Source organism: Burkholderia stagnalis, assembly GCF_039848545.1.
GTDB classification, from domain to species: domain Bacteria; phylum Pseudomonadota; class Gammaproteobacteria; order Burkholderiales; family Burkholderiaceae; genus Burkholderia; species Burkholderia stagnalis.
The window spans coordinates 2338151-2562527 of sequence record NZ_CP156686.1 but is presented as its reverse complement, the minus strand read 5'-3'; the positions used below and the strand labels follow the sequence as shown (position 1 = coordinate 2562527).

The window sequence follows — 224377 nt, the reverse complement described above, 5'->3', positions numbered from 1 at the left end:
GCGCGGAATGTCGCGTAGTGATCGAACAGCGCCGGCGCATAGAGGCCGGAGCCGGCCGCGAGCTCGGTGACGGATGCGTCGCCGCGCGTGCTCTCGATGCTGCCGGTGCCGCCGCCGTTGACGAAGCGCAGCGTGTGGCCGGCCGCCGCGAGCGCCTGTGCGACGGCCTGGCGGCGCGCATGGATTTCCCGCGCGGAGCGCCGCTTCAGCCAGCGCAGCAGCGCGTTGCGCGCGGCGCTGCCCGGCACCGCGTCCATCACGCCGGCGATCTGGCCTTCATAGCCCATCAGCCCGTCGAGCCGCACGCCCGGCCGCCGCGCAATGTGGTTCGCCAGCGCGAGCGCGCCGGCGACGTCGCGCACCGGTGAGCGGTACATGCCGAAGTACAGGCCGGGAAACGCCGACGACATGTCGAGATCGATCGCGAGCGGGATCACGACGCCCTCGGCGCGCGCGATCTCGTCGATGCGGTCGACCTGCGCGGCGTCGTCGACCATCAGCGTGATCGTGCGCTGCTGCCGCCGTTGCGCGGCGACCGCGCGCAGGTGCGCGGGCTCGACCGTCGGATACGCGACGACGATGTCGTCGAAGCCGCCGTCCGCGAGCCACGCGGCCTCGGCGGCCGAGTAGCACAGCAGGCCGCGCATGAACGGGCCGGCTTCCATCACCGAGCGGATCAGCGCGCGCGAGCGGACCGATTTCGTCGCGAGGCGGATCGGCAGGCCGCCCGCGCGGCGCGCGAGGTCCGCGAGATTGGCGTCGACGAGATCGAGGTCGACGAAGGCGGCGGGGAGCGCGCGGCCTGCGAGCGCGTCGCGGTAGTACGCGTAATCGCGGGCGGCGGGCGCGAAAGGCGGTGGATCTGCGCGGTTCATTGACCTGGCTCGGTTGGGGGGCGGGCGTTCGGCGCATCGATCGTGCGATGCGGGATGGCAGCCAGCATAGGGCCGGGTGGGGCGCGGACCAAGCGCGCAGCGGGTCGATCGATGGGTCCGATCCGGCCAATCGCATTGCACATGCGCGCGGGCGGCCGGCGCGTTGGCACGGCGCTGGACCGGCGCTTGCTAGGCGCGGCGGCGCGCCTCGCCCGCGCCCGCGCGAAGCGCCGCCGCACGGGCATTGCACGCGTCGCTGCAGTGCCGCGCGGGCGGCATGCGGCGCGTGCCCGCGCGGCCCGTTCGGCGCCGGCGAGCCGCGCCGCTCTAGTGCGCCGGTTCTAGAACCGCTTTTGACGATGCGCGGGTTTCGACCTAGAACCTACTCGCGGATGCACCCACGAAGCGCGGCACGGCCCATCGAGGAGACGTCGTGAACAAGAACAGCAGACTCTGGCGGCGCATAGGCATCGTGGCGGCGATCGTCGCCGTCGTCGCGGCATGGCGCTATGCGTCGCCGCTGCAGGCGAGCGCGGCACAGTCCGGTGCACCGGCGGCGACCGCCGCGAACGTACCGAACGGCCCGGCCGATGGCCCGGCGCAGGCCGCGCCCGGCCCCGAAGAACGCCGGCTCGATCTCGACGCGCTGCGCCGCAGCCTTGCGGCGCGGCCGGACGCCGACGCGGAACTGCAGCGCATCGTCGCGTTCGCGCGCTTTCGCGACACGGTCGCCGCGTATGGCAACGGCCGCAACAGCCTGCCCGACGCCGAACGGGCCGCGCTGGCCCGCCGGATCCTCGACGAACTGCCCGAGCACGTCGCGCGCCACGAGATCGTGCCGGTGCAGGCGGAAGCGCTCGGCGCGGCGCTGCTGACCGACGTGCATGCCGATGCCGCGACGCGCGGCGCGGCGATCCGGTCGATGCGCGAGCAGTGGGACGCCTACGCGCGGCAGACCGTCGGCCCGTCGCCGGCGCAGGACCCGCGTTATCTGGCGTACGCGCAGCAGAGCCGCGAGATCGTCCGGCAAGCGCAAGCGAGCGTGCCGGATCCCGCGTTGCAACAGGCCGTCATCGCGCAGCGCCTGCAGGCGCTGCGGGTCGAGCTGTTCGACGGCGCCGCACCGGCCGGCCCGCACTGAGCGCCGGCCGCATCGCGCCGCGCGGGGCGCGGCGATCCCATCACGTCGATAGAAAAGGAGGGGGCATGTCCACAGCACGACGCCTGACGCGTCTGATCGTCGCGACCCTGCTGGGCTGCGCGGCACTGAACGGCCACGCGGCCGGCACCGCCGCGCCGGACCCGGCGATTCCCTATTATTCGTGGTACGAAGTGACGCTGCCGGAAAGCAGCGGCGCGTCGTGCGGCAACGGCACGCCGATGCGCTTCTACATCAACCGCGCGCAGTCGGACAACCTGCTGTACATGATGGAGCCGGGCGGCGCGTGCTGGGACCACGGCACCTGCACGCAGACGGCCACCGGCCCGGAAGCGGGCCTCGGCGGTTTCAACCCCGACGGCATCCCGCACAACTACATGAACGGCACCACCAGCCAGACCATCAAGGCGTCGTTCCTGTCGCCGCTGATGACGCGGATGGACCTCGCGCACATCCTCGTCGGCGAACCGAAGGTGGAGACGCAGGACTGGACGCAGGTGTTCGTGCCGTACTGCACCGGCGACATCCACATGGGCAGCGCGGTGCGCAGCTACACGTCGCCGTCGGGCGACTGGCGGGTGCAGCATTACAGCGGGCTGAAGAACATCCAGGCCGTCGCGCAATGGCTCGTCGCGCACGGCCTCGGCCAGCCCGGCCGGCTGCTCGTGTACGGGATGAGCGCGGGCGGCTACGGCACGCTCGCCAACTACGCGACGCTGCGCGCCACGCTGCAGCCGCAGGCGCACAGCTCGCTGCTCAACGACGCCGGCACGGTCTTCAATACGCCCTTCGACGCCGATCCGGCGACCCACCCGTCGGTCGGCCTGTACGCGAGGGCGCGCAGCGAATGGGGGATGGACGCGCCCGATGGAATGATCACGGTGAACGCCCGGCTCACGCGCTACTTCGATCCCGGCAACATGGGCAGCGCGTACGCGGCGCTGTCGGCAACCTTTCCGCACGACCGCTTCGGCTTCTCGAGCTACCAGCGCGACCGCATCATCGCCGCGTACCACTATCGCGCGTTCGTCCCTGCGGTGATCGCGGCGCCCGACGACGCGACCAAGGACGCGCTGTCGCTCGCGATGTTCGAACGCGAGCTGGACGTGCTGAAGCAGACGATCAACCCGCTGCCGAACTTCGGCTACTTCATGCCGTGGGCGCGCAACGGCTTCATCGCGAACCACCAGGTGACGGCCGTCAGCTTCACCGGCTCGGGCATCCACGAGAACGGCATCGACGCGGACATCGGCACCTTCGTCGCCGACCTGCTCAACCAGCGGGACCCGGCCGACACGCCCGTGATGAAGGCGTTCCGCACCGAGCAATGGTCGGACTTCACGTTCTCGACCTTCCTCGCGTGGATCGACAGCGTGCTGCACCTGACCGGCGAGGCGGGGCCGATTTCGGGGCATCGGGCCTGAGCATGGAGTCCTAAACTGAAGGTGCGTCCGTGCGCGATCCGGGAAACCATCATGCGAATGCACCAAGCCGATCCGTCTGCACAATCGCCCCGCGAGGCGGATGAGGCCATCGACGGCGAGCGCGGTTTTCGCGCGCTCGCGGATGCGATCCCCCATATCGTGTGGACGTCCGACCCGACGGGCTCGATCGACTTCGTCAACCAGCGCGGGCTCGACTTCGGCGGCATCACGCTCAGCCAGGCGCAGGGTTGGGACAACTGGTCGCCGTTCGTGCACCCGGACGACCTGCAGCCCGTGTACGACCGCTGGGCGCACGCGATCGCGACCGGCGACGAGTTCGTGACGGAGTACCGGCTGCGGAGCGCGGACGGCGGGTATCGCTGGTTTCTGTGCCGCGCGCTGCCGTACCGGGATCGCGACGGCAGGATCGTCAAGTGGTTCGGCACCGAGACCGATATCGAGGACCAGAAGCAGGCGCAGGCCGCCGCGGAGCGCGCGAACCGCGCGAAGTCCGATTTCCTGTCGAGCATGAGCCACGAGCTGCGCAGCCCGCTCAATGCGATCCTCGGCTTTGCGCAGTTGATGGCGTCCGACGCGCCGCCGCCAACGCCGTCGCAACAGGCGAGCATCGACCAGATTCTGCGGGCCGGATGGCATCTGCTGGAGCTGATCAACGAAGTGCTCGACCTCGCGCGGATCGAATCGGGGCAGGTGCCGATGTCGATCGAGGCGGTGCCGTTGAGCGAGATGCTGGACGAATGCGCGTCGATGATCGCGCCGCAGGCGCGCCAGCGCGGCATCGATGCGCGTTTTGCGCCGGTCGGGCCGCTCACCCACGTGCGCGCCGACCGCACGCGCGTCAAGCAGATCGTGGTCAACCTGCTGTCGAACGCAGTCAAGTACAACCGCCCGGCGGGCACGGTCGACGTCGAATGTGCGACGCATCCGCCGGGCCGGGTGCGGATCAGCGTGCGCGACACGGGCCCGGGCCTGTCGCCCGACCAGCTCGGCCGGCTGTTCCAGCCGTTCGAGCGGCTCGGGCAGGAAGCCGGCGGTGAAGAAGGCACCGGCATCGGCCTGGTGGTCGCCAAGCGGCTGACCGAGCTGATGGGCGGCGCGATCGGCGTTGACAGCACCGTCGGCGAGGGCAGCGTGTTCTGGATCGAACTCGACGCGGCGCCGGCCCCGGAATGCGCGTCGGCCGCCGCCGTGCAGCAGCCCGCCGCGCCGGCCGGCGATGCGATCGGCGGCGATGCCGCCGTCCAGCCTGCGCACACCGTGCTCTATATCGAGGACAACCCCGCGAACCTGAAGCTCGTCGAGCAGCTCGTCGCGCGGCGCGCGGACCTGCGCATGCTGAGCGCCGCGACCGGCGGGCACGGCGTCGAGCTTGCGCGCCGCGCGCGGCCGCGGGTGATCGTGATGGACATCAACCTGCCCGACATCAGCGGCATCGACGCGCTGGCGCGCTTGCGCGCGCAGCCGGAGACGGCGGACATTCCTGTCGTCGCACTGAGCTCGAATGCGATGGCGCGCGATGTCGAAAAGGGGCTGAAAGCGGGCTTCTTCCGCTACCTGACCAAGCCGATCCGCATCGACCAGTTCATGCAGGCGCTGGCCGAAGCCGTCGCGGCGGCGGACGGCAGGCCATAGCGCATCGCGCGTGGGGCGGCCCATCATGAGCGAACCCGCGGCGATCCTCGGCGCGCGCATCCTGATCGTCGACGATCTGGAAGTGAACGTGCTGCTGCTCGAGCAGATCCTGCGCCGGGCCGGCTATGTGAACGTGTCGTCGACGATGGATGCCGCCGAGGTCCATGCGCTGCATCGCGCGCATTGCTACGACCTGATCCTGCTCGACCTGCAGATGCCGGGCACCGACGGCTTCCAGGTGATGGAAAGCCTGAAGGCGCTCGAGGCGGACAACTACCTGCCGGTGATCGTGATCACCGCGCAGCCCGCGCACAAGCTGCGCGCGCTGGAGGCCGGCGCGAAGGATTTCATCAGCAAGCCGTTCGATCTCGCCGAAGTGCTGATGCGGGTGCGCAACATGCTGGAGGTGCGCGTGCTGAACCGCACGCTGCGCGAGCAGGGCGACGAGCTCAAGCGGCTGTATGCGAAGGTCGTCGCCGAGCAGAAGGTGTCGGAGCGGCTGCTGCTGAACATGCTGCCCTATCCGATCGCGCAGCGGCTGAAGGCCCACCTCGACGAGATGCCCGAGCGTTTCCCGCAGGTGATCGCGGACCGCTTCCCGGAGGTGTCGGTGCTGTTCGCCGACATCGTGGATTTCGCGGGCTTCGCGGCTGGGATGAGCGCCGAGCAGCTCGTCGAGATGCTCAACGACATCTTCACCGAGTTCGACGCGATCGCCGACCGGCGCGGCCTCGAGAAGATCAAGACCATCGGCGACGCGTACATGGCGGCGGCCGGGCTGCCGGAGCCGGTGGCCGATCATGCGGCGCGGGCCGCGCACATGGCGCTCGATATGATCGACGCGATGGCGCGCTTCAATGCGCTCAGGGGCGGCGATCTGCAACTGCGAATCGGTATCAACAGTGGCGAGGTGGTGGCCGGTGTGATCGGCAAGCGGAAGTTCATCTACGACCTGTGGGGCAAGGCGGTCAATCTCGCCAGCCGGATGGAATCGCAAGGGGTGGCCGGGCGCGTGCAGGTGACGGATGCGACGCGTGAGCGGCTCGGCGCGGCGTTCGTGTGCGAGGCGCGCGGGACGATCGCCGCGAAGGGGATCGGGGAGCTTAATACGTGGTTTCTGGTTGGTAGGGATGGGGAGACGGTTGGTTGATGTGCGATGCGCTGTGGAAATGGTGGGTTCTTCGGGGGGGGCCCCTATGTCTTTCGTCAAGCGTTAGGGGCTGACTTGGGTTGGTAAATGGTGCCATCACGCAGCATGGCGAACAGGACGTCGCAGCGTCGCCGTGCCAGTGCGATGAGGGCCTGGTTGTGGCGCTTGCCTTGCTGAATCTTGCGCGAGTAATAGGCCCGCGAGACTGGGTCTCGTAAGGCCGCGAAGGCAGAGAGGAACAAGGTTCGCTTGAGCACCTTGTTGCCCCGTCTGGATGGGTGCTCGCCACGGATTGACGAGCCTGAGCGCCGGGTTACCGGGGCAAGGCCAGCATAGGCCGCCAAGTGGGCGGCCGAAGCGAAGGCTTTGTGGGCAACTTCGGTCAGGAGTCTGGCGGCGGTCCTGACGCCGACTCCCGGCATGCTGGTCAGGACCGGCCAAAGAGGGTGAGCAAGCACCAGCCGCTCAACTTCGGCGGCGATTTCGTCACGCTGCTTGCGCAAGGCGGCAAGTTGCTGGGCCAAACGAGGCATGACGATGGTGGCAGCCTGCGTGCCGGGCACGATCACGGCTTGCTCGTTCAGCGCTTGAACGATTTCTGCCGCCAAGTTCTTGCCCATGCGCGGTGCGAGCTTGGTCAGGCGGTTGGAGAGCGTCTTCTCGCTGGCAGCAGCAAGTGCGCTTGGCGACGGATAGCGCTCAAGCAGATCGAGTACCGCTGGATGGTCAAGGCGCGGTCCGAGAACACGCTCGAGCGCCGGATGGATCTGCGTAAGCAAGCCGCGAATGCGGTTGCTGGTTTGCGTGACCTGAGCGGCGAGGTCGTCATCGAAGCCGCAGAGCATGGTGAGTTCGGCGAGCTGCTCGTCGGCCAGTCGAAGCGAGCGCAGCGTATGTGGCATCGAGCGAGCGGCTTCGGCGATGATCGCGGCGTCGCGGGCATCGGTCTTGGCCTCGCCTGCGTGCAAATCAGCGATGCGGCGCATGGCCAGTCCGGGCAGATAGGCGACGAGTACGCCTTCGGCACGGGCGACGGCTACAGGAAGCGCACCGATGGTGGAAGGCTGATCGACGACGAACAGCAGTCGACCATGAGTCTTGAGCTCGGTGATAAGGGCTCGCAGCTTTACCTCGTCGTTGGGTAGCGCCTTGTTGTACAGACGCTTGCCGTTCCGATCGAGTGCAACGGCGTGATGCTGGCCTTTACCGACGTCGACGCCAATGAAGACATCGACGGCGCCATGTTGTTGGGTTTCTTGCATCGCAGTTTATGCAGAGTGAACGGATTGGCCTGCAACAACGGTGGCAAGTCTCGGCATCCACGTTACGGACGGCGTCGGGATATCCCGGCCAAACCCCTATCAGCGATCACCAGCCACCCACCAGGCCCGGTGACAACACCCCCCGGATCATGACTACGACTGGGGGCGGGAATCATGCCGGGCCCGGCTGGCCAAAGCCCCGATTATCGGGGCGTGAAGATAGTAACGGGGCGTGGATGTTGCTGTTCGACCCAATTGGGTCGGTCAAGCTTTGTGAAAGCGGACGCTCAAGATCCACTCGATCGATGGGGTGAGCGGCCCGCAGATTGGATGCCGCATATTGCTCTCCCCTCGGCGACGGTAAGCCAGCGTTTTTCAACGGCGATTGCTCGGTGAAGCAGGCGATGACAGTTTGCACAGAGTAGAGCCAAGTCCGAGAGGCGCGTGATTCGGATGCCCGTACTTGAAAGTGGAATGATGTGATGGGCTTCGAAATGAGCTTCCTCAAGTACCGTATTGGTGGAAAGCGGCGGAGAGTCACACATTTCGCAGAACAACTTCCCACTGCCACGCCTTGATGACAATAGTCGTTCTCTTAACTTTGGCTCTCGCTCCCGGCGCGAATGTAATTCGGTGATTACACGCCCCTCCGCGAACTCGGTATCGAGCTTCAATGGTTTGGCTGACTCGGATGCGGTGACGCCGGCACGGATAAGGTTAGCCAGTGATTTCACCACTGCGGACGATGCCCCAAACTCGGACCACACTGCGCGATCTGTTTCTGAAACGTTCCCTAACCCCTTGCCAGTCGCAATCTGCCGCAAATTCTGGAGTTTGAATGCCACGCCATCGGGGTTTCGAAAAGAATCTTTCCTTGATGCCTCTGCGTGATAAGGAAATCGACGAAGCACTTCGGATAGCGCCTTTACCCGTTCATCGGAACCAGATGGAATCCTTCCATCTAGATCGAAGTAGAGATCAAGCGCGAGGATTGTCTCGTCGCGCGTCCAGTTTGGATTCCCGTGTCCGTGTGTGCGGGCCATAGCTAGCGTGTCCTATATCGATAATCGGCGATCTTACCCGTTGTGTCGGACATCCGATCATGGCCCAATCAGCGACTTGTCCCTGGTCGGCGATCTGCAGGCCCTCTTGCCGCTCCGAATTTCCGCAACCGACCCGGAGTGGTCCATGAATCTCTAGGAGAGCGGACGTTCAACTCCTCAGATTAGCCTGCCCCGGAGCCCGATGGGTGGAGAGTACCGGTAAGGGTCAAGAGAATGGCGAAGCTAAGACCCTTGGTAACGTCTGCTTTGAGCCAACGGTTGGGCTAGCCGTGGATTACCGCTTATTTCCGATGAGGTGCGTCGGCCAGAGATCTTCAATCTTTTTGTACATGTCCATAAAGATAAATTTCTCTCTTCCAATGGAATCCTTTAAATGTTTCGGGAACTTCGCCATATCTTCATATGTATCGAGAATTATAAATTGGATGCTGTTGTGATCAAATTTGAAGTCATGGGGGACGCGCCATTCGCGTTCATGACTATAGTCGATAGTTTTCCCGTTGAGATATTTTTGTTCTTTAAGATGCTCCGGGCGGTATGTTGGAGCAAACGGAGTTACAAACGTATAAAGATCGCTTTCCCACTGTTGTTTTTCGAAATGGTCTGGCCGCACATAGAAGGCAGGGCCGCCGCCTGCCGCAAAGACATGAGGTTTTGTAAAGCCAATTCCGTAGGGCGAGTACTGTTGTGCATGTTCAAGCAGGCTAGACCAAGGGCACTCGGTAAAGCAGACCGCTGGACGCTTGGTCCAGGGTAGTGGTGATGATTTCAGGTTCTGGTCATTTAATATCGAGATCAATTTTTGGTAGGCGTCATCACCTTTAGTGAAATGCGCTAAGAAGTCTGATTGATCCGGTCGCATTGAATGCTCTTATGGTGATTTGTGTGAATGGGCCTAACGTCAATTATCGTCACGGGCGACATCTGCCGCCATCAATAGCAGAATGAAAGAACAAGTAGCCAGGAAACGTGCTCAGCATACCGCATGTAAATGGTGAGCGTCGCTTATAGGGGTGAACTCTCTCTGACCGTTCTTGGCCGAGCGCCGACAGCCTGTCCCACGTTCACCGAGAATCCACGCTGCGACAAAATCAGGCATGCTTCAAGCCATCGACAACCGTTCCCGGCATCGCCAGACGACGCGCGACGTAACCGTCGGCTCGACATACCGCCCGATTCCCGACCCTTTCAACCCCCTTGCCGATACAAGGCACCCGACATGATCACGCATGCCGCACGGGTTCACGCATTCAGCATCAACGGGCAACGCGGCAACGCCGCAATCGTGTTCGCAACCAGCACGCACGAACGAGTAGACGTCGACGCCTGCGCAGCGACGGCCGACCGCCTGCAATGCGAAGTCACCTGGATCCGGCGCGACGCGACACCGCGCGGAAGCGGCTTGCGCTTCTTCACGCCGGGCGGCGAGATCGCGTTCTGCGGTCACGGCACGCTCGCCGCGGCCGCGTGGCTCGCCGCGCGCGACGGCGGCGCAGCCGCGCAGGTGTTCGACGTCGGCGGCGCACCGATCCGCGTCGAGCAGGATGCGCACGGGCGCTGGTCGTACCTGCAGGAAGCGGGCGGCTCGGAGCCGGTCGACGGCGACGCGCTCGTCGACGCACTGGCCGCGCTCGGCCTGCGCAACCCGGACGCGCTGCGCGCGGCCGGCGCGGCGCTCGCGCGCTCGATCGGCGCGCCGCGCGACAAGCTGTTCGTCGCGTTGCCCGACCCGGCCGCGCTGCGCGACATCGCGCTCGACCCCGCGCGCCGCGACGCGCTGTGCACGCGCCTCGACACGACGGGCCTCTATGCCTACGCGGTGTGCGACGCAGCGGCGCCGCGCCTCGTCGCGCGGCACTTCCCGCTGCGCTGCGGCATGCAGGAGGACATGTCCACCGCCGGCATCGCGCCGACCGTGGTGCGCCACGCGGGCTTCGCGGCCGCGGGCGGCGACGTCGTCATCGACCAGGGCGGCCCGGATTGCGGGAACGCGCGCCTCGTCGTGGCGGCCGGCACGGGCTCGGCGCGGCGCGTCGCGGGCGAGTGCGTGATCGTGCGTGAGATGCCGCTCGCCGGCGTCGTCGCTGCGTTGCACTGAACGCGCCTTGCCGGCCGCATTGCGGCGTCGCGCGTCACTTGTTTGGCTCGGCCAAACGGCGTTCCGTGCTCCTTGCACGCGCCCCGAAGGAAGTCCCCTTGGGGGACAGCCGGCAGGACGTTCGCAAGCCCGTTATTAGCGTGACCAGGCCCTACCGGCTCCACATCACCGCGTGCGTCGCACCGGTCGACGTCGTGGCTTCGCCCACCACCTGGCCGAGTTCGTTGATCCCGGCCGCCTGGCTGCGATGGCCGCCGGGCAGTGTGCCGAGATCGGTCATCACGCCGTTCTCGATCAGGATCGCGTGCATGTCCCCGTCGGCGGTATCCGCGAAGCCGACCACCTGCCCGCGGTTGTTGATCCCGGTCGCCGAACTGTAGCTGCCGCCCGGCAGCGTGCCGAGATCGATCATCGTGCCGCGCTGGTACAGGAACGCATGGGTGCTGCCGCTCGCGACGGTCGCGTCGCCCGCCACCTGGCCGCGATCGTTGATCGCGTTCGCATAGCTGTACTTGCCGCCCGGGAGCGTGCCGAGATCGGTCATCACGCCCTTGTCGTACAGGAACGCATGGGGCGGCTCGTGAATGTGCGCGCCGCGCCCGGCCGTGCCGACCACCTGCCCGCGGTTGTTGATCGCCGTCGCGCTGCTGTCGAAGTAGCCCGGCAGCGAGCCGAGGTCATGGAAGTGTCCGTTGTCGTACAGGTATGCATGGCCCTCGCCGTGCGGCCCGTTGTACAGGGTGCCGACCACTTGCCCCCGGCCGTGCTGGTTGATGCCGGCGGCGTCGCTCGCGAAGAAGTCCGGCGGGAAGCCGAGATCCGTCATCAGGCCGCCGTCGTACAGGAATGCGTGCGACGGCTGGCGCGACACGGTGCTCGGGCCCGCGTCGCCGCTGCCGACCACCTGCCCGCGCGCGTTGATCCCGTATGCGAGGCTGACGTCGCCGCCCGGCAGCGTGCCGAGGTCGATCAGCGCGCCTTGCCGGTACAGGAACGCGTGGATGACCACCCCGTCCGGCGCGATCGACGCCCGCCCGACCACCTGGCCGCTGTCGTTGATCGCGGTGGCCGAGCTGTATGCGCCGCCGGGCAGCGTGCCGAGATCCTGGATCGCGAGCGTCTGCGCGGCGGCAGGCTGGATCGCATGGAACGAGAGCAGGGCGAACATCGTCACGGCACGGGAGATGCTGTATCCATGGGCGAAACCCTTGCATGCGAGAGACATGGTTCACTCCTTCGGACGGAGGCGGACGCGCGACGGGGCGTGGCGGCCGGCGCACGTGCAGGCCGGTGAATCGGATCGCGATATGCATGAAACGCGCCATGCCCGTCCGCGCGGCGATCGCGCGCGTGCGGCGCTGCGGGCAAGTCGAAAGCGTTTCATCGCGGCAACGCAGCAGGCGCTATCCGGTGCATCGCGGCATCCGCTAGAGCACCCCCTCTGATGCGGCATCGCACTGCGGCATAAAACTGTCATCCAGGGTGTTATTCGCACTTCATGCGCGGCAGCCCGCATGGCGTTCGCACAGGCCGCCGCGCTGCGCCGATTCGCCTGCCGGGCAAGGCTGGCGCGGCAGGCGGCGTTGCCATACGCAAGCTGCCGCGCCGCATCGATCACGCCACGCCGCATGCGCGGCATTCAAGCGACGAATGTGTGCATCGCAACAATCCATTTCATCCGACGCAATCGAAACGGTAAGGTGAACGCACGTTCGAAATTCAGCGAACCACGCGAATCATGTTGCACATCCCTTACACGACGACGCCATGAAACCGACACCCGATCGACGCGAGCATGCGACCCAACCGGCCCCTTCGGCCGGCCCGCGCCTGCCCGCGCGGCTGGTGGGCCCGATCGTGCTCGGCACGCTGTTGAACGCGCTGAACTCGTCGATGATCGCGGTCGCGCTCGTCAGCATCCAGCAGGCATTCGCGCCGGCCGGCGCGGCGCATGCGCGCACCGACACGATGTGGCTCGTGTCGGGCCTGTATCTCGCGACGGCCGTCGGCCAGCCGACGATGGGGCGGCTCGCCGACCGCTTCGGCGCGAAGCGGATCTTCTGCATCGGCCTCGCGATCGTGCTGGCCGCGTCGGCGCTCGCGCCGTTCGCGCCGACGCTCGGCTGGCTGATCGCATCGCGCGTCGCGCTCGGCCTCGGCACGTCGGCCGCGTATCCGGCCGGCATGGCGATGATTCGCGCGTGGTCGCAGCAGCATGCGAACGGTGCGACGCCGACGGGCGGCCTCGGTGCGATCTCGGTCGCGGCGCAGGTGGCCGTCGCGTTCGGGCCGCCGCTCGGCGGCGCGCTCGTGCAGTTCGCGGGCTGGCGCGCGATCTTCTGGATCAACGTGCCGATCGTGCTGGCCGCGTTCCTGCTCGCGTGGCTGTGGATCCCGGCCGACCCCGCGTGGCGCGGCGCGTCCGCGCACCGCACGCTGCGGGCCACGCTGCGAGAACTGGATCTGCCCGGCGTCGCGCTGTTCGTGCTGACGCTCGCGAGCCTGCTGCTGTTCCTGCAGTCGGTGTCGCGCGAGCCCGACTGGCTGCTGCTCGCCGCGACGCTCGTGCTGTGTCCGCTGCTGATCCATCGCGAGCGGCAGGCCGCGACGCCGCTGATCGACATCCGCATGCTGGCCGACAACCGCGCGCTGCTCGGCACCTACCTGCGCTGCATCGGCACCTACGCGGTGTTCTACGCGATCTTCTACGCGCTGCCGATGTGGCTGCAGGAGGCGAAGCGCCTGTCGGCGGCCGACGCGGGCCTCGTGATGCTGCCGATCGCCGGCATCGGCACGGTGGCGACGATGCTCGCGACCCGCATCGCGCACCGCCGCGGCTCGCGGCCGGTGCTGATCATCGGCTCCGCGATGCTGTGCGTCGGCAGCGTCGTGATGAGCCTGATGACCAGCAGCCTGCCGGTCTGGTCGATCGTGCTGCTGTCGATCGTGTTCGGCGTGCCGAACGGCTTCAACAACCTCGGCAACCAGGCGACGCTCTACCAGAGCGCGCCGCACGACCGGATCGGCACCGCGTCGGGGCTGTACCGCACCGCGCAGTACGTCGGCGGCAGCCTGTCGTTCGCGCTGGTCGGCCTCGCGCTCGGCCATCCGGCGAGCGATCGCGGCTTGCGCGAGCTGGCCATCGTGCTGGCCGTGATCAGCGTGCTGCTCTTGCTCAACGCGGCGTCGAGCCGGCATCTCGACGGCGCGGCGTCTTCTTCCGTTCCACAACAAAAGTGAGGCTTTCGACATGTCCATTCCGACGCTCAACCGCACGGTTGCCCTGGTGGCGATCGACCTGCAGAACGGCATCGTGTCGCTGCCGGTCGTGCCCTACACCGGCGCGCAGGTGGTGGCCACGACGGTGCAGCTCGCCACCGCGTTCCGCGCGCTGCAGCTGCCCGTGATCTACGTGCACACGAGCTACCAGCCGGACGGCGGCGTGGCATTGAAGGTGAAGACCGACGCGCCGTCGGCGCCGCCGAATCTCGACCCGAACTGGAGCGCGTTCGCGCCGGCGCTCGGCGTGCAGCCGTCCGACATCGTCGTGACGAAGCACCAGTGGGGCGCGTTCACCGGCACCGACCTGGACGTGCAGCTGCGCCGCCGCGGCGTCACCGATGTCGTGCTGACCGGCATCGCGACCAACATCGGCGTCGAATCGACGGCGCGCCAGGCTTACGAGAACAACTACAACGTCGTCGTCGTCAGCAACGCGGTGAGCACGTCGTCGACCGACGCGCAGCACTTCGCGCTGACGCAGATCTTCCCGAAGCTCGGGCAGGTCGCCGCAGCGGCCGACGTGGAGGCGGCACTGGAGCAGGCCCTGGCGCGCTGAGCGGCGCGAACCGTTCGGCATGCCACCTAGTCATTAACCGAGGAATGACGATGATCAAGACCGATGCATGGGTGCTTTACGCAGGACCGGAACCGGGCAAGCAGCACGCGCCCGTCGCGGGCGAGCTGCGGCGCGAAACCTTCGAGTTTGCCGACCTGGCCGCCGACGAGGTGCTCGTCGAGCCGCTGTACGGGTCGTGGGAAGCGAACCTCGACCATGCGCTGTCGCGCAACCCGGTCGACATCTGCCGCCAGCGCCGCGAGGACAAGATCGTGCTCGGCAACGGGGCGCTGGTGCGGATCGCGGAGCGCGGCAGCGGCGTGACGTCGCTGACGGAAGGCGAGATCTGCATGGTGATGCCGTTCGGCAAGCGCGACGAATACGGGTTCGCGGAACTCGTCTACGCGTACGATGCGCCGGGCACGATCGGCGTGATGGCGCAGCGCACGAAGATGCGCGCCGACAACCTCGTGCCGGTGCCGACCGACAGCCGCCATTCGCTGCTGCAATGGGCGACCTACGGCCGCTACTTCACCGCGTGGGACAACTGGAAGGTGGCGTCGGCGTGCTGGCGCTCGCAGTTGCCGGACGTCGACCCGGCCGACTACCTGGTGTTCGGCTGGGGCGGCGGCACGACGCTCGCCGAGCTGCAGCTCGCGAAGCGCGAGGGCTTTCGCGTCGCGATGACGGCGAGCAACGACCGCCGCCTCGAGGAGCTCGCGAAGCTCGGCATCACGCCGGTCGACCGCCGCAAGTTCCCGAACCTCGCGTACGACGACGCACGCTACAAGAGCGATCCCGAGTACCAGGCGAGCTACCGCGAGTCGGAGCGCGTGTTCGCGGAGACGATCGCCGAGCTGAGCGGCGGGCGCGGCGTCGCGATCTTCCTCGACAACCTCGGCGGCGCGCTGTATCGCGCGACGATGCGCGTGGTCGGCCGCACCGGCATCGTGACGACGGTCGGCTGGAAGACCGGCATGCGCCTGTGGAACCTGCGCGCGACGGAATGCATCAACCGCCGCCTGCACATCCATACGCACGCATGGCGCTACGACGACAGCATCACGATCCGCGACTTCCAGGAATCGACCGGCTGGATCGGCCAGGAGCCGACCGAGATCTTCGATTTCGACGAGGTGCCGAAACTGGCGGCCGATTACCTGAACGGGAAGATCCAGTCGTATTTCCCGATCTACCGGATCAACGCCGTCTGACAGGCAGGGTGCGCGCCGCGTTCGCTTCGCTGCATGATGATTAGTCATGCAGATGATGGCGACGCGCGGCGCGCCGTTCGATTTCTTTGCATGGAGAACGCCATGGCCTCTGTGGAAGCCGAGGATGTCGACGCCGGCACGGCGTCGGAAAGCACCCGGCCGGCGCCGCTCGACGGCATTCGCGTGATCGACGCCGCGACGCTGTTCGCGGGCCCGCTCGCCGCGACGATGCTGGCCGACTACGGCGCGGACGTGATCAAGGTCGAGCACCCGGACGGCGACCCGGCGCGCAAGTACGGCGCGCGCCGCGACGACGTGCCGCTGTGGTGGAAGGTGCTCGCGCGCAACAAGCGGGCGGTCACGCTGAATCTCGGCACGCCCGATGGCCAGCGGCTGTTTCGCGAGCTGGCCGCGCAGGCGGACGTGGTGGTCGAGAACTTCCGGCCCGGCACGCTGGAGCGCTGGGGGCTCGGCTACGACGTGCTCGCCGCGCTCAACCCGCGGCTCGTGCTCGTGCGGGTGACGGGCTTCGGCCAGTTCGGCCCGTATGCGAGCCGCCCCGGCTTCGGCACGCTCGCCGAGGCGATGAGCGGGCTCGCGTCGGTCACCGGCGAGGCCGACGGGCCGCCGCTGCTGCCGTCGTTCCCGCTCGCGGACACCGTCGCGGGGCTGAACGCCGCGTTCGCGATCATGACGGCGCTGAAGGCGCGCGAGCGCACCGGGCGCGGGCAGGTGGTCGATCTCGCGATCATCGAGACGATGCTCGCGGCGATGGGCGCGCAGATCGCGAGCTACGACCAGACGGGCAAGGTGCCCGCACGCACCGGCAACCGCTCGCCGAACAATTCGCCGCGCGGCGTGTACCGCACGGCGGACGGCAAGTGGGTCGCGCTGTCGACGTCCGCGCACAGCATCGCGGAGCGCGTGATGCACCTGGTCGGCCGCGCGGACTTGATCGACGCGCCGTGGTTCGCGAACGGCGTCGAGCGCGCGAAGCACGCGGACGAGCTGGACGCGGCCGTGGGCGGCTGGATCGCGCAGCGCACGCGCGACGACGTGATCGCCGAGTTCGAGCGCGCGCAGGCGGCGGTTGCGCCGATCTACGACGTCACCGACGTGCTCGACGATCCGCAGTACGCGGCGCTCGGCTCGGTCGTGTCGGTGCCGGACACGGAGCTCGGCGCATTCCGCACGCACAACGTGCCGTTCCGGCTGTCCGATACGCCCGGCGCGATCCGCTGGGGCGGCCCGCCGCGCGGCACGCACAACGACGAAGTATTCGGCGCATTGGGCCTGGAGCGGCGCGAGATCGCCGATTTGACCGAACGAGGCGTGATATGAAAACCAGCGCGACTTACCGCAGTTACCTGTACGTGCCCGCGCACAAGGCGCAGGTCGTGGAGAAGGCGTATGCGAGCGAAGCCGATGCCATCGTGCTCGACCTGGAGGATGCCGTGCCGGCCAGCCACAAGGCCGAAGCACGCAAGGCGGCTGCCGCGATTCTCGCGGACGGCCCGCCGAAGCCGACGTACGTGCGGATAAACCCGATCGCGAGCCCGTGGTGCCGCGACGACGTCGACGCGATCGCGCAGCCCGCGCTGAAGGCGCTGCGCCTGCCGAAGTGCGACCTGCCGCAGCACATCCAGGAAGTGGCGGGCTGGCTCGACGCGCTCGGCTGCGACGCGGGAATCCAGATCCTGATCGAATCGGCGTACGGCGTCGAGACGGCCTACCCGCTCGCCACCGCGTCGCCGCGGCTGGAGCGCATCGGGCTCGGCGAGAGCGACCTGCGCGCCGACCTGCAGATCGGCGTCGACAACTTCACGCTCGAGGTGTGCCGCGCGCGCTGCGTCGTGGTGTCCCGCGCGGCCGGGCTGGCCGGGCCGATCCAGACCGTCTATCACACGCTGCCCGATCTCGACGGCCTGAAGGAATCGACGCTGCGCGCGAAATCGATGGGCTTTCTCGGCCGCTTCGCGATCCATCCGTCGCAGCTCGCGGTGATCAACGACGTGTTCACGCCGTCGGAGGACGAGATCCGCGCGGCCGAGCGCGTGCTGGAGGCGGTGGACGCGGCGGCGGGCAAGGAATCGGCGTCGTCGGTGTTCGTGCTGCCGGACGGCCGCGTGGTCGCGCCGCCGCTGATCGCGAACGCGCGCGTGACGCTCGCGCTCGCGAACAATCTTCGACTCAGTGGAGCGCTGGCATGAGCACGCCCGACACGATTTCCGCCCCCTCCGCCGCGCGCGCCGAACGGCCGGCGGCGGCCCGCCCCGGCGCGGGCGACGCGGCGCTGCCGCCCGACGGCATCGTCGCCGCGCTCGGCCACTTCGCGGCGGCGGCGCGCGCCGACGGGCTGAGCCGCACGCTGCGCGCCGAGGCTGCCGCGCGCGTGCTCGACGTGGTCGGCAACAGCCTGATCGCGCACGGCGAGCCGGTCGCGCAGTCGGTGCTGCAGGTCGCGCGGCGCTGGGCCGGCAGCGGCCGCGCGAGCGTGATCGGCGCGCCGGACCGGCTGCCGGCCGCGAGCGCCGCGCTCGTCAACGGCACGCTCGCGCATGCGATGGATTTCGACGATTCGCACATGCTGTCGGTGCTGCATCCGAGCGCGTCGGTGATCCCGGCCGCGCTCGCCGCCGCGCAGGCGAGCGGCGCGTCGGGCGCGGCGCTGCTCGACGCGATCACGGTCGGCACCGAGATCTGCATCCGGCTCGGCGTGGCCGCGTACAACGCGCGGCTCGGCAATTCGGTGTTCTTCGAGCGCGGCCAGCATGCGACGTCGATCTGCGGCACGCTCGGCGCGGCGGCCGCCGCGGCGATGCTGTTCGGGCACGACGCCGCGCAGATCGCCGCCGCGCTCGGGATCGCCGCGAGCATGGGCGCGGGGCTGCTCGAAGCGAACCGCACCGGCGGCTCGGTGAAGCGGATCCACTGCGGCTGGGCCGCGCATGCGGGCGTGAGCGCGGCGGAACTGGCCGGCGCGGGCGTGACCGCGCCGCCCACCGCGCTCGAAGGCCGCTTCGGCTTCTTCCACGCGTGGTGCGGCGACCTGGCCGACGCCGGCGCGGTGCTGCGCGACCTCGGCGACGAATGGGAAACGAGCCGGATCATCTTCAAGCCGTATCCGTGCAACCACTTCACGCATCCGGGCATCGACGCGGCGCTGCAGCTGAAGGCGGACGGCGTGACGGCCGACGACGTGGTGTGGGCCGAGCTGCGGGTCGCGACCTCGACGCTGCGCACGATCGGCGAGCCGGCCGAGCTGAAGGCGAACCCGCCGAACGGCTATGCGGCGGCGTTCTCGGGGCCGTACACGGTCGCGGCCGCGCTGCTCGGCGGCGGCGGGCTCGGCGTGTGGTTCGACGATTTCGACGACGCGCGCGCGCAGGAGCCCGCGCGGCGCGCGCTCGCCGCGAAGGTGCGCTGCGTCGCCGATCCGTGGTGCGACGCGCGCTTCCCGAATTTCCTGCCGGCCGTGCTGCGCGTGAAGCTGCGCGACGGCGAGGAGCGGGAGGTGCGGATCGAGTCGAGCAAGGGCACCAACGCGCGGCCGCTCACCGAGCAGGAGCTCACCGCGAAGTTCGTGCTGGCGGCGAGCTCGGCGATCGGCATGACGCGCGCGCTGGCGCTGCGCGACGCGGTGCGCGAACTCGTGGACGACGCGCCGCTCGATGCGCTCGCCGCACTGACGTCCGGCGTGCGGCCTCACGCCGGTCAGCCGGGAGGGCTCGCATCTTGAACGCACCGCGCTGGAACAAGCGGCCGCCCGGCTCGAACTGGGGGGATTTCGGCCCGGACGACCAAAAGGGGCGGCTGAACTGGCTGACCCCGGAGAAGGTGCGGCAGGGCGTGGCCGAGGTGCGCGCCGGGCTGTCGTTCTCGCTGAGCCTGCCGCTCGACGTGCCGCGCGGCGGCGGGCTGAACGCGCGGCGCCGGCCGCCGGCGATCATGCCGGCGCTGCTCGGCGGCAAGCCGTACTTCGGCTATCGCGCCGACGAACAGGTGGCGAACGCCACCGATGTGGTCTGCGACGATTCGTTCTGCATGCACTCGCAGTTCTCGACGCAGTGGGACGGCTTGTCGCACGTGGGCGGCCTGTTCGACGCGGACGACGACGGCGTGCCCGAGATCGTGTTCTACAACGGTTTCCGGATGGGCGAGCACCTGCGGGTGCCGCAGGAGGGCGATGCGGCGGGCGGCGCGCGCGCGCTCGGCATCGAGGTGATGGCGCAGACGGGCGTGCAGGGGCGCGGCGTGCTGATCGACCTGCGGCGCCACTTCGGCGACGCGCGCACCAAGGTCGGCTTCGACCAGCTGATGCGCGTGATGGACGCGGACGACGTGCGGGTCGAGCGCGGCGACATCGTCTGCCTCCACACCGGCTTCGCCGACCTGCTGCTGCACGACGACGGCGGTTCACCGGCGACGGTCGGCAGCGCCTGCGTGCTGGACAGCAGCGACGTGCGGCTGCTGCGCTGGATCGACGAATCGGGCCTCGCCGCGCTCGCGGCCGACAACCATGCGATCGAGGAGCGTCCGTACAACGCGCAGCCGCTCGCGCAGCCGGGCGCGCTGATGCCGCTGCACGAGCTGTGCCTGTTCAAGCTCGGCATCCACCTCGGCGAGCTGTGGCACCTGACGCCGCTCGCCGGCTGGCTGCACGCGCACCGCCGAAACCGGTTCCTGCTGACTGCGCCGCCGCTGCATCTGCGCGGGGTGGTCGGCTCCCCGGTGAATCCGGTCGCGACCGTTTAGGGCCCGTTCCCGCTCATAACGGGCTTGCGCTGGCGGCCAGCCCCACTATGGAGTTTTTGTCACATTCGCAAGCCCGTTATGAGCGGGAACAGGCCCTGGCGCGGGCGGCGGGTTTGTGGCGGCCGCCGCCCGTCTTTTTTTGCGCTGCAACCCGATCGCACAATATGGAAAACCAATTGCCGATTGGCGAGCGAATCGGAAAAATCAGGGCGTAGAACCGGATTTAATTTAAAAAACCATCCAATATCGGCGGCTATAGAAAAATTATCCGCGCGTCAAGATTGGACTATTCTTGTGCATTGCACTAAATATCAGGGTAATTCTCTAATTGCGTTAACGCGTAATTAGGGTTCGGTGATTAACCTGTTTAGTGGATGGTCACAATCATGAATCTTCGATCGATCGACTTGAACCTGCTGGTGATACTCGACGCGCTGCTGACGGAGAAGCAGGTCACGCGGGCCGGCCTGAAGATCGGCCTCACGCAGCCGGCCGTCAGCAACGCGCTGTCGCGCCTGCGCTACGTGTTCAAGGACGAGATTCTCGCGCGCACCACCCTCGGCATGGAATTGACGCCGCGTGCGCAGGCGCTCGTGCTGCCGGTTCGGCAGATCATGCAACAAATCGAGTCATTATTTGAATCGGATTATCAATTCAATCCGTATACGTCGGAGCGTCATTTCACGGTCCGCATGTCGGATCTCACCGAATTGCTGATGTTGCCCGCCTTGTTGCGCCTCATGCGGCTGACGGCCCCGCATATCGGCATGGACGTCGTGCACCTGAGCGCGGCCAAGACCGCCGACGCGCTCGAAGCGGGGCGGCTCGACCTGGCGATCAGCGCGGGCATCGCGCATTCGGGCACGCTGTCGTCGCAAACGGTGTTTCAGGACCGGCTCGTCTGCGTGCTGAGCCGCAGCCATCCGGAGGCGGAGCGGCCGCTGACGCTCGAGCGCTTCCTCGCGCTCGACTTCCTCAACGTGTCGATCAACCCGGTGGACCACAGCCTGATCGACAACCAGCTCGCGAACATGAACTTCACGCGGCGCATCGCGCTGAACGTGCCGCACTGGCTCGTCGTGCCGAACATGCTCGACGCGCTGCCGTACGCGGTGATCATGTCGGAGCGGCACGCGCTGAGCCTCGACGATGCGCGGCTCGTGATCCGCGAGCTGCCGCTGCCGATGGAGCCCGTCACCTGGTCGCTGTACTGGCACCGCCGCTATGACGCGAGCAACGCGCATGCGTGGCTGCGCAACTGCATCGTCGAGGTCGCGGAATCGCTCGAGCAGGACGTTACGGCGGCGGCGTAGCGCGCCCTCCGCCATTCGCCGTTAGCCGTTAGCTGCCGCCGTGCCGCCGCTCAGCCTCAGCCTCAGCCGACCACCAGCAGCGACGGCAGCGCCGCGACGTCGGGCTGTTCGTCGAGCCGCCACAACGCCGACGCCGTGCCGCCGTGCCGCCGCTCAGCCTCAGCCGACCACCAGCAACGACGGCAGCGCCGCGACGTCGGGCTGTTCGTCGAGCCGCCACAACGCCGACGCCGTGCCGCCGTGCCGCCGCTCAGCCTCAGCCGACCACCAGCAACGACGGCAGCGCCGCGACGTCGGACTGTTCGTCGAGCCGCCACAAGTAGTCGAGCGCCGCGCGCGTCTGCGCGTCGCGCCAGTGCCGCCGGCAGTTCTTCGCGAACTTCGCTTCGTAGTCGCCGCGCTGCATCGGCCGCGTCGGCGAGCCGGGCAGGTCGTCCACCTGCTTCGTGAAGATCGCGCCGTCGTCGCGCACGGCCGTCACGCGGTTCGGTGCCTGCGCCGGATAGCGGGCGGTCAGCGCCGGGTCCGCGTGCACCGTGACCTTGTCGATCAGCACGCGCAGCGCCGGATCGTGCAGCGCGTCGTGCCGGTAGCTCTCGGTCGTGATGTCGCCGTCGAGCATCGCGCGCGCGACGATGTACGGCAGGCTGTGGTCGGCGGTCTCGTGGGTCGACGGCGCCCATTTCTCGCGGTCGCGGCCGGCCGTCACGTAGCCGACCTCGGTCGTGTGGATCTCGATGCGGCGGATCCGGCGCAGGTCGCCGATCTGTGATGCGACGTCGAGCGCCGCCGGGATCGCCGTCTGCGTGAGCCCCTGCGCCGGATAGAACTTCACGAAGCACTTGCCGATCCGGAACGCGCCGCCGCGCCCGCCGAATTCGCCCGTGTCGATGGCGAACGGCCCCGACACCTGCGGGAAGAACCCGGCCATCCCCTCGAAGATCGGCGACGGGCCCGTGAGCCCGGCGCGCGCGAGCTGCGTGGAGAACACCGCATTGCGCGCGGCGTCCGCATCGGCGAGCGCCTTCCAGTTCGACAGCTCCTGCACGCGCGTCTGGTTCAGCGCGAGATGGCTGTTGATCGACAGGCTGATCGCCTGCACGAGCTGCGGCGCGGGCAGGCGCATCAGCTTGCCGGCGGCGAGCGCGACGGCCGGCAGGCTGTAGCACGTGTGATCCCAGCCGCGCGGGCTGATCGCGGCGGCGTCCATCAGCCGGCAGGCGATCTCGTACGCGATCGCGATCGACAGGATCAGCTCGCGGCCGCTCGCGTGCTGCGCTTCCGCGACGGCGAGGCACGCGGACATGTTGTCGCTCGGGTGGCCGGTCTCCTTGCCGGCGTACGCGTCGTTGAAATCGAAGTAGCGCAGCGCGGTGCCGGTCGCGAAGGCCGCGAGATCGGGGCTCGTGCGCTGCGCGGTGCCGATCACCGTCGCGACGCCGCCGGGCGACGCGAGCGCCGCGTCGCGCGCGATGCGCACCGGCCGTTCGTCGTGCGCGGCGATCGCGCAGCCGAGCGCGTCGATCAGGTGCGCCTTGACCGTCTCGACCGTGGCGGCGTCGAGGTCGTGGTATTGCAGCCCGGCCGCGTAGTCGGCGAGCTGTTGCGCGAGGTCCGGGCGGCCGTTGCGCGGGTCGGCCGCGGGCGATGCAGCGGCGCGGCCGAAGGGCAGCGCGAGCGCGGCGCCGGACAGCGTGGAAAGGAAGTGGCGGCGGTTCATTTTGGAAAACTCCGAAGGTTCCTGAAGCTGGGGGAGAGGCAATGGGCTCAGAACGCCTTGCGCATGCCGAGCGCGACGCCCACGCTGCTGGCGCGGCCGGCGGCGAGCGTGTAGTGCAGGAAGTTGTAGTTGTAGTTGTCGAAATCGAGCGCGGCGCGGCGCACGTAGCCGCCCGCCAGGTACAGCGTCGTGGCTTTCGACACGAAGTAGTTCAACTGCAGCGTGACCTGCTGCGGGTTGGCCGGCTGCGGCTTGCCCGCCTGCGCGTTCGCGGGGTTCTGCGCGTGGATGTCCTCGTAGTAGAACGCGCCGATCGCCTGCAGGAAATCGCTGATGCTGTAGCGCATGCCGGCCCACCAGAACGTGTAGCGCGTGACGACCGACGGCGTGTTCACGCCGCTCTGGCCGTGCACGACACCGGCCATCAGCTGCGCACGGTCGAACCGCACGATCGTGGACGCCGCGTAGCGGCGGAAATGCGCGAAGCCGCCCGGCTGCGGCGTGTGGACGTCGTCGAACGCGGCGGCGAACGAGAACGCGCCGCCCGCATAGTCGAAGCCCGCGCCGTATGCGGCGTTCGACTGGAATGCGCCCGGCGTGTTGCCGAACGCGTAGTGCGTTTCGAGCGTCAGCGCGCCGACCTTCGCGATGTACTTGGCGACGTTGTTCTCGCGGAAGTTGACGCCGACGACTGCGCCGGCCGGCTCGTACAGCGTCGAATACGCGCCGGTCGGCGAGTAGCGCTCCATGATGTCGAACAGCGTCGAGTACTGGCGGCCGAGCCGCAGCGCGCCCCAGCGTTCGTGCTGCAGCGCGACCCACGCGGAGCGGTCGAAGCCGCCGCCGCCGGTGGCGCTGCCGTTGTTCAGGTTGAAGCCGCTTTCGAGCCGGAACGCCGCCTGCCAGCCGCCGCCGAGATCCTCGACGCCCTTCAGGCCCCAGCGCGAGCCGCTCTTGCCGCCCGACGCCATGCGCACCTGCGACACCGACGACTTGTCGCCGGGCGCGGCCTGGTGCGTGAGGAATTCGGTGTAGATATCGGCGATGCCGTACAGCGTCACGCTGCTCTGCGCGCAGGCGCCGGCCGATACGAGGCCCAGTCCGCACAATGCGGACATCCGCTTGCCCATGGGTCGTCTCCTTTGGGGTGGTTTTTTTGTTGATGCGCCGTGCGGGTCGGGCGGCACGGCGGTGCTGCGGGGGCGCCGCTATCCGGGCCGGGCGGCGAACGAGCGGCCCGGCGCGCGGTGGCGCGAACGGAGCGGGGCGGCGCGGGCGGACGGGCGCATCGCGGCGTAACCGTGCACGCTCAGCGCGCGCGCGCCTGCACGGCCGCGTGGCGCGCGAGCACGCGCTTTGCGCGCGCGACGCCCGGCGCGTCGACCATCCGGCCGTCGACGCGCAGCGCGCCGCGCCCGCTGTCGCGGGCGTCCTCGTATGCGGCGAGCACCGCGCGCGCGTCGCGCACCGCGTCGTCGTCAGGCCGGAACGCGCGGTTCAGCGCATCGACCTGCAGCGGGTGAATGCAGGTCGCGCCCGCATAGCCGAGCGCCGCGGATGCGCGCGCGATGCGCTCGAACGCGTCGAGGTCGCGCAGCTCGTCGAGGCCGCCGATCAGGCCGAGCGGCAGGATGCCGGCGGCCCGCGCGGCGATGATCAGCAATTGCTTCGGCACGCGCAGCACGTCGGCGCCGGCGTCGCTCTCGCAGTGCAGCGCGAAATCGCCGCCGCCGAGCATCATCGCGACGACCCGCGACGACGCGCGCGCGATCCGGTCCATCGCCTGGAAGGCCTGCGGCGTCTCGACGATCGCGACGATCCGCGTGCCGCCGGGCATCGCGCCGGCGCCTTCCTCGAGCGTGCCCAGCAGCTCGTCGATCGCCTCGACGTGCGAGCCGCCGCGCACCTTCGGCAGCACGACGCCGTGCGCGCCGGCCCGCACGGCCGCGCGCAGGTCCGGCACGAGCAGGTCGAGCGGGCCGTTCGCGCGCACCAGCACGTCGCGGCCGGCGGCGCGCAGCATCGGCACCGCGTCGGCGAGCGCGTCGCGGGCCGCCTGCTTGTGCTCGGGCGGCACGCTGTCCTCGAGATCGAGGATCAGCGCATCGGCGTCGCTGGCGGCCGCCTTCGCGACGAAACGGGGGACGTGGGCGGGCACGTAGAGCAGCGAGCGCCAGACAGGTTGCGGCGACGAATTCATCGTTGTTCTCGTAAAAATGAAAGTCACTTTCATTTTTGTGATGGATGCCCCCATTCGTCAAGATTATCGTTAACGCCTAGATTCAAGGGACTTTGAAAGAAAATGAAGCGCCGACGCCGGTCGAATTCATGTTGATGTCATCGACGTTCTGCGTATAATGAAAGTGACTTTCATTTTTCAAGATGCCGGCCGGCGCCTCGCGGGAGGGGCGGCACGGCATCGCCAGAGGTGCATATGAGCAAGGTGGAGACAGGCAATCCGGCGGAAGGCGGCGTGGCCGCGGTCAATCGCGCACTCACGGCGCTGCTCGCGTTCGGCAGCGCGCCGGGCGGGCTGATGCTCGCGCAGGTGAGCGAGGAGACGGGCCTGAACATGAGCACGCTGCTGCGGATGTTCGAATCGCTCGAGCAGTTCCGCTTCATCAAGCGGCTGCCCGACGGGCGCTACGTGCTGGGGCCGGCGGTGTTCCAGCTCGGCATGATGTACCGCGAGTCGTTCCAGCTGCGCGAGTACGTGATGCCGATCCTGTCGACGCTGTCGGCGGACACCGGCGAGACGGCCGCGTTCTACGTGCGCGAAGGCGACCAGCGCGTGTGCCTGTTCCGCATCCAGGCGCAGCGTTCGGTGCGCACGCATTTGCGCGAGGGCGACCGCTTTCCGCTCGACGTCGGCGCGGCCGGGCGCGTGCTGCTCGCGTTCTCCGGCACGCGCGGCGGCGATTACGAGAAGACGGCCGAGCAGGGCTATGCGGTGTCGATCGCCGAGCGCGACCCGGAGAGCGCGGCGATCGCGTGTCCGGCGTTCGGCGTCGGCCGCGTGCTGAGCGGCGCGATCTCGCTCGGCGTGCCGCGCTACCGCTTCAACAAGAAGGTGCTCGCCGACTATCTGCCGCGCGTGCAGGCGGCCGCCGCCGAGCTGACGCACGCGCTGGGCGGCGACCTGCCCGCGGCCGGCGGCGCGTTCCGCGCGGCCGACCAGCTCGGCGCGCTGCTCGAATAGCGCCGGCGCGCGGCGCGCGCACTCCGCCCCGAACGACACCCACACCCACCAGGAGACACGCATGTTCGTTCCCGATACGCAGGCCGCCGACGCGGCCGGCGCGCGCCGTCGCGCGCCTACCGGCCCGATCCATCCGAAGTCGTTCGACGCCGGCGCGCGCGGGCCGCTGGCGGGCGTGCGCGTGGTCGACCTGTCGCGCCTGATGGCGGGCAACATGCTGAGCGTGCAGCTCGCCGATTTCGGCGCGGACGTCGTGAAGGTCGAGAGCGAGCGCGGCGACACGCTGCGCGCGGTCGGCGCGGGCGGGGTCAGCACCAACTGGAAGGTGTACGGGCGCAACAAGCGCAGCGTGTGCGTCGACCTGCGCGCGCCGGAAGGCCTCGACATCGTGCGGGGGCTGGTGCGCGACGCCGACGTGTTCGTCGAGAGCTTCAAGCCGGGCGTCGCCGAGAAGATGGGGCTCGGCCCGGACGCGCTGCTCGCGATCCGTCCGCAGCTCGTGATCGCGCGCATCTCCGGCTGGGGGCAGACCGGGCCGTTTCGCCACAAGCCGGGCTTCGGCACGCTCGCGGAAGGGTATGCGGGCTTCGCGGCGATCAACGGCTTCGCCGACCGCGAGCCGGTGCTGCCGCCGATGTTCCTCGGCGACATGACGGCCGGGCTGTCCGGCGCGATCGCGGTGCTGGTCGCGCTGCATGCGCGCGACGCGCAAGGCGTGGCCGGGCAGGTGATCGACGTGTCGCTGTTCGAGCCGCTGCTGTCGATCCTCGGGCCGGCCGCGGCGAACTACGCGCTGACCGGCCAGGTGAAGGCGCGCACCGGCAGCCGCTCGTCGAACACCGCGCCGCGCAACGCGTATCGCACCCGCGACGGCAAGTGGCTGTGCCTGTCGAGCTCGACGCAGGCGATGGCCGAGCGGCTGTTCCACGCGATCGGCCGCGCGGACCTGATCGACGATCCGCGCTACGCGACCAACGTGCAGCGCGTGCAGCACGCGGAGGCGCTCGACGCGATCGTCGGCGCGTTCATCGGCGCGCGCGATCTCGATGCCAACCTCGCGTTCTTCGAGGAAGCGGGCGTGACGGCCGGGCCGATCCACGACATCGCGCAGATCGTCGCGGACCATTACGTGATCGAGCGCGAGGCGCTGGTCGAGCTGCCCGACGACGACGTCGGCAGCCTGCCGATGCACAACATCACGCCGCGCCTGTCGGCCACGCCCGGCACGTTCCGCCGGCCCGCGCCCGCGCTCGGCGAGCACAACCGCGAGATCCTGCTGCCGCTGCTCGGCGAGCGCGAATACGAGCGGCTCGCGGGGCTCGGCGTGATTCGTTCGCAATAGGCGCGGCGTCGCGCGACGCGGCCGCGACAGACGGCTGCGCGCGCCGGCCCGCACGCATTGGACATCGCATGGAGGAGACACCCATGAAGCCACGCTGGACCCATCGGCCGCCCGGCTCGAACTGGGGGGATTTCGGCCCGGACGACCAGAAGGGGCGGTTGAACTGGCTGACGCCCGACGCCGTGCTGCGCGGCGTCGCGGAAGTGCGCGAAGGCCGCGTGTTCTCGCTGAGCCTGCCGCTCGACGTGCCGCGCGGCGGCGGGCTGAACGCGCGGCGCCGGCCGCCGGCGATCATGCCGGCGCTGCTCGGCGACAAGCCGTATTTCGGCTATCGCGCGGACGAACAGGTTGCGAACGCAACCGATGTGGTCTGCGACGACGCGTTCTGCATGCATTCGCAGTTTTCGACGCAGTGGGATGCGCTGTCGCACGTTGGTTCGCTGTTCGACGCGGACGGCGGCGGCGACCCGCAGCGCGTGTTCTACAACGGCTACCGGATGGGCGAGCACATCCGCGTGCCGGAAGCCGGTGCGCCGCAGGGCGGCGCGCACGCGCTCGGCATCGAGGTGATGGCGCGCACGGGCGTGCAGGGGCGCGGCGTGCTGGTCGACCTGCGCCGCCACTTCGGCGACGAACGGCGCAAGATCGGCTATGCCGAGTGGATGGCCGTGCTGCGCGCGGACGACGTGACGGTCGAGCGCGGCGACATCGTGTGCGTGCACACGGGGTTCGCCGACCGGTTGCTCGAGGCTGCCGCGCGCGGCGAATCGGGCGAGCAGGGCGCGCCGCACGCGTGCTGCGTGCTCGACGGCGACGATGCGCGGCTGCTGGAGTGGATCGCCGAATCGGGCCTGGCCGCGCTCGCGGCCGACAACCACGCAGTCGAGGAGCGCCCGCACAATGCGCCGCCGCGTGCGCGGCCCGGCGCGCTGATGCCGCTGCACGAGCTGTGCCTGTTCAAGCTCGGCATCCATCTCGGCGAGCTGTGGCACCTGACGCCGCTCGCCGACTGGCTGCGCGCGCACCGGCGCAACCGCTTCCTGCTCACCGCACCGCCGCTGCACCTGCGCGGGCTGGTCGGCTCGCCCGTCAACCCGGTCGCCACCGTGTGAACGTCGCCGCCGCGCGCGAGGCACGCGATACATGCGACGCGCCGGCGGCTCATCGAGGAAACGTCATGTCCCATACCCCTGCGGCGTCGATCGCCGCGCGCATCGACCGGCTGCCCGCGACGGCCAGCATCTGGAAGCTCGTGCTGTTCCTGAGCGTCGGCGGGTTCTTCGAAGTCTACGACCTGTTCCAGATGACCTACCTGCCGCCCGGGCTGATCCGCGACGGCATCTTCCACACCGGCGCGCACGGCGTGCTCGGCATGTCGGACCAGGGCGCGCTCGGCGCGGCGACGTTCGCCGGGCTGTTCATCGGCGAGATGTTCGTGTCGCGCCTCGCCGATCGCTACGGGCGGCGCGCGGTGTTCACCGGCGCGCTGCTGCTCTATACGGCCGCGAGCCTCGCGATGTGCGTGCAGACGAGCGCGCTCGGCATTCTCGTGTGCCGGTTCATCGCCGGCTGCGGCGTGGGCGCGGAGCTGATCACGATCGGCGCGTTCCTGACCGAGCTGGTGCCGAAGGCGGTGCGCGGCCGCGCGTTCGCGGTGTGCTTCGCGGTCGGCTACCTGGCGATGCCGGTGCTCGCGCTGGTGTCGTGGCTGTGGGTGCCGCGCGATCCGCTCGGGCTCGCCGGCTGGCGCTGGGTCGTGCTGCTCGGCGGCAGCGGCGCGGTGGTGGTGTGGTGGCTGCAGTCGCGGCTGCCGGAATCGCCGCGCTGGCTCGTGCTCGCCGGCCGCGAAGCCGAGGCCGAGGCCGTGCTGCAGCGGCTCGAGCAGGCGGTGGCGCGCGAATCGGGCCGGCCGCTGCCGGCCGTGCGGGCGCCGGCCGCCGCGGCGCCGCGCGCGCAGCGCGCGCCGTCGATGTGGGATGCGCGGCATCGCGGCCGCACGGCGATGCTGATCGCGTTCAACGCGTTCCTGAGCATCGGCTTCTTCGGCTTCAGCCAGTGGCTGCCGACGCTGCTCGCCGCGCAGGGCGCGACCGTCACGAAGAGCCTCTGGTATGCGTTCGTGATCGCGTTCGCGTATCCGGTGTCGCCGTTCGTCGCGGGCCTGCTCGCGGACCGCATCGAGCGCAAGTGGCTGATCGTCGCCGCCGCGTTCGGCGTCGCGCTGTTCGGCACCGCGTTCGCGATGGCGTCGCAGGCGGCGTTCGTGATCGCGTTCGGCGTGCTCGTCACGCTGTCGAACACGGTGCTCGCGAGCAACGGGACGGCCTACCAGTCGGAAGTGTTCCCGACCGAGATTCGCGGGCGCGCGCTCGGCTTCGTGCATTCGATCGGCCGGCTGACGGGCATCGCGAGCAGTTTCATCGTCGCGCTGCTGCTCGAGCGCGCGGGCGTGTCGGCGGTGTTCGCGCTGATCGGCGGCAGCATGCTGATCGTGATGCTGTCGATCGGCGTGTTCGGGCCATGCACCAACAACCGCGCGCTCGACGAGATCGCGGACGGCGACGCGGCCGCCGCGCCGGGCGATGCGGCGGGCCTCGACGCGTTGCCGACGCGGCGTTCTTGAACGCCGCCGACGAGCACCGCTCACGCCACTGTGATCACGACCTTGCCGAACGGGCCGCGTTCGAGATGCGCGAACGCGGCCGGCGCATCGTCGAACGCATGGACGTGCTCGACGACGGGCCGGATGCCGTGTTCGTCGAATGCGCGGTTCATCTGTTCGAACGCACGGCGGTGCCCGACCGTAATGCCCTGGACGACCGCCCGCTTCAGCATCAGCGGAAGCGCGGGCAGCACGAGATCGTCGCTGTCGAGAAAGCCGATCTGCGCGATGCGCCCGCCCGGCGCGACGGCCGTCGCGGACTGGCGCAGGTTCGCGCCGCCGACGAGTTCCAGCACGTGATCGACGCCGCGCCCGCCGGTCAGCTGGAGGGCCGCATCCGCCCAGTCGCGCGTGTCCGATGTGTCGATCGACGCATCGGCGCCCAGCGCCATCGCGCGCGCCGCTTTCCCGGCATCGCGCGACGTGACGATCACGCGCGCGCCGAACGCCCGCGCGATCTGCAGCCCGAACAGCGCGACGCCGCCGGTGCCCTGCACCAGCACGGTCTGGCCCGATTGCACGCCGCCCGTCTCGACGAGCGCGAACCAGGCGGTCAGCGCAGCGATCGGCAGCGTCGACGCCGCGGCATCGTCGAGCGACGCGGGCGTGCGCACGGCGGCCTGCTCGCCGAGCGTCACGTATTCGGCGAGCACGCCCGGCAGCGGGCCGCCCAGCGACAGGCCGTGCCGCGTCATCTCGGGCGGCGGGTCGCCGTCGATCCATTGCGTCCAGAAATGGCCGAGCACGCGATCGCCGACGGCAAAGCGCGTGACGTCCGCGCCGACGGCCACGACTTCGCCGGCCATATCCGAGCACGGCACGAACGGCATGGCCGGCAGGTCGGGCAGCAATGCGCCGTCGACCACGAGCGCGTCGCGATAGTTGAGCGACACGGCGCCGACGCGCACCAGCAGCTCGCGCGGCCCCGGCCGGGGCACCGGCACGTCGGCGAGTTCGAGGTGGGGCAAGCCGAACGCCGGCAACTGCCATTGTTTCATCGTCGTGTTCATGGGGTCTCTCGTTGCGGAAGGGAGCGACCGATCTTATGGACGACGCGTTCGCGCGTGTTGCGATATCTTTGCGCATGACTTCCGCCGATTCGTCGCCAATCCCGTGACTTCGAACCTCCATTCGCATCTGCAAGGCATCGCCGCCTTCGTGCATTCCGTCGAAACCGGCAGCTTCACCGCGGCCGCCGCGCGCATGGGCGTGTCGAAGTCGGTGACCGGCAAGAGCGTCGCGCGGCTCGAGGCCCGGCTCGGCGTGCGGCTGCTCAATCGCACGACCCGCAGCCTCGGCATGACGGCCGAAGGGCTCGCGTACTACGACAGTTGCCGCAAGGTGCTCGAGGAGCTGAGCGCGGCGGAGACGCTGCTGGCGTCGAGCATGCGCCGCGTGTCGGGCACGGTGCGGATCAACCTGCCGATCTCGTTCGGGCGCCTGTGCGTCGTGCCGGTGCTGGCGGAGATTGCGCGTGCGCAAGCCGATCTCGACATGAACATTTCGTTCACGGACCGCCGCGTCGACCTCGTCGAGGAGGGCGTCGATCTCGCGATACGCATCGGCGATCCGGGCGATCACGCGAGCCTCGTCGGGCGGCAGCTGTGCATGCAGCGGCTGGTGATCTGCGCGTCGCCGGACTACCTGCGGCGGCGCGGCGTGCCCGCGTCGTTCGACGCGCTGCGCGACCACGACTGCCTCGCATTCGGGAAGGACGGGCAGCCGCTGCCGTGGCCGCATGCGGACGCCGCGTCGGGCGGCGGCGAGCGGCCGGTACGCCCGCGCTACACGATCGGGCACGGCGAGGCATTGCGCGATGCGGCGCGCAGCGGCATGGGGCTCGCGTGCCTCGCGACGTGGCTCGCGATCGACGACGTGCGCGACGGCACGCTCGACGTGGTGCCGCTCGGCGCGCCCGTCGAGGACGTGCCGATCACCGCGCTGTGGCCGCGCTCGCGCACTCTCGCGCCGAAGGTGCGGGTGGTCGTCGATGCGCTCGTCGACGCGTTCCGGCCGGTTCCGCCGTGGGACCTGAACTGGCCCGCGCCTCGCGCGTGAGCGTTGCCCCGCGTGCGGCGCGCGATGCACCGTATCGCCGTGCGACGAGTCCCGCCGTTCAGGGTGGGGAAGGATAGCGCGGACGGCGTAGCCGTCCTTGGAGGTCAGTGTGTGTTCTGCTGCTGCTCGATGGACTGACGGATGATTTCGATGGGCGCACCGGCGCAGCTACCGGCAAAGTAGGGCGTCAATCACAACGTACAGTCCTCTTCCGTGCAGAAGATCGTTATCATCATTCATCGACCAACGGTACTGTCCGCATGCAACGCCTTCAAGCCTTCAAATACGAACTCATGCCGACCGGCGAGCAGCAGCGCCAGATGCGCCGCTTTGCCGGCTCGTGCCGTTTCGTATATAACAAGGCGTTGGCGTTGCAGAAGGCACGGTACGAGCAAGGCGACAAGAAGCTTGGCTACGCCGGGCTGTGCAAGGAACTCACGGCCTGGCGCAATGGCGCGGAAACACCGTGGCTGGCCGATGCGCCCGTGCATCCGCTGCAACAGTCGCTCAAGGATTTGGAGCACGCCTACGCGAATTTTTTCGCCAAGCGTGCAGACTTCCCGCGCTTCAAGAAGAAGGGTCGGTCGGACAGCTTCCGTTACCCCGATCCGAAGCAGATCAAGCTCGATCAGGCCAACGGCCGCCTGTTCCTGCCCAAACTCGGCTGGCTGCGTTACCGCAACAGCCGGGCGGCACTTGGCGTAGTGAGAAACGTCACCGTGAGCCAGTCCTGTGGCAAGTGGTATGTATCGATCCAGACCCAGCGTGAGGTCGAGCAGCCCGTCCCGCAGGCCACCACCGCGATCGGCATCGACATGGGCATCGCCCGCTTCGCCACCCTCTCGAATGGCGCGTTCTACGCACCGCTCAACAGCTTCAAGCGACACGAAGCCGCGCTGCGCAAGGCGCAGCGTGCGATGAGCCGAAAGACCCGGTTCAGTAGCAACTGGAAGCAGGCGAAAGCTCGCATCCAGCGCATCCATGCCCGGATCGGTAACGCCCGCCGCGACTACCTGCACAAGACTACGACCACGATCAGCCAAAACCACGCGATGGTGTGTATCGAGGACTTGCAGGTGCGCAACATGTCTAGATCGGCGGCGGGCACCACCGAGAATCCAGGCAAGCATGTTCGGGCCAAGTCCGGTCTGAACAAGGCTATCCTCGACCAAGGCTGGTTCGAGTTCCGCCGCCAGCTGGACTACAAGCTGGCGTGGAATGGTGGCTGGCTCATTGCGGTGCCGCCACGAAACACGAGCCGCACCTGCCCATGCTGCGGCCATGTGTCGGGGGACAATCGGCAGACGCAAGACCAATTCGAATGCGTGGAATGCGGTTTCGAAGAAAACGCCGATGTGGTCGGCGCGATGAATGTTCTCAGGGCGGGACACGCCCGTTGCGCCTGTGAAGTGAGCGGTGAGTCAATACCGCCAGCAGCAGGAACCCACCGAAGCGACTCAGGGGTGGCTCGATGCCGCGCCTGAGCGCCGTAGGAATCTCCGGCCTTCGGCCCGGGAGGAAGTCAAGGCGATGCGCTTACATTAGGACCTCATTTTGAGTATGCTCGTTAAGGCCTGCACTTCGTCGAACCTGAAATGATCAAACGTACGCGAATCGCCGCCGTTGCCATGGCCCTGGTTCTGGCCGTGCCGCTCATCGCCCTGCCGACGCCCGCCCGCTGCGACACGGCGCGCGCCGAAATCGACGACAAGTCCAGCGCGCAGACGCTGATCCGCTCCGTCACGCGGGAGATCCAGGAAGAAATCCGCTCGCGCGCGATCGAGCCGGGCGATACGGCCCGCATCCGGGAAATCGTCAACCGCGACATCCTGCCCTATACGGATCTGCGGCGCACCACGCGGCTCGCGATGGGCCCGTTCTGGCAGAAGGCGACGCCCGAGCAGCAGGACGCGCTCGCGAAACAATTCGAGCAATTGCTGATCCACACCTATTCGGGCGCGCTCGGGCTCGTGACGCCCAACCAGGAATTCCGCTATCCGCCGCTGCGCGAGACGGCCGACCAGACCGACATCGTCGTGAAGACGCTCGCGATGTACAACGGCGAGCCCGTCGCGATCGACTACCGCCTGTATCGTTCGCCGGCCGGCTGGCGCGTGTACGACCTGAACGTGATGGGCGTGTGGCTCGTACAGATCTACCGGCACCAGTTCCGCGAGGAGATCCAGCAGAAAGGCGTCGACGGGCTGATCCGCACGCTGGCCGAGCGCAACGCGACGCTGTCCGCCGCGCCGCCGCCGTGGAAGCAGTGACGCGCGGCGCGGCTCGCTATCCCTGAAACAGCCGCCCCTGCCCCGATACGACCGATTCGAAATCGTCGCGCAGGAACGGCAGGATCGCGTCGGCGACGGGCTGCAGCTGGCGGCTCACGTAGAACGCATAGTCGATCGGCGCGCGCAGCGCCTCGAGCGGCTCCGGGCCGGCCGTCGTCATCATGTAGCTGATCCAGCCGCCGCGCTGGTATTGCAGCGGCCGCCCGTGCGCGTCGTTGAACGCATCGGCGAGGCGCGCCGCGCGCACGTGCGGCGGCACGTTGCGCTGGTACTCGCTGAGCGGCCGGCGCACGCGCTTGCGATAGATCAGCAGTTCGTCGAGTTCGCCGGCGAGCGTGCGGCGCACATAGTCGCGGATGAAATCCTGGTACGGCTCCCGCTTGAACACGCGCCGGTACAGTTCGCGCTGGAATTGCTGCGCGAGCGGGGTCCAGTCGGTGCGGACCGTCTCGAGGCCCTTGAACACGACGTCTTCGCCGCCGTCCGCGGCTTGCGCGAGGCCCGCGTAGCGCTTCTTGCTGCCTTCGTCCGCGCCGCGCACGGTCGGCATCAGGAAGCGGCGATAGTGCCGCTCGTACTGCAGCTCGAGCGCGCTGTCGAGCCCGAAGCGCTCGCGCAGCTGCGTCTGCCACCAGCGGTTCACGTGCTCGACGAGCGCGCGCCCGATGCGCGCGGCCGCTTCGTCGTCGTGCGGGCCCTTCAGCCAGACGAAGGTCGAATCGGTGTCGCCGTAGATCACCTCGTAGCCCTGCGCCTCGATCAGCTCGCGCGTGCGGTGCATGATCTCGTGGCCGCGCATCGTGATCGACGACGCGAGCCGCGGATCGAAGAAGCGGCAGCCGGTGGAGCCGAGCACGCCGTAGAACGCGTTCATGATGATCTTCAGCGCCTGCGACAGCGGCGCGTTGCGCTGGCGCTTCGCGAGCTCGCGGCCGTCCCATACGCGCCGCACGATGTCCGGCAGGCAATGGCGCGTGCGCGAGAAGCGCGCGCCGAGAAAACCCGGCACGGACGCGTCGTCGCCGGGATCGGCGAGGCCTTCGATCAGCCCGACCGGGTCGATCAGGAACGTGCGGATGATCGACGGGTACAGGCTCTTGTAGTCGAACACGAGCACAGAATCGTAGAGGCCGGGCCGCGAATCCATCACGAAGCCGCCGGGGCTCGTCTGCCCGGTCACGTCGCCGAGGTTCGGCGCGACGTAGCCGAGCCGGTGCATGCGCGGCAGGTACAGGTGCGTGAAGGCCGCGACCGAGCCGCCCGTGCGATCGGCGGCGAGGCCCGTGACGCTCGCGCGTTCGAGCATGAACGACAGCAGGTCCGCCTTGGCGAAGATGCGCGTGACGAGCTCGCAGTCCTTCAGGTTGTAGCGCGCGAGCGCGGGCTTGTCGTGCTCGAAGCGGCGCTGGATCTCGTCCATCCGCTGGTACGGGTTGTCGATCGACTTGCCCTCGCCGAGCAGCGCCTGCGCGACGGCTTCGAGGCTGAACGACGGGAAGGTCCAGGTCGCGGATTTCAGCGCGTCGATGCCGTCGATCAGCAGCCGGCCGGGCGCCGCCGCGAAGAAATGGTCGGGGTGCTGGCTGTGCGCGCGCCCTTCGAGCTCGCTGCCGCCGCGCCCGAGCCGCAGCGGCACGCGATATTGCTCCGCGTGCGCGAGCAGCACGCGCAGGTCGAACTGGATCAGGTTCCAGCCGATGATCACGTCGGGGTCGTGCTGCTCGAACCAGTCGTTCAGCCGCGCGAGCAGCGCGGGCCGGCTGTCGCAGTAGGCGAGGTCGAAATCGGGGTCGGGGCCGTTCGCATCGCCGTTGGGCGGCCCGAGCATGAACACCTGGCGCTGCCCGCAGCCTTCGAGCGCGATCGAATACAGCTCGCTATGCGCACTGGTTTCGATGTCGAGCGACACGCAGCGCAGCGCGGGCCGGTAGCCGGCCTCGGCCTTCAGCTCGCCGTCGGCGAGCGCGCCGTCGTCGGCCGGCACGCCGCGGAACCGCACCGGCGCGGTGATGAAGCGCTCCATCATGTAGCGCTCGGGCGGCAGCACGTCGGCTTCGTACACGTCGACGCCGGCCCGGGCGAGGCGCTTCTGCAGCGCGGCCAGATGGCGATAGCGCCGGCAATAGAGGCCCGCCACCGGGCGCTGCCGGAAGTCGCGCAGCGCGAGCGGACGCAGCTCGGCGTCGCTTTCGCCGGCCAGCGCGCGCTCGGCGGCGTCGCGCTGCGCGGCGGGGATGAACGCGACCGATTCCTGCGGGCGCAGCCGCACCAGGCGCGGACCGCGTTCGGTTGCCAGCCAGAACTCGATGTCGACGCCGCTTGCGGTGTCCCGCCAGTGGCGGGTGAGGATGAAACCCTGCTCGAAATCCGTCAAAACGTACGCTCGCCGTCGATGCCCAGGCGGCGAATTCTAGCAAGCGGGGGCGGGGGAAACCGCGCATCGACGAGCGCCGCCCGGCGGGCGCGTGCGTACGGCAATCGTAAGCTTCGATCGCCCGCGCGCCGGATTTCGTCCGACCGATCCCGCACTCGAATAGTCGCCTTAACGGAATCGCACTAGGCGTATACACGCGTTCCGCGGCGACGAAGCCCCGTTTTACGCCGATATAAGCGCGCCGACATGCGCTGCATGCTCGTCGCCCAATGGGACGCGATGTTCTGTTCGCCTACCCTTCGCTACGGCAAATGCAGATGACGGGGCTCGCAGGCAAGCGCGCCGCACGGCGCGTACCCCTTCCGCCGACGCCCCCGAAGCGCCGAGACGCACAACGGCTCGCCCGTCCCCACGACGTTGCCGAACCCACCATTAGATTAGATACGAGACAAACCTGACGACGGCCCACGGCGGCCGTTTCAGCATGCTGATAAAGGAGCAAGCTCATGAGTGATACCCCGGTGCAGCCGGTCGCCGGCGTCGGCGCGGAAGCAGAGTTCGGCGCCAAGGGCGTCGTCGATCGATACTTCGGCATTTCCGCGCGGGGCAGCACGCAGCGCCGCGAAATCGTCGCGGGTATCACCACGTTCCTGGCGATGGTCTATTCCGTGTTCGTCGTGCCCGGCATGTTCGGCAAGGCCGGTTTCGACACGAGCGCCGTGTTCGTCGCCGTCTGCCTGACGACCGCGTTCGGTTCGCTGCTGATGGGCCTGTGGGCCAGGCTGCCGATCGCGATCGGCTGCGCGATCTCGCTGACCGCGTTCACCGCGTTCGGCCTCGTGCTCGGCAAGGGCCTGCCGCCCACGGTCGCGCTGGGCGCGGTGTTCCTGATGGGGCTCGTGTTCACCGGCATTTCGGTGACCGGCGTGCGCTCGTGGATCCTGCGCAACCTGCCCGCGGGCGTCGCGCACGGCACGGGGATCGGCATCGGCCTGTTCCTGCTGCTGATCGCGTCGAACGACGTCGGCCTCGTCGTCAAGAACCCGGGCGCCGGCCTGCCGGTGTCGCTCGGCCAGATCACCGCGCTGCCGGTGATCATGTCGGTGATCGGCCTCGCCGCGATCTTCGGGCTGGAAAAGCGCCGCGTGCCGGGCGGCATCCTGCTGGTCGTGATCGCGATCTCGGTGTTCGGCCTCGCGTTCGATCCGGCCGTGAAGTTCCGCGGCGTGTTCGCGCTGCCTTCGCTGAGCGCGCCGGGCCACGCGTCGCTGATCGGCGCGATGGACATCAGGGGCGCGCTGTCGCTCGCGGTGCTGCCGAGCGTGCTGGCGCTCGTGATGACCGCCGTGTTCGACGCGACCGGCACGATCCGCGCGGTCGCGGGGCAGGCGGGCCTGCTCGACGAGAACGGCCGCATCATCAACGGCGGCCGCGCGCTCACCGCGGATTCGGTGAGCTCGATCTTCTCCGGCTTTCTCGGCGGCGCGCCGGCGGCGGCCTACATCGAGTCGAGCGTCGGCGTCGCGGCCGGCGCGAAGTCGGGCCTCGCGGCCGCGGTGGTCGGCCTGCTGTTCCTGGTCGTGATGTTCTTCTCGCCGCTCGCGGGGCTCGTGCCGTCGTATGCGACCGCGCCGGCGCTGATGTACGTCGGGCTGCTGATGCTGGGCAGCGTGAGCAAGCTGCACATGGACGACATGGTCGACGCGATGTCCGGCCTGGTGTGCGCGGTGTTCATCGTGCTGACCGCCAACATCGTGACGGGCATCATGCTCGGCTTCTCGACGCTCGTGATCGGGCGCATCGCGAGCGGCGAGGTGCGCAAGCTCAACGTCGGCACCGTGGCGATCGCGGTCGTGCTCGTCGTGTTCTATCTGGGTGGCTGGGCGATCTGAGCGGCATCGACAACGGCGTTGTTTCCTCCGCCATCATCATCGTTGGTGGTCTCCTGGCCCGGGAACGTCGGTTTCCGGGCTTTTTTTGGATTCTTCGCGGATTTTCGTGGATGCCGCCGTTCGACCCGGCCCGGTCAGTCAATATCAACAAACCGGCCATTCGTTCGTCGTGGCGTGCAAAAAGGCGGGTCCCGGCGAGCATGTACCAAAGCGGAAAGTGGCGATGCCTACGCCAATCGCAGATCCCACAACACATCGAGTACGTGTTGCGTGGAACGCTCGATGTGCCCCGCGCGATGGGCGATGCCGAGCCGACGCCACAACGCCGGGCGCAGCGGACGCATGACGATGCGCTCGTCGGGTAATGGCGTAGCGGCCTCATGAGGCAACAGCGCGGCGCCGTAACCTGCCGCTACCAGGCTCTTGATCGCGTCGTTGTAGTTGAGCTGAATGCGCGGCGCAGGATGGTGCCCACCGGCCGCGAACCACTCCGTGGTCAGACGCGAGAGACGCGTGGTCGCGTCGTTGAGAATGAGCGGTTGGGCGGCGAGCCATTCAGGCGTGACGCGGGCCGGACACCGCCAATGCGCCGGCACGAAGGCCATCACGGGGTCGCGGCGCCAAGGCTTTATCGCGAGTCCGGCCACCGGGGGCTGGGGCAGTGCGACCAGCCCGACATCCAGCGTTCCATCCGCCAGTCTGGACAGCGTTTCATGTGAAGTGAGGACTGCCACCTGAACGTCGATACCGGGATGGTGCTGGCGCAGCACCTCGAGCGCTTGCGGCAACAGGTGTGCGATAGCGCCGGTAGATGCACCGAGCCGCACGCGCCCTCCGAGCCCCTGCACCTGGCGTTCGACGTCGTCCAACGCCCGCTCCGCATCGGCCAGCAGTCGACGCGCGCGCTCCACCAGCACCTCGCCTATCGCCGACGGCCTGACATGTCCGCGCTTGCGTGACAGGAGTGGCGCCCCAATGCGGCCTTCGAGTTCAGCGATGTGGAGGCTGACCGTTGGCGGCGCGAGGTGCAATGCACGCGCTGCATCGGCAAACGAGCCACGGTCGGCAATGGCGACCAGAGTGCGCAAGCGGTCCAGGCTGATCTCTCGCATGTCGGCGTCCCGATTCAGAAAAACTGAATATACACGTTATGAAATTCAACTTTCTCTATTCTGGCGGCCCGTTGAACATAGGGGCTCGTTCTATCCATTACAACCTGAAGTCAGCGGAGTATTCCACGTATGAGCTCTCCCGTTGTTTTCATCGATGGCGACCAGGGCACCACCGGGTTGCAGATACACGAACGGCTGCGCAACCGGACCGACCTCAGACTGGTCACGCTTGCCGCTGCAGAACGCAAAGATCCGCGGCGTCGCGCAGAAGCCATCAACGCCTGCGACATTGCCATCCTCTGTTTGCCCGATGCCGCCGCACGCGAGGCCGTGGACTTCATCGTCAATCCTGCCGTCAGAGTCATCGACGCAAGCTCCGCCCACCGCACGCATCCGGACTGGACATACGGCTTTCCGGAAATGACGGCGGGACAGGCCGAACGCATTGCGAACGCACGACGGGTTACCAATCCCGGTTGCTATCCGACCGGTGCAATCGGCTTGCTGCGTCCTCTGTTGCAAGCCGGGCTTATACCGGACAACTACCCGGTGAGCATTCACGCGGTATCCGGCTACTCCGGACGCGGGCGTGCCGGCGTGGAGGAACATGAGCGGCAGGGTGCCGTCAACGCGCCTGCATACCAGGTTTATGGTCTGGAACTCGCGCACAAGCACCCCCCGGAAATCCAGCAGCACGCGGGCCTCGCGCAGCGTCCCGTCTTCGTCCCCGCGTATGGCGCGTTCCGCCAGGGCATCGTGCTGACGGTGCCCCTGGCGTTGCGGCTGCTGGCGCCCGATGTGGACGGCGCCACGTTACACGCATGCCTTGCACGCCACTATGCCGAGGCGGCCCACGTCCATGTCTTGCCGCTGGACGAATCGTGCGCCTTGACGCACCTTGATCCGCAAGAGCTGAATGGTACGAACGACATGCGCTTGAGCGTATTTCCCAACATGGAGCACGGGCACGTCCTGCTGTCCGCGGTTTTCGACAATCTTGGCAAAGGCGCATCCGGTGCCGCGGTTCAGAACCTGAACCTGATGCTCTCGCAGCAATAGTCGTCGATGGCTCGAGCTGAAGTTCGGCCGCCCCCGTACCGGAACCTGCGCGCAGGCGCGCAGTCAGATGCCTTTTCAAACCGCAAGGTAGAGAGTCGAATGAATCGAATTATTCGCGCGATCACGCTGACGGCTACGCTGGCCGGTGCCGCCGCACTCGCCGCTTGTGAAACCCACGGAGGCAACGTGCAGGCATCCACCACCCGTCCGGCGGACGGCCAACCGGTCACGAAAACCGTCTACGTCGCGCCGAAGACGGCGCGCTGCGTCGGCGTCGCGCCGATGGAGTGCCTGCAGGTGCGCGACCGGCCGGACGGCGCATGGAGCCTGTGGTACGCGGGCATCGAAGGCTTCGACTTCAAGCCGGGCTTCCGCTACGAACTCCAGATCGACGAATACAAGGTTGCGCAGCCGCCGGCCGACGGCTCGTCGATTCGCTGGGTGCTGAAGCGCGTCGTGTCGCGCGTGCCGGCGAGCGAGTGACGCGCAGGGGCCGGCCGCTATCCGCCGAACGCGGCGACGATCTCGTCGATCGTCACGCGAATCCGCGCGGTGTGCCGCAGGTCCTGATGCGTGACGAGCCAGATCTCGTATCGCGCATCGCCCGAGCGGTCGGGCCAGATCCGCACGAGGCCGTCGCGTTCGCCCATCGGCACCGGTATCTCGCAGATGCCGAGCCCGGCCTTCATCGCCGCGCGCAGCGTCAGGTTGGTGTTCAGCCGCGCGACGATGCGGCCGCCCGCCAGCGGTTCGCCGACGAAGGCGGGCACGGCCATCTTCGCGAGGTGCGGCTGGTACACGACGAGATCGTGCCCGGCGAACCGCTCGCCCGGCACCGGTTCGCCGTGGCGCCGCACGTAGTCGCGCGACGCGAACAGCCCCGTTTCCCAGCTCGCGAGACGGCGGGCGAGCAAGTCCGGATTGCGCGGCTTCACGGTGCGGATCGCGATGTCGGCTTCGCGCTTCGCGAGGTTGAGCACCTGCGTGGTCGTGTCGAGCATCACCGACACGTCCGGATGCTTCGCATGCAGGCGCTCGATCGCGGGCATCACGAATTCCTGCGCGAGCGCGTCGGTGGTCGACAGCTTCACCTCACCGGCGAGCCGCTTGTCCACGCCTTGCGCATGACGCACGAGATCGTGCGCGGATTGCTCCATGGCCTCGGCCGCGCGAATCGCGATCTTGCCGACGGGCGTCAGCGCATAGCCGTTCGACGTGCGCAGGAACAGCGTCGCGCCGAGCGCGTGCTCGAGCGCGGCAAGCCTGCGGCCCACGGTGGCCTGGTCGATGTCGAGTGCGCGCGCGGCGGCGCGCAACGTGCGTTCCCGATGCAGCGCGACGAAAACGCGTGCGTCGTCCCAATTCATGTGGCCCCCGGCATGATGCAAATTTGCATCATACGGCCGGCCGTTCTGCGCGTGTCAAGCGCGCGGTGCGCACGCGACGGTGCGGCGGGCGGCCTGTTTCCTTCCGTTCAGCAATGACCCAGCGGCGCGGCCGTGCGCGCGACGTCAGCGATCCGCACGCTGCGGGACATGCCGTAAACCTCGGCCTCCCGGCGTTCCGGCTCGCTGCTGGCCACCACCGCCGCACATTCGCGCGGCACGCCGAGCGCCTGCAGCGCGACGTCGAACGGATGCTGGCTTGCGCCGACGGGCGCCTGGCGCGCATCCGCGACGACCACCGAGAAGCAGTCGAGGCGCGCCGAGCCGAACTGCCCCTCGAACATCGCGCTGAGCCGCGACGCGGGCAACGTCGTGACGAGGCCGAGGCGGTAGCCCTGCGCCGAAGCGTGGTCGAGCCACTGCTTGATCGTCTCGCGCTGCTGCTGTGATTCCCGCGAGTCCGGCGTTGCTTCGATCTGTTCAAACGCTGCGTCGAGTCTGGTGACGATGGCTTCGATGACCACGGGAATGTCCTCTCCAAGGAAGTGACGATCCGCCCGCTGACGGGAAAGCCACACCTTAGCTTCGAAACGGAATACAGAACCAATTAATCTTTTTAGCCGATTCATAGGGTTCCGCTAATACGTTCGTTCGAGCGTCGATCATGGTGCATGGATGTCGGCATCCCGCACAGGATCGGTGCGCATATCGGGCCGCGCGGGCGCGATATGCGACGCATGCACGCCGCGCATGCGTCGCATGCGCGTGGCTCAATGCAGCTTGATCGACGGCTGGTTGCGGCTTTGCAGCCAGTGGCCGAGCGCCTGCAGCAGTGCGCGCGTCACGCCGTGCACGCTGAACAGGTGCTTGCGATAGAGGAACTTGTACAAGCCGCTCGCGGCGGGACCGTCGACGATCAGCGAACGCGAGCGCACGCCGAATTCCGTCTGGAACATCGCGCCGGCCTGCCCGAGCGACACGACGGTGCCCGCATCGTGGAACGTGAAGCCTGCGACCGGCTTGCCGGCCAGGCGGCGCGCGAACGCCTGGCTCAGATACACGGCCTGCTGGTGCGCGACCTGCGCGCGCGGCGGCAGGAAGCCGTGCGCGCCGGCCGTCGGGCACGCCGCGCAGTCACCGAATGCATACACGTGCGGATCGTCCGGCGTCTGCAACGTGTCGGTCACGATCACCTGGTTCGCGCGGTTGAGCGCGACGCCGCCGATCAGCCGCAGCATCGCCGGGCCGGCCACGCCCGCGGCCCACAGCGTGATGTCGCTCGCGAGCCGCTCGCCCGTCGCGGTCGTGACCGCGTCCGGCCCGACTTCCGCCACGCGGGTGTCGGTCAGCACGTCGACGTGCAACTGCGCCAGTTGGGCTTGCGTGCGCGCGGAGATCCGTTCGTCCAGCACCGGCAGCACGCGCGGCGCGCCTTCGATCAGGCGAATGCGGACGTCGCGATCGGGCGTCAGCGCCTTGAAGCGGTACGCGGCGAGCTGGTTGCTCGCGTGCCGGAGCGCGGCGGCCAGCTCCACGCCGGTCGCGCCCGCGCCGATCACGTTGATCCACACCGGCGGCGCGGGCTGCTCGGGCTGCCGTTGCGCGAGATGATCGGCCTTCGCGCACGCGGCGAGAAACTTCCTGCGGAAATCCTCGGCCTGCTCGACGTTCTCGAGCGGCAGCGCATGGCGGGCCGCGCCCGGCACGTTGAAGAAATTCGTCACGCTGCCCACCGCGAGCACCAGGTCGTCGTAATGCACGTCGCGCTGCGGCAGGATTTCCGAGCCGTCGGCGTCGAGCACGGCGCCGATCGTCGCGACGCGTTGCGCGCGATCCACGTATTGCAGGTCGCCCTGGACGAACTGGAAACCATGGCGCTTCGCCTGCGCCGCATACTCGATCGTGTGGCTCGCCGGGTCGCGATGGCCGGACGCCGCTTCGTGCAGCAGCGGCTTCCAGAAATGCGTCGGAAACCGATCGACGAGCACGACTTCCGCCAGGCCGCGCCGGCCCACGGTATCGCCGAGGCGCGTCGCCAGTTGCAGGCCGCCGGCGCCGCCGCCGACGATCACGATGCGCGGCGCACGCGTGGCGTGCGCCGCTGCGGGGGGTGAGAGAGTGTTGGCCATGGGATGCTCCACGCGGGTTTCGTTTCGGATGACAGATTTCGAGATACGACGATATAGTTTCGAATCGGCTAAGACAATTTAATGTTTATAAGCGACTCATATGTATTCACTTATCGGAAAGACGGCGACCTTCCGGCAGTTGAAGGCGCTGGACATGGTCGCGCGGCTGGGCAGCGTGTCGCGCGCGGCGGAGGAGCTGAACCTCACGCAGCCGGCCGTGTCGCTGCAGATCCGGCTGCTGGAGCAGGCGGTGGGCGCGGCGCTGCTGCAGCGGGTGGGGCGCGGCGTCGAGCTGACCGCGGCCGGCGAGATCGTCGCCCGCTATGCGCGCGAGATCCTGCATCTGTGGAGCGAGGCGGGCGACGAGGTGGCGGCGCTCACGGGCGAGCTCGGCGGCACGCTGCGGATCGGCGCGATCACCACGGCGGAATACCTGATCCCGCCGCTGCTGGTGAAGTTCACCGCGACGCGCCCGCACGTGAAGACGTACTTCAAGGTCGGCAACCGCGAGGACATCATCCGCATGCTCGCCACGCATGAAATCGATCTCGCGGTGATGGGCAGCCCGCCGAAGGAGCTGCGCACGCATGCGGTCGAGTTCGCGAAGCATCCGATGGTGTTCGTCGCGTCGCCCGCGCATCCGCTGATGCAGCGCAAGCGCGTGTCGCTGAAGGATCTCGAATCGGCGCACCTGCTGGTGCGCGAGCGCGGCGCCGGCACGCGCACCACCGTGGAAAGCCTGTTCAAGTCGTCGGGGCACAAGTTTCATGTGGGCTCCGAACTGTCGAGCAACGAGGCGATCAAGCAGATGGCCGAGGCCGGGCTCGGCGTCGCGTTCCTGTCGCTGCACGCCTGCGCGCTCGAGCTGCGCACCGGGCTGCTGGGCCAGCTGCCGTATCCCGGCAACCCGATCGAGCGCGAATGGGTGGTGGTGACGCTCGCCGACCGGCGCATCTCGCAGGTGACGGGGCTGTTCCGCGACTTCCTGATCAAGCAGGGCGCGCCCGTCATCGACGGCGCGACCGTCGCGTTGCACGAGCGGCGGCGCAAATGACGCGCGCGGCGCCGGTCATCGGTTTCGCCGATGACTGAGATCGCCTCGCCGCCCCTACTCGCGCGCACGGCCGGCGGCTACGGTGACGGCAACGTCACTGCCGAGGCCACTCATGTCCAAGCTGAACCTGAAACTGCTGGGCCCCTGCCTGCTCGCGATCGCGATCGACGCGATGGGCTTCGGGCTCGTGTATCCGATCATGGCGGCGATCTTCGCCGATCCGCACGCGGGCGTGATCGGCGCCGATACGCCCGCGCATCTGCGCAACTTCTACCTGGGGCTCGGATACGGGATCTATCCGTTCTTCATGTTCTTCGGCTCGTCGCTGATGGGCGAGCTGTCCGACGGCTACGGCCGCCGCAGGATCCTGCTGCTGTGCGTGTTCGGCCTCGCGCTCGGCTACCTGCTGATGGCGCTCGGCGCGCTGCTGCCGAGCATCGCGCTGCTGCTCGCGGGGCGCGCGCTCACCGGCCTGATGGCCGGCTGCCAGGGCATCGCGCAGGCCGCGATCGCCGACTTGAGCACGCCGGAGAACAAGGCGGTCAACATGAGCATCATGTCGGTCGCGTTCAGCGCGGGCGTGATCGTCGGCCCCGTGCTCGGCGGCGTCACCTCGGATCGCACGATCGCGCCGTTCTTCAACTACGGCACGCCGTTCCTGCTGGTCGCCGCGCTGTCCGTTGCGTGCGGGCTGTGGGTGCTGCGCTGTCATCGCGATGCGATCGCGCCGGCCGGCGGCGCGCGGGTCGACCTGCTGCTGCCGGTGCGGATCGTCTGCGAGGCCGCGCTGCACGGCCGCATCGCGTGCCTGTCGGCCGTGTTCTTCCTGATGCAGGTCGGCTACGGCCTGTACCTGCAGACGATCATGCTGGTGCTGCAGACGCGCTTCCAGTACACGAGCGCGCAGCTCGGCCTGTTCAGCGGCCTGATCGGCGTGTGCTTCGTGTTCGGGCTCGTGGTGGTCGTGCGGCGGATGCTGAGGACGTCGGGCGTCGTCGAGATCGCGAAGACGGGGCTGCTCGTCGCCGGCCTGGGCCAGCTCGCGTCGGCGCTGTTCCCGCACGAAGGCGTGCTGTGGGGGCTCGGCATGCTGGTCGGCTGCTTCGACATGGTCGCGTACACGACGATGTACACGGCCTATTCGGACGCCGTCGACGAGGGGCGGCAGGGCTGGGCGCTCGGCGTCGCCGGCTCGGTGATGGCGATCGCGTGGGTCGTCACGGGCGTGCTCACGAACCTGCTGCCGGTGCTGGGCGAGCTCGGCCTGCTGGCGACGGGCGGCCTGAGCTTCATCGCGAGCTATGTCGTGATGACCTTGTATGGCCGCCGATGGCGCGCACCGGCCGTGCGCATCGGCGCGCGCGCGTACGACTAGCGCCGGCGCGCGCAGCGCGTATAGTGCGCGGGCAGGGCGCGCGCGGCCTGCGCCGTTTCATCACCGGGGAACCTATGGACTTGCTAGCTGCGATGCGCATCTTCGTGCGGGTCGTCGAGCGCGGAAACCTGTCGAGAGCCGCGAAGGATCTCGGCCTCGGCCAGCCGGCCGTCAGCGAGCGCATCGAGCGGCTCGAGCGCCATCTCGGCGTGCGGCTGCTCCTGCGCAGCACGCGCGCGGTGTCGTGCACGGACGACGGCGCGCGGTTCTATCAGAAGAGCAAGGTCGTGCTCGACGCGGCGGACGAAGCGCAGGCCGCGGTGACGCATGGCGGCGACGCCGTGCGCGGGCGCATCCGGATCGCCGCGCCGCACGGGATCGGCGAGGTCGTGCTGCCCGCCCCGATGACCGCGCTGCGCGCACGCTACCCCGACCTGCGCGTCGACCTCGTGTTGAACGACGACGTCATCGACCCGGTGACCGAAGGCGTCGATATTTCGCTGCGGCTCGGCGCGTTGCGCGACGGCGGCTTCGTCGCGCGCCGGCTCGGCCATGTGCGCCGCGTGCTGGTTGCCGCGCGTTCGTATGTCGACACGCACGGCGCGCCTGACAGCCCCGCCGATCTCGCCGCGCATCCGTTCATACGCGTGGCGGGGCTGTTCGCCGACGGCCTGCTGCATTTCGCGCAGGCGGCGGACGCGGTGCGGCCCGCGCCGATCGATATCGTCTTCAGCACGAGCCATTGGCGCCCGGCGTACGAGATGCTGCTCGGCGGCGCGGGCATCGGCGTGCTTCAGGAGCCGGTGTGCCGCGACGCGCTGGCGGCCGGGCGGCTCGTCGAGCTGCTGCCGGGCCATGCGGTGCCCGGGTTCGATCTGCACGCGCTGTATCCGGCCGCGCGGCCGGTGCCGTCGAGGACGCGGGCCGTGATGGCGATCCTCGAAGCGCATCTGCAGCAGGCGCTGACGGAATCGCGGTCGCCCGCCGCAGCGAATGCCTGAAGCGCGCCCGCCGCTCAGACGAGCCCGAAATCGTCGTTGCTGTCGGGAATCGAGGCCAGCAACTGCGTGAAGCGGCGCCACGCGGCGATGCCGGGCATGCGCGCGGCGACTGCTGCGCACACGGTGCTGATGGCGGTGCCGGCACCGGTTCGTGAGGCAGGCGTGCGCAGCGCGGCGGCCGCCGTTTGCCGGGAGCAGCAAGCGTGCATGGCGAGCTCCGGAAGAGTCGGAATGCGCCGATCGTAGCGCGCGGCACGCGCATCGACGCGCATGTCCGGATCGCCGAGAACAAGAACGGATGATCCTTTTCGGCGGCGCCGGGCATGACGCGCCGACGGCAAGCGCGCGCACTGAAACGGCGGCACAATGCGCATTCGATTCGCGACTTGAGAGGGGATGCGATGAGCGATGCGACCCTGGCCGCGCACCCGGCCGCCGGCGTGCCGGTGATCCTGCGTTCCAGCGCCGAACGCGGGTGGCAAGGCTTCGGCGCGGCGCTGCTCGGCATTCGCGCGGGCACGTACCGGGTTCCGGCGGCCGACGACCACCGCGTCGGCGTGCACGTCGGCGCGCCGGTCCGCGCGAATTGCGCGTGCGACGGCAGCCGGCAGGCGCGCATCCAGGCGCATGGCGACGCCGACGTGATTCCCGCCGGGCTTCCCGGCCGCTGGACCGATGACGGCGACTGCCGGATCCTGCGCATTTCGATCAGCGACGCGTTCGCGCGCGCGACCTTCGACCAGCTGGAACTCAAGCCGTCGCAGGCGCAGATCCGCTGCCGCATGCAGGTGCGCGATCCGCGGCTGCAGCACATCGCATGGGCGCTGTCCGCCGAGCTGGAGGCGGACGATGCGTCGGATCCGCTCTATGCGGAAAGCCTGTGCACGGCGCTGGTCGCGCGGCTCGCCGACGCCGCGCCGTCGTTTCGCGGCCGGCGGCACGCGCTCGCGCCGAAGGCCGCCGCGCGCGTGATCGACTACATCGAGGATCATCTCGACCAGCGTCTGACGCTGTCCGAACTTGCCGCGCTGGCGGCCATCAGCGTCCCGCATTTCAAGGTGCTGTTTCGCGAAACGCTCGGCATGCCCGTGCACCGCTACGTCGTGCAGCGGCGCGTCGAGCGCGCGAAGGCGCTGCTGCTCGAAGGCCGGCTCAGCGTCGGCCAGGTCGCGCTCGAGGCCGGGTTCGCGCACCAGAGCCATCTGGCGAGCTGGATGAACCGGCTGCTCGGCGTGACGCCGCGCGAGATTGCCCGGTCGGGCGCGCAGCACGCGGACGCGTGAGCGTTGCCTTCCGCGCGACGCATCCGGCCACGCATCACGCGCGCGCCGGGCTCCACTGTCGATACCGCTGCGTCAGCTTGCGCATGCGCAGCTGGTCGAGCACGAGCGTCAACACCGCCGAATATCGGCGACGCGGCCGGCGTCCGGCCGCGATCGCGCGCAGGCGGCGCTTGACGAGCGCCATCGTGGCGAGCCCCGCGGCGGCCTTGTCGCGCCACCGGACATGCACGCCCGGCGCGTCGATCGCCTGGCCGCTGCGCCAGCGGGTCGGCAGGTCGGGCACGCACGCGAGCGCGGTGGCCATGCCGACCACCGCGACCCCTTCGGCGAGCACCGATTCGGCGACCGCCTGCCGGCGTATGCCGCCCGTCGTCATCACCGGCATCGTCGCGACGGCGGCGATGTCGCGCGCGAACGTCAGGAAATACGCTTCGCGGGCGAGCGTGCGGCCGTCCGCGGTGCGGCCTTGCATCGCCGGGCTCTCGTAGCTGCCGCCGGACAGCTCGACGAGATCGACGGCCTCGTCGTTGAGCCAGCGCACGATCTGCTTCGCATCGTCCTCGGAGAAGCCGCCGCGCTGGAAATCCGCGGAATTGAGCTTGACCGCGACGCCGAAGGTCTTGCCGACACGCGCGCGTACCGCGCGCACGATGGCCAACAGCAGCCGCGCGCGATGCTCCAGCGAGCCGCCCCAGTCGTCGCGGCGGCGGTTGGTCAGCGGCGACAGGAATTGCGACAGCAGGTAGCCGTGCGCGGCATGGATCTGCACGCCGTCGAAGCCGGCCGCTTCGGCCGCCACGGCGGTATCGGCGAAGCGCTGGATCACCTCGTGGATCTCGGCCGCGGTCATTTCGCGCGGCGTCGCGAACAGCTTGCTGTGCTTGCCGAGATCGAGCGCCACGGCGGACGGCGCCCAAGCCTCCCGGCCCATCGCCGCCATCACTTGCCGCCCCGGGTGGTTGATCTGCATCCACACGCGCGCACCGTGCGCCCGCGCGGCGGCCGCCCACGAGCGGAACGGCTCGAGCGGCGTGTTCCGCTCCAGCACGACGCCGCCCGGGCCCGTCAGCGCGCGGGCGTCGACCATCACGTTGCCGGTGATCAGCAGCCCGGTCCCGCCCGCGCCCCATGCGGCGTAGAGGCGCCGCAGCGCGTCGCCGGGCAGCTGGCCGGCATCGGCGAGATTCTCCTCCATCGCGGCCTTCGCGATGCGGTTGGGCAGGGTGCTGCCGTTGGGCAGCGTCAGCGGGGTAAAGAGGGAAGTCGTCATCGGATGACCTGTCTGGCGAATGCGATGTGCCTATACTAAGTTTCAAGTCAACTTGAAGGTCAAGCACGATGAAGATCGGAGAACTGGCCGCCCGGACCGGCATGACGACGTCCGCGATCCGCTTCTACGAACAGAGCGGGCTGCTGCCGCCGGCGGGACGGGGCCAGAACGGCTACCGGATCTACGACGAGGCCGCGGCCGAGCGGCTGCGGATGATCCAGCTCGCGCAGCGGCTCGGGTTCTCGCTGGTGGACATGCGCGCGGCGGCCGACGAAATGGACGCATTCTCGAAGGCGGGCCTGCTCGCCCGCCTCGACGCGCGCATGCGCGAGATCGACGCGATGCGCGCGCAACTGGACGGGCAGCGGGCGGAACTGCACGCGATCCGCGCGACGCTCGAGGCCGAATGGGAGGCGGGGCGGTGCGTCAGCGTCGATCGCCTCGACCCGCCGGCTGACGCGCAGGCGGCCAAGCCGGGCCGCTGCCGGGCCGGGCGCGCGGCGCCCGCGCTCGAACAGGCGCGGCGCAGGAAGTCGGCCGGTTAGCGAGTGCCGAGCTAACGCGGCATCGGTGCCGCGACCGGATCGCTATCCGGGCTGCCGTTGCGCGCCGGCCCGGCCGGCGAGCGCCGCCGGGCCATCGTCGCCGGGCATGTTCGCGCGCCAGCCGAACCACACGAGCAGGCCGACGAGCGCCTGCGCGGCCGCGATGAACGCGACGCAGCCGCCCCAGCCCCAGCGATGCCATGCAGGAACGGGCAGGATCGAACCGAGGCTGCCCCCGAAGTAATAGCAGGACAAATAGATGCCGATCGCCGTCGAGCGCGCGCCGGCGGCCTGCTGCGAGATGAACGCGTTCGCCGACGCCTGCTCGACGAACACCGCGGTCGAGCTGAGCGCGAGACCGGCCAGGATCACGGCGACGCTGTTCGACAGCGTCAGCAATGCGCCGCCGATCGCGAGCAGCGCGGCGGCCAGCGCCGGTTGCCGCGGCCCACGTTGCGCGGCGATCCGGCCCGCGAGCGGCGTGACGACGACGGCAACCAGAAACACCGCATAGATCGCGCCGATCGCGGCCGTGCCGAAGCCGAACGGCGCTTGCGCGAGCCGCAGGCCGACGAACGTGAAGGTGGCGACCTGCGACGCGAGCACGCACGCGCCGATCGCGAACGACGCGAGCAGCGGGCCGCGCGTCAGGCACGCCCAGCCGGACGCGCGGGCGGCCGTTGCGCGCGAATGCAGGGCAGGCGGGGCATGCGGCGCCGGCAGGCACGCATGGATCGCGAGGCCGGCCGCGACACACAGCGCCGCGACGGCGTCGAGCGCATGACGCCAGCCCGCGACCGACGTGAGCGCATTGGTGACGAAGCGGCCCGCGAAACCGCCGAGCGTCGTGCCGGCGACGAACAGCGCGCTCACTTCCGTCGCCGCCTCGCGGCTGAACAGCTCGCCGATATAGGCGATCGCGATCGCGAAGATGAACGGCACCAGCACGCCCGCGGCGAACCGGGCCGCGAGGAACGACGGAAAGCTCGTCGCGTGCGCGGACCACGCGACCGGCAGCGCGACCGCCATCGCGGCGCACACGATCACGGTGCGGCGCGCGAAGCGCGCGGCGAGCGTGCCGACGAACGGAGCGATAATGGCGACGGCCAGCGTGGTGGCGCTGACGCCCTGGCCCGCGCGCTCCGCGCTCACGCCGAACGCCGCGGCGAGTTCGCGCAGGATGCCCTGGGTCGAATAGAGATTGAGAAAGGCGGCGAATCCGCACAGGAAGAAGGCGGTTCGGATCGTTCGGCGTTTCACGGATGATGCCCTGTCTGGTTCCCCGGACAGTCTGACGATCGCGCGGCCCGCGCGCCAATACCGAATTCGTCGCCATTGATACCGGAAAGACAAGAATGCTCGACCTGCGCCGCCTGCGCTATTTCGTGACCGTCGCGGACGAACTGCACTTCGGGCGCGCGGCGCTGCGCCTGCGCATCGCGCAGCCGCCGCTGACCCGCCATATCGCCGCGCTCGAGGCCGAGCTCGGCGTCCGGCTGTTCGAGCGCTCGACGCGCGCGGTGCGGCTCACGCCGGAAGGTGCGCTGTTCCTCGAGCAGGCGCGCAGCGTGATCGACGCGGTCGGCGAGGCGGAGGCGACCGCGCGCAAGATGGCGCACGGGCTCGCCGGCCGCATCGTGATCGGCTATGCGAGTTCGATTCCGATGTCCGACGCGTTTCCGGATTGGGTTCGCCGCGCGAGCCGCAGCATGCCGGACGTGGAACTCGCGTTTCGCGAAGTGCCGACCACCGGCCAGCGGCAGCAGATCGCCGACGGCACGATGGACGTCGGCTTCGGCTGGGCCGCGGCGAATGCGCGTGACCTCGCGAACGACGCGCACGCGCGCATCCGCTCGCTCGTCGTTGCACAGGAGCCGCTCGTTGCCGCGGTGCCGGCGCACAGCCCTTATGCGAAGCGGGTGGATGTCGCATTCGCCGAGCTCGCCGCGGAGACGTTCGTGACGTTCCCGCCGGCGCTCGGTTCGGCGCTGAACGTCGCGCTGGAGGATCTGTGCGCGCAGGCGGGCGTCGTGCCGCGGGTGGGCGCGACCGCCGCGCAGATCACGACGCTGGTGTCGCTGGTCGCCGCCGAGCGCGGCGTCGCGATCGTGCCCGGCTTCACCGCGACGCTGCAACGCCCGGGCGTCGCGTACGTGCCGCTCGCCGCGCGCTACGTGGTCGACCAGATCGTGATGTGGCGCGAGCCGTTTGCGTCGGCGTGCGTCGAGCGGTTCGTCGGGCTGGCGCAGGCGCCGGGTTAGTGCTCGCGCAGCCCGCGTCGGGCATCAGCGCTGCAGCCCCTTCTGCACGTACCACGACAGCGGCAGCGTCAGCAGCAGGAACGCCGCGAGCGCGATCAACGCGACGGGCACGCCCGCGAGGTCGCCGAGCCGGCCGAACACCACCGGCGCCAGCGCGCCGCCGCCGATGGTGCCCGTGTAGAACAGCGCGAACGCCTGGTCGCGCCGGCCGGGGCCGGCCAGTTCCGGCACCACGCCGTACAGCACCGACGACGTGCCGTTCAGCGCGAGCCCGAGCAGCGGCAGCATCGCCATCATCGCGACGAGCGGCGCGAACACCGCCAGCACGATCAGCAGCGACGTCGCGGATTCGGTCAGCCACACCGTCTTCATCATGCCGACGCGCGCGCCGAGATAGCCGCACAACAGCTTGCCGAACGCGCCGCCGATGAACAGCAGCGTCAGCGCGAGCCCGATGCCGGCCGTGCCGGCGCCCTTGCTCTTCAGCAGGAACGGCAGGAACGTGAGGAAGCCCATCCGCACCGCGCTGTCCAGCGTGCCGGTCGCGAGCAGCGCGCGCAGGCCGGCGGCCGAACCGTTGCCGGCCGCTGCGTTGGCGGCCTTCTCGCGTGCTGCGTGGGCGGTGCCGTTCGACGGAATCAGCCACCCCAGCAGCACCGCCGCCACCACGCCGAGCACGCCGATCAGCGTGGCGCTCGTGCGCCACGTGACGACCGTCAGCAGCAGGCCGATCAGCCCCGGAATCAGCGTCTTGCCGATGTCGCCGGAGAAGTTGTATTGCGACAGCGCTTCCTTCACGCCGCCGCCGGCCTCGTACGCATCGGTGACCATCGACGACGCCAGCGGATGCTGCGTGCTCGCGCCGAGCCCGCCGAGCAGCAGCGCGATCAGCAGCACCGCGAGCCCGCCGGCCTGGCCCGCGACGAGGTAGGCGAGGCCCGCGAGCGCGGTGCCGCCCACCAGCAGGCGCTTGCGCCCCCAGCGCCTGGCGGCGCGGCTCGCCAGCAGCTGGAAGCCGGCCATCGTGCCCGAATACGCGCCGCGCAACATCCCGATCTGCGCGTAGTTGATGCCGAACTGCGCCTGCCAGATCGGCAGCAGCACGTAGATGACGTCCGTCAGGCCGTCGTGCACCGCGTGCGCGCCGCAGGCGGCGATGAGCGAGCGGCGGCGCGCGGACGATGCGGATACGGGCGGCGCGGCGAAAGAGAGGTCGCCTTTCAGGTCGCTCATCGTTGTTCGGGTTCGGTGGGGCGAAAGCGTGTCATTTAATCAGAATTGTTCGGCACGCGCGCGGAAGGCACCGCGGCCGGCTCGATGCCGACGCAATCATCCTTGCCTGCTCGTTTCATCCGGACCTGCGCGCCGGCGCGGCCGGTGGTATCGACAATGGCCGCATGTTCATTTATCGGGAGCACATCGTGTTCGTGATCTTCGGCGCATCAGGCAATGTCGGCTACGCGAGCGCAACGGCACTGCGCGACGCGGGCCATCCCGTGCGCGCGGTCGTGCGCGACGCGCGTCATCGCGAACGGCTCGCGCGCCTGGGCTGCGAAGTGGTGCTGGCCGACCTGACCGACGCGCGCACGGTTGCGGCGGCGCTCGACGGCGCGCAGGGCGCGCAGATGCTGTGCCCGGTGCCCGTCGCGGACGGCGATCCCGCCGCGACGATGCGCCGGATGATCGACGTCGCGGCCGAGGCGCTCGCCGCGCATCCGCCGCCGGCGTTGGTGGCGTTGTCGGACTACGGCGCCGAGCTCGATTTCGACACGGGCATCACGCGCCTGTTTCATGACCTCGAGGCACGGCTGAAGCCGCTCGCGACGCGCGTGACATTGCTGCGTTCCGCCGAGCACCTGCAGAACTGGGCGCGGATGCTGCCGGTCGCGCTTGCGACAGGCGTGCTGCCGAGCCTGCATCATCCGGTCGACAAGCGCTTTCCCGCGGTGTCGGCGCCGGATGTCGGCGTCGTCGCGGCCGCGCTGCTGCTCGACGGCGGGCGTGCCGACGGGCCGCGCGTGGTCAGCGTCGAAGGGCCGCGGCGCGTCAGCGTGCGCGAGATCGCCGACGCACTCGGCGCGGCCGCCGGGCGCACGATCGTCGCGCGCGAGCTGCCGCGTGACGCATGGGTCGGCACGCTGCTGCGCGCGGGCCTCTCCGAGCGTCACGCGCGCCTGATCACCGATCTGTACGACGTGCACAACGCGGGGCATATCGACGTCGAGACCGGTGCGACCGAGCGGCGTTTCGGCAACACCGAGCCGGCGGCGGCGCTGGCGGCGCTCGTGCGGCGCGCGATGCAGTGAATGCGGTGGTGCGTGCGGTGAACGGCATCATCTGCGTGCCGGCGTTTTGTGCCATGATGCCGCGACGAGACGATCGTCCTGACTGCGATATCAGGGCGGTCGCATTTCCGCCGTCATCTCATTCCTGCCAGGAGCGCCCGTGAACGCAGCCGCTTCGAATACCACACCCGTCACCGCCGTCGGCACGTTCGACGTTCGGTTCGAACCCGCCGAGCCGACGCCCGCACCGGCCGGCGCCCCCGCGATCGCCCGCCATGGTCTCGACAAGACGTATCGCGGCGCGCTGCAGGGCCATGCGCGCGGCACGATGCTCAGCGCCGGCGAGCCGCAGGCCGGCGAGGCCGTATACACCGCGCTCGAATCGTTCAGCGGCACGCTGGACGGCCGCAGCGGCGGTTTCGCGCTGGCCCACTTCGGGCAACTCGATGCCGGCGTGAAGGAGCTGCGCATCGTGATCGTGCCGGGCTCCGGCACGGGGGCGCTGGTCGGCATCCGCGGCGAGCTGCAGATTCGCAACGAAGGCGACCAGCATCACTACGTGCTGACGTACCGGATCGAATAGATTCTCCGACGCTCGGCAACGCGGGGATGCGCCGCGTTCACGTACTGATCCGCAGATAGCCGTCGACCACCGCGACGCGCACGCCGCCGCCAGTCGACAGCGATGCCGACCCTTCCGGGAACGGATGAACGGGCGCATCGGTGGGCCGCCATGCATGGCGCTGCAGCAGCTCCCGGTAGCCGCCGGGGATCACGAAGCCGCCGCACTTGTGCGCATACGCGTCGCGGCGCATCCGGTACGCACGTGGCAGGTCGTACCACGGCAGCGCGGGCAGGTCGTGATGCACGAGGTGAAAGTTGTTGTTCAGGTACAGCAGCCGCATCGCGAAGCCGGCCTCGTTGATCGCGATGCGCGCCTTCGGGTGACGGGCCGCGCGATGCTCGTAGAGCGAGCGGATCATCGCGAGCGACTGCGCGGGCCACGTGATCGCCAGCAGGTAATACCACCACGGCACGCCGATCGCGTGCTGCAGCCACGCGAGCAGCGCGACGACGCACGCGACGTGCGTGATCCACATCGGCAGCTGACGCAGGTCGCCGCGCCGCAGTGCGGCGAACGACGCGGCCAGCATCGCGGCGATGCCGGCCGGCGGGCCGACGACGAGCCGCCCGACGAAGGTCTTGCGCGCGACGTGCAGCGCACGCCGCCAGCGCGGCAGCGCCGCCCAGCGCTGCGGCGACACGTAGTTGGTTTCCGGATCGATGCCGGGCACGGTGAGATCGTCGTCGCGGTGATGGTCGAGGTGCGTGTCGCGATACAGCGTGTACGGATACCAGACCGACAGCGGCGGATAGCCGAGCAGCCGGTTCACGCGCGCGGAGCGCGTCGGGTGGCCGTGCAGCAGTTCGTGCTGCAGCGACAAGTGCCACGCGCAGAGCAGGACCAGCGGCGGCGTCGCGGCGGCCAGCGGCAGATGGCCCGCCCGCACGAGCAGCAGCACGCCGAGCCAGCCGCCGTAGATCGCGACGATCAGCAGCCAGGTCGGCCACTCGGTGCGGGCGGTGAAGCGGGCGCCGAGCGCCGCGATCGCGCGTGCGTGGTCGACGTCGAAGTATTCAGCCATGTACGGGACCGGCGAGCAGCGTGATCGGCGAGGATTGGAAAGGAAACCGAACTTTAACCAATCGGCGCGCGGCGGCAAATCAATGGATTGGCATGTGCTTATCGCGATCGGTCAGAACGATGCCCGGCGCGGGTGCGACGGAAATGGGTGCGCGATCGGAGGGGCGGCGGGCCTTGCATGCCGGTATCCAACGCGCGCTCCGACGTGCGTAGAATGCCTGCATGAACCGCTGGATCGCCGGACTGCCGATGTACAACGTGACGCCGCGCCACGCCGCGCTGTGGCGCGCGCTGCTGCGCGACGCGCTCGATGCGCTCGCGCGGGCGGGCGGCCCGTCCGGCGTCACGCTGCTCGACGAGCCGTTCGGCGAGCTGGGGCCGCTCTGGCGGCGGGAGGATCTGCTGCTGTCGCAGACCTGCGGCTTTCCGTTCCGTATGCTCGGGCTCGGCGAGGTCGTGCACCTGATCGCGACGCCCCGGTTCGATGCGCAAGGCTGCGACGGCGCGCGCTATTGCAGCATGCTCGTCGTGTCGGCGCGCGCGCATGCGGCCGGCGCGAGGACGCTCGCCGCGTGCCGCGGCCTGCGCGCGGCCTTTAACGGGGACGATTCTCACAGCGGGATGAACGCGTTCCGGCATGCGGTGGCGCCGCATGCGCGCGACGGACGCTTCTTCGCGTCGGTGGCGCGATTCGGCTCGCATCTGAACGTGTTGCGCGCGCTCGGCGCGGGGGAGGCGGATTGTGCGGCGATCGACTGCGTGACGTTTGCCTACGTGCGCGATGCGCTGCCCGATGTGCTGCGCGATGTGCGCGTGATCGGCACGACCACGCCTGCGCCGGGCCTGCCGCTGATCGCGTCGCGCGCGCTCGGCGACGCGCAGGCAGCGCTGCTGCGCGATGCGCTCGATACGGCAGTCGAAGCGGATGCCGCCCGCGCGCACGCGCTCAGGTTGCGCGGGTTCGAGCGGCTCACGCCGGATGACTACGCGGTCATCGAACGGTTCGCGGCCGAGGCTGCTGCATACGGCTATCCGGAGCTGGCTTGACGCGTTGAATTGCTTCGCGCCGCCGGAGCGGGCATCGACAGGCGAGCCTCGCCCGCCCGCCGATGCATGACACCTTTATTCGTCGTCGTCCATCAGACGAACCTTCACCCGCTTGCCCTTGATCTTGCCGGCATTGAGCTTGCGCAGCGCATCGCGCGCGATGCCGCGCTCGACCGCGACGTAGGTCGAGAACTCGGTCACGTTGATCTTGCCGATCTGCGCGCCGCTGAAGCCCGCATCGCCGGTGAGCGCGCCGAGCACGTCGCCGGGGCGGATCTTGTCCTTGCGCCCGCCGAGGATCTGCAGCGTTTCCATCGGCGGCAGCAGCGGTTCGTTGCCGTCGGCCTTCAGCTCGGCGAGCGGATGCCATTCGACGTCGCGCTTCTGCGCCTGCTCGATCCCGCCGACGCGCCCCATCTCGTCCATGCTCGCGAGGCTCAGCGCCCAGCCTTCCTGGTCCGCGCGGCCCGTGCGGCCGATGCGGTGCACGTGCACTTCGGGGTCGGGCGTCACGTCGACGTTGATCACCGCTTCGAGCTGTGCGATGTCGAGGCCGCGCGCGGCGACGTCGGTTGCGACCAGCACCGAGCAGCTGCGGTTCGCGAACTGGATCAGCACCTGGTCGCGCTCGCGCTGTTCGAGCTCGCCGTGCAGCGCAAGCGCATGAAAGCCCTGCGCGTGCAGCACGTCGAGCAGGTCGCGGCATTGCTGCTTCGTGTTGCAGAACGCGATCGTGCTCACCGGGCGATAGTGGTTCAGCAGCAGGCCGACCGCGTGCAGCCGCTCGTTCTCGGTCACTTCGTAGAAGCGCTGGCGAATCTTGCTGTCGTCGTGGCGCTCCGCGAGCTTCACTTCCTTCGGGTTGCGCAGGAACTGCTGGCTCAGCTTCGCGATGCCGTCCGGATAGGTCGCGGAGAACAGCAGCGTCTGGCGCGTCGTCGGGCATTGGCGCGCGACCTTCGCGATGTCGTCGAAGAAGCCCATGTCGAGCATCCGGTCCGCTTCGTCGAGCACGAGCGTGTTCAGCGCGTCGAGCGACAGGTGGCCGCGGTCGAGGTGATCCATGATGCGGCCCGGCGTGCCGACGATGATGTGCGCGCCGTGCTCGAGGCTCTGCGTTTGCGGCCGCATCGGCGTGCCGCCGCACAGCGTCAGCACCTTGATGTTTTCCTCGGCGCGCGCGAGGCGGCGCACTTCCTGCGTGACCTGGTCGGCGAGCTCGCGCGTCGGGCACAGCACCATCGCCTGCACGTCGAAGCGGCGCGCGTCGAGGCGCGCGAGCAGCGCGAGCGAGAAGGCGGCGGTCTTGCCGCTGCCGGTCTTCGCCTGCGCGATCAGGTCGTGGCCCGCGAGCGCGATCGGCAGGCTCGCGGCCTGGATCGGCGTCATCTCGGCATAGCCGAGCTGCGCGAGATTGGCGAGCGTCGCGGGCGTGAGCGGCAGCGCGCTGAAGGGCGTGGCGGTCGGTTGGCTCATGTCAGGACAGGTCTCCGAGGTAAGGGCGGCCTTCCATCTGTTCGTAGACGACGGTGCCGTCTTCGGCTTCGAAGCGCTCGAGATAGTTGCGCGCGCCGCACAGCGGGCAGCGGAACAGCAGCCCCTGGCCTTCGTCCTTGATGACGACGTCGGATTCTTCCCACTGCGTGCCGCAGCTCTGGTTTCGGCAAGTAAACACGGTTTATCTCCAGCTGAATTCGGTTGCGCGCCCCCTGCGCGTGTCGGGGCGGGGGCGCCGGCGTTGCGCGGCCGTGGCGCGCGGCATCCGCTGAGGGGCGGGCGCGGCGCGGCCGTTCGCGTGACGGTTCGTCGGGGTGGAAGGTGGATCGGCCGGCGATCGGCGGATCGCGCGTGGCGCAATTCTAGCGGATACGGCGGCCGGCCCGGCGGGTTCGCGGCCGCCGCGCCCAATGAAAAACGGCCGCCCGGCCCGGGCTGCGCCCCGCTTCGCGGAGGCAACCCGTGCCGGAACGGCCGTTCCGGGCGGCGCGGCGCGCCTTCAGCGCATCACAGTGCCATGTCGTTCGCCGCCTTGGCCGGGCGGACCGGCTGGGCCGGCGCGGCGGCCGCGCCTGCATGCGCGGGCGCGCTCAGGTCGATCGTCGGCGGCGTCGCGAGCTGCAGCACGTCGCTCGTCGCGTTCCATTCTTCCTGGACCTTCGCCGGGCTGTCGTTCAGCTTCGTGCCGTAGCTCGGCACGATCTGCTTGATCTTCTGCTGCCAGGCAGGCGTCGCGACCTTGTCCTTGAACACCTTCTCGAGCAGGCTCAGCATGATCGGCGCGGCGGTCGACGCGCCCGGCGATGCGCCGAGCAGGCCCGCGATGCTGCCGTCCTGCGACGCGACGATTTCGGTGCCGAGCTTCAGCACGCCGCCCTTCACCGGGTCGCGCTTGATGATCTGCACGCGCTGGCCGGCCTGCCACAGGCGCCAGTCTTCCTTCTTCGCGTTCGGGAAGTATTCCTTCAGCGCGTTGAAGCGGTCCTCGTCGGACAGCATCAGCTGGCCGGCCAGGTACTGGACGAGCGGGAACTCGTCGACGCCCACGCGCATCATCGGCGCCACGTTGTGCGTGTTGGTGCTGGTCAGCAGGTCGAAGTACGAGCCGTTCTTCAGGAACTTGGTCGAGAACGTCGCGAACGGCCCGAACAGGATGATCTTCTTGCCGTCGATGATGCGCGTGTCGAGGTGCGGCACCGACATCGGCGGCGAGCCGACCGACGCCTTGCCGTACGCCTTCGCGAGGTGCTGCTTCACGACTTCCGGGTTGTCCGTCACGAGGAACGAGCCGCCGACCGGGAATGCGCCGTAGTCCTTCGCTTCAGGGATGCCCGACGCCTGCAGCAGGTGCAGCGCGCCGCCGCCCGCGCCGATGAACACGAACTTCGCGTCGATGTCCTGCGGCGCTTCGTTCGAGTGCAGCTTCACCCACGACACGTGCCACGTGCCGTCGGCGTTGCGCTTGATCTCGCGCACTTCGCTCGACAGCGACAGCGTGAAGTTCGGCTGGCGCTGCAGGTAGCCGACGAACTGGCGGGTGATCTCGCCGAAGTTCACGTCGGTGCCGATCGGCGTCCAGGTGGCGGCAACCTTCTGCTTGCGGTCGCGGCCTTCCATCATCAGCGGCACCCACTGCTTGATCTGGTCGTAGTCTTCCGAGTACTGCATGCCGCGGAACAGCGGGCTCGCCTGCAGCGCGTCGTAGCGCTTCTTCAGGTAGCGGACGTTGTCGTCGCCCCACACGAAGCTCATGTGCGGCGTCGAGTTGATGAACGAACGCGGGTTCTTCAGCACGCCCTGCTTCACTTGCCATGCCCAGAACTGGCGCGAGATCTGGAACGACTCGTTGATCTGGATGGCCTTCGAGATATCGATCTTGCCGTCCGGCTTTTCCGGCGTGTAGTTGAGCTCGGCGAGCGCGGAGTGGCCGGTGCCCGCGTTGTTCCAGCCGTTCGAGCTTTCCTGCGCGACGCCGTCGAGGCGCTCGACCATCGTCATCGACCAGCTCGGTTCGAGCTCGTGCAGCCAGACGCCCAGCGTCGAGCTCATGATGCCGCCGCCCACCAGCAGGACGTCGACCTTCTTGGTGTCGGCCGCATGCGCGGACGACGCGGCTACGCACAGCGCGAGCCCCGACAGCATTACCCGTAACGTTTTGATCACAGCAGATCCCTTTTTCAACTTGAATGCATCGATTTGCCACGCCGTCCGGCCGGGGCGGAATGCCGGCGCCTGCGCGTGCCGACCGGGGCCGGTGCGCGCATCCGGATATCCGGATCGCGAATCCGGGATTCCGGATTGACGCGGGAAGCCGTTGCATTTGCGCACGCGAAGCCGCTGCGAAGGACACCTTCGATGCGGTTCGCGGCAGGCAGGCAATCGCCTGCATCGCGCTGGCGCGCAACGCGCCGAGGCCCTTGCGGCAAGCCTGAGCGGTTGGGGTTTCAGGCTGCGTCGGAAAGGGCCGCACGCGGCGCTTCTGCCGGGGGCGGGGTGGCAAGGGGCGCGTAATATAACCGAACTCGATTGCCGTGTCGCAGAGGGAAAATAGCCTTGTTTTTGTGGGGTTTTTTTGTGTCCGGGTTTCCGGAATGGGGGACGGCAGGCGGGTTGATCGAAGCGCTGCCGCACATGCCGATCGATGCCTTGGGGCCCGATCGGAATCCGTCGAAAGCGGCAGCGTGAGGCGGGGATGAGAATGGCCGCGGCGAACCGCGGCAGGGTCACTTTACGGAACCTGAACCGCTCCGGCAGTACTGCGCGAACGCCTCCGCCGAATTCGCGAAGCCTTTCTGTTTCGCGAGTTCCCACGGCCGTTCACACTGCCTGGTCGATTCGCACCATGCGTAGCCGGCCGAGCCGATGCAGCCATGCGCGTCGCGATCGCCGCCGACGATCGGTGCGGAGGACTGCGCAGGCGGAGTCGGTTGTGCCGCACATGCACTCAATGCAAACACGATTGCAGCGGCAAGAGAAACCGACGGGATGAAACGTTTCATGAGGTCATGCTCCGTGAAATAGGAAAAAGGTATCGCGCTACCGCCGCTCATTCCTCCGGCACCGGCAGCCGCGACGAGAACTTCACCTCGCGCAACGCGAGGCTCGATTGAATCGACGAAATGCCCGCCTGCCGCCGCAGCACGCGTTCGACGAACTCGGCATACGCATCGAGATCCGTCGCCACGACTTGCAGCACGTAATCGGCGGCGCCGGTGATCTTGTGACACGAAAGTACTTCGTCATGCTTGCGGATCACGGCTTCGAAATTGTCGGCGGATTTGTCGGAATGCATGTTGAACGTGACGAGCACGAACGCGAACACGTTCATGCCGAGCGCGCGCCGGTCGAGGTTCGCCTGGTAGCCGGTGATCACGCCTTCGTCCTCGAGGCGCTTGCGGCGGCGCCAGCAGGGTGTCACGCTCAACGACAGCTTCTCGCCGAGCGTCGCGTTGGAGAGCGCGCCGTCTTCCTGCAGCAGGCGCAGCATGGCGCGGTCGACGCCGTCCATTTCTGCCTTTGGGCGATTTTTGCTCATTTCGTCCGTTCCGTAGTCGGTTTGCACAAAAGTGTACGGAACGGCAGCGCGAAAAGCAAAGCTATTGCCGCTCCTCGCCAATAAACTGTTGCTTACCCTTACCGCAACAGCCCACCATGCTCACGATCTACAGCAGCGATCACCAACTGCATCGCGGCGTCGAACTGAAGGACGGCGCCATCACCGATTCGTTCGAGAACCCCCTGCGCGCCGAAACGGTGCTCGCGCAAGTCCGCGCGAGCGGCCTCGGCGACGTGGTCGCGCCGCGCGCATTCGACCGCGCGTGCTATGCCGGCGCGCACAGCCGGCGCTATGTCGATTTCCTCGCCGGCGCTTGGGACGAATGGCGCGCGACCGGCCGCACCTGCCAGGCGCTGCCGCTCGTGTGGCCCGTGCGCGCGATGCCATCGGGTGCGACGCCGCCCGCGTTCATCGACGGCAAGCTCGGCTTCTTCGCGATGGACGCCGGTTCGCCGATCAACGCCGGCACGTGGGCCGCGGCCAGCGCGAGCGCGAATTCGGCGCTGACCGGCGCCGAGCTGCTGTCCACCGGCACGCCCGGCACGCCCGGCACGCGCGCGGCATTCGCGCTGTGCCGCCCGCCCGGCCACCACGCCGGCCGCGAGTACATGGGCGGCTACTGCTACCTGAACAACGCGGCGATCGCGGCCCAGCACGCGATCGCGCGCGGCGCGGCGCGCGTCGCCGTGCTCGACGTCGATTTCCACCACGGCAACGGCACGCAGGACATCTTCTACGACCGCGCGGACGTGCTGTTCGTGTCGATTCACGGCGAGCCGCCGGTGTCGTATCCGTACTTCTCCGGCTACGCGGACGAGCGCGGCACGGGCGCGGGCGAGGGCTACAACCTGAACCTGCCGCTGCCGAAGGGCACCGCGTGGAGCGGCTACGACGCAGCGCTCGGCCGCGCGGCGGCCGCGATCGCCGCGTATGCGCCCGACGTGCTCGTCGTGTCGCTCGGCGTCGACACGTTCGAGCACGACCCGATCAGCCACTTCCGCCTGCGCTCGCAGGACTACCTGCGGATCGGCGAGGCGCTCGCGCGCCTGAGCCTGCCGACGCTGTTCGTGATGGAAGGCGGGTACATGGTCGACGAGATCGGCATCAATGCGGTCAACGTGCTGCTGGGATTCGAAGGCCGCGCGTGAGCGCCGCGCCGTGACCGGTTCGGCGGCGGCTGCGCAGGCCGCCGCAATCAAAGGAGCAGTTAGCATGACGAGATATCTGGATGTGACGAGCGTCTCGACGCTCGTGACCGAAGTCGGGATCACGCAGGTCCTGACGACGATGGCTTCCTACATCGAGCAGGACTACCGCCGCTGGGAGACCTTCGAGAAGACCGCGCGCCTCGCGAGCCATTCGACCGACGGCGTGATCGAGCTGATGCCGACCTCCGACGCCCGGCTGTATTCGTTCAAGTACGTGAACGGGCACCCGAAGAACACGCGCGCCGACCTGCTGACGGTGATGGCGTTCGGCGTGCTCGCCGACGTCGATACCGGCTACCCGCTGCTGCTCAGCGAAATGACGCTGACGACGGCGATCCGCACCGCGGCGACGTCCGCGCTGGTCGCGCGCTTCCTCGCGCGGCCCGATGCGCGCGCGATGGCGCTGATTGGCAACGGCGCGCAAAGCGAGTTCCAGGCGATCGCGTTCCACGACATGCTCGGCATCGACGAGCTGCGCGTGTTCGACATCGATCCGGCCGCCACCGACAAGCTCGAGCGCAATCTCGCGCCGTTCGCGGGCCTGCGCGTGATCCGCTGCGCGTCGGCGGCCGACGCGGTGCGCGGCGCGGATATCGTGACCACCGTGACCGCCGACAAGACCAACGCGACGATCCTGACGCCCGACATGATCGAGGACGGCATGCACGTCAACGCGGTCGGCGGCGATTGCCCGGGCAAGACCGAGCTGCATGCGGACGTGCTGCGGCGTGCGCGCGTGGTCGTCGAATACGAGCCGCAGACGCGCATCGAAGGCGACATCCAGCAGATGCCGGCGGATTTCCCGGTGGTGGAGTTCCAGCGGATCGTGTCCGGCGCGCAGCGCGGCCGCGAAACCGATGCGCAGGTGACGGTGTTCGACTCGGTCGGCTTCGCGCTCGAGGATTTCTCGGCGCTGCGCTACCTGAACGCGGCCGCGCGCGAACGCGGCATCGGCATCGAGCTGGACCTGATCCCGACGCCGCGCGATCCGAAGAACCTGTACGGCGTCGCGGCGGGCAGCGAGATGCGCACGGCGTCGAGCGTCGCGGACCGCGTGCTGCTCGCGGCGCTGCGGCATTGAGAACGGATTCCGACGCAACAATACATCCCCATCAGGAGAGAGACATGCTTCGACATCACAAGACAACGGCGGCCGCAGCCGTCGCGATGGCGTGCGCGCTGCCCGTGCACGCGGACGAGATCGCGCGGATCGGCCACGTCGCGCCGCTGACCGGCGCGATCGCGCATCTCGGCAAGGACAGCGAGAACGGCGCGCGGCTCGCCGTCGAGGAGATCAACGCGAAAGGCCTCGTGATCGGCGGCACGAAAGTGACGCTGCAGCTCGATCCGCAGGACGACGCCGGCGACCCGCGCACCGCGACGCAGGTCGCGCAGCGGCTCGTCGACGACAAGGTGGCGGGCGTGGTCGGCCATCACAATTCCGGCACGTCGATCCCGGCGTCGCGCGTGTACCGCGACGCCGGGATCGTGCAGATCTCGCAGGCGGCCACCAATCCCGTGTACACGCAGCAAGGCTTCAAGACGACGTACCGGGTGGTCGCGACCGACGCGCAGCAGGGGCCGGCGCTGGCCATGTTTGCGGCGAAGCGGATGAACATCCGGACGGTGGCGGTGATCGACGATGCGACCGCGTACGGGCAGGGGCTCGCGACCGAATTCGAGAAGGCGGCGCAGGCGGCCGGCCTAAAGGTCGTGTCGCGCGACGCGACGAACGACAAGGCGATCGATTTCCGCGCGATCCTCACGAAGATCAAGGGCGCGAATCCGGACGCGATCATGTACGGCGGCATGGACGCGACCGGCGGCCCGCTCGCGAAGCAGGCGCGGCAGCTCGGCCTGCGTGCGAAGATCCTCGGCGGCGACGGCGTATGCTCGACCGACCTGCCGAAGCTCGCGGGCGCGGCGGCGGACAACGTCGTGTGCTCGGAAGCCGGCATCGCGCTCGAGAAGATGCCGGGCGGCGCGGCGTTCGCGAAGCGCTACGAGGCGCGCTTCCATCAGCCGATGCAGGTGTACGCGCCGTTCTCGTACGACGCCGTCTACATCATCGTGGATGCGATGAAGCGCGCGAATTCGACGTCCGCCGCGAAGGTGCTCGCCGCGATGCCGGCCACCGACTATCGCGGCGTGATCGGCGAGACGAGCTTCACGCCGCAAGGCGACCTGAAGCACGGCGCGATCTCCGTGTTCTCGTACAAGGACGGCAAGAAGGTGCTGCTCGACATCGTCAGGATGTGACGCTCGCGCGCCTGCGTCGCGAACGCGCCGGTTAACGGTGACGTTGGGTTACAGCGCGCGGGTGCGCGAGCCGTCGGCGCTGCGCCCCGCATCGTGCACGATGTGCAGCTCGCGCGTGCGGATCGGCGTCGCGCAATCGGCATCGGCGAGCGCCTTGCGCACCTGGCGCGCGAGGCGCCAGCGCAGCGCCCAGAACGTGTCCGTATGCGTCCAGACGCGCATGTTCGCGACCGCGGTGCTGTCGTCGAAGCGCATCACCATCACGTCCGGCGCGGGGTCCTGAAGCACGTCGGGATCGGCGTCGGCCAGTGCGCGCAGCGCGTCGAGCGCGCGGTCGATGTCGTCGCGCACGGAGACTTCGACTTCGAGATCGAGGCGGCGTGTCGGGTTGCGCGTGTAGTTGCGAATCGGGCTGCCCCACAGCGCGCTGTTCGGCACGTACTCGCAGATGCCGTCCGGTTTCGTCAGGCGCGTCATGAACAGGCCGACCTCGTCGATGGTGCCCGCGACCCCCGCGCCGCCGTCGATGTAGTCGCCCACCTTGAACGGCCGCAGCAGCAGGAGCATGATGCCGGCCGCGATGTTCTGCATCGTGCCTTGCAGCGCCAGCCCGATCGCGAGGCCGGCCGCGCCGAGCACGGCCACGATGCTGGCGGTTTCGATGCCGAGCTGCGACAGCGCGCCGACGATCGCGACGATGCGGATGCCCCACACGGCGACGTCGCACAGAATCGGCCGCAGCGTGTCGTCCACGCGCTCCTTGTTCGCGAGCAGGCGGCTCAGCCAGTTGCCGATGCGTTTCGACAGCCACCAGCCGGCGATGAGCAGCGCAAGGCCGGCGCAGAGCCGGAGGGAGAAGGTGGACAGCGCATTCCACAGGAACGTCCAGCGTTCCGGATGAAAGTGATCGAGCAACATGGGGGGATTCGGACTCCTTTGACTTCAGACATCGAATGGCGCGCGGCGGCTTGCCGCATTTGCGCAGGCGCTACGCAGCCGTTCGCGCGCGCCGGCGACCCTCGACTGTACACGGAGCATGGTGTTTCGCTTGTACGGATAAGGTCGCATCCCGTTCAGATGCGCTGGAAATATGCCATTTCGTTCGTGTCCTATTGGTTTAAATTTCAAATTAGTACGAGTCATATTAAGCCGCTTAAGCCAGGCCGATACACTCGAATTCGAATAGCCGGAGCATGACGGTGGTCCCATTGCATTGCCCGGCAGCCTTCCGATTCTTCATTGATAGCGAGTGATGACGCCATGCGGTTTGATCTGCGTTCCCGTCTCGCACGCGAACGAGGTCAACCCGCACAACGCGGCGCCGCCTGCCTGCCGTCTCGCCGCGCGCTGCTGTGCGGCATCGTCGCGGCAGCCTGGCTTGCCGGCGCGCAAGGCGCGGTAGCACAGGCGTCTCACGATGCCGTGTCATTCGCGCCCGCCATGGCGGTGACGGCAGACCTCGTCGACGTGCCTTTTTTCCATTCCGCCCGCACCGTGTGGGGCGGCTTGCGCGCGATGTCGGCCAAGCCGTTCGACGCCGCGGCGGACGCACCGGCTGCGAGCGCCGACCCCCACGGCCCGGTCGCGCGTTTCGGCGCATGCGCACCCTACAGCGTGCTCTGCGACGCGGCGCGCGATGCGATCGAACGCAATTATGCGGCCCGGTTCGACTACGGCCTTGCGTCCCCGCTGCCCGCAACGGATGGACCGGCAGCGTTCAAGCCGCGTTCCGGCGAACTGGCGTCCGGCGAGCCGTTCACGCTGGCCGAGCCGAACAGCGGCACGCGGATCGGCGCGATCGCCGGCAGCCTGCAGGCATCGCTGGCGAGCGCCGATCTGCCGGCCGGCGTGGCCGGGCAGATCTCCCGCATGCTGGCGGGTCGAGTCGACGTGACGCAGCGCGGCTGGACCGGCGACGCATTCCGCGTGGCATTCGATGCGGACGACGACGCGACCCTTCAGGGCGGCCCGCGCGTGACGGCGCTCGATCTGCGCTTTCGCGGCCAGCAACTGTCGGCTGTATGGTTTGCTGCCGAGGCGGGAGCGCCCGGCGGCTATTACGATCTCGACGGCAGGCCGTTCGCCGGTTCCCGGTTCGTGATGCCGGTCGACGCGACGCGTGTGAGCTCCCGCTTCGGCGCACGGGTGCATCCGGTGACGGGCGCGACGCACGTGCATTCCGGCGTCGATCTGGCCGCGCCGGCGGGCCGGGCCGTCCATGCGTCGGAGAACGGCACGGTGTCGTTCATCGGTACCGAACCGCGTGGCTACGGCAAGTATGTGGTGGTGCGTCATGATGCCGGCTATACGTCGTACTACGCGCATCTGTCCGCATTCGAGCCGGCGTTGCGCATCGGCGCGCGGGTCGCACGCGGTCATCGTGTCGGCGCGGTCGGCAGCACTGGCACGGCGACGGGCCCGCATCTGCATTTCGAGGTTCGGCGGCACAACCGGCCCGTCGATGCGCTCGCGCTGATGCAGGCGTCTAGCGAGGCGGCGCTGAAGGGCGAACAGCGCGTGGTGTTCGATCGCGTGGCCGGGCAGGCTCGCGTGCGTCTGGCCGCGGCGTCGTGGTCGCCGTCGTTCGCGGTGTTGGAGGCTGCAGGCGTGAATGCGGGTTGATCGTTCGGTTTGCCCGGAAATGAAGGTCGGTCAACGGCTCGTTTCAACGCGTCGAGGATGCATGGCCTGCGACTCGTGACGCTCGGAAACGGTGTGTGCAACGCGATCCGTCAACGCGGCGCTCAGGGGCCGAAGTGCTGCATCATCGTGTCCTTCAGCCGCGCGGCGGTCAGCTCGCCCATGTGCGATTCGACGAGGTTGCCGTTCGCATCGAAGAAGAGCGTCGTCGGCAGTCCGCGCGACCCGTACGCATGCATCGCGCGCATCGAGCGGTCGAGCAGCACGTGATCGAAGCGCAAGCCTTGCTGTTCGAGGAACGCGCGCACGGCTTGCGCGTCTTCGCCCTGGTTGAGCATCAGCACCGCGACGCCCGGACGATCTTGCTGCGCCTGCGCGAGGATCGGCATTTCGCGGCGGCACGGCGGGCACCAGGTGGCCCACAGGTTCACGACGGCAGGCCGGCCGGCAAAGCGTTGCGGCGGAACGGGCGTTGCGTCGAGCGCGTCGAGCCGCATCGCGGCGAGCGGCGGCGCGCCGTGCTGCAGCGTCGCCAGCGTGCCCTGCGCGATGCCCCATGCCGCGAGGCCGGCGGCGATGCCGATCCATGCCGGGCGGCGCAGCGCGGGCAGGCGGCGCAAGCGCCAGCCGGCGAACGCGAGGCCGGCCGCGATGCCGATGCGCCAGTCGAAGCCGCCGTCGCCGAACGCGACGAGCGAGCGGGGCGCGGCCGCGTAGTCGGCCCACCACTGCGCGACATAACCGACGCGCGCGGCGATCAGGCCGAGCAGCAGCGCGTCGACGATCAGGCTCGATGCCGTCTTGTGCTGGCCGTCCGGCGAGCGGCGCTGGATGAAACGGGCAACGAGCCACGCGAGCAGCGCGGCGGCGGCAACCGCGACGACGCGGATCGAGAAGGGACCGATGCTCAACATGAGAAGGAAAACTCAGGACGTGATCGACGCGGACATGCGGCGATTCGACATCACGTCATGCGCACGGGTTCCCTTCACGACGCCGCCGGGCTAACGCGGCAACACCTTCCTGTAGACCACGAACCCGCTTTTCTCCGCGACGGTGTCGTACAGCCGCATCGCCGTGCGATTGGTTTCGTGCGTCTGCCAGTACACGCGCTCGGCCCCATGTTGCGCGGCGACCTCGTATACGGCCTCGATCAGCGCGCGCCCCACGCCCTTGCCGCGCTCGCTTTCGAGCGTGAAGAGATCCTGCAGGTAGCAGGTCGGGCCGGCCAGCGTCGTGCTGCGGTGGTACAGGAAATGCACGAGCCCGACGAGCGCGCCGTTGCGTTCGGCAACCAGCGCATGCACGGGCTCGTAGCCGTCGAAGAAACGCGACCACGTGAGCTTCGTCACGTCGAGCGGCAGCGCCGTCGCGTCGAAGCGGCCGTAGAAGCGGTTGTAGCCGTCCCAGAGCGGCAGCCAGGCAGGGTAGTCGTCCGGCTTGACGGGGCGTACGGTCAGGCTGGCATTGGTAGCGTTCATGTGGTCGACCTCGCGATGGCATGGAGCAGACGCTTACGATAGACAATTCGTGGCACCATGTGTAGACCCATGTCATCCCCCATACCTGGAGCCACGATGGACTACGGCGTCTTGCTGTCGACGTTCGAACGCGAAACCGGACGGCGCGCGGTCGCGCGGATGTCGCAGCAGCACCGGCTGTACGCGTGCCTGCGCATCGCGATTCTCGACGGCCGGATCGCGGAGGGTGCGCGTCTCGCGCCGTCGCGCACGCTCGCCGACGAACTCGGCATCGCGCGCAATTCGGTGCTGTATGCGTACGAGCGGCTCGCGGCGGAAGGCTTCGTGATCGGCACGCGCCAGGGCACGGTGGTCGCGCACGTGGGCCTGCGCGACGCGCCGGCTGCGGCCGCTGCCACCGCCGCAACCGTCGACGCGAGCGCTGATGCAAGCGCCGACGTCGCGCGGCTGTCGCGACGCGTGGCGCACGTCGAGCGCACGGCCGAAGGCATCGACGAATCGCTGCCGTTCGTGCCGGGCACGCCCGCGCTGGACGAATTCCCGCTCGTGCAATGGCGGCGCTGCGTCGAGCGCGCGTGGCGCGACGCCGTGCCCGCGCAGCTCGGCTACCAGCCCGCCGCCGGCGACGCGACGCTGCGCGACGCGATCGCCGGCTACCTGCGCGTGTCGCGCGGGGTGCGTTGCGACGCGGAGCAGATCGTCGTCACCGACGGCACGCAGAACGCACTGGACCTGTGCGCGCGTGCGCTGGCCGACGCCGGCGACATCGCCTGGATCGAGAATCCCGGCTACCACGGCGCGCGCAATGCGTTCCTGGCCGCCGACCTGCGCGTCGTGCCGATCGGTGTCGATGCCGAGGGCCTCGCGCCGCACCCGGACGACTGGCGCGCGCGCACGCCGAAGCTCGTCTACATCACGCCGTCGCACCAGTATCCGCTCGGCGCGGTGATGAGCCTCGAGCGGCGGCTCGCGCTGGTTGCGCAGGCGCGTGCGGCGGGCGCGTGGATCGTCGAGGACGACTACGACAGCGAGTTTCGCCATCACGGCGCGCCGCTCGCGGCGGTGCAGGGCCTCGCCGACGATGCGCCGGTGATCTATCTCGGCACCTTCAGCAAGGTGATGTTTCCGGCGCTGCGGATCGGTTTCCTGGTCGCGCCGCCGGCGCTCGCGCGCGCGTTGCGCGAAACGGCCGGCGCGCTGATGCTGCACGGGCGCGCGATCGAGCAGCGCGCGCTGGCGGATTTCATCGACGCGGGGCATTTCACGCGTCACCTGCGGCGCATGCGCAGGCTCTACGCGGAGCGCCGCGCCGCGCTGCAGGACGCGCTCGAGCGGCACCTGCGCGCGCAGCTGACGGTATCCGGCGGCGCGGGCGGCATGCACCTGTCCGCGCGGCTCGACGTGCCGGTGGCGGATACGGCGCTCTGCCGCGTCGCGCAGGCGCACGGGTTGATCCTGCGGCCGTTGTCGTCGTTCTGCCTGCCGGGGACGGAGCAGGGCTACAACGGCCTCGTGCTCGGCTATGGCGGCGTGCCGGCCGCGCAGATGGACCGGCTGGCGCGGCGCATCGGCGAGATGATCGAGCGGGTGCTGGCGAACCGGTGACGGCGGCCGGGCGGGGCGCCGCACTGTGACGAACAGATGACGAATGCGTGACGCGCCTTCATGCCGCCACAGGTGTTGCCGCTTGCGTCGGAACGGTCAGAACGCGGCCACGCTCGCCAGGTGGGCGAACTTGCGGCTGCTCAGCAGCTTGACGATGGTCTGCGTCGATATGCTCGTGGGCAGCGACGCGACGTCGGCCGGCTCGAACCAGCGGCAATGCACGATCTCGTTGCGCGGCCGGGGCGCGGCATCGATCAGCACGTCGGTCACGAACACGTGATGCAGCTTCGCGAGGCCGCCGAACTGGAACGCGTATTCGATCGGCAGGTCCGACAGCCCCGTCTCCTCCCACAACTCGCGATGCGCGGCGTCGAGCGGCGATTCGCGGCGCTTGACGGTGCCGCCCGGCAAGGCCCAGCGGGAGGTCGTGCGGGCGACGAGCAGAATGCGCGAGCCTTGGCGGCACACGATGGTGGCGCGGTCTCGGGGAAGGGCGGAGGCATCGGGGCGGATGGGCATGATGAGGCGTATGCGATCGGCTGGCGGCTGCCGTGGATGACAGCGGCAATCATGACACGTCGCGGCGGTCGCGGGGGCACGATTTGACAATGCTTTGGGAACGCAAGATGCGTTCCCATCGCGGGCGCGTGCGTATGCGGCATTGGCGAGCGGCGCGGGTCAGGGAAAGCACGGAGTCGGCGCGGCGGGCCGATTCCGCGCACCGGCAAGCGCGTGAGCGGCCCGCCCGGAAATATCGCAAAATGACCGGCTCGCCGTCTGTCCCGATCCGCTCCACGTCTCCCGAAGGCGGCGCGCACGTGCTTCGCACGTCTCCTTGACCCACCTCCCTGCAAGGACACCCATGTCGACCCAACCCCGTGAACTGCTGAAGGCCGCCGATATCGCGAACATGGAAGCGACGCGCGCGGTTCATCCGCTGAACCCGAACGCGGTGCGCCTCAAGAAGTCGGTGGGCGACCTGACCGGGCTCACGCAGCTCGGCGTTCACCTGATCACGCTGATGCCCGGCCACGAGTCGGCCGAATACCACCGGCACCTGTACGAAGAGGAGTGCGTGTACGTGCTGTCCGGCAACGGGACGGTGACGATCGGCGAGCAGCGGGCCGACATCGCGCCGGGCGATTTCCTCGGCTTCGCACGCGGCGGCAACGCGCACACGGTGCAGAACACGGGCGACGCGCCGCTCGTGCTGCTCGTTGCCGGGCAGCGGCTCGAGCACGACGTGTGCGACTATCCGCGCGCCGGCAAACGGCTGTATATGGCGGGCGAGCGCTATAGCTACGTGGACCTGCCCACGACGGACGCCGAATGAGCGCGCGCGACACCGCGCCTGTCGCGCTCGTCACCGGCTCCACGTCGGGCATCGGCGCCGCGATCGCGCGGCGGCTGTCGGCGCAAGGCTATGCGGTGGTACTGCATTCGCGGCAGTCGGCCGACACGGGGCAGGCGATGGCGCGCGAACTCGGTGCGGCGGCCTACCTGCAGGCCGACCTGGCCGACGACGCGGCGCGCGTGCGGCTGGTGCGCGACGCGGTTGCGCTGTGGGGGCGGCTCGACGTGCTGGTCAACAACGCGGGGATCAGCCGCGTGATTCCGCACGACGATCTGGCGGCGGCCACGCCCGCGATCTGGCAGGAACTGCATGAAGTCAACGTGATCGCGCCGTTCCGGCTGGTCGCCGAAGCGCAGCCGGCGCTGGCCGAGGCCGCGTCGCGCGGGCGGCCCGGCTGCGTGGTGAACGTCAGCTCGCATGCAGGCGTGCGGCCGAAGGGCGCGTCGATTCCGTACGCGGCGACGAAGGCCGCGCTCAACCACATGACGCGCCTGCTCGCGCTGTCGCTTGCACCGGCGATTCGCGTCAATGCGGTCGCGCCGGGGCTCGTCGATACGCCGCTCACCGCCGGCTGGACGCACGCGCAGCAACTCTGGCGCGACCGCGCGCCGATGCGCCGCGCGGCGACGCCGGACGACGTCGCGCAGACGGTCGCGATGCTCGTCGCGTCGGACTACATGACGGGCGAGATCGTGATGCTCGACGGGGGATTGAACCTGACGTGACGCGACGGGGCGGCGTTGTGCGGAGACGCGGAGACGCGGAGACGCGGAGGCACGGAGGCACGGAGGCACGGAGGCACGGAGGCACGGAGGCACGGAGGCACGGAGGCACGGAGACGCGGAGACGCGGAGACGCGGAGACGCGGAGACGCGGAGACACGCAGACACGCAGACACGCAGACACGCAGACACGCAGACACGCAGACACGCAGACACGCAGACACGCAGACACGCAGACACGGAGACACGGAGACACGGAGACACGGAGACACGGAGACACGGAGACACGGTGACACGCAGACGCCGCCGGCCAGCCGCGCACCCGCATCGCGCGCACCGGCCGAGGCCGCCTACCGGAATGCGCGCTCAGCCGAGGCTCGACCGCAGCCGCGCGAGCGCGCCGTCATGCGTGCGCTCGAACTTCAGCGGCGTCACGGCGATATACCCTTCGCGGAGTGCGACCGTTTCCGAATCCGCATCGTCGTCGCGCGGTGCGCGCGCGAGCTTCAGCCAGTGATATTCGATGTCGCGCGGGTCGCGATCCGACACGATCTCGACGCCCTGCAGCGTGCCGGCGCCCTGGTTCGTCACCTTCAACCCGCGCACGTCCTGCGCGGGGCGGGCGGGGAAGTTCACGTTGAGGCACGCGTCGCTGTCCCAGCCGGCGGCGACCAGCCGCCGAATGACGTCCGGCGCGTGCGCGAGCGCCGTGTTCCACGGCACCGCGTTGCGATCGGTGAACGCCTGGCTCAGCGCGATGGCCGGCACGCCGACCAGCATGCTCGTCATCGCGGCGCCGACCGTGCCGGAAAACACCGTTTCGGTGCCGAGGTTCGCGCCGCGATTCACGCCGGACAGCACGACGTCGGGCCGCGCGTCCTTCATCAGGTGGCTGACCGCGATCGCGACGCAGTCGCCGGGCGTGCCGCGCACGGCGAAGCGGCGTTCGCCCTTGCGATGCACGCGCAGCGGTTCGTGCAGGCTCAGCGAATGCGACGTGCCGCTCTGGTCTTCCGCCGGCGCGACGATCCACACTTCGCGCGCCAGCTGCGTGGCAACCTGTTCGAGCACGTCAAGGCCGGGGGCGTCGATTCCGTCGTCGTTGGTGAGCAGGACGCGGTCGAACGGCGGGCGGGCTTCTTGCATCGGGGCGATCCTCATGGAGATGGGCCGTGACGGGGGGAGGGCAGCGTGGCGTACTACCGCAAGGCTAGCATCCCGATGCGCGGGCTGTCGTGTCGCGCCGACGTCCGGATGAAAAAACGGGCGCATTGCGCGCCCGTTCGCCGGTTGATGTGCCGCGTACACGCCGGCGCGACCGGCGCGTTGCGGCGGGTCGGATCGGCTTATCCGAGCAGATGCCGCAGCACGCCGGCCGCGACGACGCCGATCGTCACCGTCGGCAGGATCGACAGGCGGGTGGCGGCCAGCAGCGTGATCGCCAGCGCGAGCAGGTCGGCCGGGCGATCCGACACGAACGCCGGCGCGATCACCGAGATCAGTACGCAGCCGGGCACGTTCTCCATCACGGCCGTCATGCGCGGGCTGAGCGTGCGGTTGCGCAGCGCGACGTAGCCGAGGATGCGCGACAGGTAGGTGGTCGCCGCCATCAGCACGATGGTGGCGACGGTGTGGAAATCAGGCATCGCGCGGCTCCCACAGCAACGCGGTGGCGAGCCCCGCGCAGGCGCCGGCGGCCACGTACCATGCGCCGGGCACGGCCAGATGCGTGGCCGCCGCGACCACGAGGCTCACGAACCACGGCCGGCTCGCGCGCACGCCTTTCCACATGCCCTTCAGCAGCACCAGGAAGACGGCCGTGAACGCCATGTCGAAGCCGTAGCGCTCGACGTCGCCGATGGTCGGCCCGAGCGCGGCGCCGAGCGTGGTCATCGAGATCCAGGTCAAGTAGAGGCCGGCGGCGATGCCCGCGTAGTACGCGACGCTGATGTGGTCGGCCGATCGCTGCCGCGCGTCGGCGAGCGACATCGCCCAGCTCTCGTCGCACATGAAGAACAGCGCGGCGAACGCGCGCCGGCGCGGCAGGCGCCGGATGTACGGCGCGAACGCGGCGCCCATCAGGATGTGGCGGGAATTCACCAGGAACGACATCGCGACGATCAGCGCGATGTGCGGCGGCGACGCCCACAGGCGGATCGCCGCGAACTCGGAGCCGCCGCCGAAATTCAGGCCGGTCAGCATCGGCACTTCGAGCAGGCTCAGCCCCTTCTGCGCGGCCTGCGCGCCCAGCACCAGCGCGAACGGAATGAAACCCAGCATGACGGGCAGCGCCGCACGCAACCCGCGGCCCATCTCGATGACAAACGCGGGCCGCTCGCGCAGCCCGGACGACGTTGAAACGCTACTGCTCATTACTCCTCCTTCGGGGGGAGGAATTGTCTGCTTTTTTGACTCGAATCGGGTTGCGTTGTGGCCACTTATTTTGGAGAATTTGGCATCGAGCGCGCGCTACGCGGATTTTTTGGAATTTGATGCCAATGAAGCTTGACGCCATCGACCGCCGGATCCTCAGTGCGCTCCAGCGCGACGGCCGCATGCAGAACGTCGAACTTGCCCACGAGGTCGGGCTGTCGCCGTCGCCGTGCCTGCGGCGCGTACGGCTGCTCGAGGAAGCGGGCGTGATCGAGAAGTACGTGGCGGTGCTGAACCCGGCGAAGGTCGGCAAGGCGCTGACGATCTTCGCGCGCGTGTGGCTGAAAGGGCAGGACGCCGACACCGTGAACCGCTTCGCCGACGCTGTCCAGCAGATGCCGGAAGTGGTCGAGTGTCACCTGATGGCCGGCGATTGCGATTTCCTGCTGCGCATCGTCGCGGCCGACATCGACGAATACCGGCGCTTCCAGATGGAATACCTGACGCGCATCCCCGGCGTGCAGAGCGTGAAGACCGACATCCCGATGCAGAAGATCAAGCTGACGTCGGCGCTGCCGACGTAGCGCGGCGCGGGCGTGCGGCGGTGCATCGACGAACGGTCACGGGCGGATGACAATCGACCGATAAACTATCGGGGTCCGCCGCGTCGCACGTCCTGCATGGGGTGTCGTGCGACGTTCGATGCACAGGCAACTAACGGTCAATATCGACGTGATCGGCCAGACGGCGCTGCGCGCTAGGTCCTGCGCCGGCGCGGATGCGTTTCTTCTTGTCGGGCGAACCATGCAGCCATTCAACAATCCGTGGAATTCGCTGGAAATCGTCAAGCTGGTGCTGGGCGTGCTGACGCCGTTGTCGGTGGCCGGCCTTGGCTGGTTCGTCGCGCGCCGGCTGAAACGGCTCGAACTCGTGCAGTGGACCAACCAGAAGCTGATCGAGAAGCGCCTCGCGCTCTACGACGCGGTGGCGCCGCAGCTCAACGCGCTGCTGTGCTTCTACACGTGGATCGGCTACTGGAAGGACATTTCGCCCGACGACGTGATTCGCGCGAAGCGCGAACTCGACCGCACGTTCCACATCTACCGCTACCTGTTCGACGATCACGTGTACGACGCGTATCACGCGTATATCCACGCGCTGTTCGAGATGCACACGGGTGCCGGGCAGGATGCGCGGATCCGTTCGCTGATCGAAACGGCGGACGGCGATCGCACGCGGCACGCAACCTATGTGTGGAACCCCGCGTGGCATGCGCGGTTCGCGACAGTGAACGTCGTCGACCGCGCCGAAGTGCGCGACCGCTATACGCGGTTGATGGAGGTGCTGCGCGTGTCGCTGGGCGCGAATCGGTGACGATGGCGCGGCATCGCGCGCAGTTCGGCGCTCAGGTCCGCCCCGCCGCCGCGAGCCGTGCGGCGAGCCCGACGAACACGGTGCCGAGCAGGTATTGCGGCAACTTCGACGGGCGGCGGCGCGCGCCGATCCGCTGGCTCAGCCGGCTGGCGGACACGATCACCGCGCCGTTGACCACGAGGCCGACCAGGTTGAGCACCGTCGCGAGCACGAGGATCTGCACGGCGATCGAGCCGTGCTCCGGCCGGATGAACTGCGGGAACAGCGCGAGTACGAACAGCGCCATCTTCGGGTTGAGCAGGTTGGACGTCAGGCCCTGGCGGAAGATCGCCGCGGTGGAGTGGCGGCGCTGCGACGCGACCGGCGACAGCGCCGTCGGATCCGAGCGGAACGTCTTCCACGCGAGATACAGCAGATAGGCGGCGCCAGCGAAACGCACGACGTCGTACGCGATCGGCACCACGAGAAAAAGCTGAGACAACCCGAGCGCGGCGGCGAGCGCATGACAGTAGGTGCCGGCCTGGATGCCCGCGAGCGTGGCAAAGCCCGCGCGCCGGCCCTGGCTCACGCTGCGGGACGCGATCAGCAGCATGTCGGGGCCGGGCGTGGCGGTCAGCGCGAGACATGCGCCGGAGAAAAGCGCGAGCGTGGAGAGATCGATCATGGCGGGCCCTTGCGCGGGAGCGGTGTAAAGGGAGGTCAGAATGGGGGGGACGCAACGGCGCAGTTTGACAGCGGCGAGCAATGACTCGATGTCAGCGTGCGTCAGGCGTCGATGATCCGCAACGCCCGAGAATATGTCAATCCGCGCGATTGGGACGAAGGGGTATCGGCCGCGCTGCTGAAGTACGACGCAAACGTCTGCTGTACCGGTGCGTCGGCCGGGACGGGTTACAAGCAGTTTGGCGCAGGGGTATCGGGCGGCATCGCCGCTTATGGCGGAGTCGCTTGCCGTCTCCTCGAGCGTGCGAATCGTGAGCTAGCGATAGAACGTGCGCGCAAGCGGCAAACATGGGCATTCGTCGCCTGCCACATTCCATTGATCGAAGTGATCCGCCTTTTTCGGTGCCGGGAATACAGTGGGCGCGATCGCCGCACGGCTTCATCGTAGCAAGCAGACCATCAATTCGCACAAGACGAGCGCCATGAAGAAGCTCGGAATCACGCGTGAGGTCGACCTGATCCGCTATGTCGATGCGGTAATATTTGCGGATTCGCCCGCATCGAGCGCGCCGCATACAGAGGAATAACGGGCGCGGATCCTGTGCGATCGCATGAAGCTCGCGCGACACCATTGACTCGCTCGCCTATCGCGTATTGGGCCATGGCGGATGAAACGGGATCCACACGAATGGTCGGCTTGCAGTACGTGACGATTGCCACAAATGAAGCGCATGCAAGAAAAACTGAAACGACACGGCGCGCGAATTGCGGCCGCGGGTCGAAAGCCATTCGAACCGGACCGGGTCCGGCGTCAACAGCAAACCCTGTTGTATGGCAGCGGCGTGGCAATCACGGTGTTCATCCTGGCGTGCGTGGTGCTCATCGCACGACTCGAGGTGCTTGGCTTCTTTACGCAGGTGCGCGGGGAGTTTCTGAAGCGGGAGGCTCAGCTGCATGCTGAGTTGATGTCGACACAATCGTTGTTCGGACAATTCGTCAAGACGGCGCAGGGGCGGTGGATCGCCGCGGAGCCGGTCCCGAACGAGGTATTGCAGAAGTTCGTCGCCGACCAGGGGCGCATGGTCGGATATCGGCGCGGCCACGCCTGGTTTGCCGGGATGGCCAATATCACGCCGGAGCATACGGCGAGCCGGTATGCGCGCTATCTATCGCTGGCGATACCTCAATTCAAAATCGCGGAAAATCAGACTTCGAACGGGAAAGGTCGATCCGGTTACTTGGTCGCGACCAATGACGAATATCTCGGCATTTTCAATCGCGAGCTTGTCGGGCCTGCGCTCGCCCTGCCTCGTGGATTCTCGTTGAAGTCGCTGATGCAACAAGTTGCTCCGTCGAATGCGAGTTTCACTGCGGGACATCAGGATGCCCGGGGTGAAAATGTCGTCCTGCTGGAGAGCCACGTCGATCCGCTGCTGGGGCGTCGTGTGCTGCGATTTTCCCGGCGTCTGTACGACGACAAGGGGCAGCAGTTCGCCTGGGCGATCATGAATTGTCGTGCGCTGATCGACGACATTCTCGCTTCGCAGTCCGGCGACGATCAGTACGCGCTGATCGATGCGCATGCCAATGTATTGGCCGGCGCGGAGCCGAGCCGCGAGATGATGGTCGGTGCGATCGACTACGCGCGCGTCCCGTATGGCGATCACGTGAGCGTACATCGCGTCGGCACCAGCTTCGTCATTGGCGACTACTTGCCCGGCTCCGATCTCATGATGATCGCGACGTTCTCTTGGCGGAGCGTTGCGGCGGCCGTATTCAAGACCGTCAGCCTGACAGCCGGAATTGCGTTGTTTGCGATTTCGATTCTCTGGATCGGGCTCGTTCGCTTCGACCTGGGGGCATTGCGTCCCGCGAACCGCCGCGCGATTCGATTGATCGAAAGCGAGGCACTCAACCGTAAGTTGATTCGTGCGGCGCCTGCCGGAATCGTCTTGCTGTCGTTGGCAGACGGCGAGACGATGGTGCGCAACGATGCTGTTCTCCCGTACGAAAACACAGGTTCGGGTTTGCCGCTCGGCAAACGAATCTGGCACGCGTATCAGGAGGGAATGCGGGCGCCCGATGCACGGCGCTTCATGATGCGGGAGCTGGCTGTCGACCTGGCCGGTCAAGAGGCGGTCTATCTTGCCGTGAACATCGTGCGAACGCGATATCGTGGCGTCGACGTACTGCTTTGCACGCTGGTCGATATCACCGCCCGAAAGCAGATGGAAGGAAAACTGCGCGAGGCACGCGAGGCCGCCGAGTATGCAAACAAGGCGAAGTCGACGTTTCTTGCGACGATGAGCCACGAGATCCGCACGCCGCTCAACGCGATCGTCGGCAACCTTGAACTGATGGAACGCGCCGAGATATCCGCGCCGTTGCGGCGCCGGCTCGGGACGATCATGTCGTCGTCGGACGCGTTGCTGCGCGTGATCAACGACGTGCTCGACCTGTCGAAGGCCGAATCGAACCAGATGGTGCTGGAACATATCGCCTTCGACCTGCGCGCGTTGCTGCGCGACGTCGCCGCGATCTTCCGGCCGCTTGCCGATGCGAAACATCTGGCGCTCATATGCCGTCTTTCGCCGGAGTTGGCCGATGGCTACGTTGGGGACCCCGTGCGACTCAGGCAGGTCGTCACGAATCTTGTCAGCAATGCGATCAAATTCACGGAGCACGGCACCGTGACGGTGGACGCGCGGCTCTCGCCGATCGAGGCCGGAACTCGGCGTGTCGAGCTTGTCGTCAGCGACACGGGCGTCGGCATTCCCGAGGAGAGCATGTCGACGCTGTTTGACGTTTACATTCAGGCCGATGCGTCGACATATCGACGTTTCGGGGGCACCGGGCTCGGCTTGCCGCTGTGCAAACGTATCGTCGGGCTGATGGACGGCGAATTGTCCGTCGACAGTCGTTTCGGCGAAGGCTCGAATTTCGTTGTCACGCTACCGCTGCCGGATGCGCCGCGCGGCTGGCGCGCCGAGCTGTCGGATCTCGACGCGTGCCTGGGCCCGGCGTACGGTGTCGGTATCGACGATGGCCCGACGGCGGATGAAACCGGCGGGGAGCGACGCGTTGGCGGCGAGCCGATCCGCGTACTGGTCGCCGAGGATCATCCTGCGAGCCGCGCGCTGCTGCGCGACCAGCTTGACGCGCTCGGCTTCGATGCGACGATCGTCGCCAACGGCATCGAGGCGATGCGGGCATATTTCGAGCAGCCGTACGATATCGTGTTGACGGATCTCGGGATGCCGGAACTCGACGGCTTCGCGCTCGCGAATTTTCTCCGCGAACAGGGCGCGCGGGTGCCCGTGATCGCGATGACCGCCCATGCGACCGACGAAGATCGCCGGCGCTGCGAGAAGGCGGGCGCCGTGGAGGTCGTGCTGAAGCCGCTGTCGATCGGCGCACTCAATGCAGTATTGCGTCGGCATGCGGGGCATGACATCGTTGCGTCCGCATCGCAGGGAAGCCCGGAACGCGAACTGGAGATAACCGACGAGATTCGCCAGACACTACTCGCATCGACGCGGCACTCGCTCGCGGCAATCGAGGCGGCGCTGGCGAGCGGCGACACGGACATCGTCCGGGTCGAGCTTCATTCGATGCGAGGCGGCTTCGCGCTGGTCCGGGATGTCGATGCACGGGATGCATGCGCGCGCGCCGAGTCGACTTTGCGCGACGACGGCCTCGATGCGCTCAAACGGATCTGGTCTTCGATCGAAGCAGCGGTCACGCTCGCGCTCAGGCGTCTGGCGAGCGGAGATGCGCAAGTTGAATCGCCCTAAGCGCAACAGGGCGGATTGCACGCGGGGCGTGCCGGACGATGATTCGACATGCCTTCGCGCCCACTGAAAAAGATGAGCGTGCCGCACTTTCTTGTGCGGCATCGCTGTCCCGCCAGTCGCTCAGCCCTTCGCGACGACGTCGATCCGCAGCGCTTCGCCACCGGCGACGATCGCGAGCAGCCGATCGACGTTCGGATGTGCGCCCGGACGGTTGCGCGCGTCGGCCGTATGTTCGGCGAACACGGCGAGCCCATGCTCGGCGGCCTTCGCATCGAGCGTGCCGAACGCCTGCTTCAGATAGTTGTACACCGCGAGCGAGCCCTGCTTGCCCGGTTGGTTCTCGATGCTGGCGGCCACGTCGCCGTTTGCACCGACGAGATCGATGCGCGCGATGCCGTCGATGGCCGGCAGTTGCGCGAGGTTGTCCTTGAATACTGCGGTCGGTTGAATCACTGAAAACACTCCGTCGGTTCGATAAGAGGCAGGGCGGCCTGTATCTTAGCCGATCGGGCGCGGCGAGCCGGATGAGCCGATAGAGCCGGCCGCCATCGCGAGCCGCAGCCCGCCAGCGCCCCCGCCGCACACATTGCGGATCAGGCTCAGCGTGATCTGGGAGCTGGCCGCGAGGCCGAGCACACAGCGCCAGCCGAGCCAGAACGCGGACGACATCGGCGCGAAATTGACGGTGCTGATCGGCACGACGGGCGTGCCGAAACAGAGGATGTTCGGTTCGCTGACGCGATGCGGGGCGCTCATGGCGGTGTCCTTCGAATGACGGATCGGGCTTCATGCTGATCCGCCCGAGGCCGGCCGGCGCTCCGATTCTTGCGACGTCGTTCGCGCCCGCTACCCGAGCAGCCGCTCCATGAGCGCGCCGAGCTCGCGCAAATGCACGGGCTTCGGCAGGAACGCGTCGAACCCCGTGCGGTTCGCGTCGAGCGCGGCCGATTCGTATGCGCTGACGCCAAGGATCGCCGTGCGCCGGAGCCCGTTTCCCGGCGACGCCGCGCGCAGCCGCTTCGCGACATCCAGCCCGCTCAGGTCGGGCAGCTCGAGGTCGAGCAGCACGATGTCGTAGCGGCGCTCGGCGAACCGCGCGATGCCTTCGCGGCCGGTGCCGCACAGGTCCGCGGAGATCCCCAGCGCGGCCAGCATCGAGCCGAGCGTCTCGCGCGCATTGTCGTTGTCGTCGACCACCAGCGCGCGCCGGTCGCGCAGCGTCTCGGCGTGCGGCCACGCGGGCGCGTCGCCCGACGGCTCGCCGGTGTCCGGCACGTCGACTGGCAGCGTCACGACGAATTCGCTGCCTTCCCCGACCACGCTGCGCACGTCGACGTGCCCGCGCAGCGTCGTCACGATCTCGCGCACCACGGCGAGGCCCATGCCGATGCCGTCCACGTGCAGGCCCGCCGCGTCGTTCGCGCGGTAGAACGGCTCGAAGATCTTCCGCAGATGCGGCTTCGCGATGCCCGCGCCGGTGTCGCGCACGGCGATCTCGAGCTGCGGGCCGTCGGCCGTGTCGACCAGGGTCGCGGCCACGGCGATCGAGCCGCCGTTCGTGTACTTGACCGAGTTCTCGACCAGGTTCGACAGCACCTGCTGCAGCAGCTTGCGATCCGAGCGGATCGCGAGGCCGGGCGGCTCGACGCGCTGCGACACCGCGATCCGCTTGCCGGCGATCTTCTCGCGCAGCGGTTCGAGCACGTCGGCGAGCAGCGGCGCGAGGCTGACGACTTCCGGGTTCGCGCGGCGCGTGGTGGCGCGCAGCTTGATGTAGTCGGTGAGCTCCCGCACCAGCGCTTCGAGCGACGATGCGGAATTTTGCAGCCGCCGGATCGTCTTCAGGTTCGGCTCCGACTGCGGCCGCGCGAGCAGGATCTCGATCGACCCGCAGATCGCCTGCAGCGGCGTGCGCAGCTCGTGGCTGACCATGCCGAGGAACGCGTTCTTCGCCTCGACCATCTCGAACGCGCGGTCCGATGCCTTCTTCTCGGCCTCGAGCGCCGCATGTTGCCGCTCGAGCAGGTCGTCCCGCGTGCGCACCGTGTAGAACAGCAGCATGAACAGTGCGCACAGCATCACGCCGAGTATGCCGCCGAGGATCAGGATCGCCTGCTGCTTCTCCCTCAGCTGGTGGAACGTGAAATCGCGCTGCGCCATCTCGAGCGCGCGGAAGTAGTTCGCGAGATCGTTGACCCGCTGCCAGTACGCGGCGATCTCCGCCAGCACGCGCGGCGCGTCGCCGCGTGCGTGGCGCAGCGGCGGCACGTCGCGTTTCAGCAGGGCCATGAAATCGGCGAGCACCGCGATGTCGTCGCGCGCCTTCGGGATGCGCAGCCAGTACTCCGACACCTCGGACGGCCGCTGCAGGAAGCCGAACGAGGCCGACAGCGCGTTGAGCTGCATCTCGACGCGATCGAAGTCGTCGTCCTCGTGCGTCGCGTAGAGGATCAGCTGCCGGTCGAGCCGGCTGTACGCGTTGCGGAACTGCGAGGCCGTCCAGAACACCCCTTCGCGCGGCCCTTCGAGCACGCCCTCGTTGACCGACGTGGCGAGCAGGTCATACAGCAGGAAGGCCCATGCGGTGAAGCCCAGGATCCACAGGGAGCCGAGGACGACGATGACTTTCCGTTTTCTCCACCGCCTCGCCGTCATTTCACGGTCAGGCCGATGATCTGCCATGCGAACTTCGCTTCGCCAAGCGGCGTCTTCAGCTCGTCCGCGTACTGGTCGCGCGGATACATGATCCACAGCGGGCCGTACTTGTCGTTGTCGAGCACCTTGCCGTTCATCGTGCGCGCGAGGATCACGCCGTACTTGTCCGCATCGGACACCGGAATCGAGAACGTGTAATCGTCGATGCAGTGAAACTCGATCTGCGTGCCCTTCGCGCCGACGGCCTTCAGCACGTCGGAGAGCCGCGGGCCGGTGAAGGTCGCCTTCGGCGTCCAGCTCGTCGAGGTCGTGATCGAGTGCTGGGGCAGCGCCATCAGTTCGCGCTCGGAGAACACGTAGGTGGTCTTGCCGGGCTGGTTCGTCTTGCCGATGTTGCCGTCGACGGTGAACTTGAACGGCGCGGCCCAGGAGGCGGCGGCGGCGCCCAGCAGGCAGGCCAGCAGCAGGCTTCTCAACCAGATCGTCGGAATTCGCATGATGTTTTCTCGTTTGGTGTCGCGTGTCGGGCGTTCAACCCGTGTGCGCGTTGAACGGTTGGGCAATCTTCAGCTCGCGCGCCACCTCGGCGAACAGGATCGGCAGCCGCACCGGCTTTTCCTCGCAGCGCGCATTGAACTGCGACATCACGCGTGCGATTTCGTCCTCGCTTGCCTCGCCGGTGGAGATCTTGCCCGTCAGCAGGAAGATCGGCGCATCGCCATTTTCGCTCGAACGGATGCTGCGCACGAGATCCGCGGAGGTCTGGTCGCCGAGCATCCAGTCGAGGATGTAGCCGTCGAAATCCTCGACCGCCAGCGCCTTGCGGAACGATTCGCCATCGTAGTACGGGATCGCGTTCACGCCTTTTTCGATGAAGTATTCGCATACCGTCTCGGCCACGTCCGGCGAATCGTCCACCACGGCGATGCGCGCCGCGTACGCGTTCTGCGGGGTGGAGCGCAGCTCGATCAGGTCGACCGGATAGGTGCGTCCGTCGCGCGCGTGCTGGCGCTCCATGACGAGCCATTCGCCCTGCGACTGCATCGCGACGAAATCCGTTTCGCCATGGCTGCTGGCCTTCGTCGCGATCGCGGCGCGGCAGCGGAAGCGCCGCGATTCGATCACGAGCGTCGCGTCGAGCATCTCGGGCGCGGCCGCGCCGGCGTGCGCGCCCTTGTCGTCGAGCAGGATCGCGGGCGGCACGCCGAAGTGCGTCGCGATGTCGTGGAGCTGAGACAGGTTCCACGGGATCAGGCCTTTCATCTTGCGGGTGACGACGGAGAAGCTGAGGCCGAGCACATTCGCGATCGTCGTGTTGTGGCTGCGCGGCGGCACGCCGTTTCGGGTCAGGAGGTCGCGCACCTTGGTGGCGGTGATGAGATCGGCATTGGCCTGCTCGCTGGTGGGCATCTCGATGGGGTCTCCGGTGGTTTTCGCGTGGAAGCATAGCAAAGTTGACGTGCTATGCAAACTTTAAATAGAAGAATCGGCTTGACATGCCATTTTTCTCCATTATTATTGCTCACCACGTCACTATTGTTTGTCGCGTCATGTTTAAGCGCGGCGACAAAAGATGACAAACGATTAAAAAGTGGGAACCTGAGAGAGCCTTGGGCCGCGCGTCGGCGCCGTCGGACTTTGCTGTCTGTCCGCGGCGCCGCGCCGACCAGGTTTAGCGCTCACGGGGGCGCGATAGCTCGAATTGCGGCGCCAATAAAACTTGAGGACCGTAAAAATGTATCGCCGTCTACTCGCATCGGGGCTGCTGTCGATGCTGCTGGCCGCTTGTGCGCAGAACCCGTCAGCCAGCAACGTGGTGCGCATCTGCGACGAAACAGGTTGCTCTGATCGGCCGAAAGATCAGGTCTCCTACCAAAAGAAGGACGATGACGGGGACCGGGAAGACCCGCGCATCGCCGCGCTGAAGCAGGCCGCGAAGGCCCAGCCGAAGGCCGCCTACGATCTCGGGCTGCGCTATTTCCGCGGCGACGGCGTGCGCCAGGACAGCTACCAGGCGCTCAAGTGGATGCGCGAGGCCGCCGAGCGCGGCGACCTGCGCGCGCAGAAGGCGCTGGGCGCGTTCTATCTGTTCGGGCTGGAGGAGATGGGCTCGGATGCGCGCGAGGCGGAGAAGTGGTTGTCGATCGCGGTAGCGCGCGGCGACAAGGAGTCGAAAAAACTGCTCGAGCAGGCGCGAGCGGACAAAAAGGCCGACGAAGAAGACTACAAATGGCGCACGCAATGGCGTGACTGGCGTGACGTCTATTACGGCTACTGGTATTCGGGCTATCCGTATTACGGCGTCTGGCAGCAGACGACCTGGTACTACGGCTATTGACCGGTACCACAAGCATCGGGGCGGCAGCGGGGAGACCACCATCGCGCGCCTTGCCGGGGGCTTATCGAGGTTCGCACGGACGCATAAGCCGGACATCGACTCAAATATATCGATAACGACATGAAGACCATCCTCACCAACCGTCTCACACAATGTGCACTGACCGCGGCACTGGCCGCTTCCGTTGCCGCATGCGGCGGCATCGTTTCGCCGGGCGGCCAGAACGCCGGCGTGACCGGCGCGGCCGCGGGCGGCGCGAGCGCGGGCGCGGATTCGACGCTGCAGCGTTGCCCGTCGCCGCTCGGCACGATCGCGGTCGACGACGGCCGTAACGCCGACTGGTGGGGCCCGTTCGGCAGCGCGACCAAGATCACCACCATCGATCCGCTGCTGCGCCTCGCGGTGCAGCAGTCGAACTGCTTCGTGATCACGTCGATCGGCAACCAGAAGTCCGACGCGCGCCTGACGCGCATCACGCAGATGCAGCGCAATTCCGGCGAATACCGTGCAGGCTCGAAGCAGCAGAAGGGCCAGCGCGTCGCGGCCGACTACTACATGGAACCGCAGATCGTCATCAACGATTCGCCGATCGGCGGCATCGGCAGCATGGTCGGCGGCCTGATCGGCAACAGCGCGATCGCGGCGGTGGCGGGCCACCTGCAGACGAAGGCGTCGGTCGTCACGCTGACGCTGTTCGACGTGCGCTCGGCCGTGCAGATCGCCGCGTCGGAAGGCAGCTCGACGGCGACCAACTACGGTGCGGCGCTGGCCGGCTTCGGCGGCGGCGTGGGCGGCGGCCTGGCTGGCTTCTCGACCACGCCGGAAGGCAAGGCGACCGTGGTCGCGTTCATCGACGCGTACAACAAGATGGTCGTCGCGCTGCGCAACTACAAGGCGCAGGACGTCAAGGGCGGCCTGGGCCGCGGCGGCCAGCTGCAGGTCAACTGAAGCCTCCCGGGCCGGCGGGCGCGACCGCCGGCCGACGCCTGATTGATGTTCGGCGGCGACATGGCGTGGGTCCATGTCAAGGACCGGACGCAGGCGCCCGCCTTCGCGCACCCGTCCGCGGCGACTCGGACGACCTGCGCGGGCTTCGTCCAGCCGTCGAACGATCCGGGTGCGCAGGGGACGGCCTGTCTCGGCGATCTCGCGCTCGGCGGCACCGCATCGTTCTATTTCGAGCAATCGAACCGCGCGGGATTCCGGTGCACGACGCTCGATCCGCAGGCGCAGAATCGAGCCGCTCGTCGCTTGCCGGCATGCGTCGCGGCCCCGCGCATGCCGGCGCCTAACACGCCGTTTCGTTTCCACGTGGGCGACCGGATGCGCGTTCCGTTTCCCCAGTTCCCTCCGCCGAGCGACCGAGTCGCCGACCGAGTCGCCGACCGAAACGCGTCCTGTCCCGGCAATTTTTCGCCCCGGAATTCGTCCAAGTTCTAAATATCATTTCGAACAAATTTGACCTGTACGAAATAGTTCATACGAAGTGGACGCGCGCCCGGGCGTTTGGCATCGTCGGAAATTGATTTCCACCATCGGTGATTTCCGCAGCGGCCCCGCGAGCCGAAGCGGCAACGTTTCCGCCGTGCGCAATCCTTGCCGTCCGTCATGCCGCAGAGCCTGCTTCAATCCTTCCGCCGCGACCGGAGCATTTCGATGCTCGGGGGCGGCATCGTCGTCATCGTCCTGGCCCTGGTCGCCTGCGGTCTCGGGACGGTTTCGATCGTCCCGGGATATGTCAAGGGCGAGCGGCGAAATTGCCTGAACGGCCTGGAACAGACGCTCAACGAAATCCAGGTGAGCGAAACCTCGCTCCGCAATGGCGTCGCGAATGCGCAATCGATCTGGCGAGAGGCCGGCAGCGCACCGGCGCCCGTCGTCGACGATGCACGGCCGGTTCGATCGATCACGGGCGCACGCTGGCCGTACGTTGTGTGTCGCGGATGATGACGCCGTCGACGCGGGACGCCGATACGTATGTACGAGACAACAAGGGCAGGGTGCCGCCGCCGCAAGCCGCGCGGCAAGTTTCAAATCAACGAAGGAGAAAAAGGCCGTGCGCCACGCGGGGACGATAGTTGCACTGCTGCTCGATTGCTCGACGTTGTCGGAGAGATCCAGAAAGGAATTTCTGACGATGATGAACGAGTTTCTGCTCATGCCGCCGTATCGGAACAGGCGCGCGATCAGGAAATGGATGGATCGTGCGCCCGGCGATGCGCACTAGCCGTCCGGAGATCCGATCAGCCGATAACACGCTGCCGTGCCGGGCACTCGGCGCGCATCGCGTTTTCGCATTCTGCCGTGAGGCGACTCGATGTCCGGTGCGGCTCGGATATCGGGCGAAGCCGGATTTATCTTAAAATTAGCCGCGTTTTGTCCGGTGTGCCGAATGCGGCCGGCCGTCGACACAATGGCGCGAACCTGTACGCCGTCCAGACGGATACCGGACGCGTGACAGAAAGTCTCGGGGAAACAGGAACATGGACGAATTCTTTGTGCGCGTGATGGTGGCGGATGATCATCCGGCATCCGCGCTCGGCATGTCGCAGGCGCTGCAAGGCAACGGCACGATCAAGCTGGTCGGCACCGTTTCGAACTCGACGGATCTGGTTGCGGCGCTCGATGCGCAGCAGAGCGACGTGCTCGTGCTCGACTATGTGATGCCGGGCGGCAAGTACGGCGACGGTCTCGTGCTGCTGTCGTTTCTCCAGCGCCGCTATCCCGCGCTGCATATCGTGACGATCACGATGATCGACAATCCGAGCGTGCTGCGCGCGATCCACAAGCAGGGCGTGAGCTGCATCCTGAGCAAGTCGGACGCGATCTCGCACCTGATCGGCGCCGTGCACGCGGCATTCGTCGGGGCGAATTACCTGTCGCCCTTCATCAAGCAGTTGCTGCAGGATGTCGAGGTCGCGCGCGCGCTCACGACGCGCGAGATCGAGGTCGTCCGGCTGTTCAGCGCCGGCTTTACGGTCGGCGAAATCGCCGCACAGCTGCATCGCAGCAAGCAGACCATCAGTTCGCAGAAGTCGAGCGCGATGAGGAAGCTCGGCATCGTCCGGGACGCAGACCTGATCCGCTATGCGGACGAAGGGGTCCTGCCTGATTCGGCGGAGTAGGGCGCGCCCCGGCAGGCGGCACGCCCTTCGGCCCGGGATGCCCGGCGCCAGCAGCAGATGCTGTCATACGGTGGCGTCGCGATGGCGGCATTCATTCCGTTGTGCACGCGGTTCGTCATGCGGCTTGCCGTCGAACAGCGCGAACTGGCGCGCCGGCTCGTCGATGCCGGCCGCGCGCCCGAGCGCGGAATGGGCGACGAGCCGCGACGCGGCCAGCGAGGCGCCGCTGGCGACGGACCACAGCAGATACCACGCGGCCGGCACGAACGACGGGCCGTAGAGCGCGCACATTGCGAGCGCCGCGCCTGACTGGGCGAGCGCCCATGCGATACAGGCGCGGATCGCGATCCGTTGCGCCGACCGTTCGCGCGGCGCGCGATAGAGGCCGAATGCCGGAAACAGGACCAGCGCGAAAATCGTCGCGCAGGCGACGATGGCCACCGAGCGGGCGAGAAATGAGTTGCCTTCGGGCAGAACCGGCGCCGCCGCCAGCGCGCTGAGCGCGATCACTGCGACATCCGACTTGCGCGCGCCCCGCCCTTGTGCCGCCGACCGCATCTCTGCCCGGTCATGTTCGTTTGCCGTGTGCATATAACCCTTCGTTACCGTTTCGTTGGACGTGGCGTCCGCTGCCTCGCGCAAGGCGCAACCTGCCGCGCCCGCATGAAGGCGGGCGTGGCGCGAATTCCGTTTCACGGGAAGGGTTGACGCGAGGCGGGGCGCTGCTTCGTCGGTCGATTGCGTGCGTCGTGACGCTTAGATCTGGTCCGATGCCGGCGTGGAAACAGGCGATGCGCCGCAATCGATTCGACTTGCATCGATTGTCGATAACCGGACGCGTGATTTAAATGGGACGTGTATTAAATGAAATGCTCGCCTGTTAGTACGAGTACGAATTCGTTCGAATGGGCATTTCAAATACCGGGGGGATGCGCGAGGGGCGGCGTGACGGCCGCGGCGATCTTCGACGAGGCGGGGGCGGGGCGGGTGGCATGGCGGGCAGTATCGGCTGGCTGATCGGAACCCGAAGCGTGATTGCCGCTGCGGCGCGCATCTTGGCGCGCGCCGCAGCGCACCGCGTCAGCCGTCCCGGAAAATGAAGCTGTACGCGCTCAACGCCGGCACGCCGCCGAGATGCGCATACAGCACCTTCGAGCCGGGCTCGAATTCGCCGCGCCGCACCTTGTCGATCATCCCGTGCATCGACTTGCCTTCATAGACGGGGTCGGTCAGCACGCCTTCGAGCCGCGCGCACAGCCGGATCGCCTCGAGCGTGCCGTCGTTCGGCAGCCCATACTCGGGGCCGCCGTAGCGCGTGTCGAGCACGACGTCCTGCGCGCCGATGTCGCGCCCGAGCCCGACGAGTTCGGCCGTATGCCGCGCGATTCGCGTGATCTGCTCGCGGGTTTGCTCGGGTTTCGCGGATGCATCGATGCCGATCACGCGATCGGCGCGCCCGTCGGCCGCGAAGCCGACGATCATGCCGGCCTGCGTGCTGCCCGTCACCGAGCACACGACGACGTAGTCGAACTTGAAGCCGAGTTCGGCTTCCTGCGCGCGCACTTCCTCGGCGAAGCCGACGAAGCCGAGGCCGCCGAGCGGATGCTCGGAACATCCGGCCGGAATCGGATACGGCTTGCCGCCCGCCTGCCGCACGCTTTCCAGCGCGTCTTCCCAGCTGCGGCGGATGCCGATGTCGAAGCCGTCCGGCACGAGCCGCACGTCGGCGCCCATGATGCGCGACATCTCGATGTTGCCGACGCGGTCGTACACGGCGTCGTAGTAATTGACCCAGTTTTCCTGCACGAGCACGCATTTCATGCCGAGATGCGCGGCGACGGCCGCGACCTGGCGCGTCTGGTTCGACTGGATGCCGCCGATCGACACCAGCGTGTCGGCCCCCTGCGCGAGCGCGTCGGGAATCAGGTACTCGAGCTTGCGGGTCTTGTTGCCGCCGAACGCGAGGCCGCTGTTGCAGTCCTCGCGCTTCGCGTACAGCTCGACCTTGCCGCCGAGATGCTCGCTCAGGCGCTTGAGCGGCTGGATCGGCGTCGGGCCGAAGGTCAGCGGATAGCGGGGGAAGCGTTGCAGGTTCATCGACTGTCTCCGTAAAGGGCGCCGCATGCGTGACGCGATGAAAAAATGATAGGCAAGCACGCACGAAATGAGCTTGCGAAATAAATCTGCAAGGCCTACGTTTGTGACGAAATCATCGACTGCAAGACAACTGTCGTTCGTCATGAAGGAGAAAGATGCAATGAAATTAGGCAAGCCATCGGCGGCCGCGCCGGATGCCGCGCCGGTGCTCGATCGCATCGATCGCGCCATCCTCCGGCAATTGCAGCAGGACGCGTCGATCTCGAACGTCGCGCTCGCCGCGAAGGTGAAGCTGAGCGCGCCCGCGTGCCTGCGGCGCGTCGAGCGGCTCAAGGAGGTGGGGCTGATTCGGCGGATCGTCGCGCTGCTGGAGCCGAAGGCGCTCGGCGCGGGGATGCTGGTCGTGATCGGCTTCGTGCTCGACCGCTCGACGCCGGAGGCGTTCGCCGCGTTCGAGAAGGCCGCGCAGAAGGTGTCAGGGTGCGTCGAATGCCATGTGGTGACCGGCGAGTTCGACTACTTCATGCTGGTGCGCACGCGCGACAGCGAAAGTTTCAACCGGCTGCACGCGGAGCAGCTGCTGTACCTGCCGGGCGTGCGGCAGGTGCGCAGTTTCATGGTGCTGAAGGAGATCCTGTCGACGCATGCGCTGCCGCTGTAGCGCGGCAGCGCGATGCTCAACGCTGCCAGGGCGCGTCGCCCGGCGGCGCGGCCTGCAGATAGCGTTCGCGCGCGGCGCGCACGATGCCGGCGTCGATCTCGCGCTCGTCCGCAAGCGCCTTCAGCGCGGCGATCACGATGCTCGCGCGATCCACCTCGAAGAACGACCGCAGCGCCTGCCGCGTGTCGCTGCGCCCGAAGCCGTCGGTGCCGAGCGTCACGTAGCGGCGCGGCACGTACGCGCGGATCAGCTCGGGCACCGCGCGCACGTAGTCGGTCGCGGCGATCACCGGGCCGCGCGACGCGGCGAGTGCCTCCGTCACGTAGGGTGTGACGTCCGCGTCGCCGAGCCGCGATTGCCGTTCGGCGTCCATCCCGTCGCGTTGCAGTTCGGAGAAGCTCGTGACGCTCCACACCGCCGCGTCGATTCCCCAGTCGTCCTGCAGCATCCGCTGCGCGGCGAGCACCTCGCCGAGAATCGCGCCCGCGCCGAGCAACTGCACGCGCGCGCTTGCCAGCCTGTCCGGCGCCAGCGGATAGATGCCCTTCAGAATCCCTTCGCGCAACGCCTGAGGATCGCCTGCGGGCGCGGACGGCTGCGCATAGTTCTCGTTCGTCACCGTCACGTAATAGAACACGTCGCGCTGCTGCTCGACCATCTCGCGCATGCCGGCGTCGACGATCGTCGCGACCTCGTACGCGAACGCCGGATCGTACGCGCGGCAGTTCGGGATCGTCGACGCGGCGAGATGGCTGCTGCCGTCCTGGTGCTGCAGCCCTTCGCCGCCGAGCGTCGTGCGGCCCGACGTCGCGCCGACGAGAAAGCCGCGCGCACGCTGGTCGGCGGCGGCCCAGATCAGGTCGCCGATGCGCTGGAAGCCGAACATCGAGTAGTAGATGTAGAACGGCAGCATCGGCAGGTCGTGCACGCTGTACGCCGTCGCCGCCGCGATCCACGACGAGATCGCGCCGGCCTCCGAAATCCCTTCCTCGAGAATCTGGCCGCGCGTGTCCTCGCGGTAGTACAGCATCGAGCCGAGGTCTTCCGGCTCGTAGCGCTGCCCGAGCGGCGAATAGATGCCGACCTGCCGGAACAGGTTGGCCATGCCGAACGTGCGCGCCTCGTCCGCGACGATCGGCACGACCCGCTCGCCGATCGCCTTGTCCTTCAGCAGCGCGGCGAGGATGCGCACGAGCGCCATCGTCGTCGACATCTCGCGGCCCGCCGCATCGAGCGCGAACGCCCCCCAGGCCGGCAACGAAGGGACGGTCAGCCCCTTCGTCGCCGCTCTCCGCCTTCTGGGCAGACAGCCTCCCAGGGCAGCCCGGCGTGCATGCAGGTAGCGCATCTCCGGGCTGTCTTCCGCTGGTTTGTAAAACGTGAGCTGCTCGACGTCGTTGTCCGACAGCGGCAGCCGGAAACGGTCGCGGAAGCCCTTCAGGTCGTCGACGTCGAGCTTCTTCTGCTGATGGGTCGTCATCCGGCCCTGGCCGGCCGTGCCCATCCCGTAGCCTTTCATCGTTTTCGCGAGGATCACCGTCGGCTGGCCGCGGTGCGCGAGCGCGCGCGCATACGCGGCGTGCAGCTTGCGCGCGTCGTGGCCGCCGCGGCGCAGGCGGTCGATCTCGGCATCGGTGAGCTGCGCGGCCAGCGCTTCGAGCGCCGGATCCCGGCTGAAGAAGCGCGCGCGGTTGTACGCGCCGTCGTTCGCGGAGAAGGTCTGGAACTGGCCGTCCACCGTATCCGCGAACGCGCGGGCCAGTGCGCCGGCGTGATCGCGCGCGAACAGCGGATCCCAGTCGGAGCCCCACAGCACCTTGATCACGTTCCAGCCGGCGCCCGCGAACAGCGCCTCGAGCTCGTCGATCACGCGGCCGTTGCCGCGCACCGGGCCGTCGAGCCGCTGCAGGTTGCAGTTGATCACGAACACCAGGTTGTCGAGCCCCTCGCGCGCGGCGAGCGACAGCGCGCCGAGCGATTCGGGCTCGTCCATCTCGCCGTCGCCGAAGAAGCCCCACACCGTGCGGCCGGCCGTGTTCGCGAGGCCGCGATGCTGCAGGTAGCGCATGAAGCGCGCCTGGTAGATCGCGTTGATCGGGCCGATGCCCATCGAGCCGGTCGGGAACTGCCAGAAATCCGGCATCAGCCACGGGTGCGGATACGAGCACAGGCCGGGCCCGGCGATTTCGCGGCGGTAGTGCTTCAGGTGGTCTTCGCTCAGGAAGCCTTCGAGATACGCGCGCGCATAGACGCCCGGCGACGAATGCGGCTGGAAGTAGACGAGGTCGCCGCCCGCGCCTGCTCCGCCCGCCGGCGCGGCCGCGCGGAAGAAATGGTTGAAGCCGACCTCGAACAGGTCGGACGCCGACGCATAGCTCGCGATATGGCCGCCGAGCTCGCCGTATGCGCGGTTCGCGCGTACGACCATCGCGAGCGCGTTCCAGCGCAGCGCGGCGGACAGCCGGTCCTCGAGTTCGAGGTCGCCCGGATAGGGCGGCTGTTCGTCGACCGGGATGGTGTTCACGTAGCGCGTGACGGGCGTGCGCACGGCCGCGAGCCCGTTGGCCCGCGCGTGCTCGGCGAGCCGGTCGAGCAGGTATTGCGCGCGCTCCCGGCCGACGTGCGCGAGGACCGCATCGAGCGCGTCGAGCCACTCGCCGGTTTCCTCGGGGTCGGCGTCGGCGTGCAGGCTGCCGGCGCGCTTCGTTGCGTCGATACCGCTCGATAAATCCGTCATCGCAGGTCTCCGGCGCGCCGCGGGAGGGGCGCGCATCCACGGAGTCATGCTACGCGCCAGTCCGCAAAATATGCGTCTGAATTCATTGGGAATTTGCGCCGGGATAGTGTAAATATTCCGGCTGTATCCACGTTTCCGGAAAATTTGCACCATGAGCTCGAATCCCCGGCGGCTCGACCGCATCGACATCGGCATCCTGAACCAGCTTCAGCAGAACGCGCGGATCACGAACGCGGAGCTCGCGCGCGCGGTGAACCTGTCGGCCACGCCGTGCTTCAACCGCGTGCGCGCGCTCGAGAAGCTCGGGCTGTTCCGGCAGCAGGTGACGCTGCTCGACCCCGAGCCGCTCGGCCTGCGCATCAACGTGTTCATCCAGGTGAGCCTCGAGAAGCAGGTCGAGGACGCGCTGCAGCGTTTCGAGGAAGCGATCTCGCAGCGGCCCGAGGTGATGGAGTGCTATTTGATGTCGGGCGACGCCGACTACCTGCTGCGCGTCGTGATGCCCGACATGCGCACGCTCGAACGCTTCATCATCGATCGGCTGACGACGATTCCGGGCGTGTCGAACATCCGCTCGAGCTTCGCGCTGAAGCAGGTGCGCTACAAGACGGCGCTGCCGCTGCCGGCGGCGGGGCTGACGCTCGTCGATCCGGACGAGGCGGCGTCGGACTGGAGCTGAGCGTGGCGACCGTCTCACCCACCCCACGCGACAACATGGGCATGCTGATTCGCGCTTACCGGCATACCGACCTGCACACCCTGTCGGCCATCTGGTTCGACGCGTCGATGCTCGCGCATCCGTTTCTCGGCGAGGCGCGCTTGCGACGGCAGCGCGCGCTCGTCGAGGACGTCTATCTGCCCGGCGCGGAAACCTGGGTCGCCTGCCTGGGTGACGAGCCGGCCGGTTTCATCGGCCTGCTCGACGGATCGATCGGCGGCCTGTTCGTGGCCCCGGCGATGCAGGGCCGCGGCATCGGCCGCGCGCTGGTCGCGCATGCGCTGGCGCTCAAGGGCGTGCTCGAACTGGAGGTGTACGCGGACAACCGCGCCGCCCGCGCATTCTATGAACGGCTCGGTTTCGAGGAGATCTCGCGGCGCGCGGAGGATGACGACGGCGCGCCGTTCGCGAATATCCGGATGCGGTCGGCAGGCTGACATTGCGCGGGCCGGCGCTCATCGCGGCTGCGCGGCATCGGCGAGCGCGGGCAGCGCATCGAGGAACGCGTCGCGCGAGCGCATGCCGGCGTTCGGGCGCAGCGGCGTCTCGTCCTGGATCAGGTTCGCGAACACCAGCGTGCGCGGCCCCTTCGTCGCCCAGCCGACGAACCAGCCGTACGCGTGCGCCGCGTCGTATTGCACGCCGGGCGAGCCGGTGCCCGTCTTGCCGTGCACGGTCCAGCCGCCCGGCTGCGCGTCGATGCGCGTGAGGCGCGCCGTCATGTCGTACGCATGCGCGCTGACCGGCAGCGTCCGGTTGACGAGCCTGCTCATGAACGCGACCTGTTCGCGCGGCGAGATCCGCAGCGACCCGTTGGCCCACGCGCCCGTCACGCCGTTCAGTTCGCCCTGCTGGCTCGTGACGTCGGCGTTGCCGTAGCCGAACGCGGTCGTGTACTGCTGGAAGCGCGCCTGGCCGAGCGCCTGCGCGACCTGCTGCGAATACCAGAAGATCGAGAGCCGCATCCAGCGGGCCGGGTCGGTCGGCTCGCGCCATGCGGCGCCGCCCCAGTCGGGATAGCCGTCGCGATAGTCGAGCGTCGGCGTGTGCTCGTCCTTCAGGAACCCCGCGTCGTAGCCCATCAGGCTGATTGCCACCTTGAACGTCGACGCGGACGTCACGCGGGTGGCGCAGTCGCCTTGCTCGACGAGGACCTGGCCGGTGGCGGCATCGGCGACGAGGGTGCAGAGAGGTTTGGCGTGGGCGGCGGAGACGGCGAGTGCGCCCGCCGCCAGGGCGAACAGCGTGCATTGCAACGGGTTCGGCATGAGGTCCTCGGAAAGGGGATTCGTTGTTCGTTTTTGGATCAGGCTCATGGCGGTGGCCCCGTGCTGCGGTGCCGCCCGCGACATTGTAGGGGCGGTGTGGCGTATCGGTCGCTCAGCCGCGGTCACCGCGCTGCAAGAACGATCAAATGGCCCCGCCGTCGGTGTCGTATAGTCCCTCCGACATCTTCTCGGGCACGCCATGAATCCAGTTGGAAAAGCGTTGTGGTTTATCGAAAACGAACTGGGCGACGAACTGACGCTCGACCGGATTTCCGCCGATTGCGGCATGTCGCGCTTCGGCTTTTCGCGCCTCTTTTCGATGAATACCGGTTGGCCGGTCATGCGCTACGTCCGGTCCAGGCGGCTGACGCGCGCGGCGCGGACGCTGGCGCAGGGCGCGCCGGATATCTTTCGCGTGGCGCTCGATGCCGGATATGGTTCTCATGAAGCATTTACCCGTGCCTTCCGCGATCTTTTCGGCGTAACGCCCGATGAGGTGCGCGCGCGGCGCAGTCTCGATGGCCTGTCTCTCGTGGAGCCGTTACGCATGAAAGAAATGAAAATCGTGGCGCTTGCGCCGCCGCGCTTCGAAGTCTCCGAAAAGCGGTTGATCGCGGGCATGAGCGACCGGTTTACTTTTGCAACCAATGAAGGGATTCCGGCGCTCTGGCAAACCTTCATCCCATACATCGGCAGCCTGCCCGATCAGGTCGACGATGTGACTTACGGCGTGTGCTGCAACCCGGATGCGGATGGCAGCTTTGAATATGTCGCGGGCGTCGCGGTGACGCGTCGCGACCGGTTGCCGGCCTCGTTTCGTTGCGTCGAAATCGAACCGCGACGGTACGCGGTCTTTGAACATCGCGGGCATATCTCCACGATTCATCAGACCGTGTACAGCATCTGGAACGGATGGCTGCCGAATTCGGGATTCAAGGCGGCGGACGCGCCCGAGTTCGAACGCTACAGCGAGGATTTCGATCCCGTTGCGGGTACCGGGGTGCTTGAGATCTGGGTGCCGATAGAAGATGCGACGGATCGACCCGACTGATCGAAGCGCGCATCGGTTCCATCCGAACGAGGCGTGCTGCCTGTCAAGCCTCCGCCGTCTGCCCCGTCTGCCGCTGCAGATCGTCCATGATCTGCTCCGCGAGGAAGTCGCACGGCGGCCGCTTCGACTTGGTGCTGCGCGCGAGGATCAGCTCGAGCGGCGGCATGTCGGGCAGCCCGTGCGAGCGCCCGAGCACCGACAGCTGCGGCGGAATCGCGCAGCGCGCGAGCGGCGCGACCGCGAGCCCCGCTTCCACCATGCTGAGCAGGCCGAGCAGGCTCGGGCTTTCGTACGAGGTGCGGTACGGCAGCTTCGCGCGTTCGAGGCTGCGGATCGCGTTCTCGCGCGCGACGCTGCCCGGCATGAACACCGCGATCGGCAGCGGCCGCTCCTCCCACACACGCGGCCCGTTCGTCATCGCCGCCCATGCCATCGGCTCGTGGCGCACGAAGTCGCCCGACAGCCCCTTCACGCGCGTGCCGCACACGAGGTCGACGGTGCCGTCCTTGATCAGCGGCGCGAGCGCGCTGCTCGGCAGGCCGATCACCTGGATCTCGACCTTCGGATACGACGCCGAGAATTTCTTAAGCACTGAAGGAAGAAGCGACGACGCGTAGTCGTCCGGCACGCCGATCACCACCTTGCCCGTGACCTCCGGCCGCACCACGGCGGCCCACGCCTCGTCGCGCAGCGCGAGCATGCGCCGCGCGAAACCCAGCAGCACCTCGCCCTCGCGCGTCAGCACGATGCTGCGCGGGCGGCGCACGAACAGCGGCCGCCCCAGCGCGTCCTCGAGGCTCTTGATCTGCATGCTGACGGCGGATTGCGAGCGGTTCACGGCTTCGGCGGCGCGGGTCATGTTGCCGGTCTCGGCCACCGCGACGACGGTGGCCAGCACGTCGTGATCGAGCATCTTCATCGGTATCAGGAAAACTGAACGTAACGATCAGCATTATGCGTTTTTATTGTCGTTATGTGTCTGCCATAGTGCGATCGGGCAGGCGAAACCGCTGCCGCCGCCGGTTCGTCGGGCTGTTCCCGGCGACGGAGGCGCGCGTGCCGGGCCGGCGGGGTTGAACAAGGAAAGCATGGTGTCTCGATGATGGACCATCCGTTGCGCGCCGCACTGGCCGCCGAACTGCATGCGCGGCCGTTCCTGCGGCTGGCCGAAGCCGTGTCGCTCACTCACTACGCGATCTATTCGGATGGCGAAGCGGCGATCCACGAAACGCTGCTGCACGCGCTGTGCCGCGACGCCGGCATTGCCGCGCCGCATGACGGCGCGACGCACTACGCGGTGCAGTCGCCGAGCGGCTGGCACCTGAAGTGGGAGCGTCACACCGAATTCTCGACCTTCACGTTCGTCGCGCCGCGCCGCGACACGGGCTATTTCGACGATCTCGCGATCGAAGGCATTCCGGCCGACTGGTTCGCACGCCTGAACGGCATCCGCTTCGTCGCGGTGCGCATGGAGCTGCTGTCCGGCGACGCCGCGCGGCTCGTCTGCGCGGACATGCGGCGCTGGATCGACGGGCCGATTCTCGTCGGCAGCAACGTGCTCGGCGGCGGCCAGGTGTTCTGCGACTGGCACGTGCGGCCCGACGGCTTCATGCGCTTTCTCGTCGTCGACGAGGATTTCCGCGAAGAGCAGGGCGGCCGCCTGCTGCAGCGTCTCTATGAAATCGAAACCTACCGGATGATGGCGCTGCTCGCGCTGCCGGTCGCGCGGCGGATGAGCCGCGAGCTCGACGAGATCCACGCGTCGCTGCAGGCGCTGATGCAGAGCATGGACGCGGGCGGCGCGCACGGCGACGACGCGGCGCTGCTGGTCAAGCTCACGCACCTGGCGGTGCGCGTCGAATCGCTGTCGGGATCGGGCGGGCGTTTCAGCGCATCGCGCGCGTACGAGAAGCTCGTGCTCGCGCGCATCCAGGAGCTGCGCGAGGAGCGCATCGAAGGGATGCCGACGATCGCGGAATTCATGGAACGGCGCTTCGCGCCGGCGATGGAGACGTGCCGAAGCGTGTGGGCGCGCCACGAGCAGATCGCCGCGCGCATCGCGCGTGCGGTGGACCTGCTGCGCACGCGCGTCAATCTCGCGCAGGAAAAGGACGTCACGCGGCTGCTGGCCGGCATGGAGCGCACCGCGCGCAACCAGCTGCATCTGCAGCACGCGGTCGAAGGCCTGTCCGTCGCGGCGATCTCGTATTACGTGCTGTCGCTCGCGGCTGCCGCGTTCAAGGCGCTGCACGTGCTGAGCCTGCCGGTCGATCCGGAGCTGGCGGAAGGGCTGCTGATCGCGCCGGTCGTGCTCGGGGTGATCCACATCACGCGGCGCACCCGTGCGCATCTCGCGAAGGCGGATGGCGCGCACGATGGCGAGGCGGCGCGGGCGGTGAAGTTGAAGCAGGTGGTTTGAACATCAATGACAAGCAAAGGAACGGAGATGACTTTTTCGCAGATGCAGGCTGGTTTTTTCGTCGCGATGGACGATTTCGTGGAGCCGATGCAGGACAACGCAGGCGCGGCGGACGACGCCCGCGTGTCGTCGTATCAGGCCGTGTTGCAGGAGCCGATGGTGTCGCTCGTCGGCAGCACGAGCGACCGGCCGGACGTCGCGACGGTTGCGATTCTCGGCTACAACTGAGCGCGCGGTGGCGGCAGTTCGGTCGCCACGTCATCGCGCTGACATCCGACGGGGACGCTGCGGCCCGGATCCGGCCATTGCGATTGGCTGAACAGTTCGTCGACGATCTTGCTCGCGGCATCGTGTCCGCCCGTCAGCGCGTCGACTTCAGTGTTGAAAGGCCGGCCGACCACGTCGCCATAGCGCAGCGGCGAGAAGGTCGCGACGACGTGCCCGGCCTGAAGCACGCGTACCACCGCGACGTAGCCCGCGTGCATCGCCGTTCGATCGACGGGACGAAAGGTGAAATCCGACTCGACTGACACTTCGAGCGTGAACCCGTGATGTTCGTAGGTGCGCATCATCGTCTGCTCCGTATGCAGGTGCTCAGGTCCCGTGTGTCGAAGACTGGCGCCCCATCGCCGTGAATTCTCCGGAGTCGTCCGGCACGTTGACCTTCATGCTTGCGGCCGCGTCGGCGGCTGGCCGGGAGGCGTGTCCGGAACGGAGCTGGCGGCTCGCCGCGTCGATTGCATCGAGCCGTGCCAGCAGTGCGTTGACCCGCGGCTGCAGGTCTTGCGGAACGCCGGCAATGGCGCCGATGCGTACGCGCCAGTAGCTCAACATGGCGGCGGCTTTCCTGCGGCCGGTATGCTTGCCTCGAACGACATGCTCGAGCTGCGAGAGCATCGCGTCGATCAGCTCCAGTTCCTGAGCAACGTAGATCCGGTAATACATCGTTTTCATCAGTTGCTCCGTGACATGTGATCGCCCGGTCGTCCGTCAATGTGTTCGCGTGACGGCCCGCAGCAGCAATTCACCGTCATGCGTCACACTGGGGCGGTGCGCGCCGGACGCATGTCGTTCGAGCACGACGAGTTGCTGCTCGAGCAACGTATCCAGTTCTTCGCGGTTCATGTCGATCTGGTCGGGCGACGACTTGATCAACATGAGCACCGAAAATTCATGCGGGCTCAGCATGGTTGTCTCCTGAAACACGGAATGGGCAGTTGTCCTGCCTTATGTGGCGTCAGACAAGGCGACGTCGTGTCGCGATCGCTCCTCTCGCGTCGCGGGTGATCAATGTCGTTTGGGAAACGCAATGGGGTCTGCGATGGTGCCGACCACCTTCAGCGCCGGATGCCGGCGAACGGCTTCGCGTGGATCGTTTTCCCGGCGGCCATATGCGGCCCCGGGATTGGACACGACTTCCAGGTGGATCGGCGTGATCGTCACGCACAGGGGCGCTTCGCCGAGTGAAGCGACGATGTCGGCTTTGCTCAGCGAACGGGATCCGATCACGTCGACCGTCATTGATTCCACGCCCGTCCCGCGTTCGACCTCCATGCTCCAGCGGCACACCCTGGCGCCGCCATGCGCGAGGCATCGCCACACTGCGATGACTTTCAGCTTGCCCGCGGCGGCACGGATCGACAGCCTTTGAATCATCATCTCAATGGCCTGTGAAGTGACTTCCCAGGCACTGGGAAGCAGTCTGGCGAGCATACGGCACGGGTTGCCGGAAAGTACACGTCACGGATGTGTACGTAAATTCAGCTTTACGGACGGCCTTGCGGGATATGGGCTGCAGCGGTATCTCGCCACCGGTGCGCAGTGGTATGCGTGGTGGGGCCGCCACCTTGACGAATGCTTTCAACTGACCGGAGGGAATGCGATTCGAATGGCATGAATGCGCTATCACACATCCGTGCAATGCATGTGCTTGAACGATATTTTCGATTGCGTCGGATCTTGTCGTCGTACGGCTGACATTCCGTGCCCCAATTGGGCGATTCGAGAGCATTGCGAGTTGGGGCGGCATGTCAGAATGACCGGCCTGCCACTTCGCCATGGACCCCCGTTGCCCACATGACCGCGCAATCGAACGTCACCATCCAGCTCGCCGCCGTCGGACAGCCCGCCGCGCGCGACGCCATCAGCCGCAAGCTCAACGCGTTCAACGATGCGATCACAGGGCAGCCGGACAACACCGCGCTCGATCTCTACGTGACCGATCCGCACACTGGCGAAGTGCTCGGCGGGCTGGTCGGCCGCACGTCGCTGGGGCTGTTCTTCGTCGATCTGCTGTACGTGCCCGAATCGCTGCGCAAGGACGGCCTCGGCAGCAAGCTGCTGAACGACGCGGAAGCGGAGGCGAAACGGCGCGGCTGCGCGCGCGCCGTGCTCTATACGATCACGTTCCAGGCGCCCGCGTTCTACGAGAAGCACGGGTATCGCGTGTTCGGCGAGGTGCCGTGCGAGCCGGCGGGGGCGGCTCGGGTGTTCATGGTCAAGGCGCTTTGAGCGGTTGCAAGCCCGACCCGCTCGGCGCGCCCGACTGGTTCCTGCCGCTCGCGCCGGCGGCGGCGTTCGCGTTCCTGGCGGTGGCCTTTGCCGCGTGGCGGCTGGGGGTGCGCAAGTACACGTCGACCGGCACCTGAAGCGCACCGTACCGGACAATTTCCGCCGTACTGTACCGCCAGGCGTGTGAGCTTTCTGACGATACTCGTGTCTTTCCAGGAGACCGTCCGATGCCCCTCGTCGATTTCACATCCGTCGCTGCCGAGCAAACGCAAGCATGGAAATCCTCGCTTGTCGGCAAAGTAGGCCCGGCCAACGTCAAGGTGCTTCGCATGGATGCGCAGCCCTACGACGAGGAGATTCACGACTACAACGAGGGTTTGCTGGTCGTCGACGGACGGCTTCTGCTTCAGGTCGGCGCGGAGACGGTCGCCGTGGAAGCCGGGCAGATGTATCTCGCGTTGGCAGGGACTGCACACGCCGTCCTGCCCGGCAGCCACGGGACGCTCGTCGTCATCGACGTGTAAAGGCGGCTGACACGCGCGCCGGCACTATCAGTCGATCGCGCGCATCGCGTGCCGCAGCTCCTGATAGCTGCGCAGCCCCGCGACACCGAGTTCACGGCCGATCCCGCTCAAGCCGAACCCGCCCCAGCACACGTGCGGATAAATGAGCTGCGGCGTATTGATCCACACGAGCCCCGCGCGCACGCGTGCCTGATAACGCTTCGCCTGCGCCGCGTCGCGCGTGACGACAGTTGCGACGAGCCCGTAGCGCGTGTCGTTCGCGAGCGCGATCGCCTCGTCGTCGGTGCGAAACGACTTCACGCACGCGACCGGGCCGAACACTTCGTCGGCCCACAGCACGTTGTCGGCGGCCGGTTCCGCGATCACGACCGGCGCCATGAAGTAGCCGTCGCCGCGCGCGTCGGCCACGCGGCCGCTGAACGCGACCTGCGCGCCGCTGTCGATCCCCTGCCGCAGCATTGCCTCGACGCGCGCGCGGTGTGCAGCCGAGATCAGCGGCCCCATCGCGACGTTCGCCGCCTCCGGCGGCGCGACGACGAGCGCGCGCACGGCCGTCTCGAACGCGGCCATGAAGCTGCGATACAGGCTGTCGTGCACGAGAATGCGCGCGGTGGCCGAGCACATCTGGCCCGCGTTCGTGAAGGCGCCGGCAACCGCGAGCGCCACCGCAGCATCGAGATCGGCGTCATCGCGGACGATCAGCGCGGACTTGCCGCCAAGCTCGAGCGTCACGCGCTTCATGTCGTCGGCGGCGGCGCGCATCACTTTCCTGCCGGCGGCGGTGCTGCCGGTGAACGAGATCTTGTCGATCAGCGGATGCGCGGCGAGCGCCGCGCCGACATCCGCGCCGCCGTTCACGATGTTCACGACGCCGTCCGGCACGCCGGCCTCGGCGACGATGTCGAGCAGCGCGTGTTCGGCCGGCGACGTCAGTTCCGACGGCTTGAGCACCGCCGCGCAGCCGGCGGCCAGCGCGGGCGCGAGCTTCCACGCGGTCGTCACCATCGGGAAATTCCACGGCACGATCAGCGCGGCCACGCCGAGCGCATCGTAAAAGCGCTCGGCCGTCACGGTCTCGCTCGGCAGCGCGACCGGTTCCGCCGCGAACGTCGCCGGATCGGCGCACAGCGCGGCGTAGTACGCGAACGTCGCGGCGATGTCACCGACGTCGGCATCGGCCTCGAGCGGCGGCTTGCCGCTGACCTGCATCTGCAGCGCCGCGAGGCGCGCGCGGTCGGCTTCGACCAGCTCGGCGATCTTCGCGAGGATCTTGCCGCGCGCGGCGGGCGGCGTGTCGCACCAGCCGGCGAGCGCATCGCGCGCGGTGCGCACCGCGCGGTCGACGTGCTCGGCCGAAGCGAATTCCTGCCAGCCGAGCGTGTCGCCGGTCGCGGCGTTGAACAGCGGCGCGCCGGCATCGTCGGCGTGCGCGCGGATATGTTCGCCGGCGATGCGCGCGGCGGGCAGCACGAGCGTCGCGGCGGCGGCGGGGGAAAGCGGTGCGATGGACATGGTGGCGATCCTGATGGTCGGGTTCAACGGTAGGCGACGCCCGGCATCACGCAGAGCATCTCGAACGCGAGATTCGCGCCGACGAGCGCGGTCGTGCCGACCGGGTCGTAAGGCGGCGACACTTCGACGAGATCGGCGCCGACGAGATTGAGTCCCTTCATCCCGCGCACGATCTCGAGCCCTTGCTGCACCGTCAGGCCGCCGACTTCCGGCGTGCCGGTGCCCGGCGCGTAGGCCGGGTCGATGCCGTCGATGTCGAAGCTGATGTAGACGGGGGTGTCGCCGATCCGCTCGCGCACTTCCTGCATCAGCGGCGCGAGCGACTTGTTCCAGCATTCCTCGGCCTGGACGACGCGGAAGCCCTGCTCGCGGCACCAGTCGAAATCGTCGGCGTGGTAGCCGGTGCCGCGCAGGCCGATCTGCGTGACCTTGTCGCACTGCAGGAGGCCGTCCTCCACCGCGCGGCGGAACGGCGTGCCGTGCGCGATCTTCTCGCCGAACATCGTGTCGTTGACGTCCGCGTGCGCGTCGACGTGCACCACCGCGACCTTGCCGTACTTGCGGTGCAGCGCGCGCAGGATCGGCCACGCGATCGTGTGGTCGCCGCCGAGCGTAATCGGCCGGCAGCCGTTCGCGACGATCGCGTCGTAGGCGGCCTCGATGCGGCGCACCGAGTCCTTCAGGTCGTACGGGTTGGTCGCGACGTCGCCGAGGTCGGCCACCTGCAGCGAATCGAACGGCGCGGCGCGCGTCGCCATGTTGTACGGGCGCAGCAGCACGGATTCGCTGCGGATCTGGCGCGGGCCGAAGCGCGCGCCCGACCGGTTCGACGTGCCGAGATCGAGCGGCACGCCGACGAAGCACGCGTCGAGCCCGTCGGTCGTGTCGGCCTGCGGCAGACGCATCATCGTGGCGATGCCGCCGAAGCGCGGCATCTCGTTGCCGCCCATCGGCTGGTTCAGTTCGCGGTGCATGGGGGCCGTCTCCTCTGTCTGGTGAACAACGATCGGCCGATGGTAGAGGAGAACGCCCGCGCGAAGATTTCGAAGTCGCAACGTTTACATCGAGCGGATTCGATGCAAGCGGGGGAGGCTGCGGAATGCCGGTCAGCCCGCGAGCGCATCGGGCACGGCGCTGCCCCACGCGGCCAGCTCGCGCTTGGTGCGCACGCCGAGCTTCGCGAACGCGCGCTTCACGTACGACTCCGCCGATGCGACGCGCACGCCGAGGATGTCGGCGGTTTCGGGCACCGTCTTGCCCGACAGCAGGTGCTTGCAGGTTTCGTATTCGCGCTTCGACAGGCGGATGCCGTCCGCCGCGAGGCGCGCGTCGAATTGCGCGAGCGGATGGCGGTCGGGCGTCGGGTGCGCGACGCGCCGCGCGGCGGTGGTCGACGCGTGCAGTTCGAGCAGCGGGAACAGCACATCGCTGACGCTGCGAAAGCGGTTCATCTCGGCGAGCGTGAACGGCGGCTGGTCGCGCCCGCGCTCCAGCGCGATCGAATGCTGCGAGTAGCGGGTGCCGCGCGCGAGCACGCATTCGTGCCCGATGCGCACGTCGTCGAACAGGCGCTGGCGGAATTCGCCGGGCGGGATCGCGGCGATGTCGCGCACCACGAGCAGCGTGCCCGTCTTGCCGCGCAGGCCCGCGAACAGCGGGTCGCTGTCGAGGAAGCGCTCGTAGTAGAGCGTCATCACGTCGGAGATCTCCGACGACGCCGTGCCGATGCCGCTGCTGCCGATCCACTCGCACCGGTAGCCGGTCGGCATCGTGCCGTCGACCCGCGAACGTTCGACATGCGCGACGTCGAGCGGCACCACCTGGTTCAGCAGCTGGGTCAGCCGCGGCACGAAATGCGGGGTGCCGACGGTCTCGATGAGTTCGCCCAACGTCTTGAACGACACGTTGCACGTTTCGCCGTCGCGAGGGAAGGGGTTCACGTTGAGCAGCATGCGGATTCCCCGGGGTGGAAAGCCCGCGGATTGTAGCGTTCGGAACGGCGCGCGTCTGTAAGGGGAAGTACGGCCATGCGCCACGGGCCGAGGAAAACGCCGCTTGTCCCCCCCGAAGGGGGGCATACCGGGGCCGCGCGAATGCGTAACGTTGCTCCTGCTTTCTCAATCACGACGCGAACACTTCAGATGACTAAATTGATCAAGGACATCCTGCCGCTCGGCGCCAACGTCGGCGCCTTCACGAAGCTCGATTTCGGCATGGACGAAAGCGACTGGCGCGCGGCCGAAGGCAACAGCGGCAACTACATCGTCGGCTGGTGGGAGGGCAAGGTCGGCGCGGTCGACTTCCCGGAAACCGCCGCAGACGAAGCCGTGTGGCTCGTCGAGGGCCGGATCGCATTGACCGACGTCGAAGGCAATCGCCGGGAATTCGCGCCGGGCGAGGGCTACCTGCTGCCGGCCGGCTTCGCGGGCCGCTGGGAAACGCTCGAGGACGCGAAGAAGTTCTACGTGCTGCTCGAGAAGGCGTGATGCCCGTGGCCGCTGCCGCGCGTCGTCCGTGCGACGCGCGCGACGGCGGCGCGTGCCGCGATGCAATGTCATGGCTGAGATCAGGAACATGGAAGTCAAGGAAGCGAAACAGACCGCGCCGGCCACGCCCCACGCACTGCGTGGCGCGCCGGCCGCATTGAGCGTCGACGAGGCGCTCGCCGATACGAAGCTGTTCCCGTACTGGCTCGACAACCCGGCCGCGCCGGCGCCCGAGCCCGAACTCGTCGGCGACGCGCGCGCCGACCTGCTGATCGTCGGCGGCGGCTTCACGGGGCTGTGGGCGGCCGTGCAGGCCAAGGAACAGATGCCGCACCTGAACGTGGTGCTGATCGAGGCGGACAAGGTCGCGCACGGCGCGTCGGGCCGCGCGGGCGGGATCATCTCGACGTCGGTGATGCACGGGCTGCCGAACGCGGTGCGCGTGTTTCCGAACGACATCGCGCAGCTCGAAACCTTCGGCCACCACAACCTCGACGGCTTCGAGGAGACGCTGAAGCGCTATGACATCGACGCCGATATCGAATGGAACGGCGAGATGACCGTCGCGGTCGATCCCGACCATCTCGCGCACCTGCGCGGCGACTACGACCTGCACCGCGAGTACGGCCACGATGTGGTGCTGCTCGACCGCGACGAGACGCTCGCGCAGCTCGCGTCGCCGCTGTTCGCGGGCGCGCTGTGGTCGCGCAACCGCAGCGGCATCGTGCATCCGGCGAAGCTCGCGTGGGGCCTGAAGCGCGCGGCGCTGTCGCTCGGCGTGAAGCTGTACGAGCACACGCCGCTCATGACGGTGACCGACGAAGGCGGCACGGTGTACGTGACGACGCCGAAGGGCAGCGTGCGCGCGCCGCGCGTGGTGTTCGGCAGCGGCACCGCGAAAGTCGGGATTCCCGACATCAACCGCCGCGTAATGCAGGTGCGCGACCATGTGCTCGCGACCGAGCCGCTCACCGACGCGCAGCTTGCGCGGATCGGCTGGAAGAACCGCCAGGGCGTGTACGACACGCGCACGCAGCTCAATTACTTCCGGCTGACGAAGCACAACAACATCATCTTCGGCGGCCTCGTCAGCTATCACTTCGACGGCGATCCGGCGCCGCGCCAGGACGGCGAGCGCGAAACCTACCACCGGCTCGCGCAGGCGTTCTACCGGACCTTCCCGCAACTGTGCGACGTGCGTTTCTCGCACGCGTGGGGCGGCCCGATCGACTACTGCTCGCGCGGTTCGGTGTTCGCGAAGCGCTATCTCGGCGGCAAGGCGGTGTTCGTCGCCGGCTACACGGGCTTCGGCGTCGCGGCGAGCCGGTTCGGCGCGTTCATGGGGCTGAACATCCTGTTCGATCGCGACAGCCCGGAACGCCAGCTCGACATCGCGAACCAGAGCCCGAGCTACATCCCGCCGGAGCCGATGCGCTGGGTGGCCGCGAAGATCACGTTCCATGCGTTCGACGGCGCGGATGCCGAAGGCGGCTGGAAGCGCGCGTGGATCAACGGCATCAAGGCGATGGGCTTCCCGATGTAACGACGCGCGGCGGCCCGCGCGGGGCTGCCGCGTGCACGAAGGAGACAGTCCGCGGCGCGCGCCGATGCCGATGGCGGCGCGCGCGGTCGAACGGATGCATCGGCGATGGCGGCAGGCGGCGCACAGTGCGCATGCCGGGCCGACGCAACGCGCGCACGCGCAGCGGCATTCAGCATGTTCTCGAATACCACCGATCTCGATCTCCGGCTCATCAGGGTGTTCCTGGCCGTCGTCGACGCGCGCGGCATCACCGCCGCCGAGGCGTCGCTCGGCGTGCGGCAGTCGACGATCAGCACGCAGCTCTCCGCGCTCGAGGCGCGGGTCGGCTTCAAGCTGTGCGACCGCGGCCGCGGCGGCTTTCGGCTGACGTCGAAGGGCGAGCGCTTCGCGGCGACCGCGCGCACGCTCGTCACCGCGACGTCCGAGTTCGTCGCGCGGGTGCGCGACATCGACCGCAAGCTGGTCGGCACGCTGTCGATCGGCCTGATCGGGCAGGCGCCGCTCGTCGAGAACGCGCGCGTCGCGGAAGCGATCGGCGCGTTTCGCAAGCGCGACCAGGCCGTGACGTTCGCGATGAAGGTCGCTTCACCGCAGGAGCTCGAGGAAAGCCTCGTCAACAACCAGCTCGATCTCGCGATCGGCTATTTCTGGCATCGCGTGCCGGGGCTGCTGTATACGCCGCTGTTCGCCGAGCGGCAGGTGATCTACTGCGGGCGCGGGCATCCGCTGTTCCATGCGTCGCGCCCCGTGACGGCCACCGACCTGCAGGCGCACGACTGGGTGTGGCGCACCTATCCGGTGCCGGAGGAAACCTGCCCGCTGCCCGAGCGGCGCGTGACCGCGAGCGCGGACAGCATCGAGGCCGCGACGATCCTGATCCTGTCGGGCGGACATCTCGGCTACCTGCCCGCGCACCACGCGGAGCCGTTCGAGCAGCGCGGCCTCGTGCGCGCGATCGGCCGCGACAGCTTCGGCTTCGACGTGCCGCTGCATCTCGCAATGAAGCGCAGCGCGGCCGACAAGCCGATCGTCGACGCGTTCTGCGAGGACTTGCTGCGCGCGTTCAACATCAAGGCGGTTGCGCAGGCCGCGTAGGGGCGGCAGTGGCGCGGCGGGCGCTCAGCCGTCGACCAGCACAGCACGCAGTCGAACGGCTCGCGGCGCGCGCGTCAGCCTTTCGTCGCTTCCTCCACGCGGACCCAGCCCGACACCGCGCCCACGCGCGGATTGCGATACAGCACCCTCAGCCAGCGAAAGTCGGGGCTCGCGTCGAGCAGCTCCAGCGTGTCGCCTGCAACGACATAGCGCTTCGTCGGCGCATCCGTCATCGCGTCGTGCAGCGGCAGCCGAGCGACCTGCACCTTGAGTGTGAGCTTGCCGCCGCCGTAGGCCTCCGGACGACGCGCGATCCGCCTGCCATGCGCGTCGTAGGTCAGCAGCATCGTTGGCGGCCCGTCGCCGGGTGCGCCGTCGAGCAGCATCGATACGTCGTCGGGAATCGCCTCGGTCGACTGATGGAGATACAGCCGGCCGCTGCCGTCGTAGCGATACGCATCGGTGTACCAGATCGGGCCGCCTCGGCATGAGCTGTACAGCATGCGTTCCTTCGGCTTGACGGCGACATTGATCAGCCCGTCGCAGTTGCCGTGCGGTGCGTCGTTCGGCGGCATGCGCAACGGCTCGAAGCGTTGCCGGGCCGCGTCGTACAGGTAGATCGCGTAGTTGCGGTTGACCTGGCCGAGCGTCGCGGCGAGCGCGAGATCCTGGTGGCCATCGAAGTTGTAGTCGGCGGGTTCGAAGCCGTAATGGCCCTCCTCGTCGGCGGTACCGACGTCGAGCGTCTGCGTCTTGCCGCCCGGCAGGAAGCGGACGGTGAAATGCGCGCTGTCGGCGCGTTCGACGCGGGCGGTCACGTCGTTGTCGACCTTGAACGACGGCAGCGGTTTGGCGGCTTGCGCGGCGAGCGGCAGCGCGCAACAGGCGAAGCAGGCCGCGGCGAAGCGCAGCAACGGCCGGGCACGAACGTCACGCTTCATCGGTTTCCTCGATCATCGGGCAGGACACGTGTGCGCATGCCGCGTCCGCATCGCGCGCCTTCAGCCACAGACCGAAATCCCGCATCACGTCGACGACCGGCCGCAGCCGTTCGCCGTCTTCGGTCAGGTCGTATTCGACCCGCACCGGCACTTCCGGATAGACGGTGCGCCGCACGAGCCCCGCTTCCTCGAGCGCGCGCAGGTCGAGCGTCAGCATCCGCTGCGAGATGCCCGGCACGTCGCGCCGCAGGTCGCTGAAGCGCTTCGGCCCGTCGAGCAGGTACGACGCCAGCAGCAGCCGCCAGCGGCCGCCGAGCAGGCGCATGGCTTCTTCAACGGAACATCCTGTCGCACTCGTTTTCATCCTGCGGGCCCGGTAGGTAAATTTTTTGTGACCACGGCACAAACTTCTGCCGTCTTCTCGTCGATGCGTCGATGCGAGATATTAGCGCCCGCGTCGCGGCGAATCGATAAATCGGCATCGGAACATCAAGGAAGACCATGAAGCTCTACCACGCCCCCGGCAGCTGCTCGCAGGCCATCTGCATCGTGCTGCGCGAACTGAACCTCGACGCGGAGGTCGTCAAGGTCGACGCACGCAGGCATCTCGTCGAAGACGGTGGCAACTACTACGACGTGACCGAACTCGGCTACGTGCCGTTGCTCGCGCTCGCCGACGGCACGACGCTGCGCGAAGGCCCCGCCATTGCGCAATATCTCGCGGACCAGCGCCCGGAAGCGGGGCTCGCGCCGGCCTTCGGCACGCTCGCGCGCTATCGGTTGATCGAATGGCTCAACTTCCTGTCGGCCGAGATCCACAAAGGCTTCATCCCGCTGCTGTATGCGGTGCAGGCGGGGAAGTACGTCGACCCGGCGCGGCAGAAGCTCGCCAGCCGCTTCGCGTGGATCGACCGCCAGCTCGACGGCCGGACCTACCTGACCGGCGACGCGTTCACCGTCGCGGATGCTTATCTGTTCGCGCTGACGGGCTGGGGCAAGGCCGCGTGGATGCAGTCGGTGTACAACGCGGACATCGACCTCGGGCCGTATGCGCATCTCGCCGCCTGGTACGCGCGCGTGCGCAGCCGGCCGTCGGTGCAGTACGTGCTCGCGGCGGACGGGCCGTTGCGCTGACGCTTGACTCGCGCCGATCTTCGCCTATAGTCAATCCATAGCTGGTTGGTTATGGATTGAGAATGTCGAATGCTCACGATGTGCTGTTCAGAACGCTTGCCGACCCGACGCGGCGCGCCATTTTCGAGCGCCTGTGCCGCGAAGGCGAGCAGACGGTCGGCGCGCTGACGGCCGAGGCGGGAATCTCGCAACCGGCCGTGTCGAAGCATCTCGGCGTGCTGAAGCAGGCGGGGCTCGTGCGCGACCGTCACGAGGGCCGCCAGACCCACTACAGCGCGCAGCTCGGCGCGCTGGCCCCGCTGATCGACTGGACGAGCCAGATGACAGGCTTCTGGCAACGCCGCTTCGACCAGCTCGAAGATCTGCTCAGGAGGATGGATCAGTGAATGCCGCCCCGATCGAAACGCGTTCCGTCGTCGTCGAACGCGAAGTGCCGTATCCGCCGGAGAAAATCTGGCGTGCGCTCACGCAGCCGCATCTGCTCGAGGCGTGGCTGATGAAGAACGACTTCGCGCCGGCCGTCGATCATCGCTTCAGGCTCAGCGCGGATTGGGGCGCGGTCGAGTGCCGGGTGCTGGCGGTCGAGCCGAACCGTTCGCTGTCGTACACATGGGCCGCGCTGGGGCTCGACAGCGTCGTCACATGGACGCTCACGCCGACGCAAGCGGGCACGCTGCTGCGCATGGAGCAGGTCGGCTTCCGGCCCGATCAGGAGCAGGCGTTCCAGGGCGCGAAGTACGGATGGCCGAAGTTCTTCACGGCGCTGGAGGGCGTGCTGGCCCGGCCGGAATGAAGGTGTTCGCGTTTGAGGAGAATGAGGCATGGCGAAAGACGAATCGCAGGACGTGGGCGGCGTGTCCGCCGCTCGATTGATCGACGCGAGAATCGAGGAGCTCGGCGATTGGCGCGGCGAGATGCTCGGGCGGCTACGTGCGCTGGTCAAGGATGCGGACCCTGACGTCGTCGAGGAATGGAAGTGGCGCGGCGTGCCGGTGTGGTCGCACGACGGCATCCTCTGCACCGGCGAGACCTACAAGAGCGTCGTGAAGATGACCTTCGCCAAGGGGGCGGCGCTGAAGGATCCGGCGGGCCTGTTCAATTCCAGTCTTGAAGGGAACACGCGGCGGGCCATCGATTTCCGCGAAGGCGAGAAGATCGACGAGACCGCGTTGAAAGCGCTCGTGAAGGCGGCGGTGGCGTTGAACCAATCGAAGGGGAAAGGCTGATCGCGGCGAGCGTCGAACAAGGAGAAAGGCGGCCTTCGCCGAGATGTGCGTCGTCGAAGGCCGCAAACCCGCCTGAAATATCCGAGGCATTCCAGGAAGCACAGCAACTACGTGGTCAGGCGGGACATGAACGGTCGATGCGTTGCGCGGCCGGTTCCCACGGCGCACGCGTTGCCTACTTTTGCGTTTTTCCCTCCGGCAGTCAAGAGGCAAGGCATCCAGATCGTATGGACTCCACGATAAAGACCCGACTGGCTTCATGGGCTCCAGTGTCCACGATCATTGCGTTTCGATCGAATTCGCAATGAACGACGCGACGAGGTCGGCGCACGATTCAATCGCCACGGGTTGAACACGCGTTCCGCCGCATACCGTTCCGATTGCTTCCGGCTTGCTGGCCGGGCCCGGCGTCGATGCACGCATGTCTTTCGCGCAGCGCAACGGACAATATTTCGATGACGCATGCACAAGCGCGCAGCGTTGCGGAATGCGAAACAAGTCCATTCCGGGCGAATTACATCTCCCTGTCTCGCCGTTACTAGAAACTGTCACTTTGTGTTGCTAAGCTTTCGCGACCCTCACAACCCGGGTTCTCCGTCATGCGCCCTCCGATTTCCTCGCTTGCCACCCTGTTGCTCCTGCCCGCTCTCGCTGCCGCGCCGGCGTTTGCGGCCACGGCCGCGCCCGTCAGCTCGACCTGCGGCGGCAGCGCGACGCCGATCGCCGAGATCCAAGGCCCGGGCGCGCCGTCGCCGCTTGCCGGCCAGACCGTGTCGATCGAAGCCGTCGTCACCGCCGATTTCGGCGGCGCGGACGGTTTCAGCGGCTTCTTCGTCCAGCAGGCGGACCCGCAGCGCCGCAACCAGCCGGGCGTCTCCGAGGGGCTGTTCGTCTATGCGCCGAAAGTGCGTGCGAAGGCCGGCGATCTCGTCCATGTGACGGGCAAGGTCGAGGAGAAGTACGGGCAGACGCAGCTCACGCTGTCGGGCGGCATCGCGGTGTGCGCGAGCGGCCAGTCGGTCACGCCCGCGACGCTCACGCTGCCCGTCGACAACGTGAATACGTTCGCCGCGTATGAAGGCATGCTCGTGCGGCTGCCGCAGAAGCTGAACGTCGCCGACAACTACGAGCTCGGCCGCTACGGCAGCGTGCTGCTCAGCAACGGCCGCCTGCGCACGCCGACGAGCGTCGTGCCGCCCGCGCAGGCGCAGTCGCAAATCGACGCGAACGCGCGCAACCGGCTCGTGCTCGACGACGGCTCGAACAAGCAGAACCCCGCGACCGTGCCGTATCCGTCGCCCGCACTGTCCGCCGCGAACACGCTGCGCGCGGGCTACACGGTCAGCAACGTCGAAGGCGTGCTCGAGATGCGCTACGGCGCGTGGCGCCTGCAGCCGGTGCCTGGCGCACCCGCGCCGGCGTTCGATGCACGCGCGAATCCGCGCACCGCGGCGCCCGCGCGCGATCGGCACGCGAACCTGCGCGTCGCTTCGTTCAATGTCCTTAATTATTTCAATGGAAACGGCCTCGGCGGCGGCTTCGACGATCCGAACAACCGCGGCGCGAAGACCTATCAGGAGTTCGTGCGCCAGGACGCGAAGATCGTCAGCGCGCTGAAGGCGCTCGATGCCGACGTGATCGGCCTGATGGAAATCCAGAACAACGGCTACGGCGAACTGAGCGCGGTGCGTCAGCTCGCGGCGAAGCTCGGCGACGGCTGGCGCGTGGTCGACCCGGGCACGTCGCGGCTCGGCGGCGACGCGATCGCGGTCGCGCTGATCTACGACAGCCGCAAGGTCGAACCGGTCGGCCGCGCGGCCACGCTCGCGATCGACGACAAGAACCGCCAGCCGCTCGCGCAGACGTTCCGGCGCATCGGCGGCAAGCATGCGCTGACCGTCGCGGTGAACCATCTGAAATCGAAGAACTGCCCGGACGCAACCAACGACGATCTCGATCAGGGCGACGGCCAGGGTTGCTGGAACCCGACGCGCACGCGCGCGGCGGCGAAGCTCGCCGACTGGCTCGCGGGCACGCCGACCGGCGCGTCGAGCAAGGGCGTGTTGCTGATCGGCGATTTCAACAGCTACACGCACGAGGATCCGATCCGCCTGCTCGAGTCGCGCGGCTATCGCAACCTCGTGTCGCGCTGGCTGGGCGACAAGGCCTACAGCTACGTGTACAACGGCGAAGCGGGCTATCTCGATCACGCACTCGCAACGCTGCCGCTCGCGGCGCACGTGAAGGCCGTGCACGAATGGCACATCAATGCGGACGAGCCGGTCGCGCTGCAGTACACGCTCGCGTACAAGACGGCCGAGCAGCAGCGCACGTATTACGCGCCGGATGCGTATCGTTCATCGGATCATGATCCGGTGCTGGTCGATATCGCGTTGCCGGGCGGGCGGTGATGGGCGGGTGAGTGCCTCTCGAAGGGCGGCGCGCGCGGCATGCGCGTGTCGTCCAGTGCGCGGTGGCACGCGAGGTGGCGTGCCACCCGCGCGCGATGTGCTTGCGACTTGGCCGGACGCGTTGCGCCGGCCTTGCGCGCTTTTACGCGAGCACGTATTTTTCAACGGTCAGTTCGTCATGCGCGTCATGGCGCTTGAGCCTGTTACGACCACACCGTTGACTAATGGAGGGATTCATGCAGAAAAACGAAACGCTGAACATCGGCCAGGAAAACAGCGATCTGTCGATTTCCATCAATTCCCATGGCGAGACGACCATCGTGTATGAGGCGAAGCAGGCGACGTTCAACGATCGAGCGGCGGTGCGCGATCTTGCCGGCGCCATTGCGTCGCGGCTCGGGCTCGAGACCTACGAGGACGGCACGCAGCTCGGTGGCTCCGAGAGCGCTCGCGTCCGCGCGTTCGACAGCTATCCGGAGCGGGCCCGGATCACGGCGAACAAGATCTATCTGGATCACAAGCTGGGGCCCGCGAAGGGCGCCAAGGTGAAGGTGAACAAGATCTAGGCGCGCGTGGTGCGCGGCGAAGATGCGTGTTCGGCCCGCCGCGATCGGGCCTGTCCGGCGCAGCTGCGCAAATCACGCCACGTCGCTCACCACCCGTAGAATCGCGGCCATGTCTGCACCACGCCGTCTTCGTCGACGGCGTGATATTCGGGATGTTGCGCACCGGTGGCGCACGCGTGGTTCGGCAGAATGCGCAGGCGGGTGCCGAGGGGAAACTGCTTCGCGATGTCGGTGTCAGGCGTGACCAGCCGCGACACGATGCCGTGCTCCTGGTTGGCTGCGCTCACGACGTATTCCCCGAGCACCTCGCCGTTTTCGGTGCAGACCTGTCCGTAACCAAAATCCCGGTTCTGACGCTGCGTGCCGCGGTCGCGGCTCATGGCCATCCAGCCCGCGTCGACGATCGCCCAACCTTTCTCCTGTTGATGCCCGATGACGGTCGTCAGCACCGACAGCGCGATATCGGAAAGCGCGCATACCCCCACGTTGTGCATGACGAGGTCGAACATCGCATAAACGCCGGCTCGAACTTCCGTGACGCCGTCCAGGTTCTCGGCCGAGAGCGCGGTGGGCGTCGATCCGATGCTCACGACCGGGCAGGGCAGCCGGGCAGCCCTGAGGCGCTCCGCGGCATGCACGGTGCGGCTGCGCTCCTGCTCGGCAATCTTCACCAGGGCTTCCCGGGCGTCGTATTCGTAGCTGGAGCCGGCGTGCGCCAGCACACCGCCAAGTTTCATTCCGCCGTCGACGAGCGCGCGTCCCACGTCGATCAACAACGTGTCGTCGGGCTGGATGCCCGAGCGATGACCGTCGACGTCGACTTCGATCCACACTTCGAAGCATTCGCCGTGCTCGCGCCCGAAGTCGGCGATTGCCTGCGCCGCCTGCAGGTTGTCGGCGACGATCTTCAGGTCGCAGCCTTGGCGGCGAAGCGCGAGCGCGTGGCGAAGTTTCGCGGGCACCATGCCGACCGCGTAGACGATGTCCCGGATACCGCTCGCGAAGAACTGCTCGGCTTCCTTGAGCGTCGACACCGTGATGCCCTGCGCGCCCGCTGCGATTTGCGCGTCGACCACGTGTGCGCATTTGGTGGTCTTCACGTGCGGCCGGAACTTGACCCCGAGCGTGTCCAGATGCGCCTGCATGCGGTCGATGTTGTGACGCATGCGGCCGACGTCGATCAATGCGGCTGGTGTGTCGAGCGTTTCAATGCGCATGATGTGTTGCCTCGATAGGTTGCCGATGCGAACACTTTAGGCTCGGTGATCTGCGCTGTGTTTAACGCCTGCATAATCCGTCATTAAATTCTTTTTAATGCGTGGAGCGACCCGGGACGAAGCACGACTCACGCCCTGTTGCGCCAGGGCGGCGGGCTGAGAAATTGCTTCGCCGCTTCGAGAAAGATCCGTTGCCGCCCGGATCGGCCGGTTCGCGACGGCAAGAGCGCGGTGACGGGCGCGGACGGCAAATGCCAGTCGGGCAGCAATCGGACGAGCTTGCCGTTCGCGAGCAATGGCGCGACGTCCCATTCGGAGCGCTCCACGATCCCGAGCCCGGCCAGCGCCCATTCCGTGATGACGGTGCCGTCGTTGGACGAAAGCGCACCTGCGACGCGAATGACGGCGGAGCGTCGCGGGTCGCTTTCGTTGTCGCCCGGTTGAGAGAAGCGCCATCGCGGCACGTCCTCGTCGTTCTCCCGCAGGCATAGGCAGTTGTAGCGCGCGAGGTCGGACGGATGGTTCAGATCCTTGATGCGGCGCGCGTACTTGGGGCTTGCGCACAGGAATCGCTCGTTCGGCGCGAGCGGATAGCCGACCCAGGATGATGACCTGAGGTTGCCGACGTGCACGACCACGTCGGCTCCCGGCGCGCTGGTCAATGGGCTTTCGGACAGATGCAGCGATATTTCGAGCTTCGGATGAGCAAGCTGCACGTCGCGCACGATCCGGGACACGTATTTCCGACCGAAGCCAAACGGTGCGACGACGCGCAGCGTGCCTTGTACTTCGCCGTGGTCTCCGGAGAGGTGGACTGGCAGCGCCTCCACGCGCTCGAGAATGTCGAGGGCTTCCTGGTACAGGCGCTGCCCTTCGTCTGTCAGGGAAATGCCCTTCGATTTGCGCACCGCGAGCCGCACGCCCAGTCGCTCCTCCATTCTCTGCAGGCGCATCGTGACGGCAGGGGGCGTGAGATCGAGCAGGCGCGCGGCCGATGCCAGTGAACGCGACGCGCCGATGGCGCGAATCACGCGAAGGTCTTCCAGGTCGAGCATGGTGTGTACCTTAATGCCGGGGTTGTCAGCCATTAAACGATTCGCGGCGTTACGACGCGACGCCGATACGAATCCGGACTTCGTCCGGGCTGCAGCAGGATTCGAAATCCGACAGGAAACTGCGCTGGACATGTGGATGCCGGTCAAATCGAATCTTACTTGGCGCGCCGGCCTGAAGACCGTAGCCGGTCCGTTTTGCCCTTGAAAATAAGTCCGCTGCGATCGCAGCGCCCGGACTACAGTGGATATTTTCCCGTCGTTCACACGAAGGTTGACGCGAGGTCGAGCCATGGAACTTCAAACCGGTAACGTGTTCAGCGTCGAAGCGAAGCGCGGCGGCGACGAGCGGATCGACATGCTCGTCACGGGGCAGCGCCTGAACGTGGAGCGGATCGTGTCGATGGGGCACGCGAGTCCGGAGGGGTTCTGGTACGACGACTCGCGCGCCGAATGGGTCGTGCTGTTGTCGGGGGCTGCCGTGCTGGAGTTCGAGGAGGATGCGACGCTGCACGACATGCGCCCCGGCGACTACGTGCTGATCGAGCCGCATTGCCGGCATCGCGTGGCGTGGACGCATGCGGAGGAGCCGACTGTCTGGTTGGCGATCTATTACGAGCGGTGAGTCGGGCGGCGATTCATATGTGGGACTTTCCCGTCATATGTTCTCGACCATTTCCAGTCGACGGGAAAACGCGAGTCGGGCATTCTTATGCGTGTTCATCCGGATGAACCGCTGATACATCCAATAGAAGCCTCACAACACGCGGAGGTCAACCATGGCATTGCAGCTTATCGCGCCTCAAGACAAATATATGCTGAAGGCGGGCGTCATTAGCCACGACGCCGTCATCGGGCATTTACATCAGGTGCTGAAGTCATTTGCCGCAAAACAGGAATACAGCAAGTTCTATATCGGCATCACCAGCAATTTGAACACCCGGCTGGCCTCTCACCGGGCCAACAAGCCCGATTTCAAATGGATGTGCCCGATTTACGAGGAGGCCGGCAACCTCGTCGAGAACGCCTTCGACCGTCTGGAGCGCAAGGCCATCATGAAATTCAATGCCGGCATCAAGGACCAATCCGGTCAACTGCTACTGCAATGCAGCAACGGTCCAGGCGGTGCGTTGCCGAAGAACCTGCTCTATATCCTGGTCGGCTGATTCGCGATCGCAGCCTGGAAGTTCGGCGCGATCTCAAGCCGACCGTCGTGACCGCCAGGCCTTCGGGCCCTGGCCCGTCCAGCGCCGGAACGAGCGCGTGAACGCGCTCTGCTCCGAGAAGCCGAGCAGGCCGGCGATTTCCGTCAGGGTCAGCTGGCGATCGCGCAGATACTCCTGCGCCAGATGCTGGCGCGTGCTTTCCCACAACGCCCGGAAGTTCGTGTCCGCCTCCTGCAGGCGCCGGTGCAGCGTGCGTTCGGACAGGTGCATGTCCTGTGCGATGTCCGCCAGCGTCACGCGCCCCTGACGCAGCCGCTGCGCCATCAGGCGACGGACCTGCTGCACGAAGTCATCTTCGTCCGGCAGTTGCTTCAGCAGTTCGTCGACCTGTTTCTCGAGGATGGCCAACAACTGCGGGTCGCGATGCTGCAACGGCAGTTGCAGCCAGTCCAGCGGGAAGCGGACGCAGGTCTGCGCCTGGTCGAAACGCACCGGACACTGAAAGAACCGCCGGTAGGGCTCGGGATCGGCCGGCGCCGGGTTGACGAAATCGATGCCGGCGGGCGCGTCCGTCCGGCCGGTGATTTCGCGGGTGATCTGCATCAGCGTGGCGACCGCGCATTCATCCACCAGCGGGCCGGGCCGGCCGCGCTCCACGCCCCAGGTCAGCGCCACCTCGACGCCGTCGGCCCCCGACGCCTGTCGCCACTGCAGCCGGTTGATGTCGTTGACGAGGCGTTCGTAGTGCTGCAGTCGCTCCAGGGCCGCGCCGAGCGTCACGCAGGATTGCAGAAAATAGCCGAGCAGGCCGAGATGGGTCAGGCGCGCGGATTGCCCGAGCCGCAGGCCCAGGTCCGGTTGCGACAGCTGCCGCGAGAAGTGGGTCAGCAGGGCCCGCCAGTCCTGCGCGGGTACGACGATGGCGCCGTCGTCCCGGCGGCGCAGTAGCGCGGCACCGAGCGGGACATCCGCCACGCGCAGGTCGTGCGGCCGCAGGTAATCCTCCAGCACGGCCAGATAGGCGGCGCTGATGCTGCCCTGGATGGCGCCATCCGGTGTCGTGGCCGGCATTTCCGTCGTCTTGGTCATGGCGACAAGTGTCAAAAAATTGGCCGCGGCCGTCAAGCCACCGGGTCGGACGGGCGCTAAGCTGGCCACCATCGACGCAACGAAGGATGGGCCATGCAAGACATCGTGATGCACCTGAATCGGCTGTTGGCATGGCTGGAGCAGTGGACCGGATTCCCGGTCGATTCCAAGCAGGTCATTCTCGTCGCGCTGACGCCGATTTTCCTCGGTACGTTCTTCATCGAGTGGCGGGTCATGGTGCGGCGCGGGCAGGACAAGTACTTCAAGGGCCAGCTCATGCCCATCCTGACCAATCTCAACCTGGGGGCAACCTATCAGGCCTTCGAGCTGGTCGTGCACGCGTTGATTTTCATGTACGCGATGCACTGGGTGTATGACCACCGTTTCCTGAATGTGCCGGTGAATGGGTGGACCATCGTGCCGCTCTTCATTCTGCTCGAGCTCTGCTACTACGTATTCCATCGCACCAGCCACCGCGTGCGCTGGTTCTGGTGCGCGCACGTGTTGCATCACAGCGGCGAGCACATGACGCTGAGCACGGCCATGCGCCAGAGCATGCTGTATTCGCTCACCGGCTACTGGCTGTTCTTCACGCCGCTGATGCTGATCGGCGTCAGCCCCGAGGTCACGCTGGCCATGTACGCCGTCAACCTGGCCTACCAGTTCTTCGTGCACACCGAGGCCGTGCGCAAGCTGCCGGCCTGGTATGAGTACATCTTCGTGACGCCGTCGCACCACCGCGTGCATCACGGCCGGAATCCGCAGTACATCGACAAGAATTACGGCGGGGTACTGATCGTTTTCGATCGCCTGTTCGGAACGTTCGCGCAGGAGGTCGAGCCGGTGGATTACGGGATCGTCCGCCAGGTCCACAGCAACAACATCATCACGCTGAACCTCCACGAGTTCGTGGACATGGTGAAGGACGTGATGAAGCCCGGGCCGCTGTCGCAGCGCGTCAAGCATCTGTGGGCGCCGCCGGAGTGGGAGCGGCCGGCGGCGGAGCAGAGGAGGTGAGGAATGGCGAGGCGGCCGGAAAGCGGTGGTGACGACGGGGATGAGCCCGATCAAATTGATGTCGAATTGGTGCGTGCCGATCAATTACGCTACGAGGATTTGTGGTATGGCGAAGTGCCGGGATATGGCGCGGTTTTTAGGTGGCGCGGCAAGGCGGTTTCGCGGTCTGCTGTAATAAAAAATACAGAGTAAAAATACAGCTGATTATTTCGGTTTGTCATTCATTGGCAGGCCACTCCCTCTGAAAGTACGACGTCCCCCGTCATCGTTTCATGTCGGATTGATGCATTGCGCAAATCAATAGCGCTACATGAGTTTGTAGTGTGAAGAAATGCAAGGATATGGCACAGTGCGACAGCCCAGTCAGGCGGCTTCACGGTCAGCGCACAATTAAAAAACACGGCGGAATTTTTCGGCTTGTCATTCATTGGCAGGCCGGCGGCTTCACGTCAATTGCGCGCTGCGTGTGCCGCTTTGGAGTGAAAATCATTGATAAATGGGGACTATGTCGATGCCATTCGATTCGATACTGCAATGCATCGGCAATACGCCGTTGGTTCGTCTGAACCGCATTACCGACGGAATTGCCGCGAATATTTATGCAAAGTGCGAATTCCTCAATCCCGGCGGCTCGGTCAAGGACCGCATCGGTCTGCACATGGTCGAGGCCGCCGAGCGGGAAGGGCGGATCAAGCCGGGCGACGTATTGATCGAGGCGAGCAGCGGAAATGCCGGGATCGGTATCGCGCTGGCGGGGGCGGTCAAGGGTTATCGCGTGATCATCACCATGCCGGTCAAGATGAGCGCGGAAAAGGAATCGATCCTGGCCGCGCTCGGCGCCGAAATCGTGCGCACCCCGTCGGTGGCATGGGACGACCCGGAAAGCCATATCGAGGTCGCCCGCAAGCTGCAACGCGAGATTCCCAATGCGCACATCCTCGATCAATACCGGAATCGATTCAATCCCGACGCCCACTATCGGTTCACGGCCCAGGAGATGCTCGACGAGCTCGGCGGCCAAATAGACATGGTGGTGATGGGCGTCGGCACGGGCGGCACGATCACGGGCGTCGCGCGGCGAATCAAGGAGTCCTGTCCGAACGTGCAGATCGTCGGTGCGGATCCCGTCGGATCCATTCTGGCCGGCGGCACGCATATCGCCCCCTATCTCGTCGAAGGCATCGGCTACGACTTCATTCCCGACGTCCTGGATCGAGGGCTGGTCGACCGCTGGATCAAGACCAACGATCAGGACGCATTCGACATGACGCGGCGCCTGATTCGCGAAGAGGGGCTGATGTGCGGTGGCTCCTCGGGGTCCGCCGTCTGTGCCGCGCTGGAGGCCGCACGCACCCTCGGCGCCGGGAAAAATTGCGTCGTCGTGCTGCCCGATGGGCTGCGCAACTATATGAGCAAGTTTCTTTCCGACAAATGGCTTGCGGATCACGAGCTGCAGCCGGCCGTGCCTTCCGCCGGGCAGCACGTCGCCGCGTGATTTCCAGTTCCTCCTTTCTCATCCGGCAGGCGTCGCGAGGGCGTTCGGGCCAGCGCGCCTGCCATATCTTCCAAACGGATCAAGCATGCACAAGTTAGTTCGCGATTTCATTTATGCACCGGGCGTGAGCAATGTGTCGGTCGAGCAAGGCAATCTGATCGACGGCATGGACCGGCTGCTCGAGCAGGCCTTCGGCAACGGCGACCCGGCGGCGCGCCTCGAGGTGCAGCGCACCCTCTACGCGATCAATCTGGCGCATCTGGCCACGCCCTGGCAGGGTTCGCCGGTCAACGTGCACCATCCCCTCATCGCGACGCTCAAGTACCGGATCGAGCAGCGCTGGGAGGCGGCGGAACGCGCGACGTACCAGTCGACGCTTGCCGATCTTCCGTCGGTCGACGATTTTCCGGAGTGGGTCAGCCGCCTCGTCGCGTCGCATCACTCCAACGAACTGCATCCGATCTTCCAGTATCTGCGCGACGACGCTTCCCTCGCAGAGATGACGGAATTCTTCAGGCAGGAAACGCCGCTCGAAATGCTGTTCGGCGACATTCTCGCCTTCATGCTGCCCGGCGTGTACGGCTCGATCAAGATGGAGTGCGTGCAGAACTACTGGGACGAAGTGGGCCACGCGGAGGACGCGCGCGTGCATCGCAACATGCGCGCCGATCTCATGAAGGCCCTGGGCATGCGCGCGGACAACTATGTGGTCGACAGCGACCCCCTGGTGCTCGAGGAGCTCGAACTGGTCAACATGTACCTGAGCCTGGCGATGAACCGGCCGGCGCTCACGCAGCTGATCGGCATCATGCTGGCGACGGAGCTCATGATTCCGGGCCGCTTCGAGTATCAGATCGCGGGATGGAAGCGGCTCGGCATGTCCGACACGCAACTCGCCTATCACCTCGAACACGTCACGGTGGACGCCGAGCACGCATATGCATGGCTCCATCACGTCGTGATGCCGATCCTGCGCGAGGATGCGTCGGTGATGGCGGACATGGTGCTCGGCGTGAATCGTCGCCTCGACGCGGCCGCACGCGTCAGCGACCGTCTCTACGCGCACATCCGGACCATGGCCGCCGACGCCCAGCCCGCCTGATCTTCCCAGCCGGCCGGATCGGCGCTCCACGCGCATCGCGAGCGCCGGGCCCGGCCGCGATCCACCAGAGGGAGTTTGCAACCATGCCTTATATCAACGTGAGATTGGCCGACGAAAACATGTCCGCCGAAAAGAAGGCCGAGGTGATTCGTCGGATTACCGACGTGATGGTGGATGTGCTCGGCAAGGATCCGCACAGCACGTTCGTCCTGATCGACGAAGTCCACCCGGACAACTGGGGCTTCGTGGGCGAAACCGTTACGGCTCGACGCAAGCGTCGCGAGGCCGCTCATGGCGAATGAAGTGGCGGGCGATGCCGTGCCGCTCCGGGAAAGCACACTGACGCCGCAGACGGTGCGCGCATTTCTGTCGGACGCGAACTGGAACCGGGTCACGCGTCTCGGGCAACCCCGGCCTTGGCGCAGCGTGGGCATGTATCTGCAGGTCTATGCCGCGATTCTGGGTGCGATGCTGCTCGAACACTGGGTCGATCATGCCGCGTTCACCGTGCTGGCGATCGTTTTCATTGCCGGGCGCCAGCACTCGCTCTACATCCTCAATCACGACGCGAGCCATTACGGGTTGTTCCGGTCGCCGAGGACGAACAAGGCCGTCGCGACGCTGCTCTCGAATCTCGTGATGTTTCATCATCCCGAGGCCTGGTCGTTCGTGCAGTGGCGGCGCGTGCATGTGTTTCACCATATCCATCTCTTTACCGACGACGACCCGAACTATGTGGGCCGTCGCATGCGCGGCGATCTGGAGCGCAGGTACACGCGCTGGATGTTGTGTCGTGCGTGCGTGAAAAGCGGCCTCACCTCCATCGTTCAACTGTTCGTTGGCAAGCAGGACTACGTGCCGCCAAAAGGGCGAGAGACCCGCAAGGGCCATCTCAATCATCTCCGTGCCCTGTTCTGCCGTTTTCACGGCGATGCCGAAACCGAGACCGAGCGACGCATCAAGCTGGTGTTCTTCGCGGTGGCGCTGGCATCGATTGCCTACTTCAATGCCTGGCGGCCCTTTCTCCTGTTGTGGCTGCTGCCGATGTACACGGTCTATCCGATGATCCTGACGCTGATGGATCTGACCGAGCATCGGTGGACCGAGAAGACCGATGACCTCAACGCCAATACGCGTTCGGTGATGCCGAGTGTCGCGCTCAGGCTGTGGATCAGTATGCTGCCGCGCGGGATGCACCGCGAACACCACCTCTACCCGCGCGTGGTGGCGGCGGATCTGCCCGAACTCGGCAGGATCCTGGGCAGCGCCCGTTTCTACCAACCGCCGACCAGTTTTCTCGGCATGCTCGGCGAGCTGGACGAGCAAGGCAAAGGGACGAAGCTCGCGGCCGGAGCGCGGCAGGCATGATGCGCTTCGAATACGGCGTGGTGGGGGCCGGCGTGGTCGGCTCGGCGATTGCCTACCATCTGGCCCGGCGCGGGCGCCGCGTGATGCTGGCCGAGCGTGGCCTGGCGGGCAGTCTCGGCGCGACTTCGTACCGCGGCGGCATCCTCCGGGGTTTCGATACGGACTTGTTCACCGCGCAATTGTGCACCGACGGGCTCGACCACTTCCTGAACTGGGAGGCCCTCGGCTATCCGGGGAGCCGGCCGAGCGATCACGTCGGATTGCTCTACTTGCTCGATCCAGCCAAGCAGTCTTCGGCGCAGCATGTGATCGAGAACCTCGGCGTGACGTCGGGCATCCGGTTCCTGTCGAAGCGCGAGCTGCGCCGGTACGCGCCGTTCGTACCCGATGCGCATGCGGGCCTCGCGGTGCTCGATACGAAGGGCGGCCTGGTGGACCCGACCGGAACGACGCTGGCACTATGCGAGGGCCTGCGCCGGTTCGGTGCTACCGTGCTCGAGCGCGCTGCGCTCTCTGCCATATCGGCGGCCCCGGGGGGCGGATGGCGTCTGGGGTTCGGCGCAGGAAGCGTTCTGGTCGAGCGCCTGGTGCTCGCGACCGGCGCGTCCACCAGGACGTGGCTGCCGTCGCTGCCGATCGTGTCGCGGGCCGTGTCGCTCGTGTGCGTCGAATCGCCGGACCCGATTGCCTTGCCGATGTACGACGAGATATCGGGTGCGTATCTGCGTCCGGCCGGCCCCGGGATGATCCATTGCGGACGCGCCGCGCTCGAGCAGGTGATCGACGGCACATCGGCCGATGTGCCGAGTTCCGTCTATGAGCAGATTCATGCCCGTGCGCGCGTCACGATCGGCGACGGGGGCGCGTCGCGCATCGTCCACGGCATGACCGGATGCGACGCCTACACGCCGACGGGCTTGCCCTATCTCGATTTCGTTGACACCGATCGCACCTTCTACGTGGCAACGGGTTTCTCCGGGCGCGGCTTCAAGTACGCTCTGTGGGCGGGCGATGCCGTGGCGGTCGACCTGTGCGGCGAGCGCACGGGCGTGTCGGGCCGCTCGATCGATCTGTCCGCGTATCGGCTGCCGGATGATGTCCTGCTCGACCGGTAATCATGTCAACCTCCTGTCCCGAACGTCTCGCGGGATTTCGCTTAATGAGAGAGCCTTCAAATGACCGGTTTCAAGGAGCCTGAAATCAATGTGGTGACCTGCACCTCCGGTGCGCGCACCTTTCTCACCAACGCGTTCCTGGTCGAACTGCCGAACGGTGTCGTGGCCATCGACGCCATGATGACCGTATCGGATGCGCGCCAGGTGCGTGACCGGCTCGATGCGCTGCGCAAACCCTTGCTCGCGGTGCTGATCACGCACGGGCATCCCGATCACTACAACGGTGTCGGCGAGCTGATCCGCGGTCTCGACGATGTGCCGATCATCGCCACGCAGGGCGTCGACGAGGCGATGCGCCGTACCGACGATGCCAAGGCCGTCAAGTGGCAGCCGGTGTTCGGCGACGATTGGCCGGCACGACGCACGTTCCCGAATCGCCTCGTGCACGACGGCGACGTGCTGCATTTCGATGGCGTGCCGTTCGAGGCCAGGGAGTTCGGCCCGGGCGAATCGAACTGGGATCTCGTCTGGATCGTGGGACGCCACCCGCGTGTCGCCTTCGTCGGCGACATGGTTTTCAACGACGTCCATTCCTTCATGAACGACGGCCATACGGCGGACTGGCTGCGCAGCCTCGACGCGCTCGAACGCCTGTCCGGCGACATCGCACTGTTCTACACGGGGCACGGGCAGGCGGGCAGGCCGCTCGACATGATTGCCGCGCAGCGTGCCTATATCGAATGCTATCGCGCGGCGGTGGCCCGGCTCGCCAACGGCAATCGCAGCCTGGACGATGCAGGGAAGGCCGAGCTGGAGGCCATCATGAAGCGCTTCCTGCCCACGTCCGACCTCGACGTCTTCATCAAGGCCGGGGCTGATGCCGTCGCAGCCGAACTGGCGTTGCAGGTATCGGGCCAGGCCATTTCCGCCGGCCAGCAGGCTCACTTCGAAGCGAGATGAGGCAACCATGACAGATAACGCTTACCATTTGGCTCAACTGAGTATTTCGCACGCGCGCGCGCCGCTGGACACGCCGCTGATGCAGGGCTTCGTTACGCAATTGAAGGACATCAACGCACTGGCCGAGCGCTCGCCGGGCTTCGTCTGGCGGTTGCAGACATCCGAGGGCGATGCCACCGGAATTCGCGGGTTCGACGATCCGTTGATGCTGTTGAATATGTCGTTGTGGGAATCGGTCGATAGCCTGCGGCGTTTCGTTTACCAAAGCGGTCACGGCGTACCGTTCAGGAACGCCGCCGAGTGGTTTCATCGTCTTGACGGGCCCACGACGGCATTGTGGTGGGTTCCCAAGGGCTACATTCCGACGCTCGCGGACGGGCTGGCCCGCCTGCGGCATATTCAGCGTCATGGGCCGACGCCGGTGGCGTTCGGCTTCAGGGATCGTTTCGTTCCAGAGATCCTGCCGCTCGATGCCGACTACGATGCCGCCGTGCCGGATCAGTCCTCCGGGGCGGGGCGTTCGCCCCTGGTCGCGCGATGCGAGGGCGAGGTGGTCGGCTTCCATCGCGACCTCGAACGCTGGCTGCGCGGGGACGTCGACGATGCCGCCGCGGCGGTGGCGCGGTTTCGATCGTCATTCGCCGCCGACAGCGTGCTCATTGCCCCGAGCGGCCGGGTCGAGACCGCAGCGAGCCTGAGCGAACGCTTGTCGCGGGCGCGCGGCGCGTTTCCCGACATTCGGGTCTGGACTGACCAATTCGCGACCGTGTGGGAAACCGAGGATGTGGCTCTGGTCAAGTATCGCGAGTGGCGCAGCTTTCTCGGCGAGACCACCGGGCGGATGTCGAGCGTGTTGTTTCGCAACGAACCCGCCGCGCCTGGCGGCGTCACATGGGATCACATGCACGAGACCTGGCTGGAGGGGCATGGGCCGTCCGAGCAGCCCATCGGTCCCAGTCGCGTGACGGCGGAGCTGTCGCGCTTGCAGGAGAAAGACCTTGCCTGATGCGCGCGAGGTGCAGCCCGTTGACGGAGTGCAATCTCCTGGTCCGCGTCGCGCTGCTGCGCGTATCGAGCCCGACGCATTCCGCGAACTGGGCCACACCCTCGTCGATCGTCTGGCCGACTTCATGGCGGGCTTGCCCGACCGGTCCGTCAAGCCGAAGCAGACGGCGCACGATATCCGGCAGTGGCTTTCCGGCGCAGCGTTTCCGGAGCAGGCCAGTCCGGCGGCGCAGGTGCTTTCGCAGGCGTGCGACATGTTGAGCGAGCATGCCGTATCGACGTCCCATCCGCGCTTCTGGGCCTATATCATGGGCGCCGCGAGCCCGATGGGCGCGCTGGCCGATTTTTTGGCGTCGGCCGTCAGCGCACCGATGACGAGCTTCGGCACCTCGGGGCTCACCGTTGCGATGGAGGCGCAGACTATCGAGTGGATGGCGCGTCTGATCGGGTATCCGGCCGATTGCGGCGGGCTGTTCGTCAGCGGCGGATCCATCGGCAACCTGGTTGCCCTGCGTCTGGCATTGCAGTCGGCGTTGGGGCCGAAGGCGCGTGCGGACGGGCTGAGCGGCGAGCATTCGGCATCGATTTGCCTCTACGCCACGGCGGATGCACACAGCAGCATCGACGCGGCCGCGCAGATGTGCGGGCTCGGCACGTCGCATATTCGTCGAATCGATGTCGACGAGCATGGCCGCATGAAGCCCGATCATCTGCAGCAAAGCATCGGCGCCGACCTGGGCGCCGGCAAGCGGCCCGTCATGGTTGTGGCCACGGCGGGAACGACGTCGCTCGGGGCGGTCGATCCACTGATCGATATCGCGCGCATCTGTCGCGACGAAAACGTGTGGTTCCACGTCGATGGCGCTTATGGCGGATTGGCCGCCGTCTCGCCCGAGGCCCCCGACGATATTCATGGTTTGCGCGAGGCCGACTCGGTCACGATCGATCCGCACAAGTGGATGTACATGCCGGCCGATGTCGGCTGCGTGCTGACGCGCGATCCCGGATTGCTATACGACACTTTTCGCGAGGGCGCGCCGTATTACGCCGAAAACGACGAGCAGCGCTTGCTGGGCGGCCCGGAACGGCTGCAGTTCCGGGATCTCGGCCCGCAGACGACGCGTGCGTTTCGAGCGCTGAAGGTCCGTCTCGGCCTGCAACTGGTCGGGCGCAGCGGCTATCGGCAGATGATTACCGACGACATCCTGCTTGCTCGCGCCCTTTACGAGCGGGTCGACGGGCACGCGGAGCTCGACGCGCTGACGCTGCATCTGAGCATCGCGACCTTCCGTTTTCGACCAGCCGGGATGGCGTCCGGTACGAAGGACGCTGAAGCGCGGCTCGAGAAATTGAATCGGCATATCCTGCACGAGCTGCATGCGGACGGCATCGCCTATCCGTCTCATACGACGATCGCCGGAAAGTTCGCGTTGCGCGTTTGTATCGTCAACTTCAACACGACACTGGCCGATATCGAGGAACTCGTCCGTCACGTCGTTCGAATCGGACGGGCCGCGGTGTTGTCGGGAGCATGACGCAGATACCGACCTTGCCCCTGTTTCACGAATCCCATAACCGAGGTAATCGGGCCGCTTGCCCCTGCCGAGCGGCGCCGCCGGTTCCGTGCGCCATGAGCATTTCCGCGCTTTTTCTGAAATAATGCGCATTAATAATTTTAAAAACGATTTTTGTATTTTCTAAATTACAATATATTAGTAATTTTTATTGCTATAACGTCGTGATGCTCGTATAGTTGGCGTCCATAAGGACGTCGAGAGATCGGGAAGCGGCCCATGCCGGAGAAGCGCCGGCAACTGAGAGATGGGCTTATCCGCCATGTGGGCAAATGGCAGATATCGCTGAACGAAATAGAAGGGCCGGATAGCGAACTGGATGTCAGGTCGTGTGTGCTCGCGCACCCCCACGAAGCGCGAAGGCACGCCCGCCGGGCCTGTGTCAGTACACTGGAACTAGATTCCGGCTATCAACCGACGTTGGTATTTGGTAAAAATCGATAACAATTGTTGGAGTGGTGCGAGGTGATCATGCAACCGGACGGCCTTCGTGCAGATTATGATCTTCATCACAGCAATAAAATAATGAAAGCGGTGCTGGAGATGAGCTGCTGCAAGCGTGTCGAGGATCTTCACCGAATACTCGCTGATATTTGCGACCTCGCGGGATTCGCGTTTTTCTGTTACCAGGATTGTCGGATTGTCGACGGAAAACCGGTAGTCGGGTGCACGCTGTTGAATTACCCCGAATCCTGGCAGCACCGTTATCGAGAGCGCCAATATCTGGCAATCGATCCGGTCGTGCAGCATGCGATGTCGTCGCTTGCACCGTTGACCTGGGGCGATCAACTCTTCGTCACCGACGCGGAACGCGAATTTCGCGAGGATCTCCGTGCGCACGGCATGGGGCTGGGCGTGTCTTTTCCCGCTCACTTTCGGCATACCGACGTGGCATGCGTGAGCTTCGTGCGCTCGGCAGCGGAGGCCGACGAGGACGTCGAACCGGTGCATGTGCCGTCCTGGGGCGCACTCGTGGCGAACCTGACGCTCGACACATCGCGCAGATTGAACGTCGTGCCGTCGGGGGCGCCCTCTCTCAGCGCGCGTGAGCTCGAAATTCTGAAATGGGTTGCCGAAGGGAAATCCAGTTGGGACATCTCGCGCATCGTGTCCCTGACCGAGCACGGTGTCGTGCATCACATCCGCAATATCATGAAGAAATTCAATGTCACCTCACGGCGACGAGCGGTAGTGATGGCGTCGAAATTAGGAATGCTTTGAAAGCCGTCCGCTGACCTGCCGCGCGACGGCGCGGAGGAGTCGAGGTCTTTTCTTCAAGGAATCGCAAGTGTCCTTGTTCTCCACTCAGGTCGGCGTCGCCTGAGAGGATCTGCTGGTGACTGCGGTCGTGAGGGCAAGCCATGGGCGCCTTTCGCCTTTAAAGCCCATTGCTGATGATGGCGGCCTCGACGTGCTGCTCTTCGCCAGGGAAGCGGGCAGCTCTGTCGCTAAGGCCCGTTGCAGCCCCCCTCACTCCACCGTCACCGACTTAGCCAGATTCCTCGGCTTATCAATATCCGTCCCCCTGGCCAACGCCGCGTGATATGCGAGCAACTGCATCGGCACCGTATGCAAAATCGGCGACAACGGCCCGTAGTACTCATTGAGCCGAATCACCTCGATCCCCTCGCTCGGCGACAACCCGCAATCCACATCGGCAAACACATACAGCCTGCCATTGCGCGCGCTGACCTCGTGCATGTTCGACCGCAGCTTCTCCAGCAGAACATCATTCGGCGCCACCGCAATCACCGGCATCTCGTTGCTGACGAGCGCCAGCGGCCCATGCTTCAGCTCCCCCGCCGGATACGCCTCCGCATGAATGTATGAAATCTCCTTCATCTTCAACGCCCCTTCCAGCGCGATCGGATAATGCATCCCGCGCCCGAGAAACAGCATGTTGTCCCGGCGCGTGAGCAGTTCCGCCCAGCCGATGATTTGCGGCTCGAGCGCGAGCACCTTCGACATCGCATCCGGCAGGTGACGCAGCGCGCGAAGATGCTGCTTCTCGTCGTCGTCGCTCAACCGCCCGCGCACCTGCGCCAACGACAGCGCGAGCAAAAACAGCGCGACGAGCTGCGTGGTGAACGCCTTGGTCGACGCCACGCCGATCTCGATGCCCGCGCGCGTCACGAACTGCAACGCGCATTCGCGCATCAGCGCGCTGGTGGCCACGTTGCAGATCGCAAGCGTGTGCAGCATGCCCATCTGCTTGGCCGCATGCACGGCGCCGAGCACGTCGGCCGTCTCGCCGCTTTGCGATACCGCGACGACGAGCGTGCGTGGGTTCGGCACGCTGTCGCGATAGCGGAACTCGCTGGCGATCTCGACGTTCGCCGGCACCTTCGCAAGACTCTCGATCCAGTACTTCGCAGTCAGCGCCGCGTGATAGCTGCCGCCGCACGCGAGCAGCAGCACCGAATCGACGTCGTTGAACACACGCCACGCGCCGTCGCCGAACAGCTCGGGCATGATCGACGTGACGTCGAGCAGCGTATCGGCCACCGCCTGCGGCTGCTCGAAGATTTCCTTCTGCATGTAGTAGCGGTAGCCCCCGAGATCCGCCGCGCCGCTATGCGCGGCGACGCGCTGCACGGGCCGCTCCACGCGCTGCCCGGCCGCATCGACGACCCAGTAGCGATGCAGCTGCACGTCGGCGACGTCGCCATTTTCCAGGTACGCGATCCGGTCGGTGATGCCCGACAGCGCGATCGCGTCGGACGCGAGGAAGTTCTCGCCTTCGCCGGCGCCGACCACGAGCGGCATGCCGTTGCGCGCGCCGACGATGCGGTGCGGCTCGTCGCGGCACATCACGGCGATCGCGTAGCTGCCGCGCAGCCGCGTGACTGCGTGCCGCACCGCGTCGAACAGGTCGCCGTCGTACAGATGGTCGATCAGGTGGGCGATCGCCTCGCTGTCGGTCTGGCTCGCGAACACGTAGCCGTGCGCCTCGAGCTCCGCGCGCAGCGCGTCGCAGTTCTCGATGATGCCGTTGTGCGACAGCGCGATGCGCGCGCGGTCGTCGCCCGGCGAGAAGTGCGGATGCGCGTTCAGCGTGACCGGTGCGCCGTGCGTCGCCCAGCGCGTATGCGCGATGCCGGTGTAGCCGGACAGCGCCTGCGCGGCGATCTCGCGCTGCAGGTTCGCGACGCGGTCGACGCTGCGCGCCCGCGCCAGCGCCCGGTCGCGGTACACGACCACGCCGCACGAATCGTAGCCGCGGTATTCGAGCCGCTTCAGGCCATCGACGAGGTTCGGCAGGATGTCCCGCTGGGCAACCGCCCCGACAATTCCACACATATCGCGCTCCGCAGAAGGTGCTGTTTCGGTCAGTGAGAGCGATGGTAGGGGCGGTGGAATGGAATTAAATTTCAAAAATCACATGATGATGAAACACACGGGTCATCGCGTATCATGTTGAAATTAAATTTCACCATAACCCGGCAGGAGGCTGCATTGGCCAGCGTGACCCTCGACGATCTCGATCTCCGCATCCTCGCGATCCTGCAGGCCGACGCGTCGGTGTCGAACCTGGAACTGGCCGAGCGCGCGCTGTCGTCGCCGCCGACCTGCCTGCGCCGGGTGCGCCGGCTGCGGGAAGCCGGTGTCATCCAGCGGCAGATCGCGATCCTCGACCGGCAGATGATCGGCTCGGCCGTCACCGCGATCATTGAGATCAGCCTCGACCGGCAGACCGCGGAAGACTACGACGCGTTCGAGCGATACGTATGCGCGGAACCGGCGGTCACGCAGTGCTATCGCGTGTCGCCGGGGCCGGATTTCGTGGTGATCGCCGATCTCGCGGACGTCGCCGACTACGACGCGTTCGCGCGGCGGCTCTTCACGGGCGCGTCGAACGTCCGCAACGTGCGGACGTTCTTCTCGACGCATCGCGCGAAGTTCGAGGCGAACGCGCCGGTCGCGCATGCGTTGCGGCGGCCGGCGTGATCGGGATCACGCCGCGCGCGCATCCTGCATCGCCGCCGCCGACACCTGCAGCGGCTTGCCGGCCGCGAAGCAATGCTGCATGTCGGGGAACGCGTTGCTGCGGACGTCGTGCGCATAGCGCGCGATCGCTTCGCGCATCACCGCGTTGATGTCCGCGTAGCGCTTCACGAAGCGGGGTGTATAGGCGTCGAAGCCGCCGATCATGTCCTCGGTCACGAGCACCTGGCCGTCGCACGCGGGCGACGCGCCGATGCCGATCGTCGGAATCGCGAGCGTGGCCGTGATGTGGCGCGCGAGCGCTTCGGCGGTGCCCTCGACGACGACGCTGAACGCGCCGGCCTGCTCGACCGCGCACGCCGCGTCGAAGATGCGGTCGGCGGTGCGCGGGTCCATCCCCTGCGCCTTGAAGCCGCCGGTCGCGTTCGCCTGCTGCGGCATCAGCCCGATATGCGCCATCACCGGCACGCCGCGTTCGGACAGGAAGCGGATCGTGTCGGCCATTTCGGCGCCGCCTTCGAGCTTCACGCCCTGCGCGCCGGTTTCGGCGAGCAGGCGCGCGGCGGAGCGGAACGCCTGCGCGGGCGATTCCTGATACGTCGCGAACGGCAGGTCGACGACGACGCAGGCCTGCCGCGCGCCGCGCACGACGGCGGCGCCGTGCGCGATCATCATGTCCAGCGTGACGCCGAGCGTGCCGGGCATCCCGTACAGCACCATGCCGACGGAATCGCCGACGATGATCACGTCCGCGACGTCGTCGACGAGCCGGGCCATCGGCGTCGAATACGCGGTCAGCGACACGAGGCTGCCGGCGCCCTTGGTGGCGCGGATCGAGGTGACGGTCTTGCGATTGGTGGTAGTGTGCGCGCTCATACACATGCCCTGTGCGGATGAAGGAGCGTCAAGGTAGCACCGCGCCCGCCCGCGCAATGGCATCAGGAGGACGTCTTATGCTGCTCGCAGGACAATCGGCCCAACCCTATGCCGTCCCGGCGGTGCCGGCGATGGCGCGGCTGCCGAGGCCGCTGTTCGTCCGCGCGTTCGAGATTCCGGGCCACGTCAGCGTCGACGCGCACAGCCATCCGTGGGCGCAGCTGATGTATGCGACGGACGGCGTGTTCGAGGTCGACACGCCTCACGGGCGGCATCTGCTGCCGCCGCACTATGCGATGTGGATTCCGCCGCATGTGCCGCACGCGGTCGCGACCCGCGACTGCGTCGCGTTTCACAGCCTGTACCTGGACGATGCGAGCGTCGGCGACGGTTTCGGCGATGCGTGCCGGATTCTTCGCATGACGCCGCTGCTGCGGGAGCTGGTGGTCGCGACGGCGGAGCTGCCGGTGAACTACGACGAAGCCGGCCCGGACGGCGCGCTCGCGTGCCTGATCGTGGACCGCATCAAGCGCCTGCAGCCGGCGCCGCTGACCGTGCCGCTGCCGCGCGATGCGCGCCTGCTGAAAATCGCCCGCGCGCTGCACGCCGATCCCGGCGATACGCGCAGCCTCGAAGACTGGGGCGATCAGGTCGGCGCGACGCGTCGCACGCTGTCGCGCCTGTTCCGGCACGACACGGGGCTGTCGTTCACCGAATGGCGGCAGGCCGTTCGCCTGCTGGCGGCATTGCCGCTGCTGGAGGCCGGTGAGGCGGTCGGCACGGTGGCGGCGCGGCTCGGCTACGACTCGACGTCGTCGTTCATCGGGCTGTTCCAGGAGAAGTTCCGGCTGACGCCCGGCGCGTTCGCGAAACAGGCGTCGCGGCGGATCGCGATCGCCAGCTGACTGCGCGCGCCGCGCGTTACAGCGCGAGCGCGAACTGGGCCGGGTGCGCCTGCCCGGAAAGGCGGCCCGCGCCTTCGAGCGCGAGCAGCGCACGCTTGCGGTCGATCCCGCCCGCATACCCCGTGAGGCTCCCCGACGCGCCGACGATGCGATGGCACGGCACGATGATCGATACCGGATTGCGGCCGACCGCGCCGCCCACCGCGCGCGCGGAACCGGCGGGCAGCCCGACGCGCTGCGTCAGCTCGCCGTAGGACACCAGCACGCCGAACGGAATCGACAGCAGTTCCTTCCACACGCGCTGCTGGAACGCGGTGCCGTGCAGCTGCATCGGCACCGAGAACGTCGTGCGCGCGCCGGCGAAATACTCGGCGATTTCTTCCCTGGCTCGTTGCGCGACGGGCGGCATCGGCTCGCCCGTCGCGATCGCCAGCGGCGGGAAATACTTCTGCCCGACGAAGAACAGGCCCGTCAGGCAGCCGCCTTCCACGCGCACGGCGATGTCGCCCAACGGGCTCGAAATCAGGTGGCCGGATGTCATTGCGCTGAGGTTCTCCATGAAGGCGCCGCCGCGGCGGCGCGGCAGGCGTCGTGTGACGAATTAAACCAGATCGCGCCCGGCTTCCGGCCGGAATCGGGCAGGGGTCGGATAAAAAACGATTAACCCATCGTCCCGCCCAGTCGTCTCTTTTGCTCGCCGCGTTTAGAGATGACTCATAGAAATCCCGCACTGGTCAGACGTCGGAATTCTCCCTATTCTTTGAAAAACGTTTTCCAAACCGATTGGCGCGGTCTGGTGCGGCGGGCGAGAACCCGCGGCGCGGCCCGCCCCGGCGCTCGTCGCCGGCAACGAACAGTGCGCGGCGCGACGAGCGATGCCGCGCATCGGAGACTTTCATGCAATCTGCTGTCGTCGGCGTTGCGCGCGCCGCCAGCCGCTACCGCTGGGCGGTCTGCGGGCTCCTGTTCTTCGCGACCGTGATCAACTACATGGACCGGCAGATCCTCGGCCTGCTGGCGCCGATGCTTCAGCACGACATCGGCTGGAACCAGATCCAGTACGGCCGCATCGTGATGGCGTTTTCCGCGTTCTATGCGATCGGCCTGCTGTGCTTCGGCCGCGTGGTGGACTGGCTCGGCACGCGCGTGTCGTATGCGATCGCGATGCTGTTCTGGAGCATCGCCGCGATGCTGCATGCAGTGGTCGGCTCGGTGACGGGCTTCGCGGTCGTGCGCGCGCTGCTCGGCATCGGCGAGGGCGGCAACTTCCCGGCCGCGATCAAGACGACGGCCGAGTGGTTCCCGCGCCGCGAGCGCGCGCTCGCCACCGGCATCTTCAACTCGGGCTCGAACATCGGCGCGGTGTTCGCGCCGGCGATCATTCCGGCGATCGCGGTCGCGTACGGCTGGCGCGCGGCATTCGTGATCATCGGCGCAATCGGCTTCGTCTGGCTCGCCGTGTGGCTCGTGTTCTACCGGAACGCCGACCCGCGCGCGCTGAGCCAGGAATTCGACGAGCCGCGCGACGAGGTCGAGGCGCTCGACGCCGCCCATGCGAACGCGGGCTCGCCCGGCTGGGGCGTGCTGATCCGCAAGCGCGAGACCTGGGCGTTCCTGATCGGCAAGTTCCTGACCGACCCCGTCTGGTGGTTCTACCTGTTCTGGCTGCCGAAATGGCTCAACGAATCGCGCGGGATGGACATGCAGCACATCGGCCTGCCGCTCGTCTGCATCTATGCGCTGACGACGGTCGGCAGCATCGGCGGCGGCTGGCTGTCGTCGACGATGCTGCGCTCCGGCTGGAGCGTGAACGCCGCGCGCAAGACCGCGATGCTGATCTGCGCGTGCTGCGTGCTGCCGATCGCGTTCGTGTCGCAGGTGCAGAGCCTGTGGGTCGCCGTGCTGATCGTCGGCCTCGCCGCCGCCGCGCACCAGGGCTGGTCGGCCAACCTGTTCACGACCGCGTCGGACATGTTCCCGCGCCGCGCGGTGGCGTCGGTGGTCGGCATCGGCGGCATGGCCGGCTCGATCGGCGGCGTGCTGTTCTCCGAGGTGATCGGCCAGGTGCTGCAGCGCACGGGCCACTACTGGGTGCTGTTCGCGATCGGCGCGCTCGCCTACCTGCTGGCGCTCGCGGTCATGCACGTGCTCACGCCGCGCATGGCGCCCGCGAAGCTCGATGCGTAATGCCGTGAACCCTGTTGCGACCCGTGCCGCCGGGGGCGGCGCACGGCGCGGCTCAGCGGGCCTCGGCCGTCGATGCGCGCACGATCAGCCGCGGCTCGAACATCGAGTAGCCGGCCTCCGCGTGGCCCGCGAGCGCGTCGATCAGCTTCTGCATCGCGAGCTCGCCCATCTTCTCGCTCTGGATGTCGACGGTGGTCAGCGCGGGCGCCGCGTATTCGCCGTACGGCACGTTGTCGATGCCCGCGACGGACACGTCCTGCGGCAGCTTGAAGCCGAGCGACGCGGCTTCCTTCATGAAGCCGAGCGCGATCAGGTCGTTGTAGCAGATCACGGCCTGCGGGCGCTGCGGCCCGAGCATCACGCGCGAGCACGCGCGTTCGCCGGCTTCGGCGGTGGGCGCATGCGCGTCGTGCACGTCGAGCGTGAGGCCTGCTTCCGCGAGGCAGTCGCGTGCGCCCTGGATGCGCTCGTCGTTGATGCGCGCCTGCCCGAAGCCGAGATAGGCGATGCGCCGATGGCCGAGGTTCAGCAGGTGGCGCGCGAGCATGTAAGTCGACAGCCGGCTGTCGATGCCGACGCCCGGGATCGGCAGGTCCGGGCTGCGCCGCAGCAGCACGAGCGGCTTGTGCAGATCGAGCATCCACTGCAGCTGCGCATCGGGCAGGCGGGAGCTGACGATCAGCCCGTCGACGCGCGGCGCGAGCGCCTCGATCAGCGCGCGCTCGCGCGCCTGGTTCTCCTCGGTGTCGACGAGCAGCAGCGTGTAGTCGTGCTGCAGCGCGACCCGGTTCGCGCCTTTCACGATGTTCGTGAAGTGCGGATTGCTGATGTCGAGGATCACGAGGCCAATGGTGCGCGTGCGCCCCGTGATCATCGAGCGCGCGAGCGGGTTCGAGCGATAGCCGAGCCTGTCGATCGCGGCCTTGAGCCGCGCCTCGACCGCCGGCGAGAAGCGCTGCGCGCCGTTCACGTACTTCGACACCGTCGCGACCGACACGCCCGCTTCGGCGGCGACGTCGCGAATCGTCGGGGAAACTTTTTTCATGCGGAGGGTAACGTTTTCTTCGCTGAGCACGGGATTGTGGCAGAAAAAGCCGGCACGCGGCCTGGTTTGAGCCGCCGTCGCCAACCACAAGCAGGGCGACGGCCTGGATCATTGACGTCGTGCCCGCATCAAACCTATAGTTGGAAAACGTTTTCCAAATCAGCCAGATTCAAGGAGACTCGATGAACGCCTCAACCACCGAAGCCGGCAAACCGTTCCGCCGCCTGCTGCTGACGGGCGCGGCCGGCAACCTCGGCTGCCAGCTGCGCGGCGCGCTCGCCGGCTGGGCCGACATCGTGCGCGTCAGCGACGTCGCGCCGCTGGGCGACGCGGCCGCGCACGAGGAAGTGCGCGGCGTCGACCTCGCGGACCGGCAAGCGGTGATGGCGCTCGTCGACGGCGTGGACGCCATCGTGCATTTCGGCGGCATTTCGGTCGACGCGCCGTTCGACGACCTGCTCGAAGCAAACATCCGCGGCACCTACAACCTGTACGAAGCGGCGCGCAAGCATGGCGTGAAGCGGATCGTGTTCGCGAGCTCGAACCACGCGATCGGGTTTCATCCGGTGACGGAGGTGCTCGACGCCGATTCGCCGCAGCGTCCGGACAGCCTGTACGGCGTGACGAAATGCTTCGGCGAGGCGCTGTCGCGCTACTACTTCGACCGCTTCGGCATCGAGACGGTGTGCGTGCGGATCGGCTCGTCGTTCGAGGCGCCGAAGAACCCGCGCATGCTCGTCACCTATCTCAGCTATCGCGACCTGATCGAGCTCGTGCGCTGCTCGCTGCTGACGAACCGTGTCGGGCACGTGGTCGTCTACGGCATGTCGGACAACCCGGTGAAGTGGTGGGACAACACCAAGGCGGGCTTCCTCGGCTTCCGCCCGCGCGACAGCTCCGAGCCGTTCGCCGGGCGCTTCCCGCTCACCGCGCCCACCGCGGACTACGACGATCCGGCGCAGCGCTACCAGGGCGGGGGCTTCGTGCTCGGCGAGCCGATGGAGCGGCGGGAATAAGTGCTTCGGAGAACGGAACGGCTTGGCGGTCCCACTCGCCGATCGCGGTTTCGATGATCGACATGCATCGTTTCACAGCCGCGGGCGGTCGACGGGGCGGCCGCTTGCTTCAAACCCCCGACGCATGAAACCCCGGCAGCTTCGGAATGCGCTCGGCCATGAACTGCAGGAACACGCGCGCCCTCAGCGGCGGGTAGCGGCGCGACGGCGTGATCAGGTGAACCGAATGCGGCGGGATCGTCCACTTGGGAAGCACCCTGACCAGCCGCCCCGCATCGATCAGGTCCTGCACGACCCACGCCGGCGCACTGCCCAGGCCGATGCCCGCGAGATAGCATTCGCGCAGCGCGACCGAGTTGTTGACGCGGTAGCGCCCGTTGGTCGGGACGACGATGGTCTCGGCGCCCTTGCTGAGTTCGAGCTGCGCGCCGACGGCGGCGCGTGCATAGCCGACGAACGGATGCCTGGGCAAGTCTTCCGGCCTGCGGATGCGCGGCGCGCGCTTCAGGTAGTCGGGCGTCGCGACCAGCACGCGCGGCGACCACGCAACATTGCGGGCCACGGCATCCGGGGGAAGGGCGTTGCCGATGCGGATCGCGGCGTCGATGCCTTCCTCGACGAGGTCGATGATGCGATCGGTCAGGTTCAGCTCGACCTCGATCTCCGGATACTGCGCCAGGAATTCGAGCACGAGCGCATTGAGGCACAGCTCGCCGAGCCCCGTCGGCGCGCTGACCGTCAGCTTGCCGACCGGCCGCTGCGCCTGGCCGCGCACGTCGGCGACGGCGTCGGCATAGGTTTCGAGCATCTGCTTGCAGCGCTCGTAAAAGCGCCGGCCCTCGTCGGTTGGCGTCAGGCTCGTGGTGGTCCGTTGCAGCAGCCGCACGCCGAGGTGCTTCTCCATCGCGGAGACGGCCTTGCTCATCGTCGGCTGACCGATCTTTTCTTCGCGGGCAACCGCCGAGAAGCTGCCCAGCTCGACGGCGCGCGTGTAGAGCCACATCGATTGAAGTGAATCCAAGTCATTCCCCTGTGGAATAGGCTGTATGCGATTTTCGCGCATTCCATCCAGGATTGGCATGACGTAACGTTGCCTCACCTTCACTTCTTTCGACAGGAACATCATGCAAGCAGCCACGCAATCGCCGCTCGGCGGCGCACACGTCGTCGTGTTCGGCGGAAGCTCGGGAATCGGCCTGGCGGCAGCGGCGGCGGCGAAAGCGCGCGGCGCCGACCTCACGCTCGTCGGCCGGACCCGTGCGAAGCTCGAAGCGGCCGCGCGAACGATCGGCGGCGCGCGCACGGCGGTGGCCGACATCGTCGACCGGCAAGCGGTCGCCGCAGTGTTCGCCGGGATGACCCGCGTCGATCATCTGGTCATTACCGCGGGCAGCTTCATTGCCGGCAAGCTGGCGGATACGGATGCCGACCAATTGCTGGCCGCGCTGCACGAGCGCATCGCCGGGCCGATCCATGCGATCAAGGCCGCGTTGCCGCTGATGCCGCCCACGGCGTCGATCGTGCTGACGAGCGGGCAGCTCGCCGATCGTCCGTCGGGGCACGGCACGTCGGTCATCGCGGCCGCGGTGCGCGGCGTCGAGGCATTCGCGCGATCGCTCGCGCTGGAACTCCGGCCGATCCGCGTCAACGTCGTGTCGCCGGGGCTCGTGGATACGCCGCTGTTCGACGCGTTCGGCGCGGACACGCGCGCCGCGCTCTTCGCCGACGCGGCCGCCACGCTGCCGGGCGGCCGGGTCGGGCACGCGGACGAAGTGGGCGAGGCGATCGCGTTCCTGCTCGGCAACCGCTATACGAATGCCGAGATCCTGCACGTCGACGGGGGCGGGCGCTTCGCCTGACGACGACGACGCACGCAGCGCGGCGCGGCGGACGTCATGCCGACGCCGTCGCGGCCTCCGCGCGCGCGTGCCACTGCCGCACGTAATCGGGCGTGCCGGCCGGCGCGGCGTCCGCGATCGGCGCCTGCGGTTGCAGCGCCAGCGGCAGCACGCCGGCCCAGACGGGCAACGCCAGGTCGGATTCGGCGTCCTCCGGGCCGCCGGTGCGGACTTTGCACGCGGCTTCCGCGAGCGCGATGCGCAGCACGGTGGTCGCCGCGAGTTCGTTGACGCTGCCGGCGCGCACTTCGCGCGAGCGCCCCGGCGCGAGGCGTTCCATGAACGTGTCGAGCGCCGCGGCCTTGGCGGGGCCCTCGACCGCTTCGAACGCGCCGTAGATCACCGCCGATCGATAGTTCATCGAATGTTCGAACGCCGAGCGCGCGAGCACGAGCCCGTCGAGGTGGGTGATCGCGACGCAGACCTGCGCGCCGGTGGCCGCCAGCTTCAGCATGCGGCTGCCGTTGGAGCCGTGGATGTACAGATGATCGCCTTCGCGCCAGCACGCGGTGGGGATGCAGTGCGCGCCGAGCTCGTCGGCGAAGGCAATGTGGCACAGGTAGGCCGCGTCGACGATCGAATCGAGCGTCGCGCGATCGTAGTGGCCGAGGTGCGCGACGCGGCGGATGCGGGTGCGCGCGGAGGGCGGGGGCGTGTCGACGGTGGTCATGGCGGGTTCCGGTGTGCTCGTTCGTGAAGCGGCACACGATAGGGCAGTCGTGGCACTATTTGTAGACCCAGGAATCACATGAATGTTGGAGCCACGACGGACCTTGGCGTGGCCCGCTGATATCGCAGTGCGTGCCGTGAAGCGCTTCAGACACGTATCGCGGCGTGCCCGATCGCGGTGGCCGTGTTCAACGACGAAGCACTGTCGACATGCCGATGTTTCCGCCATGAAACGTCACTGAAAACGCGCCCGCGCGTGCCGCGCAAATTTTCCCGAAACCGGCTTGTAAATCGGAAAATCGCCGCCTAGGATACAGCGCACAAAATCCCCAAAAACGCGACGACGCCGCCCATCGCGGCCCGCTCGCGCATCGCCGCTCAAGCGTCACGACGAGACCTTGCTCGCGACGATCGATACCGACTTCGAGCACACGTTCCTGATGTGCGATCCGTCGCCGGGCCAGTGCGACGGACCTTTCATGCCGCTTCGCCTTGCGCCGGGCAGTGCCCGTCCGGTGCGCTTTGCGCGCGGCACGCTGTGGTACGGACGATCTCCGGGGGGGCGTCACCAACGATCCTGGCAGGGATGCGCACGGGCTTCCGGTCTGAATCGGCAGCGCCGGGCTGGCGTGCGATCCGCGTCGAATCTCTCGCATAGAAACAGGTGGACCATGAACAGGAAACTGGCAATGGCGAAGGCCTATTCCGCAGCCATGCTGATCGGTGCTTGCATGGCTGTGGCGTCCCAGTCGGCATCGGCTGCCGACTGGCCGCCGACGCTCGATCCGAACCCGGCGGTGCAGCCGCCGAAATGGGACTGGCAGCTTGCCGTGCCCATCGTCGTGAATCCCGATACGACCATCCGGATCTACGACATCGACATGTTCGAGAACGAGCACAGCGGCGCGGTGCAGACGCTGCACGGCAAGGGGTACCACGTGATCTGCTACCTCGATGTCGGCTCGTGGGAGAACTGGCGCGACGATGCCGCGCAGTTCCCCACCAGCATTCTCGGCAACACCTACTCGGGCTTCCATGACGAAAGGTGGCTCGACGTCCGCGACGTCAATCCGGCGAAATCGACCACCGGCACGGCGCTCGCGACGATTCTCGGCGCCCGTTTCGACCGCGCGAAGAACATGGGATGCGACGCGATCGAGCCCGACAACATCGACGGCTACGACACGACCGCGCACGGCTCGACCGGCTTCCCGCTCACGTATGCGGACCAGATCTACTTCAACCTGTGGGTGGCGGCGCAGGTGCACGGCCGCGGGATGCTGGTCGGGCTCAAGAACGACATCAACCAGGCGCACGACGCGCAGATCTACAACGCGTTCGATTTCGTGGTGAGCGAGCAGTGCGTCCAGTACAACGAATGCGGCTTCTTCTCGAACTTCCTCGCGCTGAATAAGCCGGTGTTCGAAGCCGAGTACAAGCTCGCGCTCGCGAAGATGTGCCCCGTGGCCAAGGCGAACCGGCTCAGCTCGATCAAGAAGCGTCCGGCGCTCAATTCGAGCCGGGAGGATTGCAGCGCGTACTACCCGTGACGTACCGGCGGCGGGCCGCGCCCGCCGCCCCATCCCGCCTCAGAAAATGAAGCCGGTGTTCACGAACTTCGAATGATGATCCGACACGATCGCATCGAGCAGCTGCTTGCTGCTGTCGGTCTGCTTCGCGGCGACCATCGAGCGGATCGAGAACGCGCGCAGCGCATCGCTCACCGACAGCGTGCCTTCCGCCGAATCCTTGCGGCCCGCGAACGGGAACACGTCGGGCCCGCGCTGGCACTGGCAGTTGATGTTCACGCGGCACACCTGGTTCACGAGCGGATCGACGAGCGCGCCGATCTGCGCCGGGTCGGAACCGAAGATGCTGACCTGCTGGCCGTGGTCCGACGTCGTCACGTAGTCTAGCGCGGTATCGATGTCGTCGAACGGCGCCACCGGAATGATCGGCCCGAACTGCTCCTCGCGGTACAGCTTCATCCCCTCCGACACCGGATACACGACGGCCGGATAGAACAGCGTCTTGCTGAACACGCCGCCAGAGTCGTTCACGACCTGTGCGCCCAGCGCCTTCGCATCGTCGATCGCGTCGGTCATGTAAGCGGTGCGGTGCATGCCCGGCAGCGGCGTGATGCCGACGCCCTTCTCCCACGGCATGCCGATCTTCATCTGCGCGAGCGCGGCCGTGAAGCGCTTCAGGAATTCGTCGACGATCGAGCGGTGCACGAGCAGCATCTTCAGCGCGGTGCAGCGCTGCCCGTTGAACGACAGCGCGCCGAGCAGGCATTCCTTGACGGTCAGGTCGAGATCCGCGTCGGGCAGCACGATCGCCGCGTTCTTCGCGTCGAGCCCGAGGATCGCGCGCAGCCGGTGCGACTTCGGGTGCTGCTTCTTCAGGTGATCGGCCACCTTGCTCGACCCGATCAGCGCGAGCACGTTGATCTTGCCCGACGCGAGCATGTGCGGCACGACCACCGCGCCCGGCGCGTAGATCGTGTTGATCACGCCCTTCGGGAACGCGTCGCGGAACGCCTCGAGCAGCGGCTCGAACAGCAGCGTGCCGTACTGGGGCGGCTTGAACACGACGGTGTTGCCCATCAGCAGCGCGGGGATCAGCGTCGCGAAGGTCTCGTTCAGCGGGTAGTTGTACGGCCCCATGCACAGCACGACGCCGAGCGGCGTGCGGCGGATCTGCCCGATCGTGCCCTCGGCGATCACGAAGCGCGAGTTCGCGTTGTCGAGCTCCTTCAGCGCGTCGATCGTCTGCAGCATGTACGTGACGGTGCGGTCGAACTCCTTCTGCGAATCGGCGAGGCTCTTGCCGATCTCCCACATGATCAGGTTCACGACCAGCTCGCGCTGCGCGACCATCCGCTTGATGAAATCCTGCATGCACGCGATGCGCTGCTCGACTTTCATCGTCGGCCATTCGCCGCGACCGGCGTCGTACGCGCGCACGGCGGCGTCGAGCGCCGCGTCGCTCTCCGGCTCGCCCATCACCGGGTAGCTGCCGATCTCGAGCTGCTCGACGCTGCCGTCGGGCCGGCGCACGCACACTGGCGACAGCACGGTCTTGCTCGCGCCGTCCCACGGTTTCAGTTCGCCGTCCACGAGCGACACGCGCTGGTGGATCGGGGCGTTCAGCCGAACGTCGGCGGGGATGTCTTCGAGGGCGGGAAACAGCTGCTGCAGGGAGGCGGAATCGGGCATGACGGTCTCGCTTGACTGGGTGTCCGTGATGGACGGGCGATGCGGAATCCTGGGCTGGACGATCCTCGATCCTGAATCGCCATCATGACGCGCGCGCGACCAGGCGTCACGCGCAGTGCCGGCGAAACCGGAATGGAACCAGTTCCATTAAACCGGAACGCCGGACCGAATGCAATCGCCGGAACGGGGGGCCCGACTCCGGGCAGTCACGCAGCTGTGCTCCTGAAGGCACGTGCCGCCATCCGCGACTTTCGATCTATCGTGCAGCCGGCGCCCGGCTCAAGGCGGTCTTGACGAGGGGGATCGCACGACGTGGCGGAATCGGACCGGGTCGGGTGCGCCGATGTCTGTCGCAAACGTTTTACTTTGCGCGGATTAGGCAGATAATCGACACGCGCGACAGCGCCAACAATAACGACGCGGACCTGAGAGCTTACGAGGATCAAGCATAAAAACATCCGCCACGATGCCCGTACCGGGTCTGGCGGGCCGGTGCGCCGGGCCGGAGCGATCCGGTCCGGCGCGTGCCGGACGCGCGGCGATGGCGGCGGCCCGCCCGCCTGTCACTCGACGTCGTCGTCGTCGATGTATCCGTTCCCGTCTTCCAACCCGTCCCGCCCCGGCGCCGCATACGCGCTCGCCTGCTCCAGCAGCCACGCCCTGAACAGCTCCAGTGGCTTGCTGTGGCTGAATTCCGTCGGATACACGAGGTAGTACGCGGAATCCTCGGCCGTCGCCGCGTCGAACGGCACCACCAGGCCGAGCTGCTGCAACTGTCCCTCGACGAAAAATTTCGGCACGAGCGCGATGCCGAGCCCGGCCGTGGCCGCGCTGATCAGCATCGTATGCAGCTCGTAGCGCACGCCCTGCATCGTGCGGGTGTCCTCCACGCCGAGCGTCTCGAACCATTGCGCCCATGCGCCGGGGCGCGTCGTCGAGTGCAGCAGCGGATACGCGAGCAGGTCCTGCACGTGCTTCACCGGCCCGTCGAGCAGCGCCGGCGAGCAGATCGGCACGACTTCCTCGCCGAACAGGTAATCGGACGACGTGCCGGGCCAGGTCGGCTTGCCGTAATGGATCGCCGCCTCGAAGTGGGTGTCCTCGAACGAGAACTGGTCGGTGCGGCTGCCCATGTTGACGCGCACGTCGGGCGTGCGGTCGTAGAAGTTCTTGATGCGCGGGATCAGCCAGTGCGACGCGAAGGTCGGCAGCACCGCGAGCTCCAGGTAACCGCCGCCGCTGCCGTGCGCGATGATCGACAGCGTGTCGCGGTCGAGCGTTTCGAGCGCGCGCCGCACCTGCGTGCCGTACAGCTTGCCGGCGCGCGTCAGCACCACGCGCTGCTTCACGCGCGCGAACAGCCGCACGCCGAGGCTCGCTTCGAGCGTCGCGATCTGCCGCGACACCGCGCTTTCGGTCAGGAACAGCTCCTTGGCCGCGTGCGTGAAGCTCTCGTGGCGCGCGGCGGCTTCGAAGGCCACGAGCGCGCCCATGTTCGGGATCTTGAATTTGCGCATGAAGGTCGATTCGTCTGACGAACGGGCCGGCGCCGCACGGGGCAGGGCGCCCGGCACATCACCGTCGATAGTTCCAAAAACTCATTACGTGTCAATTTAATCTCGCTTTACGCCGGTCTGCAACCCTTTGAATAATGCATCCCACGCAAGGCCGGCGCCCTTCGGGCGGCTGGCCGACGAGTTTGCCGGCACCGCTGCCGGCCGGTCCCCGACGAGAATCCATGATGCGCAATCCGAATATCGAGAGCTTGCTGACGAAGCTGCTGGGACAGGCGAAAACCGACGCCCTGTTCGCGACCCTGAACATGCCGGCCATTCTCGACGAGTGGGAAGACGGCGTCGTGACCCGCGCGGAAATCGCGCAGGCGATGAACATGGCGCTGTTCGAGGGGCTGCTCGAGCGTTCGGCGAACGGCCGCGCCTATACGGCCGACGCGATCCGCGACGGCGGCTCGGTGTATTTCGACCACGGCGCGCTGCGCACCGTGCGCTGGCCGCACAACGGCGCGCTGCCGCCCGGCGAGGCGGCGTTCACGCGCATCCTGCGCCCGCTCGGCTTCCGCCTGAACGGCCGCTATCCGCTCGACAAGCTCGGCATGACGGGCCGCGCATATGCGCACGAGGACGCGCCCGACGAGATCGCGCAATTCTTCGTCAGCGAGTTGCACCCGGAGCGCTTCTCGAAGGAATTCCAGCAGGCGGTGACCAACGTGATCGGCACGTCGCGCGACCCGCTGACGCCGGCCGCCGTCGCGCTGCTGTGGGAAGTCGAGCGTGAAGGCTGGCTGCCGCTCGACGCCGCGCATGAACTGCTGCCGGTGATCGTCGGCGCGTTCGCGCGCCAGCACGACGTGCCGAACGAACTCGACTACGAGACGCTGCTGCTCGAATCCGCCGAGATGGCGTGGATCGCGACCGAAGGCAACGCGTTCAACCACGCGACCGACCGCGTCGAGGACGTGTTCAAGCTGTCCGACGACGAGAAGGCGAAGGGCCGGCCGATGAAGCCGGAAGTGGAGCGCTCGCGCTCGGGCCGCGTGTTCCAGACCGCATACCGCGCGGACGTCGTCGCGCGCGAGTTCCGCACGCGCGACGGCGGCCTCGTGAAGCGCGACGTGCCCGGTTCGTTCTACGAGTTCATCACGCGCAAGCGCACGTTCGACCAGGCGCAGCGCCGCTGGGTGACCGACCTGCGCTTCGATGCAGGCAACGCGCAGGGCATCTTCAAGATGACCGCGAACGCCGCGAAGTAATCGTGAAGCGCGCGACTCCGATCGAAGTCGGGCAGGAACTGCTCGACACGCTGGCGGCCGACCTGCGCACCGCGGTGCGCGGCGAGGTGCGCTTCGATGCCGGCTCGAAGGCGCTCTATGCGTCCGACGCGTCGAACTACCGGCAGGTGCCGCTCGGCGTCGTCGTGCCGGCCGATGCGGAGGATCTCGTCGCGGCGCTCGGCGTGTGCCGGCGCTTCGACGTGCCGTTCCTCACGCGCGGCGGCGGCACGTCGCAGAACGGGCAGTGCGTGAACGTCGCGGTGGTTGCCGATACGAGCAAGTATTTCAATCGCGTCGTATCGGTCGATCCGGACGCGAAGACGGCCGTGGTCGAGCCGGGCGTCGTCTGCGACGTGCTGCGCGACGCGGCCGAAGCGCACGGCCTCACGTTCGCGCCGGACCCGGCCACGCACAGCCGCTGCACGCTCGGCGGGATGATCGCGAACAACTCGTGCGGCGCGCATTCGGTGATGGCCGGCAAGACGGTCGAGAACGTCGAGGCGCTCGAAATTCTCACGTACGACGGCGCGCGCTTCTGGGTCGGCCCGACGCCGGAGCCCGAGCTCGACGCGATCATCGCGGCGGGCGGCCGGCGCGGCGAGATCTATCGCCGGCTGCGCGATTTGCGCGATCGCTATGCGGATCGCATCCGCAACGAGTTTCCGCAGATCAAGCGGCGCGTGTCGGGCTTCAACCTCGACCAGCTGCTGCCGGAGAACGGCTTCAACGTCGCGCGTGCGCTGGTCGGCACCGAAGGCACCTGCGCGGTCACGCTGCAGGCGAAGGTGCGGCTCGTGCACAGCCCGTCGTGCCGCGTGCTGCTCGTGCTCGGCTTCACCGACATCTTCACCGCGGCGGACGCGGTGCCGCACTACAACCGCTTTGCGCCGATCGCGATCGAGGGCCTCGATCGCGCGATCATCCGCGGGTTGCAGGCGCGCGGGCTGAAGGCCGACGAGATCGCGCTGCTGCCGCCGGGCGATGCATGGGTCGTGCTGGAGTTCGGCGCAGATACCGTCGATGCGGCGCTCGCGCAGGCGCGCGAAGCGGAAGCGTATTTCAACGGCGGCGGCGCGGGGCCGGACGTCAGCGGCTTCGTCGTCGCGGAGAAGGCGAAGCAGCAGAAGATCTGGTCGATCCGCGAAACCGGCGCGTCGGCGGTCGCGCTGTCGGTCGACCCGTCGAAGCCCGACCCGATCGCCGGCTGGGAGGATGCGGCCGTCGATCCGCTGCGGCTCGGCGATTACCTGCGCGCGTTCCAGGCGCTCGTCGACCGCTACGGCTACGAAACCTGCCTGTACGGCCATTTCGGCGACGGCTGCGTGCATGCGCGAATCACGTTCGACCTGCGCAGCGTGGAAGGCGTGCAGGTGTGGCGCGGCTTCCTGCGCGAAGCGGCGCAGCTGGTGGTCGACTTCGGCGGCTCGCTGTCCGGCGAGCATGGCGACGGCCAGGCGAAGGCCGAGTTCCTGCCGATCATGTACGGCCCGGAACTGATGCAGGCGATGGCCGAGTTCAAGGCGATCTGGGATCCGGCGAACCGGCTGAACCCCGGCAAGGTGATCAACGCGTATCGCGCCGACGAGAACCTGCGGCTCGGCCCCGCGTACAAGCCCGTGACGCTGCAGACGAAGCTGACGTTCGCGAGCCCCGAGGGCGACGGGATGCAGCGTGCGATCGAGCGCTGCATCGGCATGGGCAAGTGCCGCTCGCTCGACGGCGGCACGATGTGCCCGAGCTATCGCGCGACGCGCGAGGAGAAGTTCTCGACGCGCGGCCGCGCACACCTGTTCTGGGAGATGCTGCAGGGCGACGTGATCAAGGACGGCTGGAACAGCCCCGAGGTGAAGGAAGCGCTCGACGCGTGCCTCGGCTGCAAGGGCTGCAAATCCGATTGCCCGACGCATACCGACATGGCGTCGTACAAGGCGGAATTCCTGTCGCACTACTACGAGACTCATCGCCGGCCGCGGCAGGCGATGTTCATGGGGAGGATCGGACAATGGGCGCCGCTGGCGAGCCGTTTTCCTCGGCTTATGAATTTTATGACCTCGACCCCGCCCTTGGCGCGTATCGGCAAGTGGATCGCCGGCATCGCGTCGCGGCGGGCGCTGCCGGCGTTCGCGCCGCGCCCGTTCCGCGCGATCGCGAAACGGCAGGGGATCGGGCAGCGCACGGGCGCGACGCCGGCCCGCAACAAGGTCATTCTGTGGGTTGACACCTTCAACGAGCACTTCTCGCCGGACATCGCCGCGGCGGCGGCCGACGTGCTGACGCGGCTCGGCTTCGACGTCACGTTGCCGAGAAAGCGCCTGTGCTGCGGTCGGCCGCTGTACGACTACGGGCTGCTCGACGAGGCGCGTGCGCTGCTGCGCACCGCGGTCGACGAGCTCGCCGACGAGATCGGCGCGGGCGTGCCGGTCGTCGGGCTCGAGCCGGGCTGCCTGTCGGTGTTCAAGGACGAGCTGCTGAAGCAGTTGCCCGACGAGCCGCTGGCGAAACGCCTCGCCGCGCAGACGTTCCTGTTCTCCGATTTCGTCGCGCAGGCGGAGTTCGCGTGGCCTCGGCTCGACGCGGACGTGATCGTCCACGGGCACTGCCATCAGAAATCGCTGTTCGGGATGAAGGGCGAGACGGCGCTGCTCGACAAGCTCGGCGTGCGCTGGACGCTGCTCGACACCGGATGCTGCGGGATGTCCGGATCGTTCGGCTTCAACGACGCGCATTACGACCTGTCGATGAAGATCGGCGAAGGCAAGCTGCTGCCGCTCGTGCGGCAGGCGAGCGACGATGCGATCGTCGTGACCAACGGCTTCAGTTGCCGCGAGCAGATCGAGCAGGGCGCGGGGCGCACGCCGCTGCATATCGCGCAGCTTGCGCAGCGGGCGCTCGGGGGGTGACGGCAGGCGGCGGGCGGCGCGAAGACGCCGCGCGGCCCGCTCGCCGGTTCATCGCGGGGTGCGTCAATCGCGCGGCGCGGTCGCGTCGCGCAGCGTCTTCGCGTCGTAGCAGCGAATCGCGTCCTGCGCCGTGCCGGGTGCGGCGACGCGGAAGGACGCCGGATCGGCACCGTCGATCTCGACGAGGCTCACGTACCCGACGATATACGCATGGTTGCGGTCGCGCGCGAAATCGTCGTCGACGAGCCGCGCGTCCTGCACCGTCTGTCGCTCGCCGTCGTCGATCGGGCCGAAACGATCGGTGACGCGCACGAAGCCCGCTTCGTCGGGGCCGCACACGAAGCTTGCGCGATCGATGTCTTTCGGTCGGCCGTAGTAATAGACGCGATCCGCATCGGCGAAGTAGTTGCCCGGGAAGCCCACCGCGCTCGCGCCGTGAGCGCCGGCAACGCGCCGGCCGGTCACGTAGATGGATTCGTCGTCGACCGCGACGTATTCGTGCTCGCGCATCTCGAATGCCACGCCGCCCGTTCCGGGCCTGCTCCAGGTTTCGTAGACGAGTGGCCGGAACGCATGCGGGCTGTGTGTGCGAATGGTCTTGCCGGTGATGTAGTACGCCTGGCGCACGTCGCGCGCATAGCGCTGGTTCAGCACCTCGAACGTGTCGAGATCGGCGTCTTCGATCCGGTAGTAATACTGGCGGACGATCGCGCTGCCGAGCTGCCCCTGCACGATTACGTGGACGCCGTCCGTGAACCAGCGGCCCGCGATGCAGCGGAACGCATGCGGCCGTTCGATCGGCAGCGGCTTGCCGTCCTTCGTCCACAGCGGCTGACCGTGCGAGCGGCGGATCACGGCGTCGCCGTCGATCGCGTAATCGGGGTGGTTGGTCTCTTGCGGCGGCTGGCTCGACATCGTGCGGTTCGCTTGAGGAACGGAGGAGGCCGTAGTATGCCTGGGAGGTTGGCAACGTGATGGCTATCGCTCACGACATGGTTCCGATTTGGGGCGTCGAATCGCGTGTTGACGCACATCCTGTGCCTCGACGAGTGTCGGGGCGGGACTTTGCGATTTCGTCGAGAAACGCGAGCGCTGCCGCTTCCAGCTGACCGATGCCTGGCATCTCGACCGGGAAATGCCCGCAGCCGTCGAGCATCACGAGCTGCTTCGGCGCTCGCAGCCGCGTGAAGAACGGCAGACTCGACTCGATCGGCGTCCAGCGGTCGGCAGCCGGGTGCGCGAGCAACACCGGGCAGACGTCGAACTGCTCGGGTTCGATGTCCGGCCGCACCGCAAAGATCGACGCCATGAACGCGATGGGTACGCGAACGTTGCCGCCGCATGGATCGGCGGCAACGATCCGGTTCAGCGCGTCGTCGTTCGCCATTGCGCCCATCCGCGTAAACCATTTGACCGGCAACCGCAGACCGCCCGCCAGCCGCGCGGCAAGCGGCAGCAGCGGCATCATGCCATGCCGTACCAGCCTGTTGCGGGCGAACTGGTGTCGCACGAGCGGTGTGCGCGGGTCGGCCAAGGTGGTCGCGATGACGCCTGCTGCGATATCGGGGCCGAGCCGCGCTGCGCACAGATACGCAAGGTAGCCGCCAAGGCTGCCGCCGAAGAATGCGACGCGCTGCCCGGTGCGGGCGTGTTCGGCGCGGGCGAGGTCGCAGATCAAGTCGACCCAGACCGGATATCGGACAAGCGTGTGGGGCGAGCGGGTGAGGCCGTAACCCGGCAGGTCCGGCGCGATCACGTTGTGGCCGGCGCGATGCAGCAGCCGGCCGAGCGGTGCGAACAATCGGCCGTAGCCGCCGGCGCCGTGCACGAGCATCACCGTGAGCGCGGCGTCTGGCGCGTCGAAGCGATCGACATGGATGGCCGCACCGCGCCATTCGTGCCAGGCCTCGCGTGGCGCCGTGGCTGCATCGATCCGCGCGTGCAGCGGGAAATGCGGCTGGTAGCGCAACCAGCAGGTTTGCGTCTCGTAACTGTTGGAAAGCATGGCGGCGGAAATCAGATGGCGTGCGACCGCAGCAAGCGGCCGGATCGAAACCCTGATCCGCATTCTATAGCGGCGTCATGTGTTCACCAACGAACGGAATGCGCGGAGCGAAGCGAGTGCATCGCGAGCGGGCGGGGGGCCGCCGCGCGCAATTGACGGAGGGCGTCGATGCCGCGCAAAGCGTCGACGCCCGCTCGTCAGAACGGCATCTCGTCGACCGGGAAGGCCGACTGCTGACGTTTCAGCTCCTTCAGCCAACGCTTCAGGCTCCCGAGGTCGTCGAACAGCGGCATCTCTTCCTTCAGACCGCGAATGTCCTGCTCGCGCCTGATGATTTCACGCGCGAGATTGAGCAACACCGTATCGGGAGAGACTTCGACGTACGGAGAAAGGCCGTAGGCGAACCTGAGGTGGGATTCCACATGCCGGATCTCCTGGTCGAGTTCGGCGACTTGCTCCTTGAGTATCTTGTTGTAGTGCTTCAAGCGATCTTCGCTGATTTGGTTGATCGCGTGCTGGTCGATGTGCTCGAGTTCGAGCTGCAATTCCAGCAGTTTCAGCAGATCGTTCCTGTCGTAGGCCTGGTTCACGCGTTGCATCAGCGAAGTCTTGCGCTCGCGCTCCAGCGGGTCGGGCTCCCGATCGGGATGCAGCGCGCTCGCGAGCTTGCGATAGACGTCACGGATCGACTGGCTCAGTTCGACCTGTTCGGCTTGCTGTTGCGATTCCTTCGCAAGCTGCTTCGCCGATTTTTGCCGTTCGGCCCGCCGCGCTTCCCGCGCCCGCTTGTTGGCCTCGTCCCGAGCCCGCTCTTGTTCCAGCTTCGCCCGAACGTGTTGCAGGACTTCGTCATGCGCGCTCATGTCGAGGTCGTCGTCGAGTTCGATGCCGAGCATCGCTTCCAGCTCGGCTTTCATCGTCGCGAATTCGGCGGCCATTTCGACGTCGTAGTCGGTTCCGCCATGCCGGTTGTAGATGGCCTTCAACCGCGCATCGGCGTTTGCGTCGAGCAGGTCGCCGGCGAGGTTGGCGATCAGCGTCGAGATCGTGCGTTGCTCGGCCTTGGTCAAGCCTTTCCGCTCGCTTGCCTCGTCGAGCCGGAAAGTCATCGTGGTGCGCAGCTCCGTCCACGCGCGTTCGAGCGGCAACAGCTCGTCGACATATCGCTTCTGGAACGCGGGCATGACGTGCTCCCATGCCGACAGGCGCTTGCGGCGCTTCTCGATTTGCTTGATCAGCGCGTTGAATGCCTTCTGCCCCTTGGACAGGACGGTCTTGCCGGAGTCCGACGCGATGCTGACGGACCGGCTGTTTGTGCGGGGCATGGCGGTTCCTCTTGGTGGCTGCGGCGCATGAAACAAAGGGGCATTCTAGCGCCTGAGCGCCTGAGCGCCTGAGCGCCTGAGCGCCTGACGCCTGAGCGCCTGCCGCCTGCCGCCTGCCGGATCGCGCGTTCGCCGCGACTTGATGACTATTGCTCACAACATAGTTCCGATATTTCGTTTGCTGCGCGGGTATTGGCTACCCACAATCGGCTCACCACTTTCGCGGTGAAAGGCGCCCGGAGACGGCGCCGCGCTGCGCATCCGCTTCCCCCCAGAACGAAGGAATGCCCCGATGAAGTTCCGAATTCGCTCCCTGTCCGGCGTGGCGCTTGCCGCGGCGATTCTCGCGCTCCCCACGGGCGCGGCCCTTGCGCAGGAAACGGTCGTCAAGGTCGGCGTGGCCGGCCCGCTGACCGGCGGCGGCGCCGCATACGGCAAGGACATCGAGAACGGCGTGCGCATGGCCGTCGACGAAGCGAACGCGACGCGCCCGACGATCGGCGGCAAGCCGGTGAAGTTCGTCGTTGCGTCGCAGGACGACCAGAGCGACCCGCGCGCCGGCGTGCAGGCCGCGCAGCAGCTGGCCGACGCGCAGGTGGCGGTCGTGATCGGCCACTTCAACTCGGGCACGACGCTGCCGGCTTCGAAGATCTACGCGAAGGCCGGCATTCCGATGATCACGCCGTCGGCGACCAATCCGGAGATCACGCGCGCGGGCCTCGGCACCGTGTATCGCGTGATCGCGACCGACACGCAGAACGCCGGCAACGCGGGCACGTATGCGGCGACGGTGACGAAGGCGAAGCGGATCGCGATCATCGACGATCGCACCGCGTTCGGCCAGGGCGAAGCCGACGAATTCGAGAAGGCCGTGAAGGCGAACGGCGGGACGATCGTCGCGCGCGAGTTCACCAACGACAAGGCCGTGGATTTCAGCGCGCAGCTCACGAAGGTCAAGAGCGTGAACGCGGACCTCGTGTTCTTCGGCGGCCTCGACGCGCAGGCGGCGATGCTCGTGAAGCGGATGCGCCAGCTCGGCATCAAGGCGCAGTTCCTCGCGGGCGGCGGCGTGATGAACGCGAACTTCATCCGGCTTGCCGGCGGCGCGGCGGAAGGCGCGTCGGTGTGGGAGTACGGGCAGCCGCTGTCGCGGCTCGAGAAGGGCAAGCTGTTCGAGACGAAGTTCAAGCAGAAGTACGGCGTCGACATGCTCGCGTATGCGCCGTTTGCGTACGACGCGACGTGGGTCGCGATCAAGGCGATGCAGAAGTCCAATTCGGCGAAGCCCGCGGATTTCAACGGCGCGCTGAAGGGGACGAGCTACGACGGCATTACCGGCACGATCGCGTTCACGGAGACGGGCGACCTGAAGAACCCGAGCTCGACGCTGTATGAAGTGAAGAACGCCGCGTGGCAGCCGGTTACGACGAAGTCGTCGAATTGAACTGAACGCGTGTGCGCGGAGGCTTTCGCGGTGAGGCCGGACGTGCTGAAATACCGTGAGCGATCGGGTGCGATCGCGGTGCACGCCGGGCAGGCCGCGAGGGTTTTCCGCCGGCGCTGCGCCGCGCGCGATGCGGCATGAACAACCTTCGGGCGTGGCCGGTTTGGCCGCGCCCTTTACGCGTAACTGGAGTCAGTCGTGAGTTCTCAAGTCGTCATCGTCGGCGGTGGTGTGATCGGCAGCTCGATCGCCTATTTCCTGCGCGCCACCGATCCGACGGTTTCCGTGACCGTCATCGAACGCGATCCCACCTATGCGAGATCGTCGTCGGCGCTGTCGGCCGCGTCGATTCGCCAGCAGTTCTCGACGCCGCTGTCGATCGAGATGTCGCTGTTCGGTATTGAGTTTCTGCGCACGATCGGGGAGCGGCTCGAAGTCGACGGCAATCGGCCGTCGATCGATCTGCATGAAGGCGGGTATCTGTTTCTTGCGACGCCGGCCGGCGATGCGACGTTGCGTGAGAATCATGCGCTGCAGACGAGGCTGGGGGCGGATATCCGGTTGATGGACGCGGGCGCGCTGCGGGAGAAGTTTCCTTGGTTGAATGTCGATGATCTCGTGTCGGGTGCGTATGGCGTGAGCGGCGAGGGGTGGTTCGACGGGTATGGGCTCGTGCAGGCGCTGCGCAAGAAGGCGCAGGCGCTTGGGGTGCGGTATGTGGCGTCGGATGTGACGGGGGTTGTGCGTGATGGGCGGAAGGTTACGCATGTTGTCACGAGCGATGGCGAGCGCTATGCGTGCGATTCGATGGTCAATGCGGCGGGGGCTTGGGCACGGACGCTGTCGGCGATGATGGGGATTGATATTCCCGTTTATGCGCGGCGTCGCAGTATTTTCAATGTTTCGTCGCCGGCGAAGCTTGCGGATTGCCCGTTGTTGATCGATCCGACAGGGGTTTATTTTCGGCCGGAAGGGCGGACGTATATCTGTGGGACGTCGCCGAGCCCTGATAAGGACCCCGATGATTTGCCGCTCGATGAAGTCGATCACGACCTGTTCGACGAGGTGATCTGGCCGACGCTCGCGCATCGTGTGCCGGAGTTCGAAGCGCTAAGGGTGGAGAACTGCTGGTCAGGGTACTACGAGTACAACGTGTTCGATCACAACGCGATCATCGGGTATCACCCGAAACTCGATAACGTCGTGTTCGCGAATGGGTATAGCGGGCACGGGCTGCAGCAAGGGCCGGCGACGGGGCGGGGGGTGAGTGAGCTGATTCTTGGTGGGCGGTATGAGACGCTCGATTTGTCGTCGCTTGGCTGGGAGCGGGTGCTGGAAAACCGGCCGATTGTCGAAAAGAACGTCGTGTAGTGCGGCGTGAACGCCCGTCGCGAGCGGGCGGGATTCTCCTTGTGTCTCAACTGTTGGCCCGACGTTTGTCGGGCTTTTTTGTTTGCGGGTGGGGTGATGCGGGATGGGGTAGGTGTCGTTCGCAGTCGGGCAGGAGCAGCCGTTGGCCGATGCTTGTGCCCGGAAACTCAACGGTCGGCTGCGCCCTAAGAACAGAAAATCGTGCACCAATTAGACACATCCGCCGATCCTTTCACGCTATCGCATCAAGTAATGGGGGTTTGCGTCAGTTGCGCCCAAATCTTCGGCTCCATAGACTAACTTGTCGGCGGAGAATCACCAATTTAGCCCTGTCGCGTTATCGAATAACATTCGGAGAAGAGGCCATGCATTTGCGGTCGTTAAAAATTCTGAATTTTCGCGCACTAAAACACATTGAAATTGATTTCGACAATCAAGTCAATGTAATCGTCGGGCCAAATGCCATCGGGAAGAGTACGATCCTTGAGGCAATTAGACTGGCAAAGGCGATGCTCGCACCTCGAACTCAAAATGAAAGCAATCAGGCGCTATTTGCGCTCGGTGCGGCATCACCTCATGTGCTCAATCGAATGAATATTGGTGCGATAGCTCAGGATGAATCGCAGCCGATAGTTATTTCTTGCTGCTACAGATTTGCTGTCGATGAAATTGAGTGGCTAAAAGGGCGAATTCCACAGATCGCGACAAGTGTGGTGCAGGCAAGAATGGGACAGTCTTTCGCGTCTTCAGGTGCCCTCATTTCATTCCTATCTTCGCCTCATGGAAAAAATGAACTTGAAAAATCCGCGACGGAAATTAAAGATGAGTTGACAGCGATTGATGCAAATGAGCGACAAGCATTGCTTGAGCTAACGATTACTCCAGGCGTCGGACCGACCTCTACCGGCAGTCAAATCGCTCCGATCTTCTTATCGATTCTCGAAGGTCGCAATGCGCCAAGTCAAACAATATTTAGTTATTTCCCGGCCGACCGAGCGATGCCGGCTGGGGAGCAACCCGTGCAACTGGGATCGGCGGATTCTAGTCAGCAGCTAGAAGCACATAACTCACAACCACAGCTTAAATATACGAGATTAAAGAATACGATATTTTCCGCAATAGTAATGAGTGACACGGATAGATCGAATTTGTTCGAAGAATTTCATAGAATCTTTGCTGGAGTTCTTAAGGGTAGGCATATTAAAGGGGTTGGAATTAACGAAATTGGCCTGCTATCGATAACAATCGAGGACGAATCTGGTCGCCAGTTTGACCTTGATGGAATGAGTAGTGGTGAAAAGGGCTTGATTCTTACATTCTTGCTTATCGAGCGCACGGTGACCGATGGTGGCTTAATTTTATTGGACGAACCCGAGCTTCATCTCAACCCCGCTGTAAGCAAAGAGCTTTTGCCGTTTATCGTAGACCAGTATGCACGCCGAAAAAATTTGCAACTTATAATTTGCTCTCATTCGCCGGAGATATTGGCTGGCGCTTTTGATCGGGACGAATGCTCTCTATATAGCTTGCAATCCGGAAGCATGCTCACAAAGGTGAGGCGGCAGGATCAAGAAGTCATTTCTTCCGCCCTTCGATCACTGGGAACATCTGAAAGTGAAGAACTTCTATTCAAAGGAATAATATTTGTGGAAGGGCCGGATGACGTTTTGATGTTGGAGACTGGTTTTGGTGATATGCTGCGCCGCCTCAAAATTAAGGACTTGGGGGGGCGATTCGAAGTGGAGCGGCAAATTGAGCTACTTCAATCAGTGGAGAAGGACGCCCCATCGACCTCAATACGATATTTTATATTTGACAAGGATGACGCCCCGAGCACACTCAAAAGCACCAATGGTGTGAAGGTGCTGCAGTGGGATCGGAGATGTCTAGAAAATTACCTGCTTGATATGGATGCGATTTCTGATCTTCTGATGGACGCAGACGTCACGAAAGAACCGTTCTCCAACATGGGCGAAGTTAACCAATTCCTCAAATCACTTGCGTTCAATCAACTCACTGAGCGAGCCGCTCGAGAAGTGTATGCGACTTATGCGTTCGGTGATGTTGGGCTGAGGGCAAATGACATCAGAGGAAAAGAGATGTCTGGCATTGCGAACATTCTAGCCCATCGGTTGAGCACTATGAAAAATTCACTCGATTCGTGGTCGGAGAGTGAATGGAAGTTAAAATTTGAGTCGGCTTGCGCGACGAGGAGGGATGAATTGCGCGCAATATGGGAAGTAAAGTGGCGAGAGGATTGCGATGGGAAACGTCTTTTTCGAGATGTAGGTGCATCTGGGCGACTCAGAATGAATGTTCGAAATTTTAAGAGGCGAGTTATAACGCAAATGCGAAATTCGCAGTCTGAGAATTGGCGATCTGTGAAAGGTTTGCTGGCAGCGTTAACGGGAACTTAAATGTAAGCGGTGCATTATGTTCCGTGACTACACATGGGATGAAGGCGATGAGTGCTTGGCTTCGGATTATCAGGGTAGTGTATTAAGGGTCCGGTGACCGGTGAGCCTCGGAAGCTGCCATCTAATTGAAGAGGTGCACGATGTCCGCTCAGGGGCGGTTACGACCGACCGTGTGCGAACGCGGTCGGCCAGTTTGAGCAATTCTGTAGGCGCAACGGAACGAAGATGACTAATTCGCAACATCCGTCCAGGTGTCGCGCCCGTCCATATACCCTTCGGCTAATCCCGATCACCACCCCATTTCTGAGACGCCAGCGCAGCTAAACTGGTCTTGAAGCCTTGCTTCTCGACCATCGGATGTTGACCTGGGCACCCTTTGCGCCGGTGGTCGAAAAAATCGTCTTGCCCGACAAGACGTAGCGAAGGGAAGAGAAGGAATTTCACGGCAGCAAAAAAGCGCGGGCCGCATGGGCGGCAACCCATACGACCCGCTGACCACAACCAACTCATCCGAGGAGTTGACCATGGCTGACGCCAATAGTAATTCACGCCCCAAAAAGCGCAAACCTCGCAAACCGAACACCATCCTTGCGATGATGCTCCGCAACTCGCCTGACCGGCCCAAGAGAGGCTGGCCATACCTGCCATGGATGCACGTCGTCGACATGCACTTCAAGCTGTTCGGATTCGAACCGGGTGACCGAGTCTTCCTCGACATCAACCACGTCACCCGGAAAATCACCATCACGCCCGACTACAGCCAGCTTGCGCTTCGAGAGCAGCCTTACCATCAGCCTTCTGAGCGAGCGAACACGGAATAAGCAACCGGGGCCGCTTCGCGCGGCCCTTGCTGCCAGACGGCCGAATGCTCGCGAACACGACTGACCGCCGGGACGCTATCGCCCTGGCCCTCGCCTCGGATGTCGCGCCGCATGCCGACCGTCACCTTTAACAACTGTCATGGCCGCAAGGGCCTTGAAGCTGCAACCCGCCTCGCGAAACAATGGAACAGATTCAATTAAGGGCAGAGCGCGGGCGTTTCCAATGCTTCCCTCAGCCCGGCATTGATGACCCAACTCGTACAGGACACGAAACAGCGACGGGCGGGGCCTGACGGGCCACGTCGCGCTTTTTTCATCCGACGACGCCGTTACGACGCCCGCACTTCCGCCAGCAACTCCGGGTGACGATCCAGCACTTTCAGTAGTTTGACGAGCGCGAGCGGTGGCTTGGTCTTGCCGGTTTCGTAGCGAGAGAATGCATTGACGCCACCGCCGAAGATTTCCGCCGCCTCGCGTTGATCCAGCGACAGCTTCTTGCGCACGGTCGCGATGAACTTCGGGTCGACGATCGCCGCGTTCACCTGCTTGTTGAACGCCGTCACCGCTTCGCCGAAACGCGTCGCTTCCGCCATGTCCAGGACAGATTCGCCGCACGCCGGACAGAAGTCGCCGGTCACCGCGGGAATCGTGGTCGACTCGCCTTTGTAGGTATACGGAATGTCTCGCATATCGCGGACGAGTTTTGCGGCACCGCATGCAGGGCATTTCATTTTCACAGCTCCTTGAACGACACGATCAGCACGTCGTCGATCACGATCGGTTTGAGATATACGCTGCCGTATACGGTGCGAGGCCGGTACACATCCTGCCAGATTGTATGGTCGGCGTAGGTCGTCATGCTCTTGTAGAAATCGGCGGCATCGCGCGACATGACGACGCCAACGTCGCGGTCGAAGTCAGCGAAACGCGGGCTCCCCCCATTGATGACCAAACCGCAAGACATAGTGCATAGATATCGTTTGCGGCGGCCTTAACGGCTGTCGACAATCTGGGCTTGCAATCGCCGTCGGCGCCACGAGCGTCGATGGCCGGTGGCAGGCGGCCCGTACCGTCGGCCGCTTTCCGCCAACCAGCCCACGACGACATGTACGCGTTCACCCCTTCATTCCAGCACCCCGCAGGCTCGCCGATCCGCGAGTTGTTCAAGTACCTTGCCGAACCCGGGATGATTTCCTTCGCGGGCGGCTATCCGGCCAGCGACCTGTTCGACATCGACGGCCTGAACACCGCCGCCGAACGCGCCTACGCGCAACCGATCCGCTGCCTGCAATACGGCCCGACCGACGGCCTTGCCGAACTCAAGCAGCAACTGATCGCGCTGATGTCCCGCCGCGGCGTGACTTGCACCCCGGCCGAACTGCTCGTCACGACCGGCTCGCAACAAGGCCTCGACCTGCTGCTGCGCGTGATGGTCGCACCGGGCGACGTGGTGCTGACCGAGCAACCGGCCTACCCGGCGACGCTGCAGGCAATGCGCCTGCAGCAAGCCCGCATCGTGACGATCCCGGTCGACGGCGCAGGCCTCGACGTCGATCGCCTCGGCACGCTGCTCGCGTCGGGCACGATCGCGCAACCCAAGCTGCTGTACACCGTCCCGACCTTCGCAAACCCCACCGGCGCGACGCTCACGCGCGAACGTCGCCTGAAACTGCTGCGTCTCGCGGTGCAATACCGCTTCCTGATCATCGAGGACGACCCCTACGGCGACCTGCGTTTCGCGGGCGAAGCCGTGCCGTCGATGCTCGCGCTGGCCGATGAAGTGGACGGCGCGCGCGACTGGATCGTGCATTTCGCGAGCCTGTCGAAGATCGTCGCGCCGGGGCTGCGCGTGGGCTGGACGATCGCGCCGGCCGAGATCGCGCGGCGCTGCGTGATCGCGAAGCAGACGGTCGATCTGTGCAGCGCGCCGTGGACGCAGGCAACCGCCGCCGAATACTTGGCCGACGGCGCGCTCGAACGCCATCTGCCGCGCATCACGGCGGCCTACCAGCGCAAATGCGACGCGATGTGCGACGCATTGCAAGCCGGCTTCGGCGACGCGATCGAATTCCATCGTCCAGAAGGCGGGATGTTCGTATGGGCGCGGATCGGCGCGGTGTCGTCGGCCGTGCTGCTGCAGCAGGCGATCGCGAACAAGATCGTCTTCGTGCCCGGCAACGCGTTCTTCGCGGACAACGTCGACGACGCATCGCTGCGCCTGTCGTTCGCCGCGCCGGACGTCGACGCGATCCGGGAAGGCGTGGCGCGCCTCGTGCGCGCGTATGGCGCGGCGCTGGCCGCCTGAGGAGACACAAACATGAACTTCACCGCAAACGACTTCGCATCGCTGGACGCAGCATTGGGCATCGCCGACACCCACCCCGTCGCGCACCGGTCGTCGCAGATCAGCGCCGGGCCGCAATACGTCGCCGACGTGCTCGGCCGGTTCGGCGCCGAGCCTGCCGACGCGGGCGACACGGCACCGGCCGTGCGCGGCTACAACTGATACGACCGAACCAGCGGGCGGTGCGCCACACGCGCAACGCCGCCTGCTGCCGAAACGGTTAAGCTCTCGCGATCAATCCAGATATAGATATAGATATAGATACAGACGCTCCCGATCGCCGATCATGCCCGCTTCCGACACCGCCGCCGAATCGCTTTCGGATACCTACGACCGTCTCTGGTCGCGCCTTGAATCCGGCGTCAGCGAACACCGCTCGCCGTTCACGATGCTGCAATTCGCGACGCTCGGCCTCGACGGCGCGCCGAAGGTGCGCACGGTCGTGTTGCGTCAGGTACGCCGCGCCGAGCATCGGCTGTCATTCCACACCGACGTGCGTTCGGAGAAGGTCGCGGAGTTGCGTCGCGACCCGCGCATCGCGCTCGTCGGCAACGATCTCGACGCGCTCCTCCAGATTCGAATAGAAGGCATCGCATCGATCAGCGACGACGAAGCCGAGCGCCGCGCGATCTGGCAATCGAGCCGTCCGCATACGCTGCTGCTGTATCGCGCGCCATTGCCGCCGGGAACGCTGGTCGATGCCCCCGAAGATGCGCATGTCACCGCGAATCAACGCGCTACGCCGGAAGACGACGGCTACGCCAATTTCTGCCTGATCTACGTAACCGTCACGCGCATCGACTGGCTCGAACTCGCGCGCGCCGGCCATCGCCGCGCGGTATTCGATCTGCAAGATGACGGCTACGAAGCCCGCTGGATCGCCCCCTGACTTGATGACCGGATGACCGCCCTCGCTCAGGGCTGCCCGTCCGCCACCGCCTGACGAATCATCCACTCGCGCATCACCGCGATCGCCTCATCGTCCCGCCGTTCGGCCGGATACACGAGATAAAACCCCATCGACAGCGGAAACGCGAAATCGAACGGCCTGCACAGCCGGCCGGCCGCGATATCGCGCTCGACCAAAGGATCGGTCGCGAGTGCGATGCCCTGGCCGGCGACGGCCGCGTCGATCGCGAGCGACGTCTGGTTGAAGCGCAGCCCCTTGTGCGGATCGACGTCGACGCTCTCCGGCAGCGCGTCGAGGAACGCGGGCCACAGATCGTGCGCGTCGTGCAGCAGCACCTGGCCGGCGAGCGCGCGCGGCGACGCGGGCGCGGCCAGCAGCGCGGGGCTGCACACCGCGCTGACGTCGAGCGGGAACAGCGCGTGCGCGGCGAGATGCTTGCCGAACGGCGGCTTGCCGTAGCGGATCGCGAGATCGACGCCGTCGTGGCGGAACGTCGCGAGCTGCTGGTCGGCGATCACGCGCACGTCGTAGCCGGGGTGCGCGTCGGTGAACTGCGCGAGGCGCGGAATCAGCCACTTCGACGCGAACGACGGCGTCGTGCTGATCGTCAGCGTCGCGCGGCGCTTCACGAGCCGGCCGGTCGCGTCGGCGATCGCGTTCAGCGCGCGCTGCACGTCGGAGAAATACGCGGCGCCGTCGTGCGTCAACGCGAGGCCGCGCGGCAGCCGCTCGAACAGCTTCAGGCCGAGCACGTCCTCGAGATGGCGCACCTGCTGCGCGACCGCGCCCTGCGTCACGCCGATCTCGTCGGCGGCGGCGCGGAAATTCAGGTGCCGGGCGGAAACCTCGAACGCGCGGAGCGCATTGAGCGGCGGCAGGCGGGAAGGGCGGAGCGGCATTGTCAGGCTGTAGAAAATCTATTGGCTGGCGGCAGAAATACTGGTTCGACAGCCGGCAAGGATGCGCCTACATTACCACCAAGGCGCGCCGAATGGCGGCTGCGCGGCGGCAGGTGTCGAACGAGGAGCACATCGTGACTGTAGAAAAAGTGGCGCTGATCACGGCGGCGGGCAAGGGCATGGGCGCGGCGATCGCGCGCGAACTGGCGGCGACGGGCTACCGCGTCGCACTGATGTCGCCGTCCGGCAGCGCGGTGGCGCTCAGCGAGGAACTGGGCGGCTTCGGCATCCAGGGTTCGGTGACGGACGACGCCGACATCGAGCGGCTGGTGCGGGAGACGGTCGCGCGCTACGGCCGGATCGATGCGGTCGTGAACAACACAGGCCATCCGCCGAAGGGCGACCTGCTGGCGATCACCGACGACAACTGGCACGCGGGGCTCGACCTGATCCTGCTGAACGTCGTGCGCGTGATGCGCCGCGTGACGCCGATCTTCCAGAAGCAGGGCGGCGGCGCGGTGGTGAACATCTCGAGCTTCGCGGCGGATGCGCCCGAGCAGCCGATGCCCGTGTCGTCGGCGCTGCGCGCGGCGTTGAGCGCGTGGACCCGCCTCTACGCGGAACGCTATGCGGCCGAGAACATCCGGATGAACGCGGTGCTGCCGGGCTTCATCGACAGCTGGCCGGAAACACCGGAGATCGTCGCGCGCATTCCGGCCGGCCGGTTCGGCAAGACGCAGGAGATCGCGAAGACGGTCGCGTTCCTGCTGTCCGACGGCGCGGGCTACATCACGGGGCAGAACATTCGCGTCGACGGCGCGATCGTGAAGGCGCTCTGAGCGTCGCGACGGAGGCGGCCGCCCGGCCGCCTGCCTGCTACAAAACCCTACAAGTCAGACAAATCCCGGATACATCAGACCTTTCAAATGGGCGACACCGCGTGGCCGGGGCGCGCCAGAAACGAAAGGAGAGACGCCCCCGGGCGCGCGGCATGTCCACTTTCCGAAAGGAGATGCCAAGCGATGTCTTCCACACCGTTTTCCCCGATGCGGCGTCACCTGCTGGCCACGTCCGTGGCCGCGGGCGTATCCGCGATGCTTCCCACCGCACTCCATGCCGCGACGGGCGGCGGCAGCATCCGCCCGTTCACCGCGCACATTCCCGATGACCAGCTCGCCGACCTGCGCCGCCGCATCGCCGCGACGCGCTGGCCGGGCCGCGAGACCGTCGCCGACGAATCGCAGGGCGTGCGGCTCGCGCGCATGCAGGCGCTGCTCCGCTACTGGGGCACCGACTACGACTGGCGCAAGGGCGAGGCGCGCCTGAACGGCTTCCCGATGTTCATCACCGAGATCGACGGCCTCGACATCCATTTCATCCACGTACGCTCGCGCCACGCGAACGCGATGCCGATGATCATGACGCACGGCTGGCCCGGCTCGATCTTCGAATTGCTGAAGGCGATCGGCCCGCTGACCGACCCGACCGCGCACGGCGCGAGCGCCGACGATGCGTTCCACGTCGTCGTGCCGTCGTTGCCGGGCTTCGGCTTCTCGGGCCGCCCGGCGAACACGGGCTGGGGCTCCGACCACATCGCGCGCGCGTGGGGCGAGCTGATGGCGCGCCTCGGCTATACGCGCTTCGTGTCGCAGGGCGGCGACTGCGGCTCGGTGATCTCGCACCGGATGGCGAAGCAGCGCGTGAAGGGGCTGGCCGGGATACACGTGAACATGCCGGCCACCGTGCCGCCCGACATCGCGACGCTGCTCGCCACCGACGCGCCCGCGCCGGCCGGGCTGTCGCCGAAGGAGAAGGCCGCGTACGAGAAGCTCGCGACGTTCTATCGCGACAACTGCGGCTACTCGGCGATGATGGTGACGCGCCCGCAAACCGTCGGCTATGCGCTCGCCGATTCTCCTTCAGGGCAGGCCGCCTGGATGGTCGACAAGATCTCGCAGTGGACGTACAGCGGCGGCATTCCCGAGCGCTCGATTCCGCGCGACGAGATTCTCGACGACATCTCGCTCTACTGGCTGACGAACACCGCGACGTCCGCCGCGCAGATCTACTGGGAAGATCACTCGAACAACTTCAACGCGGTGGACATCGCGCTGCCGGCGGCGATCACCGTGTTTCCCGGCGAGATCTACCAGGCGCCGCGCAGCTGGGCCGAGCGCTGCTATCACGACCTGATCTATTTCAACGAAGTCGACAAGGGCGGGCATTTCGCGGCATGGGAGGAGCCCGAGCTGTTCGCGCAGGAGGTGCGTGCCGGGTTCCGGCCGCTGCGTCGCGCGTAGGCGTGGCCTGAAGGGCGCGGGCCTGCTGAAAGGCGGCTCGCGTTCGTCTGAGAGCGTTGTTTTTCGACGGATTTTGAATCGCTGTATGTCGGTATCGAACACAGATACGTTGGGATACAAAGCGTCCGCCCGGTTCGGATATAAATCTGGTGAAGCGATTGCAGCGCGCCCTTTCCTCAGCTAACGACCATGGAGAACGAGTCATGCCTGATACCGTGAACACCCGCCGCCGCCTGATCCTCGGTACGACGCTTGCGAGCCTCGCCGACCTCGGGCTCGGCACGCTCGCCCACGCGCAAACGGCGCCCGTCGCGCCGCCGAAGCCGCGCGCGTCAGGCGGCGCGTCGTTCGACACGATCCACCAGATCGACGCGGGCGTGCTCAACGTCGGGTATGCGGACGTCGGCCCGAGGAACGGCCCCGTCGTGTTCCTGCTGCATGGCTGGCCGTACGACATCCACAGCTACGCCGAGGTCGCGCCGCTGCTCGTGGCGGCCGGCTATCGCGTGATCGTGCCGTACCTGCGCGGCTACGGCTCGACCACGTTCCGCTCGGCCGACACGCCGCGCAACGGCCAGCAGGCCGTGACGGCGGTCGACATCGTCGCGTTGATGGACGCGCTGAAGATCGACCGCGCGGTGTTCGGCGGCTACGACTGGGGCGCGCGCACGGCCGACATCATCGCGGCGCTGTGGCCGCAGCGCGTGAAGGCGCTGGTGTCGGTGAGCGGCTACCTGATCGGCAGCCAGGAGGCAAACCGCAAGCCGCTGCCGCCGCAGGCCGAATTCCAGTGGTGGTATCAGTTCTACTTCACGACCGAGCGCGGCGCGCTCGGCTATGCGACGAACCGCGAGGCGTTCAACAAGCTGATCTGGCAACTCGCTTCGCCGAAATGGCAGTTCGACGATGCGACCTACGCGCGCTCGGCGGCGTCGTTCAACAACCCCGATCACGTGGCCGTCGTGATCCACAACTATCGCTGGCGTCTCGGGCTCGCGAAGGGCGAGGCGCAATACGACGACATCGAGCGGCGTCTCGCGGCGGGCCCGTCGATCTCGGTGCCGACGATCACGATGGAAGGCGACGCGAACGGCGCACCGCATCCGGAACCGGCCGCGTATGCGAAGAAATTCACTGGTAAATATCAGCACCGCACGATCAGCGGCGGCATCGGCCACAACCTGCCGCAGGAAGCGCCGCAGGCATTCGCCGACGCGATCCTGCAAGTGGAGCACCTGTGATGCGGGCGGCAACCGGCATCCGGCGGCGCGTGGCGGGCGCGCTGCTGCTCGGCGCGCTCGCGGCGAACGGCCCGGCGGCGGTCGCGGAGCAGCAGAAACCGGCGGCGTCGCCGATCTACGGCGTGACGATCCCGCCCGGCTACCGGAAATGGGAGATGGTCGCGCCGGCCGAGGAGGCCGCGCCGCTCGACGAGCTGCGCGTGGTGCTCGGCAATCCGGTCGCGATCCGCGCGCTCGAGCAGGCGACGCTGCCGTTTCCGGACGGCACGATCCTCGTCAAGCTCGCTTACAAACGCAAGCAGTCCGACGAGTTTCCGCCGGCGACGGTGCCGGGGCAGGCGACGACCGTGCAGGTGATGGTGAAGGATTCGCGCCGCTACGCATCGACCGGCGGCTGGGGCTTCGGGCGCTTCATCAACGGCGTGCCGGCCGACCTCGGCCAGCATCAGACTTGCTTCGCGTGCCACCAGGCGCGCGTGAAGAACCACGACTTCGTGTTCACGCGGCTCGCGCCGTGACATGACGTGAAGCGTCAGCGAAAAACGGCGTGCCGTGCTCGGCACGCCGCTTTTCGCCGTGGGTTGCGGTTGGGTCTTCGAATTAAAAATCGGCGTATTCGGGCGGTGGCGGAATTTTCCCTGGCTGCACGGCTAAAGTTCGCGTCGAACGATGCCGTAATCACAGGGCATCGCAAACGTCTGAGCATCGCCACATAGATGAAACCGCGGAAGATCGTGGCCCGATCGAAGTTCGACCTGTTGCCGCTCCCCGCTGCGGATCGCGACAGGATCTCGCTCGAGTGCCATCTCGCACTGTGTACCCTTCAGGCTGGCCAAGGCGATCGCCATACGTTGGTCGGGCTGACCCACGCGCTGGTCGCGGCCTATTTTCTGCTGGAAGCCGGCGTCGAGGACGGGCCCGAGAGCCGCGACACGTTTACCGCGGCGCAGGAAGCGATCAACCAGTGCGATTCGGGCGCGATCGTCGACGGCCGATGTGCGCCGGCGACGGCCACCTCCACGGCAGCGATCGGCGGGTTGCTCGCGCTTTACGATCGGCAACTGCGGCGCGCGCCGCGCTCGACGGTCGCACAGGTCGTCGGGCAGGTGGACGCGTATTGGCGTAAATCGGGCGGCGCGACGAGCGAAGGGGAATCGCGCGCTGCCCGGGCTGGCGCCTGACCGGGCCCGACGCGCGGCCACGCTGCGCGCTCGAGACTGATCCCGCTTCGGCGTCGCAATGACGTCGACATGTTCATTGCCGCAGGCGCGCGACGTGAATCGCCAACGCCGCCTCGCGTGATTGTGTATCCCACTGTATCTGCGGCCATCCTGGAAAAACTGGCATGCACCGGGCCCCTGTTCCGGAAACATGCGAGATACGTGGGCGGGTTCTACTGTCGACATGCAGAAAACGTTCGATGAACGACGTTGAGTCGGATACCGAATGATCGACTGCTCACTTTCCTTCAGGAGAACGTTGATGAAAACCGCCCGAATCCTCGCTGCCGCCTTGCTTGCCATCGCTCCCGCACTGTCCTTCGCCGATACCGGCCACGGCCTCACCCGCGCCGACGTGCGCGCCGAACTCGTTCGGCTGGAGCAGGCCGGCTACAACCCGGCCCGCAGCGAACCGCATTACCCGGACGACGTCGCCGCCGCGCTGCAGGTCGCACGTTCCGACCAGAACGGCCCGTCGAAGTCGGAAGGCGACAACGTGGCCGATGCGCCCGCGCCGGCGCCGCATCGCGACATGGTGCAGGCGCGCGCCGTCCACCACGACACGATTCCGTCCGACGACCTCTACGCACATTCGTGATCCGCTGCCGCCTGCGCCGCCCATCGGCGGCGCTTCATGTGAACAACACGACAAGAAGGAGCATGACCATGGTTCGAACGATGCAACGGGTGCTGGTCTCCGCCGCGGTGATCGGCGGGCTGTTCGGCGCAGCGGCGGCGCATGCCGCGCCGAAGGACGATCTGAAAGGCACCAACGTCGTGCTCGTGCACGGCGCGTTCGCCGACGGGTCGAGCTGGAACCGCGTGATTCCGCTGCTGGAAGCGCGCGGGCTGCACGTGGTGTCCGTGCAGAACCCGCTGAGCTCGCTTGCCGACGACGCGGCCGCCACGAAGCGCGCGATCGACCAGCAGCAGGGGCCCGTCGTGCTGGTCGGCCACTCGTGGGCCGGCGTGGTGATCAGCGACGCGGGCAATGACGACAAGGTGAAGTCGCTCGTCTACGTCGCGGCGTTCGCGCCCGACAACGGCCAGTCGATCGCCGACGTCACGCAGGGGCTGCCGCCGCCGGCGTGGGCCGGCGAGCTGCGCAAGGACGCGGGCGGCTTCGCCACGCTGTCGGACAAGGCGATCGCGCAGGATTTCGCGCCGGATCTGCCGGCCGCGCAGCAGCGCCTCGTCGCGGCGACGCAAGGGCCGTGGTACGGCGGGTGCCTCTCGGAGAAGGTCACGCAGGCCGCCTGGCATGCGAAGCCGTCGACCTTCGTCGTCGCGACGCAGGACCGGATGATCGATCCGACGCTGCAGGAAACGATGGCGAAGCGGATCGGCGCGACGCTCACGCGCGTGAACGGCAGCCATGTGGCGATGCTGAGCCAGCCGAAGGCCGTGGCCGACGCGATCATCGCGGCGGCGGAACGCGCGAAGCACGACGCGCAGTAAGCGAACACGGCGCCTCGCGCGCCGCCGAAGCCGAGCCGTACGCTCGGCTTCGGTTTCCATCACGACGCGCCGTCCGGCGCGACGACATTCTTCCCCCCGTTCCCCCTTTCCGCGTCGGCGCCTCGGCACCCGACGCGCGCCTCGCACGCCGCGCGACAAACCGCACCAATCCGCCCGATAGCGCACAACCGCGATAGCAATTCATCCGGCGCTGATTAGGAAATGAATTTTTATTGGTTCTGCATCCCCGCACGCGCTCGCATAGTGGCGCTGACGGCTATAGACAGCATGCAAGCTGCACCGGCCGCATATCCCAGCGTTTTTGATCGGACGAACCGACAAGGAGACGTCATGACATATGCAGTGGAAGAACGAACCGCAGCCCGGCAAGCGCTCGACGACGCCCGCGCTGCCGCAGCGGCCGCGGGCACGCCCTATGCGGGCGGCGTGGCACCCGACATCGCGTGGGCACTGTTCTCGGCCGGCGACGCGTTGCTGGTCGACGTGCGTACCGCCGAAGAGCGCAAGTTCGTCGGCCATGTGCCGGACACGCTGCACGTACCGTGGGCGACCGGCACGAGCCTCACGCGCAACCCGCGCTTCGTGCGCGAACTGGAAGCGAAAACCGGCAAGGATGCGCTGATCCTGCTGCTGTGCCGCAGCGGCAACCGCTCGGCGCAGGCCGCCGAGGCGGCGGCGAAGGCCGGCTTCACGCAAGTGTTCAACGTGCTCGAAGGCTTCGAGGGCGACCTGGACGAACGGCAGCGCCGCGGCAGCCGCAACGGCTGGCGCTTTCACGGCTTGCCGTGGGCGCAGGACTGAAACAAGGCCGATACGGGGAGAAGCGACAGTGGCCGCATTCGACATCGACGACATCGTTCAATCGCTGCAGGCCGAGCGCCGCGCGTGGCGGGAAAAGCAGCGGCGCTCGCTGGAGCCGGGCGGCCGCGACCTGCCGGCGCGCGAGGCGCTCGCGCAGATCGTCGGCGCGCTGAAGGGCGTGCTGTTTCCGATGCGGCTCGGCCCGCCGGACCTGCGCCAGGAAAGCGAGAACTTCTACGTGGCCCACGCGCTCGACGCGGCGCTGAACGCGCTGCTCGCGCAGGTGATGCTGGAGCTGCGCTACGCGGCGCGCCAGCGCAACGCGGACGCGCCGGCCGACGAACCGGCATCCGCGGCCGTGCAGGCGTTCGCCGCGCGGCTGCCGGAGATCCGCCGCCTGCTCGATAGCGACGTGCTCGCGGCGTTCCACGGCGATCCGGCGGCCGGCAGCGTCGACGAGGTGCTGCTGTGCTACCCGGGCATCCTCGCGATGATCCATCACCGGCTCGCGCACGAGCTGTACGGGCTCGGCCTGCCGCTGCTCGCGCGGATCATCGCCGAGCAGGCGCATGCGGAGACGGGCATCGACATCCATCCGGGCGCGCGGATCGGCGGCGGCTTCTTCATCGACCACGGCACGGGCGTCGTGATCGGCGAGACCGCGATCATCGGCGAGCGCGTGCGCGTGTACCAGGCGGTGACGCTCGGCGCGAAGCGCTTCCCGCGCGACGCGGCCGGCCATCTGGAGAAAGGGCTCGCGCGCCATCCGATCGTCGAGGACGACGTCGTGATCTATGCGGGCGCGACGATCCTCGGCCGCGTGACGATCGGGCGCGGCGCGGTGATCGGCGGCAACGTGTGGCTCACGCAGGACGTGCCGCCCGGCGCGAACATCACGCAGGCCGTGCTGCGCAGCGAAGGGCTGAACGCATCGCACGCGTCGCAGGCGCCGCGCGCGCCGGCCGAGCGGATTCCCGTCGAGCAGGCGGCGTCATGAGCGACCTGATCCATCGTTTCGGCACGACCGTGCGCCGGATGCGCGAGGCGCGCACCTGGTCGCAGGAGCAGCTCGCCGAGCATGCTGGGCTGAACCGTTCGTACGTCGGCGAGATCGAGCGCGGCGAGGCGATCGCGTCGATCGTCACCGCCGACAAGATCGCGCGGGCGTTCGACGTGTCGATCGCGACCCTGCTGCCCGGCGCGCCCGACGCGTTCGCCGCCTGACGGCGCGCGCCGCGCCGCCCCGTTTCCCCCATCGATTGCGCGGCATGCCGGCTATAGCATGTTGAGCCGGCAGGTGCGCGCTTCCGATAATCACCCAGCGTCATAAGCAATCCCGTTTTTCATCTTTAGAACCCGGAGCCACACATGTCGACCGTAGTAAGCGGCTCGGCTGCGCTGAGCGATCACGCCGCCCGCCAACTCGCGAACGCCACCAAGACCGTTCCCCAGCTGTCCACGATCACGCCGCGCTGGCTGACCCACCTGTTGCAATGGGTGCCGGTCGAGGCCGGCATCTACCGCCTGAACCAGGTGAAGAACCCGGAGGCGGTGCGCGCCGCGTGCACGCAACTGGAGGACGAGCGCATCCTGCCGCGCACGTTCGTGCCTTACGAGGAACAGCCGCGCGAGTATTTCCTGAACGCGGTGAGCACGGTGCTCGACGTGCATACGCGAATCTCCGATCTCTACAGCAGCCCGCACGACCAGATCAAGGAACAGCTGCGCCTGACGATCGAGACGATCAAGGAGCTGCAGGAAAGCCAGCTGATCAACAACCCCGACTACGGCTTGCTCGCGAACGTGACCGACGAGCAGCGCGTGTTCCCGCTGACGGGCGCGCCGACGCCGGACGATCTCGACGAGCTGCTGACCAAGGTGTGGAAGGAACCGGCGTTCTTCCTCACGCATCCGCTCGCGATCGCCGCGTTCGGCCGCGAATGCACGCGGCGCGGCGTGCCGCCGCCGACGGTCAGCCTGTTCGGCTCGCAGTTCCTCACGTGGCGCGGCATTCCGCTGATCCCGTCGGACAAGGTGCCGGTCGCGGACGGCAAGACCAAGATCCTGCTGCTGCGCGTCGGCGACAAGCGGCAGGGCGTGGTCGGCCTCTACCAGCCGGGCGTCGCGGGCGAGCAGGGGCCGGGGCTGTCGGTGCGCTTCATGGGGATCAACAACCAGGCGATCGCGTCGTACCTGATCTCGCTGTATTGCTCGCTCGCGGTCCACTCGCCGGATGCGCTGGCTGTCCTCGAAGACGTCGAAATCGGCAAGTACCATGACTATCCCGACACCTACCGTTAATCCAGGGCGGCCGGCGGGCGAGCTGCCCGGCGCCGGCGCGCTGCCGCATGCGCCGCTGCCGGCGGGCTTGCCCGACCCGGCGACGCTCGCGCGGCTCGCGTCCGAATTCTTCTCGACGCCGCCGGGGCAGGCCACCGCGCCCGGCGTGTCGGCGGGCAGCGGCGCGGTGGGCGGCGTGCCGTCGGCGCTGCCGGCGGCCGCGCCGATCCTCGCGTCGGTGAGCAACCCCGCGCCGGCCGGTTCGCCGCTCGCGGGCCCGGGCGGCACGGGCACCGGCGTGCCGGGCCTCGCGCTGCAGGACAAGGCGTTGGGCAAGGTGGCAGGCGCGAATCTCGCGCCGTCCGCGCCGACGCACGTGCTGTCGCTCGGCAATCGCGCACCGGCGCTCGCGCCGCACGCGGCCGCGCAGAACGGCCTGCCCGACAGCGTCGTATCGATCGCGCCCGCGTTCGAGCCGCGCGTCGGCGGCGCGGCGCTCGGCGTGCCGCAGGCGGCGGCCGCGGTGAACGAAACCTCGCCCGCCGCCGCGCCTTCGCCGTATTACTTCACCGACGGCATGTTGCAAGGCTGGCAGGCGACACCGCAGGACATCGTCGTGCCGACGAACGGCATCGCGTCGCCGGAGGCGTTCGGGCTGCCCGGCGACGACGCGCTGCGCGAGCTGCTCGCGCTGAACCGCCATGCGCCGGCCCAGCCTGCGCCGCAAGGCGCGACCCCGCGCTACTTCGTCGACGATGCGCGGGGCGCCGAGCCGCACACGCTCGCGGGCGGCGCGCATCCGCCGTTCGACGTGAACGCGATCCGCCGCGACTTCCCGATCCTGCAGGAGCGCGTGAACGGCAAGCAGCTGATCTGGTTCGACAACGCGGCGACGACGCACAAGCCGCAGGCGGTGATCGACCGGCTCGCGTATTTCTATGCGCACGAGAACTCGAACATCCACCGCGCCGCGCACGCGCTCGCGGGCCGCGCGACCGACGCGTACGAGCACGCGCGCGACACGGTGCGGCGCTTCATCGGCGCGGCGTCGCCGGACGAGATCGTGTTCGTGCGCGGCACGACCGAGGCGATCAACCTGATCGCGAAGACGTGGGGCGTGCAGAACGTCGGCGAGGGCGACGAGATCGTCGTGTCGCATCTCGAGCATCACGCGAACATCGTGCCGTGGCAGCAGCTTGCCGCGCAGAAGGGCGCGAAGCTGCGCGTGATCCCGGTCGACGATTCGGGGCAGGTGCTGCTCGACGAGTATCGCAAGCTGCTCAACGACCGCACGAAGATCGTATCGGTCACGCAGGTGTCGAACGCGCTCGGCACGGTCGTGCCGGTGAAGGAGATCGTCGAGCTTGCGCACCGCGCGGGCGCGAAGGCGCTGGTCGACGGCGCGCAGTCGATCTCGCACCTGCGGGTCGATGTGCAGGCGCTCGATGCGGATTTCTTCGTGTTCTCGGGGCACAAGATCTACGGGCCGACCGGCATCGGCGTCGTGTACGGCAAGCGCGCGATCCTCGACGACATGCCGCCGTGGCAGGGCGGCGGCAACATGATCGCGGACGTCACGTTCGAGCGCACCGTGTTCCAGCCGCCGCCGAACCGTTTCGAGGCCGGTACGGGCAACATCGCGGATGCGGTGGGGCTCGGCGCGGCGCTCGACTACGTGAGCCGCATCGGCATCGAGAACATCGCGCGCTACGAGCACGACCTGCTCGCGTATGCGACGAGCGTGCTCGCGCCGGTGCCGGGCGTGCGGCTGGTCGGCACCGCGCGCGACAAGGCGAGCGTGCTGTCGTTCGTGCTGAAGGGCTACGAGACCGAGGAGGTCGGGCAGGCGCTGAACGAAGAGGGCATCGCGGTGCGCTCGGGGCATCACTGCGCGCAGCCGATCCTGCGGCGCTTCGGGCTCGAGGCGACGGTGCGGCCATCGCTGGCGTTCTACAACACCTGCGACGAGGTCGATGCGCTGGTGCGGGTGGTGCGCAGGCTGGCGGCGCGGCGTTGAACCGCGGACGCAAACGACTTGCTCGTCGGCGGATTTCGACGTAGCGTGAATCCGCTTCGATTGCCGGCCCCTTCGGGCCGGCAATCGCCATTTCTACTGTTGCTGCTGGAGGATCGGATCAATGACGCATTCCACCGCAATCAAGGCCCTCGTGTTCGACGTGTTCGGAACGGTCGTCGACTGGCGAAGCGGCGTTGCGCGCGCGGCGGCGCCGTTTCTGAATCGTCACGCGCCGGGGCTCGACCCGTTTGCGTTCGCGGATGCGTGGCGGCTCGAATACGGGCCGGCGATGGAGGAAATCCGCAGCGGACGCCGGCCATTCGTGCGGCTCGACGTGCTGCACCGGGAGAACCTGGTCCGCGTGCTCGAGCGGCACGGGATTGCCGGCGCGCCGGACGCGGAGGTCGACGCACTCAACCTCGGGTGGCACAGCCTGGACCCATGGCCGGATTCCGTCGCGGCGCTGTCGCGCCTGAAGCAGCGTTTCATCATCGCGCCGCTGTCGAACGGGAACATCCGCCTGATGGTGGATATCGCGAAGCGGGCCGGCCTGCCGTGGGATGCGATTCTCGGCGCGGAAGTGGTGCGCATGTACAAGCCGTCGCCGCAGGTGTACATCGACACCGTGGACATTCTCGGCCTCGCGCCGGCCGAGGTGTGCCTCGTCGCGGCCCATAACGGCGATCTCGGCGCGGCGCGGCGGTGCGGCCTGACGACCGCCTTCGTCAAGCGGCCGACCGAACACGGGCCGAACCAGACCACGGACCTGCGCGCGGCAGACGCGTGGGATTTCGAGGTCGATGATCTGGGCGAACTGGCGACGAAGCTCGGCTGTCCGGATTGAATTCGGATTCCGGATTGTCGGGGTTCTTTCAACGTCGATCCTTTCGACCGTGGACGTGCGCGGGGCCATCCGCGCGGTAACCGCTAGAATTGCGGTTTTAGCCCGGAACACGCCCATGTCCTTTGCCTCGCTTGGCCTGATCGATCCCTTGCTGCGTAATGTGCAGGATCTCAATTACCAGACACCTACGCCGGTGCAGGCCAAGGCGATTCCTGCCGTGCTCGGCGGCAAGGACATCATGGCCGCGGCGCAGACGGGCACGGGCAAAACGGCGGGTTTTGCGCTGCCGCTGCTGCAAAGGCTGGTGCAGCACGGCCCGGCGGTGTCCAGCAACCGCGCGCGCGTGCTGGTGCTGGTGCCTACGCGTGAACTGGCCGAACAAGTGCTGCAAAGCTTCATCGCTTACGGCAAAGGCCTCGACTTGCGATTTCTCGCCGCCTACGGCGGTGTGAGCATCAACCCGCAGATGATGAAGCTGCGCAAGGGCGTGGATGTGCTCGTTGCCACGCCGGGCCGCTTGCTGGATCTCAATCGCCAGAACGCGGTGCAGTTCGATCAGGTGCAAACGCTGGTGCTGGATGAAGCCGACCGCATGCTGGATCTGGGCTTTGCGCGCGAACTCGACGCCGTCTTTGCCGCGTTGCCCGCCCGGCGCCAGACGCTGCTGTTCTCCGCCACATTTTCCGATGAAATCCGCACCATGGCGGCGGGCATTCTGCGCGGCCCGGTCAATATCAGCGTCAGCCCGCCCAATGCCACGGCCAGCAAGATCAAGCAGTGGGTGGTGCCGGTCGATAAAAGGAACAAGCCTGATCTGTTCATGCACCTCGTGGCAGAAAACAACTGGGATCACGCGCTGGTGTTCGTCAAGACCCGCAAGGGCGTGGATTACCTGGCGGCCATGCTGGATGACGCGGGCTATGCGGTCGACACCATCCACGGCGACAAACCGCAACCCGCGCGCCTGCGTGCGCTGGAGCGCTTCAAGGCGGGCGAAGTCCAGATGCTGGTTGCCACCGACGTGGCTGCGCGCGGGCTGGATATCGACGATCTGCCGCTGGTGATCAACGTCGATCTGCCGATCGTGGCGCAGGACTACGTGCACCGTATCGGCCGCACCGGCCGCGCGGGTGCCAGCGGCGTGGCGGTGTCCCTGGTGTGCGCCGACGAAGCGCCGCAACTGGCCGCGATCGAAGCGCTGATCCGGCAAACGCTGCCCCGTGAAGAAGAGCCGGGTTTCGAAGCCGAACACCGCGTGCCGGAAACCAGCGCGACGGGGCAACTGATCAAGAAACCCAAGAAGCCGAAGAAGCCCAAGGTGCCGCAAGCTGCGCCGGGTTCCGCGCAGGTACACGGCAACAAACCGCGCCCGCAAGGTGGCGAAAACAAGCGCAAGCCTGCGGCGCAGCGCGCTGTCGGCGCGGGTAAAGGCAAGAGTTTGTCCGGCGGTAGTCCCTTCAGCGTGCAAAAACCACGCAGCAGCAAACCCGCCGGCAAGCCGGCTGCGGGTTCACGCAAGCCGGCCGGCAAACCCGCTGGCGGCCGTGGCAAACGTCAACCCTGATCCGTGCCCGGCTTTGATGCAGTGATGTCTCTGCCCCACATGCGCGGCATGAGTATGGATACTCATCCGTCGAATATAGTGAGGCACGGACAGTACCCATCCACGTCGAAGGCGACCCAATGATCGACCACGTTTACATCTCGGTCACCGACATCGAAAAGTCACTGATCTTCTACTCCGAGGCCTTGAAGCCACTCGGCTGGAGAATATTCGGCAACTACGACTCTGCTTCGGGCCCGGAGGGTGTCCCTGATCTTTACGGCATCGGTGACGATGTGTACGGCAAGGGAGAGGGGGTTGGATCAAGCATCTGGCTACGAAAACGCAAGCCCGGCGAGACCGGGCTTTACCTCGGGATCGTCTGCGATACCAATGAGCTGGTCGACGCTGCCTACGCAGCTGCAATCAAAGCTGGCGGTATCGACGAGGGGAAACCGGCGGATCGTACCTACTTCGCCCCCGGCTACTACGCCGCCAACGTCGCCGACCTCGACGGCAACCGTCTTGAGTTCGTGCACAAAGCGTGGAACCCCAAGCGACACGCATAGCAATCCAATCGATACGCGGGTGTCCTGACTGTTCGAACAAGCGTTGGAGGATCCTGCACCGAATATATGGCTGCTTTGCGGAAGTGCGGTTGGCCGAAGCGGATCGGCAAGCGGCATCCACGGAATTCCGCGAAGAACCAATAAAAAACGCGTGACGACGCAAGTCGTCACGCGTTGCATTAGCGCGTTATCGCGTCGCGCCGGTCAGAAGCCGAACCCCGGCCCGCCAGCGCCCGCCTCCGGCGCACCGCCCACCGGCGCGGCATCCTTCGGCGCTTCATGCACGGTCGCATCCGTCGTCAGCAGCAGCCCCGCCACCGACGCCGCGTTCTGCAGCGCGGTGCGCGTCACCTTGGTCGGATCGAGCACGCCCGATTCGACGAGGTCGCCATACTCGCCCGTCTGCGCGTTGTACCCGAAATTCCCCGAGCCTTCCGCAACCTTCGCGACCACGACGCTTGCTTCCTCGCCCGCGTTCGTGACGATCTGGCGCAGCGGTTCCTCGAGCGCGCGCAGCACGATCTTGATACCGGCATGCTGGTCGGCGTTCGCGCCGGTCAGCTCGCGGATCGCCTGCTTCACGCGGATCAGCGCGACGCCGCCGCCCGGCACGATGCCTTCTTCAACGGCGGCGCGGGTTGCATGCAGCGCATCGTCGACGCGATCCTTCTTCTCCTTGACCTCGATCTCCGTCGCGCCGCCGACCTTGATCACCGCCACGCCGCCCGCGAGCTTCGCCACGCGCTCCTGCAGCTTTTCGCGATCGTAGTCCGACGTCGCCTCGTCGATCTGCACGCGGATCTGCTTCACGCGCGCCTCGATGTTCGCCGCGTTGCCCGCGCCGTCGATCACCGTCGTGTTCTCCTTGCCGACCTCGATGCGCTTCGCCTGGCCGAGCTCCGCGAGCGTCGCCTTCTCGAGCGTGAGGCCCGTTTCCTCGGCGATCACCTGGCCGCCGGTGAGGATCGCGATGTCTTCCAGCAGCGCCTTGCGGCGGTCGCCGAAGCCCGGCGCCTTGACCGCGACGGTCTTCAGGATCCCGCGGATGTTGTTGACGACCAGCGTGGCCAGCGCCTCGCCCTCGACGTCCTCCGCGATGATCAGCAGCGGCCGGCCGGATTTGGCGACCTGCTCGAGCACCGGCAGCAGCTCGCGGATGTTCGACACCTTCTTGTCGTGCAGCAGGATGTACGGGTTCTCGATCTCCGCGATCTGCTTGTCCTGGTTGTTGATGAAGTACGGCGACAGGTAGCCGCGATCGAACTGCAGCCCTTCGACGACGTCGAGCTCGTCGGCGAGCGACTTGCCGTCCTCGACGGTGATCACGCCTTCCTTGCCGACGCGGTCGATCGCTTCCGCGATGCGCTGGCCGATCGATTCCTCGCCGTTCGCCGAGATCGTCGCGACCTGCGCGATTTCCTTGCTCGTCGTGGTCGGCTTGCTGATCTTCTTCAGTTCTTCGACCGCCGCCGCGACGGCCTTGTCGATGCCGCGCTTCAGGTCGAGCGGGTTCAGCCCGGCCGCGACGTACTTCTGGCCTTCGCGCACGATTGCCTGCGCGAGCACGGTGGCGGTGGTGGTGCCGTCGCCGGCCGCATCGCTGGTGCGCGACGCGACTTCCTTCACGAGCTGCGCGCCGATGTTCTGCAGCTTGTCGGCGAGCTCGATTTCCTTCGCGACGGACACGCCGTCCTTCGTGACGACCGGCGCGCCGAAGCTGCGCTCGAGCACCACGTTGCGGCCCTTGGGCCCGAGCGTGACCTTCACCGCGTTCGCGAGAATGTTCACGCCTTCGGTCAGTTTTGCGCGTGCGACGTCGCTGAAGATGATTTCCTTCGCTGCCATGGTTCCGCTCCTTTATTGATTGACGACGGCGACGATGTCTTCCTCGCGCAGCACGAGGAGTTCATCGCCATCCACCTTGACCGTCTGGCCCGCGTACTTGCCGAACAGCACGCGCTCGCCCACCTTCAGGTCGGGCACGATGCGCTGGCCGTCCGCATCCTTGCGGCCGGGGCCGACCGCGATCACTTCGCCCTGGTCGGGCTTCTCCGCGGCGCTGTCGGGAATCACGATGCCGGAAGCGGTGGTGGTTTCCTGGTCGAGTCGCTTCACGATGACTCGGTCGTGCAAGGGGCGTAGGCTCATCGGTTCGTCCTGGTTCGTGCTGTCTAGGGTGATTGGCACTCTTCATCGGAGAGTGCTGACGAGTATAGGAATGCGTGCCCGCGCGATCCAATAACGGATTGCGAAATGCATTTGCCACGGCGTGCAATTGGGCGGCGCGCACGCGCCGTGCGTCAGATCAGCAGCGTGAGCGTGCGGAACAGCGCGAGGTCTTCCTTGCGCGCCGAGCGCGCGTGGCGCCGGATCACCTGCGTCAGGCAGTCGATGAAGCAGCGCGCCGCGTCGCTGAGCGTGCTGCTGCGGCGCGTGACGATGCCGAGCTCGCGCGGCTCGAAGCTTTCCTTCAGCGGCAGCGCGCGCATCCGCTCGCCGAACGGCGGCACGACGCTCAGGATCGTCGGGCACCACGTGCACATGTCGGCCTGCTCGAGCATCGTCTGCAGCATCGCGACCGATTGCGCGCGGACGATGCGCCGCTCGTCGATCTGCGCGCCGTGGCGCGTAAACAGATAGTCGACGAGCGCGGCCTGCCCGTCCGGCGCGAAGTTCAGCACCCAGTCCTGGTCGAGCAGCTCGTGGATCGAGCGCGCATGTTCGCGCGGATGGCCGGCGCGCACCGTCACCGAGGTCTCGTAGGTCAGCACCGGTTCGCACGCGAACTCCTGCGCGGCGACGCCCGGCTGAACCTGGCCGAGCGCGAAATCCATGCTGCCGTCGCGCAGCAGCGGCTGCGCGACGGCCATCAATCCTTCATACAGTTCGAGGCGCACGTCGGGCATGCGCTGGCGAAACAGCAGCACCGTCTCGGCGAGGAACGTCTGCGTGAGCCACGGCGTGACGCCGACGCTCAGCCGCCCCTCGACGCGGCCGCGCATCGTCGCGAGATCGCTCTGCGCCCGCTCCAGCTGCTTGAGCACGAGCTTCGCGTGCGTGAGCAGCGCCCGGCCGTAGTCGGTGAAGCCGATCCCTTCCGGTGCGCGGACGAGCAGCGGCAGGCGCTCGCTCGCCTCCAGTTCGCGCAGCGCCCGCGTGACGGCCGCCTGCGACAGGCCCAGCGCGCGCGCCGCGCCGCGAATGCTTCCGGCCTCCGCGCTCGCGACGAGCGCCTGCAACTGATGCAGTTTCATGGGGCAATACCCGACAACATAAAGTTGTCATCATAACGAAACCGGGGCTGTTCCAGCGGATATTCGCCGCATACGATCTCGTCACGATTCGCCGCCCCGGCGATCGAGCGAAACGCGTAACCGAGGAGTGTCGGCGTTGAACCAGGAACGAATCTGGCCCGAAATGGCGGCCATCGAGGCGGAGATGATCGCGCTGCGCCACCGGCTGCACGCGCATCCGGAGCTCGGTTTCGACGAGCACGCGACGAGCGAGCTGGTGGCCGAATGCCTGACAACGTGGGGTTATCGGGTGACGCGCGGCCTCGGCGGCACGGGCGTGGTCGGCACGCTGGCGCGCGGCGTCGGCCGCCGGCTCGGCCTGCGCGCCGACATGGACGCGCTGCCGATTCGCGAGACGACCGGGCTGCCGTATGCGAGCCGCATCGACGGCGTGATGCATGCGTGCGGCCACGACGGCCATACCGCGATGCTGCTGGCCGCCGCGCGCTGCATCGCGGAACGGGCGCGCTTCAGCGGCACGCTGAACCTGATCTTCCAGCCGGCCGAGGAAGGGCTCGGCGGCGCGAAGCGGATGATCGACGACGGGCTGTTCACGCGCTTTCCCTGCGACGCGGTGTTCGCGATGCACAACGTGCCGGGGCTGCCGGCCGGCAAGATCGGCTTCTGCGACGGCGCGTTCATGGCGTCGGCGGACGAGGTGCGCGTGCGCGTGACGGGCCGCGGCGGGCATGGCGCGGCGCCGCACGCGACGGTCGATCCGGTGGTCGTCTGCGCGTCGATCGTGATGGCGCTGCAGACGATCGTGTCGCGCAACGTGAACCCGCAGGATCTCGCGATCATCACGGCCGGGGCGATCCACGCGGGCACCGCGTCGAACGTGATTCCGTCGCATGCGGACCTCGAACTCAGCGTGCGCGCTTTGTCGCCGGACGTGCGCGCGCTGCTCGAACGGCGCATCCGCGAGACGGTGCAGGGGCAGGCCGCGAGCTACGGCGCGAAGGCCGAGATCGACTATCGCCACGACTATCCGGTGCTCGTCAATCACGCGGCGGAAACGGCGTTCGCGCGGCAGGTCGCGCACGACTGGGGCGGCAGCGACGCCGTGATCGACCATCTGCAGCCGATCGCGGCAAGCGAGGACTTCGCGTTCATGCTGAACGCGTGCCCGGGCAGCTACCTGTCGATCGGCAACGGTGACGGCGACGGTGCCGCCGGCTGCGCGCTGCACAACCCCGGCTACGACTTCAACGACGCGATTCTCGCAACCGGCGCGAGCTACTGGGTCGCGCTCGCGGAGCGGTTTCTCCGCTGACGCGCGGCACGCGCAGCGGACGGAAGCGGCGCCGAATGCCGCGACGATTTCGGTTGAACACAAGGAGACAAGCAATGAAACAGTGGATGGCGGCGCTCGCGGTGGCGCTGGCGGCAGGCTCGGCGCACGCCGGCGACTGGACGGGCAAGGAGATCCGCCTGGCGGTCGACCCGACCTACCCGCCGCTCGAATACAAGCTGCCCGACGGCACGCTGGCGGGCTTCGGCATCGACATCACGAATGCGCTGTGCGCGGAGCTGCGCGCCCGCTGCGTGTGGGTGGAATCGAGCTTCGACGGGATGATTCCGGGCCTGCTCGCGCGCAAGTTCGACGTGATTGCATCGTCGATGACGATCACGCCGAAGCGGATGCAGCAGATCGCGTTCACGAACCGGATCTCGAACGCGCCTGCCCGCCTCGTCGTGCGCAAGGGCGCGCCGCTGCTGCCGAGCGCCGAATCGCTGAAGGGCAAGCGCGTCGGCGTCGAGCAGGGCTCGGCGCAGGCCGACTACGCGATCGCGAACTGGCAGCGGGCCGGCGTGCAGATCGTGTCGTACCCGAACCAGGACCAGGTGTACGCGGATCTCGTGTCGGGCCGGCTGGACGCGGCGTTCCAGGCGTCGATCGCGGCGAGCGACGGGTTCCTGAAGAAACCGCAGGGCAAGGACTTCACGTTCGCGGGCGACGCGATCGACGATCCGAAGTACTTCGGCCAGGGCGACGGGCTCGGCTTGCGCAAGCAGGATGCCGATCTGCGCGAGGCGTTCAATCGCGCGCTCGCGACGATTCTCGCGAATGGCACGTATGCGCGCATCAACCGGAAGTATTTCGACTTCGACATCTACGGCGCGAAGTAGGCAGGGCGGGCGACGCCCGGCATGAGGAGAACGGGCCGCGCAACGCGGCCTGCGCATCACATAATTTATAAGGATCACATATGAACTGGAGATCGGCCTGCGTCATCGTCCCGGCGCTGTGCGCCGCACCGGCGCTCGCATTCGCGCAAGGCAGCGTCACGCTGTACGGCCTCGTCGATGCGGGCATCGACTATACGAGCAACGTCGGCGGCCGCAGCGCATGGCAGATGGCGAGCGGCTTCGCGCAGGGCAGCCGGTGGGGCCTGAAAGGCACGGAGGATCTGGGCGGCGGCTACAGCGCGCTGTTCCAGCTCGAGAACGGCTTCAACGTGAACAGCGGCACGCTCGCGCAGGGCGGCCGCGCGTTCGGCAGGCAGGCGTACGTCGGCCTCGCGGGCGAGCGCTTCGGCACGCTCACGCTCGGCCGGCAATACGACTCGGTCGTCGACTATCTCGCGCCGACGACCGCGAACGGCAGCTGGGGCGTCTACCCGTTCTCGCACCCGCTCGACAACGACAACACCGGCAACACGTTCCGCGTGAACAACACGGTGAAGTACGCGAGCCCCGACTTCGCGGGTTTCTCGTTCGGCGGCACATACGGCTTCAGCAACGATACGAATTTCGCCAACAACCGCCAGTGGAGCATCGGCGCGCAATACGAGCACGGCGGGCTGCTCGTCGGCGCCGCGTTCCTGAACGCGAACAACCCGGGGGCGACGCCGGGCGGCGCGATCGCGGGCGCGGGATCGGTCGGGGCCGATGCGAACTTCGTGTCCGCGCGGCTGCGGATCTTCGGCGCGGGCATCAACTACACGGCGGGGCCCGCGACCGTCGGGTTCGCCTACACGAACAGCACCGTCAGCCGCCCGAGCGCGAACGTCGGCTACCTGTTCGGCGACGAGACGATCCAGCCGATTGCAGGGCCGCTCGCGGGCGGCACCGTGACCGCGCTCAAGTACCAGAACTTCGAGGTGAACGGCAAATACCAGTTCACGCCGGCTTTCTTCGTCGGCGCGCAGTACGTGTACACGCTCGCGCGCTACGAGGCGACCACCGGCAGCGTGAAGCCGACGATCCATTCGATCGGGCTGATGGCCGACTACGCGCTGTCGAAGCGCACCGACGTCTACCTGACGGGCGCATACCAGAAGGTCGCGGGCGATGCGACGGGCTCGTCGCTCGACCAGGCGCTCATCCCGGGCGCGCCCGATCTGTCGTCGACGTCGAGGCAGCTGATGGTGCATGCGGGGATCCGGCACAAGTTCTGATCGCCGCGCACACGGGTGCGCTCACGCAGCGGGCGGCGCAACGTCAGCCGCCCGCTGCCCGAGCCGTTCCTGCAGGAATTCGATGAAGCGCTGCGTTTCGCCGGCAGCAGGCGCGTTTCGGCGAGCGCGTATACGGGCAGCGGCGTGCGCTGCCAAGCGGGCAGGTGACGCCCGCGCCGCGTCAAATTCTCCGCCCTCCTTAGCATGTGACGAATCGGACTTTGGCCGCCGCGGGCGGGCGGCTAACATCGCCGCTCCCGATGAACGAGCGATACAGCAATGACCCAGCCCGCTTCGCCTCCGCATGCATTCCGATCCAGCCTGATCTGCGCCGCGCTCGCCGGCGCGCTGTCGCTCGCGTCGTGCGGCGGCGTCGACAGCGCCGCGCCGCCGCAGGCCGACGCGAGCACGCCGGCGAAGCGCCCGAACATCCTGTACATCATGGCCGACGATCTCGGCTATTCCGACATCCACGCGTTCGGCGGCGAGATCAACACGCCGAACCTCGACGCGCTCGTGCAGTCGGGCCGCATCCTGTCGAACCATCACGCGGGCACGGTGTGCGCGATCACGCGCGCGATGCTGATCTCCGGCACCGATCACCACCTCGTCGGCGAAGGCACGATGGGCACGCCGACCGACGAGCGGCGCGGGCTGCCCGGCTACGAAGGCTACCTGAACGACCGCGCGCTGTCGGTCGCGCAGTTGCTGAAGGACGCCGGCTATCACACCTACATCGCCGGCAAGTGGCATATCGGCTCGGGCATCGTCGGCAGCGCGAGCGGCAGCGGGCAGACGCCCGATCAATGGGGCTTCGAGCGCAGCTACGTGCTGCTCGGCGGCGCGGCCACCAATCACTTCGCGCACGAGCCGGCCGGCTCGAAGAACTACACCGAGGACGGCAGCTACGTGCAGCCGGGCCAGCCCGGGCAGCCGGGCGGCGCGGGCGGCAGCCCGGCCGTGTTCTATTCGACCGACTTCTATACGCAGAAGCTGATCGCGTACATCGATTCGAACCGGCGCGACGGCAAGCCGTTCTTCGCATACGCGGCCTATACGTCGCCGCACTGGCCGCTGCAGGTGCCCGAGCCGTGGCTGCACAAGTACGCGGGCGTGTACGACGCGGGCTACGACGCGATCCGCAACGCGCGGATCGCGCGGCAGAAGGCGCTCGGGCTGATCCCGGCGGATTTCAGGCCGTTCGACGGGCTGCCCGAGACGCTCGCGGCGTCGCCGGCGACGCCGAACAACGGCACGGCCGGCGCGAAGTACATCAGCGCGGTGCACGCGCCGGCGGACGGCTACGCCGACTACGGCCCCGGCAAGGTGGACAAGCTGTGGTCGAGCCTGTCGCCGGCCGAACGCAAGGCGCAGGCGCGCTACATGGAGATCTACGCGGGCATGGTCGAGAACCTCGACTACAACATCGGCCTGCTGATCCAGCACCTGAAGGACATCGGCGAATACGACAACACGTTCATCATGTTCCAGTCGGACAACGGCGCGGAAGGCTGGCCGATCGATTCCGGCGCGGACCCGACGGCGACCGACACCGCGAACGCGCAGGACCCCGTGTATTCGGCGCTCGGCACCGACAACGGCAGGCAGAACGCGCAGCGGCTGCAATACGGGCTGCGCTGGGGCGAGGTGAGCGCGACGCCGTTCCGGCTGACCAAGGGCTTCTCGGCGGAAGGCGGCGTGTCGGTGCCGAGCATCGTGCGCCTGCCGGGCCAGCAGCGGGCGCTGCCGACGCTGCGCGCGTTCACGCACGTGACCGACAACACGGCGACCTTCCTCGACGTCGCGGGCGTCACGCCGCCGTCGCAGCCGGCGCCGCCGCTCGTCAACACGCTGACGGGCGTCGACCAGAACCGCGGCAAGGTGGTCTACAACAACCGCTACGTGTATCCGGTGACGGGCAAGTCGCTGCTGCCGGTGCTGAGCGGCACGGGCAGCGGCGAAGTGCACACCGCGCCGTTCGGCGACGAGGCATACGGCCGCGCGTACCTGCGCAGCGCCGACGGCCGCTGGAAGGCGCTGTGGACCGAGCCGCCGGTCGGCCCGCTCGACGGCCACTGGCAGCTGTTCGACCTCGCGTCGGATCGCGGCGAGACGACCGACGTGGCGGCGCAGAACCCGTCGCTGATCCAGAGCCTCGTCGAGCAGTGGAAGGCCTACATGAGCAGCGTCGGCGGCGTCGAGCCGCTGCGTCCGCGCGGCTATTACTGAGGCGGCGGCGATGCGGCCCTGGCTCATCGGCGCGGCAGGCGCCGCCGCCCTGTTCGCCGCCGCGTTCGCGCTCGGCTATGCGAACTCCGCGCCGGCGCCCGCGGACGGCTTCGACGGCGCGAATCGCGGCCGCCCGCTCGCGCCGCTCGGCTCCGAACGGCAGTGCGAACGCTATTCGGGGCTGCCGGCGCGATGGCGCGACGATCCGAACGCGGGGATGGTGCACCTGCGCGGCGGCGCGTTCGTGTTCGGCAGCACGCGCGGCTATCCGGACGAGCGCCCGGCGGGCGACGGCCGCACGCGCGTCGGCGGCTTCTGGATCGACCAGACCGACGTGACGATCGCGCAGTTCGCCGCGTTCGTGCAGGCCACCGGCTACGTGACCGATGCGGAACGGCAGGGTGGCGCGGCGGTGTTCCACGTGCCGACGCGCGACGAGCTGAACGCGCGCGACCTCGCGTGGTGGAGCTGGGTGAAGGGCGCGTCGTGGCGGCAGCCGCGCGGCCCCGGCAGCACCGTCGACGGGCGCGGCAACCTGCCCGTCACGCTGGTCACGCAGCGCGACGCGCTCGCGTATGCGCGCTGGCTCGGCCGCGACCTGCCGACCGAGGCCGAATGGGAATACGCGGGCAAGGCCGGGCGCGACGACGCATCGCTCGACGCCGCGCCGCGCGATGCGCAGGGCAAGCCCGCCGCGAACTACTGGCAGGGCGCGTTTCCGGTGCTCGACACCGCGGAGGACGGCCACGCGGGGCTCGCGCCGGTCGGCTGCTACGCGGCGAACGGGTTCCGGCTCTACGACATGATCGGCAACGCGTGGGAGTGGACCAAGGACGCGTATACGGGCCCGCACCAGCCGCACACGAACGGCGACACTGCGGCCGTCGCGCCGCCGACGCGCCGGCACGACACGCCGATGGTGATCAAGGGCGGCTCGTTCCTGTGCTCGCGCGACTACTGCGTGCGCTATCGCGCGTCGTCGCGCGAGCAGCAGGAGGCCGATCTCGCGGCGTCGCACATCGGGTTTCGCACGGTCCGGAGGGATGCGTCTTGATGCGCGGGGTGAGGGAGGTTGCCGTGCGTTCGGCGGCTGAGTACGGCGTTGCCGGTCGGCTTCGGTGCGGTCGTGATGGAAGTGCGACGAAGCGTGCGTTTTGTTCGATCGCCGCGCTGCTGCTGATGACGTGCGCTGCGGCACATGCGGCGACCGCGGCCCCGGCAGCCCCGGCAGCCGAACCCGCGGAAGCGCCCGTGCGCGTCGGCGTGACGCGCGGCGTGCATGCCGAGATCCTCGACGAAGTGAAGCGCGTCGCCGCCGCGCGCGGGCTGCCGGTCGAAGTCGTCGTGTTCGACGACGCCGCGCGCATCGACCGCGCGCTCGCCGAAGGCCGCATCGACGCGGCGAGTTTCGAGGATGCGCAGCGCCTTGCCGCGACGCGCGCCGCAACGGGCTACGCGCTCGCGCCGGTCGCGACGACGGTGACGCTGCCGATGGCGCTCTATTCGCGCAAGCTGCGCAGCCTGAACGACCTGCGGCCCGGCGCGACGGTCGCGATTCCGGCGGACCGGGCCGGGATGGCGCGCGCGCTCGTGCTGCTGCAGAACGACACGCTGCTGACCTTGCGCGAACGCGCGGGCCTGCATGCGACGCTGCGCGACGTGACCGGCAACCGGCTCGGCCTGAAGCTCGTCGCGCTGCGCCGCGAGCGCCTCGCCGCCGCGCTGGACACGGCGGCGTTCGTCGTGATCGACAGCGACGATGCCGCGCGTGCGGGGCTGCAGCCCGCGCGCGACAGCATCGGCATCGAGGACGCGCGTTCGCCGTATGCGAACGTGCTGACGGTGCGCGACGCCGATCGCGCGAAGCCGTGGGTCGGCCGGCTGGTGGCCGCGTATCACTCGGACGACGTCGCGAAGTTCATCCTGACGCGCTATCAGGATTCGGTGCGGCGGCCGTGGTAGACACGTACTTTCTCGCGTGCCACGCGTGCGGCCGCTGCTGCAACAGCGCGCCGACGCTGTCGCTGCGCGAGCTGTTCCGGCATCGCGACCGCTTCGTCGGCGCGCTGGCGATCCAGCGCGTGCCGGCGCGTCGCGTCGGCGAACGCGTGCGCACCGGCGGCGTCGAGCATGTGCTCGATGCGGACGATGTCGCCGCCTGCGACGCGCTTGCCGATGCACTGTTCCATCGCGCGAGCGGCGGCCGCCACGGATGGCTCGCGCTGACGCTGCAAGGCTACGACTATCCGTCGCTCGGCCGCTGCCCGGCGCTCGCGGACGACGGGCGCTGCACGATCCACGCGGACAAGCCCGCGATCTGCGGCGCGGTGCCGCTCGATCCGCTGCTGCCGGATCGCCTGCAGCCGCAGGTGTTGGCGGGCCGGCGCGCGCAGGCGGCATGGTTCGGCGCGAACTGTATTCGCGAGGCGGCCGATGCGGAAGACGCGGCGGAAGGCGTGCGCGTGATCCCGTTGATCGCCGCCGGTCGAATCGACGATGCCGCCGCGCTCGCCGCATGCCGCGACGCGCTCGTGTTCGAGCGCGCGGTGTGGCGCGATGCGGTGTTCGCGTCGCTGAGCGACGGCGCGCAGGCGTTGAACGACGCGTTGTCGCGGCTCGCGCCGGGCGGTTATCTGACGATGTCGATCGTGCCGGTGCTGCTGGCCGTCGCGCGTCTCTCCGAACGTTGCCGCGCGCTGTGCGCGGACTTCATCGAGCGTCAGCTCGCGCTGATCGACGCGCGCATCGAAGCGGCGCTCGCCCGCCGCCGCCCCGACGACCGGCCCGCGACGCGCGAGCTGCGCGGCTTCGCGCAGGCGTATGCGCATGCGCGGCAGGCGCTGGCCGAGCTGCCGTCGCAGGCGGATGTCGCGCCTGCGGATGCGTCGCGTGTGGAGGCGTGGCTCGACGTTGCGTGACGTCGGCAGGCAACCCGGCAACCCGGCAGCATCGGGCACCGGGCACCGGGCATCGGGCATCGGGCATCGGGCATCGGGCATCGGGCATCGGGCATCGGGCACCGGGCACCGGGCACCGGGCATCGGGCACCGGGCATCGGGCACCGGGCACCGGGCACCGGGCGCCGCGCGTGTCGCCGTTCGACGATCCCGCCGGGCCGTGGCGGCCGCGCTGCCGCTACGCGTATTTGTCGCCGACCGTGCTGCGCAGCGGATGCGTGTCGTAGAGGATGATCATCTTCACGATCCGGCCATGCTCGTCGAACTCGAAGACGTCGACACACTCGAACGTCACCGCGGTGCCGTCTTTCAGCCCCCAGTCGTAGACGAAGTACGCGGTGGCGCGACGCGCCCCCGTCGTGCTCGCGCAAATATCGATCGGGGTGATCCGGCTTTGGCCCGATGCGGCATCGACCTTTGCAAAGAACGCCTCAGGGTGCATCCATCCGAGAAACGGGGAATGGATCCGGGCGTCGGGCGCAAACAATGCGCAGATCGCGGCGACGTCGCCGCGCTCCAGTTCGCGAAGGTAAGCGCGGATCTGGCGCGTGTATAGTGCATCGGACGACAGGACCATGATCTGGCTCCGGACAGAAGGTTCGTGTGGCGACCCGCGCCAGGGGGCGCGGATCGGATCGAGCCACGATAGCGACGCGCCGATGACCGAACAACCGAATTATTCGCAACCCCCGTATGCGGGGCACGCATACCCGCTGTCCGATCTGACGCGGGCCTTGCCTCCGCTGCCCGCCTTCCAGGCCTTCGTCGCCGCGGCGGAACTCGGCAGTTTCAGCCGGGCCGCCGATCATCTCTGCCGTACGCAGGGCGCAGTCAGCCGTCAGGTGCAGCATCTCGAAGCCCACTATCGATGCGCGCTTTTCGTGCGCCACGCGTCGGGGCTGACGCTTACGCCGGAAGGGCGCGCGCTGCTGGCGGTCGCCGTGGACCTGCTCACTCGGCTCGTTCGCCACGAGGACGCGCACGACCGATCGCCGGCGGTGCTCACGCTGCGGCTGCCGTCGACGTTCGCGATTCGCTGGCTGCTTCCCCATCTGCCCGTGATCAGCGAGGCGCTGCCCCGGACCGAGCTTCGCATCCACACGTCGGCGGACGATACGCCGGATTTCACCGCATCCGACGTCGACGCGATGGTCGTGCGCGGGCCCGGAAACTGGGCGGGAATGGACGCGATACCGCTGTTCAAGGAAAACCTTGCGCCGATGTGCACCCGCGAGCTGGCGGCGTCGCTGCAATCGGTGGCCGACCTCCGGCGCGTCACGCTGCTCCATCCCGCTCACGGTCGCGAGGAGTGGCGATGCTGGCTCGATCACGTCGGGGCGGCGTCGATCGACGCGAACCGCGGGCTGCAGTTCGATACCCTCGAATTGACGCTCACGGCCGCCGCGCAGGGGCACGGCGTGGCAATCGGCGACCCCCGGATGGCGCGGGACCGCCTCGAGGCCGGCGCACTCGTGATGCCGTTTCGAGACATCGCGCAAAACGGCCTGGGCTATTTCCTCGTGTATCCGTCCGCGCGCGCGGCGCAACCGAAGATTCGCGCGCTCGCCGATATCCTGACCCGGCTCGCACGGGAAGCGCGATCGATGCCTGCGTGACGCGCGGCGCGGCGCATGATGACCCGGCGACCCGGCGACCCGGCGACCCGGCGACCCGGCGACCCGGCGACCCGGCGACCCGGCGACCCGGCGATCCGGCGACCCGGCGACCCGGCGACCCGGCCGGCTCCGCATGTCTTACACTCTCGGCTCTTTCAATCGTCCGCCGAGGCAGCGCCATGTATTCCTCCACGTTCATCTTCAAGGCCGGGCAATACGACGACGAATTCCATCGCCTCGACCAGCAGATCACCGAGATGGCGCGCGCGATTCCCGGCTATCTGGGCGAGGAAACCTGGGAGAACGCCGGCGAAGGGCTCATCCAGAACATCTACTACTGGGAATCGGAGGAGGCGCTGCAGCAATTGATCGCGCATCCGGCGCACCGGGAAGCGAAGGCGAAGCAGGCCCGCTGGCTCGACGGCTACCGGGTCGTGATCGCGAAGGTGCTCAGGGAGTACGGCGACGGCGGCTGCGTGCGGCACGCAGCCGCCGCCGGCCAGCCGGGCTGATCGCCCCCGTCACAGCGCCTCCACCAGCTTCCTGTTGCTCTTCTCGCAATACTCGTGGCACGCCGCGCGCGCCGCGATCGACGCGCCATGCACGAAGCGCGGCGCATCGGCGCGCCGCGACATCGACACGACGATCGACGGCGGCGACGGCTGCAGCGGCAGCTCGACCACCTCGCCGCTTTCGATCAGCGCATCGACGAACAGCCGCGGAATCGCGGCCACCCCAAAACCGTCGCGCACGAGCTGCACGATCACCGAGATCGACGGCGAGCCCGTGATGCGCGTGTCCGACAGCGGCACGCCGTGCGCATGCGCGAGCGTGCGGACGATGTCTTCCAGCGCGCGATGCGGCGCGGTGCCGCGCCCGAACGTCAGGATCGGCTGGCGCAGCACCTGCCGCGCGAGGCCGGTGCGCGTGTGCGGCAGCAGCCCCGCGCGCGCGATCCAGCGCACCGGATAGTTCGCGAGCGCGTCGCATACGACCGACGCCTCGTCGCTGCCCTCCACCCGGATGATCAGGTCGAGCTCGCCCGCCATCAGCCGGCGCTGCAGCACCACGCTGACATCCACCGTCAGGTCGATCTCGAGCTGCGGATAGTCGGCCGCGAGCCGCCGCATGTAGTGCGGCAGCCAGCTGTGCACGACCGTCTCGATCACGCCGAGCCGCAGCTTGCCGCGCAGCGCGCTCTCGCCGGACGCGGCGGCCTGCAGCTGCTGCGTCGCCTCGACCACCGCCTTCGCATAGCCGAGCAGGTATTCGCCGTTCGGCGTCAGCCGGAATTCGCGGCTGTCGCGATCGACGAGCACGGTCTGCAATTCGTCCTCGAGCGCCTTCAGGCGCTGCGAGATCGCGGCCGGCGTCGCATGCAGCGCGGCCGCCGTGGTGCGGAAGTTGCGCAGCTTCGCGAGCGTGACGAAGGTATCGAGGAAACGCGTGTTCATGGCGGTCGGAAAGGCGGTGGGCGTGCAGCTTGCCCTGCACCAAAAGTGAACGGGACCGGGGAAAACCCGGGGATTCGTTAAGAAATTCTATACACGCCGCGCAAAAAAACTCGTTGGCGGTCAATTTTTTTCTTTTCTATTCTTCGCCGTATCCGATGACACACCCGCGTCATCCCGCCCAACTCCCGACGTGCACCCGAACACCATGATGCCTTCCGAATTCCGCCAGTCCGTGCGCAGCGGCGCGTTTCGCGGCCCGACCGCCGGCCACTGCGGGCCGTACGCGCAAGCGAACCTCGCGATCCTGCCCGATGCATACGCGCACGACTTCCTGCGCTTCTGTCAGGCGAATCCGAAGGCCTGCCCGCTGCTGGGCGTCGGCGATCCGGGCGACTTTCGCGTGGACGCGCTCGGCCGCGACGTCGACATCCGCACCGACGTGCCGAGCTACAACGTCTACCGCGACGGCCGCCTGACAGAATGCGTCGACTCGCTCGAAGCGCTGTGGCAGGACGATTTCGTCGTGTTCGCGATCGGCTGCTCGTTCTCGTTCGAGGACATGCTGGCGCGCGAGGGCATCGGGCTGCGCCACGTCGAAGAGGGCCGCAACGTGCCGATGTATCGCACGTCGATTCCGAACCGCCGCGCGGGCATCTTCGGCGGCGAGCTCGTCGTGTCGATGCGGCCGATGCGCGGCGCCGACGCGATCCGCGCGGTGCAGATCACGAGCCGCTTTCCGGGCGTGCACGGCGCGCCGATCCATATCGGCCATCCGCGGGAACTCGGCATCGCCGATCTCGGCGCGCCCGATTTCGGCGACGCGGTGACGATCCGCGACGGCGAGCTGCCGGTGTTCTGGGCGTGCGGCGTCACGCCGCAAACCGCGCTGATGGCCGCGAAGCTGCCGCTCGCGATCGCGCATACGCCGGGCCACATGCTGATGACCGACATCACGAACGCGTCGCTGGCCGTGTTCTGACGCAAGGGGCGGCCGCCCGCCCAAACCCGTCACGGCGCGCGCCGCGCCGCGACCGCATTCCATCCGCCCGGCCGGAGGGCGACGCGCACCCGCGTCGCGGCAGCCGGCGGCCCATGACGACGATTGTTAGCGCGCACTTCGAACTGGAGCGACACCATGGACAGCAAGACCCTGACGGCACCGCCCGCCACCGACCCCGCGCCCGCCGGGCGCGGCGGCCTCTTTTCGTGGTATTCGGAGACGGGGCCGCGCGAGCGCCGCGCGTTCTGGAGCTGCAAGGTCGGCTACATGCTCGACGGGATGGACACGCAGATGCTGTCGTTCGTGATCCCGACCCTCGTCGCGACCTGGGGCATCTCGCTCGCGGACGCCGGCTTCATCGGCACGCTGACGCTGCTCGCGTCCGCGCTCGGCGGCTGGATCGCCGGCATCCTGTCCGACCGGATCGGCCGCGTGCGCACGCTGCAGCTCACGGTGCTGTGGTTCGCGGTGTTCACCGGGCTGTGCGGGCTCGCGCAGAACTATCACCAGCTGCTCGCGGCGCGCGCGCTGATGGGCTTCGGCTTCGGCGGCGAGTGGACGGCCGGCGCGGTGCTGATCGGCGAGGTGATCCGCGCGCGCGACCGCGGCAAGGCGGTCGGCCTCGTGCAGTCGGGCTGGGCGATCGGCTGGGGCCTGTCGGCGCTGCTCTACGCGCTGCTGTTCTCGGTGCTGTCCGCCGAGTATGCATGGCGCGGGTTGTTCCTGATCGGCCTGCTGCCCGCGCTGCTCGTCGTCGTGATCCGCCGCTATGTGAAGGAGCCGGACGTCTACGAGAAAGCGAAGGCCGCGCAGGCGCACGTCAGCGACACGCCGCGCCTCACCGAGATCTTCGCGCCGGCGCTGCTGTCGACCACGCTGCGCGCGGCGCTGCTGACGACCGGCGCGCAGGGCGGCTACTACGCGATCACGACGTGGCTGCCGACTTTCCTGAAGACCGAGCGGCACCTGACGGTGATGGGCACGGGCGGCTATCTCGCGACGATCATCGTCGGCTCGTGGGTCGGCTACCTGGCGAGCGCGTACCTGACCGACCGGCTCGGCCGCAAGCCGAACTTCATCCTGTTCGCGCTCGGCTCGATGGTGATCGCGTTCTCGTATACGTCGCTGAACCTGACCAACGCGTCGATGCTGTGGCTCGGCTTCCCGCTCGGCTTCTTCGCGTCGGGCATCTTCTCCGGGATGGGCGCGTTCCTCACCGAACTGTTCCCGACCCGCGTGCGCGGCTCCGGCCAGGGCTTCTGCTACAACGTCGGCCGCGCGGTGGGCGCACTGTTCCCGTTCCTGATCGGCGCGCTGTCGAAGCACTACGGCCTCGGCGTGAGCATCGGGATCTTCGCGGTGGCCGCGTACGGCGTGCTGATCGTCGCCGCGCTGACGCTGCCCGAAACCCGCGGCCGCGAACTCGACGCGGCCTGAGCGCCGGCCGGGCGCCGTCACGCGCCCGGCTTCCCGGCGAAATGTGCGCGGCATGCGTGCCGCGCCCCTGAAGCGCCCCTTTCCTTCCTGACGACGCCTGTCGCGACGCGGTGTGCACGCGCGCCGCGCGGCCGGCGCGCGTCTTCCGATTCCCGTTTCATCGACGCAGTGATTCCATCGCCATGACTACCCGACACAGCCCTTCCATTCCGTCCGACGCGCAACGCTGGCAATTCTGGATCGACCGCGGCGGCACCTTCACCGACATCGTCGCGCGCCGGCCCGACGGCTCGCTCACCACGCACAAGCTGCTGTCCGAGAACCCCGAGCAGTATCGCGACGCGGCGGTTGCCGGCATCCGCCACCTGCTCGGCCTCGCGGCCGGCGAGCCGATCACGCCCGAGCGCGTCGAGATGGTGAAGATGGGCACGACGGTCGCCACCAACGCGCTGCTCGAGCGCAAGGGCGAGCGCACCGCGCTCGCGACCACGCGCGGCTTTCGCGACGTGCTGCGCATCGCGTACCAGAACCGGCCGCGCCTGTTCGATCTCGACATCGTGCTGCCCGACGCGCTGTACGAGACGGTCGTCGAGATCGACGAGCGCATGGGCGCGCACGGCGACGTGGTCGAGCCGCTCGATCCCGCATCGGCGGAAACGGCGCTGCGCCGGGTGTTCGACACGGGCATCCGCGCGCTGGCGATCGTGCTGATCCACGGCTACCGCCACACCGCGCACGAGCGCGCGCTCGCCGCACTCGCGCGCCGCATCGGCTTCACGCAGGTGTCGGTGTCGCACGAGGTGTCGCCGTTGATGAAGATGGTGTCGCGCGGCGACACGACCGTCGTCGACGCGTACCTGTCGCCGATCCTGCGCCGCTATGTCGAGCAGGTCGCGGGCGAGATGCCGGGCGTGAACCTGCAGTTCATGCAGAGCAGCGGCGGCCTGACCCGCGCCGACACGTTCCAGGGCAAGGACGCGATCCTGTCGGGGCCGGCCGGCGGCATCGTCGGGATGGTGCGTGCCGCGCGCGTGGCGGGCTTCGACCACGTGATCGGCTTCGACATGGGCGGCACGTCGACCGACGTGTCGCACTACAACGGCGAGTTCGAGCGCGTGTTCGAGACGCAGGTGGCCGGCGTGCGGATGCGCGCGCCGATGATGAGCATCCACACGGTCGCGGCGGGCGGCGGCTCGGTGCTGGGCTTCGACGGCGCGCGGCTGCGCGTCGGCCCCGAATCGGCGGGCGCGAACCCGGGGCCGGCCGCGTACCGGCGCGGCGGGCCGCTGACGGTGACCGACTGCAACGTGATGCTCGGCAAGATCCAGCCCGACCATTTCCCGCGCGTGTTCGGCCCGCATGCGGACGAGCCGCTCGATCGCGACGGCGTGGTCGCGAAGTTCGCGGCGCTCGCCGACGAGGTGTTCGCGGCGACCGGGCGGCGCGAAACGCCGGAGGCGCTTGCCGAAGGCTTCCTCGAGATCGCGATCGGCAGCATGGCGAACGCGATCAAGAAGATCTCGGTGCAGCGCGGGCACGACGTGTCGCGCTACGTGCTGACGACGTTCGGCGGCGCGGGCGGCCAGCATGCGTGCGGGGTGGCCGACGCGCTCGGCATGACGCAGGTGTTCGCGCATCCGCTCGCCGGCGTGCTGTCCGCGTACGGGATGGGGCTCGCCGACCAGACCGCGATGCGCGAGCGCGCGGTCGAGGCGGTGCTGTCCGATGCATCGCTCGCCGCGCTGGACGCGACGCTCGACGCGCTCGCCGGTGAAGCGGCGGGCGCGTTGCTCGAACAGGGCGTGCCGGCCGCGCGGATCGCGACCGAGCGCCGCGTGCACCTGCGCTACCAGGGCACCGATTCCGCGCTCGCGGTGCCGGCCGGCAGCGTCGCCGCGATGCAGCAGGCGTTCGAGGCCGCGTATCGGCAGCGCTATGCGTTCCTGATGCCGGGCACGCCGCTCGTCGTGGAGCTTGCGTCCGTCGAGGCGATCGGCCGGTCGGACGCGCCGGTCGAGATCGCGCCGCTCGCGGCGCGCGAGCGTGACGACACCGGCACCGCCGCGCCGCGCGCGGATGCCGCGGTGCGCTTCTATTCCGGCGGCGCGTGGCACGATGCGGCGCTCTACGTGCGCGACGCGCTGCTGGCCGGCGACGTGATCGACGGCCCCGCGATCGTCGCGGAAAAGAACGGCACGACCGTGGTCGAACCCGGCTGGCGCGCGCGGATGACCGCGCAGGGCAACCTCGTGATGGCGCGCGCGACGCCGCTGCCGACGCGGCGCTCGCTCGGCACCGACGCGGACCCGGTGCGGCTCGAGATCTTCAACAACCTGTTCATGTCGATCGCCGAGCAGATGGGGCTGCGGCTGCAGAACACCGCGTACTCGGTGAACATCAAGGAGCGGCTCGATTTTTCGTGCGCGATCTTCGACGGCGACGGCAACCTGATCGCGAACGCGCCGCACATGCCCGTGCACCTCGGCTCGATGGGCGAGAGCATCCGCACGGTGATCGAACGCAATCGCGGGCAGATGCGCGACGGCGACGTCTACATGCTCAACGATCCGTACCACGGCGGCACGCACCTGCCGGACGTAACGGTGATCACGCCGGTGTTCGCCGACGGCGCCGACGAGCCGCTGTTCTACGTCGGCTCGCGCGGCCACCATGCGGACATCGGCGGCACGACGCCGGGCTCGATGCCGCCCGATTCGACGCACATCGACGAGGAGGGCGTGCTGATCGACAACTGGCAGCTCGTGTCGGCCGGCACGCTGCGCGACGCGGAAACCCGCGCGCTGCTCGCGTCGGGCCGCTATCCGGCGCGCAACGTCGAGCAGAACATGGCCGACCTGCGTGCGCAGGTCGCCGCGAACCAGAAGGGCGTCGACGAGCTGCGCCGGATGGTCGCGCAGTTCGGCCGCGACGTGGTGCTCGCGTTCATGCGGCACGTGCAGGACAACGCGGAGGAGGCCGTGCGGCGCGTGATCGGCGCGCTGCAGGACGGCGACTACCGCTATGCGCTCGACAACGGCGCGGAGATCCGCGTGGCGATCCGCGTCGATCGCGCGGCGCGGCGCGCGACGATCGATTTCTCGGGCACCTCCGCACAGCTCGACAACAACTTCAACGCGCCGAAGGCCGTGTGCATGGCGGCGGTGCTGTACGTGTTCCGCACGCTCGTCGGCGACGACATCCCGCTGAACGCGGGCTGCCTGAAGCCGCTGACGGTGATCGTGCCGGAACGCTCGATGCTGAACCCCGCGTATCCGGCGGCGGTGGTGTCGGGCAACGTCGAGACGTCGTCGGCGATCACCAACGCGCTGTACGGCGCGCTCGGGCGGGTCGCGTCGAGCCAGGGCACGATGAACAATTTCACGTTCGGCAACGCACGGTATCAGTACTACGAGACGATCGCGGGCGGCAGCGGCGCCGGAAACGGGTTCGCGGGCAGCGACGCGGTGCAGACGCACATGACGAACTCGCGGCTGACCGACCCCGAAGTGCTCGAATGGCGCTACCCGGTGCGGCTCGACTCGCACCGCATCCGCGCTGGCTCGGGCGGCGGCGGGCGCTGGCCGGGCGGCAACGGCGCGATCCGCCGGATCCGCTTCCTCGAGCCGATGACCGCGTCGATCCTGTCGAACAACCGGATCCACGCGCCGTTCGGCGCGGCGGGCGGCGCCGCGGGCGCGCTGGGCCGCAACACGATCGAGCGCGCGGACGGCACCGTCGTCGCGCTGGACCACATCGGCCGCGCGCAGATGGCGCCCGGCGACGTGTTCGTCGTCGAGACGCCGGGCGGCGGCGGGTACGGCGCGCCGGGCGCCTGAGCGGGCGCATCGCGCGTTACGCGTTATGCGTCACGAAAACGTGCCGGATCGCAGGTTTGAATGAAGCAGATGATTCATTCGGCTGGCGGTCCGGCACGTTTTGCAGTGCAGGCGATGCACCGGTTTCACAGCGAGTAAATACGTATGACGAAAATGCGCCGGATCGCATCGCGCGCGAGAGCGATCGGGAGATTTGCGAAACATTCCTGAATAAAATTCGCGCGAATTCGATTCGTCGAAAATGAAATGCATTTCGCGGGCATGACGCATCGCCGCAATGATCCGACCCTGCGCCGCGTGCCGCTTCGGCGCGGTGCGCAACGGGCGAACAGCGCACGCCATTGGTGCGATTCCGTACGTTCGGACGCGCATTTTTTCAGGGTTTTCACCGGCAATACAGCCCATATTGCACTGCGGTGAGATTGCACGATTCCTCATGGAAATCATGCGTGCAAATCTCGTCCGTCATTTGATAAGATGAACCCAATATTCGTTCGGTATTAATCCGCGCGTCATCGGCAAACGCCGGATTGCAATTGTCTGGAGCAAAAAACGGGGCGGGGGCCGGGCACGCGGTCGAGCACAGGCGCCTCGTCTACACTAAGCGTTTTTTTGGTCGGGGCTCGTCCATGGATGACGAAAACGAAAGCGCGGTACTCGAGGCGCACTTCGGCACGCGCAGCCCGTGCTGGCGCCTGGGCAACGACAGCAATGCGCTCGAGCTGGCCGCGGAGCGCGGCCTGACCAACATCAGCGTGGCGCTCACCACCGAGCAGGCCGCGCGCATTCGCGCGCTGACCGGCGTGACTTCCCACCTCGTGTTCGACATCAAGCTGTTCGGCGACCCGGTCAGCCTGCACCTCGTCGGCAAGAAGCTCACCACGACCGAGTGGGCCGGCACCGCATGCGCGTATTCGGACACTGAATCCGTCGCCGGCGATCTCGCGCACGGCCTCGCGTTCGCGGAGCAGGTCGTCTCCGAAGTCAATTCGCTCGTCGTGATCCTCGACCGCAACGGCATGGTGCAGCGCTTCAACCGCCTGTGCGAGGAAGTCACCGGCAAGCGGGAAGTCGACGTGATCGGCCGCAGCGCGTTCGAGCTGTTCATGAGCCCCGACCAGGGCGCGCAATCGCGCACCAACATCACGGGCTTCTTCTCGAGCAACAAGCCGTTCTCGGTCGAGCGCTACATCAACACCATCAACGGCCCGCGCCTGTTCGAGTTCCGCAACAAGTTCGTGCAGAGCGGCAGCGGCGTGGACGAGCAGTTCCTGATCTGCTCGGGCATCGACATTACCGAGGAGCGCAAGGCCCAGCAGCGGCTCATCGAGCTCGCGAACACCGACGTGCTCACCGGCCTGCCGAACCGCCACGCGATCAGCGAGCAGATCAAGGCGCTGCTGGCGACCGACATCGACAACTCGCTGCGCCAGGTCGGCATCCTGTTTCTCGATCTCGACAACTTCAAGCGCGTCAACGATCACTACGGGCACATCACCGGCGACCGGCTGCTGAAGGACGTGTCGGGGATCATCAACGGCTGCCTGCCGGATGGTGCAACGCTCGCGCGGCTCGGCGGAGACGAATTCCTCGTGCTGTTCTCGCACGGCACGCGCCCGTTGCTGGAGGCCACCGCGCAGGTGATCCTCGAGCGGCTGCGCACGCCGATCCATCTCGGGCTGATGGAGGTGTACACGAGCTGCTCGATCGGCATCGCGATGTATCCGCAGCACGGCGACACGCTCGAAACGCTGATCCGCAGCGCCGACACCGCGATGTACGTCGCGAAGGAGGCCGGCAAGCACACGTATCGCGTGTTCTCGCTGGAGATGAACCAGAAGGTCGCGAAGTACATGTGGCTCGACACGAACCTGCGCAAGGCGCTGGAAGAGGACCAGTTCGTGCTGCATTACCAGCCGGTCGTCGATCTCGCGTCGGGCGACGTGCGCTGCGTCGAGGCGCTGATCCGCTGGCAGTCGCCCGACCGCGGGCTCGTCGCGCCGATGGAGTTCATCCAGTTCGCCGAGGAATCGGGGCTGATCGCGCCGCTCGGGCGCTGGGTGATGCGCACCGCGGCCGCGCAGGCCGCCGACTGGAAGGCCAAGGGGATCGAGACGCGCATCGCGATCAACGTGTCCGCGCGGCAGCTGCAGGACCTGAACATCGTGCATCAGTTCGCGTCGATCCTCGACGAGACGGGCCTCGCGCAGGGGCTGCTCGACATCGAGCTGACCGAGAGCTGCTTCATCGAGGACGAAGACGCGGCGCTCGCGCTGATGAAGCAGTTCCGCCTGCTCGGCGCGGAGATCCACCTCGACGATTTCGGCACCGGCTATTCGTCGCTGTCGCAGCTGTCGCGCCTGCCGCTCGATGCGATCAAGCTCGACCGCAGCTTCATCACCGGCATCGACCGCAACCTGCGCTCGCAGGCGCTGGTGCGCTCGGTGGTGTCGCTCGCGCATGCGCTGAACTTCTCGGTGGTGGCCGAAGGCGTCGAGACGCGCGGCGAAGCGGATTTCCTCAAGCAGATCGACGTCGACCAGTCGCAGGGCTATTACTTCGCGCGGCCGATGGCCGCGCAGGCGTTCGAGCAGTGGCTCACCGAAAAGAGAAAGTTCAGGCTCATCGCCTGAACTTTCCCGCAAGGCCGTGCCGTCAGGCATCGACGGCCGGCATTACACCGGGCGCAGCTTCGACACGCGCCGGTTCTGCAGCATCACCAGGCGTTCCATGTACGCGAGATCCTTCGGCTCGATCGTGAACGCCGCGCGCACCCAGTCCTCCGTGATGTCCATCAGCTCCGAGCGCGACAACGGAAACACGCGCTGACGCGCGCGCAGCATCGCGCGCACGCCGTTCAGCTTCGGCCGCAGCACGTCGATGAAGGTGCGCGTCGCGAGATACGCGTCGCCCGCATCGAAGGTCTGGTCGACCAGCCCGTGATCCGCGTACCACTCGGCGACGTGCGGCTCGCCGTTCGTGATCAGGTCTTCCGCGACGCGGCGGTCGGCCTTGCGCGTGACGAACGAATAGCCGCCCATGCCCGGGAACAGGTTGAACGCGACCTCGGGGAAGCCGAGCTTCACGCCCTTCTGCGCGAGCACGTAGTGATGCGCGAGCGCGGCCTCGAGTCCGCCGCCGAGCGCGCTGCCCTCGACCATCGCGATCGACACCGCGCCGGTGCCGAAGCCCGAGTAGATCTCGCACACGCCGTCGATGCAGGAGCGTGCATAGGCCATCAGCAGGTCGCGCCTGCCGCTGCGGATCGCGTCGACGAAGAAGCTCAGGTCGCCCCCGACGTTGAACAGCTCGGGCACGAGCGAGCCCGTGACCCAGAAGTCGAACGGCAGCCCGGTCTCGCGCGCGACGCGCGCGAGGTGAATGATGTCGGTCACGAGCTGCTGGTTGAAGCAGGGTCGCGGTTCGGAGCGAAGCATCATCCACATGACATTGCGGCCTTCTTCGTAGTAGGCCATCAGTTGCGTCAATTCGCCGGCTTCGTGGAACGGCCGGCATGCAGGGTGTGATTGGAGTTGCATGGATGTGTCCTCGGTTGGAAAGTGATTGGCGTTGTGAAACCGCCGCGTACGCGATCCATGCGAATGGCAAGACGGCCGCATGGCTCCCTGTCGCGCGGCAATACCATTGTTGCGCGCACGAAATCGGCGGATACGCACGATCGACCGGGTTTGGGGCGGGGTTTTCGATGACGCCGGAACCGCATTTCCGCCGCGCGCCGGCGAATGCGCGCGCGAATGCGACGCAATGCCGGCGAGCGGTTTTTCATGGATTTTTGGTGGCCGGGCGCGAATCGGCAATGTGCAAGCATTTCGTCTGTTGAATCGTTTTGGCAGTGAGGGCGCTGGCCGACACGGTCGAGCGGGGCGGCATGCCGGGCGGCGATGCGGGGATTTCGCTCGAGAATTTTTTTGAGCGCGCCGTTCGCGGCGACATGCTGCGCGCGGCTTTACCACGGAATTCGAATCGGCCGTGATTGAATGCCGATGCGAATCGCGCGGCGATCGCGCATTCGATGTCGATTGCCGCACCGGGATCGGTTTTGTCGATGCGACGTGATGCGCATCGTCCCGATACCGCGCCGCGCGGGGCGGCCGGATGCGATCGCGCGCGCGGCCGGCCGTCGATCCCGGGGCAGGGTATTCACCGATCGCGACGCATTTCCGCCGCGATTTCGTGACGTTGGACGCCCCGCGCCCGTGTTCCGGCCGCGGCCTGCCGGCGCCGGACCTTGCCAGGTTCGCCCGGTATCGGCCAACATTCGCTTCCGGCGGGGGGCGCGCGATCGGCGGCGGCCCCGCCTCATACCGACGGATGTGCCGGCCCGCACCGGGCGGCCGGGTGGAACGTCGACCCATCGGCGCGCGCGACCGGCATGGAGGAGAACACGCATGTCAGAAAAACATCGGATCCTGGTACTGGACGACGATCCGGAGGTGCGCGCCTGGCTGAAGGGCGTGCTGGAAGAAGCCGGGTTCGAGGTGTCGGCGGTCGACAGCGCCGCGCAGATGCAGCAGAAGCTGGCGGCCGCGCCGCACGCGCTCGTCATCCTCGACCTGAAGCTGCGCGGGGAAGACGGCATGACGGTCGCGCGCGAGCTGCGGCGGCGCTCGGACGTGTCGATCATCATGATCAGCGGCCTCGGCGACGAGACGGACCGCGTGCTCGGCCTCGAAACGGCGGCCGACGATTTCGTCACCAAGCCGTTCTCCGGGCGCGAGCTGATCGCGCGGGTGCGCGCGCAGCTGCGGCGCACGACCGAGCTGTCGATGCCGCGCCCCGCCGCGAACGGCGGCGGCCCGCGCTTCTGCTTCGACGGCTGGACGATGGACCTCGCCGCGCGCACGCTGACGGGCGCGGCCGGCGCGTGCGCGCTCACGCAGGGCGAGTTCGAGCTGCTCGCCGCGATGGTGCAGCAGCCGTCGCGCGTGTGGTCGCGCGACCAGCTGCTCGAACACACGCGCGGCTTCGGCATCGACGTCTACGACCGCACGATCGACGTGCTGATCCTGCGGCTGCGCCGCAAGATCGAACCGAACCCCGAGCAGCCGACCTACATCCGCACGCAGCGCGGCGTCGGCTACGTGTTCGCGGTGCCCGTCGTGCGCGTGTGACGCGATGCGCGCCCCGTTCCGGCTGTTGCCGCCGTGGAGTGTCCGCGCGAAGCTGATCGCGACGTTCCTGCTGCTGTTCGGGATCACGCTCGCGGTCGTCGTGGTCGGCGTGCTCGGCATGCGCGCGAACCAGAACGCGCTCGACGAGTACGAGGCGAACGTGGTGCCCGAGATCGCCCGCGCGCTGGAGCTGTCGGACAAGGTCGCGCAGCTCGCGGCGGTTGCGCCGAGCATGATGCTGACCGATTCGCCGGACCTGCTGCACAACGACACCGAGCTGCTGCGCGGCCTGCTCGGCGACATCCGGCGGCTGTCGCCGGGCTTCGGCCGGCAGCCGGGCCCGGCCGCGAAGGCCGGCGAGCGGCTCGCGGTGGTCGACGATCTCGACGCGATCGACCAGGATCTCGCGCGGCTGCTGATCGTGTCGGGCCGGCAGCGGCAGCTCAAGGAGGAGCTGGGCGAGCTGCGCATCGCGAACGACCGCATCGGCGAGCGCATCGCGCGCGACAAGAGCCTGATCGCGCAGCGCGCGCCGACGCTGCTCGAGATCTGGGCGCGCACCGCCGGCGCGTTGCAGGCCGCGAACGCGGCGGAGCTCGGCAGCGCCGAAAGCGACAACGAGGCGCTGTGGCTGCGCGTGCGCGAACGCGGCGAGGATCGTCGCCAGCCGGCGCTCGCCGACGCGCTGCAGCAGCTCGACGGCGGCACGCGCAGCGTGTTCGCGGTGCGCCGCGAGTTTCTCGCGAGCGAAGCGCAGACGGGCTACCTCGTCACGCTGCTGCGCGGCCATGCGGACCACCTGAGCGGCAAGTCGGCGCGCTACGTCGAGCGCCTGCGGCAGATCGCGAGCGAGCGCAGCGACAAGGTGCGCAAGGTCGCGGTGTCAAGCCAGTCGGGGCTGCTGTTGCTGGCGATCGCGGGCGTCGCGGTCGCGCTGCTCGGCGTCGCGTACGCGAGCCGCATCCTGCAGAAGCTGCAGGCGATGACGCGCGTGATGGCGCGCCTCGCGAAGGGCATCACGTCGGACCGGATGCCGTCGACGCACCGGCCCGACGAGATCGGCGAACTGGCGCGCGCGTTCGAGGTGTTCCGCACCAACCTGATCGAGAAGGAGCGGCTGACCCACGGGCTCGAGGCGCAGCGCCGCCTGCAGGAGTCGGTGCTGAACTCGATGAACGACGGCGTGTCGGTGCACGACGCGCACGGCAGCCTGATCGCGTGGAATCCGACCTTCGCGACGCTGCTCGGGATCGACGCCGACGCGTTGCGGGCGGGCCTGCCGCTCGCGGCGCTGCGGCGCGCGATCGCGCCGCCCGCGCGCTGGCGCGAGGTGTCGCGCGACACCGCGACCCGCACGTCGGACGGCGCACGCATCGCCGCGTCGGCCGAACTGCACCTGCGCGACCAGCGAATCCTCGAATTTCACTGCCAGCCGCTGCCGGACGGCGGCTGGGTCGCGGTGTGCCGCGACCTGACGAGCCGGCGCGCGGTCGAGGCGGAACTGCGCCAGGCGCAGAAGATGGACGTGCTCGGCCAGCTGACGGGCGGCGTCGCGCACGATTTCAACAACTTCCTGGTCGCGATCCTCGGCAACCTGGAGCTGCTGCTGCCGCGCCTGGACGGGCAGCGGGACGCGCAGACGATGGCCGAGCGGGCGCGCCGCGCGGCCGAGCGCGCGTCGCGCCTCACGCGGCGGCTGCTCGCGTTCGCGCGCCGCCAGCCGTTGCAGGCCGAGCGGATGTCGGTGCGGGCGATGCTCGCGGAGATGCTCGATCTCGTCGAATACTCGGCGGGCCAGCGCGTGAACGTCGTGCTGGAGCCGGCCGCCGAGCCGCTGTGGGTGAACGTCGACCGCGGCCAGCTCGAGAATGCGGTGCTGAACCTCGCGCTCAACAGCGCCGCCGCGATGCCGGAAGGCGGCACGCTGACGCTGGCCGCGCGCCGCGAGCCGATGGCGGGCGAAGGCGCGGCCGCCGCGGGCGCGGTCGTGCTGAGCGTGACCGATACCGGCTGCGGGATCGCGCCGGTCCTGCTCGACAAGGTGATCGAGCCGTTCTTCACGACCAAGGCGGCGGGCGAGGGCAGCGGGCTCGGCCTCAGCAGCGTGTACGGCTTCGTGCGCCAGAGCGGCGGTGACCTGCGGATCCACAGCGAGGTCGGCCGCGGCACGCGGGTCGAGCTGTGGCTGCCGGAAAGCGCTGCGCCCGAGCGGCGCGATGCGGCGGCGCTCGCCGCGCCTGTCGCGCCCGCCGTGCTCGTTGCGCCCGCCGCGCCCGCCGCGCCCGCCGCGCCCGCCGCGCCCGTCGCGCCCGTCGCCGCGCGGGCCGGCGGCGCGCGCGTGCTGGTGGTCGACGACGACCCCGAGGTGCGCGACACGGCGCTCAGCCAGTTCGCGGCGCTCGGCGCGCAGGCCGACGCGGTCGCGACCGGCGATGCCGCGCTCGGCTGGCTCGCCGAGCACGGCCCCGTCACGCTCGTGCTGTCGGACATCTCGCTCGGCGCGGGCGGCAGCGGCATCGCGTTCGCCGCGCGGCTCGCCGAGCGCTGGCCCGCGCAGCGCGTCGCGCTGACCTCGGGCCTGCCGCCCGAAATCCACCAGGCCCACCCCGACTGGCGCGCGGACCTGCCGTTCGTGCCGAAGCCGTTCGACCTCGCGGCGCTCGCCGCGCTGCTCGCCTGAGCCGCGCGGCCGATTGTTTCGATTGTTAATGGCGGGCCGCGTTTCCGAAATTTTCGATTAACGGGACTGGAGTCTCATACACCCACGGCACCCGGCGGCGCGAGCGCGGCACCGGGTCGCACGATTCGAACGATACTGGAGACACACCCGATGACGAAGCTCAAGGCTGGATTGCTGACGATGACGCTCGCCGCGATGGCGACGATGGCCGGCACGGCCGGCGCGGCGACGCTGCGGATCGCGTGCGGCGCGGCCGGCGTCGACCAGGACATTTGCCAGGTCTCGGCGAAGCGCTGGGCCGAGAAGACCGGCAACGAGGTCGAGTTCATCAGCATGCCCAACAACTCGAGCGAGACGCTCGCGCTGTACCAGCAACTGCTCGGCAGCGGCTCGGACAAGATCGACGTGATGCAGATCGACACGGTCTGGCCGGGCATCCTCGCGAACCACCTGATCGACCTGAAGCCGTACAGCAAGGGGCAGGAGGCCCAGTCGTTCCCGAGCATCGTCGCGAACGACACCGTGAACGGCAAGCTCGTCGCGATGCCGTGGTTCATCGACACGGGGCTGCTGTACTACCGCAAGGACCTGCTCGACAAGTACCGCGCGAAGGTGCCGGCGACGTGGGACGAGCTCGACGCGACCGCGCGCAAGATCCAGGCCGGCGAGCGCGCGGCGGGCAGCGAGAAGATGTGGGGCTACGTGTGGCAGGGGCGAGCGTACGAAGGGCTGACCTGCGCCGCGCTCGAATGGGTCGCGAGCTACAACGGCGGCACCGTGATCGACGACAAGGGCCGCGTGACGATCGACAACCCGGGCGCGGTCAAGGCGCTCGACCAGTCGGCGAAGTGGGTCGGCACGATCAGCCCGAAGGCGGTGCTGAACTACGGCGAGGAAGAGGCGCGCGGCGTGTTCCAGGCCGGCAACGCGGTGTTCATGCGCAACTGGCCGTATGCATGGGCGATCGCCAATCGCACCGGCAGCCCGATCAAGGGCAAGGTGGGCATCGCGCCGCTGCCGAAGGGCGGCGCGGACGGCCGCCCGGCCGCGGCGCTCGGCGGCTGGCAGCTCGCCGTGTCGCGCTATTCGCCGAACCCGAAGCTGGCCGCCGAGCTCGTGATGTACCTGTCGAGTGCCGAGGTGCAGAAGATGCGCGCGGTGCAGGCGTCGTTCAATCCGACCATGCCGGCGCTCTACCACGACAAGGACATCCTGCAGGCCAACCCGTTCATGGCCGACCTGCTGCCGACCTTCAGCAGCGCGGTCGCGCGGCCGTCGACGGTCACCGGCGCGAAGTACAACCAGGTCAGCAACCAGTTCTGGAACGCCGCGCACGACGTGCTCGCCGGCAGCGACACCGCGTCGGGCGCGCTCGCGCGGCTCGCCGCGTCGCTGAACCGGCTCGCGCCGGGCGGCAACTGGCGCTGAGCGCGAACGTCCACGCTTGACCGATTCGGCCGGCTGCCTCGCGGCGCCGGCCCCCGCAGGAGACTTCGCATGAGAACCGGAAGCATCCAAATCAGTAGTACTCCTCCGTTTGAGCAGGCGCCCGCGCGGGCCGACTCAGGCCTCGCGCAGGCTCGCCGCCGCCAGGCGTGGTTGCTGGTCGCGCCGGCGCTGCTCGCGCTGGCGGCGATCGCCGGCTGGCCGCTGATGCGCACCGCATGGTTCAGCCTGACCGACGCGCAGCTTGCTGACCTGTCGCAGCGCCATTTCGTCGGCCTCGACAACTATCTCGGCGCGGCCGGCGTGCTGCGCGACCCGGCGTGGTGGCAGGCGGTCGGCAACACGGTGCTGTTCGCCGTCGTGTCCGTCGTGCTCGAAACGGCCGCGGGCCTCGGCGTCGCGCTGCTGCTCGACGTGCCGTCGCGGCTGCGCACGCTGCTGCGTGCGGCGGTGCTGGTGCCGTGGGCGATCCCGACGGTCGTGTCGGCGAAGATCTGGAGCTGGATGCTCAACGACCAGTTCGGCATCGTCAACGCGATGCTGATGGCGATCGGCGCGATCCGCGAGCCGCTCGCGTTCACCGCCGATGCGCACCTCGTGTTCCCGACCATCGTGCTCGTCGACGTGTGGAAGACCACGCCGTTCATGGCGCTGCTGATGCTCGCCGCGCTGCAGACGGTGCCGCGCGACTGCTACGAGGCCGCGCGCGTCGACGGCGTGCCGCGCTGGCGCGTGTTTCGCTCGGTGACGCTGCCGCTGATCCTGCCCGGCGTGCTGGTCGCGATGATCTTCCGTTCGCTCGACGCGCTGCGCGTGTTCGACCTGATCTACGTGATGACGTCGAACAGCCGGGTCACGAAAAGCATGTCGGTGTACGTGCGCGAACAGCTGATCGATTTCCAGCAGGTGGGCTTCGGGTCCGCGGCGGCGATGCTGCTGTTCCTCACGATCGTGCTGTTCACGGTCGGCTACATGGCGGTCAGCCATCGCCGCATGCGGGAGGCCTGACATGAAGAAGCATCCGTTCGAGATCGCGATCCACGGGCTGCTGTCGGCGCTCGTGCTGGTGATCGCGCTGTTCCCGTTCGTCTACATGATCGGCACGTCGATCAAGCACGGCGACGCGTTGTTCGATACGTCGCTGTTCCCGTCGAGCCCGTCGCTCGACAACTATCGCCAGTTGTTCCGCGACCAGCCGTTCGGCGCGTACCTGCTGAACTCGGTGTGCGTGGCCGGCGGCGCGGTGGCGCTGTCGCTCGCGGTGTCGGTGCTCGCCGCATATGCGCTCGGCCGCGTGTCGTTTCGCGGGCGCGGGGTGCTGATGATGTGCATCCTCGGCGTGTCGATGTTTCCGCAGGTCGCGATCCTGTCGGGCCTGTTCGAGCTGGTCCGCGCGCTCGGCCTGTACGACCGCCTCGGCGCGCTCGTGCTGTCGGACCTGATCTTCACGCTGCCGTTCACGATCTGGATCCTCGTCACCTTCATGCGCGAGCTGCCGCGCGAGCTGGAGGAAGCGGCGCTGGTCGACGGCGTCGGCGTGTTCACGCTGATCTTCCGGATCTTCCTGCCGCTGCTGCGGCCGGCGCTCGCCGCGACGTCGCTGCTCGCGTTCGTGTCGGCATGGAACGAGTTCCTGTTCGCGCTCACCTTCACGATCTCGTCGTCGCAGCGCACCGTGCCGGTGGCGATCACGATGATCTCCGGCGCGAGCAGCTACGAGCTGCCGTGGGGAACCATCATGGCCGCGTCGGTCATCGTCACCGTGCCGCTCGTGCTGCTGGTGCTGGTGTTCCAGCGGCATATCGTGTCCGGCCTCACGGCTGGCGCGGTCAAGGGTTGAGCGGGTTGCGCCCGTCGTCAGGATCAGGAGAAAAAGCATGAGTCAGATCAGGTTGAGCGGTCTTCACAAGCAGTTCGGTGCGACCCCCATCCTCAGCGACGTGAATCTCGCGGTCGAACCCGGCGAGTTCTGCGTGTTCATCGGCCCGTCGGGCTGCGGCAAGTCGACGCTGCTGCGGATCGTCGCGGGCCTCGAGGAGCAGAGCGCGGGCGACGTGTGGATCGACGGCCGCTGCGTGAACACGCTCGCGCCCGCCAAGCGCGACATCGCGATGGTGTTCCAGAGCTATGCGCTCTATCCGCACATGTCCGTCTACGAAAACATGGCGTTCGGCCTGCGCCACCTGCGCCTGCCGAAGGACGAGATCGACCGGCGCGTGCGCGTCGCGTCGGAGTCGCTGCGCCTCGGCGAGCTGCTCGAACGCAAGCCCGGCGCGCTGTCCGGCGGCCAGCGGCAGCGCGTCGCGATCGGCCGCGCGATCGTCCGCAAGCCGAAGGTGTTTCTGTTCGACGAGCCGCTGTCGAACCTCGATGCCGCGCTGCGCGTGAAGACCCGCGTCGAGATCGCGAAGCTGCACCGCAGCCTCGACAGCACCAGCATGATCTACGTGACGCACGACCAGGTCGAGGCGATGACGCTGGCCGACAAGATCGTGCTGCTGCGGCCGCTCGAAGGGCGCGGCGGCGTCGCGAGCATCGCGCAGATCGGCACGCCGCTCGACCTGTATCACCGCCCCGCCAGCCAGTTCGTCGCCGGCTTCATCGGGTCGCCCGCGATGAACTTCCTGCCGGCGACCGTCGCGTCGGCCGGCGCGGGCGAAGTGCGCGCGCGGGCCCGCGAGCAGGGGTTGACGGCGAACGTGTCGGGCGACGGCCTTCAGGCGGGCGCCGCCGTGACGCTCGGCATCCGCCCCGAACACGTGCGCATCGGCACCGGCGGCGCGGGCGGCGTGACCGGCGAAGTGGTGCACGTCGAGCAGATGGGCGAGCACACCTATCTGTACCTCGATACGCCGCTGGGCGCGCAGCCGATCGTCGCCAAGACCGATGCCGCTGGCGCACGGATCGGCGAGCGCGTGCGGGTCGAGCTGCCGGCCGCCGCACTGCATCTGTTTCACCCGGACGGCCGCGCGGCCGAGCGCATCGTGCGCGAAGCCGCCCCGGCGCTCGCGAGCGCCTGAGCGCGGCGAGCGGCGAAGCGGCCCACAGGTTTCAGGCGGCCACGGCGCGCGGCCGCTGTCGAATCGGCGCCCACTCTTATAAAAAGGATAGTCATGCTTAGCAAGAAACTTTCAGTGATCGTCTGGAACGAGTTCGAGCACGAACGCGAGAACGCGGGCGTGCGCGCGATCTACCCGGACGGCATTCACCAGGTGATCGCGAGCGCGCTCGCAGAGACGCCGGCGCTCGGCCACGGCGCGCTGCCGCTCGAGATCGGCACCGCGACGCTCGACCAGCCCGAGCACGGGCTCAGCGAGGCGCGGCTCGCCGCGTGCGACGTGCTGGTGTGGTGGGGGCACAAGGCGCATGCGAAGGTCTCCGACGAGATCGTCGAGCGTGTGCAGCGCCGCGTGCTCGAAGGGATGGGCCTGATCGTGCTGCATTCCGGCCACTTCTCGAAGATCTTCCGCCGCCTGCTCGGCACCAACTGCTCGCTGAAGTGGCGCGAGGCGGCCGAGAAGGAACGGCTGTGGGTGGTCGAGCCGTCGCATCCGATCGCGGCCGGGCTCGGCGAGTACTTCGAGCTGCAGCACGAGGAGATGTACGGCGAGCGCTTCGACATCCCGCAGCCGGACAGCACCGTGTTCATCTCGTGGTTCGAGGGCGGCGAGGTGTTCCGTTCGGGCTGCTGCTGGGAGCGCGGCCACGGCCGGATCTTCTATTTCCGCCCCGGCCACGAAGCGTATCCGACCTATCACGACCGCAACGTGCAGCGCGTGATCGCGAACGCGGTGCAGTGGGCCGCGCCGCGCGTGAACCTCGCCGACCGCTGCCCGAACACGGCGCCGCTCGAAACGCTCAGCGAGAAGAGCACGCAGTTCGCGCAGGTCGGCATCCAGCAAACCGCCGGAGACCTCGCATGAACGACGACTACAAGGTGGAGCTGCCGGAAGCGGCGGCGATTGCGCGCGGCCGCCGCCTGCGCGTGGGCGTGATCGGGCTCGGGATCGGCCGCAAGCATATCGAGGGCTGGCGCGAGCATCCGGACGTCGACGTGGTCGCGATCGCCGACCCCGACGCGAAACGGCTCGCGAAGGTCGGCGACGCGTTCGGCATCGACGCGCGCTACGCGACGGCCGAGGCGATGCTCGCCGCCGAGAAGCTCGACGTCGTCAGCGTGTGCACGCCGAACAAGTTCCATCGCGAGCTGACGCTCGCCGCGTTCGACGCCGGCTGCCACGTTCTGTGCGAGAAGCCGATGGCGCTGAACGCGGACGAGGGGCGCGACATGCTGATCGCCGCGCAGCGCGCCGGCAAGCGGCTGATGATCAACTTCTCGTACCGCTTCAGCGCGCAGTCGCGGGCGTTGAAGGCGCAGGTCGATGCCGGCGTGTTCGGCGATTTCTACTTCGGCCGCACGATGTGGCACCGCCGGCGCGGGATGCCGGGCTTCGGCGGCTGGTTCGGCACCAAGGCGCTCGCGGGCGGCGGGCCGCTGATCGACCTCGGCGTGCACCGCCTCGACCTCGCGCTGTGGCTGATGGGGTATCCGAAGCCGGTGTGGGTGATGGGCAGCACCTACGACCCGATCGCGCGCGAACTCGCGGCGCGCGCGGGCAAGACGTTCGACGTCGAGGATCTGGCGGCCGCGCTGATCCGCTTCGACAACGGCGCGACGCTCGCGCTCGAGGCATCGTGGGCGACCAACATCCAGGAAGCGGAGCTGATGGAGACGCGCCTGCTCGGCACGCGCGCGGGGCTGCTGCAGAAGAACCTGAACGAAGGCTACACGTTCGACGCGCACATCTTCATCGAGCAGAACGGCGCGCAGTTCGACATGCGCCTGAACCCGCCCGCCGACGGCGCGCATTCGGCGATGTACGACTACGCGGAAGCGATCCTGTGCGACGTCCCGCATCCGGCACCGGGTGAGGAAGGGCTGATCGTGATGGAGATCCTCGACGCGATCTACGCGAGCGCGGCCGCGGGCGAGCCGATCCGCATCCATGCGCCGGGGCCCGCGGCCGCCGATGTGCCGCCGGTGCTGGATCTCGACGTCGCCGGCTGACGCTTCGCCGGGCCGGCGCGCGGCGCGTCCACCGTGCCGGCCCGTCAACAGCAGCACGGACGACGCAGCACACATACCTATTCGACGACGCCGCGCATCGCACGCGGCGCAACAACACGGTTTGGAGACACGTACATGATCGACGAAGCAGGCCGCCGCACGCGCGGCCCGGCACGCACCCCGTTCAGGCTCACGCGGCTCGCCGCGACCTTGTCGCTCGCCGCCGCATCGGCGGCGCTGCATGCCGCGCCGGACCCTGCGACGACCCTCGCCGCGGACGGCGTGCCGGGCGGCCTCGCGCAGGCCACCGGCGTGGTGCCGGCCGACACGAGCCCCGCCAACGTGGCGACGCTGACGCCGTCGTCGGCCTGGAACCAGCTGACGCCGTGGACGCAGTTCCACGGCTACCTGCGGGCCGGCGTCGGCACGAGCGACAGCCGCTCGCAGGCCTGCTTCCAGCTGCCGGGCGCGCAGAGCAAGTACCGGCTCGGCAACGAATGCCAGGTCTACAGCGAACTGGAGATCGACCAGACGCTCTACAAGTTCGCGAACGGGATGCAACTGTCGGCGGTGGGCATGGCGAGCCTCGTGAACGATCTCGACCGCACGCCGACTTTCGACGGCAATCATGGCCGCATCCGCCTGCCGCAGTCGTACGTGCAACTGACCAATTTTCCGGGGCTCGACGACATGCGGATCTGGTTCGGGCGCATCTACTACCGGCGCAACGATGTCCACATGAACGACTTCTACTACTGGAACCCGAGCGGCCTCGGCGCGGGCATCGAGAACGTGCCGATCGGCGGCGGCCTGAAGCTCAGCTACGGGCTGTTCCGCGAGGACTACATCGACCAGCCGAACTACGCGACGCGCCACGACCTGCAACTGTCCGGCGTGCGCCCGAACCCCGGCGGCGAGCTGCAGTTCGGGCTGTCGTACATCCCGGCACGCGCGCCGGTGCTGAACGCCGGCGGCGTGATGCAGGACGCGCACAGCGGCTGGTCGGTCACGGTGCAGCACGTGCAGACCAACCTGCTCGGCGGCAAGAACAAGCTCGCGTTCCAGTACGGCGTCGGGCCGGGCACCGGCCTCGGCTATACGGGCACGCTGACGAACGACACCCGCTACAAGAGCGTGCGCGTGCTCGACGCGTTCGACTGGCAGGCGACGCGCGACTTCGGCGGGCAGGTGGTCGGCATCTGGCAGCGCGACATCGCGCCGTCGGGCGGCTCGCAGACCTGGGTGTCGATGGGCGTGCGGCCGGTGTATGCGTTCACGCACCACGTGAAGCTGCAGGGCGACCTCGGGCACGATCGCGTGACGCCGTCCGGCGGCCCGACGCGCACGCTCTTGAAGGCGAGCGTCGCGCTGACGCTCGCGATGGACCGCTCGTTCTGGTCGCGGCCGGAGTTCCGGGTGTTCTATACGTATGCGCGCTGGAACAAGGCGGCGCAGGATGCGGCGGCGCCCGGCGATCCGCTGTCGACGACCGGCGTGTTCGGCACGTCGCGCAGCGGCTCGACGGTCGGCGCGCAGGTCGAATGGTGGTGGTGAGCATGACGCAAGCACCTTGCACGACGATCGCGATGGGTGCCGACGCGATGCCGTTCTCGCGGATCGTGTTCGGGATGTGGCGGATCGCCGACTGGCGGCTGTCGCGCGGCGAGCGCCGCGCGCTGGTCGAAGCGGCGCTCGACCTCGGCGTGACGAGCTTCGATCACGCGGACATCTATGGCGACTATGCGGCCGAAAGCCTGTTCGGCGACGTGCTCGCCGATGCGCCGCAGCTGCGCGAGCGAATGCAGCTCGTCACCAAGTGCGGGATCCGCCCGGTGTCCGCGCAGCGTCCCGAGCACCGCGTCAAGCACTACGACACGGGGGCCGCGCATGTCGTCGCGTCGGTCGAGCAGTCGCTGCGCGCGTTGCGCACCGACCGGCTCGACCTGCTGCTGCTGCATCGCCCGGATCCGCTGATGGACGCCGACGAAGTCGCCGCGACCTTCGCCGCGCTCCGGCGCGACGGCAAGGTGAGATCGTTCGGGATCTCGAACTTTGCGCCGGCGCAGGCGGCGCTGCTGCAGGACCGGCTGGCCGCGCACGGGATGGCGCTCGCGACGAACCAGGTCGAATGCTCGCTGCTGCATCTCGCGCCGCTCGACGACGGCACGTTCGACCAGGCGCAGCGCTGGCGCTGCCCGCCGATGCTGTGGTCGCCGCTCGCGGGCGGGCGCGTGCTGACCGATGCGTCGCCGGCCGCCGCGCGCGTGCGCGCCTGTGCGGAGCGGATCGGCGGCGCACTCGGCGTGTGCGCGACGACGGTGCTGTTCGCGTGGCTGCTCGCGCTGCCGTGCCGGCCGCTGCCGATCGTCGGGTCGGGCCGCATCGCGGCGCTGCGCGAGGCGGTGGCGGCGACCCGGCTGACGCTCGCGCGCGAGCACTGGTTCGCGCTGCTGGAGTCGGCGCGGGGCGTGGAGGTGCCATGAGCGGCACGACCGGCAGGATCGACAACCCATGACCATCCGGGAGACACGATGAGCGAAGCGACCCTCCGCGACGATCCGCTCGCGCGCTGCATGATGCACGCGGCCGAACCGCGCCTGCTGGCCGACATCGGCGGCACGCACGCGCGCTTCGCGCTGGAAACCGCGCGCGACGGGATCGGCGGCGTGCGCGTCTATCGCTGCGGCGATCACGCCGGCATCGCCGACGCGGTGCGCGCGTTCCTGCGCGATGCCGGCGGCGCGCGGGTGCGGCATGCGGCGATCGCGATCGCCAACCCGGTGGACGGCGACTTCGTCAGCATGACCAATCATCACTGGCGATTCTCGATCGACGCGACGCGTCGCGCGCTCGGCTTCGACACGCTGCACGTGGTCAACGACTTCTCGGCGCTGGCGATGGCCGTCCCGCATTTGTCCGACGAACAGCGGCGGCCGGTCGGCGGCGGGGCGGCGGCACCCGGCGGCGCGATCGGCGTGCTCGGCGCCGGCACGGGGCTGGGCGTCGCTGCGCTCGTGCGCGCGGGCGATGCGTGGGTGCCGCTGTCCGGCGAAGGCGGGCACGCGTCGTTCGCGCCGGCCGACGAACGCGAGGATCATGTGCTGCGCCTTGCGCGCACGCGCTGGCCGCACGTGTCGTTCGAGCGGCTCGCGGCCGGGCCGGGCATCGCGGTGATCCATGCGGCGCTCGCCGCGCGCGATGCGCGTGCCGCACGCGAAACCGATTCCGCCGCGATCATCGAGCGGGCGCTTGCCGGCGACGCGCGCTGCATCGCGACGCTCGACTGTTTCTGCGGAATGCTCGGCACGTTCGCGGGCAATCTGGCGCTCACGCTCGGCGCGACCGGCGGCATTTATATAGGCGGGGGCGTCGTGCCGCGCCTCGGTGCGCTGTTCGACGCATCGCCGTTTCGCGCGCGCTTCGAGGCGAAGGGTCGCTTCGCGGGCTATCTGGCGAAGATTCCGACCTTCGTGATCACCGCGCCGCATCCGGCGTTCGCGGGCGTGTCGCGCATGCTGGCGCGCGTGCTCGGCGAGCTTGGTTGAGGCGATCGCACACTGTCTGCCGGACGTCGGTGTACTGAAAGCGTCTCGTCAGCCACACATGCCGCCCTAAGGAATGTGCCGACTGGCGGACGCTTGCGAACCCTCCTACCTTGGAGAAGACGACGCCGGCGCGTCTGCCATCGGGAGGGATCGTGACCGCACTTCAGAGGATGTGGCAGGTACTCGTCGGCAAGCCGCTCGATCCCCTCGATCCGCGCACGCGTCACGCGATCGCCGTGACGCCGCTGCTCGCGTGGGTCGGGCTCGGCGCGGACGGCCTGTCGTCGTCGTGCTACGGCCCGGAGGAGGCGTTCCTCGCGCTCGGCCATCACACCCCGCTCGCGCTGTTCCTCGCGCTTGCGACCGCCGCGACGGTGTTCATCATCGCGATCGGCTACAACCAGGTGATCGAACTGTTCCCGACGGGCGGCGGCGGCTACCGCGTCGCGACCGCGCTGCTCGGGCCGAAGCCGGGGCTCGTGTCCGGCGCGGCGCTGCTGGTCGACTACGTGCTGACCGTCGCGACGTCGCTCGCGAGCGGCGTCGACGCGTTCTACAGCATGCTGCCGGTGAGCGCGCAGGCGTTCAAGCTGACGACCGAGATCGTGCTGATCGTGCTGATGACGGGGCTCAACTTCCGCGGCATGAAGGAATCGATCCTGGTGCTGCTGCCGATCTTCATCGGCTTCGTCGTGCTGCACTTCGGGCTGATCGTCTACGGCGTGGCGGCGCACGGCGACCATCTCGCGGCGATCGTGCCCGACGCGGTGCACGAGGCGCACGGGATGTCGCAATCGCTCGGCACCTTCGTGATGCTCGCGCTGCTGATGCGCGCGTTCTCGCTCGGCGGCGGCACGTACACGGGCCTCGAGGCCGTGTCGAACAACGTGAACATGCTCGCGGAGCCGCGCGTGCCGAACGGCAAGGTGACGATGCTGTACATGTCGACGTCGCTCGCGTTCACCGCGGGCGGGATCATCCTGCTCTACATGCTGTGGCACGCGGCGCCGGTCGAAGGCAAGACGCTCAACGCGGTCGTGTTCGGCAGCGTGATCGACCAGCTCGGGCTCGGCTCGGCGTTCGCGCGGCACCTGCTGCTCGGGGCCGTGCTCGCGTTCGAGGCGGGGCTGCTGCTGGTCGGCGCGCAAACCGGCTTTCTCGACGGCCCGGCCGTGCTGTCGAACATGGCGTCCGACTCGTGGGTGCCGCGCCATTTCCGCGACCTGTCGACGCGGCTCGTGCGGCAGAACGGCATCATCGTCGTGGGCGCGTCGAGCCTGCTGATCCTGCTGTGGACGCACGGCAGCGTCGACGTGCTGGTCGTGCTGTACAGCATCAACGTGTTCCTCACGTTCAGCCTGTCGCTGCTCGGCATGAGCACCTACTGGTGGCGCCAGCGCCGCGTGGAGCGCAGCTGGTACAAGCCTTTCTTCCTGACGTCGATCGGGCTGGTCGTGACGGCGACGGTGCTCGGGATCACGCTGGTCGAGAAGTTCACGGCCGGAGGCTGGCTGACGGTGCTCGTGACGAGCGCGGTGGTCGCGGCATGCTTCCTGATCAACCGCCACTACGCGGAGACGCGCGCGCAGCTCGCGAAGGAGGATGCGCTGTTCTCGGGCGCGCCGCCGGCCGTCGACGAAGCGACGGCGCCGGGCAAGCCCGATCCGTCCCAGCCGACCGCGGTGCTGCTGGTCGGCAAGCATCGCGGGGCGAGCATGCACGCGCTGCTGTGGGTGAACCGGTTGTTCCCGGGGCACTTCCGCAACGTGATCTTCCTCGCGGTGGGCGAGGTCGACGCGAAGGCGTACGACGGGCACGAGCATCTCGAACGGCTGCGGCACACGATCACCGAGGCGCTCGACTACTACGTCGCGCATTGCCGGCGCAACGGCATCGCGGCCGATTACCGGATCGCGTTCGGCACGAACCCGGTGGTCGAGTTCATGAACCTCGCATCGGCGACGCTCGACGAATTCCCGAACAGCGTGTGCTTCGCGAGCAAGCTGATCTTCCGGCGCGTGAACTTCCTGACCGCGTGGCTGCACAACCAGACGCCCGTCGAGCTGCAGGCGCGGCTGCATGTCGAAGGCAAGCAGATGGTGCTGCTGCCGATGAATGTGGGGTAGGCGGGAGGTGGCGCAAGATGACGCGTGGCGTCAGCGCGTGTCGTTGTCCAGCCTGGCGAAGTGCTCGCGGAGCTCGGACGCCTGCTGCTCGAACACCTTCGGCTTTTTCTTCTTGAGATTCTCGAGGTTGATGAGCTTCCATTTCAGTGCCGGAAGTTCACGCAGATGCTCGTATGGCATCAAGGACCAGTCGGGCTCGGCCTGAACCAGCGATATCAGGAATCGACGATGATTCTCCGTGAGTGACGCCGGCAGTTCCCGATGGAGCCGTTCTTGCGTTGCCTCGAGCACATCCAGGCCGACGGGTTCGGCGGTCATGCCGACGAAATCGGATTCATAGGCTTCCGCCATCGAATGCATCGGTCCGAAGAGCACCTCGTGAATCGGCCTGTTATGCCCGGAGAGGTAGCCCAAGAACGCATCCACGATATCCGGGCGCAACCCGTGGCGCGAGACCAGATGCATCACGTCGAACAGATCGCGCGGATGCTGGCGGTCCAATGCGGCCACAAGCTTGCTGCCGTAGAGTTCGGCTTCATGAAGCGTCGGTACGACGATGCTGGAGCTGAAGGTGTCTTCGGCTTGCTGCGTGAGCGGGCGCCGGACCGGTTCAAGCAGCGTGCCTCGGAAGATGTAGTTGACCTCGACCTTGACCGCGGCCGTGCCGGAAATGACCACGAGCTTCACGTCATCGCCCTTCGCTTTCCCGGATGAGGAGGCGGCCGAGAACTTGGTCGCATGCCCCTCGGCCTCGATTTGCTTGCGGGTTCGATCCAGTTCCTTGTCGATCGCTTCGAGCGCTTCTTCTCGGTTCATGCTTCGATCGGTGACCACGACGTCGATATCGACGGACAGACGCGGCATGTCGTGCAGGAACAGGTTGAGTGCGGTACCGCCTTTCATCGCGAAGCGCGGCGTGTCGAAGACGATCGGTGCGATCGCGAGCATCAGCCGGACGGTGTCTACGTAGGTCGGGTTCATCACGGTTTGAGTGTGAGTCGCTTGCCGTTTTTCATCTTGTTCGACCATCGCGTGCCTTCGCCGAGGCGGTTGACATGCTTCTGAAGGTCTTGTGCCCATGGAAAATCCGCGCCCTGTCCAAGATCTCGCACCAGCCGGACGACCTTCACGCTCGTACAGTGGTGCAGCAGCATGTCCAGCGTCTTGACGCGCAGGTTGCGCAATCCGATCACCAGGTTGGTTGCTTCCTCCATCGATTGCCCTTTTCCGATGTCGCTTGCGAGCTCCAATATCGCTCGCTCCGGCACCGACACAAGTAAGTCAGGATCACCTGTAGGAAGCGCCGCCAGCCCAGACGAGTAGGGCAACGATTCGTCGAACAAGGCCGTGGTCTGGTACGTGTAGTGCATGTGCTCCGC

Annotated in this window: 211 protein-coding genes and 4 pseudogenes (2 of these 215 cut by a window edge); 135 read left to right on the top strand and 80 right to left on the bottom strand. The window is 67.5% G+C overall.

Annotated features, from left to right (window positions below; genetic code table 11):
• Window positions 1-875 carry the 5' portion of an amino acid deaminase/aldolase gene (locus ABFO07_RS28175; protein WP_347469008.1) on the bottom strand. 349 nt of this gene lie to the left of the window's left edge, so 875 of the gene's 1224 nt are visible here — the first part of the coding sequence; the start codon lies at window positions 873-875; the stop codon falls past the left edge of the window.
• 433 nt (window positions 876-1308) lie between these two features.
• Here ABFO07_RS28175 and plcR point away from each other — a divergent pair, with 433 nt between their 5' ends.
• The 4 genes from plcR to ABFO07_RS28155 all read left to right on the top strand — a co-directional run bounded on the left by plcR (window position 1309) and on the right by ABFO07_RS28155 (window position 6261).
• On the top strand, window positions 1309-2016 hold the full coding sequence (plcR, locus tag ABFO07_RS28170; RefSeq protein WP_059907577.1) for a phospholipase C accessory protein PlcR: 708 nt from the start codon (window positions 1309-1311) through the stop codon (window positions 2014-2016).
• Window positions 2017-2081: 65 nt separating this feature from the next.
• Complete coding sequence (locus ABFO07_RS28165) at window positions 2082-3458, top strand: pectin acetylesterase-family hydrolase (protein WP_347469007.1); 1377 nt, start codon at window positions 2082-2084, stop codon at window positions 3456-3458.
• A 51-nt stretch (window positions 3459-3509) separates the two neighbouring features.
• On the top strand, window positions 3510-5111 hold the full coding sequence (locus tag ABFO07_RS28160) for a hybrid sensor histidine kinase/response regulator (RefSeq protein ID WP_347469005.1): 1602 nt from the start codon (window positions 3510-3512) through the stop codon (window positions 5109-5111).
• Between the two features lie 25 nt (window positions 5112-5136).
• On the top strand, window positions 5137-6261 hold the full coding sequence (locus ABFO07_RS28155) for an adenylate/guanylate cyclase domain-containing protein (RefSeq protein WP_347469004.1): 1125 nt from the start codon (window positions 5137-5139) through the stop codon (window positions 6259-6261).
• 56 nt (window positions 6262-6317) lie between these two features.
• On the opposite strand, the gene ABFO07_RS28150 is transcribed toward ABFO07_RS28155, so the two are convergent.
• The 3 genes from ABFO07_RS28150 to ABFO07_RS28140 all read right to left on the bottom strand — a co-directional run bounded on the left by ABFO07_RS28150 (window position 6318) and on the right by ABFO07_RS28140 (window position 9449).
• Window positions 6318-7523, bottom strand: coding sequence for an IS110 family transposase (locus ABFO07_RS28150; RefSeq protein ID WP_347469002.1), 1206 nt, complete (start codon window positions 7521-7523; stop codon window positions 6318-6320).
• A 287-nt stretch (window positions 7524-7810) separates the two neighbouring features.
• On the bottom strand, window positions 7811-8566 hold the full coding sequence (locus ABFO07_RS28145; RefSeq protein WP_081063088.1) for an HNH endonuclease: 756 nt from the start codon (window positions 8564-8566) through the stop codon (window positions 7811-7813).
• A 295-nt stretch (window positions 8567-8861) separates the two neighbouring features.
• A complete protein-coding gene (locus ABFO07_RS28140; RefSeq protein ID WP_124484334.1) occupies window positions 8862-9449 on the bottom strand; it encodes an abortive infection system antitoxin AbiGi family protein in 588 nt (195 codons plus the stop codon).
• Window positions 9450-9806: 357 nt separating this feature from the next.
• Here ABFO07_RS28140 and ABFO07_RS28135 point away from each other — a divergent pair, with 357 nt between their 5' ends.
• Window positions 9807-10685 (top strand): PhzF family phenazine biosynthesis protein, encoded by an 879-nt coding sequence (locus ABFO07_RS28135; protein WP_347469001.1) that lies wholly within the window; start codon window positions 9807-9809, stop codon window positions 10683-10685.
• 151 nt (window positions 10686-10836) lie between these two features.
• Here the strand turns inward: ABFO07_RS28135 and ABFO07_RS28130 are convergent, their stop codons facing one another.
• Window positions 10837-11910 (bottom strand): HAF repeat-containing protein, encoded by a 1074-nt coding sequence (locus tag ABFO07_RS28130; protein ID WP_059564322.1) that lies wholly within the window; start codon window positions 11908-11910, stop codon window positions 10837-10839.
• Window positions 11911-12452: 542 nt separating this feature from the next.
• Between ABFO07_RS28130 and ABFO07_RS28125 the strand changes: the two genes are divergently transcribed.
• The 8 genes from ABFO07_RS28125 (at window position 12453) to ABFO07_RS28090 (ending at window position 21805) form a co-directional block, all read left to right on the top strand.
• A complete protein-coding gene (locus ABFO07_RS28125) occupies window positions 12453-13925 on the top strand; it encodes an MFS transporter (protein WP_347469000.1) in 1473 nt (490 codons plus the stop codon).
• 10 nt (window positions 13926-13935) lie between these two features.
• Window positions 13936-14523, top strand: coding sequence for a hydrolase (locus tag ABFO07_RS28120; RefSeq protein WP_347468999.1), 588 nt, complete (start codon window positions 13936-13938; stop codon window positions 14521-14523).
• Between the two features lie 50 nt (window positions 14524-14573).
• Complete coding sequence (locus ABFO07_RS28115) at window positions 14574-15737, top strand: quinone oxidoreductase family protein (RefSeq protein WP_060270167.1); 1164 nt, start codon at window positions 14574-14576, stop codon at window positions 15735-15737.
• Window positions 15738-15839: 102 nt separating this feature from the next.
• Window positions 15840-17078, top strand: coding sequence for a CaiB/BaiF CoA transferase family protein (locus ABFO07_RS28110; protein WP_430733066.1), 1239 nt, complete (start codon window positions 15840-15842; stop codon window positions 17076-17078).
• A complete protein-coding gene (locus tag ABFO07_RS28105) occupies window positions 17075-17947 on the top strand; it encodes an HpcH/HpaI aldolase/citrate lyase family protein (protein ID WP_059564326.1) in 873 nt (290 codons plus the stop codon). The genes ABFO07_RS28110 and ABFO07_RS28105 overlap by 4 nt, the downstream gene beginning before the upstream one ends.
• Window positions 17944-19476 carry an MmgE/PrpD family protein gene (locus ABFO07_RS28100; protein WP_347468996.1) on the top strand — a complete coding sequence of 511 codons (1533 nt, stop codon included), beginning with the start codon at window positions 17944-17946 and terminating at the stop codon, window positions 19474-19476. Before ABFO07_RS28105 ends, ABFO07_RS28100 begins: the two co-directional genes overlap by 4 nt.
• Window positions 19473-20492: a cyclase family protein gene (locus ABFO07_RS28095; protein WP_059809045.1), complete on the top strand. Its 1020-nt coding sequence runs from the start codon at window positions 19473-19475 to the stop codon at window positions 20490-20492. The genes ABFO07_RS28100 and ABFO07_RS28095 overlap by 4 nt, the downstream gene beginning before the upstream one ends.
• A 386-nt stretch (window positions 20493-20878) precedes the next feature.
• Window positions 20879-21805 carry a LysR family transcriptional regulator gene (locus tag ABFO07_RS28090; RefSeq protein WP_059809041.1) on the top strand — a complete coding sequence of 309 codons (927 nt, stop codon included), beginning with the start codon at window positions 20879-20881 and terminating at the stop codon, window positions 21803-21805.
• 256 nt (window positions 21806-22061) lie between these two features.
• Here ABFO07_RS28090 and ABFO07_RS28085 read toward each other — a convergent pair whose 3' ends face one another.
• From ABFO07_RS28085 to ABFO07_RS28075, 3 genes are all read right to left on the bottom strand, one after another.
• Window positions 22062-23525, bottom strand: coding sequence for an MmgE/PrpD family protein (locus ABFO07_RS28085; protein ID WP_124491705.1), 1464 nt, complete (start codon window positions 23523-23525; stop codon window positions 22062-22064).
• Between the two features lie 47 nt (window positions 23526-23572).
• Window positions 23573-24655: a porin gene (locus tag ABFO07_RS28080; RefSeq protein ID WP_059882949.1), complete on the bottom strand. Its 1083-nt coding sequence runs from the start codon at window positions 24653-24655 to the stop codon at window positions 23573-23575.
• A 179-nt stretch (window positions 24656-24834) separates the two neighbouring features.
• The gene (locus ABFO07_RS28075; RefSeq protein WP_060014322.1) at window positions 24835-25725 is read right to left on the bottom strand and encodes an HpcH/HpaI aldolase/citrate lyase family protein; all 891 of its coding nucleotides are present in this window, start codon (window positions 25723-25725) and stop codon (window positions 24835-24837) included.
• 234 nt (window positions 25726-25959) lie between these two features.
• Between ABFO07_RS28075 and ABFO07_RS28070 the strand changes: the two genes are divergently transcribed.
• From ABFO07_RS28070 to ABFO07_RS28055, 4 genes are all read left to right on the top strand, one after another.
• Window positions 25960-26724: an IclR family transcriptional regulator gene (locus tag ABFO07_RS28070; protein ID WP_026044329.1), complete on the top strand. Its 765-nt coding sequence runs from the start codon at window positions 25960-25962 to the stop codon at window positions 26722-26724.
• Window positions 26725-26785: 61 nt separating this feature from the next.
• A complete protein-coding gene (locus ABFO07_RS28065; protein ID WP_059564332.1) occupies window positions 26786-28066 on the top strand; it encodes a CaiB/BaiF CoA transferase family protein in 1281 nt (426 codons plus the stop codon).
• Window positions 28067-28149: 83 nt separating this feature from the next.
• Window positions 28150-29178: a cyclase family protein gene (locus tag ABFO07_RS28060; protein ID WP_081064472.1), complete on the top strand. Its 1029-nt coding sequence runs from the start codon at window positions 28150-28152 to the stop codon at window positions 29176-29178.
• 65 nt (window positions 29179-29243) lie between these two features.
• Complete coding sequence (locus tag ABFO07_RS28055) at window positions 29244-30689, top strand: MFS transporter (RefSeq protein WP_347468994.1); 1446 nt, start codon at window positions 29244-29246, stop codon at window positions 30687-30689.
• A gap of 20 nt (window positions 30690-30709) precedes the next feature.
• Here the strand turns inward: ABFO07_RS28055 and ABFO07_RS28050 are convergent, their stop codons facing one another.
• Window positions 30710-31738 carry a zinc-dependent alcohol dehydrogenase family protein gene (locus ABFO07_RS28050; RefSeq protein ID WP_060014320.1) on the bottom strand — a complete coding sequence of 343 codons (1029 nt, stop codon included), beginning with the start codon at window positions 31736-31738 and terminating at the stop codon, window positions 30710-30712.
• 103 nt (window positions 31739-31841) lie between these two features.
• Between ABFO07_RS28050 and ABFO07_RS28045 the strand changes: the two genes are divergently transcribed.
• From ABFO07_RS28045 to ABFO07_RS28035, 3 genes are all read left to right on the top strand, one after another.
• A complete protein-coding gene (locus tag ABFO07_RS28045) occupies window positions 31842-32786 on the top strand; it encodes a LysR family transcriptional regulator (protein ID WP_060351548.1) in 945 nt (314 codons plus the stop codon).
• A gap of 260 nt (window positions 32787-33046) precedes the next feature.
• Window positions 33047-34270 (top strand): RNA-guided endonuclease InsQ/TnpB family protein, encoded by a 1224-nt coding sequence (locus tag ABFO07_RS28040; RefSeq protein WP_124491722.1) that lies wholly within the window; start codon window positions 33047-33049, stop codon window positions 34268-34270.
• A 144-nt stretch (window positions 34271-34414) separates the two neighbouring features.
• Window positions 34415-35056: an MlaC/ttg2D family ABC transporter substrate-binding protein gene (locus ABFO07_RS28035; RefSeq protein ID WP_059883632.1), complete on the top strand. Its 642-nt coding sequence runs from the start codon at window positions 34415-34417 to the stop codon at window positions 35054-35056.
• A gap of 16 nt (window positions 35057-35072) precedes the next feature.
• Here the strand turns inward: ABFO07_RS28035 and ABFO07_RS28030 are convergent, their stop codons facing one another.
• Entirely contained in the window at window positions 35073-37451 is a 2379-nt protein-coding gene (locus ABFO07_RS28030; protein ID WP_059564338.1) for a DNA polymerase II, read from the bottom strand.
• Between the two features lie 506 nt (window positions 37452-37957).
• Here ABFO07_RS28030 and ABFO07_RS28025 point away from each other — a divergent pair.
• Complete coding sequence (locus ABFO07_RS28025; RefSeq protein ID WP_059564339.1) at window positions 37958-39343, top strand: NCS2 family permease; 1386 nt, start codon at window positions 37958-37960, stop codon at window positions 39341-39343.
• Window positions 39344-39570: 227 nt separating this feature from the next.
• Here ABFO07_RS28025 and ABFO07_RS28020 read toward each other — a convergent pair whose 3' ends face one another.
• Window positions 39571-40455, bottom strand: coding sequence for a LysR family transcriptional regulator (locus tag ABFO07_RS28020; protein WP_059564340.1), 885 nt, complete (start codon window positions 40453-40455; stop codon window positions 39571-39573).
• Window positions 40456-40584: 129 nt separating this feature from the next.
• On the opposite strand from ABFO07_RS28020, the gene argC reads away from it, so the two are divergent.
• Together argC and ABFO07_RS28010 are read left to right on the top strand one after the other, a co-directional pair.
• A complete protein-coding gene (gene argC, locus ABFO07_RS28015) occupies window positions 40585-41514 on the top strand; it encodes an N-acetyl-gamma-glutamyl-phosphate reductase (RefSeq protein WP_347468991.1) in 930 nt (309 codons plus the stop codon).
• 99 nt (window positions 41515-41613) lie between these two features.
• Window positions 41614-41997 (top strand): DUF4377 domain-containing protein, encoded by a 384-nt coding sequence (locus ABFO07_RS28010; protein WP_060028797.1) that lies wholly within the window; start codon window positions 41614-41616, stop codon window positions 41995-41997.
• A 17-nt stretch (window positions 41998-42014) separates the two neighbouring features.
• Here the strand turns inward: ABFO07_RS28010 and ABFO07_RS28005 are convergent, their stop codons facing one another.
• From ABFO07_RS28005 to ABFO07_RS27995, 3 genes are all read right to left on the bottom strand, one after another.
• Window positions 42015-42881 carry a LysR family transcriptional regulator gene (locus tag ABFO07_RS28005; protein WP_059564343.1) on the bottom strand — a complete coding sequence of 289 codons (867 nt, stop codon included), beginning with the start codon at window positions 42879-42881 and terminating at the stop codon, window positions 42015-42017.
• Window positions 42882-42988: 107 nt separating this feature from the next.
• A complete protein-coding gene (locus tag ABFO07_RS28000; RefSeq protein WP_124491723.1) occupies window positions 42989-43423 on the bottom strand; it encodes a phosphatase in 435 nt (144 codons plus the stop codon).
• Window positions 43424-43669: 246 nt separating this feature from the next.
• Window positions 43670-45028: an NAD(P)/FAD-dependent oxidoreductase gene (locus tag ABFO07_RS27995; RefSeq protein ID WP_059883625.1), complete on the bottom strand. Its 1359-nt coding sequence runs from the start codon at window positions 45026-45028 to the stop codon at window positions 43670-43672.
• Between the two features lie 100 nt (window positions 45029-45128).
• Here ABFO07_RS27995 and ABFO07_RS27990 point away from each other — a divergent pair, with 100 nt between their 5' ends.
• From ABFO07_RS27990 to ABFO07_RS27980, 3 genes are all read left to right on the top strand, one after another.
• Window positions 45129-46082 (top strand): LysR family transcriptional regulator, encoded by a 954-nt coding sequence (locus ABFO07_RS27990; protein ID WP_059808996.1) that lies wholly within the window; start codon window positions 45129-45131, stop codon window positions 46080-46082.
• A 112-nt stretch (window positions 46083-46194) separates the two neighbouring features.
• Complete coding sequence (locus ABFO07_RS27985) at window positions 46195-47457, top strand: MFS transporter (protein ID WP_060351545.1); 1263 nt, start codon at window positions 46195-46197, stop codon at window positions 47455-47457.
• Window positions 47458-47531: 74 nt separating this feature from the next.
• Window positions 47532-48458, top strand: coding sequence for a LysR family transcriptional regulator (locus ABFO07_RS27980; RefSeq protein ID WP_124491713.1), 927 nt, complete (start codon window positions 47532-47534; stop codon window positions 48456-48458).
• Between the two features lie 14 nt (window positions 48459-48472).
• On the opposite strand, the gene ABFO07_RS27975 is transcribed toward ABFO07_RS27980, so the two are convergent.
• Window positions 48473-48832 carry a hypothetical protein gene (locus tag ABFO07_RS27975; protein ID WP_124491714.1) on the bottom strand — a complete coding sequence of 120 codons (360 nt, stop codon included), beginning with the start codon at window positions 48830-48832 and terminating at the stop codon, window positions 48473-48475.
• Window positions 48833-48859: 27 nt separating this feature from the next.
• On the opposite strand from ABFO07_RS27975, the gene ABFO07_RS27970 reads away from it, so the two are divergent.
• On the top strand, window positions 48860-49741 hold the full coding sequence (locus ABFO07_RS27970) for a helix-turn-helix domain-containing protein (RefSeq protein ID WP_059907595.1): 882 nt from the start codon (window positions 48860-48862) through the stop codon (window positions 49739-49741).
• A 34-nt stretch (window positions 49742-49775) separates the two neighbouring features.
• On the opposite strand, the gene ABFO07_RS27965 is transcribed toward ABFO07_RS27970, so the two are convergent.
• The gene (locus ABFO07_RS27965; protein WP_347468990.1) at window positions 49776-51011 is read right to left on the bottom strand and encodes an NADH:flavin oxidoreductase/NADH oxidase family protein; all 1236 of its coding nucleotides are present in this window, start codon (window positions 51009-51011) and stop codon (window positions 49776-49778) included.
• Window positions 51012-51079: 68 nt separating this feature from the next.
• Between ABFO07_RS27965 and ABFO07_RS27960 the strand changes: the two genes are divergently transcribed.
• The gene (locus tag ABFO07_RS27960) at window positions 51080-51556 is read left to right on the top strand and encodes a MerR family transcriptional regulator (RefSeq protein WP_347468989.1); all 477 of its coding nucleotides are present in this window, start codon (window positions 51080-51082) and stop codon (window positions 51554-51556) included.
• Window positions 51557-51598: 42 nt separating this feature from the next.
• On the opposite strand, the gene ABFO07_RS27955 is transcribed toward ABFO07_RS27960, so the two are convergent.
• Complete coding sequence (locus ABFO07_RS27955; RefSeq protein ID WP_347468988.1) at window positions 51599-52816, bottom strand: MFS transporter; 1218 nt, start codon at window positions 52814-52816, stop codon at window positions 51599-51601.
• Window positions 52817-52911: 95 nt separating this feature from the next.
• On the opposite strand from ABFO07_RS27955, the gene ABFO07_RS27950 reads away from it, so the two are divergent.
• A complete protein-coding gene (locus ABFO07_RS27950; protein WP_060158615.1) occupies window positions 52912-53817 on the top strand; it encodes a LysR substrate-binding domain-containing protein in 906 nt (301 codons plus the stop codon).
• 24 nt (window positions 53818-53841) lie between these two features.
• On the opposite strand, the gene ABFO07_RS27945 is transcribed toward ABFO07_RS27950, so the two are convergent.
• The gene (locus ABFO07_RS27945) at window positions 53842-55050 is read right to left on the bottom strand and encodes an MFS transporter (RefSeq protein WP_060149378.1); all 1209 of its coding nucleotides are present in this window, start codon (window positions 55048-55050) and stop codon (window positions 53842-53844) included.
• A 188-nt stretch (window positions 55051-55238) separates the two neighbouring features.
• Here ABFO07_RS27945 and ABFO07_RS27940 point away from each other — a divergent pair, with 188 nt between their 5' ends.
• The gene (locus tag ABFO07_RS27940; RefSeq protein WP_347469705.1) at window positions 55239-56123 is read left to right on the top strand and encodes an NmrA family NAD(P)-binding protein; all 885 of its coding nucleotides are present in this window, start codon (window positions 55239-55241) and stop codon (window positions 56121-56123) included.
• Window positions 56124-56262: 139 nt separating this feature from the next.
• Window positions 56263-56685 carry a DUF3224 domain-containing protein gene (locus ABFO07_RS27935; RefSeq protein ID WP_059808969.1) on the top strand — a complete coding sequence of 141 codons (423 nt, stop codon included), beginning with the start codon at window positions 56263-56265 and terminating at the stop codon, window positions 56683-56685.
• Between the two features lie 37 nt (window positions 56686-56722).
• Here the strand turns inward: ABFO07_RS27935 and ABFO07_RS27930 are convergent, their stop codons facing one another.
• Window positions 56723-57748 (bottom strand): fatty acid desaturase, encoded by a 1026-nt coding sequence (locus ABFO07_RS27930; protein WP_347468986.1) that lies wholly within the window; start codon window positions 57746-57748, stop codon window positions 56723-56725.
• Window positions 57749-57969: 221 nt separating this feature from the next.
• Between ABFO07_RS27930 and ABFO07_RS27925 the strand changes: the two genes are divergently transcribed.
• Window positions 57970-58794 carry a phosphate/phosphite/phosphonate ABC transporter substrate-binding protein gene (locus ABFO07_RS27925; protein ID WP_347468984.1) on the top strand — a complete coding sequence of 275 codons (825 nt, stop codon included), beginning with the start codon at window positions 57970-57972 and terminating at the stop codon, window positions 58792-58794.
• Between the two features lie 75 nt (window positions 58795-58869).
• Here ABFO07_RS27925 and dbpA read toward each other — a convergent pair whose 3' ends face one another.
• The 5 genes from dbpA to ABFO07_RS27900 form a co-directional block, all read right to left on the bottom strand.
• Entirely contained in the window at window positions 58870-60270 is a 1401-nt protein-coding gene (gene dbpA / locus ABFO07_RS27920; RefSeq protein WP_059808957.1) for an ATP-dependent RNA helicase DbpA, read from the bottom strand.
• 1 nt (window position 60271) lies between these two features.
• The gene (locus ABFO07_RS27915) at window positions 60272-60469 is read right to left on the bottom strand and encodes a hypothetical protein (RefSeq protein ID WP_010089753.1); all 198 of its coding nucleotides are present in this window, start codon (window positions 60467-60469) and stop codon (window positions 60272-60274) included.
• 329 nt (window positions 60470-60798) lie between these two features.
• A complete protein-coding gene (gene mqo / locus ABFO07_RS27910) occupies window positions 60799-62433 on the bottom strand; it encodes a malate dehydrogenase (quinone) (protein WP_347469704.1) in 1635 nt (544 codons plus the stop codon).
• Window positions 62434-63014: 581 nt separating this feature from the next.
• Window positions 63015-63290 carry a hypothetical protein gene (locus tag ABFO07_RS27905; RefSeq protein WP_347468980.1) on the bottom strand — a complete coding sequence of 92 codons (276 nt, stop codon included), beginning with the start codon at window positions 63288-63290 and terminating at the stop codon, window positions 63015-63017.
• A 47-nt stretch (window positions 63291-63337) separates the two neighbouring features.
• Window positions 63338-63826, bottom strand: a complete 489-nt coding sequence (locus tag ABFO07_RS27900) for an Lrp/AsnC family transcriptional regulator (protein WP_347468978.1) — start codon at window positions 63824-63826, stop codon at window positions 63338-63340.
• 116 nt (window positions 63827-63942) lie between these two features.
• Here ABFO07_RS27900 and ABFO07_RS27895 point away from each other — a divergent pair, with 116 nt between their 5' ends.
• The 3 genes from ABFO07_RS27895 (at window position 63943) to ABFO07_RS27885 (ending at window position 67314) form a co-directional block, all read left to right on the top strand.
• Complete coding sequence (locus ABFO07_RS27895) at window positions 63943-64995, top strand: histone deacetylase family protein (RefSeq protein WP_347468977.1); 1053 nt, start codon at window positions 63943-63945, stop codon at window positions 64993-64995.
• Window positions 64996-65059: 64 nt separating this feature from the next.
• On the top strand, window positions 65060-66136 hold the full coding sequence (locus ABFO07_RS27890) for an ornithine cyclodeaminase (protein ID WP_347468975.1): 1077 nt from the start codon (window positions 65060-65062) through the stop codon (window positions 66134-66136).
• Window positions 66137-66180: 44 nt separating this feature from the next.
• Window positions 66181-67314, top strand: a complete 1134-nt coding sequence (locus ABFO07_RS27885) for a branched-chain amino acid ABC transporter substrate-binding protein (protein ID WP_059890063.1) — start codon at window positions 66181-66183, stop codon at window positions 67312-67314.
• 48 nt (window positions 67315-67362) lie between these two features.
• Here the strand turns inward: ABFO07_RS27885 and ABFO07_RS27880 are convergent, their stop codons facing one another.
• Window positions 67363-68232: a mechanosensitive ion channel family protein gene (locus tag ABFO07_RS27880; protein ID WP_059564365.1), complete on the bottom strand. Its 870-nt coding sequence runs from the start codon at window positions 68230-68232 to the stop codon at window positions 67363-67365.
• A 342-nt stretch (window positions 68233-68574) separates the two neighbouring features.
• Here ABFO07_RS27880 and ABFO07_RS27875 point away from each other — a divergent pair, with 342 nt between their 5' ends.
• Window positions 68575-69936: a M23 family metallopeptidase gene (locus tag ABFO07_RS27875; RefSeq protein WP_347468971.1), complete on the top strand. Its 1362-nt coding sequence runs from the start codon at window positions 68575-68577 to the stop codon at window positions 69934-69936.
• 122 nt (window positions 69937-70058) lie between these two features.
• Here the strand turns inward: ABFO07_RS27875 and ABFO07_RS27870 are convergent, their stop codons facing one another.
• Window positions 70059-70868 carry a TlpA disulfide reductase family protein gene (locus tag ABFO07_RS27870; protein ID WP_060015237.1) on the bottom strand — a complete coding sequence of 270 codons (810 nt, stop codon included), beginning with the start codon at window positions 70866-70868 and terminating at the stop codon, window positions 70059-70061.
• A gap of 90 nt (window positions 70869-70958) precedes the next feature.
• Window positions 70959-71435, bottom strand: coding sequence for a GNAT family N-acetyltransferase (locus ABFO07_RS27865; RefSeq protein ID WP_059890069.1), 477 nt, complete (start codon window positions 71433-71435; stop codon window positions 70959-70961).
• Between the two features lie 96 nt (window positions 71436-71531).
• On the opposite strand from ABFO07_RS27865, the gene ABFO07_RS27860 reads away from it, so the two are divergent.
• Window positions 71532-73040: a PLP-dependent aminotransferase family protein gene (locus tag ABFO07_RS27860; RefSeq protein WP_347468969.1), complete on the top strand. Its 1509-nt coding sequence runs from the start codon at window positions 71532-71534 to the stop codon at window positions 73038-73040.
• Between the two features lie 96 nt (window positions 73041-73136).
• Here the strand turns inward: ABFO07_RS27860 and ABFO07_RS27855 are convergent, their stop codons facing one another.
• Window positions 73137-73559 (bottom strand): NUDIX hydrolase, encoded by a 423-nt coding sequence (locus ABFO07_RS27855; protein ID WP_059564370.1) that lies wholly within the window; start codon window positions 73557-73559, stop codon window positions 73137-73139.
• A 343-nt stretch (window positions 73560-73902) separates the two neighbouring features.
• On the opposite strand from ABFO07_RS27855, the gene ABFO07_RS27850 reads away from it, so the two are divergent.
• Both ABFO07_RS27850 and ABFO07_RS27845 read left to right on the top strand, forming a co-directional pair.
• Entirely contained in the window at window positions 73903-74373 is a 471-nt protein-coding gene (locus tag ABFO07_RS27850) for a cupin domain-containing protein (RefSeq protein ID WP_060363203.1), read from the top strand.
• Window positions 74370-75119, top strand: a complete 750-nt coding sequence (locus tag ABFO07_RS27845; RefSeq protein ID WP_322240455.1) for an SDR family NAD(P)-dependent oxidoreductase — start codon at window positions 74370-74372, stop codon at window positions 75117-75119. Before ABFO07_RS27850 ends, ABFO07_RS27845 begins: the two co-directional genes overlap by 4 nt.
• A 363-nt stretch (window positions 75120-75482) precedes the next feature.
• Here the strand turns inward: ABFO07_RS27845 and surE are convergent, their stop codons facing one another.
• The 3 genes from surE to ABFO07_RS27830 all read right to left on the bottom strand — a co-directional run bounded on the left by surE (window position 75483) and on the right by ABFO07_RS27830 (window position 77489).
• Window positions 75483-76262, bottom strand: a complete 780-nt coding sequence (surE, locus tag ABFO07_RS27840; RefSeq protein WP_060149924.1) for a 5'/3'-nucleotidase SurE — start codon at window positions 76260-76262, stop codon at window positions 75483-75485.
• A 200-nt stretch (window positions 76263-76462) separates the two neighbouring features.
• Window positions 76463-76762 carry an AzlD family protein gene (locus ABFO07_RS27835; RefSeq protein ID WP_059564227.1) on the bottom strand — a complete coding sequence of 100 codons (300 nt, stop codon included), beginning with the start codon at window positions 76760-76762 and terminating at the stop codon, window positions 76463-76465.
• Window positions 76755-77489, bottom strand: a complete 735-nt coding sequence (locus tag ABFO07_RS27830; protein ID WP_059890077.1) for an AzlC family ABC transporter permease — start codon at window positions 77487-77489, stop codon at window positions 76755-76757. The genes ABFO07_RS27835 and ABFO07_RS27830 overlap by 8 nt, the downstream gene beginning before the upstream one ends.
• A gap of 125 nt (window positions 77490-77614) precedes the next feature.
• Here ABFO07_RS27830 and ABFO07_RS27825 point away from each other — a divergent pair, with 125 nt between their 5' ends.
• A complete protein-coding gene (locus tag ABFO07_RS27825) occupies window positions 77615-78073 on the top strand; it encodes an Lrp/AsnC family transcriptional regulator (protein ID WP_059810642.1) in 459 nt (152 codons plus the stop codon).
• A gap of 220 nt (window positions 78074-78293) precedes the next feature.
• On the top strand, window positions 78294-78863 hold the full coding sequence (locus ABFO07_RS27820) for a hypothetical protein (protein WP_059810643.1): 570 nt from the start codon (window positions 78294-78296) through the stop codon (window positions 78861-78863).
• A 31-nt stretch (window positions 78864-78894) separates the two neighbouring features.
• Here the strand turns inward: ABFO07_RS27820 and ABFO07_RS27815 are convergent, their stop codons facing one another.
• Window positions 78895-79527: a LysE family translocator gene (locus ABFO07_RS27815; RefSeq protein WP_060014207.1), complete on the bottom strand. Its 633-nt coding sequence runs from the start codon at window positions 79525-79527 to the stop codon at window positions 78895-78897.
• 378 nt (window positions 79528-79905) lie between these two features.
• Between ABFO07_RS27815 and ABFO07_RS27810 the strand changes: the two are divergent.
• Window positions 79906-80113, top strand: a pseudogene (locus ABFO07_RS27810) (helix-turn-helix domain-containing protein); the annotation flags it as partial.
• Between the two features lie 135 nt (window positions 80114-80248).
• Complete coding sequence (locus ABFO07_RS27805) at window positions 80249-83320, top strand: ATP-binding protein (RefSeq protein ID WP_347468966.1); 3072 nt, start codon at window positions 80249-80251, stop codon at window positions 83318-83320.
• Window positions 83321-83440: 120 nt separating this feature from the next.
• Here ABFO07_RS27805 and ABFO07_RS27800 read toward each other — a convergent pair whose 3' ends face one another.
• From ABFO07_RS27800 to ABFO07_RS27780, 5 genes are all read right to left on the bottom strand, one after another.
• Window positions 83441-83773 (bottom strand): DUF2322 family protein, encoded by a 333-nt coding sequence (locus tag ABFO07_RS27800; RefSeq protein WP_059564221.1) that lies wholly within the window; start codon window positions 83771-83773, stop codon window positions 83441-83443.
• 45 nt (window positions 83774-83818) lie between these two features.
• Window positions 83819-84076, bottom strand: a complete 258-nt coding sequence (locus ABFO07_RS27795) for a hypothetical protein (RefSeq protein WP_060014209.1) — start codon at window positions 84074-84076, stop codon at window positions 83819-83821.
• 90 nt (window positions 84077-84166) lie between these two features.
• Complete coding sequence (gene atsR / locus ABFO07_RS27790; RefSeq protein ID WP_060272411.1) at window positions 84167-85975, bottom strand: hybrid sensor histidine kinase/response regulator AtsR; 1809 nt, start codon at window positions 85973-85975, stop codon at window positions 84167-84169.
• Entirely contained in the window at window positions 85972-86472 is a 501-nt protein-coding gene (locus tag ABFO07_RS27785; RefSeq protein WP_059810647.1) for a molybdopterin-dependent oxidoreductase, read from the bottom strand. Before ABFO07_RS27785 ends, atsR begins: the two co-directional genes overlap by 4 nt.
• 34 nt (window positions 86473-86506) lie before the next feature.
• Window positions 86507-87385 carry a response regulator gene (locus tag ABFO07_RS27780; RefSeq protein WP_059890079.1) on the bottom strand — a complete coding sequence of 293 codons (879 nt, stop codon included), beginning with the start codon at window positions 87383-87385 and terminating at the stop codon, window positions 86507-86509.
• Window positions 87386-87710: 325 nt separating this feature from the next.
• Between ABFO07_RS27780 and ABFO07_RS27775 the strand changes: the two genes are divergently transcribed.
• The 5 genes and pseudogenes from ABFO07_RS27775 (at window position 87711) to ABFO07_RS27755 (ending at window position 91438) form a co-directional block, all read left to right on the top strand.
• On the top strand, window positions 87711-88313 hold the full coding sequence (locus tag ABFO07_RS27775; protein ID WP_059890081.1) for a tetratricopeptide repeat protein: 603 nt from the start codon (window positions 87711-87713) through the stop codon (window positions 88311-88313).
• A 120-nt stretch (window positions 88314-88433) separates the two neighbouring features.
• Window positions 88434-89261: a hypothetical protein gene (locus ABFO07_RS27770; protein ID WP_059564215.1), complete on the top strand. Its 828-nt coding sequence runs from the start codon at window positions 88434-88436 to the stop codon at window positions 89259-89261.
• Between the two features lie 45 nt (window positions 89262-89306).
• Window positions 89307-89753 (top strand): hypothetical protein, encoded by a 447-nt coding sequence (locus ABFO07_RS27765; RefSeq protein ID WP_347468963.1) that lies wholly within the window; start codon window positions 89307-89309, stop codon window positions 89751-89753.
• Between the two features lie 168 nt (window positions 89754-89921).
• Window positions 89922-90197: pseudogene (locus tag ABFO07_RS27760) on the top strand (hypothetical protein); the annotation flags it as partial.
• Between the two features lie 599 nt (window positions 90198-90796).
• Complete coding sequence (locus ABFO07_RS27755; RefSeq protein ID WP_059564212.1) at window positions 90797-91438, top strand: response regulator; 642 nt, start codon at window positions 90797-90799, stop codon at window positions 91436-91438.
• Between the two features lie 63 nt (window positions 91439-91501).
• On the opposite strand, the gene ABFO07_RS27750 is transcribed toward ABFO07_RS27755, so the two are convergent.
• Both ABFO07_RS27750 and ABFO07_RS27745 read right to left on the bottom strand, forming a co-directional pair.
• On the bottom strand, window positions 91502-92134 hold the full coding sequence (locus ABFO07_RS27750) for a hypothetical protein (RefSeq protein ID WP_347468960.1): 633 nt from the start codon (window positions 92132-92134) through the stop codon (window positions 91502-91504).
• Between the two features lie 384 nt (window positions 92135-92518).
• Window positions 92519-93535: a 1-aminocyclopropane-1-carboxylate deaminase gene (locus ABFO07_RS27745; protein WP_059883591.1), complete on the bottom strand. Its 1017-nt coding sequence runs from the start codon at window positions 93533-93535 to the stop codon at window positions 92519-92521.
• Window positions 93536-93695: 160 nt separating this feature from the next.
• On the opposite strand from ABFO07_RS27745, the gene ABFO07_RS27740 reads away from it, so the two are divergent.
• Window positions 93696-94196, top strand: a complete 501-nt coding sequence (locus tag ABFO07_RS27740) for an Lrp/AsnC family transcriptional regulator (protein ID WP_347468958.1) — start codon at window positions 93696-93698, stop codon at window positions 94194-94196.
• Between the two features lie 16 nt (window positions 94197-94212).
• On the opposite strand, the gene mdeB is transcribed toward ABFO07_RS27740, so the two are convergent.
• The gene (mdeB, locus tag ABFO07_RS27735; RefSeq protein WP_347468957.1) at window positions 94213-96933 is read right to left on the bottom strand and encodes an alpha-ketoglutarate dehydrogenase; all 2721 of its coding nucleotides are present in this window, start codon (window positions 96931-96933) and stop codon (window positions 94213-94215) included.
• A gap of 151 nt (window positions 96934-97084) precedes the next feature.
• Here mdeB and ABFO07_RS27730 point away from each other — a divergent pair, with 151 nt between their 5' ends.
• A complete protein-coding gene (locus ABFO07_RS27730) occupies window positions 97085-97612 on the top strand; it encodes an Lrp/AsnC family transcriptional regulator (protein WP_059564207.1) in 528 nt (175 codons plus the stop codon).
• A 35-nt stretch (window positions 97613-97647) separates the two neighbouring features.
• The gene (locus ABFO07_RS27725) at window positions 97648-98088 is read left to right on the top strand and encodes a GNAT family N-acetyltransferase (protein WP_060158647.1); all 441 of its coding nucleotides are present in this window, start codon (window positions 97648-97650) and stop codon (window positions 98086-98088) included.
• Between the two features lie 18 nt (window positions 98089-98106).
• Here ABFO07_RS27725 and blaOXA read toward each other — a convergent pair whose 3' ends face one another.
• Window positions 98107-98919, bottom strand: a complete 813-nt coding sequence (blaOXA, locus tag ABFO07_RS27720; protein WP_347468956.1) for an OXA-1043 family class D beta-lactamase — start codon at window positions 98917-98919, stop codon at window positions 98107-98109.
• A 199-nt stretch (window positions 98920-99118) separates the two neighbouring features.
• Here blaOXA and ABFO07_RS27715 point away from each other — a divergent pair, with 199 nt between their 5' ends.
• Complete coding sequence (locus ABFO07_RS27715) at window positions 99119-99970, top strand: AraC family transcriptional regulator (RefSeq protein WP_124491546.1); 852 nt, start codon at window positions 99119-99121, stop codon at window positions 99968-99970.
• Between the two features lie 43 nt (window positions 99971-100013).
• On the opposite strand, the gene ABFO07_RS27710 is transcribed toward ABFO07_RS27715, so the two are convergent.
• On the bottom strand, window positions 100014-100889 hold the full coding sequence (locus ABFO07_RS27710; RefSeq protein WP_059564204.1) for a LysR family transcriptional regulator: 876 nt from the start codon (window positions 100887-100889) through the stop codon (window positions 100014-100016).
• Window positions 100890-101069: 180 nt separating this feature from the next.
• Here ABFO07_RS27710 and ABFO07_RS27705 point away from each other — a divergent pair, with 180 nt between their 5' ends.
• Both ABFO07_RS27705 and ABFO07_RS27700 read left to right on the top strand, forming a co-directional pair.
• Complete coding sequence (locus ABFO07_RS27705) at window positions 101070-102389, top strand: DUF3422 family protein (RefSeq protein WP_059564203.1); 1320 nt, start codon at window positions 101070-101072, stop codon at window positions 102387-102389.
• Between the two features lie 27 nt (window positions 102390-102416).
• The gene (locus tag ABFO07_RS27700; RefSeq protein ID WP_347468955.1) at window positions 102417-102617 is read left to right on the top strand and encodes a hypothetical protein; all 201 of its coding nucleotides are present in this window, start codon (window positions 102417-102419) and stop codon (window positions 102615-102617) included.
• Here ABFO07_RS27700 and ABFO07_RS27695 read toward each other — a convergent pair.
• The 4 genes from ABFO07_RS27695 to ABFO07_RS27680 form a co-directional block, all read right to left on the bottom strand.
• Window positions 102608-102961, bottom strand: a complete 354-nt coding sequence (locus ABFO07_RS27695) for a hypothetical protein (protein WP_063894739.1) — start codon at window positions 102959-102961, stop codon at window positions 102608-102610. The two genes, ABFO07_RS27700 and ABFO07_RS27695, sit on opposite strands and share 10 nt — an antisense overlap.
• 22 nt (window positions 102962-102983) lie before the next feature.
• A complete protein-coding gene (locus ABFO07_RS27690) occupies window positions 102984-103343 on the bottom strand; it encodes a hypothetical protein (protein WP_059890106.1) in 360 nt (119 codons plus the stop codon).
• Window positions 103344-103379: 36 nt separating this feature from the next.
• Window positions 103380-103577 (bottom strand): hypothetical protein, encoded by a 198-nt coding sequence (locus ABFO07_RS27685; RefSeq protein WP_060272380.1) that lies wholly within the window; start codon window positions 103575-103577, stop codon window positions 103380-103382.
• 99 nt (window positions 103578-103676) lie between these two features.
• Window positions 103677-104102 carry a hypothetical protein gene (locus ABFO07_RS27680; protein ID WP_155636020.1) on the bottom strand — a complete coding sequence of 142 codons (426 nt, stop codon included), beginning with the start codon at window positions 104100-104102 and terminating at the stop codon, window positions 103677-103679.
• 363 nt (window positions 104103-104465) lie between these two features.
• Between ABFO07_RS27680 and ABFO07_RS27675 the strand changes: the two genes are divergently transcribed.
• The 3 genes from ABFO07_RS27675 to ABFO07_RS27665 all read left to right on the top strand — a co-directional run bounded on the left by ABFO07_RS27675 (window position 104466) and on the right by ABFO07_RS27665 (window position 105424).
• On the top strand, window positions 104466-104900 hold the full coding sequence (locus ABFO07_RS27675; RefSeq protein ID WP_059994696.1) for a GNAT family N-acetyltransferase: 435 nt from the start codon (window positions 104466-104468) through the stop codon (window positions 104898-104900).
• Window positions 104897-105037 (top strand): hypothetical protein, encoded by a 141-nt coding sequence (locus ABFO07_RS27670; protein WP_185626763.1) that lies wholly within the window; start codon window positions 104897-104899, stop codon window positions 105035-105037. Before ABFO07_RS27675 ends, ABFO07_RS27670 begins: the two co-directional genes overlap by 4 nt.
• 90 nt (window positions 105038-105127) lie before the next feature.
• A complete protein-coding gene (locus ABFO07_RS27665; RefSeq protein WP_059883543.1) occupies window positions 105128-105424 on the top strand; it encodes a cupin domain-containing protein in 297 nt (98 codons plus the stop codon).
• A gap of 27 nt (window positions 105425-105451) precedes the next feature.
• Here ABFO07_RS27665 and ABFO07_RS27660 read toward each other — a convergent pair whose 3' ends face one another.
• The 3 genes from ABFO07_RS27660 to ABFO07_RS27650 form a co-directional block, all read right to left on the bottom strand.
• Complete coding sequence (locus ABFO07_RS27660; protein ID WP_060014237.1) at window positions 105452-106936, bottom strand: aldehyde dehydrogenase family protein; 1485 nt, start codon at window positions 106934-106936, stop codon at window positions 105452-105454.
• A 23-nt stretch (window positions 106937-106959) separates the two neighbouring features.
• On the bottom strand, window positions 106960-107910 hold the full coding sequence (gene speB, locus ABFO07_RS27655) for an agmatinase (protein ID WP_060014239.1): 951 nt from the start codon (window positions 107908-107910) through the stop codon (window positions 106960-106962).
• A gap of 132 nt (window positions 107911-108042) precedes the next feature.
• Window positions 108043-108888: a helix-turn-helix transcriptional regulator gene (locus tag ABFO07_RS27650; protein ID WP_059883538.1), complete on the bottom strand. Its 846-nt coding sequence runs from the start codon at window positions 108886-108888 to the stop codon at window positions 108043-108045.
• Window positions 108889-109077: 189 nt separating this feature from the next.
• On the opposite strand from ABFO07_RS27650, the gene ABFO07_RS27645 reads away from it, so the two are divergent.
• The 3 genes from ABFO07_RS27645 to ABFO07_RS27635 all read left to right on the top strand — a co-directional run bounded on the left by ABFO07_RS27645 (window position 109078) and on the right by ABFO07_RS27635 (window position 112060).
• Entirely contained in the window at window positions 109078-109422 is a 345-nt protein-coding gene (locus tag ABFO07_RS27645) for a cupin domain-containing protein (RefSeq protein ID WP_059564195.1), read from the top strand.
• A gap of 88 nt (window positions 109423-109510) precedes the next feature.
• Entirely contained in the window at window positions 109511-110965 is a 1455-nt protein-coding gene (locus ABFO07_RS27640; RefSeq protein WP_059564194.1) for an NAD(P)/FAD-dependent oxidoreductase, read from the top strand.
• A gap of 174 nt (window positions 110966-111139) precedes the next feature.
• Window positions 111140-112060, top strand: coding sequence for a LysR family transcriptional regulator (locus ABFO07_RS27635; protein WP_059564242.1), 921 nt, complete (start codon window positions 111140-111142; stop codon window positions 112058-112060).
• Window positions 112061-112134: 74 nt separating this feature from the next.
• Here the strand turns inward: ABFO07_RS27635 and ABFO07_RS27630 are convergent, their stop codons facing one another.
• Together ABFO07_RS27630 and ABFO07_RS27625 are read right to left on the bottom strand one after the other, a co-directional pair.
• Window positions 112135-113001: an XAC2610-related protein gene (locus ABFO07_RS27630; RefSeq protein ID WP_060014241.1), complete on the bottom strand. Its 867-nt coding sequence runs from the start codon at window positions 112999-113001 to the stop codon at window positions 112135-112137.
• Entirely contained in the window at window positions 112991-113365 is a 375-nt protein-coding gene (locus ABFO07_RS27625; RefSeq protein WP_059807526.1) for a winged helix-turn-helix transcriptional regulator, read from the bottom strand. The genes ABFO07_RS27630 and ABFO07_RS27625 overlap by 11 nt, the downstream gene beginning before the upstream one ends.
• A 137-nt stretch (window positions 113366-113502) precedes the next feature.
• Here ABFO07_RS27625 and ABFO07_RS27620 point away from each other — a divergent pair, with 137 nt between their 5' ends.
• The 4 genes from ABFO07_RS27620 (at window position 113503) to ABFO07_RS27605 (ending at window position 115361) form a co-directional block, all read left to right on the top strand.
• Window positions 113503-114135, top strand: a complete 633-nt coding sequence (locus ABFO07_RS27620; protein ID WP_059985609.1) for a glutathione binding-like protein — start codon at window positions 113503-113505, stop codon at window positions 114133-114135.
• Window positions 114136-114197: 62 nt separating this feature from the next.
• Window positions 114198-114521: an ArsR/SmtB family transcription factor gene (locus ABFO07_RS27615; RefSeq protein WP_017330601.1), complete on the top strand. Its 324-nt coding sequence runs from the start codon at window positions 114198-114200 to the stop codon at window positions 114519-114521.
• Window positions 114518-114928: an SRPBCC family protein gene (locus tag ABFO07_RS27610; protein WP_059883529.1), complete on the top strand. Its 411-nt coding sequence runs from the start codon at window positions 114518-114520 to the stop codon at window positions 114926-114928. The genes ABFO07_RS27615 and ABFO07_RS27610 overlap by 4 nt, the downstream gene beginning before the upstream one ends.
• Before the next feature lie 28 nt (window positions 114929-114956).
• Window positions 114957-115361: a DUF1801 domain-containing protein gene (locus ABFO07_RS27605; protein ID WP_059564189.1), complete on the top strand. Its 405-nt coding sequence runs from the start codon at window positions 114957-114959 to the stop codon at window positions 115359-115361.
• Between the two features lie 279 nt (window positions 115362-115640).
• Here ABFO07_RS27605 and ABFO07_RS27600 read toward each other — a convergent pair whose 3' ends face one another.
• A complete protein-coding gene (locus ABFO07_RS27600; protein ID WP_347468951.1) occupies window positions 115641-115859 on the bottom strand; it encodes a hypothetical protein in 219 nt (72 codons plus the stop codon).
• Window positions 115860-115960: 101 nt separating this feature from the next.
• Here ABFO07_RS27600 and ABFO07_RS27595 point away from each other — a divergent pair, with 101 nt between their 5' ends.
• Together ABFO07_RS27595 and ABFO07_RS27590 are read left to right on the top strand one after the other, a co-directional pair.
• Window positions 115961-117772 (top strand): ExeM/NucH family extracellular endonuclease, encoded by a 1812-nt coding sequence (locus ABFO07_RS27595; RefSeq protein WP_347468949.1) that lies wholly within the window; start codon window positions 115961-115963, stop codon window positions 117770-117772.
• 236 nt (window positions 117773-118008) lie between these two features.
• The gene (locus ABFO07_RS27590) at window positions 118009-118338 is read left to right on the top strand and encodes a hypothetical protein (RefSeq protein WP_059883523.1); all 330 of its coding nucleotides are present in this window, start codon (window positions 118009-118011) and stop codon (window positions 118336-118338) included.
• An 86-nt stretch (window positions 118339-118424) separates the two neighbouring features.
• Here ABFO07_RS27590 and ABFO07_RS27585 read toward each other — a convergent pair whose 3' ends face one another.
• Window positions 118425-119555, bottom strand: coding sequence for a DSD1 family PLP-dependent enzyme (locus ABFO07_RS27585; protein WP_060350921.1), 1131 nt, complete (start codon window positions 119553-119555; stop codon window positions 118425-118427).
• Window positions 119556-119683: 128 nt separating this feature from the next.
• On the bottom strand, window positions 119684-120643 hold the full coding sequence (locus ABFO07_RS27580; RefSeq protein WP_347468948.1) for a LysR family transcriptional regulator: 960 nt from the start codon (window positions 120641-120643) through the stop codon (window positions 119684-119686).
• 256 nt (window positions 120644-120899) lie between these two features.
• Between ABFO07_RS27580 and ABFO07_RS27575 the strand changes: the two genes are divergently transcribed.
• Entirely contained in the window at window positions 120900-121232 is a 333-nt protein-coding gene (locus ABFO07_RS27575) for a cupin domain-containing protein (RefSeq protein ID WP_059564184.1), read from the top strand.
• Between the two features lie 154 nt (window positions 121233-121386).
• Window positions 121387-121773, top strand: a complete 387-nt coding sequence (locus tag ABFO07_RS27570) for a hypothetical protein (protein WP_059883517.1) — start codon at window positions 121387-121389, stop codon at window positions 121771-121773.
• Between the two features lie 33 nt (window positions 121774-121806).
• Here ABFO07_RS27570 and ABFO07_RS27565 read toward each other — a convergent pair whose 3' ends face one another.
• The gene (locus ABFO07_RS27565) at window positions 121807-122862 is read right to left on the bottom strand and encodes an AraC family transcriptional regulator (protein ID WP_059960134.1); all 1056 of its coding nucleotides are present in this window, start codon (window positions 122860-122862) and stop codon (window positions 121807-121809) included.
• 93 nt (window positions 122863-122955) lie between these two features.
• Between ABFO07_RS27565 and ABFO07_RS27560 the strand changes: the two genes are divergently transcribed.
• The 11 genes from ABFO07_RS27560 (at window position 122956) to ABFO07_RS27510 (ending at window position 133719) form a co-directional block, all read left to right on the top strand.
• Complete coding sequence (locus tag ABFO07_RS27560; protein ID WP_059807547.1) at window positions 122956-123879, top strand: sterol desaturase family protein; 924 nt, start codon at window positions 122956-122958, stop codon at window positions 123877-123879.
• Between the two features lie 3 nt (window positions 123880-123882).
• Entirely contained in the window at window positions 123883-124071 is a 189-nt protein-coding gene (locus ABFO07_RS27555) for a hypothetical protein (protein WP_347468945.1), read from the top strand.
• Window positions 124072-124390: 319 nt separating this feature from the next.
• Window positions 124391-125374, top strand: coding sequence for a pyridoxal-phosphate dependent enzyme (locus tag ABFO07_RS27550; protein ID WP_059890298.1), 984 nt, complete (start codon window positions 124391-124393; stop codon window positions 125372-125374).
• Window positions 125375-125459: 85 nt separating this feature from the next.
• The gene (locus ABFO07_RS27545) at window positions 125460-126476 is read left to right on the top strand and encodes an iron-containing redox enzyme family protein (protein WP_060272346.1); all 1017 of its coding nucleotides are present in this window, start codon (window positions 125460-125462) and stop codon (window positions 126474-126476) included.
• Between the two features lie 83 nt (window positions 126477-126559).
• The gene (locus ABFO07_RS27540; RefSeq protein ID WP_059564179.1) at window positions 126560-126778 is read left to right on the top strand and encodes a tautomerase family protein; all 219 of its coding nucleotides are present in this window, start codon (window positions 126560-126562) and stop codon (window positions 126776-126778) included.
• Entirely contained in the window at window positions 126768-127844 is a 1077-nt protein-coding gene (locus tag ABFO07_RS27535; protein ID WP_124517050.1) for a fatty acid desaturase family protein, read from the top strand. The genes ABFO07_RS27540 and ABFO07_RS27535 overlap by 11 nt, the downstream gene beginning before the upstream one ends.
• Complete coding sequence (locus ABFO07_RS27530) at window positions 127841-128959, top strand: NAD(P)/FAD-dependent oxidoreductase (protein WP_347468942.1); 1119 nt, start codon at window positions 127841-127843, stop codon at window positions 128957-128959. The genes ABFO07_RS27535 and ABFO07_RS27530 overlap by 4 nt, the downstream gene beginning before the upstream one ends.
• A gap of 60 nt (window positions 128960-129019) precedes the next feature.
• On the top strand, window positions 129020-129919 hold the full coding sequence (locus ABFO07_RS27525) for an MBL fold metallo-hydrolase (RefSeq protein ID WP_059883507.1): 900 nt from the start codon (window positions 129020-129022) through the stop codon (window positions 129917-129919).
• Between the two features lie 7 nt (window positions 129920-129926).
• On the top strand, window positions 129927-130925 hold the full coding sequence (locus ABFO07_RS27520; RefSeq protein ID WP_063888816.1) for a DUF3291 domain-containing protein: 999 nt from the start codon (window positions 129927-129929) through the stop codon (window positions 130923-130925).
• Window positions 130918-132459, top strand: coding sequence for a pyridoxal phosphate-dependent decarboxylase family protein (locus tag ABFO07_RS27515; protein WP_347468941.1), 1542 nt, complete (start codon window positions 130918-130920; stop codon window positions 132457-132459). The genes ABFO07_RS27520 and ABFO07_RS27515 overlap by 8 nt, the downstream gene beginning before the upstream one ends.
• A gap of 510 nt (window positions 132460-132969) precedes the next feature.
• Window positions 132970-133719, top strand: coding sequence for a helix-turn-helix transcriptional regulator (locus ABFO07_RS27510; RefSeq protein ID WP_322243843.1), 750 nt, complete (start codon window positions 132970-132972; stop codon window positions 133717-133719).
• A gap of 249 nt (window positions 133720-133968) precedes the next feature.
• On the opposite strand, the gene glmS is transcribed toward ABFO07_RS27510, so the two are convergent.
• Entirely contained in the window at window positions 133969-135798 is a 1830-nt protein-coding gene (glmS, locus tag ABFO07_RS27505; protein ID WP_347468939.1) for a glutamine--fructose-6-phosphate transaminase (isomerizing), read from the bottom strand.
• Between the two features lie 156 nt (window positions 135799-135954).
• On the opposite strand from glmS, the gene ABFO07_RS27500 reads away from it, so the two are divergent.
• Window positions 135955-136446, top strand: a complete 492-nt coding sequence (locus tag ABFO07_RS27500) for an Lrp/AsnC family transcriptional regulator (RefSeq protein WP_059890141.1) — start codon at window positions 135955-135957, stop codon at window positions 136444-136446.
• 6 nt (window positions 136447-136452) lie between these two features.
• Here ABFO07_RS27500 and panB read toward each other — a convergent pair whose 3' ends face one another.
• Entirely contained in the window at window positions 136453-137319 is an 867-nt protein-coding gene (panB, locus tag ABFO07_RS27495; protein WP_347468938.1) for a 3-methyl-2-oxobutanoate hydroxymethyltransferase, read from the bottom strand.
• A 77-nt stretch (window positions 137320-137396) separates the two neighbouring features.
• Here panB and ABFO07_RS27490 point away from each other — a divergent pair, with 77 nt between their 5' ends.
• A complete protein-coding gene (locus tag ABFO07_RS27490) occupies window positions 137397-138224 on the top strand; it encodes an AraC family transcriptional regulator (protein ID WP_059564171.1) in 828 nt (275 codons plus the stop codon).
• Between the two features lie 16 nt (window positions 138225-138240).
• Here the strand turns inward: ABFO07_RS27490 and ABFO07_RS27485 are convergent, their stop codons facing one another.
• Window positions 138241-138765 (bottom strand): methylated-DNA--[protein]-cysteine S-methyltransferase, encoded by a 525-nt coding sequence (locus ABFO07_RS27485; protein ID WP_347468937.1) that lies wholly within the window; start codon window positions 138763-138765, stop codon window positions 138241-138243.
• 193 nt (window positions 138766-138958) lie between these two features.
• Window positions 138959-139123 carry a hypothetical protein gene (locus tag ABFO07_RS27480; protein WP_155628620.1) on the bottom strand — a complete coding sequence of 55 codons (165 nt, stop codon included), beginning with the start codon at window positions 139121-139123 and terminating at the stop codon, window positions 138959-138961.
• Between ABFO07_RS27480 and ABFO07_RS27475 the strand changes: the two genes are divergently transcribed.
• Window positions 139122-140411 (top strand): MFS transporter, encoded by a 1290-nt coding sequence (locus tag ABFO07_RS27475; protein ID WP_059564169.1) that lies wholly within the window; start codon window positions 139122-139124, stop codon window positions 140409-140411. The genes ABFO07_RS27480 and ABFO07_RS27475 overlap by 2 nt on opposite strands.
• A gap of 52 nt (window positions 140412-140463) precedes the next feature.
• On the opposite strand, the gene ABFO07_RS27470 is transcribed toward ABFO07_RS27475, so the two are convergent.
• Entirely contained in the window at window positions 140464-141456 is a 993-nt protein-coding gene (locus tag ABFO07_RS27470; protein WP_230942051.1) for a LacI family DNA-binding transcriptional regulator, read from the bottom strand.
• 182 nt (window positions 141457-141638) lie between these two features.
• On the opposite strand from ABFO07_RS27470, the gene ABFO07_RS27465 reads away from it, so the two are divergent.
• Window positions 141639-142472 (top strand): NAD-dependent epimerase/dehydratase family protein, encoded by an 834-nt coding sequence (locus ABFO07_RS27465; RefSeq protein ID WP_059564167.1) that lies wholly within the window; start codon window positions 141639-141641, stop codon window positions 142470-142472.
• 109 nt (window positions 142473-142581) lie between these two features.
• Here ABFO07_RS27465 and ABFO07_RS27460 read toward each other — a convergent pair whose 3' ends face one another.
• Window positions 142582-143493, bottom strand: a complete 912-nt coding sequence (locus ABFO07_RS27460) for a LysR family transcriptional regulator (protein WP_059564166.1) — start codon at window positions 143491-143493, stop codon at window positions 142582-142584.
• Between the two features lie 103 nt (window positions 143494-143596).
• Between ABFO07_RS27460 and ABFO07_RS27455 the strand changes: the two genes are divergently transcribed.
• Window positions 143597-144331 (top strand): SDR family oxidoreductase, encoded by a 735-nt coding sequence (locus ABFO07_RS27455; RefSeq protein WP_347468935.1) that lies wholly within the window; start codon window positions 143597-143599, stop codon window positions 144329-144331.
• A 34-nt stretch (window positions 144332-144365) separates the two neighbouring features.
• On the opposite strand, the gene ABFO07_RS27450 is transcribed toward ABFO07_RS27455, so the two are convergent.
• A complete protein-coding gene (locus ABFO07_RS27450; RefSeq protein ID WP_059883485.1) occupies window positions 144366-145040 on the bottom strand; it encodes a pyridoxamine 5'-phosphate oxidase family protein in 675 nt (224 codons plus the stop codon).
• Between the two features lie 730 nt (window positions 145041-145770).
• Here ABFO07_RS27450 and ABFO07_RS27445 point away from each other — a divergent pair.
• Window positions 145771-146589 (top strand): endo alpha-1,4 polygalactosaminidase, encoded by an 819-nt coding sequence (locus ABFO07_RS27445; RefSeq protein WP_185642632.1) that lies wholly within the window; start codon window positions 145771-145773, stop codon window positions 146587-146589.
• 39 nt (window positions 146590-146628) lie between these two features.
• On the opposite strand, the gene ABFO07_RS27440 is transcribed toward ABFO07_RS27445, so the two are convergent.
• Together ABFO07_RS27440 and ABFO07_RS27435 are read right to left on the bottom strand one after the other, a co-directional pair.
• Window positions 146629-148257, bottom strand: coding sequence for an NADP-dependent glyceraldehyde-3-phosphate dehydrogenase (locus ABFO07_RS27440; RefSeq protein WP_059907096.1), 1629 nt, complete (start codon window positions 148255-148257; stop codon window positions 146629-146631).
• Window positions 148258-148820: 563 nt separating this feature from the next.
• Entirely contained in the window at window positions 148821-149774 is a 954-nt protein-coding gene (locus ABFO07_RS27435; protein ID WP_347468934.1) for a LysR family transcriptional regulator, read from the bottom strand.
• A 224-nt stretch (window positions 149775-149998) separates the two neighbouring features.
• Here ABFO07_RS27435 and ABFO07_RS27430 point away from each other — a divergent pair, with 224 nt between their 5' ends.
• Both ABFO07_RS27430 and ABFO07_RS27425 read left to right on the top strand, forming a co-directional pair.
• Complete coding sequence (locus tag ABFO07_RS27430) at window positions 149999-151027, top strand: DUF1338 domain-containing protein (protein WP_347469703.1); 1029 nt, start codon at window positions 149999-150001, stop codon at window positions 151025-151027.
• A 2-nt stretch (window positions 151028-151029) separates the two neighbouring features.
• Window positions 151030-153948: an FAD-binding and (Fe-S)-binding domain-containing protein gene (locus ABFO07_RS27425; RefSeq protein WP_347468933.1), complete on the top strand. Its 2919-nt coding sequence runs from the start codon at window positions 151030-151032 to the stop codon at window positions 153946-153948.
• 63 nt (window positions 153949-154011) lie between these two features.
• On the opposite strand, the gene ABFO07_RS27420 is transcribed toward ABFO07_RS27425, so the two are convergent.
• The 3 genes from ABFO07_RS27420 to ABFO07_RS27410 form a co-directional block, all read right to left on the bottom strand.
• Window positions 154012-154863, bottom strand: coding sequence for a DKNYY domain-containing protein (locus ABFO07_RS27420; protein ID WP_347468932.1), 852 nt, complete (start codon window positions 154861-154863; stop codon window positions 154012-154014).
• Between the two features lie 70 nt (window positions 154864-154933).
• A complete protein-coding gene (locus tag ABFO07_RS27415; protein WP_230942312.1) occupies window positions 154934-156016 on the bottom strand; it encodes an alpha/beta hydrolase in 1083 nt (360 codons plus the stop codon).
• A gap of 134 nt (window positions 156017-156150) precedes the next feature.
• Entirely contained in the window at window positions 156151-157278 is a 1128-nt protein-coding gene (locus ABFO07_RS27410; protein ID WP_059807590.1) for a J domain-containing protein, read from the bottom strand.
• A gap of 292 nt (window positions 157279-157570) precedes the next feature.
• Between ABFO07_RS27410 and ABFO07_RS27405 the strand changes: the two genes are divergently transcribed.
• The 4 genes from ABFO07_RS27405 (at window position 157571) to ABFO07_RS27390 (ending at window position 163331) form a co-directional block, all read left to right on the top strand.
• The gene (locus ABFO07_RS27405; protein ID WP_059890157.1) at window positions 157571-158722 is read left to right on the top strand and encodes a branched-chain amino acid ABC transporter substrate-binding protein; all 1152 of its coding nucleotides are present in this window, start codon (window positions 157571-157573) and stop codon (window positions 158720-158722) included.
• A 198-nt stretch (window positions 158723-158920) separates the two neighbouring features.
• Window positions 158921-160093 carry an NAD(P)/FAD-dependent oxidoreductase gene (locus tag ABFO07_RS27400; protein ID WP_347468931.1) on the top strand — a complete coding sequence of 391 codons (1173 nt, stop codon included), beginning with the start codon at window positions 158921-158923 and terminating at the stop codon, window positions 160091-160093.
• 365 nt (window positions 160094-160458) lie between these two features.
• Window positions 160459-162510, top strand: a complete 2052-nt coding sequence (locus ABFO07_RS27395; RefSeq protein ID WP_347468930.1) for an ATP-dependent nuclease — start codon at window positions 160459-160461, stop codon at window positions 162508-162510.
• 524 nt (window positions 162511-163034) lie between these two features.
• Window positions 163035-163331, top strand: a complete 297-nt coding sequence (locus ABFO07_RS27390; RefSeq protein WP_059994848.1) for a hypothetical protein — start codon at window positions 163035-163037, stop codon at window positions 163329-163331.
• 329 nt (window positions 163332-163660) lie between these two features.
• Here ABFO07_RS27390 and ABFO07_RS27385 read toward each other — a convergent pair whose 3' ends face one another.
• Entirely contained in the window at window positions 163661-164062 is a 402-nt protein-coding gene (locus ABFO07_RS27385) for a type II toxin-antitoxin system MqsA family antitoxin (RefSeq protein ID WP_060272298.1), read from the bottom strand.
• A 2-nt stretch (window positions 164063-164064) separates the two neighbouring features.
• Window positions 164065-164295 carry a type II toxin-antitoxin system MqsR family toxin gene (locus ABFO07_RS34815; RefSeq protein WP_430733065.1) on the bottom strand — a complete coding sequence of 77 codons (231 nt, stop codon included), beginning with the start codon at window positions 164293-164295 and terminating at the stop codon, window positions 164065-164067.
• A 141-nt stretch (window positions 164296-164436) separates the two neighbouring features.
• On the opposite strand from ABFO07_RS34815, the gene ABFO07_RS27375 reads away from it, so the two are divergent.
• The 3 genes from ABFO07_RS27375 (at window position 164437) to ABFO07_RS27365 (ending at window position 166564) form a co-directional block, all read left to right on the top strand.
• Window positions 164437-165636, top strand: coding sequence for a PLP-dependent aminotransferase family protein (locus ABFO07_RS27375; RefSeq protein WP_347468929.1), 1200 nt, complete (start codon window positions 164437-164439; stop codon window positions 165634-165636).
• 12 nt (window positions 165637-165648) lie between these two features.
• Window positions 165649-165837, top strand: coding sequence for a hypothetical protein (locus ABFO07_RS27370; protein ID WP_059564153.1), 189 nt, complete (start codon window positions 165649-165651; stop codon window positions 165835-165837).
• Between the two features lie 124 nt (window positions 165838-165961).
• Window positions 165962-166564 carry a pyridoxamine 5'-phosphate oxidase family protein gene (locus ABFO07_RS27365; protein WP_347468928.1) on the top strand — a complete coding sequence of 201 codons (603 nt, stop codon included), beginning with the start codon at window positions 165962-165964 and terminating at the stop codon, window positions 166562-166564.
• A gap of 26 nt (window positions 166565-166590) precedes the next feature.
• Here the strand turns inward: ABFO07_RS27365 and gcvA are convergent, their stop codons facing one another.
• Window positions 166591-167484, bottom strand: coding sequence for a transcriptional regulator GcvA (gene gcvA, locus ABFO07_RS27360; protein WP_059886314.1), 894 nt, complete (start codon window positions 167482-167484; stop codon window positions 166591-166593).
• A gap of 134 nt (window positions 167485-167618) precedes the next feature.
• Between gcvA and ABFO07_RS27355 the strand changes: the two genes are divergently transcribed.
• The 15 genes from ABFO07_RS27355 (at window position 167619) to ABFO07_RS27285 (ending at window position 181778) form a co-directional block, all read left to right on the top strand.
• Window positions 167619-168323 carry an SDR family oxidoreductase gene (locus ABFO07_RS27355; protein WP_060018810.1) on the top strand — a complete coding sequence of 235 codons (705 nt, stop codon included), beginning with the start codon at window positions 167619-167621 and terminating at the stop codon, window positions 168321-168323.
• Between the two features lie 183 nt (window positions 168324-168506).
• Complete coding sequence (locus ABFO07_RS27350; protein ID WP_347468927.1) at window positions 168507-169784, top strand: epoxide hydrolase family protein; 1278 nt, start codon at window positions 168507-168509, stop codon at window positions 169782-169784.
• Between the two features lie 203 nt (window positions 169785-169987).
• Window positions 169988-171025, top strand: a complete 1038-nt coding sequence (locus ABFO07_RS27345) for an alpha/beta fold hydrolase (protein WP_059803504.1) — start codon at window positions 169988-169990, stop codon at window positions 171023-171025.
• The gene (locus ABFO07_RS27340; protein WP_347468925.1) at window positions 171025-171543 is read left to right on the top strand and encodes a cytochrome P460 family protein; all 519 of its coding nucleotides are present in this window, start codon (window positions 171025-171027) and stop codon (window positions 171541-171543) included. The genes ABFO07_RS27345 and ABFO07_RS27340 overlap by 1 nt, the downstream gene beginning before the upstream one ends.
• Window positions 171544-171741: 198 nt before the next feature.
• Window positions 171742-172206 (top strand): hypothetical protein, encoded by a 465-nt coding sequence (locus ABFO07_RS27335; RefSeq protein ID WP_059564147.1) that lies wholly within the window; start codon window positions 171742-171744, stop codon window positions 172204-172206.
• A 301-nt stretch (window positions 172207-172507) separates the two neighbouring features.
• Window positions 172508-172843: a DUF4148 domain-containing protein gene (locus ABFO07_RS27330; protein ID WP_059907105.1), complete on the top strand. Its 336-nt coding sequence runs from the start codon at window positions 172508-172510 to the stop codon at window positions 172841-172843.
• 68 nt (window positions 172844-172911) lie between these two features.
• Entirely contained in the window at window positions 172912-173703 is a 792-nt protein-coding gene (locus tag ABFO07_RS27325; RefSeq protein ID WP_347468923.1) for an alpha/beta fold hydrolase, read from the top strand.
• Window positions 173704-174054: 351 nt separating this feature from the next.
• Window positions 174055-174525 carry a rhodanese-like domain-containing protein gene (locus tag ABFO07_RS27320; protein ID WP_060149572.1) on the top strand — a complete coding sequence of 157 codons (471 nt, stop codon included), beginning with the start codon at window positions 174055-174057 and terminating at the stop codon, window positions 174523-174525.
• Between the two features lie 28 nt (window positions 174526-174553).
• Entirely contained in the window at window positions 174554-175522 is a 969-nt protein-coding gene (gene epsC / locus ABFO07_RS27315; protein ID WP_059564143.1) for a serine O-acetyltransferase EpsC, read from the top strand.
• Entirely contained in the window at window positions 175519-175749 is a 231-nt protein-coding gene (locus tag ABFO07_RS27310; RefSeq protein ID WP_059803513.1) for a helix-turn-helix domain-containing protein, read from the top strand. Before epsC ends, ABFO07_RS27310 begins: the two co-directional genes overlap by 4 nt.
• 144 nt (window positions 175750-175893) lie before the next feature.
• Complete coding sequence (locus tag ABFO07_RS27305) at window positions 175894-176826, top strand: family 2A encapsulin nanocompartment shell protein (RefSeq protein ID WP_059564141.1); 933 nt, start codon at window positions 175894-175896, stop codon at window positions 176824-176826.
• A complete protein-coding gene (locus tag ABFO07_RS27300) occupies window positions 176801-178822 on the top strand; it encodes a family 2A encapsulin nanocompartment cargo protein cysteine desulfurase (protein ID WP_347468922.1) in 2022 nt (673 codons plus the stop codon). Before ABFO07_RS27305 ends, ABFO07_RS27300 begins: the two co-directional genes overlap by 26 nt.
• A gap of 121 nt (window positions 178823-178943) precedes the next feature.
• Entirely contained in the window at window positions 178944-179666 is a 723-nt protein-coding gene (locus ABFO07_RS27295; protein ID WP_059803518.1) for a haloacid dehalogenase type II, read from the top strand.
• 115 nt (window positions 179667-179781) lie between these two features.
• Window positions 179782-181230 carry a DEAD/DEAH box helicase gene (locus ABFO07_RS27290; RefSeq protein WP_059803521.1) on the top strand — a complete coding sequence of 483 codons (1449 nt, stop codon included), beginning with the start codon at window positions 179782-179784 and terminating at the stop codon, window positions 181228-181230.
• Between the two features lie 119 nt (window positions 181231-181349).
• Window positions 181350-181778: a VOC family protein gene (locus ABFO07_RS27285; RefSeq protein ID WP_059564137.1), complete on the top strand. Its 429-nt coding sequence runs from the start codon at window positions 181350-181352 to the stop codon at window positions 181776-181778.
• 204 nt (window positions 181779-181982) lie between these two features.
• Here the strand turns inward: ABFO07_RS27285 and groL are convergent, their stop codons facing one another.
• The 3 genes from groL to ABFO07_RS27270 form a co-directional block, all read right to left on the bottom strand.
• Window positions 181983-183623, bottom strand: coding sequence for a chaperonin GroEL (gene groL, locus ABFO07_RS27280; RefSeq protein WP_059564136.1), 1641 nt, complete (start codon window positions 183621-183623; stop codon window positions 181983-181985).
• Between the two features lie 12 nt (window positions 183624-183635).
• Window positions 183636-183926, bottom strand: a complete 291-nt coding sequence (locus tag ABFO07_RS27275) for a co-chaperone GroES (protein WP_059564135.1) — start codon at window positions 183924-183926, stop codon at window positions 183636-183638.
• Between the two features lie 152 nt (window positions 183927-184078).
• Window positions 184079-185032 (bottom strand): LysR substrate-binding domain-containing protein, encoded by a 954-nt coding sequence (locus tag ABFO07_RS27270; RefSeq protein ID WP_060149575.1) that lies wholly within the window; start codon window positions 185030-185032, stop codon window positions 184079-184081.
• Window positions 185033-185168: 136 nt separating this feature from the next.
• On the opposite strand from ABFO07_RS27270, the gene ABFO07_RS27265 reads away from it, so the two are divergent.
• From ABFO07_RS27265 to ABFO07_RS27255, 3 genes are all read left to right on the top strand, one after another.
• The gene (locus ABFO07_RS27265; RefSeq protein WP_347468921.1) at window positions 185169-186344 is read left to right on the top strand and encodes a M20 aminoacylase family protein; all 1176 of its coding nucleotides are present in this window, start codon (window positions 185169-185171) and stop codon (window positions 186342-186344) included.
• A gap of 74 nt (window positions 186345-186418) precedes the next feature.
• Window positions 186419-187201: an ABC transporter substrate-binding protein gene (locus ABFO07_RS27260; RefSeq protein WP_060018763.1), complete on the top strand. Its 783-nt coding sequence runs from the start codon at window positions 186419-186421 to the stop codon at window positions 187199-187201.
• 80 nt (window positions 187202-187281) lie between these two features.
• A complete protein-coding gene (locus ABFO07_RS27255) occupies window positions 187282-188472 on the top strand; it encodes a porin (protein WP_347468920.1) in 1191 nt (396 codons plus the stop codon).
• 21 nt (window positions 188473-188493) lie between these two features.
• Here ABFO07_RS27255 and ABFO07_RS27250 read toward each other — a convergent pair.
• A pseudogene (locus ABFO07_RS27250) lies at window positions 188494-188642 on the bottom strand (LysR family transcriptional regulator); the annotation flags it as partial.
• 109 nt (window positions 188643-188751) lie between these two features.
• On the opposite strand from ABFO07_RS27250, the gene ABFO07_RS27245 reads away from it, so the two are divergent.
• The 4 genes from ABFO07_RS27245 (at window position 188752) to ABFO07_RS27230 (ending at window position 193619) form a co-directional block, all read left to right on the top strand.
• Window positions 188752-190701, top strand: a complete 1950-nt coding sequence (locus ABFO07_RS27245) for an arylsulfatase (RefSeq protein ID WP_347468918.1) — start codon at window positions 188752-188754, stop codon at window positions 190699-190701.
• Between the two features lie 10 nt (window positions 190702-190711).
• Window positions 190712-191755 carry a formylglycine-generating enzyme family protein gene (locus tag ABFO07_RS27240; protein WP_059994769.1) on the top strand — a complete coding sequence of 348 codons (1044 nt, stop codon included), beginning with the start codon at window positions 190712-190714 and terminating at the stop codon, window positions 191753-191755.
• A 125-nt stretch (window positions 191756-191880) separates the two neighbouring features.
• Complete coding sequence (locus ABFO07_RS27235; RefSeq protein ID WP_060149579.1) at window positions 191881-192663, top strand: MetQ/NlpA family lipoprotein; 783 nt, start codon at window positions 191881-191883, stop codon at window positions 192661-192663.
• Window positions 192657-193619: a flagellin N-methylase gene (locus ABFO07_RS27230; protein ID WP_347468917.1), complete on the top strand. Its 963-nt coding sequence runs from the start codon at window positions 192657-192659 to the stop codon at window positions 193617-193619. Before ABFO07_RS27235 ends, ABFO07_RS27230 begins: the two co-directional genes overlap by 7 nt.
• Before the next feature lie 217 nt (window positions 193620-193836).
• Here ABFO07_RS27230 and ABFO07_RS27225 read toward each other — a convergent pair whose 3' ends face one another.
• Entirely contained in the window at window positions 193837-194235 is a 399-nt protein-coding gene (locus tag ABFO07_RS27225; protein ID WP_059564128.1) for a nuclear transport factor 2 family protein, read from the bottom strand.
• 82 nt (window positions 194236-194317) lie between these two features.
• On the opposite strand from ABFO07_RS27225, the gene ABFO07_RS27220 reads away from it, so the two are divergent.
• Together ABFO07_RS27220 and ABFO07_RS27215 are read left to right on the top strand one after the other, a co-directional pair.
• Window positions 194318-195274 carry a LysR substrate-binding domain-containing protein gene (locus ABFO07_RS27220; protein ID WP_347469702.1) on the top strand — a complete coding sequence of 319 codons (957 nt, stop codon included), beginning with the start codon at window positions 194318-194320 and terminating at the stop codon, window positions 195272-195274.
• 179 nt (window positions 195275-195453) lie between these two features.
• Complete coding sequence (locus tag ABFO07_RS27215; protein WP_059985674.1) at window positions 195454-195786, top strand: antibiotic biosynthesis monooxygenase family protein; 333 nt, start codon at window positions 195454-195456, stop codon at window positions 195784-195786.
• A gap of 9 nt (window positions 195787-195795) precedes the next feature.
• On the opposite strand, the gene ABFO07_RS27210 is transcribed toward ABFO07_RS27215, so the two are convergent.
• Window positions 195796-196728: a LysR family transcriptional regulator gene (locus ABFO07_RS27210; protein ID WP_059564125.1), complete on the bottom strand. Its 933-nt coding sequence runs from the start codon at window positions 196726-196728 to the stop codon at window positions 195796-195798.
• Between the two features lie 205 nt (window positions 196729-196933).
• On the opposite strand from ABFO07_RS27210, the gene ABFO07_RS27205 reads away from it, so the two are divergent.
• From ABFO07_RS27205 to ABFO07_RS27195, 3 genes are all read left to right on the top strand, one after another.
• Window positions 196934-197707 (top strand): putative hydro-lyase, encoded by a 774-nt coding sequence (locus ABFO07_RS27205; RefSeq protein ID WP_060018752.1) that lies wholly within the window; start codon window positions 196934-196936, stop codon window positions 197705-197707.
• A gap of 156 nt (window positions 197708-197863) precedes the next feature.
• A complete protein-coding gene (locus ABFO07_RS27200) occupies window positions 197864-199165 on the top strand; it encodes an MFS transporter (RefSeq protein WP_059886352.1) in 1302 nt (433 codons plus the stop codon).
• Window positions 199166-199347: 182 nt separating this feature from the next.
• A complete protein-coding gene (locus ABFO07_RS27195; protein WP_347468916.1) occupies window positions 199348-203001 on the top strand; it encodes a hydantoinase B/oxoprolinase family protein in 3654 nt (1217 codons plus the stop codon).
• 30 nt (window positions 203002-203031) lie between these two features.
• Here the strand turns inward: ABFO07_RS27195 and ABFO07_RS27190 are convergent, their stop codons facing one another.
• The gene (locus tag ABFO07_RS27190) at window positions 203032-203448 is read right to left on the bottom strand and encodes a hypothetical protein (protein WP_124597044.1); all 417 of its coding nucleotides are present in this window, start codon (window positions 203446-203448) and stop codon (window positions 203032-203034) included.
• 182 nt (window positions 203449-203630) lie between these two features.
• Between ABFO07_RS27190 and pdeR the strand changes: the two genes are divergently transcribed.
• A complete protein-coding gene (pdeR, locus tag ABFO07_RS27185; protein ID WP_059564121.1) occupies window positions 203631-205634 on the top strand; it encodes a cyclic di-GMP phosphodiesterase in 2004 nt (667 codons plus the stop codon).
• Between the two features lie 42 nt (window positions 205635-205676).
• Here the strand turns inward: pdeR and ABFO07_RS27180 are convergent, their stop codons facing one another.
• A complete protein-coding gene (locus tag ABFO07_RS27180) occupies window positions 205677-206540 on the bottom strand; it encodes a crotonase/enoyl-CoA hydratase family protein (protein ID WP_059564120.1) in 864 nt (287 codons plus the stop codon).
• Between the two features lie 455 nt (window positions 206541-206995).
• Here ABFO07_RS27180 and ABFO07_RS27175 point away from each other — a divergent pair, with 455 nt between their 5' ends.
• From ABFO07_RS27175 to ABFO07_RS27115, 13 genes and pseudogenes are all read left to right on the top strand, one after another.
• Window positions 206996-207199, top strand: a complete 204-nt coding sequence (locus tag ABFO07_RS27175) for a hypothetical protein (protein WP_347468915.1) — start codon at window positions 206996-206998, stop codon at window positions 207197-207199.
• A 211-nt stretch (window positions 207200-207410) separates the two neighbouring features.
• Window positions 207411-208133, top strand: a complete 723-nt coding sequence (locus tag ABFO07_RS27170) for a response regulator (protein WP_059886358.1) — start codon at window positions 207411-207413, stop codon at window positions 208131-208133.
• Window positions 208134-208137: 4 nt separating this feature from the next.
• Window positions 208138-210813, top strand: a complete 2676-nt coding sequence (locus tag ABFO07_RS27165) for a hybrid sensor histidine kinase/response regulator (RefSeq protein WP_347468914.1) — start codon at window positions 208138-208140, stop codon at window positions 210811-210813.
• Between the two features lie 150 nt (window positions 210814-210963).
• Window positions 210964-212241 (top strand): ABC transporter substrate-binding protein, encoded by a 1278-nt coding sequence (locus ABFO07_RS27160; protein ID WP_059886362.1) that lies wholly within the window; start codon window positions 210964-210966, stop codon window positions 212239-212241.
• Window positions 212242-212310: 69 nt separating this feature from the next.
• Complete coding sequence (locus ABFO07_RS27155; RefSeq protein ID WP_347468913.1) at window positions 212311-213267, top strand: carbohydrate ABC transporter permease; 957 nt, start codon at window positions 212311-212313, stop codon at window positions 213265-213267.
• 1 nt (window position 213268) lies between these two features.
• Entirely contained in the window at window positions 213269-214099 is an 831-nt protein-coding gene (locus ABFO07_RS27150) for a carbohydrate ABC transporter permease (protein ID WP_059886366.1), read from the top strand.
• A 37-nt stretch (window positions 214100-214136) separates the two neighbouring features.
• Window positions 214137-215279 (top strand): ABC transporter ATP-binding protein, encoded by a 1143-nt coding sequence (locus ABFO07_RS27145; protein WP_059922130.1) that lies wholly within the window; start codon window positions 214137-214139, stop codon window positions 215277-215279.
• 93 nt (window positions 215280-215372) lie between these two features.
• Window positions 215373-216182: a ThuA domain-containing protein gene (locus ABFO07_RS27140; protein WP_059886369.1), complete on the top strand. Its 810-nt coding sequence runs from the start codon at window positions 215373-215375 to the stop codon at window positions 216180-216182.
• The gene (locus ABFO07_RS27135; RefSeq protein ID WP_347468912.1) at window positions 216179-217327 is read left to right on the top strand and encodes a Gfo/Idh/MocA family protein; all 1149 of its coding nucleotides are present in this window, start codon (window positions 216179-216181) and stop codon (window positions 217325-217327) included. Before ABFO07_RS27140 ends, ABFO07_RS27135 begins: the two co-directional genes overlap by 4 nt.
• A 135-nt stretch (window positions 217328-217462) precedes the next feature.
• Complete coding sequence (locus tag ABFO07_RS27130; RefSeq protein ID WP_347468911.1) at window positions 217463-218881, top strand: maltoporin; 1419 nt, start codon at window positions 217463-217465, stop codon at window positions 218879-218881.
• Window positions 218869-219810 (top strand): aldo/keto reductase, encoded by a 942-nt coding sequence (locus ABFO07_RS27125; protein ID WP_430733064.1) that lies wholly within the window; start codon window positions 218869-218871, stop codon window positions 219808-219810. The genes ABFO07_RS27130 and ABFO07_RS27125 overlap by 13 nt, the downstream gene beginning before the upstream one ends.
• A 48-nt stretch (window positions 219811-219858) precedes the next feature.
• Window positions 219859-220857 (top strand): annotated as a pseudogene (locus tag ABFO07_RS27120) (glucokinase); the annotation flags it as partial.
• A gap of 185 nt (window positions 220858-221042) precedes the next feature.
• Window positions 221043-222998, top strand: a complete 1956-nt coding sequence (locus ABFO07_RS27115) for an APC family permease (RefSeq protein WP_375861841.1) — start codon at window positions 221043-221045, stop codon at window positions 222996-222998.
• A gap of 30 nt (window positions 222999-223028) precedes the next feature.
• Here ABFO07_RS27115 and ABFO07_RS27110 read toward each other — a convergent pair whose 3' ends face one another.
• Both ABFO07_RS27110 and ABFO07_RS27105 read right to left on the bottom strand, forming a co-directional pair.
• Window positions 223029-223979: a nucleotidyl transferase AbiEii/AbiGii toxin family protein gene (locus tag ABFO07_RS27110; protein WP_347469701.1), complete on the bottom strand. Its 951-nt coding sequence runs from the start codon at window positions 223977-223979 to the stop codon at window positions 223029-223031.
• Window positions 223979-224377: the 3' portion of a type IV toxin-antitoxin system AbiEi family antitoxin domain-containing protein gene (locus tag ABFO07_RS27105; protein WP_059886378.1), read on the bottom strand. 333 nt of this gene lie beyond the right edge of the window; only the last 399 of its 732 coding nucleotides appear in the window; its start codon lies beyond the right edge, outside the window; its stop codon occupies window positions 223979-223981. The genes ABFO07_RS27110 and ABFO07_RS27105 overlap by 1 nt, the downstream gene beginning before the upstream one ends.

What these genes read in the sequence shown, in the direction of transcription:
- ABFO07_RS28165 (WP_347469007.1), top strand. Translation starts at nt 2,082, where the DNA reads ATGTCCACAGCACGACGCCTGACGCGTCTGATCGTCGCGACCCTGCTG.
- ABFO07_RS28160 (WP_347469005.1), top strand. Translation starts at nt 3,510, where the DNA reads ATGCGAATGCACCAAGCCGATCCGTCTGCACAATCGCCCCGCGAGGCG.
- ABFO07_RS28155 (WP_347469004.1), top strand. Translation starts at nt 5,137, where the DNA reads ATGAGCGAACCCGCGGCGATCCTCGGCGCGCGCATCCTGATCGTCGAC.
- ABFO07_RS28150 (WP_347469002.1), bottom strand. Translation starts at nt 7,523, where the DNA reads ATGCAAGAAACCCAACAACATGGCGCCGTCGATGTCTTCATTGGCGTC.
- ABFO07_RS28145 (WP_081063088.1), bottom strand. Translation starts at nt 8,566, where the DNA reads ATGGCCCGCACACACGGACACGGGAATCCAAACTGGACGCGCGACGAG.
- ABFO07_RS28140 (WP_124484334.1), bottom strand. Translation starts at nt 9,449, where the DNA reads ATGCGACCGGATCAATCAGACTTCTTAGCGCATTTCACTAAAGGTGAT.
- ABFO07_RS28135 (WP_347469001.1), top strand. Translation starts at nt 9,807, where the DNA reads ATGATCACGCATGCCGCACGGGTTCACGCATTCAGCATCAACGGGCAA.
- ABFO07_RS28130 (WP_059564322.1), bottom strand. Translation starts at nt 11,910, where the DNA reads ATGTCTCTCGCATGCAAGGGTTTCGCCCATGGATACAGCATCTCCCGT.
- ABFO07_RS28125 (WP_347469000.1), top strand. Translation starts at nt 12,453, where the DNA reads ATGAAACCGACACCCGATCGACGCGAGCATGCGACCCAACCGGCCCCT.
- ABFO07_RS28120 (WP_347468999.1), top strand. Translation starts at nt 13,936, where the DNA reads ATGTCCATTCCGACGCTCAACCGCACGGTTGCCCTGGTGGCGATCGAC.
- ABFO07_RS28115 (WP_060270167.1), top strand. Translation starts at nt 14,574, where the DNA reads ATGATCAAGACCGATGCATGGGTGCTTTACGCAGGACCGGAACCGGGC.
- ABFO07_RS28110 (WP_430733066.1), top strand. Translation starts at nt 15,840, where the DNA reads ATGGCCTCTGTGGAAGCCGAGGATGTCGACGCCGGCACGGCGTCGGAA.
- ABFO07_RS28105 (WP_059564326.1), top strand. Translation starts at nt 17,075, where the DNA reads ATGAAAACCAGCGCGACTTACCGCAGTTACCTGTACGTGCCCGCGCAC.
- ABFO07_RS28100 (WP_347468996.1), top strand. Translation starts at nt 17,944, where the DNA reads ATGAGCACGCCCGACACGATTTCCGCCCCCTCCGCCGCGCGCGCCGAA.
- ABFO07_RS28090 (WP_059809041.1), top strand. Translation starts at nt 20,879, where the DNA reads ATGAATCTTCGATCGATCGACTTGAACCTGCTGGTGATACTCGACGCG.
- ABFO07_RS28085 (WP_124491705.1), bottom strand. Translation starts at nt 23,525, where the DNA reads ATGAACCGCCGCCACTTCCTTTCCACGCTGTCCGGCGCCGCGCTCGCG.
- ABFO07_RS28080 (WP_059882949.1), bottom strand. Translation starts at nt 24,655, where the DNA reads ATGGGCAAGCGGATGTCCGCATTGTGCGGACTGGGCCTCGTATCGGCC.
- ABFO07_RS28075 (WP_060014322.1), bottom strand. Translation starts at nt 25,725, where the DNA reads ATGAATTCGTCGCCGCAACCTGTCTGGCGCTCGCTGCTCTACGTGCCC.
- ABFO07_RS28070 (WP_026044329.1), top strand. Translation starts at nt 25,960, where the DNA reads ATGAGCAAGGTGGAGACAGGCAATCCGGCGGAAGGCGGCGTGGCCGCG.
- ABFO07_RS28065 (WP_059564332.1), top strand. Translation starts at nt 26,786, where the DNA reads ATGTTCGTTCCCGATACGCAGGCCGCCGACGCGGCCGGCGCGCGCCGT.
- ABFO07_RS28060 (WP_081064472.1), top strand. Translation starts at nt 28,150, where the DNA reads ATGAAGCCACGCTGGACCCATCGGCCGCCCGGCTCGAACTGGGGGGAT.
- ABFO07_RS28055 (WP_347468994.1), top strand. Translation starts at nt 29,244, where the DNA reads ATGTCCCATACCCCTGCGGCGTCGATCGCCGCGCGCATCGACCGGCTG.
- ABFO07_RS28050 (WP_060014320.1), bottom strand. Translation starts at nt 31,738, where the DNA reads ATGAACACGACGATGAAACAATGGCAGTTGCCGGCGTTCGGCTTGCCC.
- ABFO07_RS28040 (WP_124491722.1), top strand. Translation starts at nt 33,047, where the DNA reads ATGCAACGCCTTCAAGCCTTCAAATACGAACTCATGCCGACCGGCGAG.
- ABFO07_RS28035 (WP_059883632.1), top strand. Translation starts at nt 34,415, where the DNA reads ATGGCCCTGGTTCTGGCCGTGCCGCTCATCGCCCTGCCGACGCCCGCC.
- ABFO07_RS28025 (WP_059564339.1), top strand. Translation starts at nt 37,958, where the DNA reads ATGAGTGATACCCCGGTGCAGCCGGTCGCCGGCGTCGGCGCGGAAGCA.
- ABFO07_RS28020 (WP_059564340.1), bottom strand. Translation starts at nt 40,455, where the DNA reads ATGCGAGAGATCAGCCTGGACCGCTTGCGCACTCTGGTCGCCATTGCC.
- argC (WP_347468991.1), top strand. Translation starts at nt 40,585, where the DNA reads ATGAGCTCTCCCGTTGTTTTCATCGATGGCGACCAGGGCACCACCGGG.
- ABFO07_RS28010 (WP_060028797.1), top strand. Translation starts at nt 41,614, where the DNA reads ATGAATCGAATTATTCGCGCGATCACGCTGACGGCTACGCTGGCCGGT.
- ABFO07_RS28005 (WP_059564343.1), bottom strand. Translation starts at nt 42,881, where the DNA reads ATGAATTGGGACGACGCACGCGTTTTCGTCGCGCTGCATCGGGAACGC.
- ABFO07_RS27995 (WP_059883625.1), bottom strand. Translation starts at nt 45,028, where the DNA reads ATGGCCAACACTCTCTCACCCCCCGCAGCGGCGCACGCCACGCGTGCG.
- ABFO07_RS27990 (WP_059808996.1), top strand. Translation starts at nt 45,129, where the DNA reads ATGTATTCACTTATCGGAAAGACGGCGACCTTCCGGCAGTTGAAGGCG.
- ABFO07_RS27985 (WP_060351545.1), top strand. Translation starts at nt 46,195, where the DNA reads ATGTCCAAGCTGAACCTGAAACTGCTGGGCCCCTGCCTGCTCGCGATC.
- ABFO07_RS27980 (WP_124491713.1), top strand. Translation starts at nt 47,532, where the DNA reads ATGGACTTGCTAGCTGCGATGCGCATCTTCGTGCGGGTCGTCGAGCGC.
- ABFO07_RS27975 (WP_124491714.1), bottom strand. Translation starts at nt 48,832, where the DNA reads ATGCGCATTGTGCCGCCGTTTCAGTGCGCGCGCTTGCCGTCGGCGCGT.
- ABFO07_RS27970 (WP_059907595.1), top strand. Translation starts at nt 48,860, where the DNA reads ATGAGCGATGCGACCCTGGCCGCGCACCCGGCCGCCGGCGTGCCGGTG.
- ABFO07_RS27965 (WP_347468990.1), bottom strand. Translation starts at nt 51,011, where the DNA reads ATGACGACTTCCCTCTTTACCCCGCTGACGCTGCCCAACGGCAGCACC.
- ABFO07_RS27960 (WP_347468989.1), top strand. Translation starts at nt 51,080, where the DNA reads ATGAAGATCGGAGAACTGGCCGCCCGGACCGGCATGACGACGTCCGCG.
- ABFO07_RS27950 (WP_060158615.1), top strand. Translation starts at nt 52,912, where the DNA reads ATGCTCGACCTGCGCCGCCTGCGCTATTTCGTGACCGTCGCGGACGAA.
- ABFO07_RS27945 (WP_060149378.1), bottom strand. Translation starts at nt 55,050, where the DNA reads ATGAGCGACCTGAAAGGCGACCTCTCTTTCGCCGCGCCGCCCGTATCC.
- ABFO07_RS27930 (WP_347468986.1), bottom strand. Translation starts at nt 57,748, where the DNA reads ATGGCTGAATACTTCGACGTCGACCACGCACGCGCGATCGCGGCGCTC.
- ABFO07_RS27925 (WP_347468984.1), top strand. Translation starts at nt 57,970, where the DNA reads ATGAACCGCTGGATCGCCGGACTGCCGATGTACAACGTGACGCCGCGC.
- dbpA (WP_059808957.1), bottom strand. Translation starts at nt 60,270, where the DNA reads ATGAGCCAACCGACCGCCACGCCCTTCAGCGCGCTGCCGCTCACGCCC.
- mqo (WP_347469704.1), bottom strand. Translation starts at nt 62,433, where the DNA reads ATGCTGTCGGGGCTCGCGCTGTGCGTAGCCGCGTCGTCCGCGCATGCG.
- ABFO07_RS27905 (WP_347468980.1), bottom strand. Translation starts at nt 63,290, where the DNA reads ATGAAACGTTTCATCCCGTCGGTTTCTCTTGCCGCTGCAATCGTGTTT.
- ABFO07_RS27900 (WP_347468978.1), bottom strand. Translation starts at nt 63,826, where the DNA reads ATGAGCAAAAATCGCCCAAAGGCAGAAATGGACGGCGTCGACCGCGCC.
- ABFO07_RS27895 (WP_347468977.1), top strand. Translation starts at nt 63,943, where the DNA reads ATGCTCACGATCTACAGCAGCGATCACCAACTGCATCGCGGCGTCGAA.
- ABFO07_RS27890 (WP_347468975.1), top strand. Translation starts at nt 65,060, where the DNA reads ATGACGAGATATCTGGATGTGACGAGCGTCTCGACGCTCGTGACCGAA.
- ABFO07_RS27885 (WP_059890063.1), top strand. Translation starts at nt 66,181, where the DNA reads ATGCTTCGACATCACAAGACAACGGCGGCCGCAGCCGTCGCGATGGCG.
- ABFO07_RS27880 (WP_059564365.1), bottom strand. Translation starts at nt 68,232, where the DNA reads ATGTTGCTCGATCACTTTCATCCGGAACGCTGGACGTTCCTGTGGAAT.
- ABFO07_RS27875 (WP_347468971.1), top strand. Translation starts at nt 68,575, where the DNA reads ATGCGGTTTGATCTGCGTTCCCGTCTCGCACGCGAACGAGGTCAACCC.
- ABFO07_RS27870 (WP_060015237.1), bottom strand. Translation starts at nt 70,868, where the DNA reads ATGTTGAGCATCGGTCCCTTCTCGATCCGCGTCGTCGCGGTTGCCGCC.
- ABFO07_RS27865 (WP_059890069.1), bottom strand. Translation starts at nt 71,435, where the DNA reads ATGAACGCTACCAATGCCAGCCTGACCGTACGCCCCGTCAAGCCGGAC.
- ABFO07_RS27860 (WP_347468969.1), top strand. Translation starts at nt 71,532, where the DNA reads ATGGACTACGGCGTCTTGCTGTCGACGTTCGAACGCGAAACCGGACGG.
- ABFO07_RS27855 (WP_059564370.1), bottom strand. Translation starts at nt 73,559, where the DNA reads ATGCCCATCCGCCCCGATGCCTCCGCCCTTCCCCGAGACCGCGCCACC.
- ABFO07_RS27850 (WP_060363203.1), top strand. Translation starts at nt 73,903, where the DNA reads ATGTCGACCCAACCCCGTGAACTGCTGAAGGCCGCCGATATCGCGAAC.
- ABFO07_RS27845 (WP_322240455.1), top strand. Translation starts at nt 74,370, where the DNA reads ATGAGCGCGCGCGACACCGCGCCTGTCGCGCTCGTCACCGGCTCCACG.
- surE (WP_060149924.1), bottom strand. Translation starts at nt 76,262, where the DNA reads ATGCAAGAAGCCCGCCCGCCGTTCGACCGCGTCCTGCTCACCAACGAC.
- ABFO07_RS27835 (WP_059564227.1), bottom strand. Translation starts at nt 76,762, where the DNA reads ATGCCTGATTTCCACACCGTCGCCACCATCGTGCTGATGGCGGCGACC.
- ABFO07_RS27830 (WP_059890077.1), bottom strand. Translation starts at nt 77,489, where the DNA reads ATGAGCAGTAGCGTTTCAACGTCGTCCGGGCTGCGCGAGCGGCCCGCG.
- ABFO07_RS27825 (WP_059810642.1), top strand. Translation starts at nt 77,615, where the DNA reads ATGAAGCTTGACGCCATCGACCGCCGGATCCTCAGTGCGCTCCAGCGC.
- ABFO07_RS27820 (WP_059810643.1), top strand. Translation starts at nt 78,294, where the DNA reads ATGCAGCCATTCAACAATCCGTGGAATTCGCTGGAAATCGTCAAGCTG.
- ABFO07_RS27815 (WP_060014207.1), bottom strand. Translation starts at nt 79,527, where the DNA reads ATGATCGATCTCTCCACGCTCGCGCTTTTCTCCGGCGCATGTCTCGCG.
- ABFO07_RS27805 (WP_347468966.1), top strand. Translation starts at nt 80,249, where the DNA reads ATGAAGCGCATGCAAGAAAAACTGAAACGACACGGCGCGCGAATTGCG.
- ABFO07_RS27795 (WP_060014209.1), bottom strand. Translation starts at nt 84,076, where the DNA reads ATGAGCGCCCCGCATCGCGTCAGCGAACCGAACATCCTCTGTTTCGGC.
- atsR (WP_060272411.1), bottom strand. Translation starts at nt 85,975, where the DNA reads ATGACGGCGAGGCGGTGGAGAAAACGGAAAGTCATCGTCGTCCTCGGC.
- ABFO07_RS27785 (WP_059810647.1), bottom strand. Translation starts at nt 86,472, where the DNA reads ATGCGAATTCCGACGATCTGGTTGAGAAGCCTGCTGCTGGCCTGCCTG.
- ABFO07_RS27780 (WP_059890079.1), bottom strand. Translation starts at nt 87,385, where the DNA reads ATGCCCACCAGCGAGCAGGCCAATGCCGATCTCATCACCGCCACCAAG.
- ABFO07_RS27775 (WP_059890081.1), top strand. Translation starts at nt 87,711, where the DNA reads ATGTATCGCCGTCTACTCGCATCGGGGCTGCTGTCGATGCTGCTGGCC.
- ABFO07_RS27770 (WP_059564215.1), top strand. Translation starts at nt 88,434, where the DNA reads ATGAAGACCATCCTCACCAACCGTCTCACACAATGTGCACTGACCGCG.
- ABFO07_RS27765 (WP_347468963.1), top strand. Translation starts at nt 89,307, where the DNA reads ATGTTCGGCGGCGACATGGCGTGGGTCCATGTCAAGGACCGGACGCAG.
- ABFO07_RS27755 (WP_059564212.1), top strand. Translation starts at nt 90,797, where the DNA reads ATGGACGAATTCTTTGTGCGCGTGATGGTGGCGGATGATCATCCGGCA.
- ABFO07_RS27745 (WP_059883591.1), bottom strand. Translation starts at nt 93,535, where the DNA reads ATGAACCTGCAACGCTTCCCCCGCTATCCGCTGACCTTCGGCCCGACG.
- ABFO07_RS27740 (WP_347468958.1), top strand. Translation starts at nt 93,696, where the DNA reads ATGAAATTAGGCAAGCCATCGGCGGCCGCGCCGGATGCCGCGCCGGTG.
- mdeB (WP_347468957.1), bottom strand. Translation starts at nt 96,933, where the DNA reads ATGACGGATTTATCGAGCGGTATCGACGCAACGAAGCGCGCCGGCAGC.
- ABFO07_RS27730 (WP_059564207.1), top strand. Translation starts at nt 97,085, where the DNA reads ATGAGCTCGAATCCCCGGCGGCTCGACCGCATCGACATCGGCATCCTG.
- ABFO07_RS27725 (WP_060158647.1), top strand. Translation starts at nt 97,648, where the DNA reads ATGGGCATGCTGATTCGCGCTTACCGGCATACCGACCTGCACACCCTG.
- blaOXA (WP_347468956.1), bottom strand. Translation starts at nt 98,919, where the DNA reads ATGCCGAACCCGTTGCAATGCACGCTGTTCGCCCTGGCGGCGGGCGCA.
- ABFO07_RS27715 (WP_124491546.1), top strand. Translation starts at nt 99,119, where the DNA reads ATGAATCCAGTTGGAAAAGCGTTGTGGTTTATCGAAAACGAACTGGGC.
- ABFO07_RS27710 (WP_059564204.1), bottom strand. Translation starts at nt 100,889, where the DNA reads ATGAAGATGCTCGATCACGACGTGCTGGCCACCGTCGTCGCGGTGGCC.
- ABFO07_RS27705 (WP_059564203.1), top strand. Translation starts at nt 101,070, where the DNA reads ATGATGGACCATCCGTTGCGCGCCGCACTGGCCGCCGAACTGCATGCG.
- ABFO07_RS27700 (WP_347468955.1), top strand. Translation starts at nt 102,417, where the DNA reads ATGACTTTTTCGCAGATGCAGGCTGGTTTTTTCGTCGCGATGGACGAT.
- ABFO07_RS27695 (WP_063894739.1), bottom strand. Translation starts at nt 102,961, where the DNA reads ATGATGCGCACCTACGAACATCACGGGTTCACGCTCGAAGTGTCAGTC.
- ABFO07_RS27690 (WP_059890106.1), bottom strand. Translation starts at nt 103,343, where the DNA reads ATGAAAACGATGTATTACCGGATCTACGTTGCTCAGGAACTGGAGCTG.
- ABFO07_RS27685 (WP_060272380.1), bottom strand. Translation starts at nt 103,577, where the DNA reads ATGCTGAGCCCGCATGAATTTTCGGTGCTCATGTTGATCAAGTCGTCG.
- ABFO07_RS27680 (WP_155636020.1), bottom strand. Translation starts at nt 104,102, where the DNA reads ATGCTCGCCAGACTGCTTCCCAGTGCCTGGGAAGTCACTTCACAGGCC.
- ABFO07_RS27675 (WP_059994696.1), top strand. Translation starts at nt 104,466, where the DNA reads ATGACCGCGCAATCGAACGTCACCATCCAGCTCGCCGCCGTCGGACAG.
- ABFO07_RS27665 (WP_059883543.1), top strand. Translation starts at nt 105,128, where the DNA reads ATGCCCCTCGTCGATTTCACATCCGTCGCTGCCGAGCAAACGCAAGCA.
- ABFO07_RS27660 (WP_060014237.1), bottom strand. Translation starts at nt 106,936, where the DNA reads ATGTCCATCGCACCGCTTTCCCCCGCCGCCGCCGCGACGCTCGTGCTG.
- speB (WP_060014239.1), bottom strand. Translation starts at nt 107,910, where the DNA reads ATGCACCGCGAACTGAACCAGCCGATGGGCGGCAACGAGATGCCGCGC.
- ABFO07_RS27650 (WP_059883538.1), bottom strand. Translation starts at nt 108,888, where the DNA reads ATGCTGCTCAACGTGAACCCCTTCCCTCGCGACGGCGAAACGTGCAAC.
- ABFO07_RS27645 (WP_059564195.1), top strand. Translation starts at nt 109,078, where the DNA reads ATGACTAAATTGATCAAGGACATCCTGCCGCTCGGCGCCAACGTCGGC.
- ABFO07_RS27640 (WP_059564194.1), top strand. Translation starts at nt 109,511, where the DNA reads ATGGAAGTCAAGGAAGCGAAACAGACCGCGCCGGCCACGCCCCACGCA.
- ABFO07_RS27635 (WP_059564242.1), top strand. Translation starts at nt 111,140, where the DNA reads ATGTTCTCGAATACCACCGATCTCGATCTCCGGCTCATCAGGGTGTTC.
- ABFO07_RS27630 (WP_060014241.1), bottom strand. Translation starts at nt 113,001, where the DNA reads ATGAAGCGTGACGTTCGTGCCCGGCCGTTGCTGCGCTTCGCCGCGGCC.
- ABFO07_RS27625 (WP_059807526.1), bottom strand. Translation starts at nt 113,365, where the DNA reads ATGAAAACGAGTGCGACAGGATGTTCCGTTGAAGAAGCCATGCGCCTG.
- ABFO07_RS27620 (WP_059985609.1), top strand. Translation starts at nt 113,503, where the DNA reads ATGAAGCTCTACCACGCCCCCGGCAGCTGCTCGCAGGCCATCTGCATC.
- ABFO07_RS27615 (WP_017330601.1), top strand. Translation starts at nt 114,198, where the DNA reads ATGTCGAATGCTCACGATGTGCTGTTCAGAACGCTTGCCGACCCGACG.
- ABFO07_RS27605 (WP_059564189.1), top strand. Translation starts at nt 114,957, where the DNA reads ATGGCGAAAGACGAATCGCAGGACGTGGGCGGCGTGTCCGCCGCTCGA.
- ABFO07_RS27595 (WP_347468949.1), top strand. Translation starts at nt 115,961, where the DNA reads ATGCGCCCTCCGATTTCCTCGCTTGCCACCCTGTTGCTCCTGCCCGCT.
- ABFO07_RS27590 (WP_059883523.1), top strand. Translation starts at nt 118,009, where the DNA reads ATGCAGAAAAACGAAACGCTGAACATCGGCCAGGAAAACAGCGATCTG.
- ABFO07_RS27585 (WP_060350921.1), bottom strand. Translation starts at nt 119,555, where the DNA reads ATGCGCATTGAAACGCTCGACACACCAGCCGCATTGATCGACGTCGGC.
- ABFO07_RS27580 (WP_347468948.1), bottom strand. Translation starts at nt 120,643, where the DNA reads ATGGCTGACAACCCCGGCATTAAGGTACACACCATGCTCGACCTGGAA.
- ABFO07_RS27575 (WP_059564184.1), top strand. Translation starts at nt 120,900, where the DNA reads ATGGAACTTCAAACCGGTAACGTGTTCAGCGTCGAAGCGAAGCGCGGC.
- ABFO07_RS27570 (WP_059883517.1), top strand. Translation starts at nt 121,387, where the DNA reads ATGGCATTGCAGCTTATCGCGCCTCAAGACAAATATATGCTGAAGGCG.
- ABFO07_RS27565 (WP_059960134.1), bottom strand. Translation starts at nt 122,862, where the DNA reads ATGACCAAGACGACGGAAATGCCGGCCACGACACCGGATGGCGCCATC.
- ABFO07_RS27560 (WP_059807547.1), top strand. Translation starts at nt 122,956, where the DNA reads ATGCAAGACATCGTGATGCACCTGAATCGGCTGTTGGCATGGCTGGAG.
- ABFO07_RS27555 (WP_347468945.1), top strand. Translation starts at nt 123,883, where the DNA reads ATGGCGAGGCGGCCGGAAAGCGGTGGTGACGACGGGGATGAGCCCGAT.
- ABFO07_RS27550 (WP_059890298.1), top strand. Translation starts at nt 124,391, where the DNA reads ATGCCATTCGATTCGATACTGCAATGCATCGGCAATACGCCGTTGGTT.
- ABFO07_RS27545 (WP_060272346.1), top strand. Translation starts at nt 125,460, where the DNA reads ATGCACAAGTTAGTTCGCGATTTCATTTATGCACCGGGCGTGAGCAAT.
- ABFO07_RS27540 (WP_059564179.1), top strand. Translation starts at nt 126,560, where the DNA reads ATGCCTTATATCAACGTGAGATTGGCCGACGAAAACATGTCCGCCGAA.
- ABFO07_RS27535 (WP_124517050.1), top strand. Translation starts at nt 126,768, where the DNA reads ATGGCGAATGAAGTGGCGGGCGATGCCGTGCCGCTCCGGGAAAGCACA.
- ABFO07_RS27530 (WP_347468942.1), top strand. Translation starts at nt 127,841, where the DNA reads ATGATGCGCTTCGAATACGGCGTGGTGGGGGCCGGCGTGGTCGGCTCG.
- ABFO07_RS27525 (WP_059883507.1), top strand. Translation starts at nt 129,020, where the DNA reads ATGACCGGTTTCAAGGAGCCTGAAATCAATGTGGTGACCTGCACCTCC.
- ABFO07_RS27520 (WP_063888816.1), top strand. Translation starts at nt 129,927, where the DNA reads ATGACAGATAACGCTTACCATTTGGCTCAACTGAGTATTTCGCACGCG.
- ABFO07_RS27510 (WP_322243843.1), top strand. Translation starts at nt 132,970, where the DNA reads ATGCAACCGGACGGCCTTCGTGCAGATTATGATCTTCATCACAGCAAT.
- glmS (WP_347468939.1), bottom strand. Translation starts at nt 135,798, where the DNA reads ATGTGTGGAATTGTCGGGGCGGTTGCCCAGCGGGACATCCTGCCGAAC.
- panB (WP_347468938.1), bottom strand. Translation starts at nt 137,319, where the DNA reads ATGAGCGCGCACACTACCACCAATCGCAAGACCGTCACCTCGATCCGC.
- ABFO07_RS27490 (WP_059564171.1), top strand. Translation starts at nt 137,397, where the DNA reads ATGCTGCTCGCAGGACAATCGGCCCAACCCTATGCCGTCCCGGCGGTG.
- ABFO07_RS27485 (WP_347468937.1), bottom strand. Translation starts at nt 138,765, where the DNA reads ATGACATCCGGCCACCTGATTTCGAGCCCGTTGGGCGACATCGCCGTG.
- ABFO07_RS27475 (WP_059564169.1), top strand. Translation starts at nt 139,122, where the DNA reads ATGCAATCTGCTGTCGTCGGCGTTGCGCGCGCCGCCAGCCGCTACCGC.
- ABFO07_RS27480 (WP_155628620.1), bottom strand. Translation starts at nt 139,123, where the DNA reads ATGAAAGTCTCCGATGCGCGGCATCGCTCGTCGCGCCGCGCACTGTTC.
- ABFO07_RS27470 (WP_230942051.1), bottom strand. Translation starts at nt 141,456, where the DNA reads ATGAAAAAAGTTTCCCCGACGATTCGCGACGTCGCCGCCGAAGCGGGC.
- ABFO07_RS27465 (WP_059564167.1), top strand. Translation starts at nt 141,639, where the DNA reads ATGAACGCCTCAACCACCGAAGCCGGCAAACCGTTCCGCCGCCTGCTG.
- ABFO07_RS27455 (WP_347468935.1), top strand. Translation starts at nt 143,597, where the DNA reads ATGCAAGCAGCCACGCAATCGCCGCTCGGCGGCGCACACGTCGTCGTG.
- ABFO07_RS27450 (WP_059883485.1), bottom strand. Translation starts at nt 145,040, where the DNA reads ATGACCACCGTCGACACGCCCCCGCCCTCCGCGCGCACCCGCATCCGC.
- ABFO07_RS27445 (WP_185642632.1), top strand. Translation starts at nt 145,771, where the DNA reads ATGGCTGTGGCGTCCCAGTCGGCATCGGCTGCCGACTGGCCGCCGACG.
- ABFO07_RS27440 (WP_059907096.1), bottom strand. Translation starts at nt 148,257, where the DNA reads ATGCCCGATTCCGCCTCCCTGCAGCAGCTGTTTCCCGCCCTCGAAGAC.
- ABFO07_RS27435 (WP_347468934.1), bottom strand. Translation starts at nt 149,774, where the DNA reads ATGCGCAAATTCAAGATCCCGAACATGGGCGCGCTCGTGGCCTTCGAA.
- ABFO07_RS27430 (WP_347469703.1), top strand. Translation starts at nt 149,999, where the DNA reads ATGCGCAATCCGAATATCGAGAGCTTGCTGACGAAGCTGCTGGGACAG.
- ABFO07_RS27420 (WP_347468932.1), bottom strand. Translation starts at nt 154,863, where the DNA reads ATGTCGAGCCAGCCGCCGCAAGAGACCAACCACCCCGATTACGCGATC.
- ABFO07_RS27415 (WP_230942312.1), bottom strand. Translation starts at nt 156,016, where the DNA reads ATGCGGATCAGGGTTTCGATCCGGCCGCTTGCTGCGGTCGCACGCCAT.
- ABFO07_RS27410 (WP_059807590.1), bottom strand. Translation starts at nt 157,278, where the DNA reads ATGCCCCGCACAAACAGCCGGTCCGTCAGCATCGCGTCGGACTCCGGC.
- ABFO07_RS27405 (WP_059890157.1), top strand. Translation starts at nt 157,571, where the DNA reads ATGAAGTTCCGAATTCGCTCCCTGTCCGGCGTGGCGCTTGCCGCGGCG.
- ABFO07_RS27395 (WP_347468930.1), top strand. Translation starts at nt 160,459, where the DNA reads ATGCATTTGCGGTCGTTAAAAATTCTGAATTTTCGCGCACTAAAACAC.
- ABFO07_RS27390 (WP_059994848.1), top strand. Translation starts at nt 163,035, where the DNA reads ATGGCTGACGCCAATAGTAATTCACGCCCCAAAAAGCGCAAACCTCGC.
- ABFO07_RS27385 (WP_060272298.1), bottom strand. Translation starts at nt 164,062, where the DNA reads ATGAAATGCCCTGCATGCGGTGCCGCAAAACTCGTCCGCGATATGCGA.
- ABFO07_RS34815 (WP_430733065.1), bottom strand. Translation starts at nt 164,295, where the DNA reads ATGTCTTGCGGTTTGGTCATCAATGGGGGGAGCCCGCGTTTCGCTGAC.
- ABFO07_RS27375 (WP_347468929.1), top strand. Translation starts at nt 164,437, where the DNA reads ATGTACGCGTTCACCCCTTCATTCCAGCACCCCGCAGGCTCGCCGATC.
- ABFO07_RS27370 (WP_059564153.1), top strand. Translation starts at nt 165,649, where the DNA reads ATGAACTTCACCGCAAACGACTTCGCATCGCTGGACGCAGCATTGGGC.
- ABFO07_RS27365 (WP_347468928.1), top strand. Translation starts at nt 165,962, where the DNA reads ATGCCCGCTTCCGACACCGCCGCCGAATCGCTTTCGGATACCTACGAC.
- gcvA (WP_059886314.1), bottom strand. Translation starts at nt 167,484, where the DNA reads ATGCCGCTCCGCCCTTCCCGCCTGCCGCCGCTCAATGCGCTCCGCGCG.
- ABFO07_RS27350 (WP_347468927.1), top strand. Translation starts at nt 168,507, where the DNA reads ATGTCTTCCACACCGTTTTCCCCGATGCGGCGTCACCTGCTGGCCACG.
- ABFO07_RS27345 (WP_059803504.1), top strand. Translation starts at nt 169,988, where the DNA reads ATGCCTGATACCGTGAACACCCGCCGCCGCCTGATCCTCGGTACGACG.
- ABFO07_RS27340 (WP_347468925.1), top strand. Translation starts at nt 171,025, where the DNA reads ATGCGGGCGGCAACCGGCATCCGGCGGCGCGTGGCGGGCGCGCTGCTG.
- ABFO07_RS27335 (WP_059564147.1), top strand. Translation starts at nt 171,742, where the DNA reads ATGAAACCGCGGAAGATCGTGGCCCGATCGAAGTTCGACCTGTTGCCG.
- ABFO07_RS27330 (WP_059907105.1), top strand. Translation starts at nt 172,508, where the DNA reads ATGAAAACCGCCCGAATCCTCGCTGCCGCCTTGCTTGCCATCGCTCCC.
- ABFO07_RS27325 (WP_347468923.1), top strand. Translation starts at nt 172,912, where the DNA reads ATGGTTCGAACGATGCAACGGGTGCTGGTCTCCGCCGCGGTGATCGGC.
- ABFO07_RS27320 (WP_060149572.1), top strand. Translation starts at nt 174,055, where the DNA reads ATGACATATGCAGTGGAAGAACGAACCGCAGCCCGGCAAGCGCTCGAC.
- ABFO07_RS27310 (WP_059803513.1), top strand. Translation starts at nt 175,519, where the DNA reads ATGAGCGACCTGATCCATCGTTTCGGCACGACCGTGCGCCGGATGCGC.
- ABFO07_RS27305 (WP_059564141.1), top strand. Translation starts at nt 175,894, where the DNA reads ATGTCGACCGTAGTAAGCGGCTCGGCTGCGCTGAGCGATCACGCCGCC.
- ABFO07_RS27300 (WP_347468922.1), top strand. Translation starts at nt 176,801, where the DNA reads ATGACTATCCCGACACCTACCGTTAATCCAGGGCGGCCGGCGGGCGAG.
- ABFO07_RS27295 (WP_059803518.1), top strand. Translation starts at nt 178,944, where the DNA reads ATGACGCATTCCACCGCAATCAAGGCCCTCGTGTTCGACGTGTTCGGA.
- ABFO07_RS27290 (WP_059803521.1), top strand. Translation starts at nt 179,782, where the DNA reads ATGTCCTTTGCCTCGCTTGGCCTGATCGATCCCTTGCTGCGTAATGTG.
- ABFO07_RS27285 (WP_059564137.1), top strand. Translation starts at nt 181,350, where the DNA reads ATGATCGACCACGTTTACATCTCGGTCACCGACATCGAAAAGTCACTG.
- groL (WP_059564136.1), bottom strand. Translation starts at nt 183,623, where the DNA reads ATGGCAGCGAAGGAAATCATCTTCAGCGACGTCGCACGCGCAAAACTG.
- ABFO07_RS27275 (WP_059564135.1), bottom strand. Translation starts at nt 183,926, where the DNA reads ATGAGCCTACGCCCCTTGCACGACCGAGTCATCGTGAAGCGACTCGAC.
- ABFO07_RS27270 (WP_060149575.1), bottom strand. Translation starts at nt 185,032, where the DNA reads ATGAAACTGCATCAGTTGCAGGCGCTCGTCGCGAGCGCGGAGGCCGGA.
- ABFO07_RS27260 (WP_060018763.1), top strand. Translation starts at nt 186,419, where the DNA reads ATGAAACAGTGGATGGCGGCGCTCGCGGTGGCGCTGGCGGCAGGCTCG.
- ABFO07_RS27255 (WP_347468920.1), top strand. Translation starts at nt 187,282, where the DNA reads ATGAACTGGAGATCGGCCTGCGTCATCGTCCCGGCGCTGTGCGCCGCA.
- ABFO07_RS27245 (WP_347468918.1), top strand. Translation starts at nt 188,752, where the DNA reads ATGACCCAGCCCGCTTCGCCTCCGCATGCATTCCGATCCAGCCTGATC.
- ABFO07_RS27240 (WP_059994769.1), top strand. Translation starts at nt 190,712, where the DNA reads ATGCGGCCCTGGCTCATCGGCGCGGCAGGCGCCGCCGCCCTGTTCGCC.
- ABFO07_RS27235 (WP_060149579.1), top strand. Translation starts at nt 191,881, where the DNA reads ATGACGTGCGCTGCGGCACATGCGGCGACCGCGGCCCCGGCAGCCCCG.
- ABFO07_RS27225 (WP_059564128.1), bottom strand. Translation starts at nt 194,235, where the DNA reads ATGGTCCTGTCGTCCGATGCACTATACACGCGCCAGATCCGCGCTTAC.
- ABFO07_RS27220 (WP_347469702.1), top strand. Translation starts at nt 194,318, where the DNA reads ATGACCGAACAACCGAATTATTCGCAACCCCCGTATGCGGGGCACGCA.
- ABFO07_RS27215 (WP_059985674.1), top strand. Translation starts at nt 195,454, where the DNA reads ATGTATTCCTCCACGTTCATCTTCAAGGCCGGGCAATACGACGACGAA.
- ABFO07_RS27210 (WP_059564125.1), bottom strand. Translation starts at nt 196,728, where the DNA reads ATGAACACGCGTTTCCTCGATACCTTCGTCACGCTCGCGAAGCTGCGC.
- ABFO07_RS27205 (WP_060018752.1), top strand. Translation starts at nt 196,934, where the DNA reads ATGATGCCTTCCGAATTCCGCCAGTCCGTGCGCAGCGGCGCGTTTCGC.
- ABFO07_RS27200 (WP_059886352.1), top strand. Translation starts at nt 197,864, where the DNA reads ATGGACAGCAAGACCCTGACGGCACCGCCCGCCACCGACCCCGCGCCC.
- ABFO07_RS27195 (WP_347468916.1), top strand. Translation starts at nt 199,348, where the DNA reads ATGACTACCCGACACAGCCCTTCCATTCCGTCCGACGCGCAACGCTGG.
- ABFO07_RS27190 (WP_124597044.1), bottom strand. Translation starts at nt 203,448, where the DNA reads ATGATTTCCATGAGGAATCGTGCAATCTCACCGCAGTGCAATATGGGC.
- pdeR (WP_059564121.1), top strand. Translation starts at nt 203,631, where the DNA reads ATGGATGACGAAAACGAAAGCGCGGTACTCGAGGCGCACTTCGGCACG.
- ABFO07_RS27180 (WP_059564120.1), bottom strand. Translation starts at nt 206,540, where the DNA reads ATGCAACTCCAATCACACCCTGCATGCCGGCCGTTCCACGAAGCCGGC.
- ABFO07_RS27170 (WP_059886358.1), top strand. Translation starts at nt 207,411, where the DNA reads ATGTCAGAAAAACATCGGATCCTGGTACTGGACGACGATCCGGAGGTG.
- ABFO07_RS27165 (WP_347468914.1), top strand. Translation starts at nt 208,138, where the DNA reads ATGCGCGCCCCGTTCCGGCTGTTGCCGCCGTGGAGTGTCCGCGCGAAG.
- ABFO07_RS27160 (WP_059886362.1), top strand. Translation starts at nt 210,964, where the DNA reads ATGACGAAGCTCAAGGCTGGATTGCTGACGATGACGCTCGCCGCGATG.
- ABFO07_RS27155 (WP_347468913.1), top strand. Translation starts at nt 212,311, where the DNA reads ATGAGAACCGGAAGCATCCAAATCAGTAGTACTCCTCCGTTTGAGCAG.
- ABFO07_RS27150 (WP_059886366.1), top strand. Translation starts at nt 213,269, where the DNA reads ATGAAGAAGCATCCGTTCGAGATCGCGATCCACGGGCTGCTGTCGGCG.
- ABFO07_RS27145 (WP_059922130.1), top strand. Translation starts at nt 214,137, where the DNA reads ATGAGTCAGATCAGGTTGAGCGGTCTTCACAAGCAGTTCGGTGCGACC.
- ABFO07_RS27140 (WP_059886369.1), top strand. Translation starts at nt 215,373, where the DNA reads ATGCTTAGCAAGAAACTTTCAGTGATCGTCTGGAACGAGTTCGAGCAC.
- ABFO07_RS27135 (WP_347468912.1), top strand. Translation starts at nt 216,179, where the DNA reads ATGAACGACGACTACAAGGTGGAGCTGCCGGAAGCGGCGGCGATTGCG.
- ABFO07_RS27130 (WP_347468911.1), top strand. Translation starts at nt 217,463, where the DNA reads ATGATCGACGAAGCAGGCCGCCGCACGCGCGGCCCGGCACGCACCCCG.
- ABFO07_RS27125 (WP_430733064.1), top strand. Translation starts at nt 218,869, where the DNA reads ATGGTGGTGGTGAGCATGACGCAAGCACCTTGCACGACGATCGCGATG.
- ABFO07_RS27115 (WP_375861841.1), top strand. Translation starts at nt 221,043, where the DNA reads ATGTGGCAGGTACTCGTCGGCAAGCCGCTCGATCCCCTCGATCCGCGC.
- ABFO07_RS27110 (WP_347469701.1), bottom strand. Translation starts at nt 223,979, where the DNA reads ATGAACCCGACCTACGTAGACACCGTCCGGCTGATGCTCGCGATCGCA.